The sequence below is a fragment of the Nesterenkonia sp. DZ6 genome (assembly GCF_022565835.1).
In the GTDB taxonomy this organism is placed as follows: domain Bacteria; phylum Actinomycetota; class Actinomycetes; order Actinomycetales; family Micrococcaceae; genus Nesterenkonia.
The window spans coordinates 227826-453099 of the sequence record NZ_JAJOYW010000002.1; the positions used below are offsets into that span (position 1 = coordinate 227826).

The window sequence follows — 225274 nt, forward strand, 5'->3', positions numbered from 1 at the left end:
ACCGCGGTGGTGCTCCACGGCGCCTCGGCCCTCGGCGTCTCGGTGGTGCTGATGAGCGTGCTGCTGCGCAGCATCCCCTCCGCGAAGATGGCCTCCTCCAGCGGAGTGGTCACCGCCGGAATGTTCACCGGATTCGCGATCGGTCCGCTCGGCATGGGCCTGCTGATCAGTTCGGGCGGAGGCTTCACGTTGGGCTGGCTCGCCGTGGGCGTCGTCTACCTGCTCTCCACGCTGCTGGCACTGATCCTGGTCAGCCGCCGTCGTCGGCCTGGCAACGACTGACCTGTGACTCTGCGCTCAGCTCTCTTCCCAGGGTTGCTGGTGAACGGATCCGCGACACCAGTACAGTGAAGTCCGAGCAGACCCTACCCAGGAGGTCACCCATGACCGGGCACACTCCCCCGCAGGACGTCCAGCACGCCGCCCAACGCGCGCTGAGCTGGATCGATGAGGGCAAGGCCGGCAAGGGCTTCACCGAGACCGGACGCCACCGGGCCCAGGAGCTCGCCGAGGGCTCTGAGGTGCCGGTGGAGCACATCCACAAGATGCGCCAGTACTTCGCGCGGCACACCGTGGACCGTGACGCCGAGGGCTTCCACCACGGCGAGGCCGGCTACCCCAGCCCGGGCCGGGTCGCCTGGGACGCCTGGGGCGGGGACCCGGGTGAGACCTGGGCGAACCGCGAGAAGTTCGACGACGCCGACTGACCCTCCAGCGCAGCAGAGAGCAGGCACCACCCATGGCGCTCAAAGAAGGCGACAAGGTCTCTTGGAACACCCCGCAGGGCAAGACCCACGGGACCGTGAATTCCAAGCACACCAAGGATCTGAAGTTCCAGGACCAGACCTTCCGCGCCTCCGGGGAGGACCCGGTCTACCTGGTGGAGTCGGAGAAGACCGGCGCCGAGGCCGCCCACCATGAGAAGGCGCTCGATAAGCGCTAGTCGCTCGGGGCTGCTTCTGCGCGGTCCGCGAAGGTGATCGCACGAAGCCGTCCCGGCCACCGCTGACAGATACATGATCCAGGCGATCATGAACGCCGACTGCGCGCCGGAGGTCTGCGCGGAGATCTCTCCGAGCAAGCCGACTGCTTCGACACTGCGATCACGACGTTCCCGAGCGCAGACCCCGCCCAGTCCTGAATCCGGGCTGCCCTGAATCCCGGGATACCCGGATTCAGGGCAATCAGGACTGGCAGGATGGGCAGAAATAGATCACTCGGTCTTCCACCGCGGCTTCGCGCAGCTCAGCCTCTCCGAGTTCGCTCTTGCGCACCCGGGTCCCGCAGCGCATGCAGGGCTTGCCGCCCCTCCCGTACACCCAGTAGGGCGGACCTGACGTGGGATTGGCGGTGGTGCACCGCCGGATGCGCAGCCTGTTCACAGTCAGCAGCTTCTCGCTGAGCTCGATCACCCGCGCAAGATCCGCCACCTCAGACACGGGCCGACTGGGCAGGATCCCGGCGAGGAAGCAGATCTCGCTGCGGAAGACGTTGCCGATGCCGGCTAGGTTGCTCTGGTCCAGCAGTGCCACCCCGATGCTGCGCCGCGGGGCCGACAGCAGCCGACGCGAGGCCTCGGTGGAATCCCAGTCGGGGCCGAGCAGATCGGGGCCGAGATGGGCGAGCTTCTCCTGCGCTTCGGCCGGGGAGGAGATGCTCAGCTCCCCCAGCGAGAAGCCCACGGCTTCCTGATCATGGGTGCGCAGGACGCAGCGCGCAGTGTGGGCCGGGCGTCGCCACCGAGACCGTGCCCCCTGTGCGTCGCGGGGGTAGACGTGCCAAGTCCCCTCCATCTTCGAATGGGACTGCACCGTGAGATCACCGAACTGCATCAGCAGGTGCTTGCCACGGGCGATCACTCGCTCCACGGTCCGGCCGGAGAGATCCACGGTCGCATACTTCGGCACGCGGAAATCGCTCGCCGTGAGCACCTCTCCGGCAAGGGCGGCGTGCAGCACGGCCGCCTGTCGGAAGACGGTATCTCCCTCAGGCACGTCAGGTCTCCGTCGCAGGGGCCGCTGACACCGTGGCTGGTTCACTGGAGTCCATCGAAGAGAGATCCGTGGAAGCGTACTGGTCGTCCTTCACACGCTCTTCTGGTTTGGCGCGCAGTTTCGGTGCTGGTGGGGTCCACGGCTTCAGCCGTTGCAGCACCCGCCCGTAGAAATCATCGATTGAGGTGCCCACGGAATCGATGAAGGATGATTTCGCGCGGGTGGACTTGGCTACACCCATCGGATAGATGTGCGTGATCTTGAAACGGCTGATCTCCTTGTCAGGATCAGGCGCCAACACCTTTTCATCAGTGCGGATCTCATTGATGGGAGCGGCCATCTTCCGGCCGCGTCCGCTCGCCTCGATGACGACATTCTCGAGGTCATCCGAGAGCTGGCGCATGAGCCACCGCACTCGAGTCTCACTGCGAGTATGCCCCGAGGCCGGAACGGTAACGGAGACATGAATCTGCTGGCCCCGGAGATCACATTTCACCTCGAGGTCGGCCACTGTGTCGGGGATACGAATCTTGGCGGCCAGGCAACTGTCGGCCACGAGTTCGTCGACGAGCTCTGCCGTCCGCTCCTTGGGGTTCTGGAGCTGGCGCCGCGGGAGTTGTGGGAACACCTCGGTCCCCAATTTCTGACCCAGCCTCAGGCACGTGTACCGAATGAGAGCATCGAATTTCGTCGCCACATCTACGACATCCGGATCAGCCTTCCGCAGCACACCTTTTCTCGCATCTTCACGAACCTTGGTCCACGAAGAGCCCATATCGGTAAATGCCAGCGCTCCTGAATTGTCATGTTCCAAATACCTGATGAGCTCGCCGAGAATCCACGCTTGATCCGGGTCTTGCACTCCATGAACTTCCTTCTGCATGAGCGCTATGGAGACGATCCGTACCCAGGAGAAGTGGTAGACCGGGACATTCTTGACCTTCCGCTTGTCGAGCACCAGGGGGTGGCTTCCCAACACCGGTGGAATCTCGTTAGAGATGGTGATGACGGCGTCGTAGCCGTTGTCCTTGGCAAGATCCAGGTAGTTCTCCACCTGCTCTGCTCCCAGCTCGTTGGATGAGGTCTTCACTTCGACGAGCGCGGTCCACTGTTTCTTCCCTCGCGACACTCGAATCAGACCATCAGGGCGAAGCGGCTTTTTTCCCAGCTCAAAAGGGACTTCCACATAGGTCTCAATATGGCCGGCCGGTGCACCGCAGGGCTTCAACAGTGCCCTGCCAAACTCGTCGACAGCTCCAATAACTGCGAGCAATGCAGACGTTGCGCGTCGTTCCTGCTCTATTGGGCTGCCAATGCCTGACGTAGGAATCAGGCGGGCTTCATGCCAAGTCTTCGGAACCATGCGAATAACCCTTCGAACGCGAGAATTCACTCGAGCCTATAGGGATTTACAATGCGTTTGGGAGATTTTCTTGGAAATTTGTATCAACTGACCTCTGCGGACCAGTCTGGTCCGCGGATGGGATCAGGTCTGGTTCTTGAAGACCACAAGGAACTTGCGGGCTTCCTCTTTGGTCAGCGGCGAGTGCGCAGAGAGCAGCTCGGCCGCCTCGTCCACCAGGTCATCGCGCAGCAGCGCGTAGAGCTGATCGTGGACCCAGGGCTCCAGGTCATCGTGGGAGAGGGTGATCTTCTCCGTGCCGCGCTGGACCTCCAGATGGAATCCTGCGATCTCCTCTTCCTCAGCACCCCAGTCCGCAGGGATGGTGAGTTCGTCTTCGGGGTTGAATCCCGACTCATCCATCAGACGCTTGGCGCGCTCATCGACATCGCGAGGGGCATCACCATCACGTCGGGGCTTCTCGCCGCCGGGGATGTTCGGGATCTGCTGGGCGTTCTCCCCGAGGATCTCGCCGGTCTGCGGGTCCGCCTCGCCGATGGGCTTGGAGGGGTCACGGTCGGAGGAGTCGGCGTCATCGCGGACTCCGTCGATGGCGTCTTCGACCAGCTCACCGTCGAGGACCTCGTCCTCGGGGCCGGGCCGATCGTGGGTGTCGATCGGGCTGGCGACCGCTCCGCCGGCGGCCCCGTTCATCTCGTCTTCGGCCCGCAGCTCCGAGGGTGCCTGCTGGGGGTGGGCGTGCAGCGCCTGGACCGCGATGATGCAGTCCTTGATCGGCGCTCCGGTGGACTGCTTGAAGATGGCCAGCGCCCGCCGACCGTCCTCCGCGCCGATGGCGCGGTAGAGCTCGCGGTGCTGTTCGTCGGAGAGCGCGAGCGCAGCCTTGCGCGCGTTCTCAGGCGTCACAGCGACCTTGATGCCATCGTTGAGCTTCTGGGCCTGACGCTGCATGAGCATGCGGATGCCCAGGAACAACATGACGCCGATTGCGAGGACTACCAGTATTTCCACACCTCCAGTCTACGTGTGTTCCCCTGGGCGCGAGCTAGATGAACACCGCTCACGTACGATAATTCCCGTGACTATTGATCTTTCAGCCTCATTCAAGGCATATGACGTCCGCGGACTTGTGGACGAGACCATCACCGAAGAGTCGGTGCGCGCCGTGGGCGCCGCATTCGTCGACGTCCTCGGTCTCGCCGGGCAGACCGTGCTGGTGGGCGGTGACATGCGCGCTTCCTCCGCAGACTTCACGGCGGCCTTCACCCAGGGGGCCACCTCCCGCGGAGCGAACGTGACCCAGCTGGGTCTGATCTCCACGGACATGCTCTACTTCGCCTCCGGCACCATGGAGGCCCCCGGCGTGGTCTTCACCGCCAGTCACAATCCGGCACAGTACAACGGGATGAAGATGTCCAAGGCCGGCGCGGTGCCGCTCTCCGCGGAGACCGGGCTGGAGGACATCCGCGACGCCGCACAGACCTACCTCGACGCCGAGGAGATCCCCGCCGTCGATGAGACCGGTTCGGTGGAGCTGATCAATATCCTGGCCCAGTACTCCGAATACCTGCGCTCCCTGGTGGACCTCTCCGGGATCAAGCCGCTGAAGGTCGTCGTCGACGCAGCCAACGGCATGTCCGGGCTGACCACCGGAGCAGTGCTCGGTGATGACCTGCTGGCGGCCCTGCCGCTGGGGATCACCCCGCTGTTCTTCGAGCTCGACGGCACCTTCCCCAATCACCCTGCCAACCCGCTGGAATCAGAGAACCTCCGAGACCTGCAGGCGAAGGTGCGTGAGACCGGCGCGGACATCGGTCTGGCGTTCGACGGCGACGCGGACCGCTGCTTCGTGATCGACGAGCTGGGCGAGCCCGTCTCCCCCTCCGCGGTGACGGCGCTGGTGGCCCGCCGCGAGATCACCCGCGCCCAGTCCGAGGGTGAAGAGACTCCCGTCGTCATCCATAACCTGATCACCTCCCGCGCGGTGCCCGAGGTCGTGGCGCAGGCCGGTGGTCGCCCCGTGGAGACCCGGGTGGGGCACTCCTACATCAAGGCAGTCATGGCCGAGGAGCAGGCGGTATTCGGTGGAGAGCACTCCGCGCACTATTACTTCCGCGATTTCTTCAACGCCGACACCGGCATGCTCGCCGCCATGCACGTGCTCGCATCACTGGGTCACCAGGACCGGCCGCTGAGCGAACTGGCCGCCGAGTTCAACCCCTATTCCGCCTCCGGGGAGATCAACTCCGAGGTTGAGGACAAGGCCGGAGCGGCAGAACGGGTCGAAGCGGCCTTCGCCGACCGCGACGCCGAGATCTCCCACATGGACGGACTGACAGTCCGGGCCACGGACGGCACCTGGTGGTTCAACCTGCGTCCCTCCAACACCGAACCGTTCCTGCGTTTCAACGGCGAGGCCCACAGCACCGAGCAGATGGAAGCCGTGCGCGACGAGGTCCTCGGTCTGGTCGCGCAGAGCTGAACCGCTGTCTCGCAGACATAGGCTGACCTCATGACGCTCTCCAGCCCGCTGCCTGAGACCCCCGACCCCGCAGACGCCGCCCTCGGGGAGGCGACGCTCACCATGCTGAATCCGGACTTCCCCTTCAGCTACGACCACTACCTGCAGCACCCTGCGGGGCTGGGCGCCATCCCGGAGCAGGCTCAGGGCACCGAGGTGGCCGTCATCGGGGCCGGGCTGGCTGGCGTCGTGGCCGCCTACGAGCTGATGAAGCTGGGACTCAAGCCGGTGATCTTCGAGGCCGGGGAGATCGGCGGTCGGCTGAAGACCCAGTCCTTCGCCGCAGCACCGGAGGTGGTGGCGGATCTGGGCGGGATGCGCTTCCCCACCTCGGGAAAGGCGTTCTATCACTATGTGGACCTGCTGGGTCTGCCGACCCGTGAGTTCCCCAATCCACTCACCGCGGCGGCTCCCTCCACGGTCATCGAGCTCAAGGGCCAGTCGCACTACGCCGAGGACGCCACCCACCTGCCGCCCTTCTTCGCCGAGGTGGCGCACGCCTGGCAGCGCGCCCTCACCGAGGAGGCGGACCTGGCGGCCGTGCAGCAGGCGATCTGCGAGCGCGATGTCACCTCGTTGAAGCGGCTCTGGAACCAGCTGGTGGAGCGCTTCGACGATGAGTCCTTCTACGGCTTCCTCTCCTCCTCCCAGGCGTTCAAGGACCTGAGCTTCGAACATCTGGAGGCCTTCGGTCAGGTCGGGTTCGGCAGCGGGGGCTGGGACACCGACTTCACGAATTCGATCCTCGAGGTGCTGCGAGTCGTGTTCACCGGCGCCGATGATCACCATCGCAGCATCGACGGCGGCGCCCAGCGGCTTCCGGTGCAGCTGTGGAAGCACCGCCCCTCCGAGCTGCAGCATTGGACGCCTGGCGCCTCGCTGGAGTCCCTGCACGGCGGAGCCCCGCGCGGAGCGGTCTCCGGGATCCATCGCGGCACCAACCCTGCGCTGCCCGGCGGCGGGGTGCGGGTGACCGAGAAATGGGGCCGCACCCAGGAGTTCGCCGCCGCGGTGGTGACCTGCCAGTCCTGGCTGCTCTCGGCGCGCATCGACACCGATGAGAACCTCTTCGCCCCCTCGATGTGGACCGCGATCGAGAAGAGCCACTACATGCTCTCCTCGAAGACCTTCGTGATGGTGGACCGGCCCTTCTGGCGGGACGTCGACCCCGAGACCGGGCGCCCGGTGATGTCTATGACGTTGACCGATCGGCTCCCCCGCGCCACCTACCTGCTGGATGAGGGCCCGGACCGGCCCGCGGCGATCCTGCTCAGCTACACCTGGAACGACGACGCCCTGAAGTGGCTGCCGCTGGACGCCGCCGAGCGGACCCGGCTGATGCTGCACTCGCTGGCGAAGATCTATCCCGGGGTGGACATCGGCGCGCATATGATCGGTGAGCCGATCACGGTCTCCTGGGAGGCGGACCCGAACTTCATGGGTGCCTTCAAGAACAACCTGCCCGGTCACTACCGCTATCAGGAGCGGCTCTTCGGGCACTTCGTCCAGGACCGACTGCCCGAGCACCAGCGCGGAGTCTTCCTCGCCGGGGATGACATCTCGTTCACCGCCGGCTGGGCCGACGGTGCGGTGACCACCGCGCTGAACGCGGTCTGGGGGGTGCTGCACCATCTGGGCGGCGCCGCGACCCGCGAGAATCCCGGTCCGGGTGACGTCTGGGATGAGCTGGCCCCGGTGCGGCTGGACTGAGCGGCTAGAGCCAGTGACGATGCAGGTCCGCGCGCCGGTCCTGCAGGTAGTCCGCGCTGCCGGGCGCTGACTCCTCGGTGATCTCGGGCAGATCCACCACCAGCAGCCCCGGTTCCGCACCGAGCTCCCCCAGACGCTGACCGGCGGGGCCGACGACGACGCTGCGCCCGTCGAACACCAGCCCACCCTCCGGGCCGCAGTGGTTGGCATAGGCCAGGGCGAGACCGTTCTCAAGCGCGCGCGCGGGCAGCAGGATCCCAGGGACGGAGGCCTCGTGCCCCGCCAGGGCGGTGGGCACCAGCAGCAGCTGGGCGCCGCGAACCGCGGCGGCCCGCACCATCTCGGGGAACTCCACGTCGTAGCAGACCAGCAGGCCCAGTCTGAGTCCGCGCCAGCTGATCACCGGTGGTGGCTGCTCCCCCGGTGCGAACGCCGCCTTCTCCTCGGGCCCGTAGAGCTGGACCTTCTGATAGCTGGTGAGCACCTCTCCGTGCTCATCGGCCAGATCAGCGGTGATCCCGCGCTGATCCGGTGCCTCACCGCCAGGCAGGGACCACACCATGGCGATCCCGCGGTCCCGGGCGATGCCGCGCAGCCTGGCGCGGGCGGCGTCGACCTCTTCTGCGCCGACCTGTGCGCGGATCTGCGCCGGGACGTAGCCGAAGGCGAAGAGCTCGGGCGTGACCAGCAGCTGCGCCCCCTGCTCGCGCGCCTGCGCCGCGGCGTCGTCGATCAGGCCCAGATTGCGCTCGGTCTCCAGGGGTCGGGCGGTGTGCTGCATCAGTGCGATTCGCATGCGCCAAGTATCCCCCGACCTTCTGCGCTCACGGGGAAGGACGTGGAGGAACTCGCTGGAGCGCCAGCGCCTAGAACACCATGTCGAAGGCGAGCGGGCCAAGGAGCACGGTGAAGATGGTGATCAGGATGATGCCGACGACGTTGAGGACGACGCCGCCGCGGACCATCTCGGTGATCTTGACGTAGCCGGTGGCGTAGACGATGGCATTCGGCGGGGTGCCCACGGGCAGCATGAATGCGCAGGTCGCGGCCAGTGCAGCCGGGATGAGCAGCGTCACCGGGTCCACCCCGATGCCTACGGCGACTCCGCCGAGGATCGGGATGAAAGTGGCTGCTGTGGCCGTGTTGCTGGTGATCTCGGTCAGCAGCAGCACGATGGTCACGACCGCGGCCAGCAGCAGGATGATCGGCAGTGCGCCGAGTCCGCTGACCTGTTCACCGAACCAGGCGTCCAGGCCGGTCGCAGCCACCGCGGCGGCCAGGGAGAGGCCACCGCCGAAGAGCAGCAGCACGCCCCAGGGGAGTCCCTCCTCGGCGTCCTTCCACTGCAGGGTCATGTTGCCCTTCTTGTCACCGGGGATCAGGAAGAGCAGCACGCCGGCACCGATGGCGATCACCGTGTCGTCGAAGAGCTCCAGCCAGGGCAGCTGGGTGCCGATGTCGCCGATCCCGGAGAGCAAGCCCGGCACGATCCAGCAGAATGCGGCGAGGATGAACACGCTCAGCACGACCTTCTCGCCCTGGCTCATCGGTCCCAGGGCGGAGACCTCGTCGTTGATCAGCTTCTTGCCGCCGGGGATCTCGTCGAGCTTGAAGCGGAACATCAGCCGGGTGATGATCAGCCAGGACAGGCCGATGAAGACGACCACGATCGGCACGCCGAGGATCATCCATTGGGCGAAGCCCACGGTGCGGCCGAGCTCCTCGCTGATGTAGCCCGCGACGATCGCGTTGGGCGGGGACCCCAGCAGGGTGCCCAGCCCGCCGATGGTGGCGGCCCAGGCGATCGCCAGCACCAGGGCCACCCCGAAGATCCGCACATCGCGGTCGTCGATGACGTCGCTGATGGCCTTGCCGGAGCGGATCTCCTCGGTCATGGATTCGTTCTCGGCGCGGGTGCCGGTGTTCCGGCTGTTCTCCACCACCAGGGTCAGCACGCTGAGCCCGATCGGCAGCATCATCAGGGTCGTCGCGGTGTTGGAGACCCACATGGAGAGGAATGCGGTGGCGATCATCATCCCGAGGATGATCTGCCGCGGGTGCGTGCCGACCCGCCGCAGCGTCAGCAGCGCGATCCGGCGGTGCAGGTTCCACTTCTGCATCGCGATGGCGATCAGGAAGCCACCAAGGAACAGGAACACGATCGGGTTCGCGTAGGGCGCGGTGACCTCGGCGACCTCCAGTGCGGTGAGCACCGGGAACAACACGATCGGCAGCAGCGAGGTGACCGAGAGCGGCATGGATTCGGTCATCCACCAGACCGCCATCAGGATCGCCACCCCGGCCACCAGCCGAGCGTCGCCAGACATCTCGGCTGCGCCGAGCAGCGACCACACGAGGATGGCCAGCACCACGCCCAGGCCTCGGAAGGCCCAGGTCTTCGCCGGGGACCTCACGGGACCCGCGTCGTCGACGACAGCCCCACGCGGGGCCTGCCGTCCTGCTGCACCCCCGGAATCATCACCCATGGTTCTGCCCCCACCTTCTGATGCCCCACCCACCGAAACATGTGACAGATATCACGTGTGGCTCATAACCTAGAGCACGTTCGGTGAGCTGACTAGGGCCACGGGCCGAGAAACACCCACAGGCCCGCCGAGCCGGGGGCAGCATGGTGCCGCCAGGCGGGCGAGGTTCAGTATGCTTGTCCCCGATGTTCTGGCAGCCGCCCGCGCATTCGTCGCGGCGGGCTGTTGGCTCTGTTCGCTGAGCCAAGGACGCGGGTCACCGATGAACAGCCAGAACACGCCCCCCAGAGCGGAGCCGGACACCGAGCGAAACGGTGTCAGCCGAGTCCCACGCAGCTCCCGACCCAGCGGAGCCTTCGTCGTCTCGGTGGCCGCGCTGCTGAGCTTCGTGCTCTGGGCCGCATTTGCCCCGGAACACCTGAACCTGGTGATGGCCGCGGCCTCGAACTGGTCCTCACAGAACATCGGGTGGGCCTATCTCGCGGTCACCGCCGGCTGCATCGTGCTGATGGTCTACCTCGGACTGAGCAGGTTCGGGAAGATCCGGCTCGGCGAGGATCACGATCGTCCTGAGTTCAGCAACTGGTCCTGGATCGCGATGATCTGCGGCACCGTGATGGGCATCGGACTGATCAGCTACGGTGCCGCGGAACCGATGAGCCACTTCATGGTGCCTCCGCATGGGCTCGCCGAGCCCGAGACCATGGACGCCGCCGTGCGTGCGATGCAGTTCTCCTACTTCAACTGGGGCCCCAACGCCTGGGCGCTGTTCGGCGTCTTCGGCCTGGCCATCGCCTACTCCACCCACCGTCGGCACAACACCGGGCTGATCTCCCCGATGCTGCGCCCGGTGCTGGGCAAGAGCATGGACGGATGGGCGGGTCAGCTCATCGACATCTTCACCATCATCGCGACGCTCTTCGGCACCACCACCTCGTTGGGACTCGGCGCGGCGCAGATCGCCGAGGGGGTCAACAGCCTCACCGGGATCCCGTCCGATCTGTTCGTGCAGGTCGTCATCATCGCCGGGATCACCGTGGTCTTCACCCTCTCCGCGATGTCAGGGGTCACCCGCGGCATCAAGTGGATCAGCAAGGCCACCATGCTCGCCGCGGCCGCACTGGGCCTCTTCGTGCTGATCGTCGGCCCGACCGGCTTCATCAGCAACCTCTACTTCCGCTCCATGGGACAGTTCGTCGCGGAGTTCCCGATGGTCGCGATGCTCACCCCGGGCACCCCCGAGGACCTGCAGTGGATGCAGTGGTGGACCTACTTCATGATGGCCTGGTGGCTGAGCTGGGGCGCCTTCGTCGGAATCTTCCTGGCGAAGATCTCCAAGGGGCGCACCATCCGCGAGTTCGTGGTCGCGGTGCTCGGCGTGCCGACCCTGGTCTTCAGCCTCTGGTTCACGATCTTCGGCGGATCCGCGATCCACTTCGACATGTTCTCCGGCACCAGCCTCGGCGAGGCAACCCTGCAGGACACCAACGTGACCTTCTTCGCGCTGCTCGGCGAGCTGCCGCTCACGGCCATCACCTCGGTGCTCACCGTGGCGATGGTGGTCCTGTTCTTCGTCTCCAGCGCAGACTCGAACACCTTCGTGCTCAGCGTGCTCTCCTCCCGAGGCTCGATGCACCCGAGTCGACCCATGCTGGGCATCTGGGGCCTGCTCACCGGTCTCTGCGCCATCGTCCTGCTGATCGCCGGCGGCCTGCAGGCGCTGCAGCAGACCGCGCTGCTCTCGGCGGTGCCGTTCACCGTCATCGTCACCCTGCTCGGCATCTCGCTGATCAAGCAGCTGCGCGGGGACGCCCGCTTCACCGGGATCAGTCACGCTGCGCCTCGGCAGCCGGTCGGAGCCGGTCAGCACAACTAGCCCTGCTCCCGCCGTCTGTGCGTGCTCTGCGCAACCGCCAGGGGCGCAGAAAAGGCCCGGTCTGCGCGTGGAACGCGCGGACCGGGCCTTTTCAACAGCTCAGCGCCTCAGCTCCGAACCGTCACAGTTCAGGGACGTCGACTCTGAGACCTCAGTTCAAGGCGTCAGACGACGGCGCAGCTCTTCGCTCTCAGCCGCGATGGACTCCGGCAGCGAGTCGCCGAACTCGGCGAACCACTCGTCGATGCCTTCGAGCTCGGTGACCCATTCGTCGCGGTGCACGGTGATCGAGTCCTCGAGCGCCTCCGGGGTGATGTCCAGCCCGGTCAGATCCAGTCCATCCATGGTGGGGGTGAAGCCGATGGGAGTCTCAACGGCCTTGCCGGCACCCTCCAGGCGTTCGGTGACCCACTTGAGCACCCGAGAGTTCTCGGCGAAGCCGGGCCAGGAGATCTTTCCGTCGCGGCCCCTGCGGAACCAGTTGACCAGGAAGATCTCGGGCAGCTTGGACTGGTCAGCCTCACCGGAGACCTCCACCCAGTGCTTGAGGTAGTCCCCGGCGTCGTAACCGATGAACGGGAGCATCGCCATCGGGTCGCGGCGGACATTGCCCACCGCACCCTCGGCTGCGGCGGTGGTCTCCGAGGAGAGGGTGGCGCCGAAGAAGATGCCGTGCTTCCAGTCGCGGGCCTGGGTGACCAGCGGGACGGTGGTCTTGCGCCGTCCACCGAAGAGGATCGCGTCCAGCTTCACGCCGTTGGGCTCGAAGTACTCCGGGGCGAGCATGTCGGTCTGATCGATCGGGGTGCAGAACCGAGCATTGGGGTGTGCCGCCGGCTGATCAGAGTCCGGGGTCCAGTCCTCGCCGCGCCAGTCGGTCAGGTGTGCCGGAGGTTCTTCGGTCATGCCCTCCCACCAGACGCCGCCGTCGTCGGTGAGCGCGCAGTTGGTGAACACCGAGTTGCCCTTGGCGATGGCGCGCATCGCATTGGCGTTGGTGTGCCATCCGGTGCCCGGGGCGACCCCGAAGTAGCCCGACTCCGGGTTGACCACGCGGAATTCGCCGTCGTGGCCTGGCCGGATCCAGGTGATGTCATCACCGAGGGTCTCGGCCTTCCACCCGTCAAGGGTGGGGTCGATCAGCGCGAGGTTGGTCTTGCCGCAGGCCGAGGGGAAGGCGCCGGCGATGAAGTAGCTGCGATTGGCAGGGCTGGTGAGCTTGAGGATGAGCATGTGCTCGGCGAGCCAGCCCTCGTCCCTGGCCATCACCGAGGCGATCCGCAGCGCGTAGCACTTCTTCCCGAGCAGGGCGTTGCCGCCGTAGCCGGAGCCGTAGGACCAGATCTCCCGAGTCTCCGGGTAGTGCACGATGTACTTCTCGTCGTTGCACGGCCAGGGGACATCGCGCTGACCTGGCTGAAGGGGGGCGCCGACCGAGTGGACCGCTGGCACGAAGAACGCGTCCAGCTCCTCAATCTTGCGCAGCACATCGGTGCCGATCCGGGCCATGATTCGCATGCTGGTGACCACATAGGCGGAATCGGTGATCTCCACCCCGAACTTCGGGTCCTCAGCGTCGAGGTGGCCCATTACGAAGGGGATCACGTACATGGTGCGTCCCTGCATCGCACCGTCGAACACGCCGCTCAGCTTCTCGCGCATCTCCGCCGGGTCGACCCAGTTGTTGGTGAAGCCGGCGTCGCGCTCGTTCTCGGAGCAGATGAAGGTGCGGGACTCCACGCGGGCCACATCGGCGGGATCTGAGAATGCGGCGAAAGAATTGGGGAAGTCTGGGCTGGTGAGGCGGGTGAGGGTCCCGGACTCGACCAGTTCGTCGGTGAGTGTGCGGTGCTCCGTCTCGGATCCGTCCACCCAGTGGATCCGGTCGGGCTGGGTGAGAGCTGCGATCTCCTGGACGAAGGTCAGCAGCGGGGCATGTGTTGTGGGAGCATCGGCCGTGATCTCAGGATCCGTGGTTCCTGATCCAGTCGATCCATTCGCACCGGGCGCCGTTGCAACGGTGTTGACCATTGTTTCCCTCCATTGGGTACAGGTTCGTTCTGACCCCCTCCTGGTTGGTGAGACCAGGACCCAAGGACGTGGAACATCATCGATGCCCCGGGTGCTCACAGCACTGTGCGCACTCATCCCTGCATCCCCGTCAACACCGATGGGGACCAGCTACGTACCACTGTAGCGTTCTCAGATGACGGGACTGTAAACAACGACGACGGCGCTCCGGTCTTCCCAGCGGGACCCGAAGGATTTGTCGGCCCCGGAGGTGCCGTGTATAGTCTTCAAGGTCGCGATCGCTTGACGGTCAGGCAGTGAAAAATAAAGATGCGCCTATAGCTCAGCTGGATAGAGCGTCGGTCTACGGAACCGAAGGTCGGGGGTTCGAATCCCTTTGGGCGCACCGAAGTTCCTCTGAGAACACCTTCTGAATCTGTTGATTCAGAGGGTGTTCTCTTTTGCCCCGAGACTTTGACGCAGGTCAGCCTTGGAAGCCACTCAGCCCTTGAAGCTGGGCCACCGGGTGACTAGTCTCGCCGCAAGCCGATCAGCTCCGAGCGTCTCTCCCGGGATCGAGGTTCCGCCATGACCACTGTGGGACGGGGATGGCTGGCCAATGGCCTCGCCGGTGTCCGCATTCTGGGGCATCTGGTGACCGGGCCGCTGCTGCGCCAGCGCAGGATGGGCTGGGGTGCCGCCCGCGCCGAGGTCGAGGCCGACTGGCCCGGCAGTGAGCTTCTCCCGGATCCGGCATGGACCGCGACCCATGCCGTGACCATCGTCGCCTCCCCCGCGCAGATCTGGCCCTGGTTGGCGCAGCTCGGACAGGGCCGCGGCGGGTTCTACAGCTTCGAACGGCTGGAGAACCTCATCGGGTGTCAGATCCACAACGTCGACCGGGTACTTCCCGAGCACCAGGACATCGCGGCCGCCGGGGAGGTCCGGCTGGCACCGCAGGTGGCCATGCGAGTGGCACGAGTCGAACCTGTCGCTGACCTGGTCCTGGTCGCGGACTCCCGGATCGCCGGATCCTCCACCCCAGAGACCTCCGCGGCGGTGGCGGGAATCTGGTCTCTGCATCTGCGGCCGGACCCCGACGGCGGCACGCGTCTGATCGAGCGGCTCAGCTACGCCAGGGCGCACTCCCTGCCGGAGCGGATCTTCGGCTCCCGTCACCTGATCGAACCCATCAGCTTCGTGATGAGCAAAGAGATGCTGCGCAACATCAAGGCCCTGGCAGAACATGGCAAGGTCGCCTCTGTCTCCAGGGAAGGTCACCTCGTGGAGCAGACATTGGCCTGATTCCAAGGGTTCCCCTGGCGTTTTCCCAGCCCTATCCTTGGATGAGATCCATTGGGAGATCCAGCCGAGAGAGCTTGTGATGGCAGAGACACCTTCGCCCGCGCCGACCCAGGACTCACCCACTTCCGCCAAGATGAGACCGGGGCAATGGGTTCTGCTCATCGTCGGCGCGCTCCTGCACGGCGCAGGCAGCACCCTGCTGCTTGCCGCGGCGGTGGCGAGTCTGGTCCCGGAACCGGGTGAATGGAAGTTCAGACCGTACTACCGGGTCGACTACATGACCGAATGGGATACGCAGCAGGCCGCGGAGTGGTGGGAACAGCTGCAGGACACGATCCCCACGCTGTTGATCATCGGCGCGGCGGCATTCGTGATCGGCGTCGTCGCCCTGCTCTTCGGCGCGGCCGGGCTCGGCCGCGACATCGACCCTCAGCGGATGACCGCCGCACGCGGGGACGCGGGCCCGATCGAGGGCGTCCCGGGCGGCGCCGGCCCAGCGCGGATGACTCCGGTCTATCCGGTCCGGCTCACCGGATACCTCGACGCACCCTCCCGCGGCCTGTGGCTGGTGAAGTGGCTGCTGGCGATCCCGCACTACCTCGTGCTGGCCCTGCTCTGGCTCACCGCCTTCGTGACCACCATCGCCGCGGGGGTGGTCATCCTCTTCACCGGGCGGTACCCTCGGGCGTGGTTCTGCTTCAACGTGGGCGTATTGCGCTGGTCCTGGCGCGTGGCGTTCTACGGCTACTCAGCACTGGCGACGGACCGCTACCCTCCGTTCACGCTGGCCCATGCGAACTACCCGGCGGATCTGAGCATCGCCTACCCGGAGCGGCTGACCAACGGGCTGGTGCTGGTGAAGTCCTGGTTGCTGGCGCTCCCGCACCTGCTGCTGATCGGGATCTTCACCAGTCCCTCGGGCACCGGCTGGCAGAGCAGCTGGGACGAGACCGGCAGCGCGACCGGCCAGACCACCGGCCCCGGCGGCGGCTTCTCGCTGCTGGGCCTGCTGCTGCTGATCACCGTCATCATCCTGCTCTTCACCGGGCGTTATCGCTCCGGCATCTTCGACTTCGTGATGGGGCTGAACCGGTGGGGCCATCGGGTCGCCGCCTATGTGCTGCTGATGCGTGATGAATACCCGCCGTTCCGGCTCGATCAGGGGCCGGTTGAACCCGAGCGGGATTCCGTCAGTGACACCGGCCCCGCCCCGGAACGCACCCGGACCGACCCGTCGACCTGGACCGACTGGGTCTAGGCGCGCTATGAAGACCTGGCGAAGCAGCTCGATCAGCTCCACCCTGGAATGCGCCCAGATGCCGGTGCCCACCCCTGAGCCCGATGAGGTGCTGCTGCGCGTAGAGGCCTGCGGAGTGTGCCGGACCGATCTGCACGTGATCGATCATGAGCTCCCGCCGCGCCGCGCCGATGTCGTGCCGGGGCATCAGATCATCGGGATCGTGGAGGCGCGCGGATCGGCGGTGCGGCGGATCGAGCTCGGTGATCGAGTCGGCGCCGCCTGGCTTCGCCGCACCTGCGGCATCTGCGCCTGGTGCAGGGCCGGCCGCGAGAACCTCTGTCCCGATTCGCTCTACACCGGGTGGGACGCCGACGGAGGCTTCGCCGAGTATGCGACCGTCCCGGCCAGTTTCGCCTACCCCCTGGACCCGAGGGTCGATCCAGTCCAGACCGCTCCGCTGCTCTGCGCCGGGATCATCGGCTACCGAGCCCTCACCCGCAGCATGCTTCCTCCTGGAGGCAGGCTCGGGATCTACGGCTTCGGCTCCAGCGGGCACCTGACCGCGCAGCTTGCAATGGCAGCCGGCGCACAGGTCTGCGTGATGACCCGCGGGGAGACGAACCGCAGGCTGGCCCGCCGCCTAGGGGTGGACTTCGTCAGCGATGCCTTCGGCGAACCGCCGGAACCCCTGGACGCCGCGATCATCTTCGCCCCGGCAGGGGATCTGGTGCCGGCCGCGTTGAAGGCGACGACGCGGGGCGGCACCGTCACCATCGCCGGCATCCACATGAGCGATCTCCCGCGGATGCCGTATCAGGAGCACCTCTTCTATGAACGGGATCTCCGCAGCGTCACGGCCAACACCCGTGCGGACGGCATCGAGTTCCTGCGTCTGGCCCAGCGACTCGGCATCCAGGCCGAGGTGACGCCCTACCCGTTCGATGAACTGCCCGTCGCGCTGGAGGACCTTCGCCGCAGTCGCGTCTCAGGGTCCCTGGTGCTCACCTTCTGACCAGGGACCCTTCAGACGCAGACCTTCAGTGCTTGCGCAGCTTGTGCGGCTTCTGCGTGGGAATCACCAGGACCGGGCAGACCGCCCGGTTCAGCACCGCCTGACTCACCGAACCCAGCAGCAGCCCGGCGAACCCGCCATGCCCTCGAGTGCCGATCACCAGCAGCGCCGCGGTGCGCGAGGCCTCGGAGAGCACCCCGGCGGGTGAGCCGTCGAAGAACTGCCAGCGCACCGGAACCCCGGTGGACTTCGCCGCCACCTCCTGGGTCATCGCCTCGAGGTGATCGGTGTAGCGCCGGCGCAGATTGGGCAGCTCGAGGTTGTGCTCCACGGTGTTGGGATACCAGTGCCCCTGAGCATTCAGCGGTGCCGCCGAGACCAGGGTGAGCGGACTGTTGACCAGCTCCGCGGCCTCAGCCGCCAGGTGCACGACGTCGGCGGCGCGATCTCCGACGTCGACGCCGACCACGATCTCGGAGTCGAAGTTGAGCTCGTCGGTGACGTTCGCGAAGGACCGGCGGGTGTGTTCCCGGGCAGCCGATTCCTCCATCAGGGTCACCGGCTCCTCGTGGGCCGCCTCGGCGCCCGGGCGGTCCTGATGCGGGGCGAGCAGCTCCGTCTCAGAGTCGGACACCCACCGCTCCGGGACCACCAGGGTGGGGCAGTGCGCGTGTGCGGTCAGCTTCGCGGAGACGCTGCCGAGGAACCGTCCGGCGAACCGGTTGCGGCCACGTTTGCCGACGACGGCGATGCGGGCCTCGCTGCTCTCATCCACCAGAGTTGCTCCGGCGTCACCCTCAGCGGTGCGGGTGCTGACCTCGACTCCTGCCTCGGCCGCTCGGGCCGAGTACGTGTCGAGGAGGTCCTGCACCGTATTGGCGGCCTCGGAGCGGTACTGATCCAGCTGCCGCACGTAATAGTCGTCGGTCACGACTGGTCGAATGAATGTTCCGATAAGACGCAGCGGCCATTGGCGCTGCTTTGCGATCATCAGTCCCACTTTGAAGGCGCGCTCGCTGCCCGCCGACCCGTCAATACCGACCAGCACGCCTGGGACGCCGCTGCTGGTGGCTTCGTGTGCATGAGCCATGGCACAAGGTTACGTCGAATTTCGAAATTTTTGTAGGGATTGTTTTCACATTGAGATCACTTTTTTGGCGCATCCAATCACCGCGACCCATCCCCTCGGGTGGTCCGCGACACGCCGAACACCGGCAGGGGCCTGCTGTGAGTCGGACGAAACCTGTTGCATACACAGGTAAACACAGATAAAGTGTGTCTAAACCCACACAAAAGTGGTCTGGGTCACTGAAAAGGAGCTCAGCATGACGTTGCTCGCCCCCGAGCGGCACGAGCGGATTCTCGACCGATTGCGCCTCACCGGCACGATCACGGTCCAGGAGATCGCCCGCGACCTGAAAGTGACCAGAGAGACCGTCCGCCGCGACCTGGACCTGCTTGAGACCGCAGGCTCATTGCAGCGGGTCCACGGCGGCGCCGTCGTCAGCTCCGCACCCTCCCGGCGCGAGACCTCGCTGCGTCAGCGGCAGAGCGAGCACTCGCAGCAGAAGCGCGTGATCGCCCGTGAGGCGATGAGCTTCGTGCCCTCCTCCCCCGATGCCTCCGTGCTGCTCGACGCCGGAACCAGCACTGAGGCGCTCGCCGAGCTGCTCGGCGCCGGCGAGGAGCAGCGCCACACCCGGTTCGTGACCACCAGCTCGGTCCCGATCGCGCAGAAGCTCGCCGAGGTCAGCTCCTTGGACGTGGAGGTGCTCGGCGGCAAGGTCCGCGGGATCACCGGCACCGTGGTGGGGGCGCAGGCCGTGGCCACCCTGTCTCGCCGCCAGGCCGATGTGGCGTTCATCGGCACCAATGGGGTGGATGCGGGCTTCGGTCTGTCCACCCCAGACACCGCTGAGGCCGCGGTGAAGTCGGGCCTGGTCCACGCCGCGCGCCAGGTGGTCCTGCTGGCAGATTCCAGCAAGCTCGGTCAACGCACCCTCGTACAGTTCGCAACCCTTGAGGAGATCGATGTGCTGATCACCGATGCCGCACCGCACCCTGAGCTGGCCCACGCGCTGGACGAGGCCGACGTCCGAGTGATCGTGGCGGTCGCCCCATGATCGTGACCTTCACTCCCAATCCGAGTCTGGACAAGACGCTCGAGCTCGACGCCCCGCTGCGCACCGGCGCGGTCCAGCGCGCGATCGGCCACACCGCCGAACCCGGCGGCAAGGGCGTCAACATCTCCCGGGCGCTCACCGCCGCCGGCACCCGGTCACTGGCGGTGCTTCCCGGTGACCCCGGGGATCCGGTGCTGCTCGCCCTGCAGGAGCTCGGCGTGGAGGCCCGGGCGCTGCCGCTGGGCGCACCGCTGCGCACCAACACCGCGATCACCGACCCACAGGGGGTCACCACCAAGATCAACGAACCGGGACCGGCGTTCGACGCCGCCCTCACCGGGGCCCTGCTGCAGCTGCTGCTTCAGGCCTCGGAGGGCGCCTCCTGGGTGGCGCTGGCCGGGTCGCTCCCGCCCGGAGTCCCGGTGGACTTCTACGCCCAGGCCATCACCGCGCTGCGGCGGACCTTCGGGGAACAGACGCCGAAGATCGCGCTGGACACCTCAGGGGAGCCGATGGCCGCCGCTCTGCCCGCGGCGCCAGACCTGATCAAGCCCAATGCCGAGGAGCTGCTCGAGCTGCACGCCGCCTTCACCGGTTCGGCCGCAACCGATCCTGACACGGCTCAGCGTCTGGCGGATGAGCTCGAGACCGACCCCGCCCGTGCCGTGCAGCTCGCCACCGAGCTGCAGCACCACGGAGCACGCGCCGCACTGGTCACCCTGGGCGCCCATGGCGCAGTGTTCATCCCTCACCTGAAGACCGCGCCGAGCGACGGCGAGCCCGCCGCGCTGCGCGCCTGGGGCCCGGCGATCGTGCCGCGTTCCACCGTGGGAGCCGGTGATGCCTCGCTCGCGGGGTTCATCGCCGCAGCCCAGTCCGGCGCCTCGGAGACCGATTCACTCAAGCACGCCATGGCCATGGGACGAGCCGCGGCGGAACTGCCCGGCTCCATCATGCCGACGCCGCAGCACCTCAGCACCTCAGCACTCAGCACCGAAGCACTCAGCACCGAACACCTCACCCTCAATCCAAGCACGACCACTACCGTGAATGTGGAGACATCATGAATACGATCATCACGCCGGGGCTGGTGAGCCTCGACAAGCTCACCGCCGGCAACAAGCGCGAGGTTATCGATGCCCTCGCCGGACTCGTCGGCTCTGCCGGACGCAGTGCCGCCGCAGCTGAGCTCGCCGCCGACGTCTGGGCTCGCGAGGAGACCTCCGAGACCGGCATGCCTGGTGGCATCGCCATCCCGCACTGCCGCACCGGTGCCGTCACCGAGGCCACGCTGGCCTTCGCCCGCCTGGCCCAGCCGGTGGACTTCGGCTCCACCGACGGCCCGGCGGACCTGGTCTTCATGATCGCCGCCCCCGACGGCGCGGACCAGGCTCACCTGAAGATCCTCTCCGCGCTGGCGACCTCGCTGATCAACGACGAGTTCCTCGCGGATCTGCGCAGCGCCGAGACCGAGCAGCGCGTGGTCGACCTGGTCGCCGAGGCGGTCCAGCCGGCCCCGGTCACCGCCAACGCCGGCAGCCGCGGCTCCGGTGCACCCGCAGGGGACGGTGAAGGCACCAGCCAGACCGCGACGACGGTCGGTCGCCTCGTCGCCGTCACCGCATGCCCCACCGGCATCGCCCACACCTACATGGCAGCCGACTCGCTGAAGAAGGCCGCCAAGGAAGCAGGCGTGGAGATCCAGGTGGAGACCCAGGGCTCCTCCGGCGCGACCCCGCTGGGAGCCGAGACCATCGCCGCCGCGGACGCCGTCATCTTCGCCACCGACGTCGACGTCCGCGATCGGCACCGCTTCGCCGGCAAGCCGGTCATCACCTCGCGGGTCAAGCGCGGCATCGATGAGCCGGACAAGATGATCGCCGAGGCGCTGGCCGCGGCGAAGGACCCGGACGCGACCGTCGTCGCCTCCGGCGGGTCCGGAGACTCCGATGGCAGCACCGCTGCCAGTGGGGAGCGCGAAGGCTTCGGCCGCGCCACCCAGCGGGTCCTGATGACCGGCGTCAGCTACATGATCCCCTTCGTGGCCGCCGGCGGCCTGTTGATCGCGCTGGGGTTCCTGCTCGGCGGCTACAACATCACCGAGGTCGCCGAAGACGTGGCGCTGGGGAACTCCTTGTGGAACCTTCCCACCCCTGACCAGCTGCCCGAGGAGTTCCTCGGATTCGGCGCATTGGGCGGATACCTCGGCGCGGTGTTCTTCACCATCGGCGGGGCGGCCATGGGCTTCCTGGTTCCCGCGCTGGCCGGCTACATCGCGTTCGGCATGGCCGATCGCCCCGGCATCGCCCCCGGCTTCACCGCCGGCGCGATCGCGCTGACCATGGACGCTGGATTCATCGGTGGCATCGTCGGCGGTGTCCTCGCCGGTGCGGTGGCCCTGTGGTTCCGCAGGCTCAGCGTGCCGCGCTGGCTGGCCGGCCTGATGCCCGTGGTGATCATTCCGCTGGTGGCCTCGCTGGTCGCCGGCGGCCTGATGCTGCTGGTGCTCGGCGGTCCCATCGCCGCACTGACCTCCGGCCTGGAGAACTGGCTCTCCGGGATGACCGGCTCCGCCGCCATCGTCCTGGGCATCGTGCTGGGTCTGATGATGTGCTTCGACCTCGGCGGACCGGTCAACAAGGTCGCCTACTCCTTCGCCGTGGCCGGCCTCTCGGCAGCAGTCGCCGAGGGCAACACCGGACCGCTGATGATCATGGCCACGGTCATGGCCGCCGGCATGGTCCCGCCGCTGGGCATGGCGTTCGCCACGTTCATCGACGCTCGCCTGTTCAGCGCCGCCGAGCGGGAGAACGGCAAGACCGCCGTGCTGCTCGGCGCGGCGTTCATCTCCGAGGGCGCCATCCCGTTCGCCGCGGCTGACCCGCTGCGGGTGCTGCCGGCCTCGATGGTCGGCGGCGCCGTGACCGGCGCGATGACCATGGCCTTCGGGGTCACCTCCTATGCGCCCCACGGCGGCATCTTCGTGCCGTTCGCCATCGAGAGCTTCTGGCTCTTCCTGCTCTCCGTGATGGTCGGCGCCGTCGTCACCGCGCTGACGGTGATCGCGCTGAAGCGCTGGGTGCGGAAGAGTGTAACCTCTGCTGCATGATTGAACGCACTGCGGTGATCGCCGCGGCGGCCGGGCTCCACGCCCGGCCTGCCGCGGCCTTCGCGTCTGCAGCTGCGGGACAGCCGGTCTCCGTGGAGATCGCGAAGGCCGCCGAGCCAGGGATGTCCGCACAGGCGGACAGCCTGCTGGGCGTGATGAGCCTCGATGTGGCACACGGGGATCAGGTGGTCCTGCGAGCCCACGGCGAGGGCGCGGAGCAGGCACTGGAGACGCTGGTGCAGCTGCTGGAGGAGGCAGACTGATCCGACCGGCAGGCTGACTCAGCCGGCGGTGAAGAAGTCCGTGAGCTCGGCGTCGCGGCCGTCGAGCTCGGCCCAGGGCTTGTGCACCTGGAACCGGGCGAGCCCGGCAGGCGGCCAGGAACCGGCCATCTGGATCACCGGGTCCTCCTGGGAGCGCGCCGAGGCCAGGTCCATGCTGAGCTCCTGGACTCCCGGCATGTGGGCGACCACCAGCAGCGTGCGCACCGTCTCGGGCACCTCGTTGATGATCGAGAGCATCGAGCGCGGCGCCGCGAGGTAGAGCCGCGAGTCCAGGTACGGCGTCGGAGCCTTCTCACCCAGCTCATGATTGACCCAGATGCAGGTCTGCCGGGTGCGCATCGAGTCCGAGCAGACCGTGTTGTCCGGCAGGTTCCCCGAACTCACCAGCCAGCGCCCGACGGCACGCGCCTGTTCCTGCCCGTGACGGGTCAGGGTGCGGCCGTGGTCGTCCCCTGAGAAGGAATGCCCGGATTCACCGTGGCGCAGGATCAGCAGTTCAGGCATCCAGGACTCAGATCGAGTATTCGGGGGCTGCCCAGACGGTGACCTCAGGGTGCTCGTAGAAGCGGTAGCCCTGTCCGCGGACCGTGCGCACCGTATTGGCAAGGCGCCCCAGCTTGGAGCGCAGCCGGCGGATGTGCACGTCGATGGTGCGCTCGTTGGGCATCTGGTCCGGGTCCACGTTGCGCCACAGGGTCTTGAGCAGCTCCTCGCGTCCCACGGTGCGAGATCCGTTGTCCACCAGGTAGTTCAGCAGCTCGAACTCCTTGAAGGTCAGATTCAGACCCTCGCCGTCGAGGCGGACCTCCCGACGGGACAGGTCGATCAGCACGCCGGAGCTGGTGGGCGCCGGCGGGGTGCTGATGGGGACCTCGACGCCGCGGTGGGTGACGGTGGGATCGCCCAGCGCCTGCCGCACGACCTCCAGATCGCTGCCCTCGTGGGCCGCCGACGCCAAGGCCATGGCGATGTGCACCTGCGCATCGGCGGCGATGTGCTCCACGTAGTCGCGCAGCTCGGTGGCGATCTTGTGCAGCGAGGTCCCGGCCGCACTGGCGGCATCCTCGTCGAGGCCGACGTAGACGACGAAGCCGCGGGTCACGATATCGGGCTGGACCATCTGCGGCCCTCCACCGTTCTGGGCGACCACCGGCACGGGTGCGGTGCGCGGATGCGCGCCGCTGGTTTCGTCGCTGGCGTTGGCAGCGCGGATTCGGCGGGCCATCTCGGCACGGCGAGCGGCGTTGCGCACCGAGACATGGACGTAGCCGGGATTCTGTGGCTGACTCAGGTGTGCGGACATTGGTGGCAACTCCCCCGCTGCAGGTGGACGGTGGTATCCATTACAGGGTGTCCGTCACATTTGGAATCCGCAAGTAACAAAAGGGGCGATCTTCCACATAATGAGATGGAGTGACCTTTTTGTGACCGGGATCACACTATTTCAACGGATGGGGGCGTTGACCGGCTTCGCCTCACATGCAACAGGCCTGCGGGCGGCGTCGCCAGCAGGGGGTGCTGGGCCTACTGAGCGAGGCCGTAGAGGCGGTCGCCGGCGTCGCCGAGACCGGGCACGATGTAGGACTTCTCGTTGAGCTTCTCGTCGATGGCGGCGAGGTAGAGCTCCACCTCGATGTCGCCCACCTTTTCGCGCAGCCGCTCGATCCCCTCGGGGGCCGCCAGCAGGCAGATGCAGGTGATCTTCGCGGCGTTGGCCTTCTTCAGGAAACGGATGGCCTCGGCGAGGGTGCCGCCGGTGGCGAGCATCGGGTCCAGCACGAAGACGTGGCGCCCGGTGAGGTCTTCCGGAAGCCGCTCGGCGTAGGTGATGATGTCCAGGGTCTCTTCGTTCCGGGCCATCCCGAGGAATCCGACCTCTGCGGTGGGGACCATGGCGGTCATCCCATCCAGCATCCCCAGTCCGGCGCGCAGGATCGGGACCACCAGGGGCTTGGGGTCCGCCAGCTGGGTGCCGGTCATCGTGGCCACCGGGGTCTGGATCTCCACCGACTCGGTGGCGATGGAACCACTGGCCTCATAGGAGAGCAGCATGACCAGCTCGCGAGTCAGTTCGCGGAACTGGTTCGAAGCGGTCTCCACCCGTCGCAGCTGGGTGAGTTTATGGGAGATCAGTGGGTGTTCCACAACCTGTACGCGCATAGTGTCAAAACTACCAGCACGCCCGCGGGAGCCGGCCGTCGGTGCCCGCAGCGGCAGCCACCCCTTCGGGGGTCAGCGTTCGAGCAGCCGCTGCAGTCTTCATGGTCGCCCTGATCATCGCCACGGGGCTCTGCATCCGCGTCTCTCGCGGCGGGAACCGCGCCGATCGATCTGACCGAGGTCCCGCGAGTCGAGCACCGCTGGCATCGGCCCCATAGGCTGGTGCTGTGACCGAGAACATCCCGCCCAAGCCACAAGCGGCCCCCGCTGAGTCCATTGATTCTTCAGCGTGGTCCCCACGGGCGCGGGCCGATCAGGAGAAGGCCATCGGGCGCTGTCTGGAGCTGGCTTCCGAGGCGACCTCCTCCGCGGACGTGCCGGTGGGCGCCGTCGTCTTCTCCGCTGCCGGTGAGGTGCTCGGCGAGGGCTTCAACACCCGAGAGCGCGACGACGACCCGGCCGGTCATGCGGAGATCACCGCCCTGCGGGCCGCCGCGGCGAGTCTGGGGAGCTGGCGGCTGGACGGCTGCGTGCTCGCGGTGACCCTGGAGCCGTGCCCGATGTGCGCCGGAGCGATCTATCAGTCTCGGATCGGGCACGTGATCTTCGGCGCCTGGGATGAGAAGGCCGGGGCTGCGGGATCGGTGTTCGACATTCTGCGCGAGCCCCGGCTGAACCACTGGGTGGAGGTCCATCCTGGGGTGCGCGCCGAGGAGTGCGCCGACCAGCTGCGCGCGTTCTTCGAGCAGTTCCGCAGATAGGCTTGCGGTCGTGTCCACACTTTCCTCACCGCAGCTCTCCGCGCCCTCGCCCGAGCGGCTGGCCCATGCGCAGTCGCTCTTCGCAGTCACCCCCGACTTCCCCGAACCAGGCATCCTCTTCCAGGACATCTCCCCCGTGCTTGCGGATCCGGCCGCGCTGCGCACGGTGGCCGAGGGCCTGCTGGCCCCCTTCGCCGGGAGCTTCGACATGGTCGCCGGGATCGAGGCCCGCGGGTTCACCCTGGCAGGGATGATCGCCGCGCTGACCGGCACCGGATTCATGCCCATCCGCAAGGCAGGGAAGCTGCCGGCACCTGCCGGGCGGGTTGAGTACACGCTGGAGTACGGCACCGCGGTGATCGAGGCTCCCGATGTGCTCAAGCCCGAGCACCGGGTGCTGATCGTCGATGACGTGCTGGCCACCGGCGGCACCCTGGCAGCGACCCGGGAGCTGATCGGCCAGCTTGACTGTCAGGTGGCCGGCGCCGCCGTCGTCTTGGAGATCGGAGGGCTTGGCGGACGCCTGCTCTGCGGCGAGGTGCACGCCCTGTTCCAGGGCTGAGCTGACCTGTTGAGACCGTGCCCGCCGTGGGTGCTTTTGGGTGAGCGCGAGATGTTTGCGTATACTCAACGGGCCTGGTGACGTGTCCGAGCGGCCGAAGGTGCAGCACTCGAAATGCTGTGTGCGGTTACCCCGCACCGTGGGTTCAAATCCCACCGTCACCGCCGACCGAGAGCCCCGCTGATCTGCAGTCATGCAGCCGGCGGGGTTTTCTGCACCCCCAGCGTCCTCAAGGTGCTTCTGCGGCCTGGCGGCACCGCCGAAGCGCCGGTAGAACGGGTAGAGGCCGGCAGGACGTGGTCTTCGATTCTGTGGCCGCGATACGTATCCTGGAAGTTATGCCTCGGCGAGTGGATGACTATCGGGGACTCACGCAGAAGAGTCGACTGCGACTGCTCCATGCGGTCCAGCGGGTCCCCGGCCGCAGGCTGCAGGAGCTCGCTGAGGAAGCCTGCGTCCCAGTCAGCACTGCACGAGACCATCTGCGCGTGCTCGAGGACGAGGGACTGATCGCGAGCGCCCCCGTGGACACCGGCCGTCGAGGCCGCCCGCCGCACGGGTACTCCCCCGTCCAGCGGATCGAACACAGCCAGGCGGCCGAACGACGAGCAGCTGCAGCCAGAGCGCGGGGCGACCTGCTTCGCGACCTCGCCCCTGAACTCGACCACAGCGACTCACTCGGGACGAAAGCGGTGCACCAGCTCGATGCCCTGTACGAGCATCTGGAGGATGCCGGCATGGAGCCTGAGCTTGACGAACAGGAACTCACAGTCGGGCTGCTGCCCTGCCTCTATGAGGAGATGATCGACGAAGAGCGGCCGCTCGTCTGCTCTGTGCACGCGAAGCTCGTCCGGGACCAGCTCGCGCAGGTCTCCGGCCCACTGGAGCTGCGCCGTCTGCATCCCTTCCTCAGTCCGAAACGATGTGTGATCGTGCTTGCTCTCAAAGGGGAAGCGGCCCGCTCCACTCAGCCCGGCGGTCTTGACGGCGACTGCGACGATGCAGCACTCGAGCAGGGCGCGGTGCGGGCAAAGCGCACACTGGATCATTCGGCCGATGAGAGCCTTGGAGATGCAGCGTGCTGTGACCACACCCCACCCGCCTCCGGGGGAGGCTATGCGGGCTGCTGTGCCCAGAGGTCCGGGCCGAACACCTCGTAGTGGATGTTCTCGCTCGGCACGCCCTGGTCGATCAGCGAGCGCCGCGCGCTCTGCATGAAGGGCAGCGGTCCACACATGAACACCTGCGCCTCCTCGGGAAGCTCCACGTCGGAGAGGTTCATGAATCCCGACTTTGCCGGATGCAGGGTCGGCGCGATCTCCGCGTCCTTCTCGTACCAGTTCTGGGCACGAGCATCCGGCATCGCAAGCACCTGCCGACGGAGTCCGTCGTAGAGCGCGTGGTGCGCATGCGACTTGTCGGCGTGGAAGAGCCGGACCGTGCGCTCCGGCTGCCGACGCGAGAGGTCTTCCATGATGGCCGCCACCGGGGTGATGCCGATTCCCGCAGAGACCAGCACCAGCGGAACATCGGTCTCATCGAGCACCACGTCGCCCGCGGGCTGTGACACATCGAGGATCGTGCCCGGCTGGGCGTTCTCGTACAGCCAGCCCGAGACCTGCCCGTCGGGCATCCCGTCGACGCCACGGACCCGCTTGATCGTCACGCGCAGGGAATCGCCGCGCGGACCCGATGAGATCGTGTACTGCCGCGGCTGACGCAGCCCGTCCGGAAGATCCACAGCGATCGCGACATACTGTCCCGTCCGATGCGCTGGCACCTGGCCGTCCACCGGGGCAAGCAGCAGAGAGAACACCTCTCCGGACTCCTCGAAACGCTCCACGACCCGATATCTGCCCCATGGGTGATCAGGATCTGTGCCGCCCTCGGCGTAGAGCTTGCCCTCTTCAGCGATCAGGGCCGTAGCGAAGAGCCAATAGACCTCGTCCCATGCGGACGCGACCTCGGCGGTGATCGCGTCACCGAGCACCTTCTTCACCGCAGCGAGCAGGTACCGGCCGACGACCAGATACTCGGACGCCTGGATGCCGAGTGAGACATGCTTATGGGCGATGCGCCGCATCACCGGCGTGAAGTCCGGCGCGTCGGGGTCGATCAGATGCACCGCGAACGCCACGACCGACGCCGCGAGCGCCTTCGGCTGCTCACCGATCGCCTGGTTCGCCCGGTTGAACACGTTGAACAGCTCGGGGTGGGCCTCGAACATGTCCGCGTAGAAGAGCGTGCTGATGGCTTCGGCATGCTCGGCGACGACGCCCGCAGTCTGCTCGACGACGTCGGTGGACTCTGGAGACAGTCTCATCGGGTGGCCTCTCTCTGGTTCTTCGCCACCAGGAACCGGGTGGACTCTTCGATGGTCTCGCACTGCCTCCTCGTGGCGTAGGCGGTTTCACCGCGTTTATTCATCGGCCTTGCCTGCAGGCGCGTCTCGGCATCTATCACCCCACGGGCACCTACTGTGGTGCGGGAGCCGCGCTCTCCGCACGGGTCTCTCGCCCGCACCAGATGAGGTTCAATCGATGTCGCAGCGCTTCCCGGGGCAATACCCCCTGCCCAGCAACCCTCCTGGCGTGGGTGCAGAGAAGCTCACGGCCTGGCAGAAGTTCCAGCGCTGGCCGATCATCCTCCGCATTGCGACCATCGGCTGTGGCGGATTCATCGCGCTGTTCGTTCTGCTGATGATCATCGGCCTCGTCGCATTCATGGTGAACCCCAACGAGGTTGAAGAACGCGCCGCCGCGACGGAGGAGCAGGAGCTCGTCGTCGAGGAGTCTGAGGACCCTGCGGAACCTGAGGAGACCGACGAGCCTTCGGAGGAGCCCTCCAAGTCCGAGACGCCCTCGACATCTCCGACTCCGACCCCAAGTCCGACGCCGACTCCGACGCCCACCCCCACCGCTGATCCGAACGAGCACACCGCCGTCGTCGTGCGCATCATCGACGGAGACACCGTGGAGCTGGACTCCGGGGACACTGTCAGGGTGAGCGGGATTGACACTCCTGAACGTGGCGAGTGCCATTTCGACACCGCATCCACCCGGATGAGCGAGCTGGTGCTGGGCAGGACCGTCACACTGACCCGCGATGGTGAGGACACCGATCGCTATGACCGAATCCTGCGCTACGTGGACGTCGGAGGGACCGACGCGGGCAAGACCCTGATCGAGGAGGGCCTCGCGGTCGCCCGGTATGACTCCCGGGACGGCTATGGCTTCCACACCCGGGAACCGGGTTACATCGCGGCCGACGACGGCGCCCCGCTGCAGACCTGCGCCCCCGAGCCCGCCCCGGTTCCACCGTCCGGCCAGCAGGGCGGAAACTGCGATCCCAACTACACGCCCTGCATCCCGGTCTACCCGCCGGACATCAACTGTGGCGATCTGGACTTCCCGGTCCGAGTCATCGGTGCCGACCCGCATGGTCTGGACGGCGATGGCGACGGTTATGGATGCGAGGCCAACGGCTGAGGCGCTATCGTGCTGTCATGGCGAAAAGCTCCAGGTCCAGCGAGTATGAACGCGTGGAACACTTCACCGCTGATCCATCCACCGTCGAGTGGGCCTCCAGCGGCAAGTTCTGGACCAGCTGGCAGAGTGCGGTCGCGATCATGGGCATCCCGCTCATCGCCTGGATGTACCTCGCGCCGTCTGACCTCCAGCTGAGCCCCGGCTGGTATCTGGTCTCTTGGCTTGCGATCTTCGTGGTCGCCACCGCGGCAGGCCGCATCCGCCGCCGCTTCTGAAACATCATGAAGCCTGAGGGAAGTCAGACCCTGGGAACTTCCAAGACCTGAGCGTCAGCCTCGACGCATCGGCACGTGGGGAATCCCGTCTTCCAGGAACTGCTCCCCGGACCGGACGAAGCCGAAGGCCTCATACCAGCCCTGCAGCGGCGCCTGAGCGTCGAGCACGACCTGCGATTCAGCTGACTGCCCGGCGCAGAACTCCAGCGCGCGCTTCATCAGCTCACGGGCCACCCCGGTCCCGCGCGCGTCAGGGGCCGCCACCACACGCCCGATCCGGAAGCCCGCCAGCTCGTGGAGGATCCGCAGCGTGGCGGTGGGTGCGGCGGCGTCGTCTCCGGACTCCTCGCCCGAGGTGCCGTTGACCGCCCAGAACATCACCGCACCGGGCTCCAGGTCTCGACCGTCGAGCTCCGGGTACGGGCACTGCTGCTCGACCACGAAGGCATCGGTGCGCAGCTTCAGGATGAGGTAGAGCGAGACGGGATCCATCTGGGCCACGGGGGCAGCGTGAAACTGAGCAGGCATGGGCTCCATCCTAGGCTTGCCGGTAGTCTCAGACCCATGAGCATCACTGCCCTGGCCATCGGCAAGAAGCATGAGAAGTGGGCCGCGGAGGGGATCGAGCGCTACACCAGGCGGCTCCGCAAGCCGTATGACCTGGACTGGAAGCTGCTTCCGCATTCCTCCCGCGAGCACGATGCAGCCCGCCAGGAGGAGTCCGAACGGATCCTCGCCGCGCTGAAGACCAAGGATCACGTCATCCTGCTCGATGAGCGCGGCAAGAACATCAGCTCGACGGGCCTGGCCGAGCATCTCCAGGCCAGCTTCGACAATGGGCAGCACGTCGTGGTGATCATCGGCGGGGCCTATGGTGTCACCGATGAGCTGCAGCACCGCGCCGACTTCGTCTGGTCGCTCTCCAAGCTCGTCTTCCCGCACCAGCTGGTCCGGATGCTGCTCGCCGAGCAGGTCTACCGCGCCCAGGAGATCTCCGGAGGGCGGGCGTATCACCATGTCTGAGCGGTCTGCACCCGCCGCGGAGCCTTCCCCCGAACCCGCGGCGGCCGCAGCCTCGGAGACCACCCGACCCGTTGTCGGCATCCTCGGGGCCGGCCGAGCCGGCACCGCCTTCGCCCGGGCCCTGCTGCGCGCCGGGGTCGCTGTGGACATCGCCTCCACCCGCCCGCCCCGAGCGCTGCAGCATCACCTCAAGATCTACGCCCCCGGTGCAGTCCCGGTGGTAGGTGCGGACATCGCCGCGCGTGCCCGGGATTCCAGCGGGCTCGTCATCCTCGCGGTCCCGCAGGAGGAGCTCGATGAGGTGGACCCGGACTGGGTGGTCGGCACCGTGCTGATCGACGCGACCAACACCTGGCAGGACGAGCTGCTCCCGGGCTGGCTGCAGGCCGCGGTGGATGAACAGCTGCCGACCTCCATGGCACTGGCCGGACGGTTCGGCTCCGCGCGGGTGATCAAGGCGCTGAACCACATCGCCCACGCCGATATCGACGACGCCGCCCGGCCCGCCGCCGAGCTGTCCCAGCGCCGAGCGCTCGCCGTCGCCGGAGATGACGACGCCGCCCGCGGACTGGTCATGGGACTGCTGGACCGCATCGGTTTCGATCCGGTCTCCCTCGGCGCGCTGGCCGCGGGACGGATCATGGAGCCCGACGGGCCGCTGTTCAACCGCCCGCTGCGCCGCGAGGACATCCTGCGCTTCGCCCGCTGAGCCGCTGGCCGTGGCGATGAAGATCACCCGGTGCGGCGGGTGAAGACCAGGTGCATGTAGTCGATCAGATCCGCCTCGAGGAACTGCCGCAGCGTGGCCACCCCGCCGCCGATCCGCACGTCAAGGCCTCCGGCGAGATCGCGCGCGTGATCCAGTGCGGAGACCGGGTCGGTATCCATGAAATGGAAGGTCGTGCCGCCTGCCATCTCGAGCATCGGCCGCGGGTGGTGGGTCAGCACCACCACGGGGGTGTGGAAGACCGGGTCATCGCCCCACCAGCCCTTCCATTCCTCATCCGCCCATGGGCCGCGCTGCGGGCCGAACTTGTGTCGTCCCATGATCTCCACGCCGATGCTTCGCCCCCACCGGCTCGCGAACGCCTCATCGACACCGCGGGACCCCTCGGTCTTGCCATGTAAGCCCATCTCACGGAAGGTCCGGGTTTCGAACGCCCACTCCATCAACCGCGGCGTCTGACGGATCGTCGACGTTTCGCGTCAGGATGACGACTCCGGCGAGCGCGCATTCCACCTCATCCCGCCCGATTCATGAGGGGTGAGATGCGTCTATGGATGTCCGTGGCGGCCTCTAGAGTAAGACCATGACCGCCCTGGAACCTTTCACCGAGCCGACCCGGCGCTGGTTCCAAGCATCCTTCGGTGCACCCACCGCCGCGCAGGCTGGCGCCTGGGCTGCCGTGGCGCAGGGCAAGAACGCGCTTGTGGTCGCGCCCACCGGCTCGGGCAAGACGCTCTCGGCCTTCCTCTGGTCGATCGACCAGCTCTTCGCCGCACCCACCGCGGGCACCTCGGTGCTCTACATCTCGCCTCTGAAGGCGCTCGGCGTGGACATCGAACGCAACCTGCGCAGCCCGCTGGTCGGGATCGCGCACACCGCCCGCCGCCTCGCCGCCGAGGGCGCCGCGGACGAGCCGCCGGAGATCACCGTCGGGGTGCGCACCGGCGACTCCACGCCCAAGGAGCGTCGGGACCTGGTTCGGAAGCCCCCGCAGATCCTGATCACCACCCCAGAATCGCTCTACCTGATGCTCACCTCCCAGGCCCGGAGCACGCTGACCGGGATCAAGACCGTGATCATCGATGAGGTCCACGCCCTGGCCGGCACCAAGCGCGGCGCCCATCTGGCGGTCTCGCTGGAGCGGCTGAACAACCTGCTGGCAGCCCCGGCCCAGCGGATCGGGCTCTCCGCCACGGTGGAACCCCGCGAGGAGGTGGCCCGCTTCCTGGGCGGCTCGGCGACGGTGGAGATCGTCGCACCGAAGTCGGAGAAGAAATGGGACATCACCGTCTCGGTCCCGGTGGAGGACCTGGCCTCCCCCAACACCGCCCCGCCCGAGAGCGCGACCCCGTTCGCCGCCGCCTCGAACGGCAGCGGAGACCCCGACGCCGCGGCCGGCATCCCTGCGCGCACTCCTGCAATCGACTTCCCGCCCGACGACGCGCTGCTCAGCGACCAGCCGCTGCAGCCCAGCATCTGGCCGCACGTGGAGCACCGGGTCGTGGATCTGGTCACCGAGAACCGCTCCACCATCGTGTTCGTGAACTCTCGTCGGCTCGCGGAGAAGCTCACCGGGCGGATCAACGAGATCTGGTCCGAACGCCAGGCGCCCACCGCTCAGAACACCGACGACGCCGCCGCATCCGCCCCCGGGGATGACGGGGACGCGGGCGAGCCCGCACCGCTGGCCCGTTCACACCACGGCTCGGTCTCGAAGGAACAGCGCAAGCTCACCGAAGAGGCGCTGAAATCAGGCCAGCTGCGCTGTGTGGTCGCCACCTCCTCCCTCGAGCTCGGCATCGACATGGGCGCCGTGGACCTGGTCGTCCAGGTGGAGGCCCCCTTCGCGGTCTCCGCCGGGCTCCAGCGCATCGGCCGGGCCGGGCACCAGGTGGGTGAGGTCTCGGTCGGCTGGTTCTTCCCCAAGCACCGCGGGGACCTGGTGAGCACCGCCGTGATCGTCGAGCGGATGCTCGCCGGGCAGATCGAGGCCCTGCACATCCCGCGCAACCCGCTGGACATCCTTGCCCAGCAGACGGTGGCCGCCGCCGCGATGGACCCGCTGGATGTGGAGTCCTGGTTCGAGACGCTGCGCCGCAGCGCCCCCTTCGCCACGCTGCCGCGCTCGGCCTATGAGGCCACCCTGGACCTGCTCGCCGGCAAATACCCCTCCGACCGGTTCGCCGAGCTGCGCCCCCGAGTGATCTGGGACCGCGACGCGGGCACGATCAGCGGGCGCCCCGGCGCACAGCGGATCGCGGTCACCTCCGGCGGCACCATTCCCGACCGCGGGCTCTTCGGGGTCTACCTCGCCGGCGGAGAAGACTCCGGATCGGCCCGCTCCGGCGGCCGCCGGGTCGGTGAGCTCGATGAAGAGATGGTCTACGAGTCCCGGGTCGGCGACGTCTTCGCGCTGGGCGCCACCAGCTGGCGGATCCAGGAGATCACCTTCGACCGGGTGCTCGTCGTCCCGGCCTTCGGGCAGCCCGCCTCGCTGCCCTTCTGGCGCGGCGACGGCTTCGGCCGTCCCGCCGAGCTCGGCCGCGCGCTGGGCCGGTTCACCCGGGAGGTCCACGCCGGCGCCGCAGAGCCCACCGCCGAGCGGCTCACCGCGCTGGGCATGGACACCTGGGCGCAGCAGAACCTGCTGCGCTACTTCACCGAACAGCAGGAGGCCGCCGGGGTGCTCCCCAGCGACACCACCCTGGTGGTGGAACAGACCAAGGACGAGCTCGGTGACTGGCGGATCGTGCTGCTCTCGCCCTACGGACTGCAGGTCCACGCCCCCTGGGCGCTGGCGGTCGGTGAACGCCTGCACGACCGGTTCGGCCTGGACGGCTCGGCCATGGCCAGCGACGACGGGATCGTGCTGCGCGTCCCGATGATGGACGAAGACCCGCCCGGCGCGGAGCTCTTCGTCTTCGACCCCGACGAGCTTGAGGATCTGGTCACCGGCCAGGTCAGCTCCTCTGCGCTGTTCGCCGGCCGGTTCCGCGAGGCAGCCGCCCGGGCCCTGCTGCTGCCCAAGCAGAACCCCGGACAGCGCACTCCGCTGTGGCAGCAGCGCCAACGATCCTCCCAGCTGCTGGAGGTCGCCTCGGGCTACCCTGACTTCCCGGTGATCATGGAGGCCATGCGGGAGGTCCTGCAGGACGTCTACGACATGCCGGCCCTGCTGGAGCTGCTGCGCAGCATCACCCAGCGCAGGCTCAAGATCGTGGAGACGACCACCTCGAAGCCCTCCCCCTTCGCCCAGTCCATCCTCTTCGGCTACATCGCGCAGTTCCTCTACGAGGGGGACTCCCCGCTGGCCGAACGCCGGGCCGCCGCGCTCTCGGTGGACCCGGCCCTGCTGGGTGAGCTGCTGGGCCGGGTGGAGCTGCGTGAGTTCCTCGACGCCGCGATCATCGCCGACTCCGAGGCCTACGCCCAGCGGCTGCTCCCCTCCCGGCACCTGCGCGGCGAAGAGGGCGTCGCGGACCTGCTGCGCCTGCTCGGCCCGCTGACCGAAGAGCAGCTCGCCGCCCGGCTCGAAGACGGTGAGCCCGCGAAGCACCATGCCGAGGCCCTGGTCTCGAATCAGCGCGCCTTCCGGGTGATGTGGCGCACCGGCACCTCTCCAGAGTCCGGCGCCGACGGCGAGCAGGATCAGGTTGAGGAGCGCTACGCCGCGATCGAGGACGCCTCACGGCTGCGCGACGGTCTGGGCACGCCCATCCCGGTCGGCATCCCCTACGCCTTCCTGGACCCGGTCGAGGATCCGCTCGGCGATCTCGTCGGGCGCTATGCCCGCACCCACGGACCCTTCCTGGTGGAGGAGGCGGCGGCCGAGCTGGGACTCAGCCGCGCCGTCGTCGTGGACACGCTGACCCGGCTGGTGCGCGAGCACCGGGTGGTGGAGGGACTGTTCCGACCCGACCGGGTGATCCCCGCCGATGCCCGGCCCGGCACGGTGGAGTACTGCGATGCCGAGATGCTGCGCAGGATCCGACGCCGCTCCCTGGCCGCCCTGCGCGCCCAGGTGGAGCCGGTGCCCACCCCCGCCTACGCCCAGTTCCTGCTCGAATGGCAGGGCATCACCGCGGCCCGCGGGAAAGGCTCCTCCTCCTCGGGGGTCTCCGCCGTGGCGGAATCGCTGGCCCAGCTCTCCGGTGCAGCCGCGCCGGCCAGCGCCTGGGAGTCCTATATCCTCCCGGCGCGGATCCACGACTACCGGCCGGAGATGCTCGACGAGCTGCTCTCCGCCGGGGAGTTCCTCGCCGTGGGCAAGGGGGCGCTGAGCGGGCATGACGGCTGGCTGGCCTTCTACCCGCGGGAGGACGCCGAGACGCTGCTGAACCAGCCGGGCAGCACCGGGCTGGGCGGCAACGGAGAAGACTTCACCCCCACCGCGCTGCAGGAGTCGATCCTCGAGATCCTGGCCCGCGGCGGCGCCTGGTTCATCGAGGCGCTGCACGACCAGCTCGACCCCGACCTCACAGGCTCCCGGGAGAGCACCAAGAACGCGCTCTGGGAGCTGTTCTGGGCGGGACGGGTCGCCCCCGACAGCTTCGCCGCGCTGCGCAGATTCATGTCCACCGGGACCACCGCGCACAAGAAGCAGCCCACACCGGCGCGACCGAGGCACTCCTCACGGCGGATGGCGCTGCGCCGGGCCACCGAATCACACCGCACCCGGATCGCCGGGAACGCCGCCTCCGGACCCACCGGCGGCGGCGCGGGCGGCCGCTGGCAGCTCGTCCCGAACGGTTCGGTGGATGCCACCGTCGCCGCGCACACCCGCGCCGAGATCCTGCTGGACCGCTACGGGGTGGTCACCCGCGGCTCGGTGATGTCCGAGCAGCAGTCAGGTCTGGGCGCCTCCGCAAAGGGCGGCTTCGCGGCGGTCTACAAGGTGCTCTCCGCGGCCGAGGACTCCGGGCAGATCCGGCGCGGATACTTCATCGAACAGCTCGGCGCCGCCCAGTTCACCTCCTCGGCGACCATCGATCAGCTGCGCTGGATCTCCGAACGCCTCGAGGACGCCGCCGAACAGGCCGGCGCCGAATCAGGCACCGGGACGCCCAGGGCGGGAGCCTCCGGCTCGAGCACATCGGGCGGCGGGAAGAAGCAGGATGCTGCGGTGGTGCTCGCCGCCACCGACCCGGCGAATCCCTACGGGGCGGCCCTGGACTGGCCGGAGCTGGAGAGCTCCACGCACCGACCTGGACGCAAGGCCGGCGCCGTCGTGGTGCTCTACCGCGGGCGGCTGGTGCTCTACATGGAGCGCGGAGGCCGCACCCTGCTGCTCTTCACCGAGGACGAATCCACCATGGACCTGATCTCCCGGGCGCTGGTGCCGGCCCTGCGCGCGGCCAAGACCGGACGGATCGCGGTGGAACGGGTCAACGGAGACCGGATCCTGACCCACCCGCTGGGACAGCTGCTGCGCGACGCCGGCTTCAACTCCTCGCCCTCCGGGCTGAGATTCGCGCCATGATCGCCGCACCGGATCACTGCCATGACGCCTCACCCGCGCAGCGCGCAGTCATAGAGAACACAGGATTTCCGGCTAGGGTGAAGTTATGACTCTTTGCATTCCGTTTCTGATGTTCCAGGGTCAGGCCCAAGAAGCGATCGACCACTACCTCGACGTCTTCCCTGACGCTGAGCTGCTGGAGATCGTGCACCACCCCGCGGGCACCGAGATCTACGACCCCACCCCGCGGCCCTCCGCTGAGCCCGTGGACCCTGCCTACACCGAAGTCCCAGAGGACTCCGACGGCGGGAAAGGTTCGGACGCCGTGAAGGAGACCGAGCCGACCCAGCCTGAGTCCACCGAGGCTGAGCAGACCGAGGCTGAGCAGACCGAGGCTGAGTCGACCGACACGACGCTGATCACGGTCAAGCATGCCCAGGACGCCTCTGATCATGAAGAGGTCATCACCGTTCCAGTCCCGCTGGTCGCCACCGCGCAGCTGAGGATCGGTGGGCAGGTGCTGATGATCCAGGACAGCCTGATGAAGCATCAGTTCAGCTTCACCCCCTCGATCTCCGTGGCCGTGGTCGTGGACTCCGCGGCGGAGTTCCATCAGATCGTAGACAGCCTGGCACCGGGCGGAGAGTTCCTCATGGAGCCCGACGACTACGACTTCGCCACGAACTTCGCCTGGATCAAGGACCGCTTCGGCATGTCCTGGCAGGTCAACCAGCCCCTGGGGCAGCCCGAGCCCACCGCCCGCGCCGAGGCGCCGGTCTGGGGCTGAGCCGCCCCGGCTCGCTGACCTGCCCAGAAACTGACCTGTGACGCAGAAGTCTCCTCTCCCCGTGCGCAACGGCGTCAATGCCACGCGCCTGCGGGTCCCGCTGAACGGGCCCTGGCACACCGTCCATGACTACGTGCTGGAGACCTTCGGACACATCGACCATGGCGGGATCACCCGGCGCTTCGATGACGGCGACGTCGTCGACGTCCACGGGGCGCCGCTGAGCACGTCCACCCCGCTGGGCGACCTCGAGTTCCTCTGGTACTACCGCTCGGTCAGCCAGGAGATCCCGCTGCCGGTGACCGAGGAGCTCATCCATGAGGATGAACACCTGGTGGTGGTGGACAAGCCACACTTCCTGCCCACCACCCCGGCAGGCCGCTATGTCCAGGAATCGCTGCTGGTACGGCTGCGGAACACGCTCAACCTCCCGGACCTGGTGCCGATCCATCGGCTGGACCGGGGCACGGCCGGCGTCGTGCTGTTCTCCAAACAGCCCGACACCCGGGGGGCGTATCAGCTGCTCTTCGAGAACCGCGTGGTGGAGAAGTCCTACGAATGCGTCAGCGCCACCCCAGCTGGGATGAGCCCCGAGACCATGGCCTCGCGATTCCCGCTCACCGTGCGCAACAAGATCGAGAAGACCAAGGGCGTGGTGGTCTCCCAACTGGCCTCATACGCCCCGGAACACTCCGGCAAGCGCCCGCATGACCGCACAGCCCGGCAGGGCAAGCGCCGAACCGAGGCCATCCCCGGTGCGAACTCCTCCTCCCAGATCGAGCTGCTCTCCACCGGACGCAGCCGCTCAGGGCACGACGTCGGCCACTTCCGGCTCAATCCACACACCGGAAAGACTCACCAGCTGCGCATTCACATGGCACTTCTCGGTCTCGGTATTCTGAATGATCGTTTCTATCCCGAACTTCTCGATGACGCCCCTGATGAGTTCGACAAGCCGCTCCAGCTGCTGGCCAAGACACTCGCCTTCACCGACCCGATGACCGGGGTGCCACGCAGCTTCATCTCGTCTCGAACCCTTCAGGAGACCCCGCAGTGACCAATCCCGCGATCGCCTTCGGCATCAGTGACCTCGGCGATCCGGCGCTCTATCAGGAGTGGGGGCTCTACTACTTCCTGTTCATGGCAGTGGCGGTGGCGTTCACCGCGATCGTGCCGCCGTTTCCCTCCGAGGTCATGGTGATCGCATCAGGCACGATGGCCGCCGAGGAGATCTTCCCGCTGCTGCTGGTCCTCGCCGTGACCTTCATCGGCTGCCTCATCGGCGACATCGGGGTCTACCTGCTCTTCCGCTACAAGCTCATCCGGCTGCTCTACCGCTGGAGGTGGGGACGTCGGCTGCACCGGAAGATGCTGCGCATCTCGCTGCGCGCCGGCGGCGCCTCCACCTGGGCGGGCCTGCTCCTCATCCGCGGGATTCCGGGGGGCCGCTCCGCCTCGATGGCAACGGCCGGGATCATGCGTCTCGGCGGCCGCTCCATCGTGGCGCTGTGCCTGCTGGGCTCACTCACGTGGAGCCTGTGGCTGGTCGGGTTAGGTTACATTACGGGAACAACTACAGGGCTCCCACCCTGGGCTAGCACGGCGGCCGCGATCGTTGTGGGTACCCTGGTGGGGTTGGGGATCACCGTGCTGATCACCCGACAGCGTTCGCGTCGGGGGTCCAGAAGAGAGTCGGCAGCCGCTTGACCAGCGATGATGTCCGGGCACGACGCTCCGACAGCTACTGCATATGCCAGCCATGACCTAGAGGGGGGAACCCGGGCTTGACCGAGAAGTCCCAGGACGAGTCCGCCGAGACGCTCACCGTCGCCGAGAAATCCGGCGCGGACACCGAGATCTCGCCTGCGTCCACCGAGGACAGCTCCGCCGAGGACACCTCGGCCGAGCGCGCAGATCCTGCCCGGAAGCAGGATCCCGCCACCGCCTCAGCGGCCCCTGCTGACGCTTCAGCGCCCGCCGAGAGCTCCGCGCCTGCTGGAGACTCTTCGCCTGCCGCAGACTCTGTGTCCGGCTCAGACACCACGCCCGCCGAAGACTCCACACCGGCCGGAGATTCAACACCGGCCGCTGCCCAGTCGCCGACCCCTGCACCTTCCGCACCCTCGGTGCGCTGGAGCCGCCCCACGCCGGCGCGGCCCGCGCCGTCGAAGGCCAGCGCTCCTGAGACCGACCTCAGCAGCTTCTTCGACGACCTTGACGAGAAGTTCCTGGGCGCCGCCCGCCGCGTCGGCGCCGCCTTCCGCCGGTCCGCCCCGCAGGATCAGCCCGGTCCTGACGAGCAGCGCAGCAGGAACGGCAGGAAGAACGGCCGACCCGCATCGGGCCAGTCCACCGCGGGCGCCGCGCAGAGCCCGCCTGCCACACGCGCCGCGGCAGCACCCTCCAACGGCGTGGACCACTCCGGCTCTGCCCTCGGCAGCGCCGCCCGGGGGCCGGAGTCGTCCCCGCTGAGCCTGCCCCGGCCTCGCCGCGCCCTGGATGAGCAGCGGCAGCGCGACGTCATCCTGGAGAAGGCCGCAGCCATCGAGGCGGCCACCGCGATGAACCACCGGCCCACCGACCGGGACTACATCGAGTCCGCCGATGACGAAGAAGACCTCTTCACCTACATCCCGCCCTACAACATGCCCTCCAGGGACCCCGACCCCGCGCCGGTGCGCAGCGACCTCTACCGACAGATCTTTGTCACCCTGGGCGCCCTGGCAGCCCTGGTCTCGCTGATCTGGATGTTCGGCATCTTCCCCGGCTCCCCCGCCATCCTGGGCGGCAATGGGCTCGATGAGCTCGCCGGCGGCTGGTACTCCGGCGGACAGGCGCTGCTCTCCCCGAACGCGAACTTCTACTGGCTCTGGCCCATCATCGTGCTGGGCCTGCTGGCCCACGCGGTCCACCAGTGGACCACCACCCAGATCTCCACCCCACGGCAGCGCCGCTCTGGCTGGCAGGTCGGCTCGGCGTCGCTGTTCATGCTCATCTGGACGGCCAGCATCCACCACGGAATGCTCACCCTCGCGGCGCTGGCTTCCCTCGCTGCGGCATTGGCACTGATCGACGCGATCAGACAGTTCACCTTCCGCACCGCCCGCACCGGTCTGGAACGTCGATTCTCCGATACCACCACCGGTCTCTTCACCGGCTGGGCGATGGTCGCAGCGATGTCTTCGCTCTCCATCTGGCTGACCGCCATGGGATGGCGCGTCCCCGGCATCCCTGCGGTGCTCTGGGCGCTGCTCGGCCTGGGCATCTGCATCTGGGCCGCCGCCTACTACGCGATGACCGAACGCGGCAGGATCGCGGTCGCCCTCGGCATGGGCTGGGGCATGTTCTGGCTGATCTTCCCCCGGCTGCTCTCAGACGTCGCCTCCGTGTGGGTCGCCATCTCCGCCGCGATGGGAGCCTTCGTGGTCATCCTCGCGACCGAATCCCGCCGGCACAAGATCAACCACGCGGAGCGTCGCGCCGCCATGGGGCGTCCGCTCGAAGACATCATCTGAACCAGCCCCGGTTGGACCACCGCACAGGAGGCACGATGAGGCACCCGCACAGAAGCCAGATCACCGCACTCGGAGCAGCCATGCTGTTGCTGCTCGCCTCCTGCGGCTCCCCGGAGGAGGGCCAGGACCCCGCCCCCGCCGAGGACGCCGCCTCCGAGCAGCCCACTGAGGACACCGAGGGCGCGCAGGACTCGGAAGAGCCGGACCCGGCGTCCGAGTCTGAAGATCCTGGAGAGTCTGAGCAGCCTGACGAGTCCGGGGCCTCCGCGGCACCCGAAGACGAGGACCAGGGCGACGACGCCGCCTCAGCGGACTTCAGCACCGACGCCCAGGAGTCTGACGGCTTCCCCGGGGAGTTCACCCGCGGCGAGGAGCCCAATCATCTGGTGGAGATCCGCTCCGGTGTCCATGAGGGATACGACCGTGTGGTCTTCGAGTACTCCGGGGACGGCACCCCCAGCTGGCGCGGAGAGTACACAGATGCCGCGGCCGAACTGGGCCGCGGCGAACCCATCGAGGTAGCCGGCGAACACATTCTCGAGATCAACGTCAACGGACCCTCGTGGGCTCCGGAGGACGAGCCAGAAGACGAGCTTCCCGCCCAGGAGTACTACGAACGCGATCGCGGCGGAGCCTTCGAGGAGATCTTCATCCAAGGACCATTTGAAGCCCACTCCCAGTACCTGATCGGCCTGGACCAGGAACGGCCGTTCCAGATGCAGCTGCTCGAGGAGCCGACCCGGCTCGTGGTGGACATCGCCAACGAGGAATGACCCGGCACTGAGCCCTGACCGGCCTCGGGCTCCGTTGTGGTGCATGATGGGACCATGAGCATTCGAACCCCAGATCCGAACCCCGGATGGTTGAACGAGGATGACCTCTACGAGGCACGACGACGGCTCCCCATGGTCTACGTCGAAGCGATCCCAGTTCGACTGGATCCCCTCGGCTGCATCACCGAGCTGGGTCTTCTCTACACCGCAGACGCCGAGGGGCATTTCTACCGCACCGTGGTCTCCGGACGCGTGATCTACCGCGAGACCATCAGGGCGGCTCTGCTGCGCAACATCGAGAAGGACCTGGGATCGATGGTGATGCCACAGATCCCCGCTTCGCCGGTGCCGTTCGCCGTGGCCGAATACTTTCCCTACCCCTCCGAGACCGGGTTGGTCGATGACCGGCAGCATGCGGTTTCGATGGCCTATATCGTGCCCGTCTCCGGGGAATGCTCACCGCGCCAGGACGCCCTGGAGCTGAGTTGGATGACACCGGATCAGGTGCTCAGCCCCGATGTGCAGGCGGAGTTCCTCGGCGGCCGCGAGAAGCTGATCCGCCAGGCCCTGGCCCATCTGGGTCACACCGGCTGAGCCACACCAGCTCCGGCCGGTAGAATCAGGCCAATGACCACTCCCGCCCCAGAGAAGCCCGTCCGCCGCAGAAGGCCGCCCCGCAAGCAGGACACCGCAGCGCGTCCGGTGCTGCGGCTCGGAGCCGCAGGGTGGATCGTCTCCTGGCTTGTCCCCACAGCGGTCATGGGCGGCCTGCTGCTCGCACTGGGCCTCATCCCCGGCCTGAACGAAGACGGCTTCCTCGCCCCGCTGATTCCGCTGATCGCCGCGGCGGCCGTCGTCGTCGGCATTCCCGGGACCCTGCTGGTGAGCTGGCTCTACCGACACCAGGTGCGCCCCACCGTGCATATCCTCGGCTACGTCCTCGTGGGGCTCCTCTATGGTCCTGTCGTGCTCGTGGTCGGGGCCGGAGGACTGATCCCGATGCTCATCCCGCTGATCGGCTTCCCCGCCGGCATCCTGCTCGGGATCGGTCGCTGGATGGCGCAGCCGCTGGCCCGCGTGGAGAACCCTGCTGAAGAGCCCGACCCCGCTGCGACCCCCGAGCCGAAGGACGCTGAGCATGCCTGAGACCACTTCATCTCCCGCGATGACGCTGAGCATCGCGGGTTCGGAAGCCACCGGCGGCGCCGGGGCGCAGGCGGATCTGAAGACCTTCCAGGAGCTCGGTACGTTCGGCATGGTGGCGCTGACCTGCATCGTGTCCTTCAATCCGGGTGATGAGTGGAACCATCGCTTCGTCCCGGTCGAGTCCCAGGTGATCGAGGACCAGATCGAAGCGATCTTCGGCAACTACGGGCCCGAGGTGCTCGACACCGTCAAGCTCGGGATGATGGGCTCCCCCGCCACGATCTCCACCGTGGCCGCCGCGATCACCGCGCGAAGGCCGAAGCACCTGGTGCTGGATCCGGTGCTGATCTGCAAGGGCCAGGAGCCCGGTCACGCGCAGGACACCGACGAGGCGCTGAAGGCCGAGCTGCTCCCACTCGCCACCTTCGTCACCCCCAACCACTTCGAGACCGAACAGCTCTCCGGGATGAAGGTCGAGACCCTGGACGACCTGCAGGCCGCCGCGGCGGAGATCCATCGACTCTCCGGCGCTGCCGTGCTCGCCAAGGGCGGAGTCCGACTCGCCGGCCCCGAGGCGGTGGACGTCTTCGTCGACGCAGACGGCATCGAGGTGCTCAGCGCGCCCAAGATCGGTGAGCACGCGGTCTCCGGCGCAGGCTGCTCCTTGGCGGCCGCGGTCACCGCCGAACTGGCCAAGGGCAGCTCCGCCCGAGACGCCGCGCGCCGGGCCAAGGAGTTCGTCACTGCAGGCATTCGTCAGCGGGTCGCCGGGAATACCCCGTTCGATGCACTGTGGCAGGGCGGCCTGCGCGGCTGAAGGGGGCGGACGGAGCTTCGCTCAGCCAGCGGTCTACTCTTCTCGACCATCTTCTAGCTGCGGCTCGATGAGGCCCAGCTGCGTGGCGCGGATGAGCAGCTGGACGCGGTCCCTCACGCCGAACCGGACGCAGAGCCGACCAAGGTGTGCCTTGACCGCGCCCTCGGTCAGGACCATTCGCGTCGCGATCTCTCGATTGCTGAATCCCCGCGCCAAGAGACTCAGGACTTCTGTCTCTCGTGGTGGTGTCCGCGGCAGGTAGTCCGATCCTGCGAGCGCCAGGGAGAACTCCTCCGCCTCATTGACCTCATTGAACTCAAGCTTGCGCGCCACGTCAGGCGAGATCGGCACCGAGCTGCCGTGAACCTGGCGAATAGCCTCCAAGACCTGGTCGGCCGTGGCGTCCTTGACGATGTAGCCCTTGGCGCCGGCGTTCAGGGCCTGCAGCGCATGCCCTTCCGAGCTGAATGTGGTGACCGCCAGCACCGAAGTCTCCGGGGCGATCGCCATGACCGCAGCGGTAGCCTCGACCCCGCCCATCACCGGCATCTTGAGATCCATGATCACGACATCGGGCTTCTCTTCACGTACGCGCTCGATGACCTCCAGCCCGTTCTGCGCTTCCCCGACACAGACCATATCGGGAGCGGAGTCGACATAGGCGCGCAGAGCCGCGCGCATGATCGGGTGGTCGTCTGCAACGACGAGACGGAGCATGGCTGAACCTGTTCTTTCTCGGCCTGTGACACCTGGCGCGGTGTCCTATTTTATCCGACCCGCTCGCCGACATTGCTCATGGGGTCCTTTCCGGACGGGACAGGTACCGGATCCAAGCGGAATTGCGTAAATTAGCTACTTTAGTCCACTATACCTGAATCTAGGCACACCATAATCTAAGCTTACTCGCTAAAACTTCGAAGGTATACCCCCGAAAGGAACAAAAAATGTCACTTGCCTTGTTCGCATACCGAATCGCCGCCATTTCTGCTTTAATTATTACCACTGTTCTTGGTTTTTTTGATATTTCAGGCGTTGAAGCTGAAGGTTTTCTTCGTTCATTCATCTGCGCAGCGTTCCCAAGATCTTCATCTTGCTAATCCTTCCCCAGCCCCGGGCGTCAGGACGTATCCTTGAGAGTGACTTTTTCGAGTGATGTAGCACCAAGCCGCCGAGTTCTGAGCATCCTCACCCTCGCCACCATCGGCGGAATCTCCGCAGACATTGCGCTGGCTCTGATCTTCGACCCCGAGTACCTCAGCGCGAGGCTCCAGTTCGGGTACTTGATCTGGATCCTCGCCGTCTCCCTGTTCTGGCTGCATCCAGCAGCAGGTGCGCTCGCAGCCCTGGTTGGCGCCGCGATCGGGGTGGTAACGAACTCCCCGTTCGAAACCCTCTTGCTGGTCGCGTTGTTCAGCGGCCTCTCGGCGCTGTACTGCTCGCAATGGGTTCGGCGCCTATACCTGGTGATGACGCTGGGCATCGCCATCAGTGTGGGTCTCTCGGAGAGTGTTCGCGTACTCGCGGTCGGATTCACCCTGACGACCGGCGCGCTGATGGTCTTGTCCTACTTGGCCGGGCGAGCTACTCGGAGACACCTCGCGTCGCGCCTGTCCGCCGAGCGTGAGCTCGTTCAGCTGCGGGCCGCACACCAGGAGGCGCTCTCCGGGGAACGCCGCTCGATCGCACGGGACCTCCACGACATCCTCGCCCACGACCTCACCGTCATCTCGATGCAGACGCAAGTCGCTGCGGCCACCGGGACCCCGGAATCGCGCGCGGCGGCGCTGTCCCAGATCTCCCAATCGGCCAGCGCCGCGCTCCACGACCTGCGCAGAGTGCTGTTGGTGCTGCAGCGCGAGAACATCATCGGTTCCGGACCTGGAGATGCGCCTGAGCTGGATCTGGAGTCGGGCCTGCAGCGCTTCACGGAGCGCCTGGAGGACCTCGGATTCACGGTGGACACCTCGGTGCATGGGGACCTCAGCTCCATCCCCCAGTCCGTGGAGGCCTGCCTGTATCGAATCCTGCAGGAGTGCACGACGAACGTGGTCAAACATGGCGCGCGCGGTCACGCCATCAATGACTGCACCATCGAGCTCGAGGTCAAGGTGGCCACCGTGGACCTGACCGTGACGAACCGGACCGACGCGAATCAGGCACCGGCCCCCAAGCACGCGACTTCAGGAACGGGACTGATCAGCATGGAAGATCGAGCGGCCACCTATGGGGGCACCATCGAGGCAGGCTCACCCGCTGAAGGAATCTGGAGCGTGCAGGTGTCCGACATTGAGCTGCGCCTCCGCTGAAAAGACCCCGGACACAGAGAGGCTCGGGCGGTGCCGTTCCCACCGCCCGAGCATTAACATCCGCCGAGGTCCTGCTCCGAACCCTTGCACCGTAACTCGGAACACCTCAAGGCCGATGTCATCTCCCCTGAATCGTGCACCACTGATGCACGTCCACTTATAAGTATTGGGGAGCGCCCGTCTTCTGACTAGTGGACTTTTGTCCACAGTTTGCAGGTGAAACCAAAGCTCCCCCACCTTGTGACTATCAAGTAACATGTGTGCCATGACACATCATGCTCCCGATGCTTCCGTTGATCCGATCTACGACGTCTCCACCGCGCAGGACCTCGACTACTACGGCGTCTTCGACGACCTCCCCGCGGCAGACCGGCAGTGGTGGACTCGCGCCCGCGAGTTCTCCACCGGACTGGAGACGCGGATGGCGCAGCACTGGGAACACGCTGAGTACCCGGTTGACCTGGTCCGCAAGGCTGGCGGCCTGGGTCTGCTGACCGACGGCGTCGACGTCTCCGAAGCCTCCATGGAGACGCTCTCCCCGATGGCCGCGGGCCTGGTGAACATGGAGACCTCCCGTGCCGATGGCTCCCTGGGCACGGCCCTGGCGGTGCAGGGCGGGCTCGCGCTGCGCACCCTGGCGTACTTCGGTTCGGCAGACCAGAAGGCTGAGCATCTCACCAAACTGGCCACGGCCGAGACGCTGGGCTCCTTCGCCCTCACCGAGCCCACGCACGGCTCGGACTCGGTCTCGCTGGAGACCACCGCCCGGCTGGTCGGCGACGAGGACTCCGGCTACTACGTCATCAACGGCGCCAAGAAGTGGATCGGCAACGGCGCCTCGGGCGGCCTGACGTTCACCTGGGCCCGAGTCGCCGGCGGCATCCACGACGGCAACGTCCGCTGCTTCCTGATCGACCAGGACACCCGCGGCTATCGGGCAGAGGTCATCCAGGGCAAGGCCTCGCTGCGCGCGATCCACCAGGCGCTGATCCAGTACGAGGACGTCGAGGTCCCCGCCCACGCCGTACTGCCGGGTTCAAAGACCTTCAAGGACGCCTCCAAGGTGCTCTTCGCGACCCGGCTGGGAGTAGCCTGGTCCGCCGTCGGGCATGCCTCTGCGCTGGTGGAGGCGGCGCTGAGCTATTCGAAGCAGCGTGAGCAGTTCAGCCGTCCGCTGGCGAGCTTCCAGCTGGTGCAGGAGCGGCTGACCTGGATGGTCTCGGAGCTCACCTCCATGCAGCTGCACGTCCGGGCGGTCACCGAGCGGGATATGGCCGGCACGCTCACCGGCCCGCAGGCCTCCCTGGCGAAGTATCACAACACCCGGAAGGCTCGGGCGATCGCCCAGGTCGCCCGCGACATGCTCGGCGGCAACGGGATCCTGCTGAAGAACAAGGTGCCGCGCCACATGGCAGATATCGAGGCGATCCACACCTATGAGGGCACCGAATCCGTGCAGAGCCTGATCATCGGGCGCGACCTGACCGGGTACTCAGCCTTCGCCTAGGACACGCGCTCGGCGCCCACGATACGGCGCTCGGCACTGAGCATTCGACGTCCAGCGCTCAACACTCGACGACGTTGACCGCGAGTCCGCCCAGGGCGGTCTCCTTGTACTTCGAGGACATGTCCTTGCCGGTCTCGCGCATCGTCACGATGACCTCGTCCAGCGAGACCCGGTGCTCGCCGTCGCCCATCAGCGCCATCCGCGCGGCGTTGACGGCCTTGGTCGCGGCCATGGCGTTGCGCTCGATGCACGGCACCTGCACCAGTCCGCCGATCGGATCGCAGGTGAGCCCGAGGTTGTGCTCCATCGCGATCTCGGCGGCGTTCTCCACCTGTTTGGCAGTGCCGCCCAGGACCTCGCAGAGCCCGGCGGCCGCCATCGAGGAGGCCGAGCCGACCTCCCCCTGGCAGCCGACCTCGGCGCCGGAGATCGAGGCCTGCTCCTTGTAGAGCACCCCGACGGCGGCGGCGGTGAGCAGGAACCGCACGGCGATGTCCTCACGGTCCTCCTCCCCCGCGTAGCTGGCGCCGGGCCCGTAATGGGTGGCGTAGAAGCCCACGGCAGGGATGATTCCGGCAGCACCGTTGGTGGGCGCGGTGACCACCCGTCCCCCGGAGGCGTTCTCCTCGTTGACCGCCAGCGCGACCAGGTTCACCCACTCCTGCCAATAGGCGTGGGTGCGGCCTGGATCGTCCTTCCACATCCGTGCGTGCCAGTCAGGGGCACGACGCCGGACCTTCAGCCCCCCGGGCAGGTGCCCCTCGCGCTCCAGGGCGCTGTTCTTGCAGTCCTCCATGACCTGCCAGAGGTGCAGCACCTTACCGGTGATCTCGGCTTCGGCTTCCTCCTCGGTGCCGCCGTGGCGGGCGCGGTGCAGGGCGCGCTCATTGGCCAGCATCACCCGGGAGACCGGCAGGCCTGAGCGGGCGCAGTGCTCCATGAGCTGGGCGGCCGTGATGAAGGGGTAGGGCACCTCGGCGTCCGGGGTGGCCAGCGCCTGTCCCAGCGACGCGTCGGAGGCCACCGCATCGGATTCTGAGAGCACGAACCCTCCCCCGATGGAGTAATAGATCTCCTTGGCCACCTGCTCTCCGGCGGCGTCGAGCGCGGTGAGCGTCATCGCGTTGGTATGCCGGTCCATGACGGTGAGCGGGCGCTGGATGAAGTCCTCCACCCGCAGCGGGATCTCCTTGCCGGCGCTGTGGGCGTCCCCGTGGGCGCCGTCCGGATCGCTCGGAGCACCGTCGTCTTCGCACTGGGCGGCCAGCTGCACCGTGCCGGAGACCTCCATGGCAGCCAGTCGGGAGTCGACCTGGTCCGGCAGGATGGTCTCCGGGTCCCACCCCTCCAGGCCCAGCAGCACCGCGGTGAAGGTGCCGTGGCCGCGTCCGGTGGCCGAGAGCGAGCCGTAGAGGTCCACCTGCACCGACTCGGTCCGGGCCAGCACCTCGGGACTTCCCAGCTGCTCGGTCACGAAGCGCCGGGCGGCGCGCATCGGCCCCACCGTGTGCGAGGAGGAGGGACCGATGCCGACCCGGAGCAGATCAAAGATGCTGATGGTCATGGAGTGTCTCGAATCCTGTCCCGGTCAGCGTGCGCGGCGGTAGAAGGGCAGCGGGACCACTTCGAAGGGCTGCGGCTTTCCACGCAGATCGACGTCGAGCCGCGTGCCCGGTTCGGTGTGGGCGATGTCGACATAGGCCATCGCGATCGGATGGCCCAGGGTCGGGCTGGGCAGCCCGGAGGTCACCGCCCCCACGGTCTCACCGGGGTTGTCCCCCTCGACGGCGAGCACCGGGTAGCCGCCGCGGCCGGCGCGCTTGCCGAGGCCCTTGAGCCCGACGAGCCGCTGACCCGAGGTCTTTCCGCGACCCGCCGCCTTGGCAGCCTCGAGGGCGGCGCGTCCGGTGAAGTTCTCCGCCTTCGCGAAGGAGACCACCGGCAGTCCGGCTTCGAAGCTGACCCGTTCGGTGGAGAGCTCGTTGCCGTAGAGCGGCATGCCGGCCTCGAGGCGCAGCGAGTCTCGGCAGGCCAACCCGCAGGGGACCAGGCCGTCGTCGGACCCGGCCTCCAACAGCGCCAGCCACAGGGCGTGGGCTTTCTCATTGGGCAGGAACAGCTCGAACCCGTCCTCCCCGGTGTAGCCGGTGCGGGCGAGCAGGATCTCGTCGCCGCCGACGCTCACGGTGGTGAACGCGTAGTAGCTGAGCTCGTCGACCAGGAAGGTCTCATTGGCGCGCACCACGGAGCTGATGATCTTCTGCGCGGCAGGTCCCTGGACCGCGATCAGGCTGATGCCTTCCGATTCGTCCCAGACCTCGACGTCGAAGCCTGTCCCCCCAGCACCTGTGCCAGCCGCAGCACGCTCGGTGAGCGCCGCCGCGACCACTTCACGGTTCGACGCGTTGGGGACCAGCAGGAACTCGTTCTCATCGATCCGGTAGGCGATCAGGTCATCGAGGATCCCTCCGTCCTCGCGGCAGATCAGCGAGTACTTCGCCTTGCCGATCTTCACCGCCGCGAGGTTGCCCACCAGCGCGGTGTTCAGGAAGGTGGCGGCGTCGGGCCCGATGATCCGGATCTCTCCCATGTGGGAGAGGTCGAAGAGCCCGGCGGTGGTGCGCACCGCATGGTGCTCCTCCAACTCGGAGGTGTACTTCAGCGGCATCTTCCAGCCGCCGAAGTCGGTGAAGCTGGCACCCAGCTCGGCGTGGGCGGCAGTAAGCGCGGTCTCTCTCATGCGGTGCTCTCCTCGAGTTCGAAGGCCTCCGGCGGGGGGCAGGAACAGATCAGGTTGCGGTCGCCGTGGGCGCCGTCGATCCGGCTCACCGGAGGGAAGTATTTGTCCTGAAGCAGGTTCTTGACCGGGAAGGCCGCCTGCTCGCGCGGATAGGCCCGGTCCCACGCGTCACCGGCGACGACGGCGGCCGGGTGCGGTGCCAGGCGCAGCGGGGACTCCGCCGCGCTGATCTTCTGCTCGACGATGTCCTGGATCTCGGCGCGCACTCCGATCATCGCGGCGATGAACCGGTCGATCTCGGCCAGGTCCTCAGACTCGGTGGGCTCCACCATCAGCGTCCCGTTCACCGGGAAGGCCAGGGTGGGCGCGTGGAAGCCGTAGTCGATGAGGCGCTTGCAGACATCCTCGGCGGTGATTCCTGAGGCCTTGGTGAGCTCGCGCAGGTCCAGGATGCATTCATGGGCGATCAGCCCGTGCTCCCCGGTGTAGAGGATCGGGAAGTGCTCCTTCAGCTTCGCGGCGATGTAGTTCGCGCTCAGCAGGGCATGGGCGGTGGCGCTGGTCAGTCCCTCGGAGCCCATCATCGCCAGGTAGGCCCAGGAGATCGGCAGCACCCCGGCGGAGCCGAAGGGGGTGGCGGTGACCGGGGCGCCGTCGCGGCCTTCTCCCTCATGCTCCCCGGTGGCCCAGGAGGCACCGACGGAGGTGCTGGGCAGGAAGGGCTGGAGGTGTTCGGCCACGGCCACCGGGCCGACGCCGGGTCCGCCGCCGCCGTGCGGAATGCAGAAGGTCTTGTGCAGATTCAGGTGGGAGACGTCGCCGCCGAACTCGCCGGGCTGGGCGAGGCCGACCAGGGCGTTGAGGTTCGCGCCGTCGATGTAGACCTGTCCGCCGGTGGCATGGATCTTCGCGCAGACCTCGCGCACCTCGGTCTCGTAGACCCCGTGGGTTGAGGGGTAGGTGAGCATGATCGCGGCGATCCGGTCCGGGTGCGCGGCGATCTTGGCCTCCATGTCGGCCATGTCGATGGTGCCGTCCTCTGCGGTGGCGACGACGACGACCTGCAGTCCGGCCAGCACCGCCGAGGAGGCGTTGGTGCCGTGGGCCGAGGCCGGGATCAGGCAGATGTCCCGGGCGGAGTCGCCCTGGGCGAGGTGGTACTGCCGGATGGCCAGCAGTCCGGCGTATTCGCCCTGGGAGCCGGCGTTGGGCTGGATCGAGACCGCCGCGTATCCGGTGACCTCGGCGAGCCGGGACTCGAGGTCTGCGATCATCTCGCGCCAGCCGGTGGTCTGCGGGGCCGGGGCATAGGGGTGGATCCCCGCGAACTCGGGCCAGGAGATGGCTTCCATCTCGGTGGCGGCGTTGAGCTTCATGGTGCACGAGCCCAGCGGGATCATGGTCCGGTCAAGGGCGAGGTCGCGGTCGGAGAGCCGGCGCAGGTAGCGCATCATCTGCGTCTCGGAGCGGATCTCGTGGAAGATCGGGTGGGTCATGAACTCCGAGGTGCGGGTCAGCTGCGCCGGAAAGGCGTAGTCCTGCTCCTGCCTGGAGGACCCGAGCTGCTCGGGGAGCGCTGCGACATCCTTGACGCCGAAGGCCTGGGCGACGGCGGCGAGCTGCGCCGTCGTCGTCGTCTCATCGGTGGAGATCCCGACGACGTCCTGGTTGACGCGGCGCAGGTTGACCCCTGCGGCCTCGGCGGCGGCGATGACGTCCTCGGCGGCTTCGTGGGAGGCCAGCCGGACCTGGATGGTGTCGAAGAAGGATTCGGCGATCAGCTCATGGCCGGCCTCACGCAGCACGGCGGCCAGGGTGCGGGCGGATCCGTGCACCCGCTCGGCGATCCGGGTGAGGCCTTCGGGGCCGTGGTAGACGGCGTACATCGAGGCCGCCACGGCCAGCAGCGCCTGGGCGGTGCAGATGTTCGAGGTGGCCTTCTCGCGGCGGATGTGCTGCTCGCGGGTCTGCAGGGCGAGCCGGTAGGCGGGGCGGCCCTCGGCGTCCTTGGAGACTCCGACGAGCCGGCCGGGGAGCTGGCGCTGCAGCCCGGACTTCACGGCCATGAAGGCCGCGTGGGGTCCGCCGAAGAACAGCGGGACCCCGAAGCGCTGGGAGCTGCCCACGGCGATGTCGGCGCCCTGCTCGCCGGGTGAGGTGATCAGGGTCAGCGCAAGCAGATCCGCAGCGATGGTGACCATCGCCCCGCGCTCCTTGGCTTCAGCGATGACCTTGCGGTGGTCGACCACGGCGCCGGAGTTGGCCGGCTGCTGCAGCACCAGTCCGCAGATCTCACCGGCGGGCAGCCCCTCGGCGGCGATGTCGACGGTCTCGATCTCGATGCCCAGCGCGTCGGCCCGGCCGGCGACCACGGCGCGGGTCTGCGGGAAGATGTCGGCGTCGAGCACGATCTTCGCGGTGGCGCGCTTCTTGTTGCCGCGGCGCATCAGCAGGATGGCCTCGGCCACGGCGGAGGCCTCGTCCAGCAGCGACGCGTTGGCGATGTCGAGGCCGGTCAGGTCAGCGACCATGGTCTGGAAGTTCAGCAGCGCCTCAAGCCGGCCCTGGGAGATCTCCGGCTGATAAGGCGTGTAGGCGGTGTACCAGGCGGGGTTCTGCAGCACGTTGCGCAGGATCACCTGCGGGGTGTGGGTGTCGTAGAAGCCCTGCCCGATCATCTGGGTGTGCGGCTGGTTCTTCTCGGCGTAGCCGCGCAGCGCCTGCAGCGTCTCGGCCTCGGTGAGGGCCTCGGGAAGGTTCAGCGGTCCGGGCTGGCGGATCGCCTCGGGCACCGCGGCGTCGACGAGGTCGGCCAGTGAGTCATAGCCGAGGGCACCCAGCATGGTGGCCGCAGTCGCGGAGGTAGGTCCGATGTGCCGGGCGGAGAACTCGGTGGCATCGGGGGCGAGGGTGGAGCTGCGACGGACAGATGTGACGGTCATGGAGGAACCTTCCAGGCATGGAGATGGCGCGGGTTCCTCCCCCGCTCTGTGATGGACCTGAGAGATTCACCGGCCGCCGCCGTCAGACGGGGGCAGAACCGGCTTGCACCTTCGGTGAGCACATCAGGGTTGCAGACCTGACGTGCTGCTTTCCAGAGTTGCCACCCCTGCACGGTACTGAGTGCCTGAGAGGTTCCCGGGGAGGATATTGCTCCTTCGGCGCCGGATCCGCGCCCAGGGGTGCAGGGACTGCACTGCTCTGGGCGCCAGCCGGACTCTCCCACACAGGGGACGTGGCGATGATTCAATTTGTCCTCATTGTGCCACAGCGGTGTTTTCCGACACATTTCACGATGTGCTCACTCGGCCTGGTTCGCCCGATCCTCTGCCCGGTCCCGGGATCGGGCCCGGTGACGCGCCGGGTCGTGCCGCGCTGGGGGTGCGCACGTGTTCCGGAAGCAGACCCACCCCGATGACGCGCGCGGTGAGTCGGCGGAGCACCGGTGAGAAGAGGCGAAGCAGCTTCGCGGCCGGGGCCGGGACGACCCGGCGCCCGGTCGTGGAGCGAGCGATCACCCGATGTCCGCGCCCCTGGATCCGTTGCATGAGCTTCACCGGCCGCTCCCGGCGGGCCTGCACAGCTGCCAGCGTCTGCTCCGGGACGGTCCCCTGCGTCAGCTGTGCGGTGATCGCGTTGGCAAGCGCCACCGCATCCTGGATCGCATAGTTCACCCCCACCCCGAACATCGGGGACATCGCGTGGGCCGCATCCCCGATGGCGATGAACCCCGGCCGGTGCCAGCGCGGGAGCCGATTGATCTGCACCGTCAGCAGCTTGACCTGCTTCCAGTCGGTGAGGGTCTGCACCACCTCATCCAGCACCGGGGCCGCCTGGATCAGCCGGGCGCGGAACTCCTCCAGTCCGGCCTGCTGCAGCTCCCGGAATTCACCCTTCTTGATGATCAGGCCCGACTGGTATGTCTCCCCGCGATCGATGGTCAGGACCATCCCGGCCGAGGAGAGGTGGCCCAGGGTGGGCGGGGGCGGATCGGCGGGCTGCGGGAGGCTGAACCAGAGCACATCGATGGGCACTCCTGACTCCACCGGGGTGAGCCCGGCGGCTGCGCGCAGCACCGAGGCCCGTCCGTCGGCGGCCACCGTGAGTCTCGCCCGGATCTGGAGCTCACCGTCAGCCGAGCGGGCGCGCAGTCCGACGACGGCACCGTCGTCGGACTGCATCAGACTGGTCGCCTCGGTGTGCATCCGCAGATCAAAGCCGGGGAAGGCCTTCGCCTCGCGGGCCAGAAAGTCCAGGAAGTCCCACTGCGGGGCGAGGACCAGAAAGTCATCGGGTCCGCGGAGCACTCCGAAGTCGACCAGGGTGAGACGCTCGCCCTCGATGACGGCATCGAGGGTGGAGAACCGGCTGACGGGCAGGGCCAGGAACTGCTCGCGCAGCCCGAGCTCGCCGAGGAGGGTGAGCGTGGAGGGGTGGACGGTGTCTCCGCGGAAGTCGCGGAAGAAGTCGGGGTGCTTCTCGATCACGGTGACCTCCAGCCCTGCGCGGGCGAGCAGGCAGCCCAGCACCATCCCGGCAGGGCCTCCTCCAGCGATCACACAGTCGCGCTGCAGCTTGGTCATCGGCATAGCCTCCTCCTCACAGCATCAGCATCAGCATCAGCATCAGCATCAGGATCAGGATCAGGATCAGGATCAGGCTCGGGCTGGCCGGACCGGCTGGACGACGGAGGCATTCGCGGGAACGCCGTGCCAGATCACCGCGGCTTCGCCGCTGCGGATCTGCTCGTGGAAGCCGCGAAACACGATCGGGACGCCGTGGGCGCGGTGCAGGTCCAGGCTGTCCATGGCCTGGAGATGGATATGCGGCTGGGTGGAGTTTCCACTGTTGCCGCATTCTGCGAGGATCTCGCCTGAGCTGACCTGCTCCCCAGGGTGGACCCGGATCGATCCGCGCCGCAGGTGCACCAGGGCGATGAAGCACCGGCTCCGCGGGTCCTCGATGATCACATGGTTTCCCGCCACTGCCACCGGGCCCTCGCGGACACGGGAGGACTGTCCGAGCAGGTACGGGATCAGGCTGAGCTGGGAGCGCCTGGCCGCATGGTCGTCCTCGCCGTCGTGGATAACCCGCACGGTGCCGTCACGCGGCGCCAACACCTCCTGTCCGAAGGCGAAGAACAGCTCCGGCTGCTCAGCGGCGAACACGCTGCGCCAACTCACCGACCCGGCGGTGCGTCCGTCCGTGTCCACAGCGACGAAGTCGATGGCGTACCGGATCCCGAAGAGGTCTGTGCCGTGGCTCGGGACACGTCTGGCCGGACTGTTCTGCACCTTCCAGCTGCCCGTGAAGGGCAGGGAAAGCTCCAAAGGGTGCAACGAAGATGACAGGTGCCGCGGCGGCATGGTTAAAGCTTAGCCCCGTGCTGGGTTGAAGTCTCTAGGGCCCGACTTGTCTGTCCTCCCGGCCTCATTTTTTGGAGATACCCCTTGTCAGCGCGTCAGACTCTGCGAGAATCAGGTCATGACGCTCAACGACTTCGTCCCTGCAGCGAACCAGAGCGGCGACCCTGCGGGCTATGAGATCGAGAACGGCGCGATCGACCCGCAGGGGACGCTCTGGGAGGCGCTGCGACTGGCCGCGGACTGGCGACACAAGGTGTTGGTGGATCTCGGCTGCGGGGCAGGCTACTGGCTGCCGAAGTACTCCGAGGCGGAGAAGACCATCGGGATCGAACCAGATGAGCGTCTCCTGGACACGGCCCGGGCCCGCAGCCGACGGGCCAAGGTCTTTCACGGCTCGGCCGAGCATATTCCGCTTGCCGATTCCAGCGTCGACGTGGTCCATGCCCGCTTCGCCTACTTCTTTCCCTCCGAGTTCTTCGATCCCTCGGCGGGGCTGGCGGAGGTCGCCCGGGTGCTGCGACCCGGGGGCAAGCTGGTGGTGATCGACAATGACCATGTGCTCGGCGAGTTTGCGGCGCTGCTGCGCGCCAGTGCGCCCGCCGCGGCACAGGGTCGGGACAGCTACCCCTCGACCTGGTGGCAGGAGAAGGGCGCACGGACCGCGGCCGTGATGAGTCGCTGGCAGTTCCACCGCCGAAGCGACCTCGAGCGGGTCCTGCACCTGGAGTTCCCAGCCGACGTCGCGGAGCAGTGGCTGCGCAGCCATCCGGATCGTCTGGGCCTGTCCTATGGGTACCTGCTGCACATCTGGACCAAGCCCTGAGCCACCCGAGCCAGGACCTTCGCGGCAGCCTTCCGCCCCGGTACCGCTCCTGACCGGGGACGATGCCCGTCTGTGACTCTTATCACGTTCCCTGGACACACGCGACGAGTGCGCTAGATTAATCTCGAAGAGTACTTCAAAGTTGAAGTATATAACGCATCCAGTCGGGTCTCCTTGCACCAGACCCGGGCTGGCAGCAGTAAGGAAACCCCGTTCTGTGTCCTCCCCTGTCCGACCGCGGGTCACCGCGGTCATCCCTGCCCACAACGAGGTTGGCGCCCTGCCTGCCACCATCGCATCACTGCGAGCCCAGACGGTCCCACCCGACCGAATTCTGGTGGTCTCCGATCGTTCCACCGATCACACGGTGGAGATAGCCAAAGCATTCGGCGTTGACGTCATGGAGACCCTGGACAACACGGCCCGCAAAGCTGGAGCTCTGAACCAGGCGCTGGACGTGCTCGAGCGACGAGGGCTCGTGCTGATCATGGACGCAGACACCCAGATCGTCCCGAGGTTCATCGAACGAGCACTCCAAGAGTTCGAGGACCCCGAGGTGGGCGGAGTCGGGGCGGTCTTCCGCGCAGACCCACCCACCGGCTATCTCGAGCTCTGCCAGTTCCTCGAGTGGACCCGATATGCCGAGCAGATCGAGCGCACGGGCAAGACCTTCGTCATGTCGGGCACCGCGGCCCTGATCCGTTGGCAGGCCCTGATAGATGTGGAGTCGCGATTCGGCTCGATCTATGACGAGCAGACCATCACCGAGGACATGCGCCTGACCATGACGCTCAAGACCTGCGGCTGGAAGGTCCGGTCCCCCGTCGAGTGTCAGAGCACCACCGAGACGATGCCGAACATCCCGACTCTCTGGCGTCAGCGTCGTCGGTGGTACCTCGGCGCCCTGCAGAACATCACCGAGATGGGGTGGAATCACGTGACCAGGCGCTACATCAACCAACAGGTCATGCTCGCGCTCTCAGTGATTCTGATGAGCACCCTGATCGGGCTGACGACGGTCTCCTATGCGGTCAACGGCTTCCTCGGGGTGGAACCCTTCTGGCTCCTCATCGGCGCAGTGTTCGCCCTGGAGCGCGTGATCACCGTCTGGGACCAGCCCTGGCGACGACGACTCTTCGCGGCCATGGTGATTCCCGAGCTGATCTACGCGCTGATCCTGCAGAGCGCCTACATCGGTGCGGTCTGGCAGAAGCTGAATTCCTCCAGCGGAGATTGGGCCCACCTGGGCACACCCCACAGCACCACGAAAGAGGCATAGGTGTACGGCGCAGACATGACCCAAGCCTCCCAGCTTGCCCTCTCAGGGTTCATCGCCTTCGGCGTGGGCTGGGGCTTCCTCGCGGTCGGCGTGCTGTTCATGGCGACCCTGACCCTGGGCACGATCACATCGGTGTTGATCCACAGGATTCGACGATCATCAGCTGTCCACCAGGCCCCGCGGCAGGACATCTGCGGGTAGCGGAAAAGTGCGGCGCTGCCCAGCACGCCACCTTGCACCGCAGAACCCGAGCCCAGAGGCCTCCCGCGTCGACCCGTCCTTCCGCAGTGCTGCCTACCCTCAGTGCTGCCGGGCTGCAGTTCTCGAACGCGGGTGCACCAGCCCCAGAGTGAACAGGGTGGCCGCCGCGCAGAGGTGCAGCAGCATCCCCATGAAGGGGATCAGTCCCGGCCCGATGCCCTCCGCGGGAATCGCACGCACCGCGGCATCGCCGCCGATGAAGAACGCCGCGGCCAGCACCGCCACACCACCCAGGAGCATGCGGATCCTCCGCGGGAGCGCCGCCATGCGCAGCGCGTAGAGCGTGCACAGCGCAGCGGCGAGGGACCCCGTCGCGGCCACGAGGCTGAACTGCTCCGGACTGGCCTGGAGCACCCCGGGCAGAGCGAAGGCGGTCGGCGGGACGAGATTCAGCAGCGCGGCGACCAGCAGCAGCGTCCGTGGCTGATTGCGCGCCGTCGTCGTCGCGCTCGCCATGGTCAGCGCACCTGGCGCTGGGCCAGCCGGTAGTCCACCAGCACCAGCACCAGCACGACGGCGAACCCTGCGGCTCCCAGCAGCAGCACCTGTCCGAGATCATCACCCGGGGCCAACATTCCGCGGCCCTCGTCCTGCCAGGGCCACAGCGTGCGCAGCGCGCCGAGCATCACCCCTGCGAGCACCACCATGGTGATCCGGTGACGGTGGTCCAACAGCCACTTCAGACCCTTCACGATGGAGATCACGCCGAGCGCGAGGCCCAGCGCGAAGATGCCCAGGTAGGCGAGGTCACGATCGGCGGCGGCCCGCAGCGTGGGCTCGTAGAGTCCGAAGGTCAGCAGCAGGAAGGATCCGGAGAGCCCGGGCAGCAGCAGCGCCGAGACGGCGATGGCCGCCGCCGGAAGGATCACGTACCAGGTGGGCTCCACCGCGGTAGGTGGCAGCGAGACCAGCCAGAAGGTCAGCGCCGCGGCGGCGATGCCGGCCAGCACATGCGAGGCCTTCAGCGGGCCGGAACGGTCGAACCAGGCCATCTGCAGCGGCACGAAGATCGAGGCGAGCACCATCCCGAAGAACGCAGCCCGGGTGAGCTCGGGGTAGGCCTCCACGGCGTCCGACATGGGACCGGCAATGGTGAAGACGGCGACGATCATCCCGATCATGACCGGGATGATGACCTTCCACTCGACCAGGCGCAGGTGCTGCATGGAGCTTGCCCGCCGATCCGGTCCGCTGATCAGCGCCCGCCCGGCGGAGACCACATGGGAGGCCGAATCGATGAGGTGCCGGTAGATTCCGACCACCAGTGCCACGGTGCCTCCAGAGACTCCCGGGACGGTCTCCACGGTACCGATCATGGCGCCGCGGATCAGGTTGCCCGGCAGCGAGGTGCGGCGGGACTCCATGGGCGACGCGGAGCCTTCACGCGGCTGCGCAGGCGCGACGTCGCCCTGGTTGCTGGTCTGGGAGGCGGAAGACTCGGCAGAGATGATGGACTCCTCGGTCATACAGGTGGGGGGGGAAGCTGACATGGTGACCTCACCGGGCACCGCGACGTCGGCCATTATCTCATCGAGTGCTGAGGGCACCCAGCGTCTCGGGGTCCACGGCCTGGAACCGCACCTCAGCACCGGGCGAGAGCTGCGCCGCCAGCGAGAGATCCTCGCGCACCACGACTCCCAGCACCGGATCAGAGCTGGTGACCGGGTGTTCGGCCAGCGCCACGATGGGCTGACCGGACTCGGCGATGCTGATGGCGCCGCGCATCAGCGGTTCCGCCGGCAGGGCATCGGGGTGGGTGCGAGTGAGCGGATCGTCGCCGTCGAGCACCAGGCTGGCCCGGCTGGATCCGGTCATGACCTCCCAGGGCTGACCCTCCAGTCGGGAGAGTCCTGCGGCCCCGGCGCGGCGGGTGCCGAAATACTCGACCCGCGGCCCGGGCACATAGCGCAGCACCGTGGTCTCCTGCGGCAGCGGCAGCGGGGTGGGCGCGACGGAGGCGATGCCCACGAAGCGCGAGGCCGCGCCGGCAAGCGCGAAACGATCCCCCACCTGCACCGGGGCCGGGCCGAGGCCGGCCACCGTGTCCGTGGAGGCGCTGCCCAGGACCACGGGCGCCTCCAGTCCGCCGGAGATGCCCAGGTAGCTGTAGACCCCGCGCTGGGGCGGTCCGAGGTGCAGCACCTCGCCGGGGAAGACCCAGAACGGGGCGCGGCCCGGGGCGGTGCGGCTGCGTTCGGTGGTCTGCGCCACCTCGGTGCCTCCGCGGGAGGTCGGCACCGGTTCCTGCGTGATGATCTCCAGGGACACCTCGGCGCCGGTCACGGCGAGGATCGAGGTCTGGCAGAGGCGCACGCTGAGCCCTCCCCCGCAGATCTCCAGGACCGCGGCGGAGTCGTCATTGCCGATCAGTCGGTTCGCCTGGCGCGCGGCGGAGAAGTCAGCCGGCCCTGCACGGCCCACGCCGAGGCCGCCGAAGCCGTAGCGGCCCATGTCCTGGACCAGGGTCTGGCCGGGCTCCTGACAGGCTGCAGCCGGCAGCACCTCCAGCACGGCCTCGCGCTCCTCGAGCCGCAGACCTTCGGCATAGGACTGCGGGATCGTGACCTCAGGCCGCGCGTCGCCGGTCTGCTCCCGCGCGGTGTTCTCCGCAGTCGCGTAGGTCCCGGCAGGGTCCTTCCCGGCGGCGTCCCTTCGGGCGGGGCCGTCGGCAGCCCCGGATCTGCGCCGTCGCAGCTTGAGCCGCTTCGCCTGCTTCAGCGCCGCCTGCGCGTCGCGACGTCGACGGAAGTCCACCAGGACGGTCTTGACCCCGGGGATCGCGTCGAGCTGGCCGGTGAAGGGATGCTCGGCCAGATGCGCCAACAGGCTGGGGCGGTCCTTCTCTGCGGTGACCTCGATGAGGAGGGCCCGCTGCCCCATCTCCCGGACGCTGTGAATCATCCCCCCAGCGTGCCACACCGGGGTGGTCATCCCCCTGATCCAGACGATGGGTGAGAACACTGGCCCCGGCGGTCGTTTCCCCGGCGGACCATGAAACAATCGGGCTGTGATCGCCGCCAAGAAGACTGCCGCTGCGCCGAAGGAGCCTCTCTTCACCAAGGACTTCCTGCTGGCGATCGTGATCAACCTCTTCCTGGCCATCGTGTTCTTCGTGCTGGTCACCGGCCTTGCGGTCTACGCCGCCGAGGAGTTCTCCGCCGGAGAGACCGCCGCCGGGTTCGCCGCCTCCGCCTTCGTGGTGGGCGCGCTGGCGGCCCGGATCTTCGCCGGAAAGTACGTGAACTTCCTGGGCCGGCGCCGCACCGTGCTGGCCTGTCTGGTCGTCTACGTGCTCGCCGGCCTGGCCTACCTCGTGGTGGACAGCTATGAGATGCTCATCGCGCTGCGCGCGGTCCACGGGATCTCCTTCGGCTTCGGGCAGACCGCGCTCAACGCCGGGGTCTTCGCGATGATCCCGCGCACCCGACGCGGGGAGGGCGCCGGCTACTACCTGCTGGCGAACTCGCTGCCCCCGGCCATCGGCCCGCTGGCCGCGATCCAGCTGACCCAGCGCTACGACTTCTGGGCGATGTTCGTCGCGGTCACCATCGTCTCGGTGGTCGCCCTGGTCTTCTCGCTGTTCCTGCGGCTGCCCGAGGACAAGCCCTGGCGCACCAGCCTGGTCGAGAAGCTGACCCTGCGCCCGCGGGACATCATCGAGCCCCGAGCCTTCAAGATCTCCCTGGTGGCGATGCTGCTGGGCATCGGCTTCGCCTCGGTGATGACCTTCCTCAACGGCTACGCACGCAGCCTCGACATGGTCGACGCGGCCTCGATCTTCTTCGTCATCTATGCCGGCGCAGTGCTGGTCTCGAGGCTCTTCATGGGCAAGGTCCAGGACCGCTACGGGGACAACTGGGCGGTCTATCCGGCGGTGATCTGCTACATCATCGCCATGGGCCTGCTCGCCTGGACGCCGAACCAGGGGGTGCTGCTCACCGCCGGGGTGCTGGCCGGGTTCGGCTTCGGCTCGCTGCTGCCGGTGCTCCAGGCGATCATCGCCTCAGACCTGCCCGCGCACCGCACCAGCATCGGGATCTCGACCTTCTTCATCATGCTCGACGCCGGATTCGGCTTCTCCCCGCTGCTGCTGGGCCCCCTGGTCAGCTATGCGGACTACCGCTTCATGTACGCGATGTGCGCCGGGGTCGTCGTGCTCTCCCTGGTGCTCTACTGGCTGGTCCACGGCCGCCATGACGTGCATCAGGGGGTGGCGCGCCGGATCCCCGGACACGGTAGAAAGTCCGACGACGACGGCGTGATCCCCAGCCCTCAGGGCACCTGAAGCTGCGCGTTCGGCAGGTCGGTGATCAGCATGTGCCCCGGGGCGTGGCTGATCGCCAGCTCCGGCTTGGACTCCATCACCGCCGCCTGCGGGGTGACGCCGCAGGCCCAGAAGACCGGAGTCCAGCCGGCGGGGATCTCCACCGGGTCCCCGAAGTCCGGGGCGCCGAGATCGGCGATCCCCAGGCCTGCGGGGCTGCCGATGTGCACCGGGGCGCCGTGGACGCCCGGATAGCGTGAGGTGATCCGCACCGCGTCGGCGATCAGGTCCGCGGGCAGCGGGCGCATCGAGACCACCAGGGGTCCGCTGAGTCGGCCCGCCGGTGCGCAGCGGATGGCGGTCTTGTACATCGGCACGTTCACGCCCTGCTCGATGTGCGCTATCGGTATCCCCGCGTCGAGCAGCGGGGTTTCGAAGGTGAAGCTGCACCCGATGAGGAAGGCGACCAGATCCTCGCGCCAGTGCTCGGTGGCCTCATCGGGTTCGGCGATGAGCTCGCCGTCGCGGTAGACCCGGTAGGCGGGAATGTCGGTGCGCAGATCACCCTGGGCCAGCAGCGGACTCACCGCGCCGGCGTCGTCGAACTGGCCCGATTCGAACACGCCGAGGACCGGGCAGGACTTCGGGTTGCGCTGGGCGAAGAGCAGCATGTCGAAGGCCAGCTCTCGCGGCAGCGCCAGGAGGTTCACCTGTGCGAAGCCCGGGCTGATCCCGCTGGTGGGCCGCCGCAGCCCGGCGCGGAACTGCGCCCGGGCCGCGGCGGGACTCAGCTGTTCCAGCCCAGGACCCGACTCAGGAACCGTGCCGTCGGCGAAGCGGTGACCCCGGGCGGATCCTCGAGCGAGGCGCTGCCCAGGACGACGGCCGGAATGATCAGCGCGATGACTCATCCTTCGGTCCAGAGGCTGGCCAGACCGCCCAGCGAGCTGTAGCCCATGAAGATGGTCAGCAGCCAGACCACGAAGCCGAGGATGAGCAGCCACTTGGGGTACTTATAGCCCTGCAGCAGGTCCCGGCGGCGCCAGGCGGCGTAGAGGATCACCGCGAAGCCCAGCGGAAGCACGGTGCCGTTGAAGGCGCCGGCCATGATCAGCAGGGTCTGGGGCGCCTGGCCCAGCATCAGGAACACGGCGGTGGTGATCACCAGGAAGCCCAGGAAGTACCAGTTCTTGGTGCGCTCCTTGGTGTTCTTCGTGGTCAGGAAGGACACCGTGGTGTAGGTGCAGCCCAGGATCGAGGTGATCGCGGCGACCCAGAAGACCGCGCCGAAGACCCGCAGCCCGATCTCCCCGAGAGCCACCGAGAAGGCATCGGCGGCAACGTTGTCCTCGGCGAGGACCACACCGGTGGAGACGACCCCGAGGATGGCCAGGAAGAGCAGGAAGCGGATGAGGGTGGCCACCATGATCCCGAGCACCGAGGTCTGCGAGATCGCCTTGACGTTCTCGACCCCGGTGTTGCCCGAGGCGATCAGCCGGTGGGCGCCGGCATAGGTGATGTAGCCGCCGACGGTTCCGCCGATCAGCGTGGTGATCACCAGGAACTCCACCTGGTCCGGCACGAAGGTCTGGCGCAGCGCCTCACCGAGCGGCGGGGCGGTGGTGACGGCCATGAAGATCATCAGCAGGATCAGCACCGCGCCACAGGCGACGACGATCCGATCCAGCGCGACGCCGGCCTTCTTGGAGAGGAAGATCAGCAGCGCGAGGATCACGGAGAGTCCGCCGCCGATGCGGGCGTCCATGCCGGACATCGCGTTGAGGCCCAGGCCGGCACCGGCGATGTTGCCGATGTTGAAGACGATTCCGCCGAAGAAGATCAGCGCAGCGAGCGCCCAGCCCAGGCCGGGCAGGATGCGGTTGCCCAGGGTCTGGGCGTAGAGCCCGGAGACCCCGAGCACCCGCCAGACGTTGAGCTGCACCGCGATGTCCACCAGCACCGAGATCAGAATGGCGAAGCCGAAGGCGGCGCCGAGCTGATAGGTGAAGGTCGCGGTCTGGGTGATGAAGCCCGGACCGACGGCGCTGGTGGCCATCAGGAACATCGCGCCGAGCAGCGCGGTGCGGCGGGTGCGGATCAGCATCGGACCATTCGGTTCCGGACTGTCGGACTCCGTGCGCCCGGCGCTCAGAGGGCCGTCGATGTCTGAGGCACCATTGGTCTGCGGGTCTTCTTCGATCTTGGGATGGCGGGGTGCATCCGCCGAAGACGATCTGGGGGTTGAGGCGTCAGCCACAGGAGCCCTCCGAGGGTGAGTAGGGGGAACGGAGCCGACACCGTGCGCAGTGCACATGTGACGCACGTCTATTCCGTGGATCACCGCTCACAGTACTGTTGTTCAACAATCCAAGCAAGAGATTGTGGAACAATCCGCCCACGTTTTACATGGTTGTCACATGCGTCGTCTCATCCGCTGGGGATTCTCAGGTCCCCGGCTGACGCTGAATCCGCTCAGACTCATCAGAAACCCATGGCAACGACCCTGCGACGGCAGCCAGATCCTCCTTAAGGGTCGGTTCACCTGGGGTGAGGGGGCCCTCCGGAATGCGAGTAGCGTTGCGTCGGTTGGTGCTTGTGGGCTCAACGGTGCCGTTGCAGCCAGCGCGGCATCTCTGGAGATCTTGGGGGTTTGTGCGTGAGCATGGAACGCGCGGCATGGGGCTCGCTGTACAGCATGACCCACGCGAAGAAGGACTACCGGCCGTTCAACCGGGAGACGCTGAGCCGCATCGGCCGGTTCGCCCGTCCCCACCGCACCCGGCTGATCTGGTTCCTGATCCTCTCGGTGGTCACTGCGGCGCTCGCCGTGGCGACCCCGCTGCTGGCCGGACAGGTCATCAACGCGATCACCGGCTCCGCCGCCGTGGAGGTCGTGATCCGGCTGGCAGTGCTGATCGCGATCATCGCCGTGGCCGATGCCGGGTTCAACATCCTCAGCCGCTGGCTCTCCTCACGGATCGGTGAAGGCCTGATCCTGGATCTGCGCACCGCCGTGTTCGATCACGTGCAGAAGATGCCGATCGCCTTCTTCACCCGCACCCGCACCGGCGCACTGGTGAGCCGGCTGAACAACGATGTCATCGGTGCGCAGCGCGCCTTCAGCGGGACCCTCTCCGGCGTCGTCGGGAACCTGGTGATGGTCATCCTGACCATCATCGCGATGCTCTCACTGTCCTGGCAGGTCACGCTGCTGGCCCTGGTGCTGCTGCCGGTGTTCGTGGTGCCGGCCCGTCTGATGGGCAGCCGGCTGGCCGGGCTCCAACGTGAGGCGGCGAACCACAACGCCACCATGGGCACCCAGATGACCGAACGCTTCTCCGCTCCGGGCGCCACGCTGATCAAGCTCTTCGGCCGTCCCGAGGAGGAGTCCGCAGAGTTCGAGCGGCGCGCCCGCCGCGTGCAGGACATCGGGGTCAAGACCGCGATGCTGCAGTCCACCTTCATCACCGCGCTCACCCTGGTCTCCGCGCTGGCCCTCGCGCTGGTCTACGGCCTGGGCGGCTTCTACGCGATCGTCGGAGAGCTCGAGGCCGGCGCCGTGGTCTCCCTGGCCCTGCTGCTCACCCGCCTCTACGCGCCGCTGACCGCCCTGGCCAGCGCCCGGGTGGAAGTGATGAGCGCACTGGTCAGCTTCGAGCGGGTCTTCGAGGTCCTGGACCTCAAACCGCTGATCACCGAGAAGCCAGACGCCGAGCCGCTGCCCGATGGCCCAGCCGCCGTCGAGTTCGACGACGTCAGCTTCTCCTACCCCTCTGCGGAGAAGGTCTCACTCGCCTCCCTGGAAGAGGTCGCCACGCTGGACCAGCGCGGCGGCGAAGAGGTGCTCCATGGGATCAGCCTGCGCGTGGAGCCCGGGCAGACCGTGGCCATCGTGGGCTCCTCAGGGGCCGGCAAGTCCACCATCGCCGCACTGCTCGCGCGGCTCTACGACGTGGACTCCGGCTCGGTGCGGATGGCCGGGGTGGACCTGCGCGACACCACGTTCGCCTCGCTGCGTGCCACCCTGGGCGTGGTCACCCAGGACGGGCACCTGTTCCACGACACCATCCGGGCCAACCTCACCCTGCCGGCCCCGGACGCCACCGATGAGCAGATCTGGGACGCCATCCGCCGGGCCCGACTGGAATCGGTGGTCCACTCCATGCCCGACGGGCTCGACACCGTGGTCGGGGAACGCGGCTACCGGCTCTCCGGCGGCGAGCGCCAGCGCATGACTCTGGCCCGGCTGCTGCTGGCCCAGCCCCAGGTGGTCATCCTCGACGAGGCCACCGCCGCGCTGGACTCCACCTCCGAGGCCGCCGTGCAGGCCGCGCTGACCGAGGCGCTCGTCGGCCGCACCGCGCTGGTGATCGCGCACCGGCTCTCCACCGTGCGCGCCGCCGACGCGATCCTCGTGGTCGAAGCAGGCACGATCGTGGAGCGCGGCACGCACACCGAGCTGCTCGCGGCCGACGGGCGCTATGCCGAGCTCTACCGGACCCAGTTCGCGACCGAGGACTCCTGAAGCCGCTCCCCCACCCTGCGTAGGATGGACAGGCAATCGAGGAGAGGCACCCGCATGATCGCACGGTTCGAAGAGCTTGACTGGCAGCAGACGCCGATGGGTGAGCTGATGCTGCGTCGGCGCACCGAGCCCGGCACGGGCACGCAGATCTATGAGGTGAAGCTCGGCGAGGAGTTCCTCATGTCGAGCCTCTTCACCGTGGCGGAGGAGCAGATGTCGATTCTGGGCCTCGCCGCCGCGACGGGTGACAAGCTCGACGTCGTCGTGGGCGGCCTCGGCCTGGGCTACACCGCGGTCACTGCGCTCGCTGATGAGCGGGTCCACCGGCTGGAGGTCATCGACGCGCTCCCGGCCGTCATCGACTGGCATCAGCGCAAGCTGCTGCCAGTCTCGAGCCGGCTGGTCGAGGACGCGCGCACCACCCTGCGCCAGGATGACTTCTTCGCCGTGATGCGGACGCCTCCGGCGCCGGACGCGCAGCGCCACGACGTGATCCTGCTCGACGTCGACCACTCCCCGCGGCACACGCTGGATCCGAGCCACGCGGACCTCTACACCACCGAGGGGCTCACCGCGCTGGCCGCGCACCTCGCTGATCACGGGGTCTTCACGCTGTGGTCCGATGATCCGCCGGATGAGGAGTTCATGGTCACGCTCTCGACGGTCTTCGATGACTGCCAGGCCCACGTCGTGGAGTTCGCCAATCACCTCACCGGGAGGACCTCCTCCAACACCGTCTATGTCGGGATCAAGCGCGAACCCGTCGACTGAGCATTGCGTAATACGGCGTAATGTGTGATCAGCGGCACGCGAGGTCTTCCAATAGCGGCTTCTCCGGGTGAAGATGACGGTGAGCGAGAGCTCACCCACCACCTGCGCCGCAGCGATGCGGCGCCGATACTGTTCAGGAGACGCAGCCATGACTGAGAGCACCCGAACCGAGAGCGTGAACCCGCAGGGAAACGAGCCGCACCAGATCGGCGACTGGGCCGATCTGGGCCAAGAGATGTGGTCCTATCTCACCGGCCGGGGCGCCGCGGTGAACTACACGCTCCAAGACATGACGGTGGAGGTCCCCCGTGACATCGGACCGGATGCGCCACGAGCGGTCTGGAAGTTCAACGGGACTCTGCGGGTGACCACGAGTGACGAAGCGAGCTCCCGATGATCGACTGCAACTGAGGCAGGAGGCATCATGCGCTTAGACATCGACCTCGCCTTCAGCGTCGCCCAGGTCGGGGCAGACGGCACCCCGACTGAACCGATCAACGCCACCATCACCGCGGCAGGCCGCCACATCGAGGTCCGCACCGAGGACTCCTCGCTGCTCGACGGGATGCCGCGCTCGATCACCCGAGCCGCCGACGTGTTCGCGAGCCAGCTCGCGGCCCGCGATCTGACGCTCTCCGTGATCGGTCCCGCAGGAGAGATCGTCTCTCTGGGAGCGGTGAAGACCACGGTGCTGAGCCGGGCGCTCACCCGTTCGAAACACATTCGGCTGGGTTCGCTGAAGTCGCTGCCGCGCTTTGCCGGCACCGGCTCAGGCGACGCGCAGAGCTCATCGTCGCTGATCCCTCCGGAGACGCCGTGGCCCCCGGCCCCGACGTTCAACCGAAGGATCCGACGTCGGGTCACCACCACCCACGCTCCCCGCGGGGCCGGACGTCCGCGGCTGATCATGAGCCGCACCGACCAGCCCGGCGCAGGTCCGCTGGAGTTCAACCTGGTGGCTGATCGCACACTGATCGGCAGCGACGAAGCCTCGGACCTGTTGCTCAAGGGCCTGGAGCCGGTCCACGCCGAGATCCTCCATGACGAGTTCGATGAGTACGTGATCGTCCGCCATGGGTCCATGGGCGGCAGTCGCAGCGCCGAGCCCGGCGCGCCGGTCACGCTGCGCACCGGGTCGCGGATCGACCTGGGCATGTGGCGGCTGGTGTTCCTGCGCGAGGAGTACGCCGATCACGGCCGGCCCTTCGGGGGACGCCAGGGCGGGGAGTTCGCGTATCAGAAGCCGCAGTACGATCCCTATCGGCAGCGAAGCTGAGCTGGGAGCTGGAGCCGGAGACCGTTGAAGGATCTGGGGGCTGTACTCGGTCGAGCATGGCCCCCGGATACCTTCCTCCGATCAGCTGCCCAGGTGGTCCAGCAGCTCAGCCTCGGCCGAGTCGAGGTATTCCAGCAGATGAGCCTCCGCGGCCCGCCGGTCCCCCTGGCTGAGCAGCCGGGCCAGCTCGCGGTTCCTCTCGATATAGGCGTGATGAAAGCTGGGCTGTTCGGACTTGGCGTGGAAGGCCAGACGCATCCGCGCCAGCACCTGTTCCATGAGCGCATCGAGCATCGCGCTGCGAACCTGGGCGGCGATGGTCCGATGGAAGACCTGATTGGCCTGGGCCATCGCGGGAATGTCTCCGCGCTCGCGCGCCACCTCCGCGGCTGAGACGATTCGGTGCAGCTGCTCCAGCTCCGCCGCGGGGAACTCTGCGGTGCGCACCGCGCCGACCTCCAGCACCCGACGGACCCGGTAGACCTCGGCGATGTCGGCGGCCGTGGGCTGGTGCACGAAGACCCCACGGTTGGGGTGACGTTCCACGAGACCCTCAGCTGCCAGGATCTGGAAGCCGCTGCGCAGCGTGTGCCGCGAGATGTCCAGCTGACGGGTCAGCTGTACCTCCGGAAGCTTGGTGCCTGGACGAATCGCACCGGCCGAGATCGCCCCGCGCAGCAGCTCCGCCACCCGTTCCGGGACCTGAGCATGCTCGCTGAGTCCCTCGGCGGACAAGGAGCTCCACATCACGTCGGTCATGACAACAATCTAGCGGACACGGGAAACCCGCACCTCAACCTCGCGTCACGCGGGTCACTCGATGACACCCAGCACCTGGCCGGCCCGCAGCGCCGCGCCGGGGGCGAGCTCCTCCCGATGGAAGACCCCGCTGCGCGGTGCTGCCACGGTGGACTCCATCTTCATCGCCTCCACCACGGCGAGGGGATCCCCTGCGGAGACCTCAGCACCGTCCGCGGCGGAGAAGCTGACCAGGCTGCCGGCCAGCTTCGTCACCACTGCGCCGGGCGCGGCCTCGGCGGGGGTGGTGGGAGCGTCGTCGTCGGTGGTCGTCCCGGCGCCTGTTCCGGTGCCGCTGCCGAGCAGGGTGAGCAGGGCGGCAGGGAGCCCCAGGCTCACCGCCCGGCCGTCGATCTCCACAGTGGTGCGGCGCATGCGGTGTTCGCGGTGGCGCAGCGCTGCAGCAAGGTGCTCGGAGTCGACCATGGACTCGCCGTAGGCGGCTTCGAACTCGGTCTCGATCCAGCGGGTGTGGACCCGGAAGCTGGCCTGGCCGTCGGCGGCGAGGAAGTCCTCTGCCTCGAGCACCTGGCGGTGGAAGGGCAGCACGGTGGGCAGGCCTTCGATGCGCATCTCGTCGAGCGCCATGCGCGCACGGCGCAGCGTGGTGGTGCGATCCGGGCCGGTGACCACGAGCTTGGCAAGCATCGAATCGAAGGCGCCGGAGATCTCGTCACCGCTGCGCACCCCGGTGTCCACCCGGATGCCGGGTCCGGTGGGTGGGGCGAAGAGCGTCACCGGGCCGGGGGTGGGAAGGAATCCCTGGGCCGGTTCCTCGGCGTTGAGCCGGAACTCCACCGAGTGGCCGCGCGGCTGCGGGTCTTCGGTGAATCGCAGCGGTTCTCCCTCGGCGATGCGCAGCTGTTCGGCCACCAGATCCACCCCGGAGGTCTCCTCGGTGACCGGGTGCTCCACCTGCAGCCGGGTATTGACCTCCAGGAAGCTCAGCAGACCGGGCTGGTCCCCTTCGCCCGGGCTGAGCAAATACTCCACCGTGCCGGCCCCGACGTACCCGGCCTCGGCGCAGATCGCTCGGGCGGAGCGGTGGATGTCAGCACGCTGGTCGGCGCTGAGGAACGGCGCCGGCGCTTCCTCCACCAGCTTCTGGTTGCGCCGCTGCAGCGAGCAGTCCCGGGTGCCGACGACGACGACGTTGCCCTGCGTGTCCGCGAGGACCTGGGCCTCTACGTGCCGGGGCCGGTCCAGGAACCTCTCCACGAAGCATTCTCCGCGGCCGAAGGCGGATTCGGCCTCGCGCACCGCAGAGGCGAAGGCCTCATCGATCTCGGACGCCTCACGGACGATGCGCATGCCGCGCCCGCCGCCGCCGTGGGCGGCCTTGATGGCCACCGGCAACCCGTGCGCGGCGACGAACTCGCGGATCTCATCCCCACCGGCGACCGGTCCATCGGTGCCCGGCACCAGCGGGGCGCCGACCTTGACCGCGAGCGCCCGGGCGGTGACCTTGTTCCCGAGCGATTCGATGGTCTCGGGCTTCGGACCGATCCAGGTCAGTCCGGCCGCGATCACGGCGCGGGCGAAGTCGGCGTTCTCGGAGAGGAACCCGTAGCCGGGGTGGATCGCGTCGGCGTCGACCTCGCGGGCGGCGTCGAGCAGCTTCTGCTGATCCAGGTAGGTCTGCGCCGGGGTGGTGCCGTGCAGCGCCACGGCCTCGTCGGCCAGCTGGACGTGGAGCGAATCGGCGTCCTGGTCGGCGTAGACCGCTGCGGCGGTGTAGCCGGATTCGCGGGCGCTGCGGATGATGCGGACGGCGATCTCGCCGCGGTTGGCGATGAGGATGCGCTTCATGGTGAGGTCTTCTCTCAGGCGTCTGGGGTCGTGGGCGTCTGCGACGGCGGCGCCGCCGGGGCATGGGTCCGCGGCAGCGGGGTCAGCGTGTCAGGGTCCACCGGGACCAGGGTGATCTGGTCTCCGGGGGCGAGCTGCGCCGCAAGCGGAAGGTCCTCGTCGATGACGACCCCGATCACCGGGTATCCCCCGGTGACCGGATGGTCGTTGAGGAAGAGCACCGGGGTGCCCGCGGGCGGCATCTGCAGCGAGCCGCGGACGACTCCCTCACTGGGAAGCTCGCCCTCCTTGAGCCGGCGCAGCGGACGCGGGGCCTCCGCGTCGGTGGTCTCCGCGTCGGTGGTCTTCGCGTCGGTGGTCTTCGCGTCGGCGCCCCGGGCGGCGTCGCTGGTTCTGGCGACCTCGGTGCGCTCGGGGACCTCGAGCCGGATCCCGATCCGGTTCGAGGACTGGGACACGATCCAGTGCTGGTCGGCCAGCCGAGCGGCCTCCTCGGCGCTGAACCAGTCCGCGCGGGGTCCATAGGTGAAGCGCAGCGCGGTCGGCGTCTCGGCCGTCGGCGTCTCAGCGGATGACGGATCAAGCTGGGGCGCGGAGACGGCGCCGGTGGCGGCCCCGGCGGCGCGGAGCCGGTCTCCGGCCGCGAGCGGACCGGGGCCCAGCCCTGACATGGTGTCGGCGGAGACGCTGCCGAGCACCGGCGTGGCGGCGATGCCTCCACGGAGGCCGACCACGCTGCGCAGTCCACGCTCGGGGGCCCCGAGAGTCAGGGTCTCCCCCGCGGCGAGGGCGAAGGGAGCGCGAAGCGCTGCGCGCCTGCTGGATCCGTCCGGGCCGGTGACGGTCAGCGGCACCTGCGCGCCGGCGACGGCGAGCACCACCGTGGATTCGGCCTGAAGCGTGAGTCCCCCGTGCAGCGCCTCGAGCACCGCGGCCTGCGCACCATTGCCGAGAAGTCGGTTCACCTGGCGGGCGGCGGCCTCATCGGCGACCCCTGCGCGGGAGACTCCGAGGTCACTGAGTCCGCTGCGGCCGAGATCCTGGATCAGGGTCTGCAGACCCGCGTCGAGCACGGTGAGCGCGGCCTCGTCCTCGGGCTCGGAGCCGCGCGAGCTCCACGACCCAGTTTCGGGCTGGGGTGCTTCCTCGGGCTGACGTGCGGACGTGGTCGTCACCGACCGGGCACGCACCGGCTTGTAGCGCACGGAGTCCCCCGGGCTGACCAGCGCCGGGGACTCGCCCTGGGCTTCGCGGGAGAGGTCCCACAGGGTGGCCGGGGTATGTCCGATGAGCTGCCATCCGCCCGGGGAGACCCGCGGGTACACGGCGGAGAACTCACCGGCCAGGGCCACGGCGCCAGCAGGCACGGCGGTGCGCGGGCTGCTGCGGCGCGGGACGTCCAACGGGCCGGGGCGGCCAGGATCCCCGAGCGCCGCCTCACCCGGAGCCGGGCTGGGCACGCAGTAGGTGAATCCGGGGGCGAAGCCGCCGAAGGCTCCGGTCCAGGACTGTTCGCTGTGCCAGTTGATCAGCGCCTCGACGCTCATCTGTTGGTTCGCGGCGAGACCATCCAGGTCTTCCCCGTCGTAGATGACCTCCAGCTCCACGTGCCGGGAGTCCGCGGCAGAGAATTCTCCGAGCTCAAGGCCGGGCAGACGCGTCCGGGCCTGCAGCAGGGCGGGCCGGGCGGTGAAGCGCAGCAGGATGGTGCGGGCCGCGGCCACGGCCTCGACCTGGCCGGGCAGCGGGTCACGGCGCAGCTGCTGATGGCAGGCCAGGACCTGGTCGAGGGTCTCGAACTCCAGCAGCAGCGCGCGGGGACCAGCCTCTCGGATGGTGCTGATCATGCGAAGCTGCGGATCTCGACTCCGGCGCCCTCCAAGGCGGCCCGCACCGCCTTCGCCATCGCCACCGCGCCGGCAGTGTCGCCGTGGGTGCAGATGGATTCGGCCTGGGTCTCGATGCGCGTGCCGTCGCGGGCGATCAGCACGGACTCCTCGGCCAGGCGCAGCATGTTCTCGACCACCTGCTCGGTGTCGTGGAGCACCGCGTCAGGCTCCCGCCGGGAGACCAGCGTGCCGTCGGGGTTGTAGCTGCGATCGGCGAAGGCCTCGGAGACTCCTCGCAGACCGGCTTCGGCGGCATAGTCCAGGGCGATTGATCCCGGCAGCAGCAGCACCGGAAGGTCGCGTCCGGTGCTCTCGCGATAGGCGGCGATGGTGTCGATGACGGCATGGGCGTGCCCGGTGTGGGAGATCATCGCGTGGTAGAGGGCGCCATGCGGCTTCACGTAGCGGATATGGGACCCCAGCCCCAGGGCGATCCCTTCCAGGGCGCCGAGCTGATAGAGCACATCGGCGGCGAGCTCGTCGGGGGAACATTCCAGGTGCCGACGGCCGAAGCCGGCGAGGTCGCGGTAGCCGATATGGGCGCCGATGACGACGCCGTTCGCCACAGCCTCGGTGGCGGTGGCCCGGATGGTCAGCGGGTCCCCGGCGTGGAAGCCGCAGGCGATGTTCGCGCTGGAGACGGTGCGCAGGATGGCGGCGTCGTCTCCGCTGGTCCAGTTGCCGAAGGCCTCTCCGACATCGCTGTTCAGGTCGATCTGTGCCACGTGATCCTCCTCGAGCCGATGTTGCCCACGTCTCAGTGTGAGCTGAGTCAAGGATGCCTGACTCCGCAGGATTGTTCAACAATCCGAGCGAAGTTGGTGCTGAATCCTGGTGCCAGCCCGGTTTCTCAGTCCTGCCGGCATTCAGCCCTGGTGGTGTTCAGTCCTGACGCGAGTGGCGTTCCAGGAACTCGTAGACCTCGGTGGTGTCCACCCCGGGGAAGGCCCCCTGGGGCATGGCCGCGAGCAGGTGGCTGTTGGCGCGGGCGGCAGGCCAGGCCTGTCCCCCCCAGCGGGCGGCGAGCTCCGCCGGGGGCTGCCGGCAGCAGGTCGGATCGTCAGGACAGCGCGAGGATGAGCGCGAGGTGGTGTCGGAGCCGCGGAACCATTTCACGTGCTCGAAGGGCACTCCGATGGAGAGCGAGTACAGCCCCGAGGAGTGCGCCTCGGTCCGCGCGGTGCACCAGAACGTTCCGACCGTGGTGTCGGTGTACTGGTGGAATGATCGGAACTTGTCATCGACCTCGAAGACCTGGCGCGAGGTCCACTGCCGGCAGATCGTCTGACCCTCGATGGCTCCGGAGTGATCCGCCGGGAAGTTGACCCCGTCGTTCTCATAGGCCTTGTGCAGGATCCCGGACTCGTGGACCTTCTGGAAGTGACACGTGATCCCCAGGTGTTCGGTGGCGAGATTGGTGAACCGGTGGGCGGCAGACTCATAGGAGACGGCGAAGGCGTCCCGCAGGTCCTCGATGGCGATCTCCTTGCGCGACTTGGACTCCTTCAGGAAGCGCACGGTGGTGGCCTGGGGCATCAGCAGGCTCGCCGCGAAATAGTTGGTGTAGACACGCTGGCGCAGGAATTCGGAGTAGTCCTCCGGCTCGGTGTGACCCAGCACCTGATGGCCCAGCGCCTGGAGCAGCACCGAGCGGGCGTCCCACTGCCGCGCGGTTCCCTGGGTCAGGTAGATGATCCGGTTCTTCTGATCCGTCACCGAGCGGGTGGATTCGGGCAGGTTCTTCACGAAGCGCAGCGAGAACCCGAGGTGCGCGGCGATGTCAGCGGCCACATGGTGGGACAGCGGACCTTCGCGGTGATCCACCGCGTCCAGCAGCTCCTGGGCGGCCGCCTCGATCTCCGGGTAGTAGTTGTTCCTGGCGCGCATCTCCTCACGCAGCTCCGTATTGGCCCGCCGCGCCTCCTCCGGAGTGGCGGCCTGCTCCTCGAGACGACGGCGCAGCTCACCTTGGAGCGCGACCAGCGATTCCAGGACATCCATGGGCAGACGGTTGCTGATCCGCACCGCGGGCAGGTTCAGCGCCGCATAGAGCGGACCCCGCTGCGCCTTCTCCAGCTCGATCTCCAGTGCCGCGCGCTTCGAAGGCGGATCGGCGCCGAAGAGGTCGTCGAAGCTGACCTCCAGCGCCTTGGCCAGCTGCTGCAGCTGGGAGAGCTTGGGCTCGCGGCGGCCGTTCTCCAACAGCGAGAGCTGACTGGGCGCGGTGCCCAGCGCCTCGGCGAGCGCATCAAGGGTCATCCCGGCCTGCTTGCGCAGATGGCGCACGCGTCGGCCAAGCGCGATCAGGTCGAAGCCCTCGTCCTGGGAGGCTGCTGAGGCGCGCTCGAGGGAGCGAAGCTGGGTGCGCTGCGACGATTCCCTCACGTTTGAGGTTTCTCGTACTGTCCGCATATCAAAAAAGCATACCCGCCACCGAAGCCTGCCCGGTGACGCGCACCACTGGCACCTCCGAGCTCACCGTGAGGCGGGTCACCACAATTGCAGCACGAAGTCAAGCATTGACAGGTCACAATCAGGTGATATACGGCTTTTGGTAAGGTCGAGAATCATCGACTTCTACGAAGGAATGATCTTGAACTCCAGTACTGCCGAGCCTGCGGTCCGAGCGCGGAACGTCTACAAAGCCTTCGGCAAGCGCCCCGAGGAGATCGTCCGACGCATCAAGGGCGGCGCGGATCGCGAGGACGTCACGGACCTGGGCACCGCCGCTGTCATCGACGCGAGCTTCGACGTGCAGCCGGGCGAGGTCTTCGTGGTGATGGGCCTCTCCGGCTCCGGAAAATCCACGCTGATCCGCATGGTCAACGGCCTGCTGCCTGCGACCGCCGGCAGCATCGAGGTCGGCGGTGAAGACATCGCCCGACTCTCCGCGAAGGAGCTGCGCCGCGTGCGCCGCGAAAAGGTCTCGATGGTGTTCCAACACTTCGCGCTCTTCCCACACCGCACCGTCGGGCAGAACGCCGCCTACGCCCTGGAGGTCCAGGGACTCAACCGCTCAGACCGGGAACGCAAGGCCGACGAGGCCCTCCGCATGGTGGGCCTCACCGGCTGGGGCGGATCCATGCCGGACGAGCTCTCCGGAGGCATGCGCCAGCGAGTCGGTCTGGCCCGCGCACTGGCGGCCGGCACCGAGGTGATGCTCATGGATGAAGCCTTCAGCGCCCTGGATCCCCTCATCCGACGAGAGATGCAGGACCAGCTCGTGGAGCTGCAGGAGCAGCTGGGCAAGACCATCCTGTTCATCACCCATGACCTCAACGAAGCCATGCGGCTGGGCGACCGGATCGCAATGATGCGCGACGGACGCACAGTGCAGATCGGGACCTCTGAGCAGATCCTCAACGACCCGGCCAACGACTACGTCGCCCAGTTCGTCCAGGACGTGGATCGCACCCGAGTCCTCACCGCCGGCGCCATCATGGAACCTCCGGTGGCGGTGCTCGGCACGGAACAGGGGCCCCGCACCGCACACAAGCTCATGCGCGAACACCAGACCAACGTGCTGGCGGTCGTCGACCGCGGAAAGAAGCTCCACGGCTTCGTGCACGAAGATGCTGTCGCCGCGGCAGTGGCCCAGGGCGCGAACACGCTCGACGGGCTGCTGCAGCCGGCCCCCTCGGTGCATGCCGAGACTCCGCTGGCCGAGCTGATGACCCAGGCCGCGCAGAGCGAAGCAGGGCTGGCAGTGATCGATGACGCCGGCCGACTTGAAGGGATCATCGCCCGCGTGACGCTGCTCAACGCCCTGGCGGAGCCGAAATACACCGGCCATGACGCCTCAGAGGCGGTGGGCACCCGATGATCACCACTGCTCAAGAGACTGAAGGAGCCGGGGTCCCCCGGCTGAACGTCGGCGAATGGATCGAGACCGGCTTCGGCTGGGTCAACGACAACCTCGGCGCCCTGTTCGACCTGATCCGAACAGTCGTCTCAACTCTGACCGGCGGCCTGGACGACCTGCTCAACACTCCGGATGCGCTCCTGCTCGCCGTGGCGTTCTCTCTCCTGGGGTGGCTGGTCAAGGACTGGAAGCTGGGCCTCCTCTCGATCGTGTTGCTGGTGTTCGTGATCAGCATCGATCAGTGGGAGAACGCCATGACCACGCTGGCCCTGGTGGCAGTGGCAGCCGCCATCGCCCTGGTGATCGCGATCCCGCTCGGAATCTGGGCTGCCCGGTCTGACCGGGTCAGCGGCGCGATCAGGCCGGTGATGGACCTGATGCAGACCATGCCGGCCTTCGTCTGGCTGGTTCCCGTGGTGACGCTGTTCAGCATCGGCGTCACCAGCGGTGTCGTCGCCACCATCATCTTCGCGCTTCCTCCCGGGGTGCGGTTCACCGAGCTGGGCATCCGGGGGGTCGACGCCGAGGTGGTCGAGGCGGGCCATGCCTTCGGCAGCACTCCCGGGCAGATCTTGCTGCGCATCCAGCTTCCGCTGGCGCTGAAGACCATCATGGCCGGCGTCAATCAGGTCATCATGTTGGCGCTGTCCATGGCCGTCATCGCTGGCCTCGTCGGGGCCGGCGGACTCGGCGGCGAGGTCATGCGAGCCATCGGCAGCCTGGACATCGGCCTGGCGTTCGAGGCCGGGCTCGCCGTCGTCGTCCTGGCCATCTATCTGGACCGCGTCACCTCCGCCATCGGTCACGGCGGCATGGCCGTGGGACGGATGTCGAAGCTGCTTCGTCGCGGCCGTCCTCGACGAAGCCCTGAGCCCGCCCCCGCCAAGACCACGTGATCCGGCCTCGCCCGCTGGGCGAAGCCACCATCCGAGAACACAGACCAGAGACCGCATCGCACCCGCACACAACAGATTGAGGCACATCATGAGTACACGAACTGGCACAGCATCGAAGTTCATCGGCGTGACCGCCGCGGCAGCCCTCGCGCTGACCGCCTGCGGCGGCGGCGACGACGCCGCGGAGAACGGGGACGAGGCCGAGGCCGGCGGCACCGTCACCCTGGGCATCATCCCCAGCTGGACCGATGGTCTGAGCATGGCCTACCTCTGGCAGGGCATCCTCGAGGGCGAGGGCTACGACGTCGAGATCGAAGAGATCAACGACGCCGCCCCGCTGTACACCGGCGTCGCCCAGGGCGACATCGACGTCTACCCGTCCGCATGGCCCGAGGTCACCCACGCTGAGTACATGGACGAATACGGTGACGATCTCGAGGATCTCGGCGCGTACTACGAGGGCGCCGTGCTGACCCTGGCGGTGCCCGAATACACCGAGATCGACTCCATCGCAGAGCTTGCCGACAACGCCGAGGACTTCAACGGTCAGGTCATCGGCATCGAGCCAGGTTCGGGCCACATGGGAGTCACCGCCAATGACGTGTTCCCGACATATGGGCTCGACGAGAACTTCGAACTCGTGGAATCCTCCACCGCGGCGATGCTGACCGAGCTGGGCTCCGCCATCGATGACGAGGAAGACATCGTCGTGACGCTGTGGCGTCCGTTCTACGCCTACGGCAACTTCGACCTGAAGGATCTCGAAGATCCCGAGGGTGCGCTGGGCGAGCCAGAGACGCTGAACTTCATCGCCAACTCCGAGTTCTCCAGCGAGTTCCCCGAGGTCGCCGAGTGGATGGGCAGCTTCACCCTCTCCGATGAGGAGTACGCCGAGCTCGAGGACATGATGGTCAACGAGTACGCGGACAACGAGGAAGAAGCCGCTCAGGCCTGGATGGAAGACAACGCCGATATGATCGACTCCCTCAAGGAGTGATCTGTCGAGGGTGATCAGGTCCTCCCGATCACCGTCTGCCGATCACCGCCTGCTGATCAGCAGGGCGTGATCCAGACGCAATGACAGAGACCCCCGGTCCCGTTCCGAGTCATGGACTCGGATGTGGGACCGGGGGTCTCCGTCTGTGCTGCAGCTGCCAGCCGCCGGTCAGCGGGCCCGCTTCTGAAGCAGGATCGCACCGCCGGCGTCGTCCTCTGAGGCGCTGAAGGTGATCGCCCGGATGGTGCCGGCCGGAAGGCCGACCAGCTCCTCTGCCCGGGTGAACATCTCCTGCCAGATCTCCAGCTCATCCTCGCTCTCGATGCCGAGCAGCGAGATGAACGGAGCCCTGCCTTCAGAGACCAGACGGCGCGCACGCCGCTGGATGTGCAGCGCGAAGTCAACCAGTCCTGCCGAGAGCGCCTCCCCCTTGGAGAAGATCCGGTCCTCGGACCGGGTCAGTCGCCGGGGTGTCGCAAAGGCCGAAGGTGGTTCCACCAGGTACCGCTCAACCAGCGCCTTCCAGGAGGCCTCGGCCTCCTCCGCACTTCCGCGCCGCCCCACCGGGCTGGGCGCGAAGTTCCGCTGCGGCTGCAGCTCCGGCGCCTCGAGTTCGGCGATGCGTGCGCCGAATTCGCGGTGCAGGGTGCTCAGGAAGGTCAGCGCATCCGCGGTGAACACCTCATTCTGCCGCGGTGCCCGCGGCGCATTGAGTGTGATGCCGTTGATCGTGATGCCGTTGCTCGACGTGGCCTCGGCCGGATCGGTGATGCTCTCGTTTCCGGATGTGGTGCTGGAGCGGAAAGAGGTGCTGGTCTGGGCGTTCATGGCTGACTCCTTTGTCAATGCCGGTGGATCAGTGGAATTGTCCTGCTTCGGTGGAACCCTTGTAGGCCACCGTCGAGGACTCGGGGTTCAACGTGGTGGAGATGGCATCGAAGTATCCGGTGCCGACCTCGCGCTGGTGCTTGGTGGCGGTGTAGCCGTCTGCCTCTGCGGCGAATTCCTTCTCCTGCAGCTCCACATAGGCCTTCATCTGGTTGTCCTTGTAACCGCGCGCCAGCTCGAACATCGAATAGTTCAGCGCGTGGAAGCCGGCCAGGGTGATGAACTGGAAGGTGAAGCCCATGGCGCCCAGCTCACGCTGGAACTTCGCGATGGTCTCGTCGTCGAGGTGCTTCTTCCAGTTGAACGAGGGCGAGCAGTTGTAGGCCAGCATCTGGTCCGGGTACTCGGCCTTGACCGCCTCGGCGAACTGCTTGGCGTACTCCAGGTCCGGGGTGCCGGTCTCCATCCAGATCAGATCGGCGTAGGGCGCGTAGGCCTTGGCCCGGGCGATGCAGGGTTCGATGCCGTTGCGCACCTTGTAGAAGCCTTCGGCGGTGCGCTCTCCGGTGATGAAGGGCTGGTCGCGCTCGTCGACGTCCGAGGTGATCAGGGTGGCCGCCTCCGCGTCGGTGCGGGCGATGACGACGCTGGGGGTGTTGTGCACATCGGCGGCGAGCCGGGCCGACTGCAGCGTGCGCACGTGCTGACCGGTGGGGATCAGCACCTTTCCGCCGAGGTGTCCACACTTCTTCTCCGAGGCGAGCTGATCTTCCCAGTGCACGCCGGCGGCGCCGGAGGCGATCATGGACTTCATCAGCTCGTAGGCGTTCAGCGGGCCGCCGAATCCGGCCTCGGCGTCGGCGATGATCGGGACCATGTAGTCCTCGACCGTGCGGGTGCCTTCGAGGTAGTCGATCTGGTCCGCGCGGAGCAGGGCGTTGTTGATCCGGCGCACCACGCTGGGCACCGAGTTGGCCGGGTAGAGCGACTGATCCGGGTAGGTGTGGCCCGAAAGGTTCGCGTCACCGGCGACCTGCCAGCCGGAGAGGTAGATGGCGCGCAGGCCGGCCTTGACCTGCTGGACCGCCATGTTGCCGGTCAGCGCACCCAGGGAGTTCGTGTACTTGCCCTCGGCGTGCTCTGCGGTGAGCTGGCTCCAGAGCTTCTCGGAACCGCGCTTGGCCAGCGTGTGCTCCTCCTGGACGTTGCCCTGCAGCTTGATGACCTCAGCTGCGGAGTAGTCGCGGGTGGTCTGTTCCCAGCGCGGGTTGGTGTCCCAGTCCTGCTGCAGAGCGTCGACCTTCTGCTGGAAGACCTCTTTGGTCTCGGGGCTGAGCCCACCCTGGGGCTGTGAGTTCTGGGTCTGCGACTGCGAGGCAATTGTCTCGGTCATCTGAATCTCCTTTGAATCGTGGACCTTGTTTCGGTGACAAGACCAGTTCACGCCCTGTGAAGCCCTGACGCCAGAGTTTTCTCATCAAAGATCTGCGTTTCTTTGCGCAATCGAAGAAACGTCGGAAGATTCGACCGAAGTTGATCTTCTACACTGTGTAGAAGACGCACGACAGATGTTTTCAGCCGTACATCACCCGATGAGGAGCACCATGACGAACCCCTCCACACCCACGACCTCCACGACGACTGCTCCTGCCGCTCCGGCGAGCCCGATGCCGCGACTGACCCTGATCGTCGGCGGCCTGCTGGTGGTGATCGGCATCATCGGCTATGTCGCCACCGACTTCGCCAGCATGACGGCGCTGATCCCCTCGGTGGTGGGCCTGCTGCTGCTGATCAGCGGCGGCATCGCGATGAAGAACCGCAAGCTCGGCGTCCATATCGCCCTGGCGGTCGCGCTGCTCGGCGCCTTCGGCATGATCATGCCGCTGATGAGCCTGCCCGAGCTCTTCGCCGGCGAGTCTGAGAACCCGGGAGCCGTGATCTCCTCGCTGGTCACAGTGATCGTGCTGGTGATCTACATCGTCCTGGGCGTGCGCAGCTTCATCGCTGCCCGCCGCTGGAAGGACGCACGCTGAGCTGAACCGGGCTGAGCTCCTCTGATCTGGACAGGAACAGCCGCTGCGGCTGAGGCTGCTCAGTCTGCGGAGCAGCGCAGGAGGCCGGGGACCATGTCGAGGTCCCCGGCCTCTTCCATGTCCTGGACCGCGAACTCCGACCCCAGGATCAGATCCACGCTGTAGTCGTCGCGCTCATCGACGTCCACCATGGTGTCGGGGATGTGCTGCTGCAGGGTATAGGCCTGCCGCAGACCCCGATCCCCCACCCGGATGATCCCGGCGAAGCCCGTGTCGGCGAAGTAGTCGTTGTCGACCTCTGCGACCCGGAAGCTCCGATCGCTGAGCTCATCGGCCACCTCATGGGCCAGACCGGGCGCGTTGGTGGTGTTGAACACCGAGATCCGGACCCGCTCGGGCACCACCGGCTGCTGCGTGCCGGAGGGGCACTGTTCCGCCGCGGTGATCGAACCGCGGCCGAAGACGCTCAGTGGCAGCGTCCCATTGATCATCAGCCAGCTGGCTCCGCTGATCAGTCCGATCACAGTCAGGGTGCCCAGCCAGATGAGAAGCCGCTGGGTGCGCGTGCTCGCGGGCCGGTGATCCATGGGTTCGATTCTAGAAGCTCCCCGGGTCCTGAAGGCTCAGCAGACATTCGCGGCGGGGCGGATCCGGCCGCATGAGGCGGCTGAAGACATTAAGAGCCCCACGTGCACCTGCCAGAGCCCGCTTACCCTTGCTACCTTCCGGTCCTGGGGGAGTTCAGCAGGATGGCACCGCACGTGGGGCCGGGGTTCATCGTATCTCGGCCTCATGCTTGAAGGCCAATGGAGCTCAGCGCTTGAGCGCGTCGGCGACGTCCTGGAGCAGCTTTGGGATGTCGTCGCGGTCGGTGATCGCCTCGATGAAGACCAGCTTCTCCCGGTTGCTCATGGTGTCCCTGCAGGCCGCCAGCAGCTCTGCCTCGGTGGTGACCCTGCGGTAGAGGTAGTCCTCCTCCGCTGCTCCGAAGAGCCGGGGCACCAGCTCCCAGCGCCACGGGGCGATGTCGTTGTAGACCTCATCGGGCCCGTGGATGGCCCGCTCCACGGTATAGCCGGCGTTGTTGACCAGCACCACCACCACGGGCAGCTTCTCGCGGATCATCACGCCCATCTCCTGGATGGTCAGCTGGGCGGAGCCGTCGCCGATCAGCAGCACCGGCCGACGGCTGGGGTCCGCGAGCCCGGCGCCGATGATCGCGGGCAGGGTGTAGCCGATGGAGCCCCACATGGGCTGACCGATGAACGTTGACTTCGCCGGGAACCGGTGGGAGGCCATCCCGAAGTAGCTGGTCCCCTGGTCCGCGGCGACGATGTTCGCCGATTCCAGCTGCGAGGCCAGCACGGCCCAGAGGCCGTCCTGGGTCAGCGGACCTTCGGAGGGTTCCCGAGGCGTCTCCGCGGCCGGAGCCTCCGCCGCGGGCATCGGGGCGACGTCGTCGAGCTCGGTGGTCACCCGGTGCAGCACTGCGAGCGCGTCCTGCAGCGAGATCGGGGTGAAGACCTCATGGCCCACCCGGGCGCCGAAGCGGGAGACGTCGATCATCCGGGCAGAGTCGAGGTCCATGGAGAAGCCGGCGGTGGTGTTGTCGGTGTATTCCACCCCGAGGGTGATCAGCGCATCGGCACCCTCGATGACCTCGCGCACCCGATCCTGAGAGGCGGCACCGGCGTAGATGCCCACGAAGTTCGGGTCCGATTCATCGACCAGGGTCTTGCCCCAGGCCAGCGTGGCGAAGGGCAGCTGGGAATCCGTGAGGAAGGAGGCCAGCTCCTCGGTGGCGCCGAGCCGGTGGACGAGAAGATCGGCCAGCACGGCGGCGCGCCGCCCGGGCAGGAAGCGCCGCACGGCCGCTTCGAAGGCGGCGACGGCGCGCGGGGTGGTCACCGGGAGATCGGTGGTCAGCGGCTCCGAGGGCGGGTAGGCGGCGATCTCGGCGACGTCGGCGGCCAGCATGAGGTAGCCGGGGCGACGGCGGAAGACGACGTCGCGCAGGACCCGGTCGATCTCCCAGGTGGCGGTGGGCGCGTCGAGATCGGCGTGGGCGCAGGTGACCTCTTCGGCCATCCGCAGGAAGTGCTTGAAGTCGCCGTCGCCCAGCGAGTGGTGGATCTTGCGGCCCGAGGCCTGGGTCTCCTTGGGCGGTGCGCCGACGATCTGGACCACCGGCACGGATTCGGCGTAGGAGCCGGCCACGGCGTTGATCGCGGAGAGCTCCCCGACCCCATAGGTGGTCAGGAAGGCGCCGATGCCGCGGATGCGGGCATAGCCGTCGGCGCTGTAGCCGGCGTTGAGCTCATTGGCGGAGCCGACCCAGCGGATGCTGCGGTGGGCCACCACGTGGTCCAGGAAATGGAGGTTGAAGTCTCCTGGAACGCCGAACAGCTCGGTCAGGCCGAGCTCAGCCAACCTGTCCAGCAGATAGTCACCGATCGTGTAGTTCTCGAGGGACTCATCCTGCGTGGTTTCGGACATCTCTTCTTCGGGCATGGGTCTCGCCTTCTGGTCGTGGCCGGCTCCAGCGATGCGGGTGGATCTGCTGGGCCGCCAACGGTCTACGGTGCCGCCAGTCTACGTGGGAGCCGTCACAGCAGGCGGTGCAGGAATAGCTGGCTTCGATCCCCTGTTCCTGCCGGCATACCTCTGATTGAAAGTAGGACTTCATGCGCGCAGTCACCCAACAGACATTCGGCGAGCCCTGGGACGTCCTCGACGTCGAAGACGTCCCCACCCCGGACCCCGGTGCAGGAGAGGCCCGGGTGCGGACCCTGCTCTCCCCCATCCACAACCATGACCTCTGGACCATCCGCGGGTCCTACGGCTTCAAGCCGGAGCTGCCGGCCCGCACCGGGTCCGAGGCAGTAGGCGTCATCGACGCCCTCGGTCAGGGCGTGGAGAACCTCACCGTGGGTCAGCGGGTCGCCACCGGCGGCGTCTTCGGTGCCTGGGCCGAGTACTTCATCGCCCCCGCCGCGGGCCTGATCCCGGTGGATCAGGACGCCGCCGATGAGGTCGCCGCCCAGCTGGTCTCGATGCCCTTCTCCACCATCGCCCTGCTGGACTGGTTGGATCTGGACGAGGGCGACTGGATCATCCAGAACGCGGCCAACGGCGCGGTGGGCCGGATGCTGGCCCAGCTGGCACCGACGCGGGGCATCAACGTGCTTGGCCTGGTGCGTCGCGACGAGGGTGTTGCTGAGCTCGACGCTCAGGGCATCACCGGGGTCGTCTCCACCGAGTCCGCTGGATGGCAGGACCGCGTCGCAGAGGTCACCGGTGGGGCGAAGATCGTCGCGGGCATCGATTCGGTGGGCGGGGAGGCCAGCAATCAGGTGCTTTCCCAGCTCGGCGAGGATGCCACGCTGGTGATCTTCGGCGCCATGGCCGGAGGCACGATGGCGCTGAACTCCGGGGCCATCATCTTCAAGAACGTCACGATCAAGGGCTTCTGGGGCTCCCGGGTGATGGGCGATCTGGCGCCTCAGCGCCGTGGCGAGCTGTTCACCGAGCTGCTCACCCGAGTCGCGGACGGCACCCTCTCGCTCACCGCCGAGGCGACCTATGCCTTCGATCAGGTGCGCGAGGCGGCGCAGGCGAACTTCGTGCCGGGCCGCAGGGGCAAGATCTTGCTGCGCCCGTAGCGGAGCAGCCTCGACGGCGCCCCAGACCGGGGTCACCGGGTCTGACGTGTCGGGTCTGGGACACCGAGTGTGGGTGTTTCAGCTGTTCGGCGGCTGGAACACCCAGGCGTCGCCGGGCAGCGCCTTCGGGTCGAAGGACTCCAGCGCCTGAGCCAGGGGGCCGGCGGGGAGTCCCAGCGAGATCAGCAGCAGGTCGCGCAGGGCCGCGGCGTCGATCCCCTGCTCCTGCAGGGCGGCCCGCGTCACGGCTCCGTCCCGCTTGGCCAGGCGCCTGCCCTCGACGTTGAGCACCAGCGGCACATGGGCGTACTGGACCTCCGCCGCTGCCTGCGGGTCGTAGAGCAGTCCGCGCAGGTAGGCCTGGCTCGGCGCAGACGGCGCCAGGTCGTCGCCGCGCACCACCTGGTCCACCCCGGTCAGATGATCATCGACCACCACGGCGAGGTTGTACGCCGGGGTCCCGTCGTTGCGCTGGACCACGAAGTCATCGACCTCGGTGGTGATCCGGCCCAGCAGCACGTCTTCGACGGAGAACCGCGTGGCCGCGCCGGTCTCGGAGCGGGGTGCGCGCAGCCGCACCGCCGCGGGACGCTCCGCTCGACGGCGCCGCCGCTCCTCCTGGCTCAGGTAGCGGCAGGTGCCCGGATAGGTTCCGGTCGGCGCGTGCGGGGCGCGCGCCGCCTCGTGGATCTCGCGGCGCGAGCAGAAGCATTCATAGGTCAGCTCGGCATGTTGCAGCTGCCCGATCGCTGCGCCGTAGAGGTCCATCCGTTCGGACTGACGGGTCCGATCGGCGCCATCCTGCGCGTCGAAGGTCAGCCCCATGGCCTGGAGGTCATCGAACTGCTGGTCCTCGGAGCCCGCCACCGTGCGGGCAAGATCGAGATCTTCGAAGCGCAGCAGGAAGGCCCGTTCGGTGGACCGCGCGAAGAGCCAGGCGAGCATCCCGGTGCGCAGGTTGCCCAGATGCAGCTCTCCCGAGGGGCTTGGTGCGTAGCGTCCAGCGGGCATCGTCCTCGCCTTTCCTCAGGTCAGATCTTGGCAGTGATCCATCCTACGGGGGCTCGATGTGCATTCTGCGCTGGTTCTCCGCTAGTATGAAGTCTGCTCTCGAGGGCCGCGCCGATCAGGCAGGCCAGCGGGACGCAGCCAGGAGGATTCGCCTAGCGGCCTATGGCGCACGCTTGGAACGCGTGTTGGGTTCACGCCCTCGGGGGTTCAAATCCCCCATCCTCCGCCGACAGAAGCCCGTCAGCCTGATAAACCAGGCTGACGGGCTTCTTCGTGTCCGGTGGCTCCGTGAGCTTCGGGCCCAGGGTAGCGTTGGCATGCGCAGCCTGCGGCCTCTGCCGAGGGCACCATCACTCACCCCTGGAGGGGTCATGCACAAGACAGTTGTTGCCGGGACCGGCTTCCTGGCAGCCCTGGCCCTGATCAGCTGCGCCGGAGCATCTGAGGAATCCGTGGAGCCGAGCGAGGCGTCAACATCTATGCCAACGGTCACGGCAGAGCCGGAGCCGGAACAGAGCCCCGCGACGGACGCGCCGGAGGATGCGTGGCTGGCCGAGGCCCGTGATTCATACCTGGACGACCTCGAAGCATGGCACCGTGAGTACTCCGGTGCCGGCTGCGTGGCCCACGAGCCCCAGTGCCGCGATCTCTTTGCCGAGGGCCTGCCGCTGATGGCCGACTACAGCTATTGGGTCCGCAATCAGACGGAGGGCCTCCCGGAGTACGTTCCGGCGTCCTACTCCGCAGATCTCGCGGCAGCCACTCGAGCGCTGGTGTCCTGGTCCTACGCCTGCCCCGATGACGAGGACTGTGCGGAGATCGCCCAGGATGCCGAATCACGCTCACTCGAGGTGATCACGGCAACCTCGGACTGGGCGGCGAAGTAGTTCTCCACGTCGGCCTCCGGGGTCGGCGTGCTGGCAAGCCTCAGCGACCGAAGAGCCGGCTGAAGAACCCGCCGGACGGGGCAGGCTCATGTCCGGGGCACCGCTGGGTGGCGCTGACCCCGCGCATCACTTGATCCACATGCTGGCCGCATCCGGCCCAGGTGGTCTTTCCGCAGGTCTTGCAGGTCACAGCTCGGCACATGGTGGCTCCTTCAGTGGGGTGGACGACAAGACAAGTATACCCCCCGGGGTATACGTGGCGAACCACCGACGTCGCGCAACGACGCGACCCCCCACATTGCCGCAGGCCATCTCCGCTTGCGGGCTTCCTGGTCTGCAGCACGCCGTGCACAGGACCCCGTTGGGATTCCCGATGGTCTCGGAGCCACTGGGCGCAGGTCGGGGCGCCGACCACGTGCGCCGATGAGACCCTGCCACAGGGGGCGCCGAGCTCACCGCTGGACGGCGGCGAGACCATCGGAGACCGAGGGGTCAGCTGCACCGCGAACCGGTACACCCGGAACCAGGAGCCCGGAGACCCCTTCGGTCCCGGGGAAGAGTCCGGCAGCTGCTGAGCTGACGCGGAAGAGATCGCGGCGCTGTGCGATGTCGTGGAGCTTCAGCCCTGCGACACCCCGACAGCCCTGCGACAGACCGAGTGCGGTCCGGCGCGAGCGCACGGGGCGTGCCTGCCGTGCGGTCAGCGGGTCTGCTGGCCCATCGGAGAGACGATCGCGTCCACGCGCTGGAAGGACTTCAGGTCCACGTAGCCGGTGGAGGCCATCGCGTGGCGCAGGCCGCCCATCAGGTTCGAGGAGCCGTCGGTGTGGTGGGCGGGTCCCCAGAGCACCTCCTGCAGCGGCGCCACGGTCCCGACCCGGGTGCGGTGTCCGCGCGGGAAGTCCTGGTGCACGGCTTCGAGCCCCCAGTGCCAGCCCTGACCCGGTGCCTCTTCGGCGCGAGCCAGCGTGGTCCCGAGCATCACGGCGTCGGCGCCCATCGCGAGGGCCTTGACCAGATCCCCGGAGGAGCCCATGCCGCCGTCGGCGATGACGTGGACGTAGCGGCCGCCGGATTCATCCAGGTAGTCCCGGCGTGCGGCGGCGATGTCGCTGATGGCGGTGGCCATCGGCACCCGGATGCCCATGGCGCGGCGGGTGGTGGTGGCTGCTCCGCCCCCGAAGCCCACCAGCACGCCGGCGGCACCGGTGCGCATCAGGTGCAGCGCGGGGGTGTACCCGGCGGCCCCGCCGACGATGACCGGCACGTCGAGCTCGTAGATGAACTCCTTGAGGTTCAGCGGGTCACCGTTCTGAGCGACATGCTCGGCAGAGACGGTGGTGCCGCGGATGACGAACATGTCCACACCGGCCTCGACGACCGTGCGGTAGAACTCCTGCGTGCGCTGCGGAGTCAGCGAGCCTGACACGACGACGCCGGCCTCGCGGATCTCGGCCAGCCGTGCGGTGATCAGCTCGGCCTTGATCGGCTCGGCATAGAGCTGCTGCAGCCGGCGGGTGTTGTCCGCGGAGACCTCGTCGGCGCCCAGCGCTGCGATCTCGGCGAGCACCGGTTCCGGGTCCTCATAGCGGGTCCACAGACCTTCGAGGTTGAGGACACCGAGGCCGCCCTGCTTGCCCAGCTCGATGGCCGTGGCCGGTGACATCACCGAGTCCATCGGGGCGCCGATCACTGGCATGGAGAAGGTGTACGCGTCGATGCGCCAGTCCAGACTCACGTCTGCGGGGCTGCGAGTACGTCGGTTCGGGACGATGGCGACATCGTCCAGAGCCCAGGCTCGGCGGCCGTTCTTGGCCAGGCCGATGGGGATCTCGTTGCTCAAAGCTGCTCCTTTACTAGCGCCGGTAGTTCGGCGCTTCCACCGTCATCATGATGTCATGCGGGTGCGATTCCTTGAGTCCGGCGGAGGTGATCCGCACGAACTTGCCCTTGTACTTCAACTCGTCGATGGTGTGCGCGCCCACATAGAACATGGTCTGCCGCAGACCGCCGGTGAGCTGGTGGAACACCACCTCGAGCGGGCCGCGGTAGGGCACCTGCCCCTCGATGCCCTCGGGGATGAGCTTCTCGTCGGTGGGGACGTCGGCCTGGAAGTAGCGGTCCTTGGAGAAGGAGGTGTTCTTCCCTCGGGTCTGCATCGCTCCCATGGAGCCCATGCCGCGGTAGGCCTTGAACTGCTTGCCGTTGTAGAAGACGAGGTCTCCGGGGGACTCCGCGGAGCCTGCCAGCAGCGACCCGAGCATCACCGAGTCGGCCCCGGCGACCAGCGCCTTGCCGATGTCCCCGGAGTGCTGCAGGCCGCCGTCGGCGATCACCGGCACGCCGGCGGGGATGGCGGCCTTTGAGGCTTCGTAGATGGCGGTGATCTGGGGAACCCCGACGCCGGCGACGATGCGCGTGGTGCAGATGGAGCCCGGTCCGACGCCGACCTTGACCGCGTCGGCTCCGGCGTCGATGATCGCCTGGGCCGCCTCGCGGGTGGCCGCCTGGCCGCCGATGACGTCCACGCCGGCCGCGGCCGGTTCCGCCTTGAGCCGCGCGATCATGTCCAGCACGCCGCGGGTGTGGCCGTTGGCGGTGTCCACGACCAGGGCGTCGACCCCGGCGTCGATCAGGGTCATGGCGCGCTCGAAGCCCTCGCCGAAGAAGCCCACGGCCGCGCCGACGCGCAGCCGGCCCTCCTCATCCTTGGTGGCCTGCGGGTAGCGGTCGGCCTTGTCGAAGTCCTTGATCGTGATCAGGCCCTGGAGCACGCCGTGGTCATCGACCAGCGGCAGCTTCTCGACCCGGTGCTCGGAGAAGATCCGCAGCACCTCTTCGTTGGGAATCCCCACATGGGCGGTGATCAGCGGCTGCGGGGTCATCTTCTCGTAGACCTTGGTGGTCAGGTACTGCTCGCGCGGGATGAACCGGGTGTCGCGGTTGGTGATGATGCCCAGCAGCTTGGACTCGCCGTCGACCACCGGCAGCCCGGAGACCCGGAAGTGGGCACAGAGCTCATCGAGGTCGGCGATGGTCGCGTCCGGGGTGATCGTCACCGGATCGCTGATCATGCCGGACTCGGAGCGCTTGACCTTGTCCACCTGCCGGGCCTGGTCCTCGATGGAGAGGTTCCGGTGCAGGATCCCGATGCCGCCCTGGCGCGCCATGGCGATGGCCATCGGCGCCTCGGTGACGGTGTCCATCGCGGCCGAGGCCACCGGGGACTGCAGCACGATGTTGCGGGAGAAGCGAGTCGCGGTATCCGCTTCGGAGGGGATCACGTCGGTCGCGCCGGGGAGCAGCAGGACGTCGTCGTAGGTCAGTCCGACGAAGCCGAAGGGATCATGCTCCGCAGCGCCGGCCGCGCTCGTCTGCTGATGAGTTTCAGTCACGGTGGTGCCTCTCGGGGTCAAAAGCGGGTGGCTCAGCGACAAGTCTACGTCCCGTCCACGTCCGCCCGGAGCCAAAGGCTTAGCACTCTGCTTGACCGAGTGCTAAGCCCGTCTATAAAGTTTCACCTAGCACTCGAGACCCTCGGGTGCCAGCTTGTCCGCGGGTCGTCAACCCGCGGATATCAGCCTGACGGGGCACCATCCGGCACCGCGACGACGGTTGGCCACTCCCAAGGCGTGCGACAGATTTCGGCTCGTCGAGCACCCCGGAAGCACCGGGAGGCTCTGCACGGGCCTGTGCTGATAAACCGAATCCACACCACGCAAAGGAGAGTACTGACGTGTCAGTCTCTATCAAGCCTCTCGAGGATCGCATCGTTGTTCGCCCCCTGGAAGCAGAGCAGACCACCGCTTCCGGTCTGGTCATCCCCGACACCGCCAAGGAGAAGCCCCAGGAGGGCAAGGTCGTCGCCGTGGGCCCAGGTCGCTTCGACGAAAAGGGCAAGCGCATCCCGGTTGACGTCTCCGAGGGCGACGTCGTCATCTACTCCAAGTTCGGCGGCACCGAGGTCAAGGTCAGCGGCGACGAGTACCTCGTGCTCAACGCCCGCGACGTCCTCGCCATCATCGAGAAGTAAGAACGGATTGCTGAAGGCTCTTCACAGACCTCATCACGATCCGATTCTCACACTCTCAAAGGAGCAGTAACCCATGGCAAAGCAGCTTGAATTCAGTGATGCTGCACGCCGCGCTCTGGAAGCCGGCATCGATAAGCTTGCAGACACGGTCAAGGTCACGCTCGGCCCGAAAGGCCGCAATGTAGTCCTGGACAAGTCCTGGGGCGCACCGACCATCACCAACGACGGCGTCACCATCGCCCGTGAGGTGGAGGTCGAAGACCCGTACGAGAACCTTGGCGTGCAGCTGGCCAAGGAAGTCGCCACCAAGACCAACGACGTCGCAGGCGACGGCACCACCACCGCAACGGTCCTCGCCCAGGCTCTGGTCAAGGAAGGCCTGCGCAATGTGGCCGCCGGCGCGGCACCGAGTGAGATCAAGCGCGGCATCGAGACCTCGGTCGCCGCCGTGACCCGCCGACTCCGCGAGAACGCTCGCGAGGTCGAGGGCCAGCAGGTCGCCAACGTGGCCGCGATCTCCGCGCAGAACGACGAGGTCGGTGAACTCCTGGCGCGTGCATTCGACGCCGTGGGCACCGACGGTGTGATCACCATCGAAGAGGGGTCCTCGACCTCCACCGAGCTGGAGATCACCGAGGGCATGCAGTTCGACAAGGGCTACCTGTCCCCGCACTTCGTCACCGACCCCGAGCGCCAGGAAGCGATCCTCGAGGATCCGCTGATCCTGATCAACCAGGGCAAGATCTCCAACATGGCAGAGTTCCTGCCGGTGCTGGAGAAGGTCCTGCAGGCCAAGCGCCCGCTGTTCATCATCGCCGAGGACGTCGAGGGCGAGGCCCTCTCCACCCTGGTGGTCAACAAGCTGCGCGGCACGCTCAACGTGGTCGCGGTCAAGGCCCCCGGCTTCGGGGACCGCCGCAAGGCCATGCTCGAGGACATCGCCGTGCTCACCGGTGGACAGGTCATCTCTCCTGATCTGGGCCTGAAGCTCGATCAGGTGGATCTGGAATCACTGGGCACCGCACGTCGGGTGACCGTGACCAAGGACGCGACCACCCTCGTCGACGGCGCCGGGTCCAAGGAAGATGTGGACGCTCGCGCGGCCACCATCAAGGCCCAGGCCGACGCCTCTGACTCCGAGTGGGACCGTGAGAAGCTCCAGGAGCGTCTGGCGAAGCTCTCCGGCGGCATCGGCGTCATCAAGGTCGGCGCGGCCACCGAGGTGGAGCTCAAGGAGCGCAAGCACCGCATCGAAGATGCCGTCTCCTCCACCCGTGCGGCTCTCGAAGAGGGCATCGTGGCCGGCGGCGGCACTGCGCTGATCAACGCCCTCTCCGTGCTGGACGAGGACGAGGACGTGAAGGCGCTCTCCGGGGATGCCGCAGCTGCTGTGGGCATCGTCCGCCGCGCGCTGGTCCAGCCGCTGCGCTGGATCGCTCAGAACGCCGGAGAAGACGGCTTCGTCGTCGCCTCCAAGGTCTCTGAGATGGCGCCGAACCACGGCTTCAACGCCAAGACCGGTGTCTACGGCGACCTGATCGCCGACGGCGTCATCGACCCGGTGAAGGTCACGCGCTCTGCTCTGCAGAACGCCGCCTCCATCGCGGCCCTGGTGCTGACCACCGAGACCCTCGTGGTCGAGAAGAAGGACGAGGACGACGATCACTGATCTCGTCTGACTCTCATCGCAAGGTGGGGCCCTGACCGTTCGCGGTCAGGGCCCCACCTGCGTCTGCGGCAGCTGCTGTTCGCGGAGGCTGCGGGTCGGGGCAGCTGCGGGTCGGGCTCGCTACTGGAGCTGGACGAGCTGCAGCACCAGCGGGAACGCCAGGAAGGCCACCACGTCGAGCAGCAGGTGTGCGATCACCAGCGGCATGACCCGGCCGTAGCGGTGGTGGAGCCAGCCGAAGATGATCCCCATCAGGAGATTTCCGATGCCCGGGCCGAGGCCCTGATAGAGGTGGTACGCCCCGCGCAGCGCGGCCGCGGCGAGGATGATCATCCAGATCCCCGCCCGAGGCCAGATCCGGCGAGCACGGTCGAAGAGGTAGGCGATCATGATCACCTCTTCCAACAGCGAATGCCGCAGCGCCGCCAGGATCAGCACCGGCGTGGTCCACCAGTGCTCTCCGACGTCGGCCGGAATGATCTCGGTGGTGATGCCTGCCGCCCGGCCCACCCCGTAGACCACCAGGGTGCCCAGCCCGATGATCAGGAACAGTCCGACCCCTAGGCCGAGGTCCCGGCCGGGACGGCGCAGATCCAGCCCGAAGCGCCGGAACGGGTTCACCCCCTGCAGGAAGAACAGATAGCAGACCAGCACCACCGGGAAGAGCGCGAACAGCGAGTCCAGCACCTGGTAGCTGAGGTCGAAGAACTCCGCCCGGGAGCGAGAGGTCTGCACCGTGGAGCTCTGCTCGGCCAGCGGCGCCAGGGTCAGCCGCTCGGCCAGCTGCAGCACCGCATAGACCGCGGAGCGGCCCAGCGAGAGCCCCAGCACGATCGCCAGCTCCCAACCCAGGAAGCGACGACTCATCGGCACCGGCGCTCCCGTCGCGGGCGCAGGGTCGGTGGCGCTGGCTGGCTGCTGACCGGAGACCTCCGGCGTCGTTGGCTTCACGATCAAGAGTCTAGGTCTGCCCGGCGCTGGTGGGTGTGGTCAGATGGAAGCTATGACTGAGACCTACACCCTGCTCGCCGTCTGCACCGGCAATATCTGCCGCTCCCCCGCCATGGATCGGCTGCTCGCCCAGGTCTTCTCCGCCGAGGACGGCATCGGGGTCCGCTCGGCCGGCACCCACGCTCACGTGGGCGATGACATGGAAGCCCAGATGAAGGACCGGCTCGCCGAGTACGGGGCAGACACCGCAGACTTCCAGGCCGAACAGCTCAGCGTCGAGATGATCCGCAGCGCCGATCTCGTCCTCACCGCCACCCGCGGACATGTGCGCGACATCCTCGCCGATGTTCCCGAGAGTGCCCAGAAGGTCTTCACCCTGCGCGAGTTCGTCCGACTCCTGGATTCGCTGGACGAGGCCACCTTCGACGAGGCTATGGCGGCCTCAGGGACCGCGGCGGAGAAGCTCGCCGCTCTGGTGCCGCTGGTTGCCGGGCGGCGCGATCACGCGCAGGCCCCCACGGCACAGGACGACGTGGTGGACCCGTACATGATGCCCGCTGAGGTCTTCGATGAGTCCTTCGACCAGGTCCGGGGACCCGTCGAGGCGCTGCGCGACGCCCTGCAGCGCTGACCCACTGGCCGCTGACCCACTGGCCGCTGACCCACTGGCCGCTGGCAACGAGCCGTGGCCCAGCCGCTCAGCGCCGCAGCACCGTTCCCGCGGCGCTCAGCGTCGGTCCGCGATAGCCAGCCCCGAACAGCAGCCAGTGCGCGGCCAGGCAGAGGAACTGATGCAGCGGGATCCGCTCCTGCCATCCCTGGCGCAGCGGGTGCTGCGACTGATAGCCGCTGACCACTTCGCCCAGCTGCGGGAACCCGAAGAGGTGCAGCAGCGCGATGTCGGTCTCCCTGTGCCCGGCATGGGCCGCCGGATCGATGAGCACCGACTGCACCTCCTGCACCTCCCCCGCCGCGGCAGGGGTCCAGAACACGTTCCCGGCCCAGAGGTCCCCATGGATCAGCGCGGGCGGCTCGGCATCGTCCAGCACGCCGGAGCCGATCCGGACCCGGCATCAGATCCTGCCCCCGAACCCGCCCCGGGCGAGGCCGCGAGGACCGGCACCACCGGCGCCCCGCCGTCGTCGGCGGCCTGGGTGCGCCAGCGCAGCCCGGCGGCTTCCACCATGGTGGCCTGGGGGTGATCTGCAGGAGCGTGTTTGATGAAGACCATGTGCCCCAACCTAGTCAGGACTAGACTCATCCGAGTGAGCGAATCAACCGAGAACCCCGCCGTTGACGCCTCCGAGGCCGTCCCCTCCCATGCGCTGCGCGAGGAGTATGTGGAGCTGGTCGGTCAGGTGCGCAAGCACCGGATCGCCTACTACCAGGACAACGAGCCGATCATCTCCGACGCCGAGTTCGACGTCCTCTTCGAACGCCTGGAGCAGATCGAGGCCGAGCACCCCGAGATCATCGCGGCGGACTCCCCCACCCAGGAGGTCGGCGGCGAGGCGGCCGAGGCCTTTTCTCCGGTGAAGCACCTGCAGCGGCTCTATTCCCTCGAAGACGTCTTCACACCTTCCGAGCTGCGCACCTGGTATGACCGCGCCAGCGCCGCGTTGGCGGTCCAGCGCCCGGAGGAGACCGTGAAGTGGCTGGTCGAGGTCAAGATCGATGGTCTGGCCATCAACCTGCTCTACCGCAAGGGCAGGCTCATCCGCGCCGCCACCCGCGGCGACGGCACCACCGGGGAGGACGTCACGCATAACGTGCTCACCATCGCAGACATCCCCGCGGAGCTCGCCGGGGAGGATCACCCCGAGGAGCTGGAGGTCCGCGGGGAGATCTTCATCCCCACCGCGGAGTTCCATGCCTTCAACGAGCGGCTCGCCGAGGCCGGCAAGGCCCCGCTGGCGAACCCGCGCAACGCCGCCGCCGGGTCGCTGCGGCAGAAGGATCCCGCGAAGACCGCCGAGCGGCCGCTGTCGATGTTCGTCCACGGCATCGGCGCGCGCACCGGCTTCGAACCTGGCAGCCAGCACGCCGCCTACGAGCAGCTCGCCGCCTGGGGTCTGCCGGTCAGCCCCTACACCCAGCTGCTCGCTGACTACTCACAGATCGAGGCTTACCTCGACGACCACCAGGCCAAGCGCCACGCGCTGGTCCACGAGATCGACGGGGTCGTCATCAAGGTCGACGACTTCGCCGCACAGCGCAGCCTGGGACACACCTCCCGGGTGCCGCGCTGGGCCGCGGCGTACAAATACCCGCCCGAGGAGGTGCACACCCGGCTGCTGGACATCATGGTCCATGTCGGGCGCACGGGCCGGGTCACCCCCTTCGCCATCCTTGAGCCCAAGAAGGTCGCCGGTTCGGTCGTCTCCCGCGCCACGCTGCACAACCGCGACGTGGTCAAGGCCAAAGGAGTGCTCATCGGCGACGACGTGATTGTCCGCAAGGCCGGAGACGTCATCCCCGAAGTGGTGGGCCCGGTGCTGCCTGCCCGGAGGAACCGAGAGGATGAGCTGGTCGAGTTCAGCTTCCCCACCCACTGCCCGATCTGCGGCACCGAGCTCGCCCCGGCCAGGGAGGGCGACGTCGACTACCGCTGCCCCAACGCCGAGAGCTGCCCCGCCCAGGTCAGCGAACGGGTCATCCACATCGGCTCCCGCGGCGCCCTGGACATCGAGGCGCTCGGCGAAGAGGCCGGGCTGGCGCTGACCAACCCGGATCTGCGCCGCCCCATCCCCGAGCTCATCGACTGGGACGAGACGAACGCCTCGGGCATCCGTCTGGACCTCGACGACGACGGCGCCCCCGCACCCCAGGAGCCGGTGCTCCACGGCGAGGCAGGACTCTTCGACCTGCGCGTGGAGGATCTCAAGGACGTCTACGTCTGGCGGGAGACCCGGCGCAGGAATCCCGAGACCGGGCAGCGCGAGTCCACCGGGAAGTGGGCGCCCTCGCTGTACTTCTGGACCAAGGCGCAGCTGACCAAGGACGGGGCCGTGAAGAAGGCCTCCGAGCCCACGGCCAACACCGTCGGGCTCTTCACCGAGCTCGAGAAGGCCAAGGCCCAGCCGCTGTGGCGGGTGCTGGTCGCACTCTCGATCCGGCACGTCGGGCCCAGCGCCTCCCGCGCGCTGGCCAACGCCTACGGCTCGATGGCGAAGATCCGCGCCGCCAGCGAAGAGGAGCTCGCCGGGATCGACGGGGTCGGCCCGAGAATGGCGTCCACGCTCACCGACTGGTTCAGCACCGACTGGCACTGCCGGGTGGTGGACCGCTGGGCCGCCGCCGGGGTCCGGATGGTCGATGAGATCGACGAGTCCGCCCCCCGCACGCTGGAGGGCCTGAGCGTGGTCGTGACCGGATCCCTGGAGGGCTACTCCCGGGACGAGTCCAAAGAGGCCATCATCACCCGCGGCGGACGCGCGGCCGGATCGGTGTCGAAGAAGACCGACTACGTGGTGGCCGGAGCCAACGCCGGCACCAAGCTGGAGAAGGCCGAGGCGCTGGGCGTCCCGGTGCTCGATGAAGAAGCGTTCACTGTACTGCTGAACAAAGGTCCCGACGGATTGGACGATGCATGACGAAGCCGAACCCGCAGAAGCTGCACGAGCTGCTCGAGATCGCCCACGAGGCCGCCGCCGCAGGCGCTGGCGTCCTGGCCGAGCGCGACGAGGTCTCCCCCTCGGGGCTGATCCTGGGTCAGGAGCACTCCGGGGTGGAGACCAAGTCCTCCGCCTCGGACCTGGTCACCGATTTCGACCGGCGCGCAGAGCAGGCGGTGCGTGAGGTGATCAACCGGCGCCGACCCTCCGACGAGGTCTCCGGCGAGGAGTACGGCACCACCACTCCGGCCCAGCCCAGCGGCTACCGCTGGTCCATCGACCCGTTGGACGGCACCACGAACTTCGTCCGCGGGATCGTCTACTACGGCACCTCGGTGGGCCTGCAGGGCCCCGACGGCAGCTGGCTGGCCGGCGTGGTCGCCGCCCCGGCGCTCGCGCGGATCTGGTGGGCCAGCGCCGGGGCCGGCGCCTGGAGCACCTACAGGGATTCCGAGCCGACGCGGCTTGGCGGACCGGTCGGGGAGCTCGACGCCGGCCTGCTCTCCACCGGCTTCGGCTATGACCCGGACCGGCGTGCCGAGCAGACCCGGGCGGTCACCGCGATGCTCCCGCACTTCGGCAACATCCGCCGCCTGGGTGCGGCCGCCCTGGACATCTGCATGGTGGCCGACGGCACCCAGACCGCCTACGCCGAGTACGGCATCTGGGAGCACGACTGGGCGGCCGGCGCGCTGATCGCCGAGGAGGCCGGAGTGTTCGTGCGCCGTCCGCTCGCGGCGGACAGCAGCAAGACCCCGGACTGGTGCGTCATCGGAGACATCGGCATCGACCCCAGCGAGCTCTCCCCAGCTCCGCTGACCAGCTGAGCACTGTGGACAGCGCCCACGTGCAGGAGGGTCCTGCTCAGACGGACTCGACCCAGATGCGGATCCGCGCCGCCACTCACGCCGACTGGGACCGGATCGCGGAGCTGACCGTGGCCGCCTATGTCGACGGCGGCTTCCTGACCGCTGGGGACTCCTACGTCTCTCACCTGAACGACGTCGAGACCCGCGCCCGAAGCTCCCAGGTGCTGGTCGCCGAGGTCCCCACCGACGACGGCGCCGCGGTGGCAGCCGCGGTGGCGGTCACCGACGCCGGAGGTCCGATGGCCGAGGTGGCACGTGAGGGTGAGATGGAGTTCAGGATGCTCGCCGTGGCTCCGGAGCACCAGGGTCGGGGCATCGCCCGGGCAATGGTGCGCCACATCATCGGGCTGGCCGAGTCGCGGCCGGAGATCCAGGCGCTGACCCTGTGCAGCCTGACCTCGATGACCACCGCACACGCCCTCTACCGCTCCGAGGGGTTCCGTCCGATGCCCGAGCGGGACTTCTTCCTGCCCGAGAAGTCAGCACGGTTCCCGTTCTTCCTGCGCGAGGTCTGACGCCGCAGGGCCCATGCGCAGGGCCCAGAGCGGTAAGACCTTCGCCCACCTGGCACGGGAAAGCCCGGTGACGCCTCTCCCCTCGAGAGGCACCACCGGGCTTCGTCGCTCATTGCGAGGTCCCGCGAAGAGCTGTTGGAATCAGCGGCGCTCTGCCAGCTCGTGGGGCAGCGGCTCCGGATCTTCCAGCAGACGACCAGCCTTGCGGTCGGCCAGGTACTGCTTCATCTCTTCCTTGACCTTCGGCGCCAGGATGACCAGGCCGATGACATTGATGAAGATGCACATGAACAGCGCCGAATCGGCGAAGTCGAAGATGTTCTGCGTGGAGACCAGGCAGCCGATGACGACCAGGGTCAGCACGATGGTGCGGAAGATGTTGTCACCGATCCTGGACGTGCCGAAGAGGTGCCGCCAGGCCTGGATGCCGTAGTAGGACCAGGTGATCAGCGTGGAGAACGCGAACAGCAGCACTGCGATGGTCAGCACGATGTTGAAGCCGGGCAGGAAGGAGTCGAAGGCTGCGGAGGTCAGGCCCACCGGGTTTTCGGCACCGCCGGCATCCAGTGCCTCCTGGTACTCAGGCGTCCAGGCGAAGATGATGACCAGGGCGGTCATGGTGCAGATGACGACCGTGTCGATGAAGGGCTCGAGAGCAGCGTTGAATCCCTCGGAGATCGGGCGGCGGGTCCGGACTGCAGAGTGGGCGATCGGCGCGGAACCGATGCCGGCCTCGTTCGAGAACGCCGCACGGGTGACACCGATGATGATGACGCCGAGCACGCCGCCGGAGATGCCCTCCGGGGAGAAGGCGCCGTTGATGATGGCGCCGAAGGCCTCGCCGAGGTTGGCGAAGTTCACCGCGATGACGATGAGGCAGGCCAGCACGTAGATGATGGCCATGGCGGGGACCAGCTTGGCGGTGACCGCACCGATGGACTTGATGCCGCCGATGATGACGACGCCGACGAGCCCGGCGAACACCAGGCCGAAGATCAGGGCCGCGAGCTCAGAGCCGAAGATGCCCTCCTCGCCGCCGGTGGCGGCGCGCAGCTGGCCGAAGGCCTGGTTCGACTGGAACATGCCGCCGCCGACCACGCCGAAGAGCATGATGGCGATCGCGAAGAGACCAGTGATGATGGCCACGGGGATGCGACCGAGCCGGCGGTAGGCGACCTTGAGGTACTGGAAGGGTCCGCCGTGGACGATCCCGTTCTCATCGATATAGCGATATTTGACGCCCACCGTGCACTCGACGAACTTGGTGCACATGCCGAAGAGTCCGGCGATGATCATCCAGAAGGTGGCGCCCGGGCCACCCAGCGAGACCGCGGCGGCCACACCTGCGATGTTGCCGAGACCGACAGTGGCGGAGACCGCGGAGGTCAGCGCCTGGAAGTGGGAGACCTCACCGGGGTCCTTCTCGGTGGTCCACTTTCCGCGGAGCACCTCGAAGCTGACCTTCGGCGTACGAAACTGCACGAAGCCGAAGTAGATCGTGAAGCCGATGGCCGCCAGGATGGACCACAGCACGACGACCGGCGCGTCATAGCCGCCCAGCGGGATGGTGGCGAAGATGATTCCTGCGAAGACTTCTGTGACGCCGGCGAAGTAGCCGTCCACGGTGTCGGCGGTCTGCTGCAGCCTGGAGGTTTCCTCCCCCGCTGCCGCCAAGAAGGCGTATGCACTCATGGTGCTCATGTCATTCCCTCATTCGATGATCGGTGCAAGCGCGTGTGACCTCGCGCTCCGGGGTACAGCCCCGGGTTGCGCAATAATCTACTCCCCGACTGTTTCCGTCAGTTTGCGACACGCAATGAATGTGTATCGTGCATGTTTCCAGGTGGCGGAATATTGCACAAGAGAGAATTGTGCCATAGAACACAAAAACGGCCCAGATTCATGCTCGGGGAGCAGATTCTGGGCCGTCGGTCGGCTGTGCAGCCGTGTTGCGGCAGCGATGCCGCGGGGTGGATCAGCCGTCGATCCCCAGCTTGGCCAGCACGATCTCGCGGACCTTGCCGGCGTCGGCCTGGCCGCGGGTCTCTTTCATGACCGGGCCGATGAGCGCCCCGATGGCTTTGAGCTTGCCGGCGGCGATCTTCTCCACCACGTCGGGGTTCTCCGTCATGGCCTTCTCCACCGCAGCGGTCAGCGCACCGGAGTCGTCGGAGACGACTTCCAGCCCGCGGGCGGTGACGATCTCCTCCGGGGCGCCCTCCCCGGCGATCACATGTTCCAGGACCTGCCGGGCGATCTTGTCATTGATCCGGCCCTGCTCGATCAGCGCGTTCAGCGCGCTGATCGTGGCGGGCTGGACACCCAGGGCGGCAGGTTCGAGATCCCTGGCGTTGGCCAGCCGGGAGATCTCACCCATCCACCACTTCCGTGCCACGGCGGGGGCGACCCCGGCGGCCACGGTCTCGTCGAGCTCGTCGAGCAGACCGGCGGCGACCACGTCACGGAACTCCTGTTCCGAGAAGCCCCAGGCGGCGAGCAGCCGCCGCCTGCGATCGGCGGGCGGCTCGGGCAGCTGGGAGCGCAGCTCCTCGACCCAGGCGGCGGTGGTGACGATCGGGACCAGGTCCGGCTCCGGGAAGTAGCGGTAGTCATCGGCGTCGGACTTCGGGCGTCCCGAGCTGGTGGTGCGGGTGCCCTCCTGCCAGTGCCGGGTCTCCTGCACGATGGTGCCGCCGGCGGCGAGGATTCCGGCGTGGCGGCGCATCTCGAAGGTGACCGCGTGTTCGACGGCGCGCAGCGAGTTCACGTTCTTGGTCTCTGAGCGAGTGCCGAAGGTCGTGGTGCCCTTGGGCATCATCGAGACGTTGGCGTCGCAGCGGACGTTGCCGCGCTCCATCTTCGCATCCGAGATGTCCAGGCCCTTGACGATGTCGCGCACTGCGGAGACGTAGGCCCGAGCCAGTTCCGGACCTCGGGCGCCGGCGCCGACGATGGGCTTGGTGACGATCTCCACCAGCGGGATCCCGGAACGGTTGTAGTCCACCAGGGAGTAGTCCGCGCCCTGGATGCGCCCGGAGGTGCCGGCGTGGGTCAGCTTGCCTGCGTCCTCCTCCATGTGGGCGCGTTCGATCTCCACGCGGAAGATCTCGCCGTCGTCGAGCTCGATGTCGAGGTATCCGTCGAAGGCGATCGGCTCGTCGTACTGCGAGGTCTGCCAGTTCTTCGGAGTGTCCGGATAGAAGTACTGCTTGCGCGCGAAGCGGCAGTACTCGGCGATCTCACAGTTCAGCGCGAGGCCGAGCTTCACCGCGTACTCCACGGCCTTGCCGTTGACCACCGGCAGGGTGCCGGGCAGTCCCAGGCAGACCTCGTTGACGTTGGTGTTGGGCTCGTCGCCGAAGGCATTCGGCGCCGAGGAGAACATCTTGGTCTTGGTGTTGAGCTCCACGTGGACCTCGAAGCCGAGCACCGGGTCGAACTGCTCCAGCGCCTCTTCAAAGCTCAGCGGGGATGCGTCGGTCAGCGTGTCAGTCATCTCTTCCTTCACTTCCCGGCGGGGTGAGCCGCCGCTTCAGCCAACTCCGGGGCCTGGGCCCAGAATGGTTCGGCGTCCTGTGCCAGCAGCTTCTCCAGTGCCGCTCCGGCCCGGTAGACCCGGGCGTCCTCGCGGATCGGGGCGAGGAACTGGATGCCCACCGGCAGCCCGTCGGAGAGGCCGCCCGGCACCGAGAGTCCGGGGATCCCGGCGAGGTTGGCGGGGATGGTGGCCACATCGTTGAGGTACATCGCCAGCGGGTCGTCGTCCTTCTCCCCCAGCGGGAACGCCACGGTGGGCGAGGTCGGGGAGATCAGCACGTCGGCCTCGGTGAAGGCGGCGTCGAAGTCCTGCTGGATCAGCGTGCGGACCTTCTGTGCGGAGCCGTAGTAGGCGTCGTAGTAGCCGGCCGAGAGGGCGTAGGTGCCCAGGATGATGCGTCGTTTGACCTCATCGCCGAACCCGGCGGCGCGGGTGGAGCCCATGACCCGTTCGATGGTCAGCGGCCCGCCCTCGGGGAGGACCCGGGTGCCGTAGCGCACACCGTCGAACTTCGCGAGGTTGGAGGAGGCCTCCGAGGGCATGATCAGGTAGTAGGCGCCCAGCGCGTACTCGAAGCTGGGACAGTCGACCTCCACGATCTCGGCCCCGGCGGCGCGCAGCGCGTCCAGCGCCTCGTGGAACCGGGCCAGCACGCCCTCCTGATATCCCTCGCCCTGGAGCTGCTTGATCACACCGATCCGCAGGCCTTTGACATCGGCGCCGCGGACGGTCTCGGCCAGGGCCGGGACCTCCCCGGTGAGCGAGGTGGAGTCCTTCGGGTCGTGTCCGGCGATCAGCTCATGGAGCATCGCGGCGTCTTCGGTGGTGCGTGCCACCGGGCCGATCTGGTCCAGCGAGGAGGCCATCGCAATGGCCCCGTAGCGCGAGACCGCGCCATAGGTGGGCTTGCCGCCCACGGTGCCGGTCATGGCTCCGGGCTGGCGGATCGAACCGCCGGTGTCGGTGCCCAGTGCCAGCGGCGCCTCGAAGGCGGCGACCGCGGCCGCGGAGCCGCCGCCGGAGCCGCCGGGGATCCGGGTGATGTCCCAGGGGTTGCGGGTCACCCCGTAGGCGGAGTGCTCGGTGGAGGAGCCCATCGCAAACTCGTCCAGGTTGGTCTTGCCCAGGATGGGCAGCTTCGCGGCGCGCAGCTTGGTCACCACGGTGGCGTCGTAGGGGCTCATCCAGCCGTCGAGCATCTTGGAACCGGCGGTGGTGGGCTGACCCTCGGTGACGATCAGGTCCTTGACCGCGATCGGCACTCCGGCCAGCGGGTGCAGGGCCTCGGCCTCGGCGCCGCCGGCGACGCGGATCGCGTCCACCTCGGCCGCGGTGCGCAGCGCCTCCTCGGCGGAGACGTGCAGGAAGGCGTGGATGCCGCGCTCGCCGCCGTCGACGGCGGCGATCCGGTCCAGGTGCGCCTGGGTCAGCGCCACCGAGGTGATCTCCCCGGCACGCAGCTGCGCCGCCATCTCGGCGGCGGTGAGCCGGATCAGCTCATGGGTGTGGGTGGTCATATCGGGGGTCACTCCTCGTCCAGGATCGCCGGGACCTTGAAACGGCCGGCTTGAGCGTCAGGTGCATTGAGCAGCGACTGTTCAGCGGTGAAGACATGGCCGACCTCGTCCTCGCGGAAGACGTTGGTCAGCGGCAGCGGGTGGCTGGTGGCGGGGACCTCGCCGGAGACGGCCTCAGAGACGGTCGCCACGGAGTCCACGATGACGGCCAGCTCCTGCGCCATCTTCTCCAGCTCCTGCTCAGTCATGCTGATATGCGCGAGTCTTGCCAGATGCTCAACGTCTGCGCGCGAGATCTCAGACATGCAGCTCCCTCGGGGATCGGTGGTGGATGAACTCGGCCCAGTCTATCGGCCGGCACGACGACGGCGACCGCCCACCTTCATCGGTGAGCGGGCGCCGTCGTCGTGCCGGAGCGATCTCCTCCGCAGAGGGCGGAGCCGTTCGACGGCTCAGTCGGTGAGGTCCTCGACGGGCACCTCATAGCGCAGGATCGCGGCGACCGACCCCTGTGCCTGGGTGCCGAGGATCCCCACAGACGCGCCGACGCCGGCGGCTCCGGCGAGCAGCTCGTCCTCTTCGGGATCGCGCTCACGCGGCCGGAGCAGCAGGGTCTCCACGGCACCGAGTCGAAGGGCGGCCCGGATGGCCTCAGGGTCCTCCGCAGAACGCCCCTTTCCGCGGGCCTCCCCGAGGCGCTCGGTCTGTTCGTCGGCGCGCCGGATCACCACGCGACGAGCGATGACGGACAGCTCCTCGCGAAGCGCCTCTTCGGTGCCCTCATCGGCGCTGCCCGAGGGGATGCCGCCGCCTGTCTCGGCCTCCACCGTGAGCTTCCGCAGCGCATGCGGAAGCTCCTCATGCAGTGCACGGCGCCCCTGGACCTCCCCGGCGACGACGATCACGTCGGGCCGCCAAGAGTCGGCGATCTCCGCCACGCCGGCGGCGATGTCTCGGATGTTCCGCGCAGCGGCCTCATCGGCTGAGCGTTGGATCCGCTTGTGGCTCATTGCGCCCTCACGGGGCTTGTGCACCGATTCGACGCTGCCCCGGACCGTCTCCTCAGAGCCGGCGTCCAGCAGGTCGTCTCCTGTGACGACGAGACGGCGGATGACGGCCTGCTTCTGATCAGCGATGGCCACGAGCATCCGGGCCGCGGCGAGCCGATGTCGGATATAGGCGCCAAGCCGAGGCGGCTCCGCGAGCACGGCGAGATCCCCGGTCTCCTGGGCGGCGTCGAAGCGCTCTTCGAGCACCACGCGGGACCTGTCGGCCACCAGCACGCGACCCTCGGCCTGGACCTCCTGCGCCTTGGCGCTCGCGAGGGCCTCATCCAGAGAGGTCAGGGCCGCCTCGGAAGTGCCCGCATGAGCCAGCTGCGAGCGCAGGTCGTGCCAGCGCAGACGGATCTCGTTCGCGGCCTCGGCGGACGGGGAACGCGCTTCGAGGTAGACGGTGGCGAAGGGGCCTTCGGCCTCGTAGACGCCCCGGAGAGTCGACAGCTGCATGGGTGATCCTTCCTATGTGCGAGGAAGGTCGCGCAGGTTCTCCTGCACCGTCCGGCGCACGCGGTCTGTGGCAACAGATGACTGGTGCTGACGCTAGTCAACGTGCCGGGAGAAGGTCAACCGTCCTGCTCCTGGACGTCCACGACGACGACGGTGACGTTGTCACGTCCCCCGGCTCGCAGTGCCTGGTGGATCAGCCAATCCACGGTGTCCTGGGCGTTGCGTCCGGCGCCGAGGATGCGTTCCATCTCGGAGTCGTTCAGCTCTCCACTGAGTCCGTCGGAACAGATCATCAGTCGCTGACCGGCACGCACCGGGGAGCTGAAGTAGTCCGCGTCCCACATGTCGCCGGCACCCAGGGCCCGGGTGATGACGTTGCGCTGCGGGTGGCTGTGCAGCTCCTCCGCGGTGATGAGCCCAGATTCGAACATGTCCTGGACCTGGGAGTGGTCGCGGCTCAGCTGCTGCAGCCGGGAATCCTCGAAGAGGTAGGTGCGGGAGTCGCCGATGTTGAAGACGAGCCAGTTCAAGCCTTCTCCCTGGTCCGCCAGCAGCGCCCCGGAGACCGTGGTGCCGGCCTTGGAGTCTGTGGCCTCGCGGATCCGCTGGTCCGCCTCGGCCAGGAAGGTCTGGATCTGATCCCGGGCGACTCGTCCTTCGGCCTGGTTCCAGCCATCGGCCAGTGTCTGCACGGCCAGCGCCGAGGCGACCTCTCCGGCCTCATGTCCACCCATGCCGTCGGCCACGGCGAAGAGCGTGTCGGTGATCACCGAGGAGTCCTCGTTGAGTTCACGGCGAAGGCCCACGTGGGACCCGTATCCGTAGTCGAGGTAGAGGCCTGCGGGCTGGACCGGCTGCTCCCGGGGTTCCTCTGGACTGTCTGCGCTGGCTGCCACATCACCATCTTGTCACGGTGCCGGTCCATGTGGGGACGGTGTGGCGCGTTTCGCACTGCGCCAGCGCTGATCCCAGGCGGGGCTTCAGCGGTTATCGGCGAGGATCCCGGCCCCCTGGCCGCGCAGCAGCATGTACGGCTGGACCTCGCCGAAGCCGCGCACGATCCGCGGAGGCTGCGGGACCAGCAGGTAATCCGGGTCGGAATCCAGCGTCTGGGCGGTGACCTGGTCCACCAGGATCATGCCCGGATCCGCGAGCGAGGTCAGCCGGGCGGCGAGGTTCACGGTGGGTCCGTAGATGTCCCCCATCCGGGAGAGCACACGGCCCCAGACCACTGAGACCCGCGCCTCGGGCAGGACGTCGTCGGCGGCGATGGACTCCGCCAGGGCCAGCGCGATCTCGGCGCCGGCTTCGGGCGTCTCGGCGTTGTAGAGCACCTCGTCCCCGACGGTCTTGACCAGCCGGCCTCCGCCGATGGAGATGATCTCGGCACATTTCGACTCGAAGTGCTGCACCATATGCGCCAGCGTGCGCTCGTTCATCTGCCGCGACAGCGAGGTGTAGGAGACCAGATCGGCGAAGCCGACGGCGCGGGCCAGCGGCAGGGCGGCGTCATCCTCGGCCCCGGTGCGCCCCTGCTCGGTGGCCGCCAGGCCCGATTCCACCCGGACGGTGAGGCGCTGCAGGGCGGCCGAGAGCTGGCGGCGCCAGGTGTAGCCGATGAGCTTCTGGATCGGGTCGATCAGCTTGGGCAGCGTCTCCACGACCTGGGTGCGCGCCACCGCGTCGGAGAGCTGGCCGTTGGCGATCTTGTCCTCCACCAGGGCCTCGATCTGCCAGACCACCATGCGGTCGGTCATCTGGCCCACCGATCGGGTCATCGAGATCGCGGTCTCCTCGTTGAGGTGACCGTCGCGGACCAGCTCGATCATCGTGGCCAGCGCCTCGACGTCGGTCTCGGTGAAGGCCTTGACGTCGTCATCGAGGTTGGGGAAGCCGAGCGCCCGCCAGAGCCGCCGGGCCGAGCGGGTGGAGACCCCCAGCTGATGAGCCATCTCGCGGTAGGTGAGGGTGCGTTCGGCCCCGAGCAGCCGGCGCTCGAGCTCACGGATGGTGCGGTGCCATTCGCGCTGCTCCATGCTCGGGATCGGGATGGCTGCGGTCTCCGGGGAGCGTTCATGGCCGGTGAGTGCCGCGGCGCCGGCGCCGTCATCTGCGTCGGCGCCGGTGTCGCGCTCGGTCTGCGCCTCCCGGGCGGCGAGGCCGGCGCTGCGATCGACCAGCCCCTCAGCCCCCACGGCGCCGTCGGGGCCGGCGGTGATGCGGCCTTCCCCGGCTTCCTGCAGAACGGTCTGGCGGACCTGGCCCTGCAGCCGCGGGGAATGGAAGTCAGACCAGTCCTGGCGGGCCGCCTCGAGCTCAGCGGAGGAGTAGTTGACCGACACCTCGCGCGGCGGACCCTCGGCTCCTGCCGCCTCGGCGGAGCCGGCGGCCTCCGGGGAGAGGCTGGAGGGCTCACCGCTGAGCTCGAGGCCGCGGCTGGCACCGGGGGGCGTGTAGCGCACTGCCCGCCACGAGGCGTCGGTGTCTTCGCCGCCGAGGTAGACCGGTCTGGGGTCGTGTCCTGGCGGCGTGCCGGGCTCAGGCATAGTGTGCTTCTCCGTATCCTCCAGGAGCGGGTGCCTGGCTCGCGTACTGGGCAGCGACGTGCCGGCGATATTCGCCCAGCTCCTCGGCGATGACGGTCTGGAAATGCGCGGCGTCGGGCATGTTGCTCAGCCGGGTGCGCTGGTGCTGACCATAGGCCCCATGGAGCAGGACCAGGTCACCCGCCGCTGACGTGGACTGGAGGCGGGACTGCTTCAGCTGCACCTCGGAGAGCAGCCCCAGCGGCACCACGCTGGCCTGCGCGGCGCCGAGCAGGTTCTTCTGCACCAGGCGGTGACTGGTCAGGTAGGTCATGCGGTTGCCCCAGGTCAGCAGTGGCTTGAGTGTGCCGAAGGCGAGCGCGAGGAGCCCGCCGGCCCAGATCACGAAGACTCCGATGTGCTGGTAGTGCTCGACGAACTCGGGCTGATCGGCGCGGGCGATGTAACCCAGCAGGAAGCTCATCACCATCACGGTGACGAGGAAGTTCAGCAGCGCGGGGAGCAGCGCGCGGTGGTGGGCGCGGGTGCGGATGACCACCTGCTCGCCGTCGACCAGCTTGAGCTTCATCGCGAGCCACAGCCTCCTGCCGGTCTTCGTCCACGCTCCCCTAGCCAGGGCGCGCAAGTTCATATGCGATCTGCCGTGTCAGTCTACCGGGGGTGGCTGGGCACCGCCGCTGACCGCCCGGAGATGGGTCACGTCTCCGGCGGAGAAGGCTCTGAGCACGGGCGCACAGGGCTCCCAGTCACGCTCCGAGGCGGCGCGCCGCGCGATCACCTCCACCTGAAGCGCGCCCTGGGAGGTCAGCCGCTGCGCCACCCCGCGTTCGGCGCTGCCATCGGGGAGCTCCACACGGACCTCCTGGCCAAGGGTGGTCAGCACCTGACCGATCGTGTTGATCAGCACCTCGTCCACCGTCGCGGGGTCCTGCCGTGCGGCCTCCTCGATGCGGCCCAGCAGCTCCGCGAAGCGTTCCAAGAAGCAGCACAGCAGCTCGGTGCGAAGCTGCCCCGGCTCCTGGCTGCCCGCGGCGGGTCCTGATCCGATCTCCGCATCCGCGCCCCGGCGGTTGAGCTCGATCAGCACCGAGGTGGAGTTCTCGATGGGCAGCTGCTCAGGCGTCAGCAGCACGTTGATCCCGACCCCCAGCACGACGGCGCCCGGCACCGCGGTGGCCAGGATCCCGCTGACCTTCTTCGCCGGTCCGGAGGCCTGGGTCACCTGCACATCGTTGGGCCATTTCAAGACCGCGCGCTGATCCTCGGCATCCAGTCCGCAGTCCTGACGCAGCGTGTCCACCAGCGCCCGACCGGCGAGCATCGAGACCCAGCCCAGAAGCGCGGGATCAAGCTGCGGGCGCAGCACGATCGAGGTCGAGAGCGACGCCCCCTTCGGTGAGCTCCAGAGCCGACCCAGTCGACCCCGACCACCGGTCTGCTCCTCCGCGGTGAGCGCCGAGAGGTGCGGCCACGCCGTCGTCGCCTGCCGTGTCGGCTGCGGTCGCGACTGCGCCTCTTCGGCAAGCACCTGACTCAGCCACTCGTTGGTGGACCCGACCGACTCGATCCGCTGGATCCGGGCATAGGCTCCCCCGGCGTCGGTGTGGAGGCGTCGGGCGAGCAGGGCCTCATCGAGTGGTGGCAGCGCGGCAGTCATGAGCCCAGGCTAGGCCACGGGATCGGCGGGGACCCCTCAGAGGAAGGCGTCGGGGATCAGCTCGGCCTCGGGATCCACCGCATAGTCGGTGAAGTCCTCGACGCCCAGCTGGCGCAGCACCTGCTCGTCGGTGAGGAAGGCCCCGCTGATCGGGCGCAGCTTCCCATCGGGCGCGGCCGTGGTGACCTGGCCGGAGAGCATGGCCACGGCGGCGTCGGCGACGATGTCCACCCGTCGGGCTCCGCGGATCATGGTCTCGCCCTGCTCACCGGCGAGCGCGGCCAGGTTCCGGATCGCGGCGGTGTCGATATAGGTGGCGGGCCAGAGCGAGTTCACCGCCACGCCGTCTGGCTCGAGCTCGGCGGCCAGACCCACGGTGGTCATCGACATCCCGTACTTGGACATCGTGTAGGCCAGATGCCGACCGAGCCAGATCGGGTCCAGGCCGGCCTCGCTCAGCGCCAGCGGCGGGGAGAGGGTCAGGATCTGCGGGGTGAATTCCGGCTCCGCCGCTGCTCCTGCCGCAGACCCCGAGGCCGTGCCGTCGGCGGGGGCCCGGTGCTTCGCGGCGCTGGTGCGCAGGTGCGGAGCGGCGGTCTTCGAGAGCAGGAAGGTGCCGCGGACGTTGATGTCGTGCATCAGGTCGTAGCGCTTCATGTCCAGCACCTCGGTGGGTGAGAGATCGATCGCCGAGGCGTTGTTGATGACGATGTCGATCCCGCCGAAGGCCTCCACGGTCTGCTCGACGGCGGAGAGCACGTCCTCATCGCGGCGCACGTCGCCGACCACGGCCAGTCCCTGACCGCCGGCCGCCCGGATGTCCTCCACCGCGGTGTGCACGGTGCCGGCGAGCTTCGGGTGCGGGGTGTCGGTCTTGGCCAGCAGCGCCACGTTGGCTCCACGGGCCGCCAGTGCGACGGCGATGGCGTGTCCGATGCCCCGGGATCCGCCGGAGATCAGCGCGGTGCGTCCGGTGAGTTCGCCGGCGGCGGCGGGACTGGTCTTCGCGGCAGGTTCGGTGTCAGGTGTTGTGAACTGGGTCATAGGAGCACCCTACCGGTGAGTAACCATGGGTGGAAGCGTCTGGCTCCGTCCAAGCATGCAAGTCCCGTCTGGCTTTTTGTAGAGAGTCCACAGCGGAACGGCCCCCACCCGTGGATAGACTGGCCGCTGAATTGTGGACTTCCTCCAGCCTGCGATCGGAAAGGTGCCACCGCGCAGCCATGACGTCAGATCTCACCACCACCGCCGGCAAGCTGGCCGACTTCCGCCGGCGACGCGACAAGACCCATGCCCCTGCCGGGGAGGAAGCCGTCGCCAAGCAGCACAGCCGCGGGAAGAACACCGCCCGCGAACGCATCGACATGCTCCTGGATCCCGACTCCTTCGTCGAGCTCGACGCCATGGCGGTGCACCGCTCCAGCTCCTTCGGGATGGAGACCCGCCATCCGCTGGGCGACGGACTGGTCTCGGGCTACGGCACCATCGATGATCGCCTCGTCGCCGTCTACTCCCAGGACTTCACGGTCTTCGGCGGATCCCTCTCGAAGGTCAACGGGGAGAAGATCGTCAAGGTCCAGGAGTTCGCCGCCCGCAACGGCTGCCCGGTGATCGGGATCAACGACGGCGGCGGGGCGCGCATCCAGGAGGGCGTGTCCTCGCTGGCGATGTTCGCCGACATCTTCCGGAACAACGTCCACTCTTCTGGAGTGATACCGCAGATCACCCTGATCATGGGCCCTGCCGCCGGCGGCGCCGCCTACTCCCCTGCGCTGACCGACTTCGTGATCATGGTGGACAAGACATCCCACATGTTCATCACCGGGCCCGACGTCATCAAGTCCGTCACCGGTGAGGACGTCGACATGGAGACCCTGGGCGGGGCCCGGTCCCACTCCACGGTCACCGGAACGGCGGCCTATATGGCCTCCGACGAGGCCGACGCCGTGGAGTTCGCCAAGGAGCTGCTGGAGTTCCTCCCGCTGAACAACCTGGCGGAGGCCCCCATCGAGGACCATGAGGAGCGGCCCAAGATCGAGACCGGCGACGAGGCGCTGAATGCGCTGATCCCGGACTCCTCCTCCGCCCCCTATGACATGCGCGTCCTGATCGAACAGATCCTCGATGACGGCCACTTCCTGGAGCTGCAGAGCCTCTACGCCCCCAACGTCACCATCGGCTTCGGCCGGGTCGAGGGCCGCTCGGTCGGCGTGGTCGCGAACCAGCCCACCCAGTTCGCCGGCACCCTGGACATCGCCGCCTCCGAGAAGGCCGCCCGGTTCGTCCGCTTCTGCGACTCCTTCAACATCCCGATCCTGACCCTGGTCGACGTCCCGGGCTTCCTGCCCGGCACCGACCAGGAGTTCAACGGGATCATCCGGCGCGGCGCCAAGCTGCTCTACGCCTACGCCGAGGCGACGGTGCCGAAGATCACGGTGATCACCCGCAAGGCCTTCGGCGGCGCCTACATCGTGATGGGCTCCAAGAAGCTCGGCGCCGATGTGAACCTGGCCTGGCCCACCGCGCAGATCGGGGTGATGGGGGCCCAGGGCGCGGTGAACATCCTCTACCGGCGCGACCTCGCCGCGGTGGAGAAGTCCGGCGGGGACGTGGAGGGACGCCGGAAGTCGCTGATCGCCGACTACGAGGCCGAGCTGCTGAACCCCTACCAGGCGGCTGAGCTCGGCTACATCGACGCGGTGATCGAACCTGCCGAGACCCGCTGGCAGATCTCCAACGCCCTGCGCGCCACCCAGCACAAGCGCGAGGCGCTGCCGGCCAAGAAGCACGGAAACATTCCGCTCTAGAAGGGCTTCAGACCATGACCCACGCAATCCTGAGCACCGAGCAGCTCCCCGAGGCCGACGCCGCGGCGAGCGTCTCCACCGACGCGGCCGAGCCTGCCGCGACGCTCGTGTCTGATGCGTCCGTTGAGGCCGAGCCGGGCTCTGGCTCTGAGCAGGACTCCGAGGCTGAGCAGGATGCCGAGGCCGTGGACGGCTCGGACCTGCAGATGGCCGGAGGGACTCTCAACGATGAAGAGCTCGCCGCGGTGACCGCCGTGCTGGGCACCCTGGCCGGAGCCTCGGAGGTCGAGCACAACGGGGCCGGCAGCGCCGGCCCCAGCGACCGCACCCTGCAGCGGCGCCGTCGGCTCGGCCTGTGGGGTCGGCCCGGGCCGGACTCCTGGAAGCATGCGGCGGGCCTGCGATGACCCGCCTGATCCTCGGCTCCGCCTCGACCAGCCGAGCCCGCATCCTGACCCAGGCCGACGTGATCTTCACAGTCCGCGTCTCCGATGTCGACGAGCCCGCCGCGGTGGCCGCCGCCCAGGAGAAGCTCGACGGCGATCAGCTCACCCCGGCCATGGAGGCTCAGCTGCTCGCTGACCTGAAGGCCGCCGCCGTCGCGAATCTGCCCGGCATCAACAGCCGACCCTCGGTGATGGTGCTCGGCTGCGACTCGGTCTTCGAGCTCGACGGCGCCAGCTACGGGAAGCCCTTCGAGGTCGATGTCGCGGTGCAGCGCTGGAAGCAGATGCGCGGACGCACCGGGGTGCTGCACACCGGCCACGCCCTGATCGACGCCTCCACCGGCACCCGGGCCCAGCGCACGGTCTCCACCCGAGTCAGCTTCGGTGAGCCCACCGACGCCGAGATCCAGCGCTACGCCGAGTCCGGCGAGCCGCTGAACTGCGCCGGCGGCTTCACCATCGACGGCCGCGGCGCCGCCTTCATCGAGGCGATCGAGGGGGACCACCTCTCCGTCATCGGGGTCTCCCCCGCGGCGCTGCACTCGATGCTCGCCGAGCTGGGGCATTCCATCACCGACCTGTGGTCCCCGCCGCCCGCGGCCACCCACACCTGAGACTTCCCAGGGGCGGCACTTCCCGCGCCTGCAGACCCACCCTCACCGGTGGGCGACAGCGAAAGCAGAGAGAGGAACCATGACCGAGTTCACCAAGGTCCTGATCGCCAACCGCGGCGAGATCGCCGTGCGCGTCATCCGCGCCGCCCAGGACGAGGGGCTGGCCGCCGTCGCCGTCTATGCCGACCCGGACCGTGACTCGGTGCATGTGCGCATGGCCGACGAGGCCTACGCCCTCGGCGGCGCCACAGCCGCCGAGAGCTACCTGAGCATCCCGAAGATCCTCGCGGCGGCCCGGGCCACCGGCGCCGACGCCGTGCATCCCGGCTACGGGTTCCTCTCCGAGAACGCCGAGTTCGCCCAGGCCGTGATCGACGCCGGGCTGACCTGGATCGGGCCCTCGCCGAAGGCCATCGACATCCTCGGAGACAAGGTCTCGGCGCGGCAGCTCGCCGAGCGGGTGGGTGCGCCGCTGGCGCCGGGCACCAAGGAACCGGTCAAGGACGCCAAAGAGGTCATGCGCTTCGCCGAGAAGCAGGGACTTCCGCTGGCCATCAAGGCCGCCTACGGCGGCGGCGGCCGCGGCATCAAGGTGGTGCGTGAACACGATGAGATCGCCGAGCTCTTCGAATCCGCGGTGCGCGAGGCGGTCTCCGCCTTCGGTCGCGGCGAGTGCTTCATCGAACGCTTCCTGGACTCCCCGCGCCATGTCGAGACCCAGTGCCTGGCGGACGAACATGGCAACGTCGTCGTCGTCTCCACCCGGGACTGCTCGCTGCAGCGGCGGAACCAGAAGCTCGTCGAGGAGGCCCCGGCGCCGTTCCTGACCCGGGCTCAGAACCGGCAGCTCTACCGGTCCTCCAAGGCCATCATGCGTGAGGCCGGCTATGTGGGCGCCGGCACCTGCGAGTTCCTCATCGGTCAGGACGGCACCATCAGCTTCCTGGAGGTCAACACCCGGCTGCAGGTCGAGCACCCGGTCTCCGAGGAGGTCACCGGCATCGACCTGGTCCGTGAGCAGTTCCGGATCGCCCGGGGCGAGCGCCTGGGCTACGAGGATCCGGAGATCCGCGGGCACAGCATCGAGTTCCGCATCAACGGGGAGGACCCGGGGCGCAACTTCATGCCCGCACCGGGCACCCTGGAGACCTTCGATCTTCCGCACGGGCCCGGCGTCCGGGTGGACTCCGGCGTCCACGCCGGGGAGACGATCTCCGGAGCCTTCGATTCGATGATCGCCAAGGTCATCATCACCGGCGCCACCCGCGAGCAGGCGCTGCGCCGTGCCCGACGCGCGCTGAAGGAGATGAAGGTCGAAGGCATGCCCACGGTTCTGCCCTTCCACCGTGCGGTGCTCGAAGACATCGCCTTCGCCCCCGAGCTGGTCCCTGCCGCCGCGACCCAGCCCTCCTCAGGCGCAGGAGCAGCTGGCGGCCACGGCAACGCGGTCTCCCAGGCCGCGGAGCGGCTGGCACGACGCCGGGCGCCCGCCGCCGAGAGTTTCAGCGTGCACACGCGGTGGATCGAGACCGAGTTCAACAACCAGATCCCGCCGTACAACGCGCTCATGGCCCACCCGGCCCACGACCATGAGGAGCCGCGCGAGTCGGTGGTGATGGAGGTCAACGGCAAGCGCATCACGGTGAACCTGCCCGCGGCCCTGGCCGGCGGCAAGCTCGGCGGCAAGCCCGCCGGGGGCAAGAAGCGGCGCAAGGCGCGCAGCACCTCCGCCGCGGCGGTCTCTGGGGATGATCTGACCTCACCGATGCAGGGCACGATCGTGAAGGTGGCCGCGAAGGACGGCGCGAAGGTCGCCGAAGGAGATCTGGTGCTGGTCCTGGAGGCGATGAAGATGGAGCAGCCCATCACCGCGCACAAGGCCGGCCGGTTGAAGGGGCTCAAGGCCAAGGCCGGGTCCACCGTGACCGCCGGCCAGGTCGTGGCCAGCATCATCGACTGATCCTCCCCCAGCAGATCCTCCGCATCGCGACAAACGGGTGTGGTCAGCGTGTGGAGGGAAGTCCCCGGGGTGGTGCGGGTGGTCAGCCCTGCCGGGCGGTGACCAGCTCGCGGACTCTGCTGTAGAGCGGATCTGCCGGTTGCAGCCCGGTGATCTGGGTGGTCAGCGCGTCGGCGTCGAGCTCGGTGAGCAGCTTCTGCAGCTGCCGGGTCTGCTCATCGGCGGCCGACTCGAAGTGCAGCGCCGCCTCGACGACGGCGAGCAGCCCCTCCACGCTCAGGCCGCGCTCCGCCGCCTCCACGGCGGGCCCGATCAGGCGTTCGTGCCGGGAGAGCTTGCGCAGCGGCTGCCGACCCACCCGATCCACGGTGTCTGGAAGCTCCGGGTTGCGGAAGCGCTCCAGGATGGTCGCTCGGTAGGCGGCCATCTCCTCGGGGGCGAAGCCGTGCTTGTCCACCAGCAGCGCCGAGGTCTCCTCGAGGGCGGCACGGACTCCGGCGAAGACCGTCTCATCGGTCAGCGCCTCGGCGATCGTGCTGCGGCCCGCGCGGAACCCCAGGTAGGCGGTGGCGGCGTGGCCGGTGTTCACGGTGAAGAGCTTGCGCTCGATATAGGGGCCGAGGTCGTCCACGAAGTGGGCGCCCGGGATGTTCGGCCGGTCCTCACCGAAGGGTCCTGCTTCGATGGCCCATTCGTAGAACGGCTCCACGGTGACGTCGACTCCTCCGTCGACGGGCTGTCCCGGGACGATCCGGTCCACCGCGGTGTTGGCGAACACTGCCCGGGCCGAGAGCATCTCCCACTGCTCCCCGGCGAGCTCCTGCACATGGTCGCGCAGCGTGTCGGTGGCGCCCAGCGCGTTCTCGCACGCCATGATCTGCAGCGGCTGGGCCTCGGCCGGGCGCTGCAGCAGGCCGGAGAGCACATGCGGGGCGATGAACTTCAAGATGGCAGGTCCCACGGCGGTGGTGACCACATCCGCGGAGGCGACCTCTGCGGCCACCGCCTGCGGGTCCTCGGTGCTGTTCAGTGCCCGGAAGTTCGTGACCTCCCGATCGACGCCACCGGCTCCGACCTCGTGCACGGTGTAGCTGCGCGCTTCCGAGAGCGCGTCCACCAGGGGTGCTGCGACGTCGGAGAAGACCACCTCATAGCCTCCCTCGTGCAGCAGGGTTCCTACGAAGCCGCGGCCGATGTTTCCCGCGCCGAAATGGACTGCCAGCATGTTGACTCCCGAAGGTTGAGTGCTCAGATGTATGTGGTGTGTGCAGCGGCGAAGGGGGTGCGCCACCGGTGATCCGTGTGACGCACCCCCTTCGGCTCAGCGGGTGCCCGCGGGCACCGGTGTCAGCCCAGGCTCAGCCGGCGTTGACCGCCGAGAGCAGCGTCAACAGCTCCTCCTCGGAGGAGGCCTGCTTGAGCTTGGCGACCTCCGCGTCGTCGGAGAAGAGCTCAGCGATCTTGGAGAGGATCTCCAGGTGCTCGTCACCGACCCCGGCGATGCCGATCACGAAGGTGACCTTCTCTCCGGCCCAGTCCACGCCGCCGTCGTAGCGGGTCACCGAGAGGGCCGAGGCCAGAACAGCTGACTTCGCGTCGTTGGTGCCGTGTGGGATGGCCAGCTCGTTGCCCATGTAGGTGGAGACCGTGGCCTCGCGCTCCTTCATGGCCCTGAGGTACTCCTCGGTCACCGCGCCGGCTGCGCCGAGGATCTCGGCCGCTTCGGTGAGCGCCTCGTCCTGGGTGGCGGAGCCGGTGTGGATGCGGACCTGCGAGCGGGTCAGGATCTGTGAGTCGCTGCGCACACGGGTGTCCATGGCGACTCCCCCGGCGGAGGACTCGTGCGAGTCGACACCGTCATCAGCATCCCGCCCGGAGGACCTGGCCTCGCTCTGCCGGATCAGCGTGACGACGTCGTCGTACTCCGGGGCGTTCATGAAGCTGTCCACCGAGACGTGCACCGCCTGCGGCTCCTTGGCGCGTGCCCGATCGGTGAGCTGCTGCTGGGTGATGACCAGATCGGCGTCCCCCGGCAGCGAGGCGACGGCCTTGTTGGTGACCGTGACGCCTTCGATGCCTGCCCCGGAGATCTTCTTGCGCAGCACCGAGGCGCCCATCGCGGAGGAGCCCATGCCGGCGTCGCAGGCGAAGATGATGTTCGTGATCTTCTGCGCCGGGACCTGGGTCGCGGCGGAGAGGTTCGCCAGATGTGAGGAGGACCTGCCCTTGTTCGCCTCGGTCTTCGCCACGGCCGCCGCGAAGCTGTCCTCATTCGCCGCAAGATCACGCTTCCGGCTGGAGAGCAGGATGACCGAAGCGACCGAGAAGGTCACCGTTGCCGAGAGGATCACCGAGAGGATGACCCCGACGTAGGAGCCCTGCGCGGTCTGTGCCACCACCGCGATGATCGAACCCGGTGCGGCGGGGGCTCGCAGACCCGACTCGAAGACCATGTTGGTGCCGACGCCCGTGGCGCCGCCGGCGATCATGGCGATCAGCAGCGCTGGCTTCATCAGCACGTAGGGGAAGTAGACCTCGTGGATGCCGCCGACGAACTGGATGAGCAGAGCACCGGGGGCGGTGGCCCGTGCAATGCCGGTGCCGAAGATCGAGAAGGCCAGCAGGACGCCGAAGCCGGGCCCCGGGTTGGCCTCGAGCAGGAACAGGATCGACTGGCCGTTCTCAGCCGCATCCGCGATGCCCAAGGGCGTCAGCACACCGTGGTTGATGGCGTTGTTGAGGAAGAAGACCTTCGCTGGTTCGATGATGACCGAGGTCAGCGGCAGCAGATTGGTCTCGATGAGCCAGCGCACCGCGTTGCCCATGACATCCATCAGCGCGTTGATCGCCGGAGCGACCCAGTAGAAGCCGGCGAGGGCCAGCAGGAAGCCGCCGATGCCTGCGGAGAACATGTTGACCAGCATCTCGAAGCCGGACTTGATCTTGCCCTCCCACAGCTTGTCGAGCTGCTTGATCGCGTAGGCGCCCAGGGGACCCATGATCATCGCACCGATGAACATGTGGACCTGCCCCAGTTCGCCGGCACCCTCTGGGAGGGTCGCGTTGAACTGGGCGACGAGCCAGTCGGAGCCAGCGATGACGCCCATGGTGGCGATCGCGCCGACGACGGCACCGCGCGTGTCGTAGATCATCCGGCCACCCTGCATGGCGATCAGGATCGGCAGCAGGTAGTGGATCATCGGACCGACGATCGAGGCGAGCGCCTCGTTCGGGAACGGACCGACCTCGATGAACAGCGCGGTGATGATGCCCCAGGCGATCAGGGCGGGGATGTTGGGCATGATCATGCCCGACAGGAATGAGCCGAATCGCTGGACGGCCACACGTGTGCCGCCCCGATCCTTCGTCTCAGCTGACACCGTTGTCATGACGGAGCCTCTTTCTTGTGATGGTGAGACGCCCCCTGCGGGTGCGTCAAAGGTGTCGGCCCTGGAACGAGGGCCGGTCTCAGCGACTTAGGCGATGATTCAGTTGTTCAGTCGTGGTTCAGGACTTCTGCGCCGCGGTCTGTGCGGCTTCCCGCGCCTGCGCCGCGGTGGCGGCACCAAGCGCGGCGGCGGCGATGGAGCGTGCCTCCTCCAAGGTGTGCAGCTTCAGCTCGGCCCGCACATCTGCGAGCGCGGCCGGAGACATCGAGAGCGTGTTCACGCCGAGTCCGACCAGGACGACGGCGAGCAGCGGGTCCGCGGCGGCCTCGCCACAGACTCCGACGGGCTTCTTCGAAGCGATCCCGGCGGCGCCGACTTCACGGATCAGCCGCAGCACCGCGGGGTGCCAGGGATCCTGCAGGGACGCCACGGAACCGAGCAGGCGGTCGGCCGCCATCGTGTACTGGGTCAGGTCGTTGGTGCCGATGGAGGCGAAGTCGGTGCGTGTGAGCAGCTCATCGGCCATCAGCGCGATCGAGGGGACCTCCACCATGACCCCGGCCGTCTGCAGGCCGTGCTCCTTGGCCAGCGCCGTGAACGCTTCGGCCTCCTCCACGGTGGAGACCATCGGAGCCATCACCCAGACGTCGGCATCGGTGTTCTCCTGCGCCTGGGCCAGGGCGGTGAGCTGGTCCGTGAGGATCTGCTCATTGGCCATCAGCGCGCGCAGTCCGCGCAGACCCAGTGCCGGGTTCTCCTCGGGCGCGTCGTTGAGGAAGCTCAGCGGCTTGTCAGCGCCGGCGTCGAGGGCTCGGACCACCACCTTCTGGCCGGGGAAGGCCTCGAGCACCGACTGGTAGGCCTCGCGCTGCTCTTCCACCGAGGGCGCCTCGTCGGCGCTGAGGAAGAGAAACTCGGTGCGGAAGAGCCCCACACCTTCGGCGCCCAGCGCCACCGCCTTGGCCGAGCTCTTGGCCGAGCCGAGGTTCGCCAGCAGCGGCACCGCGGTGCCGTCTGCCAGGGCGCCCGGAGTCACCGGTGCCACGGCCTCCGCCGCATGCGCGGCGCGGCGGGCCTCGGCCTCGTCGAGCTGCTCCTGGGTCGGATCAGCGATCACCGCGCCGGCTCCGGCGTCGACGATCACCTGCTGGCCATCCAGAAGGCTCTCGGCCTCGGCGACGCCGACGATGGCGGTGATGGACTTCTCGCGCGCCAGGATCGCGGTGTGCGAGGTCGGTCCGCCCTGGATGGTCACCAGGGCGAGGACCTGGTCCAGGTTCAGCAGCGCGGTGTCCGCCGGCGCCAGATCCTCGGCAACCAGGATGAACGGGTGTCCGGGGTCCGGGATGCCCGGGGCGGGCAGCCCACGCAGGCTGGCGATCACGCGCTGGGACACGTCGGAGAGGTCCGAGGCGCGCTCGCCGAGATAGCCGCCGAGCGCCTCCAGCGTGGCGCGGAACTCGGCGAAGGCCTCGTGCACGGCGTATTCGCCGGTCTTGCCCGCCTTCAGCCGGGTCGCCACGGCGTCGTGCAGGGTCGGGTCCTGGGCCATCATGGCCTGAGCCTCGAGCACGTCGCGGGCCATGCCGCCGGCGGTGCGGCCGCGGGCTTCGAGCTCGGCGGCCACTTCGGCGACTGCCACCTGCACCCGCTGCGTCTCAGCGTCGGCGCTGAGCGCGGAGGCTTCATCCGCGGGCGCCGGCGGCGGAGCGGACATTCGGGCCACGGGTCCCGCGGCGATGCCCCTTCCGACGCCGATTCCGGAGAGCTCCGGCATCAGGAGGCCTCGTCGTGGTCGGTGGTCAGGAACTGCTCCAGGCTCTCCAGGGTCTGCTCCTCGTTCCCGCCTTCGGCGGTGAGCACCACCTGATCGTTCTTCTCCACGCCGAGGGAGAGCACCCCGAGGATGCTGGCCGCGTTGACGGACTTCTCACCCTTGGCGATCGTCACCTGCGCGCCGGAGGCCTGGGCGGCCTCCACGAACAGCTTGGCCGGACGTGCGTGCAGCCCCTGGGAGGAGGCGACGGTGACAGTGCGAGTGGAGCTCATGAGAGTCCCTTTCGGGTTGATGCGGCGGCGGCCGCGTCGGGCATGGGGAGGGCCTCGAGGATCAGCGCCAAGGCGCTGGTGCCTTCGAGGTCGGTGTAGATGTCTGCCGGAAGCAGTCTCACCACGGTGCCTGCCGGCGCGGTGAGTCCTTGGATGTCCTCCAGCGAGTCCGCCAGATGCGGGCCCAGGAGGATCAGATCTGCGGAGTCGAGATCATGCAGCAGGGAGGCCTGGTTTCCTGCGCGCACTGCGTAGGGCACGCCGGCCAGGCGCATCGCCTTCTTCACACGCTGTGCCACGAAGGTGCTGGACGCGCCAGCACCACAGACCACCAGGATCTCCATTGATCTCACACTCCTTCCTCCTCGATTGTGCAGTGATTCAGGGCACACTGCACCGGCGTGGGGCCGAGAGTTCTTTCCGCCGGGGAGGAAGAATCGCCCGGCCGATGTGGCCGGCCGGTAAGGTTTGAGCGTGGACCGGATGAGCAGACGCCAGGAGCAGCTGATCAACCTGCTCCTGCGTGAGCCCGGGTGGATCACCGCAGGCTCGCTGGCTGACCTGCTCGGCGTCACCCCGCGCAGCGTCAGGTCCTATATCGCTCAGCTCAATGCACGCGCCCCCGCTGGACCTCAGGCCGCTGCTCCTCACCCGGCCTCTTCCGACTCCAGCACCTCAAACTCCGCGGCACCTCGTTCGACCGTCGCGCACTCGGCATCCGCCCATCCGACGGCGCTGATCGAATCGGGGCCCGCCGGATACCGGGCGGACCGGGCCGCACTGGCAGCGCTGCGCAGCGACTCCGGCCGCGCCTCGACCCGGGACCGGCTCCACGGCCTGGTGCACGAGCTGCTCGAGGCGCAGAACGGGATCGATCTGCGCCGCACCGCCGAACGCCTCTATGTCTCCATGGCCACGGTGGAGGCCGATCTGGTCCGGGTCCGCGAGCTGCTGGCCGGCACCGGCAACACCATCCAACGTTCAGGCGCGCGTGCGCTGCTGGTCGGCGATGAGCTCGCCCAGCGGCGGCTGGTCTCGAAGCTCGCCCATGAAGAGATGGAGCACGGCTCCTTCGACGGCGAGGGCCTGCGCCGTGCGGCGGGACTGGGGTCTCTGGAGGCGGAGGCCTTCGGTCCGTTCAAGCGAGAACTGGCGGCCCAGCTGGCCGAGCAGGGCTACTACGTCAACGAGTTCGCCTCCGCCGATGTGGTCCTGCACGTGGCCATCGCCGCCGACCGGGTCAGCCACGGCCACCCGCTGGAGGGGACCCATCTGCAGCCCAGCGCCCAGCAGGAACGGCTGGCCGGCGTCGTCGGGGCTCTGGCCTCCCAGCACTTCGGAGTGAGTCTGGGCCAGGGCGACCTGCAGCATCTGGCCTCGCTGGTGCTGACCCGGGTGGTCGCCTCGGACGGCAGCGCGGGCACCGAGGTGCCGCTGGACCCCGAGGTGGAGCGGGCGGTGATCCGCGCCGTGGGCCACGCCGCGGAGGAGTATCTGGTGGACATCGCCCACGCCGACTTCATCCGGCGACTGAGCCTGCACGTGCAGAATCTGGTCCATCGGGCGCGGGAGCAGGCCTTCTCACGCAATCCGCTGACCAAGTCGCTGAAGTCCAGCTATCCGATGATCTTCCAGGTCGCGGTCTCCATCGCCAGCGACATCACCGAGCAGCTGGACGTGCTGATCCGCGAGGATGAGATCGCCTACATCGCAATGCATGTGGGCGGCCGACTGGAACGCAGCCGCCGCGCCGAGGCCGCGCTGACCGCGACCATCGTCTGCCCCGGTTACTACGAGCTCCATGACCTGCTGCGCTCGCGGCTGGATGAATCACTCGGGCCTGGCATCGAGGTCACCGCGGTGGAGACCCGGACGGATCCTGACTGGGCTGGAATGGACACCGATCTGGTGCTGACCACGATCGAACCCCCGGTGCCCGATGAGCGCACGATCCAGCTTGCCCCGTTCATCACCGACGCCGACATGCAGCGCATCGCCGCGGTGGCGTCGAGGCGTCGTCGCACCCGGCGGCTCACCCGGCTGCGCGGAGAGCTGGAGCGCTACTTCAGCCCCGATGCCTTCCTCCGCCCGCTCCGGGCGAAGGACGAAGAAGATGCGATCCGCCAGCTCAGCGCACCGCTCCTCGCCCAGGGCATCATCGATGAGGACTATGTGCGCGGCACGATCGAGCGCGAGCGGCTCTCCTCCACGGCCTTCACCGAGTCCCTCGCGGTCCCGCACGCGCTGACCATGACGGCGCGGCGCACCGCGCTCTCGATCGGGATCGCCGAGGGTTCGATCCGCTGGGGCGAAGGGCGCATCCAGGTCGTGGCCCTGGCGGCGTTCTCCGAGTCCGAGCGCGATGCGTTCCAGACCGTCTTCGAGCAGCTCGTGGAGGTGCTCAGCGAACGGGAGTCGCTGCAGCGGATCCTGCGTCGGGGCACCGACTTCGGCGGGTTCCTCGATGAGCTGGTCGCGGTCATCGACGGCTGAGCCGGCTCTCGCCGGGTCCTGGATGACCCGGGACACAGCACTGCCCCGCCCAGGGCCGTGGCCTTGGACGGGGCAGCTGTAGGCGGCTGGCTACTCGGCAGCCTCGGTGTACAGGGACTTCTTCGAGGTCTCCGGGGCGAGGATCAGCGCGATCAGGGTCAGCACGCCCAGTCCGGCCAGGTACAGCCCGACCGCGCCGACGCCGTAGGCCTGCACCAGCCAGGCCGCCACGAAGGGGGTCAGCGCCGCACCGAGGATGGATGCGGCGTTGTAGGCCACACCCGATCCGGTGTAGCGGGTGTTCGTGGGGAACAGCTCCGGCAGCACCGCGGACATGGGGCCGAAGGTGAGACCCATCAGCGTCATGCCGACGGCGAGGAAGGCCAGCATCTGCCAGACGTTGAGGTCCTCGCCGGTGCCCATGGAGTCGGCGGAGAGCCAGTATCGGAAGCTCAGTCCGAAGGCCATGATCGCCAGGGTGACCACGATCAGCATCGGGCGTCGGCCGAAGCGGTCGGCCAGTCGGCCTGCCACCGGCACGAAGATCGCGAAGAAGGTGATGGCGACGATCTGCAGCACCAGGAAGTCCTGGTAGCCGTAGCTCAGGCCTCCGACCTCGGCGCTGCCGATGGCGTAGGAGAGCACCCAGGTGGTCATCAGATAGAACAGCCCGTAGGTGGCCAGCATGATGAAGGTGCCCAGGATGATCTCCCACCAGTTGCGCCGGAAGACCTCCCCGATGGGGGTCTTGACCCGCTCGTTGCCGGCCATGGCCTTGGCGAACACCGGGGTCTCCTCGATCCGCAGCCGGACGTAGAGCCCGACGGCGACCATGAGCACCGAGAGCAGGAACGGCAGGCGCCAGCCCCACACCAGGAACGGATCATCGAGGTCACGCGCGGTGGAGTCATAGGCGAAGAGGGTGGCCAGCAGCAGGAAGAGGCCGTTGGCGAGCATGAAGCCGAAGGGAGCACCGAGCTGCGGCCACATGGCCGCCTGCGCACGCTTGCCCGGCCGGGCGGTCTCCGAGGCCAGCAGCGCGGCACCGGACCATTCCCCGCCCAGTCCCAGTCCCTGGCAGAAGCGCAGGATGGTCAGCATCGCGGGCGCCCAGAGCCCGACCTGGTGGTAGGTGGGCAGCAGACCGATCAGGAACGTGGCGATGCCCATGGTCAGCAGCGCGCCGACCAGGGTGGCCTTGCGTCCGACCTTGTCCCCGTAGTGGCCGAAGATGATCGCGCCCAGCGGCCGCGCCACGAAGGCCGCACCGAATGTGGCCATGGAGGCCAGCAGCGCGGAGCCCTCGTCGCCGTAGAAGAAGAGCAGCGGGAAGATCGAGACGGCCGCGGTGGCGTAGATGTAGAAGTCATAGAACTCGATCGTGGTCCCGATCAGCGAGGCCATGATGATCCGGCGGCGCGGGACGGTGAGGTTCTCATCGGCCACGTCATCGACTCTTCGTTTCGAGGCGCTGGGCACAGAGGGGTCAAGAGAGGTAGACATTGCTGGGCATCTCCACAGAAGGATTGATGGTGAGGCGCCGAGTGCGGCGCAGACCCAAAATGATAGGACGAGGCCGTGGGAGCCCGGCACCCGAGCCGAGGCAGTCTCATCAGCTGAGACTGCAGGGGCGGCTTCCAGAGACCGATCCGAATCGTTCCAGGGATGATCCATCTCTTCGAGTCGTACTGATCTGGTCGGGCCTACGCTCGTACGTCACTCTTGGCGACTCTGTCGCCCGATTCAGGCGTGGCGCCGATGCCACGTGTTCGCGCTGCGGAGTCGCGCGTCTACGCGGAGCGCAGGTACGCCCCCCCTGGTTTCGAGCCCTTCGTGGTATGAAATCGCTTGGGATGACGGTCGTGAAAGACTCGTCTCCCAGCGCACCCCGTGAATCCGACAAAGCTTCCGCCGGACCCGCCGCGAGATATAAGCATCGGCTCCAAAAAGGCATGCCCACCGCGTTCGCGACCAGAGAACATACATCCAATAACCAGCAATAGAATTTCTAATAAAACGAACTTAAATCTATTGGCTGATATAGAATTCAATGCGATCAATTAATGCTTCCAAGCCGATCTCAAATTCATTTTTTGAGTGATCCTCGCTTAGGGCTGTTTTCAAACGCATTACCACTGGGACTGCACTGAGGTCGAGTCCGGAATCCCCTTCAGGAACAATCGCATTTCCCTCGTCCAGGGGAACCTCTACGGATGAGACCTCAGCTCCGCGGACGACTGATTCCAGCAGCAGGTGCCCCAGAAGGAAGCTGCTGATTATTCGATAGGTGTGAACTGCGGCAGAGTCGCTGAAACCATGGTCGATGAGCGCGCGCAGGAAGCCTTCTACCAGGGAGAGGCTGCGCAGTGGGGGGCGAAGCCACGGTGCCGAAGGGTGGCGGGTCGCGACGAGCGGGAAGACCAGAGGGTGCTCGACCGCGATCTGGCGAACCTGATGGGCAAATGTCTGAAGATACCCCTGCCACGTCTCACTGAGCTGCTTGTCGAGATCGTCTTCCAACCCTTGTAAAAGTTCAGCGACGACGCTCTCGAGCAGGTCTTCGCGCCCTGAGACGTGCCTGTACAGCGCCATCGCCTCCACATCTAGGCTGGCACCGAGGGCGCGCATCGTCAGCTTCTGTGCACCATGCGTGTCGATGTACGACAGGGCCGACCTCACAACCAGTTCACGGCTGAGCCCGGGTCGCGCCTTGTCTGAACCTGCAGCGTCGGTTGTCCGATCCATTTGCGTTTACCCCGATACCTGATAGGTGACTTCCCCAAAAGACGCCCAGCTGGTGAACGCTTCTGCGTGCGCTCATCCATGGTACTCCGGCGGAGTTTCTTCGCAGATTCAGTCGAGTTCACCGCTGGAACCGCATGCCCAGGATCGAAGGTCTTGGACATCGACTCGGATGCCCAGACCAGAAGCGATCGCCGATGGGCCCTGGCAGGTCGGGCCGCCTTGCCCGGCGCAGCGCGGCGTGCTGCCACGTGATCCTCAGATTCCGACTGGATGACTATTGCTCAGGGCTGTGTTTACAGTGTAATCTCCAGAGCAGGCTGAAACCCCGAAGCCGCAGCGATGACGCGACGACGGGTGCTTGCCTGCTACGAACGCTTCGGTCGGAGCCGGGAGCACCCTCAAGCACCTGCAGGCACGGTTGCCGCGATGACATAGACGGTGCAGTTGATTCCAGCAATTATTTAACTCGAATCAATTGGCATATAAATGTTCGTTTCAATAATCTTGACCCCCGAAGCTCGGGGGCATGGGAAGGCGAGTGAATGACCATGGTCAACAGCAACTTCGACATCGACTCGATCGAGAACGCAGATGTATATGACAGTGAGGGAGCCAAGGTCGGCTCCGTCGGTCAGGTCTACGTGGACAGTCAGACTCAAGAACCCGAGTTCGTCACCGTGAATATCGGCCTCTTCGGCGCCAAAGAGACCTTCATTCCCTTCGGCGCGACCGACTACTCCCCCGAAGGTCTCAGGGTGCCGTTCACCAAGGCCTACATCAAGGATGCCCCCAACATCGACGTCGACGGACACCTCAGTGTTGAAGAGGAGCAGCGCCTCTGGGACTACTACAGCCCTGATCGCGGCACCGGACGCCAGGGAACAGACGCTGGCGGTCCCGGTCTTGACACCACTGCCGCAGATGCCGACAAGATGGTCGCTCATGAGGAGCGGCTGAAGGTCGGCACCGAGCAGCGCGAGGCCGGCCAGGTGCGCCTGCGCAAGCGGATTCGCACCGAGAACCAGAGCATTGAAGTGCCCGTCCAGCGCGAAGAGCTCGTCGTCGAGCGGGAGACGGTCGACCCGAACTCTGCCGAGGCGCGCTCTGCAGGCACGATCGATGATGCGGGTCGCCAGGATGAGGTGGTGACGCTGCGCGAGGAGCGCCCCGTGGTCGACAAGGAGACCGTGGCCACGGAGAAGGTCAATGTCGGCAAACGCACCGTCCAGGACACCGAAACCGTCTCCGGCGAGGTCCGCAAGGAAGAGATCGACGTTGAAGGCGACGCTGAGCCCGGTGCGAAGCGGTGAGTGACATTCCTGCAGCCTGCGCATTCAGGGTCTGACGTCGAGCACCTACCGGGGGCGGGTCTGAGAGTGGGATCCGACCCCTGGTAGGTGCCATCAAGAACAGGCCCCGGGTGCCCGGAGGGCACTCTCGCAAGATGCAGGATCTCCTGCTGATCGGGAAATCCGTGATGGCCGGTTCTTGGGCCCGATCCATCTACCGGTCCTGCGGCACGGGGCAGCTTGACCTTCGAATGCCAGTAGCAACTACTGGTTGCACGTCGTTTCACATGTAGAGGGCACACATCATGAGTCACCCCGCTAAGCCGCCCGAACCTGCAGTTCCAGAGTTGCTGACCCGCCTCTCAGAACAGACCTCACGATTGGTCCGCGACGAGGTGCGACTCGCCCAGGCGGAGCTGACCGCGAAGGCCAAACAGGGCGGTATCGGTGCTGGGTTCCTCAGCGTCGGAGGCATCCTGGCGTGGTTTGGCGTCGGTGTTCTGATCACCACACCCGCCCTGGGGTTGGAACGGACGATCACCAACGTCAAGCAAGACGTTGCCGAGGTCAAGGAACACACCCGCCATGACACCCGCTGAACACGAGAATTCTCAGGGGCCCCGCCGACTACAGGCACGAAGAACCCTTCCGCTGCTCAGTCGGCGCGAGCTCGGTGAGACTGTCGGGGCTCTCGCCGCGACCGCAGCCCTCCTCCCAGCCATCCGGGCTCGTCGGTGAGGTGCTTCTCGCGGGTGCTGTACACGGAGCGTTCTTCGCCTTTGTCGATGCCCTCGTAGATCGCGGTGGACCTCGGGCGTTTCAGCGGCTCACCGGAGAGTGGCCAGGCGACTAGACCCAGACCGTCACCGTTTCCAGGAGCTCGTGCTCCCTACACACCCGGAGAAAGGCACGTTTCATGTCTCACAGCTCCCGCGACAATACCCAGAGTGATCCGGCGGACGCTCCTCACCCGGAAGACGATCGCAAGCCTGACTCTCCTGCTGAGATCACCAAACCCACGTGGAAGTACATCCTCAGGACCACGATCCGCGAATTCTCCGCGGACGGTTGCACCGATCTGGCCGCCGGCCTCACCTACCGCACTGTCCTTTCCATCTTCCCGGCACTGATCGCCGTGGTCTCGGTGCTGAGTCTCTTCGGGCAGGGCGGAGGAACCGTCACCGCGGTCCTCGATCAGGCGGAGGGCATTGTTCCCTCCGACACGTGGGGCACCGTCCGACCTGCCTTGGAGTCTGTCCTGACAGCCCCTGCTCCGGGGCTGGGGCTCATCCTCGGATTGCTGGCCGCGCTGTGGTCGGCCTCCAGCTACGTGAAGGCCTTCGGCCGGGCGATGAACATCATCCACGAGGTTCCTGAAGGTCGTGGTGGGATCAAGCTCAATGTGCAGATGTACCTCCTGACAGCGCTGATCCTGGTCCTGGGAGCGGTTGCCCTGATGATCCTCATCTTGTCGGGACCGGTCGCAGAAGCCGTGGGAAGCGCGATCGGGCTTGGCTCAACCGCGATCACGGTGTGGAGCATCGCCCAATGGTTCGTCCTGGCGTTCGTCGTCGTGTTCGTCGTTGCTCTGCTCTACTATGCGACTCCCAACGTGCATCAACCGAAGTTCCGCTGGGTCAGCGTCGGTGCCGTCATCGCCATCGTGGTCGCAGTACTGGCCTCTGTGGGCTTCTTCTTCTATGTGTCCAACTTCGGCAACTACAACGCCACCTATGGGGCGCTGGCCGGGGTCATCATCTTGTTGCTGTGGATATTCATCGTCAACGCGATCCTGCTCTTCGGTGCGGAGGTTGATAGCGAAGTCGAGCGCGGCCGTGAGCTGCAGGCTGGAATGCCTGCAGAGGAGAACCTCCAGCTGCCAGCCCGAGACACCAAGGCCAGCGATAAGAAGGCAAAGAAGCATCAGGAGGATGTCCAGCGCGCACGTAATCTGCGCAGGTCTGCAGGCCGCAGCCAAGACGAACCAGCAGTCGGACCGGATGAAGCTGTCCGGCGCTGAGATGTCGGGCGTCGCCCGTCCAGTTGATCTCCAGACTCTCTTTTCAACCTCGGTTCGCCGCGAATTCGAGGACACGACGAAAGGTAATCATGTCAAACCCACACAGCACCCCTCATAGCAATCTCGGCGGAGAGGACGCGTCACGAGCCCATACGCTCCCGACGCCTCCGTCGACCTCACCCGGCAGGGAAACGGGTTCTGCAACGAACGATCTCCCACTTGGGACCATGCCGATCTCCGGGCAGCCACAGCACTCGGGGCGTCCCGGCTCCGGGTCTGGTTCCACGTCCGATTCCACGTCCGATTCCACGTCTGGTTCCACGTCCGATTCTGCGTCCGATTCTGCGTCTCAGACCCAGAAGAAGTCGGATCAGGCCAAGGGCGCAGCCCAAGATGTCGCCGGCGACGCCAAGGACGCCGGACGAGCAGTCAAGGACACCGCGGCCCAGGAAGCCTCCGGAGTCAAGGACGACGCCGTCCGCGAGGCCAAGCGCCTCGGCGGCGAGGCGGGCACGATGCTGGAGTCCCAGGCGTCTGAGCAGCTGGACCGCGCAGCGGGCACGGTGCGCACCTTCAGCGACGACGTCGCGCGCATCGCTCGCGGTGAGAAGCCCGAACCAGGTGTCGCGAACGACCTCCTGGACCAGCTGAGCTCCCGGGCCGAGGCCACGGCGACCTGGCTTGAGGACCATGACCCCAGGGAGGTCCTCCACGAGGTCCAGAGCTTCGCGCGGCGTCGTCCGGTTGCCTTCCTTGCCATCGCAGCCGGTGTCGGCTTCGCCGCCGGCCGGCTGACCCGAGGACTCAAGCAGCACCACGCCGATGACGCAGGCGCCGTCGCAACCGGGCCTGCTGCCGGTGGTGCCGACTCCGGCACTGCCCCGGCCGGACCAGGGACGGCCCGGTCAGGATCCGGCTCACCGGCAGCTCCGGTGTCCGGACACCAGAGCGCTGGTGCCCCGGCCTATGAGACCGGTCCCGCCAGTCCCACCCCGGGTTACACCGGCGGCACCGATCCCTACGCCGGCGGTGCTGGCCGATGAGCAGCCATGCCCGTCGCCCCATGGACCCAGAACCCACATCTGGGACAGGATCCACGCCTGGGTTGGAGCGCAGAGCGGAAGAGGAATCCCTGGGTTCGCTCATGTCCAACGTCAGCAGTGACCTCTCTACCCTGATCCGGCAGGAGATCGCCCTCGCCAAGGCCGAACTGAGCGAGACCGCGAAGAACGCAGGAAAGGGTGCCGGCATGCTCGGCGGCGCCGGAGTCGCCGGCCACTTTGTGCTGCTCTTCCTCTCCGTCGCCCTCTGGGCCGCCCTGGGTGCCACCGCGATCGGCAGCGCCTGGTCCGCGGTCATCGTCGCTGCGATCTGGGCGATCATCGCCGCCGTGCTGGCGGTGCTCGGCAAGAAGAACTTCGATCAGGCCGAAGGAGCGCCGCAGACCGCGGAGACCCTGAAGGAAATCCCTGATGCTCTCACCCCTTCCAAGGAGACACGATGACACAACAGAGCCCCGATGAGATCCGCGCCGATATCGAGCGGACCCGCAACAGCCTCTCCCTAGACGTTGACGCCGTCGCCGACAAGGTTTCCCCGTCGAAGGTGGCCCAGCGCCAGACCGAGAAGATTCGCAGCACCGTTGGAGGTTGGAAGGACAGTGTGATGGGGTCAGCCGATGATGCCTCTTCGGAGGTCTCTGAGAATGCCCATAGTGCCGCCGCGAGCGCTCAGCGGGCACCCCAGGAGCTCAAGCGCAAGACCCGGGGCAACCCGCTCGCGGCGGGTCTGATCGCTCTGGGGGCGGGCTGGTTGGCGGCGTCCATCCTTCCGGCCTCTGAGCCGGAGAAGAAGGCAGCGGCGAAGCTTGAGGATCAGGCTCAGCCGCTGGTGGATGACGCGAAGCGCCAGGCGCAGTCGATGGCCGAGGAGCTCAAGGAGCCCGCCCTGGAATCGGCGCAGCGGGTTCAGGACTCCGCCACGCACAGCGCTCAGAACGTGAAGTCTGAAGTTCAGGACCAGAAGGACACGGTCGCTGACTCCGCGAAGTCCTCGGCTGAGGAAGTCCGGGGCAGCTGACACTTGGTGCGCCAGGGCGGGCCTGCGGTATCGACGTTGGACCCGCCCTGGGCATCGATGGCTCGCGAAGGTGGTTCCAGTCATCGCCCTCTACACCCCTGGCGTTGTTCTTCGGGCGCGCGTTGACCTACTTCCGGGGGCGTTCCACACCGACTGCACCGCAGCCATGAGCACGGTGTCGTTCGCAGTGACCCTCGACGCGTCGAACACCACCGACTTACCGGGGATGATGGGGGCCGAGGTCGGCGGTGAAGGACAGATCGCCATAGAGCCCATCCGCGACCATCGCCTCGAGACCACTCATCAACTAGAGCTGCTCGGTCTGCAAGTCATTGATGCCTCTCCTCCCCGAGCGTTCTCGTTCTTCACGTCCGCGAGCGCGAAGAACGAGGCCTCCATAGGGTTGATCCGCGACCGCCCAGGAGTGAACTCGATCACCACGAGCTCTCAGTAGTACACCGCCAGCGGCCCGCGCGGACCCTCGATCACGGTGACCTCGGTGTCGAAGACCCTGCTCAGCACCGCATCCTGCATGATCTGCTCCGGGGTTCCGTGCTCGACCACCACGCCGTTCTTCATGGCCAGGATCTTGTCCGAGTAGCGGGCGGCGAAGTTGATGTCGTGCAGCACGATGACGATGGTGCGGCCCAGCTCGTCGGCGGCGCGGCGCAGCTGCTGCATCATCTGCACCGCATGCTGCATGTCGAGGTTGTTCAGCGGCTCATCGAGCAGCACGTAGTCTGTATCCTGCGCCAGCACCATCGCCACATAGGCGCGCTGGCGCTGACCACCGGAGAGCTGGTCGAGGTACCGCCCCTCCAGTGCGGTCAGGTCCAGGAAGTCGATGGCCTCAGAGATGTGCCGCTCGTCGTCCTGGGTGAGCCGGCCCTGCGAGTGCGGGTACCGGCCGAAGCCCACCAGTTGGCGCACCGTGAGCCGGGTGACGAAGTGGTTCTCCTGGCGCAGGATGGAGAGGATCTTGGCGATGGTCCTCGACGGCGAGTTCACGACGTCGTGCCCAGCCACCTCGATCCGTCCGGAATCCACATCGAGCAGCCGCCCGATCATGGTCAGGATCGTGGATTTTCCGGCGCCGTTGGGGCCCACCAGCGCGGTGATCCCGCCGGCGGGGATGTCCACGCTGACCGGGCCGATGGCGACGGTGTCGCCGGCCCCTGCTGCGCCGTAGTTCTTGGTGACCTCGGTCAGGCTGATCACAGGCGACCCTTTCGCATCAGGACTATCAGGAAGACGACTCCGCCGATGAGCTCGATGATCAGGGTCACCGCGCCCTGGGCGTAGAAGATGTTGCGCATGATGAAGTACGCCCCGGCCAGGACGGTGTAGCCGATCAGCATGGCCATCGGGAACAGCATCCGGTGGGAGTAGGTGTCGGCGAACTGATACGCAAGGGTGGCGACCAGGAAGCCCAGGAAGGTCATCGGGCCGACCAGCGAGGTGCTCATGGCCATCAGCACCGAGACCAGTGTCAGGATGATCATCACCTCCCGCCTGTGGTTGACCCCGAGGTTGTCTGCGGTGCTGCGTCCCAGGGCGACCACATCGAGCCGTCGCGCCCGCCACCACAGCGCGCCCGCGGCTGCCAGCGCGATCGGGATCGCATAGGGCAGGTATTCGGCGCGAGCGTTGCCGATGTTGCCGAAGAGTCGGGCGGTGAGCACATCGAACTCGCTCGGGGTGAGCACTCGCTGCATGAAGGTCGACAGCGAGCCGAGTCCGCCGCCGATCACCACGCCCACCAGCAGCATGATGTGGATGTTGGAGAACCTCCCGCTCAGCAGCCAGGAGTAGAGGATCGTGGCGAAGAGCACCATCGCAGCGGCCTGCATCAGGAACTGCGGCAGTCCGGTGACCAGGGTGATCCCGGCGATGCCGAAGAAGAACACCGCGCCGGTCTGGATCGCCACATACAGCGATTCGAATCCCATGATCGAGGGGGTGATGATCCGGTTGTTGGTCGCCGTCTGGAACGCCACCGTGGCCATCGCCTGGCAGAAGACGACGACGCCGATGACCAGCACGGTCTCCACGCGCATTCCCGCGATCAGCCAGTATCCGTCAGAGCCGAAGGGCATCGGGTTGTCGTAGCTGAGGATCCCGGCGGTGAAGAACACCGAGAGCCCGCCAAGCAGCGCCATGACGCCCCAGCAGCGCAGGCCGTGGCGTCGGGTGGTGATCGCCCCGGAGCGTCGGCGTCGCGGTGCGGGGGTGGTGCCGGCGGAGGTCATGGCGGTTCCGGCGGAGGTCGTGGCGGTTCCGGCGGAGACCTGTGGGGTGCGCCGCTCGCGATCAAGCTGCGCGGTCATGTGAGGAGCCCACCTTTCCTTCGCTGCCGCAGGAGCAGGCCGACGAACACCACGGCCCCGACCAGCCCCAGCACCAGACCCACCGGGATCTCGAAGGGCGCTCGGATGGTGCGGCCGATCAGGTCGCAGACGGTCACGGTCGCGATCCCGAGCAGCGCGACCCATGGCAGGTTGCTGCGCAGGTCATCGCCGCGGAAGAGCGAGACGATGTTGGGCACCACGAGCCCCAGGAAAGGCAGCGTGCCCACCACGGTGGCGGTGACCCCGGTGGCCACCGCGACCATGGCGGTGCCCATGAACAGCACGGCGGTGTAGTTCAGGCCCACGTTGGTGGCCATGTCCTTGCCGAGTCCGGCCACGGTGAACTGGTCGGCGGTGATGAAGACCAGGATGGTCACCACCAGCACCAGGAACATCAGCTCATAGCGCCCTTCGACCACGCGGGTGAAGGATCCGGCGAACCAGATGCCTAGGGTCTGCAGATGGTCGGTCATCAGCGCGATGTAGGTGGTGAAGGAGCTGACCACGGCGCCCAGCATGATGCCGATGATCGGCACGATCAGCGAGGACTTCAGGGTCACCCGCTGCAGGAACAGGAAGAAGATGACGGTGCCGATGAAGGCCATCGTCACGGCGCCGCCCATCCGGGCCAGCATCGAGGCGCCGGGGAAGAGCCAGAGCACCAGGATCAGTCCAAGCCCCGCCCACTCGGTGGTGCCGGTGGTGGTGGGCTCCACGAAGCGGTTCTGGGTGAGCAGCTGCATGATCAGTCCACACATGGCCATCGAGGCGCCCGCCAGGACCAGCGCTATGGTGCGCGGGACGCGGGTGATGCCGAACATCCAGAACCCGTCCTCCGAGAAGACGTCGTACTGCCCGGTGGTCAGCGAGAGCAGCAGCAGCCCCAGGGTGATCAGGATCCCGATCACCAGCGCCGGGGTGAAGAGCCGATGCCTGCGGGTCCAGCGGGCCTCCGGAGACTCCGGCGGGGTCTCCGGAGGCGCGTGTCCGTCGCGGCTCAGCGCCGCGGGAGGGGTTTCAGGCATGGGAGGCTTTCCAGGAGCAGAAGCATAACTATGCAAGTCCTTGCATTTTCTGTCACGTTTGATTCGGAATAGCGAATACTGGCATGGCGCTATTAAGGACGGTCCCACACAGGTTGTCCAGGCCTGCGTGGGACCGTCGGGCGACCATCATTCACCGACTGGCAAGAAAGTGAACTGCGGTCATTCCGCGGCCTCGAGTGTGTCTGCGAAGTCGCGGAAGAATTCGGTGTAGGCCTGGATGTCTTCGGTGAGGTAGAAGTTCTCCGGCAGGTACACGATCTGACCGTGCTCCACCGCGGAGACGTCGGCCAGCGCGGCCGACTCCTCGACGATCTCTGCAGCGGGGCTGTACTCCTCGCCCTCCTCCTGGGTGATCCGGGCATCGCGGTCCAGCACGAGCAGCCAGTCTGGATTCGCGGTGGCGATCGCCTCCACCGAGATGTCATCGCCGTGGGACTCGTTCTCACCCTCCTGCTCCAGTGCGGGAGTGAGGTCGAACGTCTCGAAGACCGGCCCGATGGCGCGGCCATCAGGACCTGGGGCGACATAGCTCATGTCACCGCCGGAGGTGAGCAGCCCCATCACGGTGGACTCGCCGTCGTAGGCGTCCTGGACCCGGGCCATCTCGGCCTGAAGCTCCTCGACGAGCTCCGCGGCGACATCCCTTTTTCCGAAGACCTCGCCGAGTGATTCGGTCTTGCGGATGAGCTCTTCGACCAGGTCAGCGTCTGGCTGGGGCTCGAACTCCAGGACGGCGGCCTCCGGCGCCAGTCCACGGAGGTCGTCGTAGTAGTCCTGGAAGCGCTGCCCGTTGATGATCAGATCGGGCTCTGCCGCGACCACGTTCTCCAGATCGGGCTCGCGGTGATTGCCCAGGTCCAGGATGGACTCATCCTCGGCGTAGGCGTGGGTCTGGGCATCCATCAGGCTGCGCGCAGCGGCGGTGGGCTCGACCCCGAAAGCTTCCAAGGTCCGATAGGACCTGTTGTCGGTGACGACGACGCTCTGCGGATCGGTGGAGACCTCGTGCGTGCCGTGGTCATCTTCGATGGTGATCGTCGCCGCGCCTGCGCCTTCAGCTTCAGCCTCGGCGGCCTCGGTCTCACCCTCCTCCGCTTCGGCGGCTTCCGGCCCGCCTGCTTCCGCCTGGGCGGCTTCCGGCTCCTCGGCCTCGGCCTGCGACCCGCAGGCACTCAGGGCGAGCAGCGCGATGACGCCGATGGAGAGCGTGCCCAGGATCCTGGATCGATGCGCCCGAGAGGCGCTGCGCACAGGCCCCTCGTGGGAGACATTCTCGCACCCAGGGCACTGAGACGCGATGTCCTCGGATGTGAATTCTTCAATGGGCATGGCCCTACCTTTCACGATGCAGAGTGCCGGAGTGAACCAGCGGAGTGACGTGGAGACTTAGTGTCGCCTAAGCTAAATAGAAGCTACAGACTTAACTAATTAAGCGCAAACGGCGCCTCTAATATGACAGCAGAAGCGATTCGCGCAGCATGTCGTGACGTATTGCCGTCAGACGGGCTGGAGTGCATCTCTCAAGCCCGGGACTGTTCCTGGCGACCGGTACCGTAGGAGCGATGTCCTCCCACGCTGCTGATCCGCTCGCCCCAGTTCTCACTCCCCAGGGGTGGGAGCTGCTGAACTCCTTGCCGCCCTATGACGAGGACGCGGCGTTCGGACTGAACATGCGGCTGCGCGAAGCCGGCCACCCGCCGGACCTGGTCGCGGCGGCCCTGACACAGTCACGTCTGCGCGCGGCTGCGCGGAAGAAGTTCGGAGACTTCGCCGAGCGGATGCTCTTCACCCACGAGGGACTGCAGCAGTCCACGCGGCTGCCGGTGGCGGCGCGCCATGCCCAGCGCTTCCGCACCGCTAACCTTGACCGGGTGATCGATCTCGGCTGCGGCCTGGGCGGTGATGCGCTGGCTGCGGCGTCGCTGGGATTGGCGGTGACGGCCGTGGAGGCCGATGAGAGCATCGCGGCAGCGGCGACCATGAACCTGCATCCCTTTCCGGAGGCAGCGGTCCAGCATGGCACCGCGGAGGCTTTCGCCGAGACCTTCGGCCTGCTTCACGCCGGTGCTCCCCCCGGCTGGGGTCTGTGGCTGGATCCCGCCCGCCGAGACCCGCATGCAGCCCAGGACGCCGCATCGACCGGGCCCGCCCGGCTCTGGGATCCTGAGTCCTTCTCCCCGCCGCTGAGCTTCGTGACCGCTCTGGCGCGCACCGGCACCCCGATGGGGGTCAAGCTCGGCCCGGGACTGCCGCATGAGCTGATCCCGTCCGACTGCGAGGCCGAATGGGTCTCCGTGGACGGGGACCTCGTGGAGGTGGTGCTCTGGTTCAACGCACTGGCCCGACCCGGAGTGCGCCGGACCGCGACGCTGCTGCACAGCGGGACCGCCGCACCCGTGGAGCTGAACAGTCCGGCTGACTTCGGCGTCGGCGTCGAGCTCGGACCAGCCGGGCGGACCGGGCTCGCCGGGGTGCTGCATGAACCGGACCCTGCGGTGATCCGGTCCGGCCTGGTCGCCGAGCTTGCCGACTCCCTGGACGGTCACATGCTCGACGAGCACATCGCCTATTTCTGCACGGATGCACCCGTGACGGACCCGTCCCACCGGCTCTCCCGGCAGTTCCGGGTGCTCGAGGTCGAGGCCTTCAACGTCAAGGCGCTCAAGTCCTGGGCGGCTGGCGCCGGGGTGACCAGCCTGGAGATCAAGAAGCGTGGGGTCGACATCGTCCCGGAACAGCTGCGCCAGCAGGTCCTGCCGAAGAAGCGGCCCAAGGGGCACAAGCATCACGCCACGGTGGTGGTCACCCGGCTGGGCGAGGACCGGGTCTTTGCGGTGGTGGAACCGCTGTGAGCACTCAGCAGGCGGAGTGCCCGCGCGGCAGCTCCCCGACCTCCACCGGCAGCGTTCCAGGCGCCTGTGCTCCGGCGAGCACCGCGGCGAGCGCCAGGAAGGATTCCTGGGTGCGGCCGTAGAGCGCGATCTGGGTCGCGGCATCGGCTCCGGCCAGCACCTCGGGGCGATCCAGGGCCACCGCGACGTCTCCGCCAGCGGCACTGGACTCGCCCACCAGGTTCACCACGGTTCCGGTGCCCACGCTGAGGCCGGCAGCCTCGGCGGCCTGCGTCAGCCGGGAGCGGTCCTGGTCGCTGCCGCCGACGATGGTGATGCCGGACGAGCCCAGATCGGCCTCGCACTCTCCGGCCACCAGGGTCACCGCGGATTCGCTCAGCTGCACCGCGGTCTCTGCGGCGCTGCCGGACTCCGCTTCCTCGGCAGGACTGCCTGCTGTCCCGTCCGCTTCGGCCTGGTCCGGATCCGTCTCATCGCCTGCTGCCTCTTCGCTGCGCAGCTCCTCGGGCAGCTGCGCCCCGGGCCCGGCGGCAAGGTCTCCGGCGGCCAGCTCGGCCTGCCAGAGCTGCAGCGCGGCGACGCGTTCGGACGCCTCCTCGAGGCGGGAGCGGTCAAGCTCACCTGACTCCACGGCCGCGACGAGGCCGATGTGGGCGCCGCGGACATCGGCTGGCATCAGCAGCAGGTCCGCGCCCGCCTCCAGGGCGGTCACCGCGGCCTGATCGCCGCCGTAGCCCTGGACGATGGCGCCCATGTTCAGCGCATCGGTGACCACCACGCCGTCGTGGCCGAGTTCGCGCAGCTCTGCGTAGGCGGCGGCCGAGAGTGAGGAGGGAACGCCTGCTTCCAGGGCAGGCACCTCGATGTGGCCCATCATGATCATCGGGACACCAGCTTCGGCGGCCTCAGCGAAGGGTGCCCAGTCGCGGGTGCGCAGCTCCTCCAGGCTGGCGCTCTGCACCGGCAGCGTCTGGTGTGAATCTTCGGTGACCGAACCGTGTCCGGGGAAGTGTTTGACCGAGCCCGCCAGCCCGCCGTCGGCGAGGCCGCGGATGCTCTCCATGGTCAGTGCGGCGACCGACGCGGCGTCAGAGCCGAAGGACCGTGAGCCGATGGTCGGATCCGAGGCCCCCACGGTGACGTCTCCGTTGGGGGCGAAGCTGGTGGTGAACCCCAGCTCGGCCAGCTCCGTGGCGAGCAGGCGGTGACCGGAGCGGGCGAGCGGGTCGTCGTCCTGCTCGTCGTGCTGCCCGCGTGCCTCCGGGTCGTCCTGCTCAGACGCGCCCAGCTCTGACGCGGCCGCGCCGTAGGCCATCGGCGTGGGCCATTCGGTCAGCGGTGCGCCGACCCGGGTGACGAGACCACCCTCCTGGTCCACGCTGATCATCGGGGGCACCTCACGCTCGCCGCCGACGTCACGCAGGGTGCTCAGCTCCTCGGCCAGCTCCTCGGTGTCGACACCCCCGTCCGAGGCGGGAACGTTGGCGCCCATGATGATGGCGCCACCCAGGTGCAGCTCTTCGATCAGGTCCGCCATCGCGGAGGCATCGGTGGTCGCGTATTCCCCGACCAGCACGGACCCGGCCAGCTCGGCGAGCGAATATTCGGTCACGATCTCGGCGGCGCGCTCCTGGTGCGGCTGCCCGGGTCCTGCGAGCGCGGCCTCCTGGGCCTGCTCGGCGTCGGCGCGGCGCTGTTCCTCCGCGGCTGCGGCGGCCTCCTCGGCGCTCTGCTCGCTCGGCGAGGCCCCATCCGTCGACTCACCCTCGGGGGCATCGGGATCGCCCGCCCCGGCGCAGGAGCTGAGGAGCAGACAAGACAGCAGCGCCACAGCCAGAAGCGGGCGACGACGCGAGGAACCGGCAGAAGACATGTCAGTCAGGATATCCGCGCAGCCTGGACAGCCGCGTCCGACCCCGCGGGTCACCACCCAGGTGGGTCCGACGCCTGAGCGAACGTCGGGCCGGGCATCCGGGATCGGCCGGTCGGGGCAGTATTCTGTGTGGTGATGCGGCCGCCGGCCCTGACACCCTGAGGAGCCAAGTTGGAACTACCCTTCGCTGAATCACGACGTTCCACCCTTGGCCTTGAATGGGAGCTGGCGCTGGTGGATCGACAGTCCGGAGACCTCCGGTCGGTGGCGGACAAGATTCTCAGCGCCTGTCATGAGGACATGCCGGATCTTCGTCCGGAGGACGAGCACCCCTACGTGAAGCAGGAGCTGCTGACCAACACGGTGGAGCTGATCACCGATGTCTGCCCGGATGTGAACACCGGTGTGGACCAGCTGCGCGAGACCGCTCGCAATGTGATGCGCCACTGTGAGCCGCTCGACGTCGAGCTGTACTGCCAGGGCTCCCATCCCTTCGCCGCCCCCACCGAGCAGGAGGTGACGGACAAGGAGCGCTACGCGGAGCTGATCCGGCGCACCCAGTGGTGGGGCCGACAGATGGTGATCTACGGGGTGCATGTGCACGTGGGGCTCGACGACGTGGCCCAGGCGATGCCGGCGGTGAACGCGCTGTGCAACTACAACGCCCACTTCCAGGCCCTGACCGCCTCCTCTCCCTACTGGTCCGGGGAGGACACCGGCTACGCCTCGCAGCGGGCGCTGGTCTTCCAGCAGCTGCCCACCGCGGGCGCGTCCTTCCAGTTCGAGGAATGGTCCGGCTATGAGAAGGCCGTCAGCGACCTGGAGCACACCGGGGTGATCAACGATGTCACCGAGGTGCGCTGGGACGTCCGCGCCGTGCCACGGCTGGGCACCGTGGAGCTGCGGGTCTGCGACGGACTGGCCACGCTGGAGGAGATCGCTGGAGTCGCGGCGCTGACCCAGTGCATCGTGCATTCCACGGTCAAGGACCTGGAGAACGGCGGCAAGGTGGTCTCGATGCCGCCGTGGTTCGTGCAGGAGAACAAGTGGCGCGCCGCGCGCTACGGCCTGGACGCCGAGATCATCCTCAACGCCGACGGCGACGAGATGCTGGTCACCGATCACCTTCAGCAGGAGCTGAACCGGCTCGAACCGGTGGCCAAGGAGCTCGGCTGTGCCGATGAGCTCGCCCTGGTGGAGCAGATGATGCGCGACGGCGCGGGCTACATCCGTCAGCGCCAGGTGGCCGAGACCCACCAGGGGGATCTGCGGCAGGTGGTGCTCGATGCGGCCGCGCGGACCCGGATGTCCATCAATGGGCCGCGGCGGGTCTGACCGCGCGGGCCTGAGCGTTCAGACCGGCTGAATCAGACGCTGATCAGCTGCACCGGCTGGGAGGAGTCTGCCGGGATCTGCAGCGAGGAAGGGGCGACACCGGCGGCGACGAGCTGCGCGCCCAGGGCCGCGACCATGGCGCCGTTGTCCGTGCACAGGCTCACCGGTGGAATCCGCAGCTCGATCCCTGCCTCGGCGCAGCGCTGCGCCAGCAGCTCGCGCAGCCGCTTGTTCGCCGCGACTCCCCCACCCAGCATCAGCGTGGTGATGCCGTGCTCAGCCGCGGCGCGCACGGCCTTGGCCGTGATGACGTCCACCACCGCTTCCTGGAAGCTGGCGGCGATGTCCGCGACCGGGACCGGTCGGCCGGCGGCCTCGAACTGCTCCACCGCGCGGGCCACCGCGGTCTTCAGCCCAGAGAAGGACCAGTTGTGCCGATGCTTCCCCGGCGCCTCGGCGGAGCCTTCGAACTTCGGCATGGTCAGACCGCGCGGGAACCGGAAGGCGCGCGGATCACCGGAGGCTGCGGCGGCGTCGATGGCGGGGCCTCCGGGGTATCCCAACCCCAGCAGCCGTGCGGTCTTGTCGAAGGCCTCACCGGCGGCGTCGTCGATCGTGGATCCCAGCAGCTCGACGTCACTGGTCAGCGAGCCGACCCGCAGGATCTCGGTGTGGCCGCCGGATACCAGCAGCGCTCCGGTGTTCTCCGGCAGCGCTCGCATGCCCCTTCCGGCCGCGGTCGCGGCATGGCCCTGCTGCTCACCAGGCTCGTCGGCGGGGTCGAGCAGGCCGACGCCGACGTGGGCGACGAGGTGGTTGACCCCATAGAGCGGCTTGTCCGCGGCAAGGGCGAGTCCCTTGGCGGCGGAGAGGCCGACCATCAGCGCTCCGGCGAGCCCGGGACCGGCGGTGACCGCGATGGCGTCGACCTCACGCAGCTCGATCCCGGCGGTGTCCAGCGCCTGGCGCAGCGTCGGGATGAAGGCTTCGAGGTGGGCGCGTGCGGCGATCTCCGGGATCACGCCGCCGAAGCGGACGTGTTCCTCCATGGAGGACGAGACGGTGTTCGCCAGCAGCTGGGTCCCGCGAACGATCCCGATGCCGGTCTCGTCGCAGGAGGTCTCGATGCCGAGCACCAGCGGGGCGCCGCGGGCCGAGGAGGTGTTGGTCATGGGGTCGAACTCCTGAGGTCTGCCGCTGAGCTGGGCGCGGTGAGGTCGGTCAACGGCTTCTGCATGATCAGCGCATCTTCGCCGTCGGGGTAGTACTGCGCCCGGGTGTGGATGTGGGTGAAGCCTTCACGCCGGTAGAGCGCCTGCGCCCCGGGGTTGTCGGCGCGGACCTCGAGCAGGATCTGCTCGGCGGACTGCTCCCGAGCGGCAAGGATCAGCAGGCGCAGCAACCGGGTGCCGAGTCCGTGGCCCTGTGCCTCGGGGGCCACCGCCAGGGTCTGAACATCGGCCAGCGGCAGCACGCACATCATGCCGGCATAGCCGGCGAGCCGACCTGCGGCATCCCGGGCCGCCCAATAGCGCCGGGTGGGCTCGGCGCCTCCGGTGGCGGAGGTGTGCCCCAGCTCGTCGTAGAAGAAGCTCTCCGGCCAGGCATCATGCGGGAAGAGCCGGTTCTCCAGGGCGAGCACCTCCGGCACGTCCAGAGCGGTCATCGGGATGACGCCGAATGGCTCGGGCGCAGGGTCAGCCTGGTTCGGTGAATCGGCAGGGTCCGTGGGGATGGGCGGGTTCGTGCCGGTCATGACGCCTGCTTCGCGCGCATCTGGGCGGGCACCTTGGCGTCAGACTCACGCAGGTACAGCGGAAGGGGTTCGCGCAGCACCGCGCTGGCGACGCTGTCGGGCTGGGCCGCCGGGTGCGCCCCAGCTTGGCCCGGGACTCGCCGGTCACGCCCAAGCTCGCGCTGGGCGAGCTGGCCCAGCTCCACCGCATCGGGCAGCCAGTGCGACTCCGGCGCCGCGCGCGGGGTCAGGGCCTCCGGATACAGGCTCGCGCCCACGCCGACAACGGGCAGATCTGGCAGCTCGGTGGCCGCGCTGACCTGGGGCCCGTCGAGCAGCTCGGCGAATCCGTGGGCGTCGGCGCGGTAGCGGGCCCAGTACACCTCGCGGCGGCGGGCGTCACTGGCGACGAGGAACTCCCCGGGCACGGCTGAAGGCTCGGCCGGGGAGTTCACGGCGCGCTGCGCCATCGAGTCCAGGCTGCACACCCCATGAAGCGGGACACCCCATACCTCGGCGAGCGAATGCGCCAGCGCGAGTCCGACCCGCAGCCCGGTGAAGGGCCCGGGACCCACTCCGACGACGACGCCGCACAGACCGGCTCCGCTCACCTCGGCCTCGCGCATCGTGTGCGCCACCGCCTCGGCGAGGACCTCAGCATGGGTCGTCGTCTCGGAGGTGCGCCACTGGGCGCGCACGTGGCCGTGGTCGAGCACGGCCACGGAGGCGCCGGCGGAGGAGTCGATCGCGAGAATCACCCCTCCATCGTAGTTCGTCCCAGCTGCGGGGGCCGCGCCCAGTCAGGCCCGTAGCCGCGCAGCACGGCGCGCCGTCGGGATCCCAAGACATCGGCCTCGGTCTCGGAGAAGTCGGTGACGATCTCGGTCTGCTGCCCACCCGCTCGCGGCGAGGACTCGGTGCCCTCACCCCGGATCAGCTCAAGGTCCAGCCAGGAGCCTTCCACCCCGACCAGTGCCGCTTCGACCATCCCGCGGCCCCACTCCACCACGGTCACGGAATCGGCCAGCGTGGAGCTCAGGTCCAGGGATTCCAGGCCGTCGGGGTCGGTGCGATAGGCGTCCACGTGGACCAGGTCCGGCCCGTCGCCCTGCGCTCGGTGGATTCGGCTGAGGATGAAGGTCGGCGAGCTGACCATCCCGCTGACCCCCAGCGCGCCGCCCAGGGCCTGGGTGAAGGTGGTCTTGCCCGCCCCCAGACCTCCGGTGAGCACCAGCAGCACGCCCGGGTTCAACAGGCTGGCGAGATCCTCGGCGAACCCGGCGGTGGCTTGCAGGTCATCCAGGATGACCTCGACGCTCCACCGCTCCCCCTCCAGCGGTGCGGCGGGGTCCTGGCCGTGGCTCATGCCGGACCCCGCGGGGGCGTGGCCGGTGAGGCGGGTGACGCGGCGGCGTGGACCGAACTCGTGGCGCCGCCTGCGGCCGGGGTCAGCTCAGAGTCCACCACGATGCGCGGGACGCGCTCCCCGATCCGGGTGATGATCTCGTAGTTGATGGTTCCGGCGGCGCTGCCCCAGTCGGCCGCCTCGATCCCGGAGTCTCCTCCGAAGATCACCACCTCGTCGCCGACCTGGACGTCGGTGTCCAGTTCTCCGAGGTCGACCACGAACTGGTCCATCGCGACCCGGCCCACCGACCGGTAGCGCCTGCCGCTGATCCATACCGGGGCGTGGACGGCCACGCGCGGGATGCCGTCGGCGTAGCCCAGCGGGATCAGGGCCAGGCTGGTGGGGCGGTCCACCCGGTGGGTGAGTCCGTAGCTGATGCCCTGGCCCGCACGCACGCGCTTCACATTGGCGACGGAGGTGCGCAGCTCCATGGCCGGGCGCAGTCCCAGGTCCTCGGCGGTCCGGTCGGCGAAGGGGCTGTGCCCGTAGACGCCGACCCCGACCCGCACCATGTCGAAATGGGCGTCCGGCCGGGAGAACGCGCCGGGGGTGTTCGCCACATGGCGGAGGTCTGGCACGATCCGGTGCTCCTCGGCCAGGGTCAGCGCCTCCCGATACACCTGAAGCTGCTCGTCGGTCTCACGGCGGTCAGGCTCGTCGGCCACGGCGAGGTGGGTGAAGATGCCCTCCACGCTGAGCAGGCCACGCTCCTGGAACTGCGCCGCGAGGCGCAGCAGGTCGGGCCAATCCTCGATGGTGCAGCCGTTGCGGCCCAGCCCGGTGTCGATCTTCAGATGCACGCGGGCCGGCTTCTGCAGGGATTCCGCGGCGCGGGCCACGTGGTGGATCTCCCAGCCCGAGATGCCCAGGTCGATGTGTTCGGTGATGGCCGCCGCGAAGTCCGTCCCGCGGGTGTGCAGCCAGGCAAGGATCGGCGCCTGGATTCCGGCGGCGCGCAGCACCAGCGCCTCGCTGACATGAGCGGTGCCCAGCCAGTCCGCTCCGCCGTCGAGGGCCGCCCGGGCGGCGGTGACCGCCCCGTGCCCGTAGCCCTCGGCCTTCACCGCCACGAGCACCTTGGCCGGATGCACGTAGGAGGCGATGGTGCGCACATTGTGCCTGATCGCGGCGGGGTCGATCACCGCCGCGCGCTCAGCGGCCTCGGGATGGGGGGTGGCGCGGGGGTCGCCGATGATGCTCATGTGACCACCCTATCGAGAGCCACGGACACTTCGGGCGGCGGCGCTACTCGCGCAGCGCGCCGATGAGCGCGCTGGCTCCGAAGTGTCCCCGACCGTGGGGATCCAGGCGCTGCGCGGCGGCGGCGTGCAGCCGGGCGCCCTCGGCTGCGATGCGGGCGAAGTCCAGGTTCTGCGCGCTCGACGCGGTGGCCAGCAGCGCCCCGATGATCCCGGTCAGCACGTCACCGGTGCCTGCGGTGGCCAGCCCGGGAGTCGCGGAGCGCACGATCAGCGGCGCGACGCCGTCGGGGCCCGCCACCACCGTGCTGGGCCCTTTGAGCAGGACTGTTGCGCCCAGCGCCCGGGCCAGCGCGCGGGTCGCCTCGAGGGTGTCCGGGTCCTCGGCGAGCAGGCTCTGCAGGGACTCGTCCTCCAGCACCTCGGCCATTCGTCGCGCCTCGCCGAGGTGCGGGGTCAGGATCAGCTGGGCACCGAGTTCTCCGGCGCTGAGCAGATCACCGCGGAGCAGCTCCAGGCCGGTGGCGTCGAGCACGCAGGGCATCCGCGATTCCACGGTGGCGCGCAGCATGGTCTCGGCCTCCACCTGGCGGGACCGATCACGTCCGAGACCAGGTCCGATGGCGGCGGCGGTGGCACCCTCGATGGCCTTCTCTGCGCGCCCGTGACTCATCACGGCTTCGGGCCAGGACTGCAGCACCGAGGATGAGACGCTGGCTTCGGCCTGCAGCCGCACCATCCCGACGCCTGAAGTGATGGCGGCGCCCACGGTCAGCTCGGCCGCCCCGGGGAACTGCGCGGAGCCGGCCACCACCTGCAGGATCCCGCGGCTGTACTTATGGTCCCCCGGTCGTGGTCGCGGGGCGTTGCGCTCAGGTCCGGTCAGCTCCCAGGCCGCAGGAGTGGGCAGCCGGTCATCCATTCCGATGTCCACGGTGTGGATCTCCCCGCTGAGCAGACCACCCTGACCCAGCAGCAGCCCCACTTTGGCCGCTCCGAAGGTGACGGTGTGCTGGGCCGCCAGGGCGTCACCGGGGCAGCGGCCCGTGTCGGCGTCGACTCCTGAGGGGATGTCACAGGCGACGACGGTGCTGGTGCGCGCCGCGTCGGTCAGCCCGGACACCTCGGGGAGGACGAAGGCGCCGCGGGCTCCGGTGCCCAGGATCGCGTCGATCAGCACCGTCGTGTCTGCAGGGACGTCCTCACGCAGCCGACCGCCGGCGCGGAGAAAGCCCTCCAACGCCTGCGGGTGGGCGCGGTCAGCGAGGAGCACTGCGTGCGCATCGACGCCTCGGGAGCGCAGCTCGGCCAAGGCGTAGAGTCCATCGCCGCCGTTGTTGCCGGCGCCGATGAGACCCACGACCCGCGCCCCATAGATTCCACCGGCGCTGCGGAGCAGCTCCAGCACCTGGCTGGCGAGGCCATAGGCGGCGCGGCGCATCAGGGCCGGACCTTCGCCGGCCTCGACCAGGGGCCTTTCAGCGGCGCGGATCTGGGTGCCGGAATAGAGCGGAAGCGAGGATGCAGTCATGGTCAGCCCTCTGCGACCACCATGGCGGTGGCCACGTCACCGTCGTGGGAGAGCGAGAGGTGCCAGCGCTTGACGCCCTTGGACTCGGCCACCTGCGCCACGGTCCCGGACACCTCGACATGAGGCGCACCCGCGGAGTCCATGACCACCTGGCAGTCCTGCCAGTTCATCCCCGCCGGGGCGCCCAGCGCCTTGGCCACCGCCTCCTTCGCCGCGAAGCGCGCGGCGAGGGAGCGCGTGTTCAGCTCACGCTCGGCCGGGACGAAGAGCCGCTGCCGCAGCGCCGGAGTCCGGCGCAGCTGGTGTTCGAACCTGGTCACCAGGACGACGTCGACGCCGATACCGACGATCATGTGCTGCTCCTTCTGCGCGGGATCACTCTCTTTCAAAGGGACACACCACCTAGATGGTCACTCCACTTAGATGGTCACTCCACGGTGACCGACTTGGCCAGGTTGCGCGGCTGGTCGACGTCGTAGCCCTTCTCGGCGGCCAGTGCGCAGGCGAAGATCTGCAGCGGGACGGTGGTCAGCAGCGGCATCAGCAGCGGCTGGGTCTCCGGGACGTAGAAGACCGTCTCGGAGTAGTCCACGACGTCGGCGTCGCCGACCTCGGCCACGGTGATCGTCTTGGCGCCGCGGGCGCGGACCTCCTGGATGTTGGAGACCACCTTGGCGTGCAGCGAATCCCGGCCATGCGGGGAAGGGACGACGACGAAGACCGGCTGACCCTCATCGATCAGCGCGATCGGGCCGTGCTTGAGCTCGCCGGCGGCGAAGCCCTCGGCGTGGATGTAGGCGATCTCCTTGAGCTTGAGCGCGCCCTCCATCGCCACCGGGTAGCCGACGTGGCGCCCGAGGAAGAGCACCGAAGGGGCCTGGGCCATCTCGCGGGCGAGCTTGCGGATGTCATCGGCCCCGTCGAGGATCTCCTGGATCTTGGCGGGGATCTTGTGCAGGTCCGCGAGGATGTCCTCGATCTGCCCCTGGAAGAGCTTCCCGCGCAGCTGTGCCATGTAGAGGCCCAGCAGGTAGGAGGCGGTGATCTGGGCCAGGAAGGCCTTGGTGGAGGCCACCGCGATCTCGGGTCCGGCGTGGGTGTAGAGCACCGCGTCCGACTCGCGCGGAATGGTGGATCCGTTGGTGTTGCAGATCGCCAGGGTGCGGGCGCCCTGCTCCTTGGCGTAGCGGACCGCCATCAGGGTGTCCATGGTCTCCCCGGACTGGGAGAGCGAGACGATCAGCGTCGAGTCATCGATGATCGGATCGCGGTAGCGGAACTCGTGGCTGAGCTCCACCTCCACGGGCACGCGCACCCAGTGTTCGATGGCGTACTTGGCGACCATGCCGGCGTAGGCGGAGGTGCCGCAGGCCAGCACGATGATCTTGCCTATGCCCTTGAGCTCTTCGGGGTCGATGCGCAGCTCGTCGAGCACCAGGCGGCCCGAGGCGTCGGTGCGCCCCAGCAGGGTGTCCTCCACGGCCTTGGGCTGATCGTGGATCTCCTTCTCCATGAAGGTGCCGTAGCCGCCCTTCTCGGCGGCGGCGGCGTCCCAGTTCACCGAGAAGCGCTTGCCCTCGGCGGGGGTGCCGTCGAAGTTGATGATGGCCACGTCGTCGGTGGTGATGGTCACGACCTGGTCCTGCTCCAGCTCCACGGCCTCACGGGTGAAGTCGATGAATCCGGAGACGTCGGAGCCGAGGAAGTTCTCCCCCTCGCCCAGGCCCACCACCAGTGGTGAGTTGCGGCGTGAGGCGACCACACGGTCGGGCTGGTCGGCGTGGACGGCGAGCAGCGTGAACGCGCCTTCCAGCTCGCTGGCCGCGAGACGCATCGCCTCGGTCAGGTCACCCGCGGCGGAGCCGGCGAAGTACTGGCCGATCAGCTTCGCGGCCACCTCGGTGTCGGTCTGCGAGCTGAACTCCTCGCCGGTTGCGACGAGCTTGGCCTTGAGCTGCGCGAAGTTCTCGATGATGCCGTTGTGGATGACGGCGAGCTTGCCCTCGTCGGCCAGGTGCGGGTGCGCGTTCTGGTCCGTGGGCGCCCCGTGGGTGGCCCAGCGGGTGTGACCGATGCCCACCGAGGCCTCAGCCATCGGGTCCGCCTCGATCTCGGCGAGGAGGTTGGCGAGCTTGCCGGACTTCTTCCTCGTCGAGACGCTTCCGCCGGTCACGGTCGCCACGCCCGCGGAATCATATCCGCGGTACTCCAGGCGACGGAGTCCTTCTAGGAGCACGTCGAGGGCTGAGTGCTGACTGGTCTTCTCGGGCAGGCCTATATAGCCGACGATTCCACACATGAGGGATAGCGTATCGTGTCAACGTGTCTGAGCGCCCATCCGAAGATCCTCATCCGCGCACCTCTGCGGGTCCGCTTCCCGCCCTGGTGGCGGGCACCGCGCCCTGGGCGGGGTCCCCGTTCAAGCCCGATCAGCCGAACACCTCCCACTCCCCCTTCGCGGAGCTGGACCGCCAGGCCTGGGCCCGGTTGGCCGACACCATCGAACAGCCGCTGAACCAGGACGACGTCGACCGGCTGCGCGGCATCGGCGAACATCTCTCGCTCAATGAGGTCGAGCAGATCTACCTGCCGCTGAGCCGGCTGCTCTCGATCTATGTGGAGTCCGCCGCGCAGCTGCGCTCCGCGGCCAATGAGTTCCTCGGCGAGCAGACCCTGCGCACCCCGTTCGTCATCGGTGTGGCCGGATCCGTGGCGGTGGGCAAGTCCACGACCGCCCGGGTGCTCCAGGAGATGCTTCGCCGCTGGCCGTCGACCCCGCGGGTGGAGCTGGTCACCACCGATGGCTTCCTCTACCCCAACGCCGAGCTGCAGCGCCGCGGCCTGATGGACCGCAAGGGCTTCCCGGAGGCCTATGACCGCCGGGCGCTGCTGCGGATGGTCTCCGAGGTGAAGTCGGGCAAGCCCGAGGTGCGCGCCCCCTGGTACTCCCACCTGGTCTATGACATCGTCCCGGACCGTGAAGTGGTGATCCGTCAGCCCGATGTGCTCATCGTGGAGGGGCTCAATGTGCTGCAGCCGGCGCGGGTGCGCGAGGACGGCACCACCGGCCTGGCGCTCAGCGACTTCTTCGACTTCTCCATCTATGTCGATGCCAAGCCCAAGCACATCGAGCAGTGGTACGTGGACCGGTTCATGCGCTGGCGCGACGGAGCCTTCGCGGACCCGCAGAGCTACTTCCACCAGTACTCCTTCCTCGACGACGAGCAGGCGCAGGCTCGCGCCTCCGAGATCTGGAACCGGATCAACGGCCCGAACCTGCGCGCGAACATCGCCCCGACCCGCTCCCGGGCGCGGCTCGTGATGGCCAAGGGCGAGGACCATTCCGTCTCCCGCGTCCTGCTGCGCAAGGTCTGAGTCCGTGAAGCTGGTTCTGCCCCGCTGCGCCCCTCCGCGTCCCGGGGGTGCTCTATGTCTGAGGCACAGCTGACCCCGGACGGTCGTCGCCAGTGGCCGGAGCAGCAGGCCCGGCGCGCCCAGGTCTACCGCCGACGTCGGGTGCTCGTGGCTGCCCTGACCATCGGTGCGCTGCTGCTGGCGGGGTACTTCCTGCCCCGCGCATGGGATGCGGTCCGCGCGGGCCTCACCGGGGACCAGACGCTCTCCGAGGTGCGCGGTGATCAGCTCCCCGAGGCGGAGGACCCGGCACCGGGGGCGGAGTCCAGCGCTGAGCCGGACTCCGGCGCCGAGGCTGACGCCGAGCCCAGTCCTGAACCCACCCCTGTGCGCGCCAGCGATCCCTCTTGGGACCCGGACTCCATCCACGTGCTGGTGAACCCGCAGAACTCCTTGGACCCCGAGGACCACGCCCCTTCAGACCTGGAGGCTCCGGACGTGCGGATGACCACCGAGAATCAGCTGCTGCTGCGCCGACCCGCCGCTGAGGCGCTCGCCCAGCTGATCGACGCCGCAGCCCAGGACGGTCAGGTCCTGGCGATGACCAGCGGGTACCGCTCCTACGCGGCACAGCTTGAGCTGTATGCGAACCGACATTCGGCGGTCGGCACCGAGGAGACCGATGAGCTGGTGGCCCGCCCGGGCTATTCGGAGCATCAGACCGGTCTCGCGGCAGATGTGATCAGCATCGACAATCCCGACTGCATCCAGGGGCACTGCTTCGCCGATACGCCTGAGGGGCAATGGGTGGCGGAGCACGCCGCGGACCATGGCTTCGTGATCCGGTATCCGGAAGGCGCCGAGGAGATCACCGGTTACGAGTTCGAACCCTGGCATCTGCGCTACGTCGGGCAGGACACGGCAGGTGAGGTCGCCGCGCAGGGCCTCACCCTGGAGGAGTACTGGGACCAGCCGGCAGCGGCGGAGTACGACGTCGCGGAGCCAGACCTGTCTGCACCCTGAGGCCCGCGGTGAATCTCCTGATCGACACCCGGCGCTGGGCACAGGCGAGGACCCCCAGTGTTGAGGGGCGGATTCTCGGCTCATCCGAGGGCCGTCCAGGCCTGAGATGTTCCGAGAATCCGCCGCTCGACGCGCTGGGTGGGGTGCGGCCGGTTCAGCGAGCCGGCTCAGAGGGCCAGTTCAGCGAGCCGGTTCAGCGAGCCGGCTCAGAGGGCCAGTTCGGCCTTCACGACGTCGGCCAGCGCCTCGGACTCCGCCCGGGCGAGATCCGCGGTCGGTGCCTCCACCATGACCCGTACCACCGGTTCGGTGCCGGAGGGGCGCAGCAGCACTCGGCCGGTGGCTCCCAGACGGGCCTCCACCTGCGCGACGGCCTCCTGGACCGGCTGATGCGTCTTGACCCGGGTCCGATCCACGCCCTTGACGTTGATCAGCACCTGCGGGAGCCGCGTCATCGCCTCCGCGGCCAGGGTCCGGACCGATCTCCCGGTGGCGGCGACCCGGGCCGCTAGCTGCAGCCCGGTGAGCAGACCGTCACCGGTGGTGGCGTAGTCCGCGAAGATCAGATGCCCCGACTGCTCGCCACCGAGGTTGTAGCCGGCTCCGCGCATCGCGGCGAGCACATAGCGATCCCCGACTGCGGTCTCCACGAGTCTGACCCCGGCCGCCTCCATGCCGAGCTTCAGACCGAGGTTGGACATCACGGTGACCACCAGAGTGTCATCCACCAGGGTCCCGGCCTCCTTCTGCGCGATGGCCAGGATGCCCATGATCTGGTCACCGTCGATGATCTCTCCGGTGTGGTCGACCGCGAGGCAGCGGTCGGCGTCGCCGTCGTGGGCGATGCCCAGGTCGGCGCGGTGTTCACGCACAGTGTCCTGCAGCGGACCCAGATGGGTGGAGCCGTAGCCCTCGTTGATGTTCAGTCCATCGGGCTCGGCTCCGATGACGATCACCTCGGCCCCGGCGTCGGTGAAGGCCTGGGGTGAGACGCCGGCGGCGGCGCCGTGGGCGCAGTCGAGCACGATCTTGAGCCCCTTGAGGCTGATGCCGTTCAGGGAGCGCAGCAGGTGCACCAGGTAGCGGTCCTCGGCGTCGGCGAACCGGCTGACCCGCCCGACGTCGGCTCCGGTGGGCCGCGGGGGCGTCCGCCCCATCTCGGTCTCGATCGCGTCCTCGGCGGCGTCGTCGAGCTTGTGCCCGCCGCGGGCCAGGAACTTGATCCCGTTGTCCGGGGCGGGGTTGTGCGAGGCGGAGATCATCACGCCGAAGTCTGCATTGATGTCAGCGACCAGGAAGGCGGCGGCAGGGGTGGGCAGCACGCCGGCGTCGAAGACGTCGACCCCGCTGCTGGCGATGCCGGCCTGCACCGCGGCGGAGATGAACTCCCCTGAGATGCGCGGATCCCGCGCCACGACTGCGGTGGGTCGGGTGCCGGGGGTCACCTGCCGGTGGCCGAGGATGGTCGCTGCTGACTGGGAGAGGGTGAGGGCGAGTTCAGCGGTGAGCAGCTCGTTGGCCACACCGCGCACGCCGTCAGTGCCGAAAAGTCTTGCCATGATGACGGTCAGTCTACTGGGCGGATCCCCCACAGACGCGAAGAACCCCGCCGGAGAGTCTCCGGCGGGGTTCTTCGAGCAGCTGGGGATCAGCACTGGGACCAGTGCTGAAGGATCAGCGCTTGGAGTACTGCGGTGCCTTGCGGGCCTTCTTCAGACCGGCCTTCTTGCGCTCCACCGCACGGGCGTCGCGAGTCAGGAATCCAGCCTTCTTCAGTGCCGCGCGGTTGTGGTCGCGGTCGATCTCGTTGAGTGCACGGGAGATGCCGAGCCGCAGGGCGCCGGACTGGCCCGAGGGGCCGCCGCCGTCGATGCGAGCAATGACGTCGTAGGCGCCCTTGAGGCCCAGCAGGGTGAAGGGATCATTCACTTCCTGCTGGTGCAGCTTGTTGGGGAAGTACTCCTCCAGGCTGCGACCGTTGAGGGTCCAGGTGCCGGTGCCCGGGGTGATGCGGACGCGAGCACGTGCGCGCTTGCGTCGACCGATGGCGGCTCCGCCGACGGTCAACGGTGCACGCTCGGACTCGCCGGCGGTCTCCTCGGTGGGGGTTGATTCCGAGGTGTAGCTTGAGAGCTCCTCGGTTTCGGTGAGCTCTTCAGTGTTCTGAGCCACGATTCTCCTTGAAAATTCTAGTGTCGGGTGGCCAGGACTACTGAGTGACCTGGGAGATGTCGAACGGCTTCGGCTGCTGGGCGACATGCGGGTGCTCTGCACCTGCATAGACGCGCAGCTTCTTCAGCTGGGCCGTTCCGAGCTTGTTATGTGGCAACATGCCCTTGACCGCCTGGTACGCAGCGCGGGTGGGGTAGCGCGAGACCATCTCGTTGAAGGTCAGCGACTTGATGCCGCCGGGAAAGCCGGAGTGGCGCCAGTAGCGCTTCTTCTCGGCCTTGTCGCCGGTCATGGCGACCTTCTCGGCGTTGATGATGATGACGAAGTCGCCCATGTCCTGGTGTGGGACGAAGGTCGGCTTGTGCTTGCCGCGCAGCAGCGCAGCAGTCTGTGAGGCGAGACGGCCCAGCACGACGTCAGTCGCGTCGATGACGTGCCACTGGGCGTCGGCGTCGCCAGGCTTCGGGGTGTACGTACGCACGTTGGTATGCCTTCGGTCGATGTTCTACGGTTCAGCGCACTGGACTCTCTGGTGTGTGAGAGGCACCGAGTGTCAGTGACTGTTTCTTCGCGAGTGCGACGTCCGGATTCCCAGGTGAGGACTGGGAAGAGACCGGGCCCGTGGGTTCCCCTGCAGTCCGCGGAGGCTGACGACCATGCAACTGAGCCGCCTCGACACGGACCCACGCAGGGGTGGACACGCACAACAACCAACAACTATACAGAGCACCCCCGCCTTTGAGCAAAGTCACGCTTCAGAGCCCCTGGCGGTGACCTGTTCTCCGGGCGGGGACGCGGCTGATCCTGCTGTGTTCCCAGCGCTGGATCGGCTGGGTCCTCAGGGCCGCCTCATCGGGTCTTCGCGGCGCGAGGAGCCTTCGCGTAGGCGGTGTCTGACATGTCTTCAAGCTCGCGCCCGTTGGTCTCCGGGACCCATTTGAGCACGAAGAACATCGAGAGCAGCGCCGAGGCCGCGTAGAAGCCGTAGGCGAAGACCAGCGAGAACGCGGCCATCTCGGGGAAGAGCATCGAGATCAGGAAGTTCGCCGCCCAGTTTGCGGAGGCGGTGACGCCCAGGGCCACCGCACGGATCCGGTTGGGGAACATCTCCCCCAGCAGGACCCACATGAACGGTCCCCAGGTGGCGCCGAAGAAGAGCACGAAGACATTCGCGGAGACCAGCGCGACCATGCCCCAGGCGCCCGGCAGGGAGACCAGCTCCTCGCCGTCGGCGCCCATGGTGACCACCGCCTGGCTGAACGCCACGGCCATCATGCCCAGTCCCGCCGCCATGCCGGCTGAGCCGACGGCGAGCGGGATGCGGCGACCCACCCTGTCCACGATGATGATGCCGATGACGGTGGCCACGATGTTCACGCTGGTGGTGATGATCTGGACCAGGAACGCCTGGTCCTCGGCGATCCCCACGGCCTGCCACAGGGTGTTGGAGTAGTAGAAGATGACGTTGATGCCGACGAACTGCTGGAAGACCGCGAGGCCCAGACCCACCCAGACGATGGGCGTGAGCCTGCCGCTGACGATGAGGTCGCGGAACTTCTGCCTCGCCTCCAGGTTGATGGTCTCGCGGACCTCTTTGATCTTCTGCGCGATCGCAGACTCACCCTGGATGCCGACGATCTCCTCGAGCACCTTGGCCGCCTGCTTCTCGCGACCGCGGGAGACCAGGTAGCGCGGCGATTCGGGGATCGAGGAGGCCAGCAGGCCGTAGAGCAGCGCCGGTCCTGCCTCCAGGAGGAACATCCAGCGCCAGGCCTCCAGACCGAACCACAGCTCCTCGGCCGCACCGTCGGCGACGTTGGCGATGAAGGCGTTGGAGGAGGCGGCCATGAAGATGCCGACCACGATCGCGAGCTGCCAGGTCGAGCCGAGGCGTCCACGCAGGTGCGTCGGGGCGACCTCGGCGATGTAGGCCGGGGCGATCACCGAGGCCATGCCGACGCCGATGCCGCCGAGCACCCGCCAGAGCACCAGGTCGACGGCGCCGAACGCCAGGCCGGAGCCGATCGCGGAGACGAAGAACAGTGCGGCGGCGACCATCATGGCGCGCTGGCGGCCGATGCGGTCAGAGAGGCTGCCGCCGGCCCAGGCGCCGATCATGCAGCCCAGCAGGGCCGAGGAGACGGTGAAGCCGACAGCGATGTCTGAGAGGTCGAACTGGGCCTGGATGGGACCGACGGCCCCATTGATCACCGCCGTGTCGAAGCCGAAGAGGAAGCCGCCGAACGCGGCGACCAGGACGACCCAGGCGACGCCGCCGATGCCGGAGTCCTGCGAGCGAGAGGTGATGCTCATCAGTGGTTGGTTCCTTTGCAGGTCAGGGATGAGGGCCTTCGTCGGTGAAGGCGAGCCCGAACGATTATGGTCCTCGATCGTGAACCTCGCGACTCCCGCGACCCCGGTTGACGCTGCCTCAGAAGCGGTGACGCGAGTGCCCTGCCCAGCACTGACAGGGCACTCCAGCCGGACCGACCTGTCCAGGGCGGCCGTCTGCTGTGGCTGATATCACAGCAGGTCCCGACTCTCAGCCCTGCTCAGCCCTGCTCAGCAGGCTGCCGGAGCGCTCGGGTCTGTTCCGCGCGGCGGCCCAGCTGCTCGTCTGCCGGGTATTGGACGGACTCCAGCACCAGGCCGCCGGGCGGGGCCAGACGGACCCGCTGGTCCCAGACCGGCTCGGCGAGCCGGCTCATCAGCCAGCCGGGGGCCCGGCGCCCCTCCCCCACGTCCAGGCAGGCCCCCATCAGGGCGCGCACCATGTGGTGGCAGAAGGCGTCGGCGGTGAGCGCGGCGAGGATCACGCCGTCGGCGTCCCGGTGGATGCTGAAGTCATGCAGCTCCCGGATGGTGGTGCTGCGCTCCCGGGGCCGGCAGAAGCTGCCATAGTCCTGCAGTCCGGCCACGGAGGCGGCCTCGAGCCTCATCAGCTCAGCGTTCAGGGGCACCCGGTGCCACGCCGTGTCCAGGCGACGCAGCGGGTCGCGGTGGGAGGCGGCGTCGGCGATGCGGTAGCGGTAGGTGCGGCTCAGCGCGGAGAACCTCGCGTCGAAGTCCTGCGACACGATGGCAGCGGCGAAGACGACGACGGCGCCGCGCTCACCGTGCAGAACCCCGGTCAGGCGGCGCACGAGCGCCTCCTCCGGGGTGATCCCTCGGTCTCGACCCAGATTTGCATACTCGGCCAAGCTCAGGTCGAGGTGGACCACCTGCCCCCGGGCATGGACTCCGGCGTCGGTGCGTCCGGCCACGATAAGCGGCACCTCGCGGCGCAGGAGGGTGGCCAGGCCCTCACGCAGGGCTCCCTCCACGGTGCGAAGCCCAGGCTGGACGGCCCACCCGTGGAACGCGCTTCCGTCATAGGCCAGGTCCAGACGCACCCGCAGGGTCAGGCACTGCGGGTCTTCGCGGATGTTCATGCGTTGCCCCCTGTACGTGCAGAGTTCGATGCGGGCTCAGCTGCAGACACGTCAGGCGCCCGCGATCGCTGAGATCGGGGGCGCCTGACGAATGCGTGCTGAAGGGTCTACTTCTGACCCTCGGCCTCGGTGGACTCCGACGCAGCGGACTCCGACTCGGTGGCCCCAGCCTCGGTGGACTCGACCTCGGTGGTCTCCTCCTGCGCCGGCTGCTGGGCGGGGGTCGCGGTGGCCTGTTCGGCCTCCCTGACCACTGCCTGCTTCGGCGAGACGGGCTCCATGACGAGCTCGATGACAGCCATCGGAGCGTTGTCGCCCTTGCGGTTGCCGATCTTCACGATGCGGGTGTAGCCGCCTTCGCGCTCGGCCATGGCCGGGGCGATCACGGTGAACAGCTCGTGGACGATGGCCTGGTTGGTCGCGCTGTTGGCGCTGATCTTGCCGACCACGCGACGGCGAGCAGCGATGTCGCCCTGCTTCGCCATCGTGATCAGACGCTCGGCGTAGGGGCGGAGGCGCTTGGCCTTGGTCAGCGTGGTGGTGATCGCGCGGTGCTCGAACAGGTTGGCGGAAAGGTTCGCCAACATCATCTTCTCGTGCGACGGGCTGCCGCCCAGGCGCGGACCCTTGGTGGGGGTAGGCATGGTCTGGTTCTCCTTGAGTGGTGCGCAGTCAGTTCAGTTGAACGTCAGCGCGAATAGTTGTCGTGGGCCGCAGTTCTCTAGAACCGCTGCTGCTCTTCTTCGACGTAGTCCTCGTCGCCAGCTTCCTGGAAGCGAGCCGCGGTCGGGTCGAAGCCTGCCGGGGAGTCCTTGAGGCTCAGACCAAGCTCGACGAGCTTGTCCTTGACCTCGTCGATGGACTTGGCACCGAAGTTCCGGATGTCCATCAGATCGGCCTCTGAACGTGCCACGAGCTCACCCACGCTGTGGATGCCCTCGCGCTTGAGGCAGTTGTAGGAGCGCACCGTCAGTTCCAGGTCCTCGATGGGCAGAGCCATGTCGGCAGCCAGCGCGGCGTCGGTCGGCGAAGGGCCGATCTCGATGCCCTCGGCTGCGACATTGAGCTCGCGAGCCAGCGAGAAGAGCTCGACCAGGGTGGTGCCTGCCGATGCCAGGGCATCGCGGGGCTCCATGGACGACTTGGTCTCCACGTCGACGGTGAGCTTGTCAAAGTCGGTGCGCTGCTCCACACGAGTCGCCTCGACCTTGAAGGAGACCTTCAGGACCGGGGAGTAGATGGAGTCAACCGGGATCCGGCCGATCTCTGCGTCGGCCATCTTGTTCTGTGCCGCCGAGACGTAGCCGCGGCCGCGTTCGACGGTCAGCTCCATGTCGAGCTTGCCGTGCTCGTTCAGCGTGGCGAGGTGGAGGTCCGGGTTGTGGAACTCCACGCCTGCCGGCGGAGTGATGTCCGCCGCGGTGACGGGACCGGGGCCCTCCTTGCGGAGGTATGCGACGACGGGCTCATCATGCTCGGAAGAGACGGAGAGTCGCTTCACGTTGAGGATGAGCTCGGTGACGTCTTCCTTGGTGCCGGCGATGGTGGTGAACTCGTGGAGCACACCATCGATCCGAACGCTGGTGACGGCCGCACCGGGGATGGAGGAGAGCAGGGTGCGACGCATGGAGTTGCCCAGGGTATAGCCGAAGCCGGGCTCGAGGGGCTCGATGACGAAGCGGGAGCGATTGTCGGCGACAACTTCTTCGGTCAGCGTGGGGCGCTGTGCAATGAGCACTGATTGTTCCTTTCAGAGTGCGTCCGCTATTTGACGCATTCTCACTGAGTAATGATGCTCGGCCTGCCCCCGGCGTTGCGGCCGGGGGCAGACTCTAATGTCTTGTTAAAGAAGTTCGCTCAGACGCGACGGCGCTTGGGCGGGCGGCAGCCATTGTGCGCGCTCGGGGTGACGTCCGAGATGGAGCCGACCTCCAGGCCTGCGGCCTGGAGCGAGCGGATCGCGGTTTCGCGTCCCGAACCGGGTCCCTTGACGAAGACCTCGACCTTTTTCATCCCGTGCTCCTGTGCGCGCTTCGCGGCCTGCTCGGCGGCGAGCTGCGCGGCGAAAGGAGTCGACTTGCGTGAACCCTTGAATCCAACTTCACCTGAGGACGCCCAGGACACCACTGCGCCCTGGGGATCGGTGATGGAGACGATGGTGTTGTTGAAGGTCGACTTGATGTGAGCCTGACCCTGGGTGATGTTCTTGCTGACTTTGCGGCGCGGCTTGCGTGCCGCTGCGCGTGACTTTGGTGGCATTTCTTCTCCGTGACTGAGTTCTTCGGATCAACTGCTGACTCGGTGTGAGCCTGCGCTGCTGAACTACTTCTTCTTACCTGCGACGGTCTTCTTCGAGCCCTTGCGGGTACGAGCGTTGGTCTTGGTGCGCTGACCGCGGACCGGAAGGCCGCGACGGTGGCGGATACCTTCGTAAGAGCCGATCTCCACCTTGCGGCGAATGTCAGCAGCGACCTCACGACGAAGGTCACCCTCGACGGTGAGATTGCTCTCGATGTAGTCACGCAGAGAGATCAGCTGATCGTCAGTCAGATCCTTCACGCGGGTACCTGCTTCGATACCGATTGCTTCAACGGCTGCTTCGGCGCTGGTGCGCCCAACGCCGTAGATATAAGTGAGTGCGATCACCGTGCGCTTTTCGCGCGGGATGTCTACACCTGCCAGACGTGCCACAGTGGCAGTCCTCCTTGTTCTCTTCCGAAGGTCTCAAGCAGTGCAATTCCCTCTGGGACCTGAACGGTCCGACATCGGAGGTGATGTCATCAGCGGGTCCCCGGCCTTCGGAAACCGGGGGTGTGCTCGTCCAGCTCAGTGACGGGCTGCACTGCATATGATGTGAGCTGTCCAGCGCGGGTGCGCCCTCACTTACGTGATGTAAGTGAAGGACTCAGCCCTGGCGCTGCTTGTGGCGTGGGTTCGACTTGCAGATCACACGGATCACGCCGCTGCGGCGGATGACTTTGCAGTCAGTGCAGATCTGCTTCACGCTCGGCTGAACCTTCATGGGTTCTCCTCTTATTCGGTCGCGTGCGACAGTTTTTTACGTTGACCGACGCGTTCGGCTACTCACTTGTAGCGGTAGACGATGCGCCCACGGTTGAGGTCATACGGGCTCATCTCCACCACTACGCGGTCCTCGGGGAGGATGCGAATGTAGTGCTGGCGCATCTTGCCCGAAATGGTCGCGAGGACGACGTGCTCGTTCTCCAGACGCACGCGGAACATTGCATTCGGCAGGGCTTCAGAAACCCGGCCCTCTACTTCGATGACGCCTTCTTTTTTACCCATATGCTCCACATACCGTTCGCGACCCCGAGCCCTCCGAAGCCCACACTGCGGCGCAGTGCAGTTCCAGATGACCGAGGGGTCTGATTCGATTGCTGCGGCGCCTCTGCATCATGCATGCCGGCACAGTATGCAGGCATGCAGAACGACAGAGACAACCAGCAGTACAGCCTACAGGACGGTTCCGCCCTGGACAACTTCAGTTCAGAGAGGGCGACGACTCATCTGACGTCGCCGCGCCGACTCTGCTCGGGCGCTAAGGAAGCGGCACCGGTGTCACGCCCAACGGCGCGAGCGCCGCGGCCCCGCCGTCTGCGGCGGTCAGCACCCAGATCCCGTCCTCATGACGTGCCACCGAGTGCTCCCACTGGCTTGCGCGGGAGCGATCGCTGGTGACCACCGTCCAGTCATCGTCGAGCACCTCGGTCTCGATGCCGCCGCGGGTGAGCATCGGCTCGATGGCCAGCGCCATGCCGGGGCGGATCTTGGCGCCCTTCATGCCGGTGGAGTAGTTGAACACATCCGGGGGCATGTGCATCTGCGACCCGATGCCGTGGCCCACGTAGTCCTCCAGGATCCCGAGCTTCCTGCCGGGCTGGGCCGAGACGTAGTCCTCGATCGCCTCGCCGATCTCGCCGGTGCTCTTGGCGGTCGCGAATGCCGCAATCCCCCGCCACATGGCCGCCTCCGTGATCGCCGAGAGCCGTTCGTCCTCAGGGTCCGCGGTGCCGTCCTGGGAGGACCCCAGGATCCGGGTGCGGGCCGAGTCGGAGTGCCAGCCTTCGATGATGCAGCCGCCGTCGATCTTGAGCACGTCCCCGGGCTGCAGGACCCGCTCCCCCGGTATCCCGTGGACGACCTCTTCGTTGACCGAGGCACAGATGTAGCCGGGGAACCCGTGGTAGTTCAAGAAGTTGGGCTTCGCGCCGCGGGCGGTGATGACCTCGGCGAACACGTCGTTGAGCTCCCCGGTGGTCACGCCCGGCACGGCCGTCGCCAGCGTGGCCTCCAGGGCCTCGTTGAGGATCGCGCCCGCCGCGGCCATATGACGCAGCTGCTGCTCCGACTTCAGCTCGATCCGGCTGCGCGAGAACATCAGGACTTCAGTGCTTCCATGATGCGTGAGTTGACCTCGTCCATGGGGCCCAGCCCGTCGACGCGGCGCACGAGCCCGCGGGAGTCATATTCAGCGATCATCGGCGCGGTCTCGGATTCGAAGATCTCCAGCCGACGGCGGATGGCGCCCTCGTCGGCGTCGTCCTCCCGGCCTTCGATCTCTGCGCGCTTCTTCAGCCGAGTGATCAACTCCTCGCGGTCAGCCGTGAGCTCCAGCACCACATCGAGGCTCACATCCAGACGCGAGAGCATCTCATCGAGCGCGGCGACCTGCGTCCGGTTTCGCGGGTAGCCATCGAGCAGGAATCCGTTCTCCGCATCCTTCCAGGTGAGTCGATCTTCGACCATCCGGTTGGTGACCGAGTCCGGGACGAGGTCGCCGGCGTCGACATAGCCCTGCGCCTCGCGTCCGAGCTCGGTCTGCTCCTTGATGTTCACCCGAAAGATGTCACCGGTGGAGATGGCGACGATGCCAAGGTCCTCGGAGATCCGCTTCGACTGGGTTCCCTTGCCTGAACCGGCCGGTCCAACTATCAACATGCGCGTCATCGCAGCAACCCTTCATAGTTTCGTTGTTCCATCTGTGCGTTGATCTGTTTGACCGTGGTCAGCCCGACGCCGACCATGATGAGGATCGAGGTGCCGCCGAACGGGAAGTTCTGGTTCGCCCCGATCAGGACGAAGGCGATCAGCGGGATCAGCGCGATCAGGCCCAGGTAGAGCGCGCCGGGGAAGGTGATCCGGGAGATCACGTAGGCGAGATAGCTCTCGGTGGGCTTGCCCGCGCGGATTCCGGGGATGAACCCGCCGAACTTGCGCATGTTCTCGGCGACCTCGTTCGGGTTGAACGTGATGGTCACGTAGAAGTAGGTGAAGAAGATGGTCATCATGAAGAACGCGGCCATGTAGAGCGGGTGCGTTCCGCCCACGAAGTACGTCTGGATGAACTGGATGAAGGCCGAGGGCTCCTCACCGGGACCGGGCTGGTTGAACTGGGCCAGCACCGAGGGGAGCATCAGGACCGAGGAGGCGAAGATGACCGGGATGACGCCGGCCATGTTGACCTTGATCGGGATGTAGGTGGAGGTCCCGCCGACCGTGCGGCGGCCCACCTGGCGCTTGGCGTACTGGACCGGCACGCGACGCTGGGACTGCTCCACGAAGACCACGGCGGCGATGGTGACCAGACCGATGAGCATCACCATGCCGAAGGTCCGCCAGCCCTGGGTGGTCCAGATCTCGCCCATGGCGCCGGGGAACCCGGCGGCGATGGAGACGAAGATCAGGATGGACATGCCGTTGCCGACGCCGCGCTCGGTGATCTGCTCGCCGAGCCACATGATCAGCGCGACACCGGTGACCATGGCCAGGATCATCAGCAGCACGACCGGAAGCACGTCGTTGGTGATGATCGGGATGTCGCAGCCCAGCAGCGCACCGGTGCGGGCCATTGAGACCAGGGTGGTGGCGTTGAGCAGGGCCAGCGCGATGGTGAGGTAGCGCGTGTACTGGGTCAGCTTGGACTGCCCCTGCGCACCCTCCCGCTGGAGGTTCTCGAACCGCGGGATGACCACGCGCAGCAGCTGCACGATGATGGCCGCGGTGATGTAGGGCATGATCCCGAGCGCGAAGATGGACACCTGGAGCATGGCCCCGCCGGAGAACATGTTCACGAAGGAATAGAGGCCGCCCTCAGTGGTCCCCAGTGCCAGACATTGCTGCACTGCTGAGTAGTCCACCCCGGGTGCCGGGATGAATGCGCCGATGCGGTAGATCGCGATGATCGCGATGGTGAACCAGATCTTTCGACGCAGGTCGGGTGTCTTGAACACCCTTGCGATCGCGCTGAACAAGCGGCCTCCTGATGCGTGAATTGCCGTTGCGCGGCCTTCGGCCACACAGTCAGTCATACTAACGCGCGGTGCGCACGGGGAAAGAATCCTGCGGCCGGAGTCGGCCCGGATATGACAAGACCCCCGTGGGAACCACGGGGGTCTTGTCATTGATGAGCCGATCAGGCCTGCTTGGAAGCAGCCTTCAGCGCCAGCTGCTCGGTGGAACCACCGGCAGCCTTGATCTTCTCTTCGGCGCTGGCCGAGAAGGCGTGAGCCTTCACGGACACGGCGACAGAGATCTCACCGGAGCCGAGGACCTTCACCGGGCGGCCCTTGCGAGCAGCCCCCTTGGCGATGAGGTCATCAGCAGTGACGTCGCCGCCCTCGGGGAACATCTCGCCGAGCTTGGTCAGGTTGACCGGCGAGTACTCCACGCGGAACGGGTTCTTGAAGCCGCGCAGCTTCGGAAGGCGCATGTACAGCGGAAGCTGACCACCCTCGAAGCCGGCGCGGACCTGGTAACGGGCCTTCGTGCCCTTGGTACCACGGCCTGCGGTCTTGCCCTTGGAGGCTTCACCACGTCCCACACGGGTGCGGGACTTCTTGGCGCCGCGTGCTGGACGCAGATCGTGGACCTTGAGGACGTTGGATTCTGCAGCGGTGTTCTCTGGCATCCTTAGTTCGCCTCCTCAGCCTTCACTAGATGCTTCACACTGTTGAGCATGCCCACGGTCACGGCGTCTGCGTCACGGACCACGGTGTGGCCGATCCGCTTCAGGCCGAGCGAGCGAACAGTCTCGCGGTGCTTGGGGTTGGCGCCGATCAGGGACTTCACCTGGGTCACGGTGAGCTTGTGCTCACCGATCTTCAGGTTCCGCGCGGTGTTGTAATTGACGGTACTGCGCAAAGTCATGCACCTGCCTTCTGTGCACGGGCTTCGCGGTCAGCCGCCATCGTGCGCAGCATCCGGGCCGGTGCGATCTCGTCGAGAGCCTTGCCGCGGCGTGCTGCCACGGCTTCGGGCTCTTCGAGCTGCTTGAGGGCGTCGATGGTGCCGTGAACGATGTTGATGGCGTTCACCGAGCCCATGGACTTGGTCAGCACGTCGTGAATGCCTGCGCATTCCAGGACTGCGCGGACCGGACCGCCGGCGATCACACCGGTACCCGGTGCGGCCGGACGAAGCAGGACGACACCGGCAGCATCCTCACCCTTGACCAGGTGCGGGATGGTGGAGCCGACGCGCGGGACGCGGAAGAAGCTCTTCTTGGCCTCTTCCACACCCTTGGCGATGGCAGCCGGGACTTCCTTGGCCTTGCCGTAGCCGACGCCGACCAGGCCGTCGCCGTCTCCGACGATGACCAGGGCGGTGAAGCTGAAGCGACGACCGCCCTTGACGACCTTCGACACTCGGTTGATGGTCACGACGCGCTCGAGGAACTTGTCCTTCTCCTCTTCGCGCCCGCCACGACCACCACGACCGCCGCGGCCGCCGCCTTCGCTGCGACCACCACGAGCGCCGCGGTTGTCACCGCGGCCGCCGCGCTCACCGCGAGCAGCATTGCTGTTCTCGCCGGCGGCCTGAGTCTGCGGTGCAGTCTCGGGGGCGGCGGTTTCCTTGGCCTCAGTCACAGACGAGTCCTTCTCAGGGTTGTTTGCGTTCTCACTCACAGCTTCAGACCACCTTCCCGGGCGCCGTCGGCGACGGCGGCCACGCGACCGTGGTACTTGTTGCCGCCGCGGTCGAAGACCACAGCGTCGATGCCGGCTGCCTTGGCGCGCTCAGCGACCATTTCGCCGACCTTCTTCGCCTTGGCGGTCTTGTCGCCGTCGAAGCTGCGCAGGTCTGCCTCCATAGTGGTGGCGGAGACCAGGGTCGTGCCCTCGAGGTCGTTGACGACCTGAGCGACCATGTGACGAGCAGAGCGGTTGACCACCAGGCGCGGACGCTCAGCGGAACCGTTGAGCTTCTTGCGCAGGCGGAGGTGGCGGCGGCCGCGGGCAGCGGATTTGGACTTGCCCTTGATACCAATAGCCATGGTTTACTTACCTGCCTTTCCAGCCTTGCGGCGAACCTGCTCGCCCTCGTAACGCACGCCCTTGCCCTTGTACGGGTCAGGCCTGCGCAGTTTGCGGATGTTGGCGGCGACCTCGCCGACCTGCTGCTTGTCGATCCCGCTGACAGCCAGCTTGGTGGCGGTCGCAACCTCGAAGGTGATGCCCTCAGGGGCCTTCACCGGAACGGGGTGCGAATAGCCGAGTGCGAACTCCAGGTCGGAGCCCTTGGCCAGCACACGGTAACCGGTGCCGACGATCTCGAGCTTCTTGGAGTAGCCCTCGGTGACACCGATGATCATGTTGTTGATCAGGGTGCGGGTCAGGCCGTGGAGTGAACGCGATTCGCGCTCATCGTTGGGACGGGACACCGTAAGGGTGCCGTCCTCTTCTGAGACGGTGATGCCTTCGGCAAGAGTGCGGGAGAGTTCGCCCTTGGGCCCCTTGACGGAGACCTGGCGACCTTCCAGCTTGACCTCGACGCCGGCAGGGATGGTGATCGGAAGACGACCGATGCGTGACATAGTGCTTCGACTCCTTCCGGTTACCAGACGTAGGCGAGGACTTCCCCACCTACACCCTTCTTGGCTGCCTGCCGGTCAGTGAGGAGACCGGAGGACGTGGACAGGATCGCGATGCCGAGGCCGCCCAGAACGTGCGGGAGGTTGGTGGACTTCGCGTACACCCGGAGACCGGGCTTGGAGATGCGGCGCAGGCCGGCGATCGAACGCTCACGGTTCGGGCCGAACTTGAGGTCGATGGCCAGGGTCTTGCCGACCTCGGCCTCCTCTTCGCGCCATTCGGAGATGTAGCCTTCCGCCTTCAGGATGTCAGCCAAGCGAACCTTCAGCTTGGAGCTTGGCATCGAGACCTGATCGTGGAAAGCCGAGTTGGCATTGCGCAGACGTGTCAGCATGTCTGCAACTGGGTCAGTCATTGTCATGAGGGGCTTCTGCCCTTCCTCGCCGTGGTTTCAGATCTCCGAAGGAACTCGATCCCCCGAGGTGAGTCGGGGGGTTCGGAACCTTTGGTGAAAGGACCTGCGGCGTAGTTACTGTTATTCGGTCTTGAAGGGGAAGCCCAGCGCCTTGAGCAGCGCGCGGCCTTCCTCATCAGTCTTCGCGGTGGTCACCACAGTGATGTCCATGCCGCGAGGGCGATCGATCTTGTCCTGATCGATCTCGTGGAACACCGACTGTTCGGTCAGACCGAAGGTGTAGTTGCCGTTGCCGTCGAACTGCTTGCCGCTGAGTCCGCGGAAATCGCGGATACGGGGCAGTGCGAGGGTCACCAGGCGGTCCACAAACTCCCACATGCGGTCGCCACGCAGCGTGGTGTGCGTGCCGATCGGCTGTCCTTCGCGCAGCTTGAACTGAGCGATGGACTTCCGAGCGCGAGTCACCTTGGGCTTCTGACCGGTGATCTTGGTCAGGTCCTCGATGGCGCCCTGGATGAGCTTGGAATCGCGAGCTGCCTCGCCGACGCCCATGTTGACCACGACCTTGACCAGGCCGGGGACCTCCATGACGTTGGAGTATCCAAACTCTTCCTGCAGCGTGGAGCGGATCTCCGCGCGGTACTTGCCCTTGAGCCGTGGGGTGGTCTTCTCAGTCTCGCTCTGAACCTCAGTCATCACAGGTCCTTTCCGGAAGCTTTGGCGAAGCGGATGCGCACGGTCTTGCTGACGCCATCACGCTCCACGGTCTCCTGCCGGTAGCCGACGCGAGTGGGCTTGCCCGTCTCGGGGTCAACCACAGCGACGTTGGAGATGTGGATAGCAGCCTCAGACTCCACGATGCCGCCCTCGGTGCTGCCGAACTGGCCGGCACGGAGGTGACGCTTCACGCGGTTGACGCCCTCTACGAGGACGCGTTCCTTCTGAGGCAGGACCTGCAGGACCTTGCCCTGCTTGCCCTTGTCTTTGCCGGTGAGGATCTGGACGAGGTCGTCCTTCTTGATCTTGGCCATGAGTCAGAGCACCTCCGGGGCGAGCGAGACGATCTTCATGAACTTCTTCTCGCGCAGCTCGCGACCGACGGGCCCGAAGATACGGGTTCCGCGCGGTTCAGGAGTCTCACCCTTGAGGATCACAGCAGCGTTCTCGTCGAAGCTGATGTATGACCCGTCGTTGCGACGGATCTTCTTCTTGGTGCGCACGACAACAGCCTTGATGACGTCGCCCTTCTTGACGTTGCCGCCCGGAATTGCGTCCTTGACGGTGGCGACGAATGTGTCGCCGATACCTGCATAGCGGCGTCCGGATCCACCGAGGACACGGATGACAAGGACTTCCTTGGCACCGGTGTTATCGGCGATCTTGAGCCGCGATTCCTGTTGAATCACTTGTTTTCTCCTGTCGTCTCACTGGTTCTCGGACTCGTGCCGAGCCTTGTGGAACTTCTAGCCTGAGTCGGACACCTTCACGCGGCGATCAAACCGCTTCGGGCATGTGGTCCGACTTACCTGACAAGTCCCCTGGCCGCTTACCCACACACTCTCCGTCCCTCACGGGACGGGCAGCTGAATGCATGGCCGAGGCGGCGTTTCCCGGGGCCCCGAGGGGCCCTTTCGGGGACGTGCGCTGTCCTTTGAGGTGGATAGCCTCATCTAAAAGGGCGCACAGCCTCAATATCCTACACGAGATACACCGAGGGCCCAACTCCCGCACCCTGGGGTGCAGCAGTCGGGCCCTCGGAGGCACGCAGGCGCTCTCGGTGCTCCGGCGTCAGCGGCAGCAGCTGCTGCGCCGATCCCGGAGCACCGGAATCACTCTGCCTTTTCGACGATCTCGGCCAGCCGCCAGCGCTTGGCTGCGGACAGCGGACGGGTCTCGGCGATCACCACGGTGTCGCCGACACCTGCCTGCTCGTTCTCATCGTGTGCCATGAACTTCGTGTGCCGCTTCATGATCTTGCCGTACAGACCATGCTTGCGACGGTCCTCGACCTCGACGACGATGGTTTTATTCATCTTGTCGGAGACGACGACGCCACGCAGGGTCTTGCGGTCATTGCGGGTCTCTGCAGTTGCTTCACTCATGCTCAGTCCTCAGTCTTCTTCTCGTTCTGCTCATCAGCCGAATCCGAGGAGTCCGCGGCGGCATCGACATTCTCGCGAATGCCCAGCTCCCGCTCACGCACCACGGTGTAGATCCGGGCGATGTCGCGCTTGATGTCCTTCAACCGGCTGGAGCTCTCCAGCTGGCCGGTGGCGGACTGGAAGCGGAGGTTGAACAGCTCTTCCTTGGAAGAGCGCAGCGCCTCTGACAGGCCTGCTGAGTCCATCTCTGCGAGCTTCTCAACGGTCAGCTCTTTGGTTCCAACTGCCATTGTCACTCACCACTCTCTCGGCTGATCACGCGTGCCCTCATGGGCAGCTTGTGGATTGCCAGGCGGAGCGCCTCTTTGGCGACTTCCTCCGTGACACCGGACAGCTCGAACATGATGCGTCCGGGCTTGACGTTGGCGATCCACCACTCGGGAGAACCCTTGCCGGAGCCCATGCGGACCTCGGCAGGCTTCTTCGTCAGCGGCTGGTCCGGGTAGATGTTGATCCAGACCTTGCCGCCACGCTTGATGTGGCGGGTCATGGCGATACGCGCAGATTCGATCTGGCGGTTCGTCACGTAGGCGGGATCAAGGGCCTGGATGCCGTACTCGCCGAAGGCGAGCTCGGTTCCACCCTTGGCCCGCCCGCGGCGCTTGGGCCGGTGCGGCTTGCGGTACTTGACTCGGCGGGGCATCAACATCAGCTCTGCCCTCCTTCAGCACCAGATCCGGCTTCGGCGGGTGCCTGGGCACCGGCTTCGCGACCGCGGCCTGGGCCACGACGACGACGCTCTTCGCCTCCACCACGGGGTCCACCACGACCACCACGGGCTCCACCGCGACCGGAAGGCTGTGCAGCCTGCTGGGCGGCGAGTTCCTTGGCGGTGAGATCGCCCTTGTAGACCCAGACCTTCACACCGATGCGGCCGAAGGTGGTCTTGGCCTCGTGCTTGCCGAAGTCGATGTTCGCGCGCAGGGTGTGCAGCGGAACGCGACCTTCGCGGTAGAACTCGGAGCGGGACATCTCTGCACCGCCGAGGCGACCGGCGCACTGGATACGAATACCCTTTGCCCCTGAACGCATCGCCGAGGTGATGGCCTTCTTCATCGCGCGGCGGAAGGCCACACGAGCCGCGAGCTGCTCGGCCACACCCTGGGCGACCAGCTGAGCATCGGTCTCGGGGCTCTTGACCTCGAGGATGTTCAGCTGGATCTGCTTGGCGGTGAGCTTCTCCAGCTCGCTGCGGATCCGGTCCGCCTCGGCGCCGCGGCGACCGATGACGATGCCTGGCCGCGCAGTGTGGATATCCACACGAACACGATCGCGGGTGCGCTCGATCTCAACCTTCGAGATGCCGGCGCGCTCCACGGACTTGGCCAGGAGTTCCCGAATCTGGACATCCTCTTTCACGAAGTCCTTGTATCGCTGACCGGCCTTGGTCGAGTCGGCGTACCAGTGCGAAACGTGGTCAGTGGTGATGCCCAGACGGAAACCATTGGGGTTGATCTTCTGTCCCACTACTGATCCCCACCTTTCTCTTCGGCGCCGACCACGATGGTCACGTGGCTGGTGCGCTTGTTGATGCGGAACGCCCGGCCTTGAGCCCTGGGTCGGAACCGCTTCATGGTCGGGCCTTCGTCGACGCGTGCCTCGGTGATGAAGAAGGCGTCCTCGTTAAAGGCGACTCCTTCCTTGTCTGCGTGCTGGCGAGCATTCGCCAGCGCAGAAGCGACCACCTTGGCCACCGGCTCTGTAGCGCCCTGAGGGGCGAACTTCAGAATTGCCAGTGCTTCGTTGGCCTGCTTGCCGCGGACAAGGTCGACGACGCGCCGGGCCTTCATAGGCGTCACACGCAGGTAGCGCGCAATTGCCTTGGCTTCCATTGCTTTCCTTCTCTCGTCTTGTGACACGAAGTACAAGCTCGCAGATCGTTCCTCGGATGAGGAAGCGATCAGCGGCGCTTGCCCTTCTTGTCGTCCTTCACATGGCCGCGGAATGTACGCGTCGGAGCGAACTCGCCGAGCTTGTGCCCGACCATCGACTCAGTGATGAACACGGGGATGTGCTTGCGTCCGTCGTGCACAGCCAGAGTGTGGCCGAGCATGTCGGGGATGATCATGGAACGGCGGGACCATGTCTTGATGACATTCTTGGTGCCCTTTTCGTTCTCAGCGACGACCTTGAGGTACAGGTGCTGATCTACGAAGGGGCCCTTCTTCAAGCTGCGTGGCATGTCTCCAGGCTCCTATCGCTTGTTCTTGGTACGACGGCGACGCACGATGAGCTTGTCGCTTGCCTTGTTCGGACGGCGGGTGCGCCCTTCCGGCTTGCCATTCGGGTTGACCGGATGACGACCGCCGGAGGTCTTGCCTTCGCCACCACCGTGCGGGTGGTCGACCGGGTTCATCACAACACCGCGGACGGTCGGACGAACGCCCTTCCAGCGCATGCGTCCAGCCTTGCCCCAGTTGATGTTGGACTGCTCGGCGTTGCCCACGGCGCCGATGGTCGCACGGCAGCGCACGTCGACGTTGCGGACCTCGCCGGAGGGCAGACGCAGCTGGGCGAACTTGCCCTCGCGGGCCACCAGCTGGATGCCTGCACCTGCGGAGCGGCCGAGCTTGGCGCCGCCTGCTGGCCGCAGCTCCACCGCGTGCACCACGGTGCCGAGTGGGATGTTGCGCAGCGGCAGGTTGTTGCCTGGCTTGATGTCAGCGTTGGGGCCGGACTCCACGGCAGCACCCTGCTCCAGCTTGGCCGGAGCCAGGATGTAGCGCTTGGTGCCATCGATGAAGTGCAGCAGCGCGATACGAGCGGTGCGGTTCGGGTCATACTCGATGTGAGCGACCTTCGCCGGCACGCCGTCCTTGTCTGCGCGACGGAAATCGATCACACGGTACTGGCGCTTGTGGCCACCACCCTTGTGACGTGTGGTGATCTTGCCCGAGCTGTTTCGGCCGCCAGTCTTGGACAGCGGACGCAGCAAGGACTTCTCCGGGGTGTCCCGGGTGATCTCTGCAAAGTCGGCCACAGACGAGCCGCGTTGGCCCGGTGTGTTCGGCTTGAGGTTACGGATAGCCATATTCTTCTTCCTCGATCAAGTGGTTCCGATCAGCCGATCAGGCTGCGGATCCTCCGAAGATGTCAATGTTGTGTCCCTCTTTGAGGGTGATGATCGCCCGCTTCGTGCCGGTGCGTGAGCCCCATCCGAACTTGGTGCGCTTGCGCTTGCCAGCTCGGTTGATGGTGTTGACCGAGTCGACACGCACGGAGAAGATCTTCTCCACCGCGTATTTGATCTCGGACTTCGTGGCCCGGGGGTCCACCAGGAAGGTGAACTTGCCCTCATCGATGAGGCTGTAGGACTTTTCCGACACGACGGGTGCGATGACGACGTCGCGCGGGTCCTTGCTGGTAAGGACGCTCACTTGGTCTCCTCCTTCGCAGTTCCCTGTGCCAGGAAGGCGTCATAGCCGGCCTGCGTGAACACGATGTCATCGGAGACGATGACGTCGTAGGTGTTCAGCTGATCGGCATACAGGGTGTGGACGTGCGGCAGGTTGCGGGTCGACAGCGCGGCGATGTCATCGCTGCGGTCGAGCACGACCAGCCAGTTGCGGTTCGCTCCGCCGAGACCTGCCAGTGCAGCCTTGGCCGCCTTCGTCGACGCCTGGTCGGTGACCAGTGCATCCACGACGATGATGCGGTCGTTGCGTGCCCGGTCAGAGAGGGCACCGCGCAGGGCGGCGGCCTTCATCTTCTTGGGCGTGCGCTGGGAGTAGTCGCGTGGCTGCGGTCCGTGGACCACGCCACCGCCGACCATGTGCGGTCCGCGCAGCGAACCCTGACGAGCACGACCTGTGCCCTTCTGCCGGAACGGCTTGGCGCCGGTGCCGGAGACCTCTGCACGAGTCTTGGTCTTGTGGGTGCCCTGGCGAGCCGCGGCCCGCTGTGCGACGACCACCTGGTGGATCAGCGCGACATTGGTCTTGGCGTCGAATACTTCGGCGGGGAAGTCGACAGAAACCTTGTTGGCCATGTGGATCATGCTCCCTTCACTGCGGTGCGGACCAGGACGACCTGGCCGCGAGCACCCGGAAGGGCACCCTTGATGAGCAGCAGGTTCTTCTCGGGGTCCACTGCGTGGACGGTCAGGTTGTGGGTGGTCTGACGGACGCCGCCCATCCGACCTGCCATGCGCAGACCCTTGAAGACGCGACCCGGAGTGGATGCGCCGCCGATGGAGCCTGGCTTGCGGTGGTTCTTGTGGGAACCGTGCGAGGCGCCCACACCAGCGAAGCCATGACGCTTCATGACGCCGGCGAAGCCTTTGCCCTTGGTCTTGCCGATGACATCGACCTTCTGGCCGGTCTCGAAAGACTCGACGGTGAGGTCCTGGCCGAGCTCATACGAGCCCGAGTCACCGGTGCGGATCTCCACGACGTGGCGGCGTGGAGTCACGCCGGCCTTCTCAAAGTGGCCTGCCAGCGGCTTGGTCACCTTGCGGGGATCGATGCGTCCGAAGCCGATCTGGACGGAGTTGTAGCCGTCGCTGTCGGTGGTGCGGATCTGGGTCACGACGTTGGAGTCGGCCTGGACAACAGTGACTGGGATGAGAAGGTTGTTCTCGTCCCAGACCTGGGTCATGCCGAGCTTCGTGCCCAGCAGCCCCTTGACGTTCAGTTCAACGCGGGAAATATTGGTCATAGTGTTCTCAGCACCTCCCTGCTAGAGCTTGATCTCGATATTGACGTCTGCAGGCAGGTCGAGTCGCATCAGGGAATCGACAGCCTTGGGCGTCGGATCCACGATGTCGATCAGGCGCTTGTGGGTGCGCATCTCGAAGTGCTCGCGAGAGTCTTTGTACTTGTGGGGAGACCGGATCACGGCGTACACGTTCTTCTCGGTGGGCAGCGGCACTGGGCCGACAACCGTTGCACCAGCACGTGTGACCGTGTCGACGATCTTCCGGGCCGAGGTGTCGATGACTTCGTGGTCATACGACTTCAGCCGGATGCGGATTTTCTGTCCCGCCATGCGTTGAGCCTCTTTCTGGTGTTCTGACATTCGTCTTACGTCGCAGCCCAAGACTGTGACGGAGCCATGGGGCTCCCAGAGAGGCATTCAGCGCTGGTCCCTCGCGGGCACAGGCGGTACTGACCTTCTGCAGTTATGGGCTGCGCACCTGCAACACGATCTGCTCGGTCTCCCGAGTCTGACGATCACGAAGCTGATGCACGACCCGCACAGTCCGAATCCGTCCGGGCGAATCCTGCGGGAAGCAGGTCTCGACGGGTTCCTCGAACTGACGGGCATCCGACCCCCGCGGTCGGGCGTGTCGCTTATATGAACAGTAAATCTGCACACAGCGAGACACTTGGCGAGGTGTCGGTTTTGAAGTTCTGGTATTCGCTCCACACGGTGGACCCGAGGGCACACCGGGGCATGGCGCCCGTGAGCAACCTGTCTATTCTCACATAGATGGAGACCCATGACAAACAGGAGACCCCGGTGGCTCATGCCACCGGGGTCTCCTGTTCATCGAGCTGCGCAGACCTGTGCTGAGCTGTTGTTCAGCTCAGGTCTGCGCGACCATCATGAAGCTCAGGTCTTACTTGAGGATCTTGACGACTCGACCTGAACCAACGGTGCGTCCACCCTCGCGGATGGCGAAGCCGAGGCCCTCTTCCATGGCGATCTCCTGGATGAGCTCAACGGTCATCTCAGTGTTGTCACCGGGCATGACCATCTCGGTGCCCTCGGGCAGCGAGATGACGCCGGTGACGTCGGTGGTCCGGAAGTAGAACTGCGGACGGTAGTTGGTGTAGAAGGGGTTGTGGCGACCGCCCTCATCCTTGGAGAGGATGTAGACGTTGGCCTCGAACTGGGTGTGCGGGGTGATGGAGTTGGGAGCAGCCACGACCTGGCCGCGCTCAACGTCATCGCGCTTCAGACCGCGAAGCAGCAGACCACAGTTCTCGCCGGCCCATGCCTCGTCGAGCTGCTTGTGGAACATCTCGATACCGGTGACGGTGGTCTTCTGCTTCGGACGAATACCGAGGATCTCGATCTCGGAGTTGATCTTCAGCGTGCCGCGCTCTGCGCGGCCGGTGACCACGGTGCCGCGACCGGTGATGGTGAAGACGTCCTCGATGGGCATCAGGAACGGCTTGTCCTTGTCGCGCTCTGGCTCCGGGATGAAGGTATCCACGGCTTCCATGAGCTCTTCAACGGTCTTGACCCACTCGGCGTCGCCCTCGAGAGCCTTCAGGCCTGAGGTGCGGATGACCGGTGCGTTGTCGCCGTCGTAGCCCTGTGAATCGAGGAGCTCGCGCACCTCCATCTCGACGAGGTCCAGGAGCTCTTCGTCCTCGACCATGTCGGACTTGTTCAGTGCGACCAGCAGGGAGGGGACGCCCACCTGGCGGGCGAGCAGCACGTGCTCGCGAGTCTGTGCCATCGGGCCGTCAGTGGCGGCGACGACCAGGATCGCACCGTCCATCTGAGCAGCACCGGTGATCATGTTCTTCACGTAGTCAGCGTGACCGGGGGCGTCCACGTGTGCATAGTGGCGCTTGTCGGTCTGGTACTCCACGTGGGAGACGTTGATCGTGATGCCGCGCTCGCGCTCCTCGGGAGCGTTGTCGATCGAGGCGAAGTCGCGTCCCTGGTTCAGGTCCGGGAACTTATCTGCCAGGACCTTTGAGATCGCGGCGGTCAGGGTGGTCTTGCCATGGTCGACGTGACCGATGGTGCCGATGTTAAGGTGCGGCTTGTTACGCTCGAACTTTGCCTTGGCCACAGGTTCCTCCTATAGAACTTGTTCAGGTAAGAAGACTTACTCCAGCCGCACTGTCAACGAGGCTGAAACTCATGCAAGTCTACTAATCGCTAGGTATTTGGTGAAATTTCCCGAATGGTGGTGCGTGAGGAGCAATGGAGGTCAATCGGGGACCTCGCTTCCTCAAAGCATTGCCGAGCCGCCCGGCTCGGTCCCGGGCCGCTGAGCGGACTCAGCGGACCCGGGGAGCCGAGTTGGGGATCAGGCGCCGCGGTTCTTCTCGATGATCTCTTCTGCCACGGCCTTCGGAACCTCTGCGTAAGAGTTGAAGGACATGGTGAAGACTGCGCGGCCCTGAGTGCGCGAGCGCAGCTCGCCGATGTAGCCGAACATCTCGGACAGCGGCACGAGTGCCTTGATGACCTTCACGCCTGCCGCGTCATCCATGGACTGGATCTGTCCGCGGCGGGAGTTCAGGTCACCGATGACCTCGCCCATGTACTCCTCAGGAGTACGGACTTCGACGGACATCATCGGCTCGAGCAGCACCGGGTTGGCCCGGCGTGCGCCTTCCTTGAACACCTGGGAGCCGGCGAGCTTGAACGCCATCTCCGAGGAGTCGACGTCGTGGTAGGCGCCGTCGGTCAGTTCGGCCTTGACACCGACCATCGGGTAGCCGGCGAGGACGCCGAGACCCATGGCGTCCTGGATGCCTGCATCCACCGAGGGGATGTATTCGCGGGGAATGCGTCCACCGGTCACCAGGTTGGCGAATTCGTACATCTCGCCGTCCGCGGTGTCCAGGGGCTCGAAGTTCATGAGCACCTTGGCGAACTGACCCGAACCACCGGTCTGCTTCTTGTGGGTGTAGTCGACCTTCTCCACACGCTTCTTGATGGTCTCGCGGTAGGCGACCTGGGGCTTGCCCACGTTCGCCTCCACGTTGAACTCGCGGCGCATGCGGTCCACCAGGATGTCCAGGTGGAGCTCGCCCATTCCGCCGATCTCGGTCTGGCCGGTCTCGTCGTTCTGGGTGACGGTGAAGGTCGGGTCCTCGGCTGCAAGCTTCTGAATGGCCGTGGAGAGCTTCTCCTGGTCACTCTTCGACTTCGGCTCGATGGCCACAGAGATCACCGGCTCCGGGAAGGTCATCGACTCGAGCACGATCTGGTGGTTCGGATCGCACAGGGTGTCACCGGTGGTGGTGTCCTTGAGTCCGATGACCGCGTAGATGTGACCGGCCTGGATCTCGTCGACCGGCATCTCCTTGTTGGCGTGCATCTGGAAGAGCTTGCCGATGCGCTCCTTCTTGCCCTTCGTGGAGTTCACGATCTGCGCTCCGGCGTTGAGCTTGCCGGAGTAGACGCGGATGAAGGTGAGCTGCCCGAAGAAGGGGTGGGAGGCGATCTTGAATGCCAGAGCGGAGAACGGCTCGTCCTTGCTCGGGCGGCGGGTCAGGATCTCGTCCTCATGGTTGGGCTTGTGGCCCTCCATGGCCTCGACGTCTGCCGGGGTGGGCAGGTAGTCGATGACAGCGTCGAGCATCGGCTGGACGCCGCGGTTCTTGAACGCGGAGCCGCAGAAGACCGGGTAGGCGGCGGAAGCCACGGTGAGCTTGCGGACGCCTTCCTTGAGCTCGTCGTTGGAGATCTCTTCGCCTTCGAGGTACTTGTTCATCAGCACATCGTCAGCTTCGGCAACCTGCTCGATGAGCGTGTTGCGGTACTCCTCGGCCTGCTCCTTCATGTCCTCGGGGATTTCCTGGGTCTCATACTCAGCACCCATGGTCACATCGCCCTTGGAGTCGCCGGGCCACACCAGGGCCTTCATCTGGAGCAGGTCGACGACGCCGACGAATTCACTCTCAGAGCCGATCGGCAGCTGCATCACCAGGGGTGTTGCACCGAGTCGGGACTTGATGGTGTCCACGGTGTAGTAGAAGTCAGCGCCGAGCTTGTCCATCTTGTTGACGAAGCAGATGCGCGGGACGTTGTACTTGTCGGCCTGGCGCCAGACAGTCTCAGACTGCGGCTCCACGCCTTCCTTGCCGTCGAAGACGGCGACGGCGCCATCGAGGACGCGCAGCGCGCGCTCCACCTCGACGGTGAAGTCCACGTGCCCGGGGGTGTCGATGATGTTGATCTGGTTGTCGCCCCAGAAGCAGGTCACCGCGGCGGAGGTGATCGTGATGCCGCGCTCTTTCTCCTGCTCCATCCAGTCCGTCGTGGACGCACCGTCGTGGGTTTCACCGATCTTGTGGTTCATGCCGGTGTAGAACAGGATGCGTTCGGTTGCGGTGGTCTTACCGGCATCGATGTGAGCCATGATGCCGATGTTGCGGACCTTCTTGAGGTCAGTGAGCACGTCTTGTGCCACGGTGATTCCCCTTTTCTATTACCAGCGGTAGTGGGCGAAGGCCTTGTTGGACTCTGCCATCTTGTGAGTGTCCTCGCGGCGCTTCACAGCGGCACCGAGGCCGTTGGAGGCGTCGAGGATCTCGTTCATCAGGCGATCCGTCATGCTCTTCTCGCGGCGGTCCTTGGAGTAGCCGACCAGCCAGCGCAGGGCCAGCGCGGTCGAGCGACCGGGCTTGACCTCCACCGGGACCTGGTAGGTCGCGCCGCCGACGCGGCGGGAGCGGACCTCCAGTGCGGGGCGGACGTTGTCCATGGCCTTCTTGAGCGTGGTCACCGGGTCATCGCCGGACTTCTTCGCGACGCCGTCGAGCGCGCCGTAGACGATGCGCTCAGCGGTGGACTTCTTGCCGTCGACCAGGACCTTGTTGATCAGCTGTGTGACCAAGGGTGATCCGTGGACCGGATCCTGGACGAGAGGGCGCTTAGGTGCGGGTCCCTTACGTGGCATTACTTCTTCTCCTTCTTGGCGCCGTAGCGGGAGCGAGCCTGACCGCGACCCTTGACACCCTGGGTGTCGAGGGCGCCGCGGACGATCTTGTAACGGACACCGGGAAGGTCCTTCACACGGCCGCCGCGCACGAGCACGATCGAGTGCTCCTGCAGGTTGTGACCCTCGCCTGGGATGTAGGCGGTGACTTCGACGCCGCCGCCGAGGCGAACACGAGCCACCTTGCGCAGCGCGGAGTTCGGCTTCTTCGGGGTCGTGGTGTACACACGGGTGCATACGCCACGACGCATCGGGCTGCCCTGCAGTGCAGGGGTGTTGTTCTTGGTGCGCTTGGGATGACGCCCCTTGCGCACAAGCTGCTGAATAGTAGGCACTATGCGTTCTCCATACGTGTAGTGAGGGAAGCAGAGGCTTGAGGTCTGCCCGCGGTCGAGAGTTCTACACACGGTCCGCGGGCTCTGGTCCCCAGGCGTGCAAAAATGTGGCATGTGTTGCGCACCTTTCCCGCAACCCGGACCGAGTCCCTCTGCCACATCAGAAACAATCAGGTTAACACTACCAGCTGCACCCGCAGAGAGCGAACGGGGCCGAGGGCGGGCCCTCCGGCACGACGCTCGACTGGAGACTCTGCAGCCGCAGGAAGGTCCTACGGACGAGAAGAGGCCCGGGAGAGCGTCGCTCCCCCGGGCCTCTTCTCGTGCTCAGTCCCTGATACCCGGTGCTGCGGGCCTCAGCGGACGCAGCCGTCAGCTCCGCTCAGCGGAAGTCGACATCGGTGTTGTAGTCGTCGAGCGGGATGGCATGGAACTCGCCGTCGCCCTCGACTCCTGCGTAGTCGAAGCTGGATCCGTAGAGGCTCGGGCCGGTGAAGAGGTTGGCCTTGGCCTCCTCGGTCGGCTCGACCGTGGACTGCGTGTAGCGATCCAGACCGGTGCCGGCCGGGATCAGCTTGCCGATGATCACGTTCTCCTTCAGGCCCAGCAGCGGGTCGGACTTGCTCTCCATCGCCGCCTGGGTGAGCACCCGGGTGGTCTCCTGGAAGGAGGCCGCCGAGAGCCAGGAATCCGTGGCCAGTGAGGCCTTGGTGATGCCCATCAGCTCGTCACGGCCCGAGGCCGGCTGCGCGCCCTCTGCCACAGCCTTGCGGTTGGCGGCAGTGAAGCGGAACCGGTCCGCCAGCTCGCCCGGCAGCAGCTTCGTGCCGCCGGAGTCGATGACGGTGACCCGGCGCAGCATCTGCCGGACGATGACCTCCACGTGCTTGTCGTGGATGCCCACGCCCTGGGACTGGTAGACGTGCTGGACCTCGGAGACCAGGAACTTCTGCGCGGCGCGGGGGCCGAGCACTCGAAGCACCTGCTTGGGATCCACAGCGCCTGCCACCAGCTGCTGACCGACCTCGACGGCTTCACCGTCGGAGACGAGCAGACGTGCGCGGCGCAGGATCGGGTAGGCGTGCTCCTCGGATCCGTCATCAGGAGTCAGCACCAGTCGCAGCTGCTTCTCTGAATCATCCAGGTGCACCCGTCCGGCGACCTCTGCGATCGGCGCCACACCCTTGGGGGTGCGGGCCTCGAAGAGCTCCTGGATACGGGGCAGACCCTGGGTGATGTCATCGGCCGAGGCGATGCCGCCGGTGTGGAAGGTACGCATGGTCAGCTGCGTGCCGGGCTCACCGATGGACTGTGCGGCGATGATGCCGACAGCCTCGCCGATGTCCACGGTCTGTCCGGTGGCCAGCGAGCGTCCGTAGCAGCGGGTACAGGTACCCACGGCGGACTCACAGGTCAGCACGGAGCGGATCTTGATCTCAGAGACGCCTGCGGCGAAGAGCTTGTCGATCAGCACATCGCCGACGTCTGAGCCGCCCTCGGCCAGAAGGTTGCCCTCGGCGTCGTTCACGTCGACGGCGAGCGTGCGTGCGTAGGCGGAGTTCTCCACCTCGTCGTGCAGCTTCAGCTCACCGTTCTCATCGGCCACCGCGATCGTGACGGTCAGCCCGCGGGAGGTCCCGCAGTCTGCTTCACGCACGATGACGTCCTGCGAGACGTCCACCAGACGACGGGTCAGGTAACCCGAGTTCGCCGTCTTCAGCGCCGTATCCGCCAGGCCCTTGCGGGCACCGTGGGTGGCGATGAAGTACTCGAGGACCGAGAGGCCCTCGCGGTAGGAGGACTTGATCGGCCGCGGGATGATCTCACCCTTGGGGTTGGTCACCAGACCACGGATGCCCGCGATCTGTCGGACCTGAAGCCAGTTGCCTCGGGCGCCGGAGGTGACCATCCGGTTGATGTTGTTGTGCTCATCCATGCCGGCCTGCATCGCTGCGGCCACCTCGTCGGTGGCCTTGGTCCAGATCTCGACCAGCTCTGCGTGGCGCTCGTCATCACCGATCAGGCCCATGTCGTACTGGGACTGGACCTTGGCGGCCTGGTCCTCGTAGACGTCCATGATCTTCTTCTTGTCCATGTTCGAGGTCACGTCGGAGATTGCGACGGTGACGCCCGAGCGGGTGGACCAGTAGAAGCCGGCATCCTTGAGGTTGTCCAGGGTGCGCGCGGTGACGTTGTTCGGGTAGCGCTCGGCCAGATCGTTGATCAGGCTTGAGAGCTGGCCCTTGTCCGCCACCGAGTCCTGCCAGGGGTAGCCCTCTGGCAGCAGCTGGTTGAAGAGCACCTTGCCCATCGTGGTGTTCAGCGTGGCCGGGGTTCCGGGCTCCCAGCCTTCGGGAGCAGGAACCGCCGCCGAGGGGGTGTAGCCCTCGACGGTGATCTTGACCGGCGCGTTGATGTGCAGCTCGCGCAGGTCGAAGGCCATCTGAGCCTCACCGATGGAGGAGAAGGCGCGGCCTGCGCCGGTCTCGTCCTCACGCTGGGTGGTCAGGTGGTGCAGACCGATGATCATGTCCTGTGAGGGCAGCGCCACCGGGCGTCCGTCCGAGGGCTTCAGGATGTTGTTCGAGGAGAGCATCAGGATGCGCGCCTCGGCCTGGGCCTCGGGGGACAGCGGGAGGTGGACTGCCATCTGGTCACCGTCGAAGTCGGCGTTGAACGCCGAGCAGACCAGCGGGTGCAGCTGAAGGGCCTTGCCCTCCACCAGCTGCGGCTCGAAGGCCTGGATGCCCAGACGGTGCAGGGTGGGTGCGCGGTTCAGCAGCACCGGGTGCTCGGTGATGATCTCTTCGAGAACATCCCACACCTGGGGGCGCTGACGCTCCACCATGCGCTTGGCCGACTTGATGTTCTGCGCGTGGTTGAGATCGACCAGGCGCTTCATCACGAAGGGCTTGAAGAGCTCCAGCGCCATCTGCTTGGGCAGACCACACTGATGCAGCTGCAGCTGCGGGCCCACCACGATGACCGAACGGCCGGAGTAGTCCACGCGCTTGCCGAGCAGGTTCTGCCGGAAGCGTCCCTGCTTGCCCTTGAGCATGTCGGAGAGCGACTTCAGCGGACGGTTGCCCGGTCCGGTGACCGGACGACCGCGACGACCGTTGTCGAAGAGCGAGTCCACGGACTCCTGGAGCATGCGCTTCTCGTTGTTCACGATGATCTCGGGAGCACCGAGATCCAGCAGACGCTTCAGGCGGTTGTTGCGGTTGATCACGCGACGGTACAGATCGTTGAGGTCTGAGGTCGCGAAGCGACCGCCGTCGAGCTGGACCATCGGACGGATCTCCGGGGGGATCACCGGGACGGCCTCGAGCACCATGCCGCGCGGGGTGGTCCCGTTGGCGAGGAACGCGTTGAGCACCTTCAGCCGCTTCAGGGCGCGGGTCTTGCGCTGGCCCTTGCCGGTGGCGATGATCTCGCGCAGACGCTCTGCCTCGGCCTCCATGTCGTAGGTGGCCAGGCGACGCTGGATCGCTTCAGCGCCCATCGCACCTTCGAAGTACTGGCCGTAGCGGGTGCGCATCTCACGGAAGAGCGCCTCATCGCCCTCGAGGTCGGAGACCTTGAGGTTCTTGAAGCGATCCCAGACCCGCTCGAGCTGCTCGATCTCGGCGTCGGCGCGCTTGCGCACCTGCGACATCTGCTTGTCGGAGGTGTCGCGTGCCTTCTTCTTCTCGGCAGCCTTGGCACCCTCGCCCTCCAGGCGCTCGAGGTCACCCTCGAGGTCCTTGGAGATCGCGGCGATGTCGGAGTCACGCTGATCGGCCAGGTGCTTGAGCTCCTGATCGATCTCGGCCTGCAGGTTCGGCAGGTCGTCGTGGCGACGGTCGGTGTCGACCTCGGTGATCATGTAGGCGGCGAAGTAGATGACCTTCTCGAGGTCCTTCGGCGCCAGGTCAAGCAGGTAGCCCAAGCGCGAGGGAACGCCCTTGAAGTACCAGATGTGGGTCACCGGGGCGGCGAGCTGGATGTGGCCCATCCGCTCACGACGCACCTTGGCGCGAGTGACCTCGACGCCGCAGCGCTCACAGATGATGCCCTTGAAGCGGACCCGCTTGTACTTGCCGCAGTAGCACTCCCAGTCCCGGGACGGGCCGAAGATCTTCTCGCAGAAGAGTCCGTCCTTCTCGGGCTTCAGGGTGCGGTAGTTGATGGTTTCAGGCTTCTTGACCTCACCATATGACCAACCACGGATTTCGTCACCGGTGGCAAGCCCGATACGCATTGTGCCGAATGAGGATTCTTGGGACATAGTCCGGTATCTCTCTTTTCTCTAAAGATTCGTGACGGAGTGAAGGTGCATCGGTGAGGCCCTCAGACCTCTTCGACCGAGCTGGGCTCTGCGCGGGAGAGGTCGATGCCGAGCTCCTCCGCAGCGCTGAACCCGGTTTCCTCCGAGTCACGCATCTCGACCTTGCTGCCGTCCGCGGAGAGGACCTCCACGTTGAGGCAGAGCGACTGCATCTCCTTGATGAGCACCTTGAACGACTCCGGAACGCCTGGCTCCGGAATGTTCTCGCCCTTCACGATGGCCTCGTAGACCTTCACTCGACCGTGGATGTCATCGGACTTGATCGTCAGCAGCTCCTGCAGGGTGTAGGCGGAGCCATAGGCCTCCAGGGCCCAGACCTCCATCTCACCGAAGCGCTGTCCGCCGAACTGTGCCTTGCCGCCCAGGGGCTGCTGGGTGATCATCGAGTACGGTCCGGTGGAGCGTGCGTGGATCTTGTCGTCGACAAGGTGGTGCAGCTTCAGGATGTACATGTAACCGACCGCGACGCCCTCGGGGAACGGCTCACCGGAGCGACCGTCGAAGAGCTGCGCCTTGCCGTTGGCGCCCACGAGCTGCTCGCCGTCGCGTGACGGGTTCACAGACTCCAGGATGCCGGTCAGCTCGGCCGGCTCGGCGCCGTCGAACACCGGGGTGGAGACCTTGGTGGGTCCGGTCTCGCGGGGCAGGTTCGGGAGCTTCTTGATCCAGTCAGGCTCGCCCTCGATCTTCCAGCCCTGCTTGGCGGCCCACCCGAGGTGGACCTCCATGACCTGGCCGATGTTCATACGACCGGGCACGCCCAGCGGGTTGAGCACGATGTCCACCGCGGTGCCGTCGGGCAGGAAGGGCATGTCCTCCACAGGAAGGATCCTGGAGATGACGCCCTTGTTGCCGTGGCGGCCGGCGAGCTTGTCGCCGTCGGTGATCTTGCGCTTGTTGGCCACGTAGACGCGGACCAGCTGGTTCACACCGGGGGGCAGATCATCGCCCTCCTCCGCATCGAAGATCCGGACGCCGATGACGGTGCCGGACTCGCCGTGGGGAACCTTCAGCGAGGTGTCGCGCACTTCGCGGGACTTCTCACCGAAGATGGCGCGCAGCAGGCGCTCCTCCGGGGTCAGCTCGGTCTCGCCCTTGGGCGTGACGCGACCGACCAGGATGTCTCCGGCGGAGACCTCGGCACCGATGTGGATGATGCCGCGCTCGTCGAGCTGGGCGAGCATCTCCTCGGAGACGTTGGGGATGTCACGAGTGACCTCTTCGGCACCGAGCTTGGTGTCGCGGGCGTCGACCTCGTGCTCCTCGATGTGGATCGAGGTGAGCACATCGTCCTGGATCATCCGCTGGGAGAGGATGATCGCATCCTCGAAGTTGTGACCCTCCCAGGACATGAACGCGACCAGCAGGTTCTTGCCCAGGGCCAGCTCGCCGGCCTCGGTGGAAGGTCCGTCGGCGATGATCGACTGGCGCTCCAGACGATCCCCCTCGGAGACCCGCACACGCTGGTTGTAGGCGTTGCCCTGGTTCGAGCGCTGGAACTTCATGATCGGGTAGTGGATCTGCGTGCCGTCGTCGTTGAGCACGGTGACCATGTCGGCCGCGACGCGGGTGACCACGCCGGGCTTCTCAGCGGTGACCGAATCTCCGGCGTCGATGGCGGCGAACTTCTCCATGCCGGTGCCGACCAGCGGTGACTCGGACTCCAGCAGCGGCACAGCCTGGCGCTGCATGTTCGCACCCATCAGCGCGCGGTTGGCGTCGTCGTGCTCCAGGAACGGGATCAGCGCGGTGGCGACTGACACCATCTGGCGCGGCGAGACGTCCATGTAGTCGATCTCGTCCGGGATGGTCAGCACGGGCTCGCCCTGCTCACCGGTTCCGTCTGCACGGCCGCGGCAGAGGACGGTGGCTTCTGCGAAGGTCCCGTCCTCGTTCAGCGGCGCGTTGGCCTGGGCGATCTGGGAGACCAGCTCGTCGTCGGCGGTGAGGTAGTCGATCTGTTCGGTGACGACACCCTTGACGACCTTGCGGTACGGGGTCTCGATGAAGCCGAAGGCGTTGATCCGCCCGTAGGTGGCCAGCGAGCCGATCAGGCCGATGTTCGGGCCTTCCGGGGTCTCGATGGGGCACATGCGGCCGTAGTGCGACGGGTGGACGTCACGGACCTCCATGCCGGCGCGATCACGGGAGAGACCGCCCGGGCCCAGCGCGGAGAGGCGACGCTTGTGCGTCAGTCCGGCCAGCGGGTTGTTCTGATCCATGAACTGCGAGAGCTGGGAAGTGCCGAAGAACTCCTTGATGGAGGCGACGACGGGGCGGATGTTGATCAGCGTCTGCGGCGTGATGGCCTCGACGTCCTGAGTCGTCATCCGCTCGCGCACCACACGCTCCATACGAGACAGGCCGGTGCGGACCTGGTTCTCGATGAGCTCGCCGACCGCACGGATGCGCCGGTTGCCGAAGTGGTCGATGTCATCCACGGAGATGTGGACGTCGATCTCGGAGCCGTCGCGGATGCCCTTGATGTTCTCCTTGCCGGCGTGCAGCGCGGCGAGGTAGTGGATCATCGCGACGATGTCCTGCTCGTTGAGCACCGAGGCGTCGGCGTCGGTGAACGCCTTGTCCACGCCGAGCTTGCGGTTGAGCTTGTAACGGCCCACCTTGGCCAGGTCGTAGCGCTTCGGCGTGAAGTAGAGCCCGCGCAGCAGCGACTCGGCGGCCTCCACGGTCGGCGGCTCGCCTGGACGCAGCTTGCGGTAGATGTCGATCAGCGCGTCGGCCTGGGTCTCGAAGGCGTCCTTCTCCATGGTGGCGCGGATCGAGTCATACTCGCCGAACTCTTCCAGGATCTGGGACTCGCTCCAGCCCAGGGCCTTCAGCAGCGCGGTGACCGGCTGCTTGCGACGGCGGTCGAGGCGCACGCCGACCTGATCGCGCTTGTCGATCTCGAGCTCGAACCAGGCACCGCGGGAGGGGATGACCTTGGCGGTGTAGATGTCCTTGTCGCTGGTCTTGTCCGGGGTGCGCTCGAAGTAGGCACCCGGGGAACGGACCAGCTGGGACACCACGACACGCTCGGTGCCGTTGATGATGAATGTGCCGCGATCGGTCATGAGCGGGAAATCGCCCATGAACACGGTCTGCTGCTTGATCTCGCCGGTGTTGTGGTTCATGAACTCGGCCTTGACGTACAGCGGAGCGGAATACGTGGTGTCCCGTTCCTTGCACTCAGCGACCGGCATCTTGGGGTCGGCGAACTCAGGATCGGAGAAGCTCAGGGACATGGTGCCCTGGAAGTCCTCGATCGGTGACATCTCTTCGAAGATGTCGGAGAGTCCGGAGGTTTCGGAAACGCCCTTGATGCCCTTCTGTCGGGCCTCCTCGACACGAGCAGCCCAGCTGTCGTTGCCGATGAGGCGGTCGAAGGAGTCGATCTGCAGAGCCAGAAGCTCTGGGACATCGAGGGGTTCGTGGATCTTTGCGAATGAGAGTCGGCCTGCGTATTCAGCAGTGCGGGCCGAGGCAGCGGTTTGAGTCGTTGAGGTGCTCGAGGCGACCAAGTTGGATCCTTCCACAGACCTTCGTAGCTTCCGTAGGAATCACGCATAAATTCAACTGCCCACCGCTATTTGAAGGCACTGATGTAGAGAAGATGCGCAAAAGTACAGAATAGACCACGAAGGCAGCCCAAGGCAAGACGAGGCCACTGGGGCGAAGGACGTGAGGACTGCGCCTGACGCCGAATGGGAAGGCCGGCGGAGAGCGCTGACGGGCTCCGGGCTTTCTGGGCAGTAACTGTACCAGCCTCCACGCGCGGGGCGTGCGGTGGGACACATCCCCGGCGCGCCCGGCTCAGCGCCGACTCAGCGCCGGTTCCGGGTGAAGGTCCACGACGCCGCCGGCCGAGGGTCCACGACGCCTCCGGCCGGGGGCGCGGTGGCCCTCTGGGCGGGGCCTGCGGCCCGGCCGGTCGGGCCTCAGACGATCCGGCGCCGCTCCGCCCAGCGGGTGAGCTCGTGTCGGGAGGAGAGCTGGAGCTTGCGCAGCACCTTGGAGACATGGGTCTCCACGGTCTTGATCGAGATGAACAGCTCGCTGGCGAGCTCCCGGTAGGTGTAGCCGCGCGCGATCAGCCGCATGACCTCCACCTCACGCGCGGAGAGTCGGTCGAGCTCCTCATCGCGCACGTCTTCGACGCCGCCGGTGCCGAAGGCGTCCAGGACGAAGCCTGCCAGGCGTGGAGAGAAGACCGCATCACCGCCGGCGACGTCCTGGACCGCCTCGACCAGCTCGGCGGTGCTGATGGTCTTGGTGACGTAGCCGCGGGCCCCGGCGCGGATCACCGAGACCACGTCTTCAGCCTGATCGGAGACGCTGATCGCGAGGAAGCGCACCTCGGGGAGGTCTCGGCAGGCGCGCACGACCTCGGCCCCTCCCCCGCCGGTGCCTCCGGGCAGATGGACGTCGAGGAGCACCACATCCGGTTGTCCGGCCCGGACCGCAGAGATCGCCGACTCGACGTCGTGGCCCTCTCCGACGACCTCCACGCGACCAGCCAACTCTGACTTGAGCCCGGCGCGGAAGATGCCGTGGTCATCGATGATCACCACCCGACGCAGTCGCGCGCCCGGTGGTGCTGGCTCTGCGCGGCCTCTGCTCTGGCCGCCCATGGCGCCTGAAGGCTGCCGGGGAGGGTGCTCACCCATAGGTCTCCTCGCGCTCTGGCGTCGGCTCGGTCGCCGGCTCCGGCCCGGTCGCCGCGGCGACGGGCATCCGGAGCTGGACTTCGGTGCCGTTCTCCCCGGAACGGATCCGCGCGGATCCCCCGGCCCGGTTCATCCGCCCGATGATCGATTCACGCACCCCGAGCCGGTCAGATTCGATGCCGGCGGGGTCGAAGCCCACCCCACGGTCGCGGATGAACACCGCGTCCTCAGCAGCGGTGGACTCCAGGTACACCGAGGCGGGGCCGGCATGTTTGAGCGCGTTGACGATCCCCTCCCGGGCCGCCGCCACCAGGACTCGGTGATCGGTGCCCCGCGACTCGCCGACGGCGATGACCTCCACGGGCACGCTGTGCAGCTCCTCGAGCTCTGCCGCGACGCTGGTCAGCTGCTCCTTCAGCGTCCCGGTGTCGGCGCTGTCTCGGCTGTAGAGCCACCCGCGCAGCTGCCGCTCCTGCCGCCGCGCCAGCCGCTCCACCGCGGCGGGGTCATGGCGATGCTTCTGGATCATGGCCAGCGTCTGGAGCACCGAGTCGTGCAGGTGTGCCGCGATGTCGGCCCGTTCGGCCTCGGCGGCGGCGCGGGCACGCTCGGTGTTGGAGGTGCGGTAGAGCCTGATGAGCCAGGGGGCGGTCACCAGGGCGACGCCGGCGAGCAGCATCCCGGCGACCATCAGTCCCAGGATCAGGTCCGCGGCCGGGAGGAATCCTCCCGCGAGCAGCAGCAGCGCAAGGATCACCAGGGCCACTCCGATGCAGAACTGCCAGAGGATCGCCTGTCGCGAGCGTCGCCCGACCGCGCCGCGCGCACCTGCCCCCGCTTCGTCCCCGGCGATGGGACTGATCGCGTCGACCTGGGACCAGGCCAGCAGCACTCCGGCCCCGAGGATCATGGGAGGGCCGATGAGCCACCAGTTGATCTGCGCACCGAGAAGCTGCAGTCCGATCAGACCGGCTCCGCCGAGGAGCGCGCCGCCGAGCAGGACCTGGGGCGAGGACGTGAGCGCATCGACGAGCCCCTTCACCCGGGTCCCCCAGGACGACATCGGGTCGGTCCTCGGACCGATCCCCTCCGCGGCACTCGACGGGGAGGTACGGGCATCGGGGTGGGCAGACCCGGCAGCGTCGACCGCGGGCCCGCTGAGCCCACGGGTGGCGGCCTGTGAACGAGGTTCATCCTCGCCGGGGACGAAGATCCAGAGCCAGCAGTAGAGCAGCAGCCCCACCCCTCCGGCGATGCTCAGCCCGATCATCACGGCGCGCACCACGGGCACCGAGACCTTCAGGTGGCGGGAGAGCCCCAGACAGACCCCCGCCAGCGGAGTGTCGGCGGCGCGCAGCAGCGGTGGCCGCGGCACGGGGCTGCGCTGCGGCGCCGGAGGTGTCTCGGGGGCGGCGTCCATATCTTCCATAGTGCCACGCCCGCTCCCTCACCTCGATGCGTTCTGCCCCAGGATCCGGGGACGGAGAACGGAGATCAGGGTTCGATCAGGGGGCCCCCCAATAGCGGCCGCCGGTGTGGTTGGCGCAGACTGGAGACATGGAAAATCACAAGCCTGAGACGGGCCGGCGCTTCTTCAGCTGGATGCGCACAACGGGGCTGATGCGTCCCGACGAAGGTTGGTTCGGCGGGGTCTTCGCCGGACTGGCCGCCAAGGTCGGCTGGGACGTCGCGCTGGTGCGTGGGCTCGGCGTCGTCGCCTTCATCATCTTCTTCTCGCCGGCGGCCCTGCTCTACGGGCTGGCCTGGATCCTGGTCCCCAACCGGGCGGGTGAGATACACGCGGAGCAGGCCGTGCGCGGCAGCTTCAGCTCCGGCTTCATCGGAGGCGTGCTGCTCGCGATCATCGGGGCGCTGAACATCTTCACCCCGATCAGCATCGCCGGACCGCTGGCGGTGCTGATCAACCTGGTCGTCCTCGGCGCGGTGGCCTGGCTGGTCTACGTGCTGATCCGCAATCACCGCAGCAACACCACCATCAACGGTGCCGGAGGCACGCGCACGACCCCGGGAACGGCCGGCGCGCAGGCGGGAAAAGCTGAGGCCGGCGAGCCCGCACCGCCGCGTGCGGACGGAAAGCCGGCCTGGTACCCGAAGGAACAGGACCCCACGCCTCAGACCGGGACCCCGGCTTCAGCTGCGGGACACGGTTCTGCCGCTCAACGGGCTGCTCGTCAGGAGACGATGACCGCGCGGGCCGCGGCACCGCGACCCGGCAGGAGCCCGGGAGCCTCCCCGCGCGAACGCGCCGAGCGTCGTCGTCATCGCCAGCTCAGCTGGGGACTGGCCATGCTCTCCATCCCGGTGATCATCGGGCTGGCCTGGTTCGGCGGCGGGTTAGGGCTCTCCGCACTCGCCGTGGCCCTGGTCGCCACTGCGGGCCTCGTGCTGCTGCTGGCCTCAGGCCACCTCGTCGCCGCGCTGCGCGGACGACCCGGCGCCCCAGGTCTGCTGATGGTCAGCACCGTGATCATGCTGGTGCTCTTCGCCGGCCAGAGCGGGGCCGGGGGCTTCGGATCCGGCGCGAACTACGCCTTCGGCAGCTACACGACCACGGAGTCGGAGGTGAACAGCGGCTTCTCCAACACCACGGTTGATCTGCGCGACCTCGCCGCCGGAGATCCCTCGGATGGGGTGATCCCCACCGAGGACGCGGAGATCAACAACGCGTTCTCAAACACCACGGTGATCGTTCCCGATGACGCGCGGATCGTGGTCAGCAATGGGCAGGCGCTGAGCAACCTCGAGATCGCCACCCAGGACGACCGGCTCGAGCGGTCAGGCATCTCCGGGGAGGACCTCGTGCTGGGCCCGGAAGATTTCGATCGGGAGATCCGTCTCGACCTGAACTCAGCCTTCGGCAACACCACGATCTATGACGACACCACCTACGCCCAGGAAGCAGAGAATGCGCGATGAACACCACACCAGAGCGCCCAGGCGAACACTCCCCCACGCATCCCACCACCCCGCTGCCGCCCGAGCCCGCAGACGTCGATGAGCTGCTCGCGGAATCGCTGCGGGCCCAGAGCGAGCAGGACTTCACCTGGAAGGAACCGGAGCGCGGGCCGCGCTGGTTCGAGCGCGCCGAGCAGGAGGCGGCTCTCGCCGGCGGCACGACGACAGACCCCGACCAGGCCCGGGATGCGCTCACGAGGCCGACCAGGGATCCAGGCGGCATGGTGTCCGGAGCCGAGCGATCCCCCCGGTCGGGACACCGGCAGGGGCCGCGCATCGGCGGCGCCGTCTACGCCGCGGTGGCCATCGCGCTGGCCCTGTGGGTGTTGGCGAGCGTGGTGCTCGGGATCCACATCGAGCCGCTCATCGTCGCGCTGGGCGTCTGCAGCCTTGCCGGGCTGGCCCTGGTGGGGGCAGGTCTGCGGCCGAAGCCGGGACAGCGCATCTGAGCCGTCGATGCAGCCGGGTCCAGGTGCTGCACACAGAGATCCCCCGGAAGGAAGCCTTCCGGGGGATCTCTGTGTGCAGTCAGGACTGCCTGGATGCGGCTGTCGCCGCCCCGATCACTTGAGGGTGACGGTGGCGCCTGCTGCTTCCAGGGTCTCCTTGGCCTTCTCGGCGGTTGCCTTGTCGACACCTTCGAGAACTGCCTTGGGCGCGCTGTCGACGACGTCCTTTGCCTCCTTGAGACCCAGGGAGGTCAGACCGCGCACCTCCTTGATGACGCCGATCTTCTTCTCGCCTGCGGCCTCGAGGACCACGTCGAACTCGGTCTGCTCTTCTTCTTCCTCAGCTGCGGCTGCCGGAGCTGCGGCGGCGGCTGCGGGAGCGGCTGCAGTGACATCGAAGGTCTCTTCGAAGACCTTGACGAACTCGGAGAGCTCGATCAGGGACATGTCCTTGAACTGTTCGATCAGTTCTTCGTTGCTCATCTTCGCCATGGGGGCGCTCCTTCTAAATGTTTAGGGGGTGTTGCTTGCGGATCAATGCTGAGCTCGAGCTCAGGCAGCTTCCTGCTTCTCGCGCAGCGCCTCGACCGTGCGAACGGTCTTGGACAGCGGCGCCTGGAAGACGGCGGCAGCCTTGGACTGGACGCCGATGAAGGCACCAGCCATCTTGCTGAGCAGAACCTCACGGGATTCAAGATCCGCGAGCTGCTTCATTCCTGCCTCGTCGAGGGTGGCGCCATCCATGTAGCCGCCCTTGACGATCAGTGCAGGATTGCTCTTGGCGAAGTCACGCAGCGCCTTGGCCACGTCCACGGCATCGCCGTGGACGAAGGCGATTGCGGAGGGTCCGGACATCTTGCCTTCAAAGGCGTCGATGCCGAGTTCCCGGGCCGCAATCTCGGTGAGCGTGTTCTTCACCACAGCGTAGTGTGCGTTCTCTCGCACGGACCGGCGCAGAGTCTGCAGCTGGCCCACGGAGAGGCCGCGGTACTCCGTGAGCACTGCGGCAGTCGAGTTGTTGAAGAGTTCCTTCAACTCGTCGACGGCGGCAGCCTTCTCAGGATTCGCCATGGCACTCCTTCCGATCATGTAAGCCGGTCACCACCCTCGGGCGGGGCATAAAAAATGCCCCGCTGCGCAAGGCACGGGGCGTGGCTTCAAGATTGACCTGCTCGCGTATCACCGCGAGCAGAGCCTCTCAGAAGAGCTGATCGTGTCCTGCGCAGGTCGCCCGATTCGGGTCTTTACGTTGCATCGCCTCACAGACATGATGTCTGCTGACCACGCAGATCAGCCAATGATCTGCGCACGACGACAACGACCGGCGGTCTTTGGTCAGCCCTGACTCTACATGGTGGTCTGCGCCCGCGCAAAACGGGAGACGACGCGGAGACGGGAAAGGCCCCCGTCCGGGTGGACGAGGGCCTTTCCTGGTGCTGCACGAGTTGCCTCGTGTCAGTCGGTGAGCACCTTGGTCACGTTCGGGTCCACCGGGATGCCGGGGCCGAAGGTGGTGGTCACGGTGGCCTTGGCGATGTAGCGACCCTTCGAAGCCGAGGGCTTCAGACGAAGGATCTCTTCCAGCGCTGCGGCGTAGTTCTCCGCCAGCGCCTTGGCATCGAAGCTGGTCTTGCCCACGATGAAGTGCAGGTTGGAGTGCTTGTCCACGCGGAAGGTGATCTTGCCACCCTTGAGCTCGTTGACAGCCTTGGCGACGTCGGGGGTCACGGTGCCGGTCTTGGGGTTCGGCATCAGGTTACGCGGACCCAGCACCTTGCCCAGGCGACCGACCTTGCCCATCATGTCGGGCGAGGCGACGGCGGCGTCGAAGTCGGTCCAGCCATCGGCGACCTTGGCGATGAGCTCGTCGCCGCCGACGTAGTCAGCCCCGGCCTCTTCAGCCTTGGCGATGTTGTCGCCCTGGGTGAAGACGACGACGCGGGAGGTCTTGCCGGTGCCGTTGGGCAGGATGACCGTGCCGCGGACCATCTGGTCCGCCTTGCGCGGGTCCACCGAAAGCCGCATGGCGACCTCGACGGTGGCGTCCGACTTGGACGGGTTGATCTCCTTGGCCAGGGCTACTGCCTCGGCCGGGGAGTACAGGGCATCTTCGTTGACCTTCTGTGCCGCTGCTTCATAAGCTTTGCTGCGCTTTGCCATCTGCGTTGTTCTCCTTAGCAGTCGTGGTACGCGGGTCGCGCTCGACCCTTCCCACCGTCCGACTCGTGGCCGGACTGTTTGTCAGTTGATGTTGGGCGTGAGCCCGGTTCAGCCTTCGACCGTGATGCCCATGGAGCGGGCAGTTCCGGCGACGATCTTGGAGGCCGCGGCGAGGTCGTTCGCGTTGAGGTCCTCCATCTTGGTCTGGGCGATCTCTTCGACCTGCGACCGGCTCAGCTTGCCGACCTTGTCGGTGTGCGGCACGCCTGAGCCCTTGGCCACGCCTGCGGCCTTCTTGATCAGCTCGGCGGCTGGCGGGGTCTTGGTGACGAAGGTGAAGGAGCGGTCTTCGTAGACCGTGATCTCCACAGGGATCACATTGCCGCGCTGAGCCTCAGTCGCGGCGTTGTAAGCCTTGCAGAACTCCATGATGTTGACACCGTGCTGACCGAGTGCAGGACCGATCGGCGGAGCCGGGTTAGCGGCGCCTGCCTTGATCTGCAGCTTGATCAGGCCGGAGACTCTCTTCTTCGGGGCCATGTTCAGCGTCCTTTGCTTGCGTGGTGGATTCAGGCTCTCACGCCGCTTGGGCGGCGCGAGGGCTTCAACCCTCACCTGGTGTCCCTGTGCCACAGGAGCGTGACGCAGGGGGGTGGCCATCATGGCGTGATGACCGGTTCGACGTCGCCGGTCAAAGCCACCTGCGACATCGAAAGTCTTTGGTTCTCACCCGACCTGGGCCGACGACGTCGTCGGCCCAGCCACGTGAGTGAACCTCAGTAGATCTTTTCGACCTGGTTGAAGTTCAGCGTCACCGGGGTCTCACGCTCGAAGATCGAGACGAGGACCACGAGCTGACGCGAGTCTGCGTGGATCTCTGAGATGGAAGCCGGCAGGGTGGCGAAGGGGCCATCGGTGACGGTGACCGATTCGCCGATCTCGAAGTCCACCTTGATGTCCGAGGCTGCCGCGGCGGAGCCGTCTTCACCGGCGCCGTGCTTGGGTGCATCGGGCTTGCCGAGGAGGTGGTCCGAGAGCATGTCGAAGACCTCGTCGGAGCTCAGCGGGTGCGGGTCGTGGGCATTGCCCACGAATCCGGTGACTCCGGGGGTGTGGCGGACGACGCCCCAGGAGGCGTCGGTGAGCTCCATGCGGACGATCACGTAGCCCGGGATGCGCACCCGGCTCACGACCTTGCGCTGGGTGCCCTTGATCTCCACGACCTCTTCCATGGGGACCTCGATCTCGAAGATGTGGTCCTCCATGTCCTGGGTCTGGATACGGGTCTCCAGGTTGGACTTCACGCGCTTCTCGTAGCCCGCGTAGGTGTGCACCACGTACCAGTCACCGAGCTGGCGGCGCAGCGTGGACTTCAGTGCGGCGGCGCGCTCCTCGTAGGACTTCTCCTCCTCGGGCACCTCCGCGTCGGTCTCGGTCGCGACCGGCTCGTCACCCTCGCCCTCAGCCGCATCCTCGGGCTGGGCGTCGGAGTCGGTCTCAGCCTCGGCGGGCGCGGCGTCAGCACCCTCGGCGTCCTCGCCGATCTCGGCTTCGGTCTGCGCGTCCGTCTCGACAGCGGCTGAGGTGTCCTCGGCCGCTTCGGTGCCCGCTGCTGACTCGGCAGCGGCATCCTGGGCGGCGTCGACCTCTTCGGTCTGCTGCGAAAGATCCTGTTCAGACACTGTTCTCCTGCTTTCCGTGGTGCTCACCGCCACACGGCGAGCTCTCGTTCACGTGGTGGATGCCCTGGCTGCGGCATCACGTCATGGTCATCTGGCGGGCCCAGTTCAGTCCTCGGCGCCGCCATCGGCTCCGGCGGGCGGCTCGATGGGCTGCTCGACGCCTCCCGTTGAGCCGAAGAGCGCCTCAGCGCCCCGGCTGAAGACCGCGTCGAAGCCGGTGACGATCCCGATCACGATGATGACGAAGACCAGCACGACCAGCGTGTAGTTGGTCAGCTCCCGCCGGGTCGGAACGACCACCTTGCGGAGCTCGTCAATGACCTGGCGGAGGAACAGCCACAGCTTCCCGAACGGGCCCTTCGGATCGCCGCCGGCAGGCGTGGAGCCCTGATCTGGCGTCGAAGGCGACTGGGACACGAAGACTCCATCTGTTCACGGTTAAGGCGGGTGCCTAGCAGGGCAGACAGGACTCGAACCTGCAACCTACGGTTTTGGAGACCGTTGCGCTACCAATTGCGCCACTGCCCTAGGGGTAACCGACCCTCCGCCACGCTACCGCATCGAGAACCGGAGCACCGGTTTCGGGGCACGATGGATCGGAGGCGCCTGAGACACCGGTAGATCACTCTACGCCCTCGGCCCGGTGCAGGACAAACCGGTAGGCTTGAACCAGTCCATGAATCCCGAAAGGATCCCTCAGACATGACTGCTCCGAACTCACGCATCTCCGACCGTATCGGCTCCATCGCCGAGTCCGCCACCCTTGCCGTGGACGCGAAGGCCAAGGCGCTGAAGGCAGCCGGTGAGGATGTCATCGGTTTCGGTGCGGGCGAGCCGGACTTCCCCACCCCGGACTACATCGTGGAAGCGGCGCGCGAAGCGGCCCTGAACCCCCGCTTCCACCGCTATTCCCCCGCCGCCGGGCTGCCCGAGCTGCGCGCCGCGGTGGCGGAGAAGACCACCCGGGACTCCGGGTACCGGATCGAGGGCGAGGCGCTGGCGCCGGCGAACGTGCTGATCACCAACGGCGGCAAGCAGGCCGTGTACAACACCTTCGCCACCCTGCTGGACCCCGGCGATGAGGTCATCCTCCCTGCTCCCTTCTGGACCACCTACCCCGAGGCCATCAAGCTGGCCGGAGGCGTGCCCGTGGACGTCTTCGCCGGGCCGGAGCAGGGCTATAAGGTCACGATGGAGCAGCTGGAGCAGACCCTGACCGAGGCCACCAAGGTGCTGGTCTTCGTCTCCCCCTCCAACCCCACCGGCGCGGTGTACTCCGCCGAGGAGGTCCGCGAGATCGGCCGCTGGGCGGCGGAGAAGGGCCTGTGGGTGGTCACCGACGAGATCTACGAGCACCTCACCTACGACGACGCCGAGTTCACCTCCATCGCCGCCGTCGAGGAGCTGGCCGATCAGGTGGTGATCCTCAACGGAGTCGCCAAGACCTACGCGATGACCGGGTGGCGCGTGGGCTGGATGGTGGGTCCGACCGACGTCATCAAGGCCGCGGCGAACCTGCAGTCCCATGCCACCAGCAACGTCGCCAACGTCTCACAGATGGCCGCGCTGGCCGCCGTCGAAGGTCCGCTGGATGCGGTCAACGAGATGAAGACCGCCTTCGACCGACGACGCCGTGCCATCGTCAGCGGGCTCAATGAGATCACCGGGTTCTCCTGCCCCACCCCGGAAGGCGCCTTCTACGCCTATGTCGATGTCCGCGAGGCGCTGGGCCGTGAGATCGCCGGTCGCACGCCGCAGACCTCCGCGGAGCTGGCCGAGCTGATCCTGGAGGAGGCCAAGGTCGCCGTCGTCCCGGGTGAGGCCTTCGGTCCCAGCGGATTCCTGCGCCTGTCCTACGCGCTGGGCGATGAAGACCTGGCCAAAGGGCTGCGTCGGCTCCAGGACCTGCTCGGCTGATGAGCGCAGCCCCGCCCGGCTGATGCCTCCCGTCGGGCGGGACCCCATAGACTGGGCGCAGCAACCTGCCGAGGAAGTCAGGCCTGAGATTTTTCCTGGAATCCATGAAGGGACGAGCTGAATCATCATGCGCATCGGACTGCTCACCTCCGGCGGCGACTGCCCCGGCCTGAACGCCGTCATCCGCTCCGCCGTGCTCCACGGCATCAAGAGCTACGGCGACGAGTTCGTCGGCTTCAAGGGCGGCTGGCGCGGCCTCATCGAGGGCGACTACATCGACCTGCCCCGGCAGTCCGTGCGCGGTCTCTCCCGTCAGGGCGGCACGATCCTCGGCACCTCGCGGACCCACCCGTACAACCACCCGGGCGGCGGACCGGAGAACATGGCCAAGCAGCTCAAGCGCCACGACGTCGACGCCGTCATCGCCATCGGCGGCGAGGGCACCCTGGCCGGGGCCAAGCGCCTGGCCGATGACGGGATCCCGGTGGTCGGGGTGCCGAAGACCATCGACAACGACCTCAAGGCCACCGACTACACCTTCGGCTTCGACACGGCGGTCTCCATCGCCACCGATGCGATGGATCGGCTGCGCACCACCGGGGAGTCCCACCACCGCTGCATGGTCGCCGAGGTCATGGGCCGCAACGTCGGCTGGATCGCGCTGCACTCCGGCATGGCCGCCGGAGCCCACGCCATCCTGATCCCGGAGCACAAGGTCTCCATGGACCAGGTCTGTGAATGGGTCGAGCAGGTCCACTCCCGCGGACGCTCCCCGCTGGTGGTCGTCGCCGAGGGGTTCATCCCCGAAGACGCCGAGGAGGCGCTGGCAGGCAAGGGCGAAGAGTCCGACGGTCGCCCGCGGCTGGGCGGCATCGGGGACTGGGTGACTCGGCAGATCGAGTCCAAGACCGGCATCGAGTCGCGCAACACCACCCTGGGCCACATCCAGCGCGGCGGAAACCCCACCGGCTATGACCGGGTGCTCGCCACCCGCTTCGGCATCCGCGCCCTGGACCTCGTGCACGAACAGGCCTGGGGCCACATGGCGGCGCTGCGCGGCACCGAGATTCTCCAGGTCGATCTCGCCGAGGCGCTGGACGGGCTCAAGACCGTGCCCCCCGAGCGCTACAACGAGGCCCAGATCCTCTTCGGCCGCTGAACCGTTGCCCCGGACCGCGGCGCAGGACGCACCCTCCCTGCTGAGCCTCCTCCCGTGAGCCTGGCGGACCATACGCGCAGCATCATCGCGCTGGCGTGGGCACGGATGATCGGCCTCGGCGATGAGGAGCTGCTCGGCGCGGGATCCCATCACGAGGTCATCACCGCAGACGGCTCCGCGGTGGCCTTCCTGCGACTCTTCGATCACACCGTTCTCAGCGGACCCGCCGAGGTGCTGCGCCATGCCCGCCGGCGCGACGACACCGAGCTCGCCGATGAACGCCGGCTCCTGGAGCTCTCGCGTCGGCACGCCCCGGGTGCGCGCAGCCTGGGTGCGGCGAACCTGCTCTACGCCGAGGAGCCGGCCGCCCTGGGCGCCGCGCAGCGCGGGGCGATCTCCTTCGATCCGGAACATGTGCGCGCAGTGCTCGCCGCCTCACCGGCCGATGACGTGCAGGCCTCAGGGATCGCCGCGGCGCCCTGGAGCGCAGCGCTGGTGGATGAGGGCACCGGCACGGCGCTCGGCGCCGCCGGGCGGGAGCTCTGGGCCGGGATGCTGGGCCAGCTGGGGGTCCTCACGGTGCCCGATCAGCGCCGTGCCGGGGTCGGGCTGCAGCTGGCCGCGGTGGCGGCGGAGGAGGCATTCAGCGAGGGACTCGTCCCGCAGTGGCGGGCCCGCACCGAGTCCGTCGGCTCGCTGCGCATCGCCGCGGCGCTGGGGTTCAGCCCCGCCGGCTCACAGACCACCGTGGTCTTCGACTGAGCCTCCAGCTCAGCGAGACCTGCTGGGCGACCTGCTCAGCGGCGCTGTCCGCGCAGGAAGTCTCCCTTGGGACGCCCCACGGCCTGTCCGGCGTCGGGACGGACGATGACCTCCTGGGCCGCCGCGTAGAAGGTCGCAGAATCTGCGTCGCCGTCGCGCACCACCAGCTGCAGCGCCGGGTCCACCTTGCGCTTGACCAGCGCCAGCGCGATCGGGCCCATCTCGTGGTGCCGCGCCACCGAGGTGACCTTCCCCACCGGGCGCTCCCCGGCCAGCTCGGCCGGGGAGGCCTCTGGGGCGGCGGCCAGGATGTCTGAACCGATCGCCGGAAGCGTGTGCTCGCTGCCGTCGAGATGCAGGAACACCAGGCGGCGCGGTGGATGGCCGAGGTTGTGAACCCGTGCCACGGTCTCCTGACCCTTGTAGCAGCCCTTGCTCAGATGCACGGCGGTGCGGATCAGGTCCAGCTCGTGCGGGATCGTCTTCGCATCGACCTCGCGGGCCAGACGGGGTCGCCAGGCGGCGACGCGCAGCGCCTCGGCCGCCATGGTGCCGGCGAGGATCCATCCGGCCTGTTCGAGACCGTCGATCGTGGCTTCCAACGAGGTCCGCGGCACCACGTGCAGCCGCCAGGACCAGTCCGCGCCAGGGTGGTCCGCCTCGGCGACCTGGGCGTAGCTGGCCGCGCCGGGACCGAGCTTCGGCCACGGGTCCGCCCAGCCGATGACGACCTCACCGGAGGCTGAGGCGGGCAGCGGTGCGGTGGAGCCGAGCACCGCGTAGTCGGCGGTGCGGTCGGCGATCTCCACCCGGAGCATGAACTTCATCGAGTCGAGCCACTGGGCCAGCACCCCGCCGTGTGAGTTCTCGGTGATCAGCCAGACGGTCTCACCGTCGTCGACCACCGCCGCATCGTGTTCGATGCGCCCGGAGATGTCCAGCAGCAGCAGCTCGGTGGGCTCCCCCGGCTTGAGTCCGGCGATCTCCTGGGAGGACAGCGTGGTCAGCCAGGTCAGCCGGTCGGGCCCGGAGACCGTGACCACGCTGCGCTGGGAGAGATCGACGACGGCGGCGCCACGGGCCAGTGCGCGCTGCTCCCGGGTGGGGTCGCCGTAGTGTGCGGCCACCGCGGCGTCGTCACCGCCGTCAGCGACGGCGCCGGCGCGGTTCAGCAGGGGTGACTTCGAGTTCTCATCCACGGGCGGACTCCTTGTTCGTTGCGGCGAGCGCGCAGGGCGCACGGCGCGGGGCACCTGCCAGGGGCAGGCGAGAGCGAGGCTCAGGCGGTGCGCTTGGCGCTGACCTCGTCGGCGGAAGCCGTGCGGTCGAGGATCGCGGAGGCGTGGGGAACCATCTCCCCATCGGCGGCGCGAAGATCCCAGCGCCAGAACAGCTGGCTGTTCACCAGTCCGAACATCCGCGAGGCACCCGGATATTCCGCAGCGTGCTCCCCGCGCATCACCGCGTCGGTGGCCAGGTGCAGCTGCGGGCCCTTGATCTTGCCGTAGTAGAGCTCCGAGATGCTGCCCGGATGGGTGATGGTGGCGGTGATCGCGAAGGATCCGTCCTGCTCCGCGAGCTGGTCGACCTCGGCCGCGCTCTTGTACGCGGGCACCACGTCCGCCGGGTCCAGGCCGGGGCCGACATCGGCGTCGGTGCGGGCCCGGTCCAGCGACCAGAAGCCGGTCTCCACCGAGAGCGGACGCAGCCGTGCACCCGCCTCATCGGCGAGCCAGGTCTCGGCGCGGTACTCGACGAACTCCAGGCCGGTGTCACGGAATGTGACGTCCTGGGTGAAGATCGGATCGTCCTGCTCTCCCGAGCCCAGGCGGCCTTGACCGCGCCAGCTGCCGAGCAGCCAGTAGAGCGGGGCCAGCTCCGGGGTCAGGTCGGTGGGAAGCTCCATCGGGGCCATCGGCTCAGCTCCTCAGCGCGCGGTCGACACTGGGCTGTGTCTCGGTGCGGTGCAGGCGGATCAGCGCTGACCCTTGTACAACCGGGAGATGACGGTCCAGGAGATGCCGGCGATCATCAGCGTCACCAGGACCAGCAGCCCGATGAAGAAGATCTCCAGTGCGAGCAGTGAGACGTTCTGCAATGCGAGGTTCATGGGTGAAAGTGTACAACTTCACACCAGCAGAAGACGCTCCGTGAAGTAGGTCAGCGCGCCCATGGCCGCGATCGGGGCTGCGCCGACCGCAATTCCGGAGAGAATCCCCTGTGGCGGACCCTGTGCGAGGAGGAAGCGGCGGAAGGAGGCGAGCAGCAGTCCGGCCACCAGCCCGAGCGTCCCGGCGAAGAGCAGGGTCAGCTCACCCCAGGCCAAGGTCATCCCGATGGCGGCCCCGACGCTTCCCAGGACCACCAGGAGCATGGCCCACGCATTGGGCAGCGGAATCGCGGCGAGCAGGGTCGCGATGATCAGCGCACCCGCGGCCAGCGTCACCACGGCAAGCTCCCCGGACGCTCCGGTGACGGCCAGCAGGGTGGTGTCCTCCACCGGCAGCAGACCGCGCACGGCGAGGATCCCTCCGGCGTCGTCTCCCCCGTTTGCTCCTGCCAGCTCCACCGGGTAGCGCAGACCGGCCACCCAGCCGGCTCCGGTGGTGGCGATCAGCACCCCGGCGCAGGCTCCGATGGTGGACTCCAGCCGGTGCGGCCTTCCGGTGCCGCGCAGGACCTGGATCAGGAAGACGCTCATGACGCCGAAGGCCAGTGCCACGGAGGACCAGAAGAAGAGGTCACCGGCGGTCCCCACGATGCCGGCGCCGAGGGCCGCGACGACTCCGGCGCAGGCGATGACGGCGGAGAGCGAGCGTCGGGCCGAGACTCCCATCAGCTGGGGCCACCCCAGCGCGATGAGGATCGAGAGCCCACAGACCACCAGGGTCATAGCGATGGTCCCGGCCCAGGAGGCCAGGGCGAGCGCTGTGGCTGCAAGCAGGGCGGAGGCTGCCACTGGGATGTACTTCACAACAGGCCATCCTAGAGGTCCGCGCTTCGCACGTCGCATATACTCAACCCCGGATCGCTGAATCGCGTTTCCACATTGTGCAATCACCGGCGTTGAAGACCGCAATCACCGTTGACGACCCTGCGGGACCCGGTGAAGATGATGGCCCGAGGGGAAGGAGTCATGCATGGCCCAGGTTCTGCTGCTCTCAGACACCCCCGACGACGCACTGCCGCCACTGGGGCTTCTCACCCACCGGATCCGCACGTTCCCCGCCGAGGCCTCCTCCATCGTGCGGGCTCCCAATGTGGATGTGACGCTGATCGATGCGCGCACCAAGCTTGCCCACGCCCGCTCCCTGTGCCAGCTGGTGAAGTCCTCGATGCTCTCCCCGGTGCTGGTGATCGTCACCGAGGCGGGCCTGGCCACGCTGAACGAGTCCTGGCAGGCCGATGACTTCATCCTCGACGAGGCCGGCCCGGGCGAGATCGATGCCCGGATCAGGCTCGCGGCGGTGGAGACCGCGGAGGAGACCCCGGTCGGAGAGATCCGCGCCGGCGGGATCACCATCGATGAGACGACCTATATGGCCACGATCAACGGCCGCCTGCTGAACCTCACCTATAAAGAGTTCGAGCTGCTCAAGCACCTGGCTCTGCACCCGGGTCAGGTCTTCACCCGCGACCGGCTGCTCCACGATGTCTGGGGCTACGACTACTTCGGCGGCACCCGCACCGTCGACGTCCACATCCGACGCCTGCGCGCCAAGCTCGGGCCCGACCACGAGTCACTGATCGGCACGGTGCGCAATGTCGGCTACCGACTGGTGATCGGCGGTTCAGACACCGCCGGCCCCGCCGACGATGACCGGCGCGTCGCCGGCGCGGACGCCGCCTGAGCCGATGACCTGAGGGTTCGGCTCCGCTACAGTGAGCCCATGAACCCAGGCGATGTCACCCCAGAAGGTACCGAGCCGGCCGTGGTCGAGCTCAGCGACGGCGCACCCGATGCCGACCTGCACCACGCGCTGCTCGAGCTGGCCGCCGTCTCCACCGAGGCCGACGCCAACCCGCCGTTCTCGGAACAGACGCTCGTAGAGCTGCACCGCGCCGCCGACCGGCGCGAGGCCGCGTCCGCTGAGACTGCCGCCTCCCAGGAAGCGAACCGCAGTCCGCTGCGCATCGCCTACGCCTGGACCGATGCCCAGCCCGACTCGCGGCTGCTCGCCGGGGCCGGCGTCGTCGTCGAGGGCGCGGAGGGAGTCCCCGACGTGCTGGAGATGGTGGTCCGTCCAGACTGCCGGCAGCGCGGGATCGGCACAGCGCTGGTGGAGGCGCTCACCGCAGACGTGCTCTCGCCCGCGGCCGGTCGGGTGCAGCGGGCCTGGGCCCACGGCGAGCACGACGCCGCCGCCCGGCTCGCCCGGCGCTTCGGCTGGACCCCCGTCCGAGAGCTCTGGCGGATGCGACTCACCGACCTCGATGAGGCACCCTCCCCCGAGCTGCCAGAGACCATCACCGTGCGCAGCTTCCGCCCCGGTGAGGACGATCAGGCCTGGCTGACTGCGAATGCGGCCGCCTTCGCAGATCACCCCGAGCAGGGCCGGCTCACCCTGGAGGATCTGCATGCCCGGATGGCCGAGGACTGGTTCGACCCGGAGGGATTCCTGCTGGCCTGGGAGGGCGAGGAGCTCGTCGGGTTCCACTGGACCAAGGTCCAGGGCGCCGAGCTCGGCGAGGTCTACGTGGTCGGCGTCGTGCCCGGCGCCCGCGGCCGTGGGCTCGGCCGCAGCCTCACCCTGGCCGGGATCGAACATCTGCACCGAGCGGGCCTGGCCGCCATCATGCTCTACGTGGACGCCGACAACACCGCCGCGGTGGAGCTGTACAAGAAGCTCGGATTCACCAAATGGGACGCCGACACCATGTACGCCCCGACCGTGGAGCCCGCCGCCGAACCAGCCTGATATCTTGGTCTCTCGTGAGCTCCTCCGAGACCATGAGCAAGGTCCCCCGCCGCAGAACTGTCACGGTCTCCGATGACGGGCTCGACGCCGAGATACTCGCCGCCGGCGCACTGTGCTGGCGGCTCCGCCGCGGCGAGCTCGAGGTCCTGGTGATCCACCGGCCCCGCTATGACGACTGGTCCTTCCCCAAGGGGAAGCTCGATGAGGGTGAGACCCTCCCGGAGTGCGCGGTCCGCGAGGTCCGTGAGGAGATCGGGCTCAAGGTCAGGCTCGGAATGCCGCTGCCGATCACCCGTTATTCCGTGGGCAAGTCGCGCGGAGCCAAGAACGGCAGTGGAAACGGCAACGGCAACGGCAACGGCGGCAAGGACAAGGCCGTCTGGTACTGGGCCGCCCAGGTCGCTGAGGGCTCTCCGATCCCCGACGGCGATGAGGTGGACGAGACCGCCTGGGTCAGCGTGGACCGAGCCCGGGAGATGCTGACCAACCGCGGTGACGTGCTGCCGCTGGACGAGCTTGCCCGCCTCCACGACGACCAGCGGCTGCATACCCTGCCCTTCATCGTTCTGCGCCATGCCAAGGCCAAGCCGCGCTCCTCCTGGTCCCGCGCCGAGTCGGAGCGCCCGCTGGCGGCCACCGGCAAGCGTCAGGCCCGGGCGGTGGAGCGGCTGCTGGTCTGTTGGCGCCCGCGACATCTGGAGTCCAGCCCCTGGCAACGCTGCGCTGAGACCATCGCGCCCTACGTCAAGGCCCATCGAAACCGCGCCACGTACCGGAAATCGCTCACCGAGAAGCGCGCCGAGGCCCACCCGGAAAGGACCCGGACCCGGGTCCGCCGCTGCCTGGAGCTGCTGCTGCCGACGCTGATCTGCAGCCACCGTCCGGTCCTTCCGCTGATCCTGGACACCATGGGCAGCTGGCTGCAGGACCCGGACCTGCTGCGGGCCATCCCGGATGAGGACCCCTATCTGCGCCCCGGCGCGGTTCTGGTGGCGCAGCAGGCCATGGACCGCGGTGGAGAGATCGTCTCGATCGAGGTCTACGAGCCGTTCGAGGACTGACCGCTGGCGGGACTCCTGACAATGTCGGGCCGTGACGGTAGTCTCATTGCATGAGTGCGCCGAAGAACGTTCACCCGACCGCCGAGCTCAACATCGACGAGGACCGAGGCCGGGCCGAGCTCTGGGACACGATCAACGGACGCCGCACCTTCATCGGGTTCATCGGATTCACCCCCGAGACGCTCCGCGGCCAGGAGGTCACCCTCCTGCAGCACACCATCGTCCACCCCCAGCACGGCAGGCAGGGCTACGCCCGCTGCCTGGTCACCCTGCTGCTGGACCAGCTCCAGGCCGAGGGCAGGCTCTTCGCCTCCGAGTGCACCTACGTGGATGCCTACCTGCACCGCTACCCCGAATACCGCACCCTGCAGGCCACGTTCTCCTGAACTGCGGCACGCGGGTCCAGCCGCCGAACGGCCCGAACCCGCTGACAGCTCGGCCCGCTCCGACGCTCAGGCCCCGCAGGTATGCTGTGGTGCGTGAACTCGACGATCCCCACCCCGTACGAGGACCTGCTCGCAGACGTGCTGAACGTCGGCACCGCCAAGTCTGACCGCACCGGAACCGGCACCAGAAGTGTCTTCGGGCGCCAGATCCGGTTCGATCTCGCGGAGTCCTTCCCTCTGATCACCACCAAACGAGTGCACTTCAAGTCCGTGGCGCTGGAGCTGCTCTGGTTCCTGCGCGGAGATTCCAATGCGCGCTGGCTGCAGGAGCGCGGCGTGCGGATCTGGAACGAATGGGCAGGCGAGGACGGCGAGCTCGGCCCGATCTATGGCGTGCAGTGGCGCTCCTGGCCCAGCCCCTCGGGTGAGGACATCGATCAGATCGAGCAGCTCATCACCTCGCTGAAGACGAACCCTGATTCCCGACGCCACGTGGTGAGCGCCTGGAACCCGGCACAGATCGATGAGATGGCGCTGCCGCCCTGCCACATCATGTTCCAGTTCTATGTGGCCGACGGTCGGCTCTCCTGCCAGCTGTATCAGCGCAGCGCCGACATGTTCCTCGGAGTGCCCTTCAACATCGCCTCCTACGCGCTGCTCACGAGGATGGTCGCCCAGCAGGTAGGGCTTGCCCCCGGTGAGTTCATCTGGACCGGTGGGGACTGCCACATCTATGACAACCACGTGGCGCAGGTGCGTGAACAGCTCTCCCGCGCCCCCTACCCCGCACCCACCCTGGCGATCACCCGCACCCCGGACTCGATCTTCGACTACGAGTTCGAGGACTTCGAGGTGCGCGACTACCAGCACCACCCCGCCATCAAGGCCGCCGTCGCTGTATGAGCATCCGCTCCATCGCGGCCGATATCGGCATGATCTGGGCGCAGACCCACACCGGGGTCATCGGCGACGCCGGGACCATGCCCTGGCACCTGCCCGAGGACCTGGCGCACTTCAAGGCCACCACCCGCGGCGCCCCGGTGGTCATGGGTCGCCGCACCTGGGAATCCTTCCCGGCCAAGTACCGCCCGCTCCCGGGCCGGCAGAACATCGTGATCACCGCCGATCAGCGCGCCGCAGAACAGATCCGCGCGCTGGGCGGGCACCCCGTGGCCAGTCTCGACGAAGGACTTGAGATCGCCTCGGCCTCGAGAGCCGAGAAGATCTGGATCATCGGCGGCGGCCGGGTCTACGCCGAGACCGTGGACCGACGAATCGCGGACCTCGCGGTCATCACCGTGATCCAGAGCGAGGTCTCCGGTGACACCTCGGCCCCGACCCTGACTCCGGAATGGGAGCTGACCCAGCGCGAGCCTGCCGCAGGAACGCACCAGGGCGCCGACGGGCTGAGATACCACATCGAGACCCACCGACGCCGCGGCGGCCCCGCTGAGCGGCACACGACCACCTCCGGGGCCTCGTCCACCTGCCACGACACACCCGCACCCGACGGAAGCCCGAGATGACCGAGACCTCCCCACCCGCCCCGAACGCGCACAAAGCCTCCCAGGCCAGCTCCACCAATCTGATGATGCTGGGCCTCGGCGGCTACCTCATCCTGCCGTTCCTGGCCCTGTTCACCGTGACCCTGGGCTTCGTCCTGGTGCTCAATGACCGGATCATCCCGGGCCTGGTCTTCCTGTTCGTCGCGCAGCTCTGGGTGGCCGGCGGGCTGTGGGCTCATCTGTCGCGCCGTCGTCTGCTGCAGGAGATCAAAGAAGCCAGGAAGTCCGAGGAAGCCCCCGGCGTCGAGAAGTGACCCTGACGCGCTGAGCCGACTCCGCTACCCTGGAGGCATGACTTCTGCAGTGAACTCCTCCGTGTCCCCTGCCCTCTCCGCCGTGCCAGGTGAGACCCCCTCGGTGGGTCTGATCGGCTGGCGCGGCATGGTCGGCTCGGTGCTGATCACGCGCATGCTCGAGGAGGGGGACTTCGCCCACATCAACCCGGTCTTCTTCTCCACCTCCAACGCCGGAGGCCAGGCACCGAGCTTCGCGGGCGTCACGCCCGAGGAGACCACCCTGCAGGACGCCTTCGATCTGGACACGCTGGTGAAGCTGCCGATCATCGTCACCGCCCAGGGCGGCGACTACACCTCCGAGGTCTACCCCAGGCTGCGCCAGGCCGGCTGGGACGGGATCTGGATCGACGCCGCCTCCACCCTGCGCATGGCCGAGACCTCGATCATCGCGCTGGACCCGATCAACCGCGACGTCATCGACGCCGGGCTTGCCGCTGGCGTGAAGGAGTTCATCGGCGGCAACTGCACGGTCTCGAACATGCTGATGGGCCTGGGCGGGCTCTTCACCAACGACCTGGTCGAATGGGGCACCGCCATGACCTACCAGGCGGCCTCCGGCGGCGGCGCGAAGCACATGCGCGAGCTGCTGAACCAGTTCGGCACGCTGCACTCCGCCGTCGCCGAGGAGCTCAGCGACCCCGCGGCCGCCATCCTGGACATCGACCGCGCGGTGCTCCACGCCCAGCGCAACGACCTCGACGCCACCCAGTTCGGCGTCCCGCTGGCCGGTTCGCTGATCCCCTGGATCGACGCCGATCTGGGCAACGGCGTGGCCAAGGAGGAGTGGAAGGCCGGGGTGGAGACGAACAAGATCCTGGGCCGCGGCGACAATCTGGCCCCCGGGGTCACCTCCCGCGGCGCGGCAGTGCCATTCGACTCGCTCTGCGTCCGGGTGGGCGCGCTGCGCTCACACTCCCAGGCGCTGACGCTGAAGCTGCGCGAGGACCTTCCGCTGGCCGAGATCGAAGCGATCGTGGCCTCGGGCACCGAATGGTCCAGCTTCGTCCCGAACGAGAAGGAAGCCACCGTGGCGCAGCTGACCCCGGTGGCCGCCACCGGCTCGCTGGACATCCCGGTGGGGCGGATCCGCAAGCTCGAGATGGGCCCGGAGTACATCTCCGCGTTCACGGTGGGCGACCAGCTGCTCTGGGGCGCGGCGGAGCCGCTGCGCCGGATGCTGCTGATCGCGGTCGGCAAGCTCTGAGCCCTTCCGTCGCGGAGCGTCTGAGGCCGCCTCTGCAGAGCTTCAGCGCCCGGCTCGGCAGACCTGAGGTCTGCTGCTAGAGCGCGTGTCCGATCAGCACCGGCTCTTCGTGCATCGTGATGCCGAAGGCCGTGCTGACCTGGTCACGGGCGGCGCGGGCGACCGCGAGCAGGTCATCGGTGGTCGCGGAGCCTCGATTGGTGACCGCCAGCGTGTGCTTGGTGGAGAGCGCTGCGCGGCCCCCGGCGATGCCGGTCCCCTGCGCCCCGCGCCCGGCCGCCGGCCCGTCGGGCAGGCCGAACCCCTTGCCGCAGCCGGCGTTGTCGATCAGCCAGGCGGCTGAGAGCTTCACCAGCGGGGCGCCCGCTTCGTCGACTCCGGCGGAGAACTGCGGCGCCCCGTTCGGAAGCGCCGCGGCGACCTCGCGCGGAACGATCGGGTTGGTGAAGAAGGACCCGGTGGACCAGGTGTCATGGTCGCCCTCGCGCAGCACCATGCCTTTGCCCTCGCGCAGTCGCAGCACCGTGCTGCGGACCTCTTTCAGCGGGGCGCGGCGCTCGTGGTCTGCGCTCTCGGCGTCAAGGCCGAGGGTCCGGGCCAGCTCGCCGTAGCGCACCGGGGCCGAGAGCCCATCGGGGCGGTTCTGCAGCATGAACCGGACCTGCAGCACCACGTAGCGGGGTGAGCCATGCACGGTGGTCTGCTTCAGCACCGAGTCGCGGTAGCCGAACTGCAGCTCGGCGTTGGTGAAGCGCACCAGCTCGCCGCGTGCCCGGTCCCAGGCCTGGATGTCTTTGAGGGTGTGGGCCACATCAGCGCCGTAGGCGCCCACGTTCTGCACCGGCACCGCACCGGTGGCGCCGGGGATCCCGGACAGCGCCTCCAGCCCGGTGAGGCCGCGTGCCACGCTGAATCGGACGACGTCGTCCCAGTTGTGTCCTGCGGCGACGGTGAGCAGCACATCCCGGTCGCCGTGGAACTCGGTGCTGATCCCCTGGAACGCCAGCTGCAGCACGGTGCCGGGGAACCCGTCCTCGGTCACCAGCAGGTTCGATCCGCCGCCCAGGACGATGAGGGTGTCCTCGCCGCGCTCGCGGGCTGCGTGCTCTGGCAGCGGGTGCTGCCGAAGCACCTCCAGCGCCTGCTCCTGGGTGTCTGCCCGGATCCATCGACCGGCGGGGCCGCCGACGCGGGCAGTGGTGTGATCCCTGAAACGACGGGGCCACGCGAGGGGGGAGGTATCAACACTGGTCACAGACGAGAAGCCTACCCGGCGTCGCTGAAATGGGCATCTGCGCCCTGTGCGCCGTGGATCACCTTCCCGAGATAGGCCCCCGCGGGTCGCCCGGAGCAGGCGCCCGGGCGTCTCCCTCTCGGCTACTCGCCGAGAGGGTTCAGCACCCGGCGCAGGAAGTCCCGGGTGCGCGGCTGCTGAGGATCCCCGATGACTGCGGTCGCCGGGCCCTCCTCGACCACGAGACCCTGGTCCATGAAGACGACCCGGTCTGCGACCTCGCGGGCGAAGCCCATCTCGTGGGTCACCACGAGCATGGTCATGCCGGCCTGGGCGAGCTTGCGCATGCTGGCGAGCACGTCGCCGACGGTCTCAGGGTCCAGCGCGGAGGTGGGCTCGTCGAAGAGCATCAGCTGCGGCTTCATGGTCAGCGCCCTGGCGATGGCCACCCGCTGCTGCTGACCGCCCGAGAGCTGGTCGGGGCGGCGCTCGGAGAGGTGCTGGAGCCCGACGGCGTCCAGCTGTGCCAGCGCCTCGGTCTCTGCCTCGGCCTTGGACTGGCCCAGCACCCGCCGCGGGGTGATGGTGCAGTTCTCCAGCACGCTCAGATGGGGGAAGAGGTTGAACTGCTGGAAGACCATGCCGATCTGCCGGCGCATGGCGTCGAGATTGACGTCCGCATGGGTCGCCTCGTGCTCACCGACGGTGATCGTCCCCGCATTGGGGGTCTCCAGCCGGTTCACGCAGCGCAGCAGCGTGGACTTGCCGGAGCCGGATGCTCCGATCAGACAGACGACCTCACCCGGAGCCACGCTCATGTCTATGCCCTTGAGCACCTCGTTGTCCCCGAAGGACTTGTGCAGACCGGTGATGGTCACCCCGGCGGCGGAAGTGCTGCGCGCGCCGGGCACGCCCTTGGCTGAGGCGGTGTCCGGGGCCGTGGACCCCGACGTCTCGGCCTGACTCTGACTCTGGCCCTGGCTCTGGCTCTGGCTCATATTCGCGTCCATCTCTACTTCTTCCCCGTCCGGGGGGTGCGGTGCTCCATGCGGCGAGCCAGCAGCGACAGCGGCACGGTGAGCAGCAGGTAGCAGAATCCGGCGACCACCAGCGGGGTCAGCCCCGCCTGGTAGATGTTGATTCCGTCGCGACCCATCTTGGTCAGCTCGGCGGCGCCGCCGGCCATGCCGACCACGAAGATCAGCGAGGAGTCCTTGGTGAGCAGGATCGCCTCATTGGTCAGCGGGGGCAGCACGATCCTGAAGGCCTGCGGGATCTGGATGGTGACCATGGCGCGCCAGGCGGGCATGCCCAGCGCGCGGGCGGCCTCCAGCTGGCCCTTGGGCACGGCCTGAAGGCCTGCCCGGAGGGTCTCTGCGATGTAGGCGCTGGCCACGATGGCCAACGCTGAACCGGCGATCTGCAGGGTGGAGAGGTTCCACCCGAAGGCCAGCGACGCACCGAAACCGAGCGCGATGAACACCAGGATCGCAGGGATGCCTCGGAAGAACTCGATGTACGCGGTGGCCAGCCACCGGTAGATCGGGAACGAGGACATCCGCATCAGCGCCAGCAGCGTTCCGCCGAGCAGACCGAAGACGAAGCCCACCACCGTGTACTGCACGGTGTTGACCAGTCCCACGGTGATGATCTCCGGGAACATCGGTCCGATGCTCTCGACGGCGAAGAAGCTGCTGCGGATCGCTGTCCAGTCGATGAGGATGGCCAGCACGATCACGACTGCAAGGAATATCCCTGCCTGGATCCCGAGGCTCAGGCGCGCTCGGTCACGGGTTGTCATTGCCATGAGGGTTATTCGTCGCCCTCGTCCTCGGTGGCCGCGTCCTCAGCGGGCTCCTCGTCGGCAGCCTCCTCGTCGGCGTCACCCTCTTCAGGAGTGTCGCCCTCGCGGAACCAGCGGTCCTCGAGCTCTTCCATACCGCCGGAGGCGTCCAGCTCGGCGAGGACCTCGTTGACCGCAGTGATCAGCTGATCGTTGCCGGTGGCCACGGCAATTCCGAGCTGCTCACCGGTGTCGATCTCCTCGATGAACTCCGACGTGTCTGATTCGCCGGCCTGGTAGCCCAGGATGGAGATGTTGCCGATTGCGGCCTCCACCTGACCTGAGTCGAGGCCCTGGATCAGCAGGCCGGAGTCGCTGTACTCGCGCACCTCATAACCCTGCTCCTGGGCGTAGTCAGCGCCGGTGGTCTCGGTCTGCACACCCACGGTGAGGCCTTCAAGGTCATCCAGCGAGCTGACTTCAGCCTCGGTGGCGGCGAGCAGGCCAAGGTTGTCGTCGAGGTAGGGCTCGGAGAAGAGCATGTTGCCCGCTCGCGCCTCGGTGATGGTCATGCCGGAGATCGCCAGGTCGCAGGTGCCGGCGTCCAGTGCCACACCGGACTGGATGCCCTCGAATCCGGTCTGCACGACCTCCAGGTCGGCGTCCAGCGCGTCGGCGATGACCTCGGCGATGTCGATGTCGAAGCCGACGACATCGCCCTCGCCGTCGTAGTACTCGAACGGCGGGTAGGGAACATCGGAGCAGACCTGCAGGGTGCCCTCGTTGTTCAGCTCGACGTCGCCGAGATCGAGGTCCACGGTGATCTCGTTCTGCGGCTCGGCCTCGAGGGTCTCGCCACCTTCTTCACTGTCGCCACAGGCGGTCAGCAGAAGCGCTGCCAGCGCGGAGGCGCCTACGGCCTTGGCCGCGGTCTTATGCTTGGGCATATTTGGATCCTTAGGTTGATCAGCTGAAACCGATGTCAGACGGTTTCCGCGATTATACGGTGATGCTGTGTTTCAGCCCTATGTCAGCCGGGCGGAAGCTTGACGGCGTGTCTTCATCGAGGGCCGTCGCGCCGTGACCTGGGATGCATGTGAGCGGGACCTGCACGTGATCCAGAACTGAACGTGACCTAGAACTGCACCAGGGCCTGGGACTTCGCGAGCACCTTGGTGCGGACGGGCTCCTGGTGCGACTGCTGATCCGGTCCGGCCTCAGTCGCAGCTTCGGTGAGCAGCTCCACGCTCAGGTCCACCCGGACCCGGCGCTGCTGCGCATCCACCGCGCCGATCTTCCCGCTGATCTGAAGCCGGGCGGTGGCGGTCTCCGGGGAGCCCGACGCGGCGTCGGGCACCGGGACCGGCTTGGTGAAGCGGGACTGATAGTCGACGACGGCGCCCGGGTCGCCCGCCCAGACGCTGACCAGGTCCACGGCGGAGCCCATGGTGAGCATGCCGTGGGCGATGACCCCGTCCAGGCCGACCTCGCGGGCGAAGCGGTCGTTCCAGTGGATCGGGTTGTGGTCCCCCGACGCGGCGGCGTAGCGGATCAGGTCCGCCCGGGAGAAGCTCAGCTCGCGGGTGCCGATCTGCTGACCCTTCTGGAGGTCTTCGAAGACTGGGGTGCTCATGCGGCATCCTCCTCGTTGCGGACCAGCAGGGTGGAGGTCACGGTGCTCCGGGCGGCGCCGTCCTCGGCGCTGATCTGCACCACGGTGGTGACCATCGCGCCGGCGCCCATGGTGCGGATCCGCTCCAGGGTGACCTGGGAGCTCAACGTGTCTCCGGCGAGGATCGGGCTGTGGTGGGTGAAGCGCTCCTCGGCGTGGACCACGCGGGAGAAGTCGATGCCGGCCTCGTCGTCGTTGATCACAGCAGCCTCGGCGCGCTGGGCGATGATCACCGCGAAGCTCGGCGGCGCGACCAGGTCGTGGTGACCCATCGCCTGGGCGGCGTCGAGGTCATGGTGCGCGGGGTGCTCGGCCTGCACCGCGAGCGCGAACTCACGGATCGCCTCACGGCTGACCTGGTACGGCGCGGCGGGAGGGTACTGGTGGCCCTGGCGGTCTGGGTTGATCATTCAGTCTTCCTTCGCTCGACGGGAGAGGATCTGAGCGGCCTGGCGTCGGCGCAGTCCGATGGCGATCAGGTGACTCAGGATGCCGACGCCCAGGAAGACCAGACCCGTGCTGCGCAGCGCGTCGGTCGTCTCCGCGGCGTCGAGCAGCGTCGCCAGCACCACCAGGATCACACCGACGGCGGTGGAGGCCATGCCCAGGACGAGGGTGACCCGGTAGGCGCGCGTCCCGCTGGTCCACGGGTCAAAGGACTGAGTGCTCACGGCGGTCAGCTTACAGGCCTCGGCGAGGCGCTCTCGAAAAACCTCACACCACCCGGTGGGGACTATGAGGCTGGTTTATCGCGACCGAAACTCGACGATCCCCTCGCGGAAACACGGCCTTGGCACAGTGGAGCCCTCACCACCGGACCCTGAATGGTCACCGCGCGGCCCAGCCCCGCGAGACGCCAGGAAGCAGGACATCGCGATGAACCCCCAGATCTCCGCCACAGCGGCGCAACGCAGAAGTCCGGCCGCCGAGACCGATGTCGCCGCGCCGACGGATCGGCTCGTCGTCGAGGAGGGCCGCTGGATCACCAACTGGCAGCCCGAGAACTCCGAGTTCTGGGATGGCCCGGGACGCCCCACCGCGCGGCGCAACCTGATCTGGAGCGTGTTCTGCGAGTTCCTCGGATTCGCCGTATGGCAGCTCTGGTCGGTCACGGTCGTATTCCTGCCCCTGGTGGGCTTCGACCTGACCACCTCCGAGCAGTTCTGGCTGGTGTCGCTGCCTCCGCTGGTCGGGGCGACCCTGCGGGTCCCCTACAGCTTCATGGTGGCGATGATCGGCGGACGCAACTGGACCATCATCTCCGCGCTGCTGCTGCTGATCCCCACCGTCGCCATGGCGCTGACCCTGGGCAACCCGGAGACGCCGAACTGGGCGCTGTTCGCCATCGCCGCGGCCGCTGGGTTCGGCGGCGGCAACTTCTCCTCCTCGATGGCCAACATCACCTACTTCTACCCGGCCAAGGAGAAGGGCGCGGCGCTGGGAGTCAACGCCGCCGGCGGCAACCTCGGCGTCGCCGTCGCCCAGTTCACCGTGCCGATCGTGGTGACCGCGTTCGCCTTCGGCGCGCTGCAGCCGAACCTGCCGGCCGCCGGGCTGTTCTGGATCCCGTTCATCCTGCTCGCCGCCTGGGGCGCTCGGAAGTACATGCACAACCTCTCTCACGCCAAGAACGACCTCAAAGGCTCGCTCTCGGCGCTGAAGGAGAAGCACCTGTGGATCATCTCGCTGATCTACATCGGGACCTTCGGCTCCTTCATGGGCTTCGGCTCGGTCTTCCCGACCCTGATCAACATCCAGTTCCCCGAGTTCTCCAGCATCCAGGTCTTCGGCGCGGCGCTCTCGCTGGCCTTCCTCGGTCCCCTGGTCGGCTCGCTGGCCCGGCCCTGCGGAGGCAGGCTCGCCGACCGGATCGGCGGCGCCCGGGTGACCATCGCCAGCTTCCTGGCGATGGCCGGGGTCACCGCCGCCGTCGTGCTGACGCTCTCGATGGCCAACTTCTGGATCTACCTGCTGCTGTTCCTGGCCCTGTTCACCCTCACCGGGGTCGCGAACGGGTCCAGCTACCGGATGATCCCGGTGGTCTTCAGGCTCTCGGTGGACCCTGCCGACCGGGTCGGACACGAGCGCAAGGCCTCCTCCGCGCTGGGTCTGATCGGCGCGATCGGCGCCTACGGCGGCTTTGCGATTCCGCAGATCCTGCGGGTGTCCAATGAGTCCACCGGCTCCTTCGACATCGCCTTCTGGGTCTTCGCCACCGGCTACGTCGCCCTGGCCGGGCTCACCTGGCTGGTCTACATGCGCCCCGGCACCGTCTTCGCCCGCGCCAACGTCTGATGCCGGCACCCCAGACCACCCGCGAGGTGAACACCCACTGCCCGTACTGCGCGCTGCAATGCGCCATGACGCTGCGGATCCCCGAGAGACCGAGCAGCGCCGAGACGGAGCAGACCCCGCCGGGCATCACGGTGGAAGGTGCCCGGTTCCCGACCAACCGGGGGCGGCTGTGCCGGAAGGGCAGCACCGCCGCGGAGCTGCTCGGCCCACGCAGCGACCGGCTCCGCTCCCCCCTGATCGCCGAGACCGACGACGACGGCGAGCGCAGCTTCCGCGCGGCCTCCTGGGAGGAGGCGCTGGACCATATCGCGGAGCGGCTGCGCAGCATCCAGGCCACCCACGGCCCAGACGCGATCGGGGTGTTCGGCTCCGGCAGCCTGACCAATGAGAAGACCTACGCGCTGGGGAAGTTCGCCAGGGTCGCGCTGGGAACCTCGCAGATCGACTACAACGGCAGGTTCTGCATGTCCTCGGCGGCGAAGGCCTCCACAGAGGTCTTCGGACTGGACCGCGGGCTTCCGTTCCCGCTCACGGACCTCGATGCCGCCTGCACCGTCCTGCTGCTGGGCTCCAACGTGGCCGACACCATGCCACCCTTCGTGCAGCACCTGGAGGGTGCTCGATCCAAGGGTGGTCTGATCGTGGTGGACCCGCGGCGCAGCTCCACCGCCGAGCTCACCGCCGACGGCGCCGGGTTCCATGTGGCTCCGACCTCCGGCGGGGACCTGGTGCTGCTGCTGGCCCTGGCCAACGTGCTCTTCGAGGAGGGTTACACCGATCAGCGCTATCTGGCGGACCGGGTCAGCGGCACCGAGGACTTCCGCCGGTCCGCGGCCGCCTGGTGGCCCGAGCGGGCTCAGGCCGCCACCGGAGTCGGCGCGGACCAGATCCGCCTCATCGCCCGTCGGCTGGGATCCGCGGCCGTGAGCGCCCGCGACGGCGGCGATCCGGTCTTCATCCTCACCGGACGCGGCGTGGAGCAGCACCGCGACGGCACCGACACCGCACGGGCCGCGATCAGCCTGGCGCTGGTCCTCGGGCTGCCCGGCGCCCGTGGAGGCTACGGCACCCTGACCGGACAGGGCAACGGGCAGGGCGGCCGGGAGATGGGGCAGAAGTCGGACCAGCTCCCGGGGCTGCGCTCGATCAGCTCCCCCACCGACCGGGCGCACATCGCCGAGGTCTGGGGCGTGGCGCCGGAATCGATCCCAGGCCCCGGGGTCCCGGCCACGCAGCTGCTGCACACCATGGGCACCCGGACTGATCAGGGCCCGGACGGGATCCGTGCGCTGCTGGTCCATGGCTCCAATGTGGCCGTCTCGGCGCCCGACACCTCCCGGGTGCTTAAGAATCTGCGGGCCCTGGACCTGCTCGTGGTGGCCGACTTCTTCCTCTCCGAGACGGCCGCCGAGGCCGACGTCGTGCTTCCGGTGCTGCAGTGGGCCGAGGAGGACGGCACCATGACCAGCCTGGAGGGGCGGCTGCTGCGCCGTCGTCGGGCCCTGGAGCCGCCGTCGGGGTGCCGCTCGGAGCTGTGGATCTTCGCGGAGCTGGCCCGGCGTCTCGGCGTGCCCACCGGCTTCTCCACCGATCCGGCGGAGGTCTTCGAGGAGATCCGTCGGGCCACCGCGGGGGCGACTGCGGACTACTCCGCGATGAGCTGGGAGCTGTTGGACGCCGGACACGCCGGCTACTGGCCGCACCCGGCAGCCGCGGAGCCGGCCGCGGAGCGTGCACATGCCGCCGGTGCTGGCAGTGCGGCCGGTGCTGGCAATGCGGCCGGGCCAGAGCGCACCAGCACCGGGGAGCCGATCATCGGGACTCCGCGGATGTTCACCGCCCGCTTCGCCCACGCCGATGGCCGGGCGACGCTGCGCGCGATCCGGCCACGCGCCCAGGCGGCACCGCACGCCGAGGAGCTCACCTTCACCACCGGACGGCTGATGGAGCACTATCAGTCGGGCAACCAGACCCGGCGGGTGCCGGCCCTGGACGCCGCGCACCCGCAGGTGACGGTGCAGATCCACCCGGCCACGGCGCGCCAGTTCGGGTTGGCCGAGGATGGCTTCGCGGTTGTGGAGAACGCGCAGGGCGCGCTGACCGCGAAGGTCGTCTTCGACGCCGGGATCCGCGCGGACACCCTCTTCTCGCCCTTCCATTTCTCCGGCCGCAGCGCCGCCAACCTGCTCACCCGGGGCCTGACCGACCCGCATTCGAAGATGCCGGAATTCAAGAACACCCCGGTCCGAATCCGTCCCGCCACTTCCACGGAGGCAGCCGCATGACTCACCCGATCCCGCACGTGCTGGTGCTCGGCTTCGGTCCGGTCGCCGCCCGGCTGATCGATGAGCTTCTCGAGGAGGTCACGATCGGTACGCTCCGGCTGACCGTGATCGGCGCCGAGACCGAGCCGGCCTACCAGCGCATCCGCATCGGGGACGTCTCGGTGGGCCGCATCCAGCCCGCCGACCTCGCCGTGACCGACCCGCGCGCGCTTCGCGAGGCCGGCGTCGACGTGCGCACCGCGGTGACCGCCACCGGTATCGACCGAGAGACTCAGCGGGTCACGCTCGATGACGGCGGCACGCTCTCCTACGACCGGCTGGTGCTGGCCACCGGCGCGGAACCGATGACGCCCAGCTTCGAGGTGGAGTCTCGCCGCGGCGGTGCCATCGACGCGGAGCTGAAGTCCCCCGGACTGCCGGAGGGGATCCTCGCCCTGCGCGAGATGGGTGATGCGCTGCGGCTGGCCGAGGTCGTGCACCGCGGCGAACCGGTCATCGTGCTCGGTGGGGGCGTGCTCGGCGTGGAGGCGGCGCTGGCCATCGCCGAGGTCGGGGCCCCGGTGACCCTGGTGCACCGAGGCAATGTGCCGATGAACCGGCAGATCGACACCGATGCCGGGATGCTGCTGCGCCGCGAGCTGATCCGTGCCGGGGTCCAGGTGCGGGCGGCGGCGGACATCACCACCGTGATCGCTGAATCAGGCCGCCTGTCTGGGGTGCGCACCTCTCTGGGCGAGAAGCTGCCCGGCTCGTTGCTGGTCACCTGCACCGGAGTCCGCGCGCGGGACCAGCTGGCCGCCGCCTCCGGACTGCCCACCCGCTGGGGAGTGCTGACCGACCAGGCGTGCCGCAGCGTGACCGACCCACTGATCTACGCGATCGGTGACTGCGCCACCGTGGATGGGAAGGTCTCCGCGGGACTGATCGCGCCGGGGTGGGAGCACGCTGCGACCGTCGCACAGGCCCTGCGTGGGGACCTCGGGCTGGAGCAGATCATCGAGCGCGATGCCGCCGGAGCCCCGGTGCACCTGACGGCCCACAAGGGCCTGGACGTGATCCTGTTGAAGTCCCACACGCTCAACGTCGCCTGCGCCGGAACCACCGATGTGGACCCCTGGGATCCCGACTCGCCCACCGTCTCCACCTGGTCAGATCCGAAGGGCGGTCAATACCTGCGCATCGTCTCGGATGAGGACCGGCTGCTCGGCTTCGTCGCGGTCGGAATGCCGCGCTCGGCCGCTGAACTGGCCATCCATGCCGGACGAGGCACCATCCCGGTGACCGACCGCACCGCGCTGCTGGCGGCCGAGCACGCCACCCGCGAGGCGCAGCTCGGCGCGCAGGACGTGCTGTGCAGGTGCGCCGGCACCACCCTCGCCCAGGTGCAGGACGCGGCCGCCTGCTCATCCACCGTGGCGGAGGTCGGGGCGGCCTGCCGCGCCGGCACCGGCTGCGGCACCTGTCATGTGCGCATCGAGAAGCTGCTCAGCGCCGAGGCCAGGCAGCTCCCGACGGCGGTGCACGCCTGAGCGGAGCGCGCGGAGAACCAGGTCGAGCAATGTGCGAGGTCGGACAGTGAGCCTGGTCAGGCAGTGAGCCTGGTCAGGCGGTGAGCCCGGTCAGGCGGTGAGCCCGGTGAGACGGCGAGCAGGGTCAGACCGCGAGCCGGTACCCGCGCTTGACCACGGTGCTCACCAGACCGCTGACCGGCAGCGATTTGCGCAGCCGGGAGACCCACATCTCCAGGGCATGCTCGGAATCGCACTGGACCAGCACCTGCATCAGATGCTCCCGGGAGAGCACCGCCCCCTCGGCCTTGACCAGCGCCCGCATCAGCGACAACGGCCCCGGCGGCAGACGCACCGCCTGGTCGGTGAGCTGGGGGAGGCGCACCTCGGAGCCGCGCATCTCGACAGGTCCGTGCCGGGTGGTGATGCGCAGCGTCTGATGTTCCTCGAGGTGGTCACAGACCAGCTTGATCATCGCGCCCAGGCGCCAGCGCGAGGGGATGATCGGGCTGAGCCCCGCATCGTAGAGGGGTCCTGCGGTCACAGCGCCCACGGCCACCGAGACCACGTCGCCGCGCAGCGCTGCGACCAGCGCCTCCGACCTTCCGTACTGACGGGCCACCGAGAGGAACGCCTCCACTGCAGGGGCTGCGGTGAAGGTGATCAGGTCGAGCTGTCGTTCGATCACCGCGTCGATCATGCGCAGCAGGTCCGAGTCTTCATCGGGCCTGGTCCAGGTATAGGGCAGCACGGTGACCACCCTGGCGCCAGCCGCCTGGAGCCGGTGGATCTGCGAATCATCACTGGCCCCGTGCTGCTGCAGCGCCACGGTCTTGTCCCTCACGTCACGGGTCAGCAGCATGTCCACCACGGTCGCGGTGCGCTCGTCCTCGGCGGAGCCGTCGTCATCGAGGCCCGCAGCCCGCACCGCACCGCGCGCCTTGGGACCGCGCACCAGGATGGTCGCCTGCTCCAGGGCGTCGAAGAGCTCCGCGCCCAGACCATAGGCGTCCGCGGCCTCGAACCAGCGGCGCATCCCGTAGGCGGTGGTGATGACCGCGAAGTCCGGTGCCGCGTCGATCACCCGGCGGGTGTCCTGCTGCAGGGTCACAGATTCGGTCAGCGCGACGATCCGCAGCGCAGGGGCGTGCATGACTTCGGCCCCGCGCCGCTGAAACGCGCAGATGAGGTCCTCGCTGCGTCTGTCTGAGGTGACCCCGATCCGGAAGCCCGCCAAGGTCTGCGGCACCGCCGAAGCGGTCTCGGGCGCAGTCCTGACGGCAGACCCGCCATTGCCGCCGGCGGGGAGAGGGGCGTCGGAGGAGGTGATTGCGGTCATCAGAGCACCGCCCCGGCCATGGCGCGGATGACCTGTTCCCCGGCGACCGCCGGAGAGGAGTCGGTGTCGCTGCGGGCCTCGCCGGAGCAGGGCTCAGTCGCCGCCAGCCGGACCACCTCCCCGATCACCAGCACTGCCGGCGAGCGCAGCCTGGCTTCGGCCGCGACCCCGAGGATCTCGCCGAGCGGGGCGATGAGCACCCGCTGATCGGCGCTGAAGCCGCGCTCCACGATCCCCACCGGGGTCTCTCCGGCGAGCCCGTGGCGCTGCAGCCCGGCCATGGTGTGTCCCAGCGTGCCCACACCCATCAGGATCACCGCGGTGCCGCCCAGAGCGGCCAGGCCGGAGAGCTCCTGCTCGCTGAGCGGGTCGTGTCCGGAGATCACGGTGAAGGACTTCGAGACGTTGCGGGCGGTGACCGGGATCCCTGCCGCGGCGGGCACGGCGATCGCCGAGGTGATCCCCGGGACCACCGTCACCGGGATGCCGGCGTCACGGCATGCGGCGACCTCCTCGCAGCCGCGTCCGAAGACGAACGGGTCACCGCCCTTGAGCCGGACCACGCGTCGACCGCTGCGCGCGGCGTCGGTCATCATCGCCTGGATGTCCTCCTGGGCGACCCGGTGATGTCCGGGACGCTTGCCGACGTCGTAGAGCTCGGCCGCCGGGGCCCACTCGCGCAGACCCTCGGTGGGCGCGAGCCGATCGTAGAAGACGACGTCGGCGATCGCCAACGCGTCACGGGCTCGCACGGTCATCAGGTCGGCGGCTCCAGGGCCGCCTCCGATCAGTGTCACCTCTCCCAGAACCATCATGACCTTCCCTCCGCGGCTGCCAGGTTGTTGGGGACGGGGACGCCCGGGCGGGCCTCCCCCGGCTCCTGATGCGCGCCTGCCCGGGCGGCGTCTTCTCGGACCATCTCCTCGCGCACCGGGATGCGCGGCCCGGTGAGCAGCACCGGACCCTCCCCTGCCGCGGCGTCGAGCTTCTCCTGTTCGGTGGCCGGGCGGCGCTGTCCGCGCTCGATCACGTAGGCCAGTCCGGTGTCCGGGGCGTCCGGGGCGTTGACGAAGCTGCGGAATCGGCGCAGCCGTTCCGGGTCGCGCAGCGTCGCGGCCCATTCGTCCTCGTAGCCATCTACGTGTCTGGCCATGGCCGCTTCGAGGTCTTCTCCGATGCCCAGGGAGTCTTTGACCACCACGTCATGGACGTGGTCGACGCCCCCGGGCAGCTCCTCGATCCAGCGCGCGGTGCGCTGGAGCCGGTCTGCGGTGCGCACGTAGTACATGACGTAGCGGTCGATGTAACGCAGCAGCGTCGGGTCGTCGAGGTCCTTGGCCAGCAGCTGTCCGTGGGCCGGGGTGGCCCCGCCGTTGCCGCCGACGTACATGTTCCAGCCGTCGCTGGTGGCGATCACGCCGACGTCCTTCGCGCGGGCCTCCGCGCACTCGCGGGCGCATCCGGAGACGCCGAACTTCATCTTGTGCGGCGAGCGCAGTCCGCGGTACCGGTTCTCCAGCCGGATGCCCATGGCCACCGAGTCCTGGACCCCGTAGCGGCACCAGCTGGAGCCCACGCAGGACTTCACGTTGCGCAGCGCCTTGCCATAGGCCTGACCGGATTCGAATCCGGCGTCGACCAGGCGGCGCCAGATCTGCGGCAGCTGCTCCAGCCGGGCGCCGAACATGTCAACCCGCTGGGCCGCGGAGATCTTGGTATAGAGGTCGAAGTCGGCCGCGACCTCGGCGATCACCTTGAGCTTCTGCGGGGTGATCTCCCCGCCGGGGATCCGCGGCATCACCGAGTAGGTGCCGTCCTTCTGCATGTTCGCCAGGGCCCGGTCATTGGTGTCCTGCAGCGTGCCGCGACCGGCTTCGAGGATGTACTCGGCGCCGTGCTGGGCGGCCAGGATCGAGGCCACGACCGGTTTGCAGATGTCGCAGCCGAGGTTGAGCTGCGCGTCGGCGGGGGTTCCGAACCGGGCGACGATCTCGGTGAAGCTGGTCAGCTGGGTGGCCCGCACGGCTTCGAAGAGCTCGGCGCGGGAGTGGCCGAAGTGCTCGCAGAGCGCCTTGGAGACGTCGAACCCCAGAGAGAGCATCTGCTTCTCCATGATCTTCTTCGCCATCGGGATGCAGGAGCCGCACTGGGTGCCGACCCTGGTGCAGCTCTTCATCGCGGCCATGTCGGTGCAGCCGGGGGTGGTCCCGTCGCCGGTGACGGCGGATCGGATCTGTCCCGCGCAGATGTCCTTGCAGGAGCAGACCTGGGCGTCGTCAGGCAGCTCCAGGTCCAGCTCTCCGCCACCGGCGGCGGAGAGGAACGCGCCGGGGGCGGCCGGCAGCTCACGGCCCAGCAGCGGGCGCAGCGAGGAATAGGGGCTGGCGTCACCGACGAAGACCCCGCCGAGCAGGGTGGTGGCGTCGTCGGTGACCACGATCTTCTGATAGATGCCGCCGACGGCGTCGGCGTAGACGACCTCGAGCGCGCCGGGGGTCTCGGCGAAGGCGTCTCCGAAGGAGGCCACGTCCATGCCGGCGAGCTTGAGCTTCGCGGCGGTGTCGAACCCGACGAACGAGGCTGCTCCCCCGCTGAGCCGGTCCGCGACCACCTCGGCCATCGCATTGGCCGGAGCGACCAGGCCCATGGAGATGCCCTGGTAGCTCGCGACCTCTCCGATGGCCCAGATCTTCGACGCCGAGGTGGCACAGGTCTCGTCGATGACCACGCCTCCGCGCTCGGCGCAGTCGATTCCTGCCGCAGCGGCGAGCTCGTCGCGGGCGGTGATGCCGATGGCGGCGACGACCAGGTCCGCGGGCAGGTCGGGGCCCTGCGCGAACTCCAGCGTATAGCGGCTCTGCTCTGGTCCTGCCTCTGGGTCCACGGCCATCCGGGTGGGCCGGTGGCCGAGTTGGAGCCGGTAGCCCTCCTGCTGAAGCAGCCGGTTCAGGGTGCGGCCGCCGAACTCGTCCACCTGGGCGTTCATCAGCCAGGGGCGGGAATGCACCACCGTGACCTCGGCACCGAGGCCCTTGAGCCCGCCAGCCGCCTCCAGGCCGAGCAGGCCGCCGCCGATCACCGCGCAGCGGGCCGGACGGCCCAGCTCGGCGCTGAGCTCGGCGGCGCGCTGCCGGAGCCAGTCGACGTCGTCCAGGGTTCGGTAGACCGCGATGTGCTCGCTGCCCTCGATCGGTGGCCTGGGCGCGGAGGATCCGGTGGCGAGCACCAGCTCGTCGAAGCCGTACACCTCACCGGCCGCCGTGCGCAGCGTCTGGGCCTGCGCGTCAACCTGGGTCACCGCGGTGGCGGTGTGCAGCTGGACCCGGGGATCGGCCCAGAGCGCCGGGTCCCCCAGCAGCAGCTCATCGTCGAACTGCGCGAAGCGTCGGGACAGCGCCACCCGGTCATAGGGGGCCGACGCTTCCTCGGTGAACACGCTGATCCGGAGACCGACGGGGTCCCGGGCGATGAGGGCCTCGGTCAGCCGGTGGGCGGCGGGGCCGCCTCCGACGACGGCGATATGCCGCTCGGTCCCGGCCGGGGCCGAGTGTGGGGTTGCGTCCATGGGAGTTCACCTTCGCGGTAGCCGATGAGTGCGATCTGCCTTCACGTCGATCTGGCGGAGGTCTTCGGTGTTCGATAGGGGTGCGCCGGACCGTCGAGGGTTCGCCCCAGCCTAGGAACACGCGATTTCTCAGCGGTGTCGCGTTTGTAACACCAATATGACAAGGTCCTCATCTTGTTCTCAGCGCTGGTGAGATCAGCGTCATCAGGGCTTTACACGCTGGCGTTCCGGACGAAACTGCTCCTGCCTAGGCTGGGGCGATGAGCACCGCGACCACGACCGCATACACGCCCACGTCCATTGCCGGAGCCCCAGGCACCGAGCCCTTCTGGCATCGGGTGTGCCGCTTGGAGGACCTGGAGCCGATGTGGGGCGAGGCCGCTCTGGTCCAGGGCACGCAGATCGCGCTGATCCGGCTGCAGGGCGAGACGGTGCATGCGGTGTCCCAGCTGGATCCCTGCGCCGGCGCGAATGTGATGTCTCGCGGTATCGTCGGGTCCAGAGCTGGCCGGCCTACATTGGCCTCACCGATCCATAAGCAGCCCTATGACCTGGCCACCGGTCAGTGCCTCAGCGATGAGGCGCTGCAGCTGAACTCCTATCCGGTGCGCGTCCAAGCCGGATTCATCGAGGTGAAAGTCTGAGGTTTCTCTGATGACCCACGCCGTCGAAACGTCTGCCGCGTTGCTGGCCGTCTCCCACGGCACCTCCGATCCTGAGGGACAGCGCCTGGTCGCGCAGCTGGCGCAGCGG

General features: G+C 67.4%; 217 protein-coding genes, 4 tRNA genes, 1 other RNA gene and 2 riboswitches (2 of these 224 only partly in view). Of the genes, 89 read left to right on the forward strand and 133 right to left on the reverse strand.

Features of this window, described 5'->3' with window-relative positions; translation table 11 throughout:
* From LTH93_RS06680 to LTH93_RS06690, 3 genes are all read left to right on the forward strand, one after another.
* Positions 1 to 282, forward strand: partial view of an MFS transporter gene (locus LTH93_RS06680; protein WP_241470498.1) — the final stretch only. 936 nt of this gene lie to the left of the window's left edge; the window shows 282 of its 1218 coding nt (coding positions 937-1218); its start codon lies off the left edge, out of view; its stop codon occupies positions 280 to 282.
* Between the two features lie 101 nt (positions 283 to 383).
* Entirely contained in the window at positions 384 to 707 is a 324-nt protein-coding gene (locus LTH93_RS06685; protein ID WP_241470499.1) for a hypothetical protein, read from the forward strand.
* A gap of 32 nt (positions 708 to 739) precedes the next feature.
* Entirely contained in the window at positions 740 to 943 is a 204-nt protein-coding gene (locus LTH93_RS06690) for a DUF2945 domain-containing protein (protein WP_241470500.1), read from the forward strand.
* Positions 944 to 1184: 241 nt separating this feature from the next.
* Here LTH93_RS06690 and LTH93_RS06695 read toward each other — a convergent pair whose 3' ends face one another.
* The 3 genes from LTH93_RS06695 to LTH93_RS06705 all read right to left on the reverse strand — a co-directional run bounded on the left by LTH93_RS06695 (position 1185) and on the right by LTH93_RS06705 (position 4368).
* A complete protein-coding gene (locus LTH93_RS06695; protein ID WP_241470501.1) occupies positions 1185 to 1994 on the reverse strand; it encodes a DNA-formamidopyrimidine glycosylase family protein in 810 nt (269 codons plus the stop codon).
* Position 1995: 1 nt separating this feature from the next.
* Positions 1996 to 3357 carry a hypothetical protein gene (locus tag LTH93_RS06700; RefSeq protein WP_241470502.1) on the reverse strand — a complete coding sequence of 454 codons (1362 nt, stop codon included), beginning with the start codon at positions 3355 to 3357 and terminating at the stop codon, positions 1996 to 1998.
* A gap of 123 nt (positions 3358 to 3480) precedes the next feature.
* Positions 3481 to 4368, reverse strand: a complete 888-nt coding sequence (locus tag LTH93_RS06705; RefSeq protein ID WP_241465245.1) for a hypothetical protein — start codon at positions 4366 to 4368, stop codon at positions 3481 to 3483.
* Positions 4369 to 4435: 67 nt separating this feature from the next.
* Here LTH93_RS06705 and LTH93_RS06710 point away from each other — a divergent pair, with 67 nt between their 5' ends.
* Both LTH93_RS06710 and LTH93_RS06715 read left to right on the forward strand, forming a co-directional pair.
* Positions 4436 to 5839, forward strand: coding sequence for a phosphomannomutase/phosphoglucomutase (locus tag LTH93_RS06710; RefSeq protein WP_241470503.1), 1404 nt, complete (start codon positions 4436 to 4438; stop codon positions 5837 to 5839).
* 30 nt (positions 5840 to 5869) lie between these two features.
* On the forward strand, positions 5870 to 7588 hold the full coding sequence (locus LTH93_RS06715; RefSeq protein ID WP_241470504.1) for a flavin monoamine oxidase family protein: 1719 nt from the start codon (positions 5870 to 5872) through the stop codon (positions 7586 to 7588).
* A gap of 4 nt (positions 7589 to 7592) precedes the next feature.
* Here LTH93_RS06715 and LTH93_RS06720 read toward each other — a convergent pair whose 3' ends face one another.
* On the reverse strand, positions 7593 to 8384 hold the full coding sequence (locus LTH93_RS06720; protein WP_241470505.1) for a carbon-nitrogen hydrolase family protein: 792 nt from the start codon (positions 8382 to 8384) through the stop codon (positions 7593 to 7595).
* 70 nt (positions 8385 to 8454) lie between these two features.
* Complete coding sequence (locus tag LTH93_RS06725; RefSeq protein WP_241465249.1) at positions 8455 to 10074, reverse strand: SLC13 family permease; 1620 nt, start codon at positions 10072 to 10074, stop codon at positions 8455 to 8457.
* 262 nt (positions 10075 to 10336) lie between these two features.
* Here LTH93_RS06725 and LTH93_RS06730 point away from each other — a divergent pair, with 262 nt between their 5' ends.
* A complete protein-coding gene (locus LTH93_RS06730; RefSeq protein ID WP_241470506.1) occupies positions 10337 to 11950 on the forward strand; it encodes a BCCT family transporter in 1614 nt (537 codons plus the stop codon).
* A gap of 156 nt (positions 11951 to 12106) precedes the next feature.
* On the opposite strand, the gene LTH93_RS06735 is transcribed toward LTH93_RS06730, so the two are convergent.
* On the reverse strand, positions 12107 to 13981 hold the full coding sequence (locus tag LTH93_RS06735; RefSeq protein WP_241465251.1) for a phosphoenolpyruvate carboxykinase (GTP): 1875 nt from the start codon (positions 13979 to 13981) through the stop codon (positions 12107 to 12109).
* A 311-nt stretch (positions 13982 to 14292) separates the two neighbouring features.
* Here LTH93_RS06735 and LTH93_RS06740 point away from each other — a divergent pair.
* The 4 genes from LTH93_RS06740 (at position 14293) to LTH93_RS06755 (ending at position 17517) form a co-directional block, all read left to right on the forward strand.
* A tRNA-Arg gene (locus LTH93_RS06740) sits at positions 14293 to 14366 on the forward strand.
* A gap of 182 nt (positions 14367 to 14548) precedes the next feature.
* On the forward strand, positions 14549 to 15265 hold the full coding sequence (locus LTH93_RS06745) for an SRPBCC family protein (RefSeq protein WP_241465252.1): 717 nt from the start codon (positions 14549 to 14551) through the stop codon (positions 15263 to 15265).
* Positions 15266 to 15344: 79 nt separating this feature from the next.
* A complete protein-coding gene (locus tag LTH93_RS06750) occupies positions 15345 to 16523 on the forward strand; it encodes a DUF4389 domain-containing protein (protein ID WP_241470507.1) in 1179 nt (392 codons plus the stop codon).
* Between the two features lie 7 nt (positions 16524 to 16530).
* The gene (locus tag LTH93_RS06755; protein WP_241470508.1) at positions 16531 to 17517 is read left to right on the forward strand and encodes a zinc-dependent alcohol dehydrogenase family protein; all 987 of its coding nucleotides are present in this window, start codon (positions 16531 to 16533) and stop codon (positions 17515 to 17517) included.
* A 25-nt stretch (positions 17518 to 17542) separates the two neighbouring features.
* On the opposite strand, the gene LTH93_RS06760 is transcribed toward LTH93_RS06755, so the two are convergent.
* Positions 17543 to 18607: a universal stress protein gene (locus LTH93_RS06760; protein WP_241465255.1), complete on the reverse strand. Its 1065-nt coding sequence runs from the start codon at positions 18605 to 18607 to the stop codon at positions 17543 to 17545.
* 235 nt (positions 18608 to 18842) lie between these two features.
* Between LTH93_RS06760 and LTH93_RS06765 the strand changes: the two genes are divergently transcribed.
* From LTH93_RS06765 to LTH93_RS06780, 4 genes are read left to right on the forward strand one after another with little or no spacing between them, the layout of a single operon-like run.
* Complete coding sequence (locus tag LTH93_RS06765) at positions 18843 to 19640, forward strand: DeoR/GlpR family DNA-binding transcription regulator (protein WP_241465256.1); 798 nt, start codon at positions 18843 to 18845, stop codon at positions 19638 to 19640.
* Positions 19637 to 20707, forward strand: coding sequence for a 1-phosphofructokinase family hexose kinase (locus LTH93_RS06770; protein WP_241470509.1), 1071 nt, complete (start codon positions 19637 to 19639; stop codon positions 20705 to 20707). The genes LTH93_RS06765 and LTH93_RS06770 overlap by 4 nt, the downstream gene beginning before the upstream one ends.
* Entirely contained in the window at positions 20704 to 22749 is a 2046-nt protein-coding gene (locus LTH93_RS06775; RefSeq protein ID WP_241465258.1) for a PTS fructose transporter subunit IIABC, read from the forward strand. Before LTH93_RS06770 ends, LTH93_RS06775 begins: the two co-directional genes overlap by 4 nt.
* Complete coding sequence (locus LTH93_RS06780; RefSeq protein WP_241465259.1) at positions 22746 to 23012, forward strand: HPr family phosphocarrier protein; 267 nt, start codon at positions 22746 to 22748, stop codon at positions 23010 to 23012. Before LTH93_RS06775 ends, LTH93_RS06780 begins: the two co-directional genes overlap by 4 nt.
* Positions 23013 to 23030: 18 nt before the next feature.
* Here the strand turns inward: LTH93_RS06780 and LTH93_RS06785 are convergent, their stop codons facing one another.
* From LTH93_RS06785 to upp, 3 genes are all read right to left on the reverse strand, one after another.
* Positions 23031 to 23537 carry a SixA phosphatase family protein gene (locus LTH93_RS06785; RefSeq protein ID WP_241465260.1) on the reverse strand — a complete coding sequence of 169 codons (507 nt, stop codon included), beginning with the start codon at positions 23535 to 23537 and terminating at the stop codon, positions 23031 to 23033.
* Positions 23538 to 23544: 7 nt separating this feature from the next.
* On the reverse strand, positions 23545 to 24336 hold the full coding sequence (locus LTH93_RS06790; protein WP_241465261.1) for a winged helix-turn-helix domain-containing protein: 792 nt from the start codon (positions 24334 to 24336) through the stop codon (positions 23545 to 23547).
* 221 nt (positions 24337 to 24557) lie between these two features.
* Entirely contained in the window at positions 24558 to 25193 is a 636-nt protein-coding gene (gene upp, locus LTH93_RS06795) for a uracil phosphoribosyltransferase (RefSeq protein ID WP_241465262.1), read from the reverse strand.
* Positions 25194 to 25468: 275 nt separating this feature from the next.
* On the opposite strand from upp, the gene tadA reads away from it, so the two are divergent.
* The 4 genes from tadA (at position 25469) to LTH93_RS06815 (ending at position 27676) form a co-directional block, all read left to right on the forward strand.
* Entirely contained in the window at positions 25469 to 25954 is a 486-nt protein-coding gene (gene tadA, locus LTH93_RS06800; RefSeq protein WP_342357732.1) for a tRNA adenosine(34) deaminase TadA, read from the forward strand.
* 10 nt (positions 25955 to 25964) lie between these two features.
* Entirely contained in the window at positions 25965 to 26516 is a 552-nt protein-coding gene (locus LTH93_RS06805; RefSeq protein WP_241470510.1) for an adenine phosphoribosyltransferase, read from the forward strand.
* A 76-nt stretch (positions 26517 to 26592) separates the two neighbouring features.
* Positions 26593 to 26680 (forward strand) — tRNA-Ser (locus tag LTH93_RS06810).
* A 174-nt stretch (positions 26681 to 26854) separates the two neighbouring features.
* Positions 26855 to 27676, forward strand: coding sequence for a helix-turn-helix domain-containing protein (locus LTH93_RS06815; protein WP_255727366.1), 822 nt, complete (start codon positions 26855 to 26857; stop codon positions 27674 to 27676).
* On the opposite strand, the gene LTH93_RS06820 is transcribed toward LTH93_RS06815, so the two are convergent.
* Positions 27631 to 28839 (reverse strand): globin domain-containing protein, encoded by a 1209-nt coding sequence (locus LTH93_RS06820; RefSeq protein ID WP_241470512.1) that lies wholly within the window; start codon positions 28837 to 28839, stop codon positions 27631 to 27633. The genes LTH93_RS06815 and LTH93_RS06820 overlap by 46 nt on opposite strands.
* A 268-nt stretch (positions 28840 to 29107) precedes the next feature.
* On the opposite strand from LTH93_RS06820, the gene LTH93_RS06825 reads away from it, so the two are divergent.
* Together LTH93_RS06825 and LTH93_RS06830 are read left to right on the forward strand one after the other, a co-directional pair.
* Positions 29108 to 30004, forward strand: coding sequence for a thermonuclease family protein (locus tag LTH93_RS06825; RefSeq protein WP_241470513.1), 897 nt, complete (start codon positions 29108 to 29110; stop codon positions 30002 to 30004).
* Between the two features lie 17 nt (positions 30005 to 30021).
* The gene (locus LTH93_RS06830; protein WP_241470514.1) at positions 30022 to 30279 is read left to right on the forward strand and encodes a hypothetical protein; all 258 of its coding nucleotides are present in this window, start codon (positions 30022 to 30024) and stop codon (positions 30277 to 30279) included.
* Between the two features lie 54 nt (positions 30280 to 30333).
* Here the strand turns inward: LTH93_RS06830 and LTH93_RS06835 are convergent, their stop codons facing one another.
* Entirely contained in the window at positions 30334 to 30807 is a 474-nt protein-coding gene (locus LTH93_RS06835) for a GNAT family N-acetyltransferase (RefSeq protein WP_241470515.1), read from the reverse strand.
* A gap of 36 nt (positions 30808 to 30843) precedes the next feature.
* On the opposite strand from LTH93_RS06835, the gene LTH93_RS06840 reads away from it, so the two are divergent.
* Together LTH93_RS06840 and LTH93_RS06845 are read left to right on the forward strand one after the other, a co-directional pair.
* Positions 30844 to 31302, forward strand: a complete 459-nt coding sequence (locus tag LTH93_RS06840) for a 23S rRNA (pseudouridine(1915)-N(3))-methyltransferase RlmH (protein ID WP_241465269.1) — start codon at positions 30844 to 30846, stop codon at positions 31300 to 31302.
* A complete protein-coding gene (locus LTH93_RS06845) occupies positions 31295 to 32011 on the forward strand; it encodes an NADPH-dependent F420 reductase (protein WP_241470516.1) in 717 nt (238 codons plus the stop codon). Before LTH93_RS06840 ends, LTH93_RS06845 begins: the two co-directional genes overlap by 8 nt.
* A 23-nt stretch (positions 32012 to 32034) precedes the next feature.
* Here the strand turns inward: LTH93_RS06845 and LTH93_RS06850 are convergent, their stop codons facing one another.
* Positions 32035 to 32472 (reverse strand): dihydrofolate reductase family protein, encoded by a 438-nt coding sequence (locus LTH93_RS06850; RefSeq protein WP_370642707.1) that lies wholly within the window; start codon positions 32470 to 32472, stop codon positions 32035 to 32037.
* A 140-nt stretch (positions 32473 to 32612) separates the two neighbouring features.
* Between LTH93_RS06850 and LTH93_RS06855 the strand changes: the two genes are divergently transcribed.
* The 9 genes from LTH93_RS06855 (at position 32613) to LTH93_RS06895 (ending at position 44525) form a co-directional block, all read left to right on the forward strand.
* Positions 32613 to 37508, forward strand: coding sequence for a DNA glycosylase AlkZ-like family protein (locus LTH93_RS06855; RefSeq protein ID WP_241470517.1), 4896 nt, complete (start codon positions 32613 to 32615; stop codon positions 37506 to 37508).
* A gap of 85 nt (positions 37509 to 37593) precedes the next feature.
* The gene (locus LTH93_RS06860) at positions 37594 to 38274 is read left to right on the forward strand and encodes a VOC family protein (RefSeq protein WP_241470518.1); all 681 of its coding nucleotides are present in this window, start codon (positions 37594 to 37596) and stop codon (positions 38272 to 38274) included.
* Positions 38275 to 38311: 37 nt separating this feature from the next.
* Positions 38312 to 39331, forward strand: coding sequence for a pseudouridine synthase (locus LTH93_RS06865; RefSeq protein ID WP_241470519.1), 1020 nt, complete (start codon positions 38312 to 38314; stop codon positions 39329 to 39331).
* Positions 39328 to 39981, forward strand: a complete 654-nt coding sequence (locus tag LTH93_RS06870) for a DedA family protein (RefSeq protein WP_241465275.1) — start codon at positions 39328 to 39330, stop codon at positions 39979 to 39981. The genes LTH93_RS06865 and LTH93_RS06870 overlap by 4 nt, the downstream gene beginning before the upstream one ends.
* A 77-nt stretch (positions 39982 to 40058) precedes the next feature.
* Positions 40059 to 41789, forward strand: a complete 1731-nt coding sequence (locus LTH93_RS06875; protein WP_241470520.1) for a hypothetical protein — start codon at positions 40059 to 40061, stop codon at positions 41787 to 41789.
* Positions 41790 to 41824: 35 nt separating this feature from the next.
* Positions 41825 to 42562, forward strand: a complete 738-nt coding sequence (locus LTH93_RS06880) for an AMIN-like domain-containing (lipo)protein (RefSeq protein WP_241470521.1) — start codon at positions 41825 to 41827, stop codon at positions 42560 to 42562.
* 54 nt (positions 42563 to 42616) lie between these two features.
* Positions 42617 to 43156 carry an NUDIX hydrolase family protein gene (locus LTH93_RS06885; protein WP_036473357.1) on the forward strand — a complete coding sequence of 180 codons (540 nt, stop codon included), beginning with the start codon at positions 42617 to 42619 and terminating at the stop codon, positions 43154 to 43156.
* Between the two features lie 33 nt (positions 43157 to 43189).
* Positions 43190 to 43708: a hypothetical protein gene (locus tag LTH93_RS06890; RefSeq protein ID WP_241465278.1), complete on the forward strand. Its 519-nt coding sequence runs from the start codon at positions 43190 to 43192 to the stop codon at positions 43706 to 43708.
* On the forward strand, positions 43701 to 44525 hold the full coding sequence (locus tag LTH93_RS06895) for a hydroxymethylpyrimidine/phosphomethylpyrimidine kinase (protein WP_241470522.1): 825 nt from the start codon (positions 43701 to 43703) through the stop codon (positions 44523 to 44525). Before LTH93_RS06890 ends, LTH93_RS06895 begins: the two co-directional genes overlap by 8 nt.
* 33 nt (positions 44526 to 44558) lie before the next feature.
* On the opposite strand, the gene LTH93_RS06900 is transcribed toward LTH93_RS06895, so the two are convergent.
* Complete coding sequence (locus LTH93_RS06900; protein WP_241470523.1) at positions 44559 to 45242, reverse strand: response regulator transcription factor; 684 nt, start codon at positions 45240 to 45242, stop codon at positions 44559 to 44561.
* A 419-nt stretch (positions 45243 to 45661) separates the two neighbouring features.
* On the opposite strand from LTH93_RS06900, the gene LTH93_RS13485 reads away from it, so the two are divergent.
* Positions 45662 to 46831, forward strand: coding sequence for a sensor histidine kinase (locus LTH93_RS13485; protein WP_241470524.1), 1170 nt, complete (start codon positions 45662 to 45664; stop codon positions 46829 to 46831).
* A gap of 265 nt (positions 46832 to 47096) precedes the next feature.
* Complete coding sequence (locus LTH93_RS06910; protein WP_241465282.1) at positions 47097 to 48338, forward strand: acyl-CoA dehydrogenase family protein; 1242 nt, start codon at positions 47097 to 47099, stop codon at positions 48336 to 48338.
* 58 nt (positions 48339 to 48396) lie between these two features.
* Here LTH93_RS06910 and LTH93_RS06915 read toward each other — a convergent pair whose 3' ends face one another.
* The 5 genes from LTH93_RS06915 to LTH93_RS06935 form a co-directional block, all read right to left on the reverse strand.
* Positions 48397 to 49902, reverse strand: coding sequence for an L-serine ammonia-lyase (locus LTH93_RS06915; protein ID WP_241465283.1), 1506 nt, complete (start codon positions 49900 to 49902; stop codon positions 48397 to 48399).
* A 24-nt stretch (positions 49903 to 49926) separates the two neighbouring features.
* Positions 49927 to 51078, reverse strand: coding sequence for a glycine cleavage system aminomethyltransferase GcvT (gene gcvT, locus LTH93_RS06920; protein WP_241470525.1), 1152 nt, complete (start codon positions 51076 to 51078; stop codon positions 49927 to 49929).
* Positions 51075 to 54020, reverse strand: coding sequence for an aminomethyl-transferring glycine dehydrogenase (gene gcvP, locus LTH93_RS06925; RefSeq protein WP_241465285.1), 2946 nt, complete (start codon positions 54018 to 54020; stop codon positions 51075 to 51077). The genes gcvT and gcvP overlap by 4 nt, the downstream gene beginning before the upstream one ends.
* A gap of 36 nt (positions 54021 to 54056) precedes the next feature.
* Positions 54057 to 54181: riboswitch (glycine riboswitch) on the reverse strand.
* A gap of 1 nt (position 54182) precedes the next feature.
* A riboswitch (glycine riboswitch) is annotated at positions 54183 to 54313 on the reverse strand.
* A 55-nt stretch (positions 54314 to 54368) separates the two neighbouring features.
* A complete protein-coding gene (locus LTH93_RS06930; protein ID WP_241470526.1) occupies positions 54369 to 55667 on the reverse strand; it encodes an FAD-dependent oxidoreductase in 1299 nt (432 codons plus the stop codon).
* A 66-nt stretch (positions 55668 to 55733) separates the two neighbouring features.
* Positions 55734 to 56408 carry a M23 family metallopeptidase gene (locus LTH93_RS06935; protein WP_241470527.1) on the reverse strand — a complete coding sequence of 225 codons (675 nt, stop codon included), beginning with the start codon at positions 56406 to 56408 and terminating at the stop codon, positions 55734 to 55736.
* Positions 56409 to 56562: 154 nt separating this feature from the next.
* Between LTH93_RS06935 and LTH93_RS06940 the strand changes: the two genes are divergently transcribed.
* From LTH93_RS06940 to LTH93_RS06950, 3 genes are all read left to right on the forward strand, one after another.
* Positions 56563 to 57267, forward strand: coding sequence for a class I SAM-dependent methyltransferase (locus tag LTH93_RS06940; RefSeq protein ID WP_241465288.1), 705 nt, complete (start codon positions 56563 to 56565; stop codon positions 57265 to 57267).
* Positions 57268 to 57484: 217 nt separating this feature from the next.
* Complete coding sequence (locus tag LTH93_RS06945; RefSeq protein ID WP_241470528.1) at positions 57485 to 58546, forward strand: glycosyltransferase; 1062 nt, start codon at positions 57485 to 57487, stop codon at positions 58544 to 58546.
* 15 nt (positions 58547 to 58561) lie between these two features.
* Complete coding sequence (locus LTH93_RS06950; RefSeq protein ID WP_241470529.1) at positions 58562 to 58747, forward strand: hypothetical protein; 186 nt, start codon at positions 58562 to 58564, stop codon at positions 58745 to 58747.
* A 99-nt stretch (positions 58748 to 58846) separates the two neighbouring features.
* Here LTH93_RS06950 and LTH93_RS06955 read toward each other — a convergent pair whose 3' ends face one another.
* From LTH93_RS06955 to LTH93_RS06965, 3 genes are read right to left on the reverse strand one after another with little or no spacing between them, the layout of a single operon-like run.
* On the reverse strand, positions 58847 to 59263 hold the full coding sequence (locus tag LTH93_RS06955; RefSeq protein WP_241465291.1) for a hypothetical protein: 417 nt from the start codon (positions 59261 to 59263) through the stop codon (positions 58847 to 58849).
* A 2-nt stretch (positions 59264 to 59265) separates the two neighbouring features.
* The gene (locus LTH93_RS06960; protein ID WP_241470530.1) at positions 59266 to 60297 is read right to left on the reverse strand and encodes a DUF368 domain-containing protein; all 1032 of its coding nucleotides are present in this window, start codon (positions 60295 to 60297) and stop codon (positions 59266 to 59268) included.
* A 37-nt stretch (positions 60298 to 60334) separates the two neighbouring features.
* Complete coding sequence (locus tag LTH93_RS06965; protein WP_241470531.1) at positions 60335 to 61708, reverse strand: biotin-dependent carboxyltransferase family protein; 1374 nt, start codon at positions 61706 to 61708, stop codon at positions 60335 to 60337.
* A gap of 106 nt (positions 61709 to 61814) precedes the next feature.
* Between LTH93_RS06965 and LTH93_RS06970 the strand changes: the two genes are divergently transcribed.
* Positions 61815 to 63092, forward strand: a complete 1278-nt coding sequence (locus tag LTH93_RS06970) for an MFS transporter (protein WP_241465294.1) — start codon at positions 61815 to 61817, stop codon at positions 63090 to 63092.
* Here the strand turns inward: LTH93_RS06970 and LTH93_RS06975 are convergent.
* Positions 63080 to 63982 (reverse strand): putative hydro-lyase, encoded by a 903-nt coding sequence (locus tag LTH93_RS06975; RefSeq protein ID WP_241470532.1) that lies wholly within the window; start codon positions 63980 to 63982, stop codon positions 63080 to 63082. The two genes, LTH93_RS06970 and LTH93_RS06975, sit on opposite strands and share 13 nt — an antisense overlap.
* Positions 63979 to 65175: an NRAMP family divalent metal transporter gene (locus LTH93_RS06980; RefSeq protein ID WP_241465296.1), complete on the reverse strand. Its 1197-nt coding sequence runs from the start codon at positions 65173 to 65175 to the stop codon at positions 63979 to 63981. The genes LTH93_RS06975 and LTH93_RS06980 overlap by 4 nt, the downstream gene beginning before the upstream one ends.
* Positions 65176 to 65727: 552 nt before the next feature.
* Between LTH93_RS06980 and LTH93_RS06985 the strand changes: the two genes are divergently transcribed.
* The 4 genes from LTH93_RS06985 to LTH93_RS07000 all read left to right on the forward strand — a co-directional run bounded on the left by LTH93_RS06985 (position 65728) and on the right by LTH93_RS07000 (position 69643).
* Positions 65728 to 67596: an ABC transporter ATP-binding protein gene (locus LTH93_RS06985; RefSeq protein ID WP_241470533.1), complete on the forward strand. Its 1869-nt coding sequence runs from the start codon at positions 65728 to 65730 to the stop codon at positions 67594 to 67596.
* Between the two features lie 54 nt (positions 67597 to 67650).
* The gene (locus LTH93_RS06990; protein WP_241465298.1) at positions 67651 to 68367 is read left to right on the forward strand and encodes a spermidine synthase; all 717 of its coding nucleotides are present in this window, start codon (positions 67651 to 67653) and stop codon (positions 68365 to 68367) included.
* Between the two features lie 148 nt (positions 68368 to 68515).
* Positions 68516 to 68764 carry a hypothetical protein gene (locus LTH93_RS06995; protein ID WP_241465299.1) on the forward strand — a complete coding sequence of 83 codons (249 nt, stop codon included), beginning with the start codon at positions 68516 to 68518 and terminating at the stop codon, positions 68762 to 68764.
* Between the two features lie 27 nt (positions 68765 to 68791).
* Positions 68792 to 69643, forward strand: a complete 852-nt coding sequence (locus LTH93_RS07000; protein WP_241465300.1) for an FHA domain-containing protein — start codon at positions 68792 to 68794, stop codon at positions 69641 to 69643.
* A gap of 81 nt (positions 69644 to 69724) precedes the next feature.
* Here the strand turns inward: LTH93_RS07000 and LTH93_RS07005 are convergent, their stop codons facing one another.
* From LTH93_RS07005 to LTH93_RS07025, 5 genes are all read right to left on the reverse strand, one after another.
* Positions 69725 to 70402: a GntR family transcriptional regulator gene (locus LTH93_RS07005; protein ID WP_241465301.1), complete on the reverse strand. Its 678-nt coding sequence runs from the start codon at positions 70400 to 70402 to the stop codon at positions 69725 to 69727.
* A gap of 54 nt (positions 70403 to 70456) precedes the next feature.
* Positions 70457 to 72250, reverse strand: coding sequence for an acetyl/propionyl/methylcrotonyl-CoA carboxylase subunit alpha (locus LTH93_RS07010; protein ID WP_241470534.1), 1794 nt, complete (start codon positions 72248 to 72250; stop codon positions 70457 to 70459).
* Between the two features lie 14 nt (positions 72251 to 72264).
* On the reverse strand, positions 72265 to 74097 hold the full coding sequence (locus LTH93_RS07015; protein WP_241470535.1) for a carboxyltransferase domain-containing protein: 1833 nt from the start codon (positions 74095 to 74097) through the stop codon (positions 72265 to 72267).
* The gene (locus tag LTH93_RS07020) at positions 74094 to 74864 is read right to left on the reverse strand and encodes a LamB/YcsF family protein (protein WP_241470536.1); all 771 of its coding nucleotides are present in this window, start codon (positions 74862 to 74864) and stop codon (positions 74094 to 74096) included. The genes LTH93_RS07015 and LTH93_RS07020 overlap by 4 nt, the downstream gene beginning before the upstream one ends.
* A 157-nt stretch (positions 74865 to 75021) precedes the next feature.
* The gene (locus tag LTH93_RS07025; RefSeq protein ID WP_370642708.1) at positions 75022 to 76551 is read right to left on the reverse strand and encodes a helix-turn-helix domain-containing protein; all 1530 of its coding nucleotides are present in this window, start codon (positions 76549 to 76551) and stop codon (positions 75022 to 75024) included.
* 181 nt (positions 76552 to 76732) lie between these two features.
* On the opposite strand from LTH93_RS07025, the gene LTH93_RS07030 reads away from it, so the two are divergent.
* The 3 genes from LTH93_RS07030 (at position 76733) to LTH93_RS07040 (ending at position 79894) form a co-directional block, all read left to right on the forward strand.
* The gene (locus LTH93_RS07030) at positions 76733 to 77962 is read left to right on the forward strand and encodes a quaternary amine ABC transporter ATP-binding protein (protein ID WP_241470537.1); all 1230 of its coding nucleotides are present in this window, start codon (positions 76733 to 76735) and stop codon (positions 77960 to 77962) included.
* Positions 77959 to 78897, forward strand: a complete 939-nt coding sequence (locus LTH93_RS07035; protein ID WP_241470538.1) for an ABC transporter permease — start codon at positions 77959 to 77961, stop codon at positions 78895 to 78897. The genes LTH93_RS07030 and LTH93_RS07035 overlap by 4 nt, the downstream gene beginning before the upstream one ends.
* A gap of 88 nt (positions 78898 to 78985) precedes the next feature.
* Positions 78986 to 79894: a glycine betaine ABC transporter substrate-binding protein gene (locus tag LTH93_RS07040; RefSeq protein WP_241465307.1), complete on the forward strand. Its 909-nt coding sequence runs from the start codon at positions 78986 to 78988 to the stop codon at positions 79892 to 79894.
* Positions 79895 to 80062: 168 nt separating this feature from the next.
* Here the strand turns inward: LTH93_RS07040 and LTH93_RS07045 are convergent, their stop codons facing one another.
* Together LTH93_RS07045 and aceA are read right to left on the reverse strand one after the other, a co-directional pair.
* Entirely contained in the window at positions 80063 to 80722 is a 660-nt protein-coding gene (locus LTH93_RS07045; protein WP_241465308.1) for a hypothetical protein, read from the reverse strand.
* Positions 80723 to 80750: 28 nt separating this feature from the next.
* Complete coding sequence (gene aceA, locus LTH93_RS07050; protein ID WP_241465309.1) at positions 80751 to 82115, reverse strand: isocitrate lyase; 1365 nt, start codon at positions 82113 to 82115, stop codon at positions 80751 to 80753.
* 211 nt (positions 82116 to 82326) lie between these two features.
* On the opposite strand from aceA, the gene LTH93_RS07055 reads away from it, so the two are divergent.
* Positions 82327 to 82755 carry a hypothetical protein gene (locus tag LTH93_RS07055; protein WP_241470539.1) on the forward strand — a complete coding sequence of 143 codons (429 nt, stop codon included), beginning with the start codon at positions 82327 to 82329 and terminating at the stop codon, positions 82753 to 82755.
* A 59-nt stretch (positions 82756 to 82814) separates the two neighbouring features.
* Here LTH93_RS07055 and LTH93_RS07060 read toward each other — a convergent pair whose 3' ends face one another.
* The 3 genes from LTH93_RS07060 to LTH93_RS07070 form a co-directional block, all read right to left on the reverse strand.
* Positions 82815 to 83342, reverse strand: a complete 528-nt coding sequence (locus tag LTH93_RS07060; protein WP_241470540.1) for a LytR C-terminal domain-containing protein — start codon at positions 83340 to 83342, stop codon at positions 82815 to 82817.
* 88 nt (positions 83343 to 83430) lie between these two features.
* Positions 83431 to 83527: signal recognition particle sRNA small type (ffs, locus tag LTH93_RS07065), an RNA gene on the reverse strand.
* Between the two features lie 41 nt (positions 83528 to 83568).
* Positions 83569 to 85266 carry an alpha-keto acid decarboxylase family protein gene (locus tag LTH93_RS07070; RefSeq protein WP_241470541.1) on the reverse strand — a complete coding sequence of 566 codons (1698 nt, stop codon included), beginning with the start codon at positions 85264 to 85266 and terminating at the stop codon, positions 83569 to 83571.
* 173 nt (positions 85267 to 85439) lie between these two features.
* Here LTH93_RS07070 and LTH93_RS07075 point away from each other — a divergent pair, with 173 nt between their 5' ends.
* A complete protein-coding gene (locus LTH93_RS07075) occupies positions 85440 to 86417 on the forward strand; it encodes a zinc-binding dehydrogenase (protein ID WP_241470542.1) in 978 nt (325 codons plus the stop codon).
* 78 nt (positions 86418 to 86495) lie between these two features.
* Here LTH93_RS07075 and gluQRS read toward each other — a convergent pair whose 3' ends face one another.
* The gene (gene gluQRS / locus LTH93_RS07080; protein WP_241470543.1) at positions 86496 to 87428 is read right to left on the reverse strand and encodes a tRNA glutamyl-Q(34) synthetase GluQRS; all 933 of its coding nucleotides are present in this window, start codon (positions 87426 to 87428) and stop codon (positions 86496 to 86498) included.
* Positions 87429 to 87569: 141 nt separating this feature from the next.
* On the opposite strand from gluQRS, the gene LTH93_RS07085 reads away from it, so the two are divergent.
* Both LTH93_RS07085 and LTH93_RS07090 read left to right on the forward strand, forming a co-directional pair.
* Positions 87570 to 87654, forward strand: a tRNA-Ser gene (locus tag LTH93_RS07085).
* A 145-nt stretch (positions 87655 to 87799) separates the two neighbouring features.
* Complete coding sequence (locus LTH93_RS07090; protein ID WP_241470544.1) at positions 87800 to 88315, forward strand: hypothetical protein; 516 nt, start codon at positions 87800 to 87802, stop codon at positions 88313 to 88315.
* A 700-nt stretch (positions 88316 to 89015) separates the two neighbouring features.
* On the opposite strand, the gene LTH93_RS07095 is transcribed toward LTH93_RS07090, so the two are convergent.
* Together LTH93_RS07095 and guaB are read right to left on the reverse strand one after the other, a co-directional pair.
* Positions 89016 to 90158, reverse strand: coding sequence for a GuaB3 family IMP dehydrogenase-related protein (locus LTH93_RS07095; RefSeq protein ID WP_241465317.1), 1143 nt, complete (start codon positions 90156 to 90158; stop codon positions 89016 to 89018).
* A 13-nt stretch (positions 90159 to 90171) separates the two neighbouring features.
* Entirely contained in the window at positions 90172 to 91710 is a 1539-nt protein-coding gene (guaB, locus tag LTH93_RS07100) for an IMP dehydrogenase (RefSeq protein WP_342357724.1), read from the reverse strand.
* 341 nt (positions 91711 to 92051) lie between these two features.
* Between guaB and groES the strand changes: the two genes are divergently transcribed.
* A complete protein-coding gene (gene groES, locus LTH93_RS07105; RefSeq protein ID WP_241465318.1) occupies positions 92052 to 92348 on the forward strand; it encodes a co-chaperone GroES in 297 nt (98 codons plus the stop codon).
* 73 nt (positions 92349 to 92421) lie between these two features.
* The gene (gene groL / locus LTH93_RS07110) at positions 92422 to 94017 is read left to right on the forward strand and encodes a chaperonin GroEL (protein WP_241465319.1); all 1596 of its coding nucleotides are present in this window, start codon (positions 92422 to 92424) and stop codon (positions 94015 to 94017) included.
* Between the two features lie 120 nt (positions 94018 to 94137).
* Here the strand turns inward: groL and LTH93_RS07115 are convergent, their stop codons facing one another.
* Positions 94138 to 94968, reverse strand: a complete 831-nt coding sequence (locus LTH93_RS07115; RefSeq protein ID WP_241470545.1) for a CPBP family intramembrane glutamic endopeptidase — start codon at positions 94966 to 94968, stop codon at positions 94138 to 94140.
* Positions 94969 to 95020: 52 nt separating this feature from the next.
* Here LTH93_RS07115 and LTH93_RS07120 point away from each other — a divergent pair, with 52 nt between their 5' ends.
* Positions 95021 to 95599, forward strand: a complete 579-nt coding sequence (locus LTH93_RS07120) for an arsenate reductase/protein-tyrosine-phosphatase family protein (protein ID WP_241465321.1) — start codon at positions 95021 to 95023, stop codon at positions 95597 to 95599.
* Between the two features lie 67 nt (positions 95600 to 95666).
* On the opposite strand, the gene LTH93_RS07125 is transcribed toward LTH93_RS07120, so the two are convergent.
* Together LTH93_RS07125 and LTH93_RS07130 are read right to left on the reverse strand one after the other, a co-directional pair.
* Entirely contained in the window at positions 95667 to 96017 is a 351-nt protein-coding gene (locus tag LTH93_RS07125) for a fructosamine kinase family protein (RefSeq protein WP_241470546.1), read from the reverse strand.
* Complete coding sequence (locus tag LTH93_RS07130; RefSeq protein ID WP_241470547.1) at positions 95987 to 96199, reverse strand: hypothetical protein; 213 nt, start codon at positions 96197 to 96199, stop codon at positions 95987 to 95989. Before LTH93_RS07130 ends, LTH93_RS07125 begins: the two co-directional genes overlap by 31 nt.
* On the opposite strand from LTH93_RS07130, the gene ligA reads away from it, so the two are divergent.
* Genes ligA through LTH93_RS13490 form a run of 3 tightly spaced genes read left to right on the forward strand, consistent with a single transcriptional unit; the run spans position 96198 to position 99966 of the window.
* Positions 96198 to 98561 carry an NAD-dependent DNA ligase LigA gene (ligA, locus tag LTH93_RS07135; protein ID WP_370642709.1) on the forward strand — a complete coding sequence of 788 codons (2364 nt, stop codon included), beginning with the start codon at positions 96198 to 96200 and terminating at the stop codon, positions 98559 to 98561. The genes LTH93_RS07130 and ligA overlap by 2 nt on opposite strands.
* A complete protein-coding gene (locus LTH93_RS07140; RefSeq protein ID WP_241465324.1) occupies positions 98558 to 99409 on the forward strand; it encodes an inositol monophosphatase family protein in 852 nt (283 codons plus the stop codon). The genes ligA and LTH93_RS07140 overlap by 4 nt, the downstream gene beginning before the upstream one ends.
* A gap of 5 nt (positions 99410 to 99414) precedes the next feature.
* Positions 99415 to 99966, forward strand: a complete 552-nt coding sequence (locus tag LTH93_RS13490; RefSeq protein WP_241470549.1) for a GNAT family N-acetyltransferase — start codon at positions 99415 to 99417, stop codon at positions 99964 to 99966.
* Positions 99967 to 100107: 141 nt separating this feature from the next.
* Here the strand turns inward: LTH93_RS13490 and LTH93_RS07150 are convergent, their stop codons facing one another.
* The 10 genes from LTH93_RS07150 to LTH93_RS07195 all read right to left on the reverse strand — a co-directional run bounded on the left by LTH93_RS07150 (position 100108) and on the right by LTH93_RS07195 (position 111776).
* A complete protein-coding gene (locus LTH93_RS07150; RefSeq protein ID WP_241465326.1) occupies positions 100108 to 101667 on the reverse strand; it encodes an alanine/glycine:cation symporter family protein in 1560 nt (519 codons plus the stop codon).
* Positions 101668 to 101941: 274 nt separating this feature from the next.
* Positions 101942 to 103462, reverse strand: coding sequence for an Asp-tRNA(Asn)/Glu-tRNA(Gln) amidotransferase subunit GatB (gene gatB / locus LTH93_RS07155; protein WP_241470550.1), 1521 nt, complete (start codon positions 103460 to 103462; stop codon positions 101942 to 101944).
* A gap of 8 nt (positions 103463 to 103470) precedes the next feature.
* On the reverse strand, positions 103471 to 105021 hold the full coding sequence (gene gatA / locus LTH93_RS07160) for an Asp-tRNA(Asn)/Glu-tRNA(Gln) amidotransferase subunit GatA (protein ID WP_241465328.1): 1551 nt from the start codon (positions 105019 to 105021) through the stop codon (positions 103471 to 103473).
* 8 nt (positions 105022 to 105029) lie between these two features.
* Positions 105030 to 105326: an Asp-tRNA(Asn)/Glu-tRNA(Gln) amidotransferase subunit GatC gene (gatC, locus tag LTH93_RS07165; protein WP_241465329.1), complete on the reverse strand. Its 297-nt coding sequence runs from the start codon at positions 105324 to 105326 to the stop codon at positions 105030 to 105032.
* A gap of 147 nt (positions 105327 to 105473) precedes the next feature.
* Positions 105474 to 106529, reverse strand: coding sequence for a baeRF2 domain-containing protein (locus tag LTH93_RS07170; protein ID WP_241470551.1), 1056 nt, complete (start codon positions 106527 to 106529; stop codon positions 105474 to 105476).
* A gap of 116 nt (positions 106530 to 106645) precedes the next feature.
* On the reverse strand, positions 106646 to 107425 hold the full coding sequence (locus LTH93_RS07175; protein WP_241465331.1) for a PP2C family protein-serine/threonine phosphatase: 780 nt from the start codon (positions 107423 to 107425) through the stop codon (positions 106646 to 106648).
* A gap of 84 nt (positions 107426 to 107509) precedes the next feature.
* On the reverse strand, positions 107510 to 109075 hold the full coding sequence (locus LTH93_RS07180; RefSeq protein ID WP_370642710.1) for an adenylate/guanylate cyclase domain-containing protein: 1566 nt from the start codon (positions 109073 to 109075) through the stop codon (positions 107510 to 107512).
* The gene (locus LTH93_RS07185; RefSeq protein WP_241465332.1) at positions 109068 to 109643 is read right to left on the reverse strand and encodes a hypothetical protein; all 576 of its coding nucleotides are present in this window, start codon (positions 109641 to 109643) and stop codon (positions 109068 to 109070) included. The genes LTH93_RS07180 and LTH93_RS07185 overlap by 8 nt, the downstream gene beginning before the upstream one ends.
* 78 nt (positions 109644 to 109721) lie before the next feature.
* A complete protein-coding gene (locus tag LTH93_RS07190; protein WP_241470552.1) occupies positions 109722 to 110732 on the reverse strand; it encodes a biotin--[acetyl-CoA-carboxylase] ligase in 1011 nt (336 codons plus the stop codon).
* A 36-nt stretch (positions 110733 to 110768) separates the two neighbouring features.
* Entirely contained in the window at positions 110769 to 111776 is a 1008-nt protein-coding gene (locus tag LTH93_RS07195) for an SDR family NAD(P)-dependent oxidoreductase (RefSeq protein ID WP_241465334.1), read from the reverse strand.
* Between the two features lie 179 nt (positions 111777 to 111955).
* Between LTH93_RS07195 and LTH93_RS07200 the strand changes: the two genes are divergently transcribed.
* From LTH93_RS07200 to LTH93_RS07215, 4 genes are all read left to right on the forward strand, one after another.
* Entirely contained in the window at positions 111956 to 113539 is a 1584-nt protein-coding gene (locus LTH93_RS07200) for an acyl-CoA carboxylase subunit beta (RefSeq protein ID WP_241465335.1), read from the forward strand.
* 14 nt (positions 113540 to 113553) lie between these two features.
* Positions 113554 to 113946: an acyl-CoA carboxylase epsilon subunit gene (locus LTH93_RS07205; RefSeq protein ID WP_241465336.1), complete on the forward strand. Its 393-nt coding sequence runs from the start codon at positions 113554 to 113556 to the stop codon at positions 113944 to 113946.
* Positions 113943 to 114599: a Maf family protein gene (locus tag LTH93_RS07210; RefSeq protein WP_241465337.1), complete on the forward strand. Its 657-nt coding sequence runs from the start codon at positions 113943 to 113945 to the stop codon at positions 114597 to 114599. Before LTH93_RS07205 ends, LTH93_RS07210 begins: the two co-directional genes overlap by 4 nt.
* Before the next feature lie 79 nt (positions 114600 to 114678).
* The gene (locus LTH93_RS07215) at positions 114679 to 116559 is read left to right on the forward strand and encodes an ATP-binding protein (RefSeq protein WP_241470553.1); all 1881 of its coding nucleotides are present in this window, start codon (positions 114679 to 114681) and stop codon (positions 116557 to 116559) included.
* An 82-nt stretch (positions 116560 to 116641) separates the two neighbouring features.
* On the opposite strand, the gene LTH93_RS07220 is transcribed toward LTH93_RS07215, so the two are convergent.
* The 5 genes from LTH93_RS07220 to LTH93_RS07240 all read right to left on the reverse strand — a co-directional run bounded on the left by LTH93_RS07220 (position 116642) and on the right by LTH93_RS07240 (position 122341).
* Positions 116642 to 117784: a mannitol-1-phosphate 5-dehydrogenase gene (locus LTH93_RS07220; protein WP_241465339.1), complete on the reverse strand. Its 1143-nt coding sequence runs from the start codon at positions 117782 to 117784 to the stop codon at positions 116642 to 116644.
* Positions 117785 to 117917: 133 nt separating this feature from the next.
* The gene (locus LTH93_RS07225) at positions 117918 to 119948 is read right to left on the reverse strand and encodes a PTS mannitol transporter subunit IICBA (protein ID WP_241465340.1); all 2031 of its coding nucleotides are present in this window, start codon (positions 119946 to 119948) and stop codon (positions 117918 to 117920) included.
* Positions 119949 to 120066: 118 nt separating this feature from the next.
* On the reverse strand, positions 120067 to 121725 hold the full coding sequence (gene ptsP, locus LTH93_RS07230) for a phosphoenolpyruvate--protein phosphotransferase (protein ID WP_241470554.1): 1659 nt from the start codon (positions 121723 to 121725) through the stop codon (positions 120067 to 120069).
* A complete protein-coding gene (locus tag LTH93_RS07235; protein WP_241465342.1) occupies positions 121725 to 121997 on the reverse strand; it encodes an HPr family phosphocarrier protein in 273 nt (90 codons plus the stop codon). Before LTH93_RS07235 ends, ptsP begins: the two co-directional genes overlap by 1 nt.
* A complete protein-coding gene (locus tag LTH93_RS07240) occupies positions 121994 to 122341 on the reverse strand; it encodes a PTS sugar transporter subunit IIB (protein WP_241465343.1) in 348 nt (115 codons plus the stop codon). The genes LTH93_RS07235 and LTH93_RS07240 overlap by 4 nt, the downstream gene beginning before the upstream one ends.
* 139 nt (positions 122342 to 122480) lie before the next feature.
* Between LTH93_RS07240 and LTH93_RS07245 the strand changes: the two genes are divergently transcribed.
* Positions 122481 to 124490 carry a BglG family transcription antiterminator gene (locus LTH93_RS07245; RefSeq protein WP_241470555.1) on the forward strand — a complete coding sequence of 670 codons (2010 nt, stop codon included), beginning with the start codon at positions 122481 to 122483 and terminating at the stop codon, positions 124488 to 124490.
* Between the two features lie 90 nt (positions 124491 to 124580).
* Here LTH93_RS07245 and LTH93_RS07250 read toward each other — a convergent pair whose 3' ends face one another.
* Together LTH93_RS07250 and LTH93_RS07255 are read right to left on the reverse strand one after the other, a co-directional pair.
* Complete coding sequence (locus LTH93_RS07250) at positions 124581 to 125993, reverse strand: MFS transporter (RefSeq protein ID WP_241465345.1); 1413 nt, start codon at positions 125991 to 125993, stop codon at positions 124581 to 124583.
* 525 nt (positions 125994 to 126518) lie between these two features.
* A complete protein-coding gene (locus LTH93_RS07255; protein WP_241465346.1) occupies positions 126519 to 127235 on the reverse strand; it encodes a TetR/AcrR family transcriptional regulator in 717 nt (238 codons plus the stop codon).
* A 542-nt stretch (positions 127236 to 127777) separates the two neighbouring features.
* Here LTH93_RS07255 and LTH93_RS07260 point away from each other — a divergent pair.
* The 8 genes from LTH93_RS07260 (at position 127778) to LTH93_RS07295 (ending at position 133077) form a co-directional block, all read left to right on the forward strand.
* Positions 127778 to 128545, forward strand: coding sequence for a DUF2382 domain-containing protein (locus tag LTH93_RS07260; protein ID WP_241470556.1), 768 nt, complete (start codon positions 127778 to 127780; stop codon positions 128543 to 128545).
* Positions 128546 to 128829: 284 nt separating this feature from the next.
* Positions 128830 to 129123: a phage holin family protein gene (locus LTH93_RS07265; protein WP_241470557.1), complete on the forward strand. Its 294-nt coding sequence runs from the start codon at positions 128830 to 128832 to the stop codon at positions 129121 to 129123.
* A gap of 74 nt (positions 129124 to 129197) precedes the next feature.
* Positions 129198 to 129377 carry a DUF4235 domain-containing protein gene (locus tag LTH93_RS07270; protein WP_370642712.1) on the forward strand — a complete coding sequence of 60 codons (180 nt, stop codon included), beginning with the start codon at positions 129198 to 129200 and terminating at the stop codon, positions 129375 to 129377.
* Between the two features lie 63 nt (positions 129378 to 129440).
* Positions 129441 to 130544 carry a YihY/virulence factor BrkB family protein gene (locus tag LTH93_RS07275; RefSeq protein WP_241470558.1) on the forward strand — a complete coding sequence of 368 codons (1104 nt, stop codon included), beginning with the start codon at positions 129441 to 129443 and terminating at the stop codon, positions 130542 to 130544.
* A gap of 227 nt (positions 130545 to 130771) precedes the next feature.
* Complete coding sequence (locus LTH93_RS07280) at positions 130772 to 131587, forward strand: hypothetical protein (RefSeq protein WP_241470559.1); 816 nt, start codon at positions 130772 to 130774, stop codon at positions 131585 to 131587.
* 101 nt (positions 131588 to 131688) lie between these two features.
* Complete coding sequence (locus tag LTH93_RS07285) at positions 131689 to 132048, forward strand: phage holin family protein (RefSeq protein ID WP_241465352.1); 360 nt, start codon at positions 131689 to 131691, stop codon at positions 132046 to 132048.
* Positions 132045 to 132623, forward strand: coding sequence for a DUF3618 domain-containing protein (locus tag LTH93_RS07290; protein ID WP_241470560.1), 579 nt, complete (start codon positions 132045 to 132047; stop codon positions 132621 to 132623). Before LTH93_RS07285 ends, LTH93_RS07290 begins: the two co-directional genes overlap by 4 nt.
* A 166-nt stretch (positions 132624 to 132789) precedes the next feature.
* Entirely contained in the window at positions 132790 to 133077 is a 288-nt protein-coding gene (locus tag LTH93_RS07295; protein ID WP_241470561.1) for a hypothetical protein, read from the forward strand.
* On the opposite strand, the gene LTH93_RS07300 is transcribed toward LTH93_RS07295, so the two are convergent.
* From LTH93_RS07300 to LTH93_RS07315, 4 genes are all read right to left on the reverse strand, one after another.
* Entirely contained in the window at positions 133071 to 133841 is a 771-nt protein-coding gene (locus LTH93_RS07300; RefSeq protein WP_342357726.1) for an iron ABC transporter ATP-binding protein, read from the reverse strand. The genes LTH93_RS07295 and LTH93_RS07300 overlap by 7 nt on opposite strands.
* Positions 133838 to 134950 carry an iron chelate uptake ABC transporter family permease subunit gene (locus LTH93_RS07305; RefSeq protein ID WP_370642713.1) on the reverse strand — a complete coding sequence of 371 codons (1113 nt, stop codon included), beginning with the start codon at positions 134948 to 134950 and terminating at the stop codon, positions 133838 to 133840. The genes LTH93_RS07300 and LTH93_RS07305 overlap by 4 nt, the downstream gene beginning before the upstream one ends.
* Positions 134947 to 135996: an ABC transporter permease gene (locus LTH93_RS07310; protein ID WP_241470562.1), complete on the reverse strand. Its 1050-nt coding sequence runs from the start codon at positions 135994 to 135996 to the stop codon at positions 134947 to 134949. Before LTH93_RS07310 ends, LTH93_RS07305 begins: the two co-directional genes overlap by 4 nt.
* Before the next feature lie 180 nt (positions 135997 to 136176).
* Positions 136177 to 137346 (reverse strand): siderophore ABC transporter substrate-binding protein, encoded by a 1170-nt coding sequence (locus LTH93_RS07315; RefSeq protein ID WP_241470563.1) that lies wholly within the window; start codon positions 137344 to 137346, stop codon positions 136177 to 136179.
* A 233-nt stretch (positions 137347 to 137579) separates the two neighbouring features.
* Here LTH93_RS07315 and LTH93_RS07320 point away from each other — a divergent pair, with 233 nt between their 5' ends.
* Positions 137580 to 138869 (forward strand): THUMP-like domain-containing protein, encoded by a 1290-nt coding sequence (locus LTH93_RS07320; RefSeq protein WP_241470564.1) that lies wholly within the window; start codon positions 137580 to 137582, stop codon positions 138867 to 138869.
* A 4-nt stretch (positions 138870 to 138873) separates the two neighbouring features.
* Here LTH93_RS07320 and LTH93_RS07325 read toward each other — a convergent pair whose 3' ends face one another.
* Positions 138874 to 140742, reverse strand: a complete 1869-nt coding sequence (locus tag LTH93_RS07325) for a glycoside hydrolase family 3 N-terminal domain-containing protein (RefSeq protein WP_241470565.1) — start codon at positions 140740 to 140742, stop codon at positions 138874 to 138876.
* 171 nt (positions 140743 to 140913) lie between these two features.
* On the opposite strand from LTH93_RS07325, the gene LTH93_RS07330 reads away from it, so the two are divergent.
* Positions 140914 to 142077, forward strand: coding sequence for a glutamate--cysteine ligase (locus LTH93_RS07330; protein ID WP_241465360.1), 1164 nt, complete (start codon positions 140914 to 140916; stop codon positions 142075 to 142077).
* Between the two features lie 32 nt (positions 142078 to 142109).
* On the opposite strand, the gene tsaD is transcribed toward LTH93_RS07330, so the two are convergent.
* From tsaD to glmS, 8 genes are all read right to left on the reverse strand, one after another.
* The gene (tsaD, locus tag LTH93_RS07335) at positions 142110 to 143249 is read right to left on the reverse strand and encodes a tRNA (adenosine(37)-N6)-threonylcarbamoyltransferase complex transferase subunit TsaD (RefSeq protein WP_241465361.1); all 1140 of its coding nucleotides are present in this window, start codon (positions 143247 to 143249) and stop codon (positions 142110 to 142112) included.
* Positions 143246 to 143833 carry a ribosomal protein S18-alanine N-acetyltransferase gene (gene rimI, locus LTH93_RS07340; RefSeq protein WP_370642715.1) on the reverse strand — a complete coding sequence of 196 codons (588 nt, stop codon included), beginning with the start codon at positions 143831 to 143833 and terminating at the stop codon, positions 143246 to 143248. Before rimI ends, tsaD begins: the two co-directional genes overlap by 4 nt.
* Positions 143830 to 144570 (reverse strand): tRNA (adenosine(37)-N6)-threonylcarbamoyltransferase complex dimerization subunit type 1 TsaB, encoded by a 741-nt coding sequence (tsaB, locus tag LTH93_RS07345; RefSeq protein WP_241465362.1) that lies wholly within the window; start codon positions 144568 to 144570, stop codon positions 143830 to 143832. The genes rimI and tsaB overlap by 4 nt, the downstream gene beginning before the upstream one ends.
* The gene (gene tsaE / locus LTH93_RS07350) at positions 144567 to 145178 is read right to left on the reverse strand and encodes a tRNA (adenosine(37)-N6)-threonylcarbamoyltransferase complex ATPase subunit type 1 TsaE (protein ID WP_241470566.1); all 612 of its coding nucleotides are present in this window, start codon (positions 145176 to 145178) and stop codon (positions 144567 to 144569) included. The genes tsaB and tsaE overlap by 4 nt, the downstream gene beginning before the upstream one ends.
* A complete protein-coding gene (gene alr, locus LTH93_RS07355) occupies positions 145175 to 146422 on the reverse strand; it encodes an alanine racemase (protein WP_241470567.1) in 1248 nt (415 codons plus the stop codon). The genes tsaE and alr overlap by 4 nt, the downstream gene beginning before the upstream one ends.
* Before the next feature lie 43 nt (positions 146423 to 146465).
* The gene (locus LTH93_RS07360) at positions 146466 to 147950 is read right to left on the reverse strand and encodes an NAD(P)H-hydrate dehydratase (protein WP_241470568.1); all 1485 of its coding nucleotides are present in this window, start codon (positions 147948 to 147950) and stop codon (positions 146466 to 146468) included.
* 2 nt (positions 147951 to 147952) lie between these two features.
* Positions 147953 to 148303 (reverse strand): holo-ACP synthase, encoded by a 351-nt coding sequence (locus LTH93_RS07365; RefSeq protein ID WP_241465366.1) that lies wholly within the window; start codon positions 148301 to 148303, stop codon positions 147953 to 147955.
* 74 nt (positions 148304 to 148377) lie between these two features.
* Positions 148378 to 150249 (reverse strand): glutamine--fructose-6-phosphate transaminase (isomerizing), encoded by a 1872-nt coding sequence (glmS, locus tag LTH93_RS07370; protein ID WP_241465367.1) that lies wholly within the window; start codon positions 150247 to 150249, stop codon positions 148378 to 148380.
* An 83-nt stretch (positions 150250 to 150332) separates the two neighbouring features.
* Between glmS and coaA the strand changes: the two genes are divergently transcribed.
* Positions 150333 to 151325 carry a type I pantothenate kinase gene (gene coaA / locus LTH93_RS07375; protein WP_255727424.1) on the forward strand — a complete coding sequence of 331 codons (993 nt, stop codon included), beginning with the start codon at positions 150333 to 150335 and terminating at the stop codon, positions 151323 to 151325.
* A 54-nt stretch (positions 151326 to 151379) separates the two neighbouring features.
* Positions 151380 to 152327: a M15 family metallopeptidase gene (locus LTH93_RS07380; protein WP_241470569.1), complete on the forward strand. Its 948-nt coding sequence runs from the start codon at positions 151380 to 151382 to the stop codon at positions 152325 to 152327.
* A 206-nt stretch (positions 152328 to 152533) separates the two neighbouring features.
* On the opposite strand, the gene glmM is transcribed toward LTH93_RS07380, so the two are convergent.
* The 42 genes from glmM to LTH93_RS07590 form a co-directional block, all read right to left on the reverse strand.
* The gene (gene glmM, locus LTH93_RS07385; protein WP_241470570.1) at positions 152534 to 153886 is read right to left on the reverse strand and encodes a phosphoglucosamine mutase; all 1353 of its coding nucleotides are present in this window, start codon (positions 153884 to 153886) and stop codon (positions 152534 to 152536) included.
* A 115-nt stretch (positions 153887 to 154001) separates the two neighbouring features.
* Positions 154002 to 154499 carry a 30S ribosomal protein S9 gene (rpsI, locus tag LTH93_RS07390; RefSeq protein WP_241465370.1) on the reverse strand — a complete coding sequence of 166 codons (498 nt, stop codon included), beginning with the start codon at positions 154497 to 154499 and terminating at the stop codon, positions 154002 to 154004.
* Positions 154500 to 154536: 37 nt separating this feature from the next.
* Positions 154537 to 154980, reverse strand: a complete 444-nt coding sequence (rplM, locus tag LTH93_RS07395) for a 50S ribosomal protein L13 (RefSeq protein WP_241465371.1) — start codon at positions 154978 to 154980, stop codon at positions 154537 to 154539.
* Positions 154981 to 155348: 368 nt separating this feature from the next.
* Complete coding sequence (locus LTH93_RS07400; protein ID WP_241465372.1) at positions 155349 to 156812, reverse strand: sugar porter family MFS transporter; 1464 nt, start codon at positions 156810 to 156812, stop codon at positions 155349 to 155351.
* A 239-nt stretch (positions 156813 to 157051) separates the two neighbouring features.
* Positions 157052 to 157930, reverse strand: coding sequence for a tRNA pseudouridine synthase A (locus LTH93_RS07405; protein WP_241465373.1), 879 nt, complete (start codon positions 157928 to 157930; stop codon positions 157052 to 157054).
* Between the two features lie 107 nt (positions 157931 to 158037).
* Entirely contained in the window at positions 158038 to 158574 is a 537-nt protein-coding gene (gene rplQ, locus LTH93_RS07410) for a 50S ribosomal protein L17 (protein WP_241470571.1), read from the reverse strand.
* 77 nt (positions 158575 to 158651) lie between these two features.
* Positions 158652 to 159668: a DNA-directed RNA polymerase subunit alpha gene (locus LTH93_RS07415; protein ID WP_241465375.1), complete on the reverse strand. Its 1017-nt coding sequence runs from the start codon at positions 159666 to 159668 to the stop codon at positions 158652 to 158654.
* A 119-nt stretch (positions 159669 to 159787) separates the two neighbouring features.
* A complete protein-coding gene (gene rpsK, locus LTH93_RS07420) occupies positions 159788 to 160189 on the reverse strand; it encodes a 30S ribosomal protein S11 (protein WP_036473271.1) in 402 nt (133 codons plus the stop codon).
* A 63-nt stretch (positions 160190 to 160252) separates the two neighbouring features.
* Positions 160253 to 160621, reverse strand: a complete 369-nt coding sequence (rpsM, locus tag LTH93_RS07425) for a 30S ribosomal protein S13 (protein ID WP_241465376.1) — start codon at positions 160619 to 160621, stop codon at positions 160253 to 160255.
* Positions 160622 to 160835: 214 nt separating this feature from the next.
* Positions 160836 to 160952, reverse strand: coding sequence for a 50S ribosomal protein L36 (gene rpmJ, locus LTH93_RS07430; RefSeq protein WP_036473268.1), 117 nt, complete (start codon positions 160950 to 160952; stop codon positions 160836 to 160838).
* 62 nt (positions 160953 to 161014) lie between these two features.
* A complete protein-coding gene (infA, locus tag LTH93_RS07435; RefSeq protein ID WP_036473267.1) occupies positions 161015 to 161236 on the reverse strand; it encodes a translation initiation factor IF-1 in 222 nt (73 codons plus the stop codon).
* Between the two features lie 253 nt (positions 161237 to 161489).
* Complete coding sequence (gene map, locus LTH93_RS07440; protein WP_241470674.1) at positions 161490 to 162332, reverse strand: type I methionyl aminopeptidase; 843 nt, start codon at positions 162330 to 162332, stop codon at positions 161490 to 161492.
* The gene (locus tag LTH93_RS07445; protein ID WP_241465377.1) at positions 162329 to 162898 is read right to left on the reverse strand and encodes an adenylate kinase; all 570 of its coding nucleotides are present in this window, start codon (positions 162896 to 162898) and stop codon (positions 162329 to 162331) included. The genes map and LTH93_RS07445 overlap by 4 nt, the downstream gene beginning before the upstream one ends.
* The gene (gene secY / locus LTH93_RS07450; RefSeq protein ID WP_241465378.1) at positions 162895 to 164202 is read right to left on the reverse strand and encodes a preprotein translocase subunit SecY; all 1308 of its coding nucleotides are present in this window, start codon (positions 164200 to 164202) and stop codon (positions 162895 to 162897) included. The genes LTH93_RS07445 and secY overlap by 4 nt, the downstream gene beginning before the upstream one ends.
* Positions 164203 to 164363: 161 nt before the next feature.
* Entirely contained in the window at positions 164364 to 164858 is a 495-nt protein-coding gene (gene rplO, locus LTH93_RS07455; RefSeq protein ID WP_241465379.1) for a 50S ribosomal protein L15, read from the reverse strand.
* A 2-nt stretch (positions 164859 to 164860) separates the two neighbouring features.
* Positions 164861 to 165097 carry a 50S ribosomal protein L30 gene (gene rpmD, locus LTH93_RS07460; RefSeq protein WP_241465380.1) on the reverse strand — a complete coding sequence of 79 codons (237 nt, stop codon included), beginning with the start codon at positions 165095 to 165097 and terminating at the stop codon, positions 164861 to 164863.
* Positions 165094 to 165816, reverse strand: coding sequence for a 30S ribosomal protein S5 (gene rpsE, locus LTH93_RS07465; RefSeq protein ID WP_241470572.1), 723 nt, complete (start codon positions 165814 to 165816; stop codon positions 165094 to 165096). The genes rpmD and rpsE overlap by 4 nt, the downstream gene beginning before the upstream one ends.
* A 35-nt stretch (positions 165817 to 165851) precedes the next feature.
* Complete coding sequence (gene rplR / locus LTH93_RS07470) at positions 165852 to 166223, reverse strand: 50S ribosomal protein L18 (protein WP_106121803.1); 372 nt, start codon at positions 166221 to 166223, stop codon at positions 165852 to 165854.
* Between the two features lie 3 nt (positions 166224 to 166226).
* Positions 166227 to 166763: a 50S ribosomal protein L6 gene (gene rplF / locus LTH93_RS07475; RefSeq protein ID WP_241465382.1), complete on the reverse strand. Its 537-nt coding sequence runs from the start codon at positions 166761 to 166763 to the stop codon at positions 166227 to 166229.
* A gap of 20 nt (positions 166764 to 166783) precedes the next feature.
* A complete protein-coding gene (gene rpsH / locus LTH93_RS07480; RefSeq protein WP_036473257.1) occupies positions 166784 to 167182 on the reverse strand; it encodes a 30S ribosomal protein S8 in 399 nt (132 codons plus the stop codon).
* Positions 167183 to 167296: 114 nt separating this feature from the next.
* Entirely contained in the window at positions 167297 to 167872 is a 576-nt protein-coding gene (rplE, locus tag LTH93_RS07485) for a 50S ribosomal protein L5 (protein ID WP_036473255.1), read from the reverse strand.
* Complete coding sequence (gene rplX / locus LTH93_RS07490) at positions 167872 to 168207, reverse strand: 50S ribosomal protein L24 (protein WP_241465383.1); 336 nt, start codon at positions 168205 to 168207, stop codon at positions 167872 to 167874. The genes rplE and rplX overlap by 1 nt, the downstream gene beginning before the upstream one ends.
* Positions 168208 to 168210: 3 nt before the next feature.
* Positions 168211 to 168582, reverse strand: a complete 372-nt coding sequence (gene rplN / locus LTH93_RS07495) for a 50S ribosomal protein L14 (protein WP_036473253.1) — start codon at positions 168580 to 168582, stop codon at positions 168211 to 168213.
* A gap of 423 nt (positions 168583 to 169005) precedes the next feature.
* Positions 169006 to 169278: a 30S ribosomal protein S17 gene (gene rpsQ, locus LTH93_RS07500; RefSeq protein WP_106121798.1), complete on the reverse strand. Its 273-nt coding sequence runs from the start codon at positions 169276 to 169278 to the stop codon at positions 169006 to 169008.
* A gap of 2 nt (positions 169279 to 169280) precedes the next feature.
* Complete coding sequence (gene rpmC, locus LTH93_RS07505) at positions 169281 to 169568, reverse strand: 50S ribosomal protein L29 (protein ID WP_106121797.1); 288 nt, start codon at positions 169566 to 169568, stop codon at positions 169281 to 169283.
* 2 nt (positions 169569 to 169570) lie between these two features.
* Entirely contained in the window at positions 169571 to 169987 is a 417-nt protein-coding gene (rplP, locus tag LTH93_RS07510) for a 50S ribosomal protein L16 (protein ID WP_036473248.1), read from the reverse strand.
* A complete protein-coding gene (gene rpsC, locus LTH93_RS07515; protein WP_241465384.1) occupies positions 169987 to 170805 on the reverse strand; it encodes a 30S ribosomal protein S3 in 819 nt (272 codons plus the stop codon). Before rpsC ends, rplP begins: the two co-directional genes overlap by 1 nt.
* Positions 170805 to 171170, reverse strand: a complete 366-nt coding sequence (gene rplV, locus LTH93_RS07520; RefSeq protein WP_036473246.1) for a 50S ribosomal protein L22 — start codon at positions 171168 to 171170, stop codon at positions 170805 to 170807. Before rplV ends, rpsC begins: the two co-directional genes overlap by 1 nt.
* 68 nt (positions 171171 to 171238) lie before the next feature.
* The gene (gene rpsS, locus LTH93_RS07525) at positions 171239 to 171520 is read right to left on the reverse strand and encodes a 30S ribosomal protein S19 (RefSeq protein WP_036473245.1); all 282 of its coding nucleotides are present in this window, start codon (positions 171518 to 171520) and stop codon (positions 171239 to 171241) included.
* A gap of 12 nt (positions 171521 to 171532) precedes the next feature.
* On the reverse strand, positions 171533 to 172369 hold the full coding sequence (gene rplB / locus LTH93_RS07530; RefSeq protein WP_241465385.1) for a 50S ribosomal protein L2: 837 nt from the start codon (positions 172367 to 172369) through the stop codon (positions 171533 to 171535).
* A 37-nt stretch (positions 172370 to 172406) separates the two neighbouring features.
* The gene (gene rplW, locus LTH93_RS07535) at positions 172407 to 172715 is read right to left on the reverse strand and encodes a 50S ribosomal protein L23 (RefSeq protein ID WP_106121796.1); all 309 of its coding nucleotides are present in this window, start codon (positions 172713 to 172715) and stop codon (positions 172407 to 172409) included.
* Positions 172712 to 173326: a 50S ribosomal protein L4 gene (gene rplD / locus LTH93_RS07540; RefSeq protein WP_106121922.1), complete on the reverse strand. Its 615-nt coding sequence runs from the start codon at positions 173324 to 173326 to the stop codon at positions 172712 to 172714. Before rplD ends, rplW begins: the two co-directional genes overlap by 4 nt.
* Positions 173327 to 173331: 5 nt before the next feature.
* A complete protein-coding gene (gene rplC / locus LTH93_RS07545) occupies positions 173332 to 173994 on the reverse strand; it encodes a 50S ribosomal protein L3 (protein WP_241465386.1) in 663 nt (220 codons plus the stop codon).
* A 21-nt stretch (positions 173995 to 174015) separates the two neighbouring features.
* On the reverse strand, positions 174016 to 174324 hold the full coding sequence (gene rpsJ, locus LTH93_RS07550; protein ID WP_022871716.1) for a 30S ribosomal protein S10: 309 nt from the start codon (positions 174322 to 174324) through the stop codon (positions 174016 to 174018).
* A gap of 574 nt (positions 174325 to 174898) precedes the next feature.
* Positions 174899 to 176089, reverse strand: a complete 1191-nt coding sequence (tuf, locus tag LTH93_RS07555) for an elongation factor Tu (protein ID WP_241465387.1) — start codon at positions 176087 to 176089, stop codon at positions 174899 to 174901.
* Between the two features lie 240 nt (positions 176090 to 176329).
* Positions 176330 to 178444, reverse strand: a complete 2115-nt coding sequence (gene fusA / locus LTH93_RS07560; protein WP_241465388.1) for an elongation factor G — start codon at positions 178442 to 178444, stop codon at positions 176330 to 176332.
* A gap of 18 nt (positions 178445 to 178462) precedes the next feature.
* On the reverse strand, positions 178463 to 178933 hold the full coding sequence (gene rpsG, locus LTH93_RS07565; RefSeq protein ID WP_106121792.1) for a 30S ribosomal protein S7: 471 nt from the start codon (positions 178931 to 178933) through the stop codon (positions 178463 to 178465).
* Entirely contained in the window at positions 178933 to 179307 is a 375-nt protein-coding gene (rpsL, locus tag LTH93_RS07570) for a 30S ribosomal protein S12 (RefSeq protein WP_036473238.1), read from the reverse strand. The genes rpsG and rpsL overlap by 1 nt, the downstream gene beginning before the upstream one ends.
* 382 nt (positions 179308 to 179689) lie before the next feature.
* A complete protein-coding gene (locus tag LTH93_RS07575) occupies positions 179690 to 183577 on the reverse strand; it encodes a DNA-directed RNA polymerase subunit beta' (protein WP_241465389.1) in 3888 nt (1295 codons plus the stop codon).
* Positions 183578 to 183639: 62 nt separating this feature from the next.
* Complete coding sequence (rpoB, locus tag LTH93_RS07580; RefSeq protein ID WP_241465390.1) at positions 183640 to 187158, reverse strand: DNA-directed RNA polymerase subunit beta; 3519 nt, start codon at positions 187156 to 187158, stop codon at positions 183640 to 183642.
* Positions 187159 to 187575: 417 nt separating this feature from the next.
* Positions 187576 to 188268 (reverse strand): response regulator, encoded by a 693-nt coding sequence (locus LTH93_RS07585; protein ID WP_274615993.1) that lies wholly within the window; start codon positions 188266 to 188268, stop codon positions 187576 to 187578.
* A 28-nt stretch (positions 188269 to 188296) separates the two neighbouring features.
* Positions 188297 to 189733: an ATP-binding protein gene (locus tag LTH93_RS07590; protein WP_241470573.1), complete on the reverse strand. Its 1437-nt coding sequence runs from the start codon at positions 189731 to 189733 to the stop codon at positions 188297 to 188299.
* Positions 189734 to 189861: 128 nt separating this feature from the next.
* On the opposite strand from LTH93_RS07590, the gene LTH93_RS07595 reads away from it, so the two are divergent.
* Both LTH93_RS07595 and LTH93_RS07600 read left to right on the forward strand, forming a co-directional pair.
* Positions 189862 to 191241: a PspC domain-containing protein gene (locus LTH93_RS07595; RefSeq protein WP_241470574.1), complete on the forward strand. Its 1380-nt coding sequence runs from the start codon at positions 189862 to 189864 to the stop codon at positions 191239 to 191241.
* Positions 191238 to 191729: a phage holin family protein gene (locus LTH93_RS07600; RefSeq protein ID WP_241470575.1), complete on the forward strand. Its 492-nt coding sequence runs from the start codon at positions 191238 to 191240 to the stop codon at positions 191727 to 191729. Before LTH93_RS07595 ends, LTH93_RS07600 begins: the two co-directional genes overlap by 4 nt.
* 114 nt (positions 191730 to 191843) lie before the next feature.
* Here LTH93_RS07600 and rplL read toward each other — a convergent pair whose 3' ends face one another.
* The 7 genes from rplL to LTH93_RS07635 all read right to left on the reverse strand — a co-directional run bounded on the left by rplL (position 191844) and on the right by LTH93_RS07635 (position 196099).
* Positions 191844 to 192221 (reverse strand): 50S ribosomal protein L7/L12, encoded by a 378-nt coding sequence (gene rplL / locus LTH93_RS07605; RefSeq protein ID WP_241465394.1) that lies wholly within the window; start codon positions 192219 to 192221, stop codon positions 191844 to 191846.
* Between the two features lie 60 nt (positions 192222 to 192281).
* Complete coding sequence (rplJ, locus tag LTH93_RS07610) at positions 192282 to 192800, reverse strand: 50S ribosomal protein L10 (RefSeq protein WP_241465395.1); 519 nt, start codon at positions 192798 to 192800, stop codon at positions 192282 to 192284.
* Between the two features lie 384 nt (positions 192801 to 193184).
* Complete coding sequence (gene rplA / locus LTH93_RS07615; RefSeq protein ID WP_241465396.1) at positions 193185 to 193889, reverse strand: 50S ribosomal protein L1; 705 nt, start codon at positions 193887 to 193889, stop codon at positions 193185 to 193187.
* Between the two features lie 108 nt (positions 193890 to 193997).
* The gene (gene rplK / locus LTH93_RS07620; protein ID WP_241465397.1) at positions 193998 to 194429 is read right to left on the reverse strand and encodes a 50S ribosomal protein L11; all 432 of its coding nucleotides are present in this window, start codon (positions 194427 to 194429) and stop codon (positions 193998 to 194000) included.
* Positions 194430 to 194665: 236 nt separating this feature from the next.
* The gene (gene nusG / locus LTH93_RS07625; protein WP_241470576.1) at positions 194666 to 195571 is read right to left on the reverse strand and encodes a transcription termination/antitermination protein NusG; all 906 of its coding nucleotides are present in this window, start codon (positions 195569 to 195571) and stop codon (positions 194666 to 194668) included.
* A gap of 105 nt (positions 195572 to 195676) precedes the next feature.
* Positions 195677 to 195988: a preprotein translocase subunit SecE gene (secE, locus tag LTH93_RS07630; protein WP_241465399.1), complete on the reverse strand. Its 312-nt coding sequence runs from the start codon at positions 195986 to 195988 to the stop codon at positions 195677 to 195679.
* A gap of 38 nt (positions 195989 to 196026) precedes the next feature.
* Positions 196027 to 196099: transfer RNA gene (locus LTH93_RS07635), tRNA-Trp, on the reverse strand.
* Positions 196100 to 196273: 174 nt separating this feature from the next.
* Here LTH93_RS07635 and LTH93_RS07640 point away from each other — a divergent pair.
* The 3 genes from LTH93_RS07640 (at position 196274) to LTH93_RS07650 (ending at position 199409) form a co-directional block, all read left to right on the forward strand.
* The gene (locus LTH93_RS07640) at positions 196274 to 197488 is read left to right on the forward strand and encodes a pyridoxal phosphate-dependent aminotransferase (protein WP_241465400.1); all 1215 of its coding nucleotides are present in this window, start codon (positions 196274 to 196276) and stop codon (positions 197486 to 197488) included.
* 127 nt (positions 197489 to 197615) lie between these two features.
* A complete protein-coding gene (locus tag LTH93_RS07645) occupies positions 197616 to 198647 on the forward strand; it encodes a 6-phosphofructokinase (RefSeq protein ID WP_241465401.1) in 1032 nt (343 codons plus the stop codon).
* A 54-nt stretch (positions 198648 to 198701) separates the two neighbouring features.
* Positions 198702 to 199409, forward strand: coding sequence for a GNAT family N-acetyltransferase (locus tag LTH93_RS07650; RefSeq protein WP_241470577.1), 708 nt, complete (start codon positions 198702 to 198704; stop codon positions 199407 to 199409).
* A gap of 35 nt (positions 199410 to 199444) precedes the next feature.
* Here the strand turns inward: LTH93_RS07650 and ygfZ are convergent, their stop codons facing one another.
* The 4 genes from ygfZ to LTH93_RS07665 all read right to left on the reverse strand — a co-directional run bounded on the left by ygfZ (position 199445) and on the right by LTH93_RS07665 (position 202383).
* Positions 199445 to 200608 (reverse strand): CAF17-like 4Fe-4S cluster assembly/insertion protein YgfZ, encoded by a 1164-nt coding sequence (gene ygfZ / locus LTH93_RS07655; protein ID WP_241470578.1) that lies wholly within the window; start codon positions 200606 to 200608, stop codon positions 199445 to 199447.
* Between the two features lie 80 nt (positions 200609 to 200688).
* Complete coding sequence (locus tag LTH93_RS07660) at positions 200689 to 201324, reverse strand: FABP family protein (protein WP_241465404.1); 636 nt, start codon at positions 201322 to 201324, stop codon at positions 200689 to 200691.
* A gap of 60 nt (positions 201325 to 201384) precedes the next feature.
* The gene (locus LTH93_RS13260) at positions 201385 to 201519 is read right to left on the reverse strand and encodes a hypothetical protein (RefSeq protein WP_255727372.1); all 135 of its coding nucleotides are present in this window, start codon (positions 201517 to 201519) and stop codon (positions 201385 to 201387) included.
* 18 nt (positions 201520 to 201537) lie between these two features.
* A complete protein-coding gene (locus LTH93_RS07665; RefSeq protein WP_241465405.1) occupies positions 201538 to 202383 on the reverse strand; it encodes a hypothetical protein in 846 nt (281 codons plus the stop codon).
* 166 nt (positions 202384 to 202549) lie between these two features.
* Here LTH93_RS07665 and LTH93_RS07670 point away from each other — a divergent pair, with 166 nt between their 5' ends.
* The 8 genes from LTH93_RS07670 (at position 202550) to asd (ending at position 208840) form a co-directional block, all read left to right on the forward strand.
* Positions 202550 to 203260, forward strand: a complete 711-nt coding sequence (locus LTH93_RS07670) for a response regulator transcription factor (RefSeq protein ID WP_241470579.1) — start codon at positions 202550 to 202552, stop codon at positions 203258 to 203260.
* A gap of 39 nt (positions 203261 to 203299) precedes the next feature.
* Entirely contained in the window at positions 203300 to 204328 is a 1029-nt protein-coding gene (gene mshD, locus LTH93_RS07675; protein WP_241470580.1) for a mycothiol synthase, read from the forward strand.
* A gap of 14 nt (positions 204329 to 204342) precedes the next feature.
* A complete protein-coding gene (locus tag LTH93_RS07680; RefSeq protein WP_370642718.1) occupies positions 204343 to 205389 on the forward strand; it encodes an NUDIX hydrolase in 1047 nt (348 codons plus the stop codon).
* Positions 205390 to 205439: 50 nt separating this feature from the next.
* Entirely contained in the window at positions 205440 to 205775 is a 336-nt protein-coding gene (locus LTH93_RS07685; RefSeq protein ID WP_241470581.1) for a GNAT family N-acetyltransferase, read from the forward strand.
* Between the two features lie 81 nt (positions 205776 to 205856).
* The gene (locus tag LTH93_RS07690; protein ID WP_241470582.1) at positions 205857 to 206678 is read left to right on the forward strand and encodes a thymidylate synthase; all 822 of its coding nucleotides are present in this window, start codon (positions 205857 to 205859) and stop codon (positions 206676 to 206678) included.
* Positions 206675 to 207301 (forward strand): dihydrofolate reductase, encoded by a 627-nt coding sequence (locus LTH93_RS07695; RefSeq protein ID WP_241470583.1) that lies wholly within the window; start codon positions 206675 to 206677, stop codon positions 207299 to 207301. The genes LTH93_RS07690 and LTH93_RS07695 overlap by 4 nt, the downstream gene beginning before the upstream one ends.
* Positions 207298 to 207594 carry an NF038396 family protein gene (locus tag LTH93_RS07700; RefSeq protein ID WP_241465411.1) on the forward strand — a complete coding sequence of 99 codons (297 nt, stop codon included), beginning with the start codon at positions 207298 to 207300 and terminating at the stop codon, positions 207592 to 207594. The genes LTH93_RS07695 and LTH93_RS07700 overlap by 4 nt, the downstream gene beginning before the upstream one ends.
* A gap of 37 nt (positions 207595 to 207631) precedes the next feature.
* Positions 207632 to 208840 carry an aspartate-semialdehyde dehydrogenase gene (asd, locus tag LTH93_RS07705; protein WP_255727374.1) on the forward strand — a complete coding sequence of 403 codons (1209 nt, stop codon included), beginning with the start codon at positions 207632 to 207634 and terminating at the stop codon, positions 208838 to 208840.
* A gap of 76 nt (positions 208841 to 208916) precedes the next feature.
* On the opposite strand, the gene LTH93_RS07710 is transcribed toward asd, so the two are convergent.
* The 7 genes from LTH93_RS07710 to LTH93_RS07740 form a co-directional block, all read right to left on the reverse strand.
* A complete protein-coding gene (locus LTH93_RS07710; protein WP_241470584.1) occupies positions 208917 to 210095 on the reverse strand; it encodes a UDP-N-acetylmuramate dehydrogenase in 1179 nt (392 codons plus the stop codon).
* A gap of 122 nt (positions 210096 to 210217) precedes the next feature.
* Complete coding sequence (locus LTH93_RS07715; RefSeq protein ID WP_241470585.1) at positions 210218 to 211072, reverse strand: amino acid ABC transporter ATP-binding protein; 855 nt, start codon at positions 211070 to 211072, stop codon at positions 210218 to 210220.
* Between the two features lie 14 nt (positions 211073 to 211086).
* Positions 211087 to 211881: an amino acid ABC transporter permease gene (locus LTH93_RS07720; protein WP_241465414.1), complete on the reverse strand. Its 795-nt coding sequence runs from the start codon at positions 211879 to 211881 to the stop codon at positions 211087 to 211089.
* Between the two features lie 5 nt (positions 211882 to 211886).
* The gene (locus LTH93_RS07725; protein WP_241470586.1) at positions 211887 to 212804 is read right to left on the reverse strand and encodes an ABC transporter substrate-binding protein; all 918 of its coding nucleotides are present in this window, start codon (positions 212802 to 212804) and stop codon (positions 211887 to 211889) included.
* Between the two features lie 188 nt (positions 212805 to 212992).
* The gene (locus LTH93_RS07730; RefSeq protein ID WP_241465416.1) at positions 212993 to 213490 is read right to left on the reverse strand and encodes a MaoC/PaaZ C-terminal domain-containing protein; all 498 of its coding nucleotides are present in this window, start codon (positions 213488 to 213490) and stop codon (positions 212993 to 212995) included.
* Positions 213487 to 213939, reverse strand: a complete 453-nt coding sequence (locus LTH93_RS07735; RefSeq protein ID WP_241470587.1) for an FAS1-like dehydratase domain-containing protein — start codon at positions 213937 to 213939, stop codon at positions 213487 to 213489. The genes LTH93_RS07730 and LTH93_RS07735 overlap by 4 nt, the downstream gene beginning before the upstream one ends.
* On the reverse strand, positions 213940 to 214200 hold the full coding sequence (locus LTH93_RS07740) for a hypothetical protein (RefSeq protein ID WP_241465418.1): 261 nt from the start codon (positions 214198 to 214200) through the stop codon (positions 213940 to 213942).
* Between the two features lie 205 nt (positions 214201 to 214405).
* Between LTH93_RS07740 and LTH93_RS07745 the strand changes: the two genes are divergently transcribed.
* From LTH93_RS07745 to LTH93_RS07755, 3 genes are read left to right on the forward strand one after another with little or no spacing between them, the layout of a single operon-like run.
* Positions 214406 to 215824 carry an MFS transporter gene (locus tag LTH93_RS07745; RefSeq protein WP_241470588.1) on the forward strand — a complete coding sequence of 473 codons (1419 nt, stop codon included), beginning with the start codon at positions 214406 to 214408 and terminating at the stop codon, positions 215822 to 215824.
* Complete coding sequence (locus LTH93_RS07750) at positions 215824 to 218109, forward strand: molybdopterin oxidoreductase family protein (protein WP_241470589.1); 2286 nt, start codon at positions 215824 to 215826, stop codon at positions 218107 to 218109. The genes LTH93_RS07745 and LTH93_RS07750 overlap by 1 nt, the downstream gene beginning before the upstream one ends.
* A complete protein-coding gene (locus LTH93_RS07755; protein WP_241470590.1) occupies positions 218106 to 219638 on the forward strand; it encodes an FAD-dependent oxidoreductase in 1533 nt (510 codons plus the stop codon). Before LTH93_RS07750 ends, LTH93_RS07755 begins: the two co-directional genes overlap by 4 nt.
* A 124-nt stretch (positions 219639 to 219762) precedes the next feature.
* Here the strand turns inward: LTH93_RS07755 and LTH93_RS07760 are convergent, their stop codons facing one another.
* Genes LTH93_RS07760 through nirB form a run of 3 tightly spaced genes read right to left on the reverse strand, consistent with a single transcriptional unit; the run spans position 219763 to position 224521 of the window.
* Entirely contained in the window at positions 219763 to 220956 is a 1194-nt protein-coding gene (locus LTH93_RS07760) for a uroporphyrinogen-III synthase (protein WP_241465422.1), read from the reverse strand.
* Entirely contained in the window at positions 220956 to 221771 is an 816-nt protein-coding gene (gene cobA / locus LTH93_RS07765; RefSeq protein ID WP_241465423.1) for a uroporphyrinogen-III C-methyltransferase, read from the reverse strand. The genes LTH93_RS07760 and cobA overlap by 1 nt, the downstream gene beginning before the upstream one ends.
* A complete protein-coding gene (gene nirB, locus LTH93_RS07770) occupies positions 221768 to 224521 on the reverse strand; it encodes a nitrite reductase large subunit NirB (RefSeq protein WP_241470591.1) in 2754 nt (917 codons plus the stop codon). The genes cobA and nirB overlap by 4 nt, the downstream gene beginning before the upstream one ends.
* 260 nt (positions 224522 to 224781) lie before the next feature.
* Here nirB and nirD point away from each other — a divergent pair, with 260 nt between their 5' ends.
* Positions 224782 to 225165 (forward strand): nitrite reductase small subunit NirD, encoded by a 384-nt coding sequence (gene nirD / locus LTH93_RS07775; RefSeq protein ID WP_241465425.1) that lies wholly within the window; start codon positions 224782 to 224784, stop codon positions 225163 to 225165.
* Positions 225166 to 225175: 10 nt separating this feature from the next.
* Positions 225176 to 225274, forward strand: partial view of a sirohydrochlorin chelatase gene (locus LTH93_RS07780; protein WP_241465426.1) — the beginning only. Its footprint extends 663 nt past the window's final position; the window shows 99 of its 762 coding nt (coding positions 1-99); the start codon lies at positions 225176 to 225178; its stop codon lies beyond the right edge, outside the window.

Bases quoted from the DNA above. Each gene is read 5' to 3' on its own strand.
- LTH93_RS06685 (WP_241470499.1), top strand. From the start codon at position 384: ATGACCGGGCACACTCCCCCGCAGGACGTCCAGCACGCCGCCCAACGC.
- LTH93_RS06690 (WP_241470500.1), top strand. From the start codon at position 740: ATGGCGCTCAAAGAAGGCGACAAGGTCTCTTGGAACACCCCGCAGGGC.
- LTH93_RS06700 (WP_241470502.1), bottom strand. From the start codon at position 3,357: ATGGTTCCGAAGACTTGGCATGAAGCCCGCCTGATTCCTACGTCAGGC.
- LTH93_RS06715 (WP_241470504.1), top strand. From the start codon at position 5,870: ATGACGCTCTCCAGCCCGCTGCCTGAGACCCCCGACCCCGCAGACGCC.
- LTH93_RS06720 (WP_241470505.1), bottom strand. From the start codon at position 8,384: ATGCGAATCGCACTGATGCAGCACACCGCCCGACCCCTGGAGACCGAG.
- LTH93_RS06725 (WP_241465249.1), bottom strand. From the start codon at position 10,074: ATGGGTGATGATTCCGGGGGTGCAGCAGGACGGCAGGCCCCGCGTGGG.
- LTH93_RS06730 (WP_241470506.1), top strand. From the start codon at position 10,337: ATGAACAGCCAGAACACGCCCCCCAGAGCGGAGCCGGACACCGAGCGA.
- LTH93_RS06735 (WP_241465251.1), bottom strand. From the start codon at position 13,981: ATGGTCAACACCGTTGCAACGGCGCCCGGTGCGAATGGATCGACTGGA.
- LTH93_RS06745 (WP_241465252.1), top strand. From the start codon at position 14,549: ATGACCACTGTGGGACGGGGATGGCTGGCCAATGGCCTCGCCGGTGTC.
- LTH93_RS06750 (WP_241470507.1), top strand. From the start codon at position 15,345: ATGGCAGAGACACCTTCGCCCGCGCCGACCCAGGACTCACCCACTTCC.
- LTH93_RS06755 (WP_241470508.1), top strand. From the start codon at position 16,531: ATGAAGACCTGGCGAAGCAGCTCGATCAGCTCCACCCTGGAATGCGCC.
- LTH93_RS06760 (WP_241465255.1), bottom strand. From the start codon at position 18,607: ATGGCTCATGCACACGAAGCCACCAGCAGCGGCGTCCCAGGCGTGCTG.
- LTH93_RS06765 (WP_241465256.1), top strand. From the start codon at position 18,843: ATGACGTTGCTCGCCCCCGAGCGGCACGAGCGGATTCTCGACCGATTG.
- LTH93_RS06770 (WP_241470509.1), top strand. From the start codon at position 19,637: ATGATCGTGACCTTCACTCCCAATCCGAGTCTGGACAAGACGCTCGAG.
- LTH93_RS06775 (WP_241465258.1), top strand. From the start codon at position 20,704: ATGAATACGATCATCACGCCGGGGCTGGTGAGCCTCGACAAGCTCACC.
- LTH93_RS06780 (WP_241465259.1), top strand. From the start codon at position 22,746: ATGATTGAACGCACTGCGGTGATCGCCGCGGCGGCCGGGCTCCACGCC.
- LTH93_RS06785 (WP_241465260.1), bottom strand. From the start codon at position 23,537: ATGCCTGAACTGCTGATCCTGCGCCACGGTGAATCCGGGCATTCCTTC.
- LTH93_RS06790 (WP_241465261.1), bottom strand. From the start codon at position 24,336: ATGTCCGCACACCTGAGTCAGCCACAGAATCCCGGCTACGTCCATGTC.
- upp (WP_241465262.1), bottom strand. From the start codon at position 25,193: ATGCGCGTACAGGTTGTGGAACACCCACTGATCTCCCATAAACTCACC.
- LTH93_RS06815 (WP_255727366.1), top strand. From the start codon at position 26,855: ATGCCTCGGCGAGTGGATGACTATCGGGGACTCACGCAGAAGAGTCGA.
- LTH93_RS06820 (WP_241470512.1), bottom strand. From the start codon at position 28,839: ATGAGACTGTCTCCAGAGTCCACCGACGTCGTCGAGCAGACTGCGGGC.
- LTH93_RS06830 (WP_241470514.1), top strand. From the start codon at position 30,022: ATGGCGAAAAGCTCCAGGTCCAGCGAGTATGAACGCGTGGAACACTTC.
- LTH93_RS06835 (WP_241470515.1), bottom strand. From the start codon at position 30,807: ATGCCTGCTCAGTTTCACGCTGCCCCCGTGGCCCAGATGGATCCCGTC.
- LTH93_RS06840 (WP_241465269.1), top strand. From the start codon at position 30,844: ATGAGCATCACTGCCCTGGCCATCGGCAAGAAGCATGAGAAGTGGGCC.
- LTH93_RS06845 (WP_241470516.1), top strand. From the start codon at position 31,295: ATGTCTGAGCGGTCTGCACCCGCCGCGGAGCCTTCCCCCGAACCCGCG.
- LTH93_RS06850 (WP_370642707.1), bottom strand. From the start codon at position 32,472: ATGGAGTGGGCGTTCGAAACCCGGACCTTCCGTGAGATGGGCTTACAT.
- LTH93_RS06855 (WP_241470517.1), top strand. From the start codon at position 32,613: ATGACCGCCCTGGAACCTTTCACCGAGCCGACCCGGCGCTGGTTCCAA.
- LTH93_RS06860 (WP_241470518.1), top strand. From the start codon at position 37,594: ATGACTCTTTGCATTCCGTTTCTGATGTTCCAGGGTCAGGCCCAAGAA.
- LTH93_RS06880 (WP_241470521.1), top strand. From the start codon at position 41,825: ATGAGGCACCCGCACAGAAGCCAGATCACCGCACTCGGAGCAGCCATG.
- LTH93_RS06885 (WP_036473357.1), top strand. From the start codon at position 42,617: ATGAGCATTCGAACCCCAGATCCGAACCCCGGATGGTTGAACGAGGAT.
- LTH93_RS06890 (WP_241465278.1), top strand. From the start codon at position 43,190: ATGACCACTCCCGCCCCAGAGAAGCCCGTCCGCCGCAGAAGGCCGCCC.
- LTH93_RS06895 (WP_241470522.1), top strand. From the start codon at position 43,701: ATGCCTGAGACCACTTCATCTCCCGCGATGACGCTGAGCATCGCGGGT.
- LTH93_RS06900 (WP_241470523.1), bottom strand. From the start codon at position 45,242: ATGCTCCGTCTCGTCGTTGCAGACGACCACCCGATCATGCGCGCGGCT.
- LTH93_RS06910 (WP_241465282.1), top strand. From the start codon at position 47,097: ATGACACATCATGCTCCCGATGCTTCCGTTGATCCGATCTACGACGTC.
- LTH93_RS06915 (WP_241465283.1), bottom strand. From the start codon at position 49,902: ATGACCATCAGCATCTTTGATCTGCTCCGGGTCGGCATCGGTCCCTCC.
- gcvT (WP_241470525.1), bottom strand. From the start codon at position 51,078: ATGAGAGAGACCGCGCTTACTGCCGCCCACGCCGAGCTGGGTGCCAGC.
- gcvP (WP_241465285.1), bottom strand. From the start codon at position 54,020: ATGACCGTCACATCTGTCCGTCGCAGCTCCACCCTCGCCCCCGATGCC.
- LTH93_RS06930 (WP_241470526.1), bottom strand. From the start codon at position 55,667: ATGCCGATGACCAAGCTGCAGCGCGACTGTGTGATCGCTGGAGGAGGC.
- LTH93_RS06940 (WP_241465288.1), top strand. From the start codon at position 56,563: ATGACGCTCAACGACTTCGTCCCTGCAGCGAACCAGAGCGGCGACCCT.
- LTH93_RS06950 (WP_241470529.1), top strand. From the start codon at position 58,562: ATGACCCAAGCCTCCCAGCTTGCCCTCTCAGGGTTCATCGCCTTCGGC.
- LTH93_RS06955 (WP_241465291.1), bottom strand. From the start codon at position 59,263: ATGGCGAGCGCGACGACGACGGCGCGCAATCAGCCACGGACGCTGCTG.
- LTH93_RS06960 (WP_241470530.1), bottom strand. From the start codon at position 60,297: ATGTCAGCTTCCCCCCCCACCTGTATGACCGAGGAGTCCATCATCTCT.
- LTH93_RS06965 (WP_241470531.1), bottom strand. From the start codon at position 61,708: ATGATTCACAGCGTCCGGGAGATGGGGCAGCGGGCCCTCCTCATCGAG.
- LTH93_RS06975 (WP_241470532.1), bottom strand. From the start codon at position 63,982: ATGAGTCATCGCGCTGATCATTCCGGCCGTCGTCCTGGGCAGCGCCTC.
- LTH93_RS06980 (WP_241465296.1), bottom strand. From the start codon at position 65,175: ATGCTGATCCGCACCCGCCGCACCGCGCTGCTCGGCGCGATGTTCCTG.
- LTH93_RS06990 (WP_241465298.1), top strand. From the start codon at position 67,651: ATGATCGCACGGTTCGAAGAGCTTGACTGGCAGCAGACGCCGATGGGT.
- LTH93_RS06995 (WP_241465299.1), top strand. From the start codon at position 68,516: ATGACTGAGAGCACCCGAACCGAGAGCGTGAACCCGCAGGGAAACGAG.
- LTH93_RS07000 (WP_241465300.1), top strand. From the start codon at position 68,792: ATGCGCTTAGACATCGACCTCGCCTTCAGCGTCGCCCAGGTCGGGGCA.
- LTH93_RS07005 (WP_241465301.1), bottom strand. From the start codon at position 70,402: ATGACCGACGTGATGTGGAGCTCCTTGTCCGCCGAGGGACTCAGCGAG.
- LTH93_RS07010 (WP_241470534.1), bottom strand. From the start codon at position 72,250: ATGAAGCGCATCCTCATCGCCAACCGCGGCGAGATCGCCGTCCGCATC.
- LTH93_RS07015 (WP_241470535.1), bottom strand. From the start codon at position 74,097: ATGATCAGCACCATCCGAGAGGCTGGTCCCCGCGCGCTGCTGCTGGAG.
- LTH93_RS07025 (WP_370642708.1), bottom strand. From the start codon at position 76,551: ATGCGGACAGTACGAGAAACCTCAAACGTGAGGGAATCGTCGCAGCGC.
- LTH93_RS07035 (WP_241470538.1), top strand. From the start codon at position 77,959: ATGATCACCACTGCTCAAGAGACTGAAGGAGCCGGGGTCCCCCGGCTG.
- LTH93_RS07040 (WP_241465307.1), top strand. From the start codon at position 78,986: ATGAGTACACGAACTGGCACAGCATCGAAGTTCATCGGCGTGACCGCC.
- LTH93_RS07045 (WP_241465308.1), bottom strand. From the start codon at position 80,722: ATGAACGCCCAGACCAGCACCTCTTTCCGCTCCAGCACCACATCCGGA.
- aceA (WP_241465309.1), bottom strand. From the start codon at position 82,115: ATGACCGAGACAATTGCCTCGCAGTCGCAGACCCAGAACTCACAGCCC.
- LTH93_RS07055 (WP_241470539.1), top strand. From the start codon at position 82,327: ATGACGAACCCCTCCACACCCACGACCTCCACGACGACTGCTCCTGCC.
- LTH93_RS07060 (WP_241470540.1), bottom strand. From the start codon at position 83,342: ATGGATCACCGGCCCGCGAGCACGCGCACCCAGCGGCTTCTCATCTGG.
- LTH93_RS07070 (WP_241470541.1), bottom strand. From the start codon at position 85,266: ATGCCCGAAGAAGAGATGTCCGAAACCACGCAGGATGAGTCCCTCGAG.
- LTH93_RS07075 (WP_241470542.1), top strand. From the start codon at position 85,440: ATGCGCGCAGTCACCCAACAGACATTCGGCGAGCCCTGGGACGTCCTC.
- gluQRS (WP_241470543.1), bottom strand. From the start codon at position 87,428: ATGCCCGCTGGACGCTACGCACCAAGCCCCTCGGGAGAGCTGCATCTG.
- LTH93_RS07090 (WP_241470544.1), top strand. From the start codon at position 87,800: ATGCACAAGACAGTTGTTGCCGGGACCGGCTTCCTGGCAGCCCTGGCC.
- groL (WP_241465319.1), top strand. From the start codon at position 92,422: ATGGCAAAGCAGCTTGAATTCAGTGATGCTGCACGCCGCGCTCTGGAA.
- LTH93_RS07120 (WP_241465321.1), top strand. From the start codon at position 95,021: ATGACTGAGACCTACACCCTGCTCGCCGTCTGCACCGGCAATATCTGC.
- ligA (WP_370642709.1), top strand. From the start codon at position 96,198: ATGTGCCCCAACCTAGTCAGGACTAGACTCATCCGAGTGAGCGAATCA.
- LTH93_RS07130 (WP_241470547.1), bottom strand. From the start codon at position 96,199: ATGGTCTTCATCAAACACGCTCCTGCAGATCACCCCCAGGCCACCATG.
- LTH93_RS07140 (WP_241465324.1), top strand. From the start codon at position 98,558: ATGACGAAGCCGAACCCGCAGAAGCTGCACGAGCTGCTCGAGATCGCC.
- LTH93_RS07150 (WP_241465326.1), bottom strand. From the start codon at position 101,667: ATGAGCACCATGAGTGCATACGCCTTCTTGGCGGCAGCGGGGGAGGAA.
- gatB (WP_241470550.1), bottom strand. From the start codon at position 103,462: ATGACTGACACGCTGACCGACGCATCCCCGCTGAGCTTTGAAGAGGCG.
- gatA (WP_241465328.1), bottom strand. From the start codon at position 105,021: ATGACCACCCACACCCATGAGCTGATCCGGCTCACCGCCGCCGAGATG.
- gatC (WP_241465329.1), bottom strand. From the start codon at position 105,326: ATGTCTGAGATCTCGCGCGCAGACGTTGAGCATCTGGCAAGACTCGCG.
- LTH93_RS07170 (WP_241470551.1), bottom strand. From the start codon at position 106,529: ATGCAGCTGTCGACTCTCCGGGGCGTCTACGAGGCCGAAGGCCCCTTC.
- LTH93_RS07180 (WP_370642710.1), bottom strand. From the start codon at position 109,075: ATGCCTGAGCCCGGCACGCCGCCAGGACACGACCCCAGACCGGTCTAC.
- LTH93_RS07185 (WP_241465332.1), bottom strand. From the start codon at position 109,643: ATGAAGCTCAAGCTGGTCGACGGCGAGCAGGTGGTCATCCGCACCCGC.
- LTH93_RS07190 (WP_241470552.1), bottom strand. From the start codon at position 110,732: ATGACTGCCGCGCTGCCACCACTCGATGAGGCCCTGCTCGCCCGACGC.
- LTH93_RS07195 (WP_241465334.1), bottom strand. From the start codon at position 111,776: ATGACCCAGTTCACAACACCTGACACCGAACCTGCCGCGAAGACCAGT.
- LTH93_RS07200 (WP_241465335.1), top strand. From the start codon at position 111,956: ATGACGTCAGATCTCACCACCACCGCCGGCAAGCTGGCCGACTTCCGC.
- LTH93_RS07205 (WP_241465336.1), top strand. From the start codon at position 113,554: ATGACCCACGCAATCCTGAGCACCGAGCAGCTCCCCGAGGCCGACGCC.
- LTH93_RS07210 (WP_241465337.1), top strand. From the start codon at position 113,943: ATGACCCGCCTGATCCTCGGCTCCGCCTCGACCAGCCGAGCCCGCATC.
- LTH93_RS07215 (WP_241470553.1), top strand. From the start codon at position 114,679: ATGACCGAGTTCACCAAGGTCCTGATCGCCAACCGCGGCGAGATCGCC.
- LTH93_RS07220 (WP_241465339.1), bottom strand. From the start codon at position 117,784: ATGCTGGCAGTCCATTTCGGCGCGGGAAACATCGGCCGCGGCTTCGTA.
- LTH93_RS07225 (WP_241465340.1), bottom strand. From the start codon at position 119,948: ATGACAACGGTGTCAGCTGAGACGAAGGATCGGGGCGGCACACGTGTG.
- ptsP (WP_241470554.1), bottom strand. From the start codon at position 121,725: ATGCCGGAGCTCTCCGGAATCGGCGTCGGAAGGGGCATCGCCGCGGGA.
- LTH93_RS07235 (WP_241465342.1), bottom strand. From the start codon at position 121,997: ATGAGCTCCACTCGCACTGTCACCGTCGCCTCCTCCCAGGGGCTGCAC.
- LTH93_RS07240 (WP_241465343.1), bottom strand. From the start codon at position 122,341: ATGGAGATCCTGGTGGTCTGTGGTGCTGGCGCGTCCAGCACCTTCGTG.
- LTH93_RS07245 (WP_241470555.1), top strand. From the start codon at position 122,481: ATGAGCAGACGCCAGGAGCAGCTGATCAACCTGCTCCTGCGTGAGCCC.
- LTH93_RS07250 (WP_241465345.1), bottom strand. From the start codon at position 125,993: ATGTCTACCTCTCTTGACCCCTCTGTGCCCAGCGCCTCGAAACGAAGA.
- LTH93_RS07255 (WP_241465346.1), bottom strand. From the start codon at position 127,235: ATGGATCGGACAACCGACGCTGCAGGTTCAGACAAGGCGCGACCCGGG.
- LTH93_RS07260 (WP_241470556.1), top strand. From the start codon at position 127,778: ATGACCATGGTCAACAGCAACTTCGACATCGACTCGATCGAGAACGCA.
- LTH93_RS07265 (WP_241470557.1), top strand. From the start codon at position 128,830: ATGAGTCACCCCGCTAAGCCGCCCGAACCTGCAGTTCCAGAGTTGCTG.
- LTH93_RS07275 (WP_241470558.1), top strand. From the start codon at position 129,441: ATGTCTCACAGCTCCCGCGACAATACCCAGAGTGATCCGGCGGACGCT.
- LTH93_RS07280 (WP_241470559.1), top strand. From the start codon at position 130,772: ATGCCGATCTCCGGGCAGCCACAGCACTCGGGGCGTCCCGGCTCCGGG.
- LTH93_RS07285 (WP_241465352.1), top strand. From the start codon at position 131,689: ATGTCCAACGTCAGCAGTGACCTCTCTACCCTGATCCGGCAGGAGATC.
- LTH93_RS07290 (WP_241470560.1), top strand. From the start codon at position 132,045: ATGACACAACAGAGCCCCGATGAGATCCGCGCCGATATCGAGCGGACC.
- LTH93_RS07295 (WP_241470561.1), top strand. From the start codon at position 132,790: ATGAGCACGGTGTCGTTCGCAGTGACCCTCGACGCGTCGAACACCACC.
- LTH93_RS07305 (WP_370642713.1), bottom strand. From the start codon at position 134,950: ATGACCGCGCAGCTTGATCGCGAGCGGCGCACCCCACAGGTCTCCGCC.
- LTH93_RS07310 (WP_241470562.1), bottom strand. From the start codon at position 135,996: ATGCCTGAAACCCCTCCCGCGGCGCTGAGCCGCGACGGACACGCGCCT.
- LTH93_RS07315 (WP_241470563.1), bottom strand. From the start codon at position 137,346: ATGCCCATTGAAGAATTCACATCCGAGGACATCGCGTCTCAGTGCCCT.
- LTH93_RS07320 (WP_241470564.1), top strand. From the start codon at position 137,580: ATGTCCTCCCACGCTGCTGATCCGCTCGCCCCAGTTCTCACTCCCCAG.
- LTH93_RS07325 (WP_241470565.1), bottom strand. From the start codon at position 140,742: ATGTCTTCTGCCGGTTCCTCGCGTCGTCGCCCGCTTCTGGCTGTGGCG.
- tsaD (WP_241465361.1), bottom strand. From the start codon at position 143,249: ATGACCAACACCTCCTCGGCCCGCGGCGCCCCGCTGGTGCTCGGCATC.
- rimI (WP_370642715.1), bottom strand. From the start codon at position 143,833: ATGACCGGCACGAACCCGCCCATCCCCACGGACCCTGCCGATTCACCG.
- tsaE (WP_241470566.1), bottom strand. From the start codon at position 145,178: ATGAGCCACGGCCAGGACCCCGCCGCACCGCTGGAGGGGGAGCGGTGG.
- alr (WP_241470567.1), bottom strand. From the start codon at position 146,422: ATGAGCATCATCGGCGACCCCCGCGCCACCCCCCATCCCGAGGCCGCT.
- LTH93_RS07360 (WP_241470568.1), bottom strand. From the start codon at position 147,950: ATGACTGCATCCTCGCTTCCGCTCTATTCCGGCACCCAGATCCGCGCC.
- LTH93_RS07365 (WP_241465366.1), bottom strand. From the start codon at position 148,303: ATGATCGTCGGTATCGGCGTCGACGTCGTCCTGGTGACCAGGTTCGAA.
- glmS (WP_241465367.1), bottom strand. From the start codon at position 150,249: ATGTGTGGAATCGTCGGCTATATAGGCCTGCCCGAGAAGACCAGTCAG.
- LTH93_RS07380 (WP_241470569.1), top strand. From the start codon at position 151,380: ATGTCTGAGGCACAGCTGACCCCGGACGGTCGTCGCCAGTGGCCGGAG.
- glmM (WP_241470570.1), bottom strand. From the start codon at position 153,886: ATGGCAAGACTTTTCGGCACTGACGGCGTGCGCGGTGTGGCCAACGAG.
- LTH93_RS07400 (WP_241465372.1), bottom strand. From the start codon at position 156,812: ATGAGCATCACCTCTCGCTCGCAGGACTCCGGCATCGGCGGCGTCGCC.
- LTH93_RS07405 (WP_241465373.1), bottom strand. From the start codon at position 157,930: ATGAACATCCGCGAAGACCCGCAGTGCCTGACCCTGCGGGTGCGTCTG.
- rplQ (WP_241470571.1), bottom strand. From the start codon at position 158,574: ATGCCTACCCCCACCAAGGGTCCGCGCCTGGGCGGCAGCCCGTCGCAC.
- rpsK (WP_036473271.1), bottom strand. From the start codon at position 160,189: ATGCCACCAAAGTCACGCGCAGCGGCACGCAAGCCGCGCCGCAAAGTC.
- rpmJ (WP_036473268.1), bottom strand. From the start codon at position 160,952: ATGAAGGTTCAGCCGAGCGTGAAGCAGATCTGCACTGACTGCAAAGTC.
- infA (WP_036473267.1), bottom strand. From the start codon at position 161,236: ATGGGTAAAAAAGAAGGCGTCATCGAAGTAGAGGGCCGGGTTTCTGAA.
- LTH93_RS07445 (WP_241465377.1), bottom strand. From the start codon at position 162,898: ATGACGCGCATGTTGATAGTTGGACCGGCCGGTTCAGGCAAGGGAACC.
- rplO (WP_241465379.1), bottom strand. From the start codon at position 164,858: ATGCCAGAGAACACCGCTGCAGAATCCAACGTCCTCAAGGTCCACGAT.
- rpmD (WP_241465380.1), bottom strand. From the start codon at position 165,097: ATGACTTTGCGCAGTACCGTCAATTACAACACCGCGCGGAACCTGAAG.
- rplR (WP_106121803.1), bottom strand. From the start codon at position 166,223: ATGGCTATTGGTATCAAGGGCAAGTCCAAATCCGCTGCCCGCGGCCGC.
- rplF (WP_241465382.1), bottom strand. From the start codon at position 166,763: ATGTCACGCATCGGTCGTCTTCCGATCACCATCCCTGCCGGCGTCGAG.
- rpsH (WP_036473257.1), bottom strand. From the start codon at position 167,182: ATGACAATGACTGACCCAGTTGCAGACATGCTGACACGTCTGCGCAAT.
- rplE (WP_036473255.1), bottom strand. From the start codon at position 167,872: ATGACTGAGGTTCAGAGCGAGACTGAGAAGACCACCCCACGGCTCAAG.
- rplX (WP_241465383.1), bottom strand. From the start codon at position 168,207: ATGGCCAAGATCAAGAAGGACGACCTCGTCCAGATCCTCACCGGCAAA.
- rpsQ (WP_106121798.1), bottom strand. From the start codon at position 169,278: ATGAGTGAAGCAACTGCAGAGACCCGCAATGACCGCAAGACCCTGCGT.
- rpmC (WP_106121797.1), bottom strand. From the start codon at position 169,568: ATGGCAGTTGGAACCAAAGAGCTGACCGTTGAGAAGCTCGCAGAGATG.
- rplP (WP_036473248.1), bottom strand. From the start codon at position 169,987: ATGTTGATGCCCCGCCGAGTCAAGTACCGCAAGCCGCACCGGCCCAAG.
- rplV (WP_036473246.1), bottom strand. From the start codon at position 171,170: ATGGAAGCCAAGGCAATTGCGCGCTACCTGCGTGTGACGCCTATGAAG.
- rpsS (WP_036473245.1), bottom strand. From the start codon at position 171,520: ATGCCACGCAGCTTGAAGAAGGGCCCCTTCGTAGATCAGCACCTGTAC.
- rplB (WP_241465385.1), bottom strand. From the start codon at position 172,369: ATGGCTATCCGTAACCTCAAGCCGAACACACCGGGCCAACGCGGCTCG.
- rplD (WP_106121922.1), bottom strand. From the start codon at position 173,326: ATGGCCAACAAGGTTTCTGTCGACTTCCCCGCCGAAGTATTCGACGCC.
- rplC (WP_241465386.1), bottom strand. From the start codon at position 173,994: ATGACCAATATTTCCCGCGTTGAACTGAACGTCAAGGGGCTGCTGGGC.
- rpsJ (WP_022871716.1), bottom strand. From the start codon at position 174,324: ATGGCGGGACAGAAAATCCGCATCCGGCTGAAGTCGTATGACCACGAA.
- rpsG (WP_106121792.1), bottom strand. From the start codon at position 178,933: ATGCCACGTAAGGGACCCGCACCTAAGCGCCCTCTCGTCCAGGATCCG.
- LTH93_RS07575 (WP_241465389.1), bottom strand. From the start codon at position 183,577: ATGTCCCAAGAATCCTCATTCGGCACAATGCGTATCGGGCTTGCCACC.
- LTH93_RS07585 (WP_274615993.1), bottom strand. From the start codon at position 188,268: ATGGGCGGCCAGAGCAGAGGCCGCGCAGAGCCAGCACCACCGGGCGCG.
- LTH93_RS07590 (WP_241470573.1), bottom strand. From the start codon at position 189,733: ATGGAAGATATGGACGCCGCCCCCGAGACACCTCCGGCGCCGCAGCGC.
- LTH93_RS07595 (WP_241470574.1), top strand. From the start codon at position 189,862: ATGGAAAATCACAAGCCTGAGACGGGCCGGCGCTTCTTCAGCTGGATG.
- LTH93_RS07600 (WP_241470575.1), top strand. From the start codon at position 191,238: ATGAACACCACACCAGAGCGCCCAGGCGAACACTCCCCCACGCATCCC.
- rplL (WP_241465394.1), bottom strand. From the start codon at position 192,221: ATGGCGAAGATGAGCAACGAAGAACTGATCGAACAGTTCAAGGACATG.
- rplJ (WP_241465395.1), bottom strand. From the start codon at position 192,800: ATGGCGAATCCTGAGAAGGCTGCCGCCGTCGACGAGTTGAAGGAACTC.
- rplA (WP_241465396.1), bottom strand. From the start codon at position 193,889: ATGGCAAAGCGCAGCAAAGCTTATGAAGCAGCGGCACAGAAGGTCAAC.
- rplK (WP_241465397.1), bottom strand. From the start codon at position 194,429: ATGGCCCCGAAGAAGAGAGTCTCCGGCCTGATCAAGCTGCAGATCAAG.
- LTH93_RS07640 (WP_241465400.1), top strand. From the start codon at position 196,274: ATGACTGCTCCGAACTCACGCATCTCCGACCGTATCGGCTCCATCGCC.
- LTH93_RS07645 (WP_241465401.1), top strand. From the start codon at position 197,616: ATGCGCATCGGACTGCTCACCTCCGGCGGCGACTGCCCCGGCCTGAAC.
- LTH93_RS07660 (WP_241465404.1), bottom strand. From the start codon at position 201,324: ATGGCCCCGATGGAGCTTCCCACCGACCTGACCCCGGAGCTGGCCCCG.
- LTH93_RS13260 (WP_255727372.1), bottom strand. From the start codon at position 201,519: ATGAACCTCGCATTGCAGAACGTCTCACTGCTCGCACTGGAGATCTTC.
- LTH93_RS07670 (WP_241470579.1), top strand. From the start codon at position 202,550: ATGGCCCAGGTTCTGCTGCTCTCAGACACCCCCGACGACGCACTGCCG.
- mshD (WP_241470580.1), top strand. From the start codon at position 203,300: ATGAACCCAGGCGATGTCACCCCAGAAGGTACCGAGCCGGCCGTGGTC.
- LTH93_RS07685 (WP_241470581.1), top strand. From the start codon at position 205,440: ATGAGTGCGCCGAAGAACGTTCACCCGACCGCCGAGCTCAACATCGAC.
- LTH93_RS07690 (WP_241470582.1), top strand. From the start codon at position 205,857: ATGCTGTGGTGCGTGAACTCGACGATCCCCACCCCGTACGAGGACCTG.
- LTH93_RS07695 (WP_241470583.1), top strand. From the start codon at position 206,675: ATGAGCATCCGCTCCATCGCGGCCGATATCGGCATGATCTGGGCGCAG.
- LTH93_RS07700 (WP_241465411.1), top strand. From the start codon at position 207,298: ATGACCGAGACCTCCCCACCCGCCCCGAACGCGCACAAAGCCTCCCAG.
- asd (WP_255727374.1), top strand. From the start codon at position 207,632: ATGACTTCTGCAGTGAACTCCTCCGTGTCCCCTGCCCTCTCCGCCGTG.
- LTH93_RS07715 (WP_241470585.1), bottom strand. From the start codon at position 211,072: ATGAGCCAGAGCCAGAGCCAGGGCCAGAGTCAGAGTCAGGCCGAGACG.
- LTH93_RS07720 (WP_241465414.1), bottom strand. From the start codon at position 211,881: ATGGCAATGACAACCCGTGACCGAGCGCGCCTGAGCCTCGGGATCCAG.
- LTH93_RS07725 (WP_241470586.1), bottom strand. From the start codon at position 212,804: ATGCCCAAGCATAAGACCGCGGCCAAGGCCGTAGGCGCCTCCGCGCTG.
- LTH93_RS07730 (WP_241465416.1), bottom strand. From the start codon at position 213,490: ATGAGCACCCCAGTCTTCGAAGACCTCCAGAAGGGTCAGCAGATCGGC.
- LTH93_RS07735 (WP_241470587.1), bottom strand. From the start codon at position 213,939: ATGATCAACCCAGACCGCCAGGGCCACCAGTACCCTCCCGCCGCGCCG.
- LTH93_RS07745 (WP_241470588.1), top strand. From the start codon at position 214,406: ATGAACCCCCAGATCTCCGCCACAGCGGCGCAACGCAGAAGTCCGGCC.
- LTH93_RS07750 (WP_241470589.1), top strand. From the start codon at position 215,824: ATGCCGGCACCCCAGACCACCCGCGAGGTGAACACCCACTGCCCGTAC.
- LTH93_RS07755 (WP_241470590.1), top strand. From the start codon at position 218,106: ATGACTCACCCGATCCCGCACGTGCTGGTGCTCGGCTTCGGTCCGGTC.
- LTH93_RS07760 (WP_241465422.1), bottom strand. From the start codon at position 220,956: ATGACCGCAATCACCTCCTCCGACGCCCCTCTCCCCGCCGGCGGCAAT.
- cobA (WP_241465423.1), bottom strand. From the start codon at position 221,771: ATGATGGTTCTGGGAGAGGTGACACTGATCGGAGGCGGCCCTGGAGCC.
- nirB (WP_241470591.1), bottom strand. From the start codon at position 224,521: ATGGACGCAACCCCACACTCGGCCCCGGCCGGGACCGAGCGGCATATC.
- nirD (WP_241465425.1), top strand. From the start codon at position 224,782: ATGAGCACCGCGACCACGACCGCATACACGCCCACGTCCATTGCCGGA.